This is a genomic window from Kribbella sindirgiensis (assembly GCF_004331435.1).
Classification (GTDB): Bacteria; Actinomycetota; Actinomycetes; order Propionibacteriales; family Kribbellaceae; genus Kribbella; species Kribbella sindirgiensis.
This window is the reverse complement of the sequence record NZ_SJKA01000005.1, coordinates 56817-285170: the sequence shown is the minus strand read 5'-3', so window position 1 is coordinate 285170 and position 228354 is coordinate 56817. Positions and strand designations below refer to the sequence as shown.

General features: G+C 69.0%; 211 protein-coding genes and 1 riboswitch (2 of these 212 running past the window's edge). Of the genes, 121 read left to right on the top strand and 90 right to left on the bottom strand.

Translation table 11 applies throughout. The features are described 5' to 3' along the window. The 4 genes in view from E0H50_RS16370 to E0H50_RS16355 are tightly spaced (at most 10 nt apart) and all read right to left on the bottom strand, a layout consistent with a single transcriptional unit that may run on beyond the window. Nucleotides 1–273, bottom strand: partial view of a bi-domain-containing oxidoreductase gene (locus E0H50_RS16370; RefSeq protein WP_131289080.1) — the 5' portion only. Its footprint begins 1878 nt before the window's first position; 273 of the gene's 2151 nt are visible here — the first part of the coding sequence; it begins with the start codon at nucleotides 271–273; its stop codon lies off the left edge, out of view. A 10-nt stretch (nucleotides 274–283) separates the two neighbouring features. Continuing rightward, on the bottom strand, nucleotides 284–2203 hold the full coding sequence (asnB, locus tag E0H50_RS16365; RefSeq protein WP_131289078.1) for an asparagine synthase (glutamine-hydrolyzing): 1920 nt from the start codon (nucleotides 2201–2203) through the stop codon (nucleotides 284–286). Nucleotides 2204–2205: 2 nt separating this feature from the next. Then, on the bottom strand, nucleotides 2206–3444 hold the full coding sequence (locus E0H50_RS16360; RefSeq protein ID WP_202868174.1) for a glycosyltransferase family 4 protein: 1239 nt from the start codon (nucleotides 3442–3444) through the stop codon (nucleotides 2206–2208). Continuing rightward, nucleotides 3441–4763, bottom strand: a complete 1323-nt coding sequence (locus E0H50_RS16355) for a nucleotide sugar dehydrogenase (RefSeq protein ID WP_165547159.1) — start codon at nucleotides 4761–4763, stop codon at nucleotides 3441–3443. The genes E0H50_RS16360 and E0H50_RS16355 overlap by 4 nt, the downstream gene beginning before the upstream one ends. A gap of 165 nt (nucleotides 4764–4928) precedes the next feature. Here E0H50_RS16355 and E0H50_RS16350 point away from each other — a divergent pair, with 165 nt between their 5' ends. From E0H50_RS16350 to E0H50_RS16335, 4 genes are all read left to right on the top strand, one after another. Further along, on the top strand, nucleotides 4929–5276 hold the full coding sequence (locus tag E0H50_RS16350; RefSeq protein ID WP_131289074.1) for a hypothetical protein: 348 nt from the start codon (nucleotides 4929–4931) through the stop codon (nucleotides 5274–5276). Continuing rightward, on the top strand, nucleotides 5273–5941 hold the full coding sequence (locus tag E0H50_RS16345) for a hypothetical protein (protein WP_131289072.1): 669 nt from the start codon (nucleotides 5273–5275) through the stop codon (nucleotides 5939–5941). Before E0H50_RS16350 ends, E0H50_RS16345 begins: the two co-directional genes overlap by 4 nt. Nucleotides 5942–6057: 116 nt before the next feature. Further along, nucleotides 6058–6429: a hypothetical protein gene (locus E0H50_RS16340; RefSeq protein ID WP_131289070.1), complete on the top strand. Its 372-nt coding sequence runs from the start codon at nucleotides 6058–6060 to the stop codon at nucleotides 6427–6429. Beyond that, a complete protein-coding gene (locus tag E0H50_RS16335; RefSeq protein WP_131289068.1) occupies nucleotides 6426–7094 on the top strand; it encodes a hypothetical protein in 669 nt (222 codons plus the stop codon). Before E0H50_RS16340 ends, E0H50_RS16335 begins: the two co-directional genes overlap by 4 nt. A gap of 7 nt (nucleotides 7095–7101) precedes the next feature. Here E0H50_RS16335 and E0H50_RS44205 read toward each other — a convergent pair whose 3' ends face one another. Next, a complete protein-coding gene (locus E0H50_RS44205) occupies nucleotides 7102–7233 on the bottom strand; it encodes a hypothetical protein (protein ID WP_272948505.1) in 132 nt (43 codons plus the stop codon). Between the two features lie 561 nt (nucleotides 7234–7794). On the opposite strand from E0H50_RS44205, the gene E0H50_RS16325 reads away from it, so the two are divergent. From E0H50_RS16325 to E0H50_RS16280, 10 genes are read left to right on the top strand one after another with little or no spacing between them, the layout of a single operon-like run. Further along, on the top strand, nucleotides 7795–8856 hold the full coding sequence (locus E0H50_RS16325; protein WP_131289067.1) for an NAD-dependent epimerase/dehydratase family protein: 1062 nt from the start codon (nucleotides 7795–7797) through the stop codon (nucleotides 8854–8856). Then, nucleotides 8856–10088, top strand: coding sequence for a class I SAM-dependent methyltransferase (locus E0H50_RS16320; RefSeq protein WP_131289065.1), 1233 nt, complete (start codon nucleotides 8856–8858; stop codon nucleotides 10086–10088). Before E0H50_RS16325 ends, E0H50_RS16320 begins: the two co-directional genes overlap by 1 nt. Nucleotides 10089–10113: 25 nt before the next feature. Continuing rightward, the gene (locus E0H50_RS16315) at nucleotides 10114–10968 is read left to right on the top strand and encodes a sugar phosphate nucleotidyltransferase (protein WP_202868173.1); all 855 of its coding nucleotides are present in this window, start codon (nucleotides 10114–10116) and stop codon (nucleotides 10966–10968) included. Beyond that, nucleotides 10968–11618 carry a PIG-L deacetylase family protein gene (locus tag E0H50_RS16310; protein WP_131289063.1) on the top strand — a complete coding sequence of 217 codons (651 nt, stop codon included), beginning with the start codon at nucleotides 10968–10970 and terminating at the stop codon, nucleotides 11616–11618. Before E0H50_RS16315 ends, E0H50_RS16310 begins: the two co-directional genes overlap by 1 nt. A gap of 14 nt (nucleotides 11619–11632) precedes the next feature. Then, the gene (locus E0H50_RS16305; protein WP_165547158.1) at nucleotides 11633–12754 is read left to right on the top strand and encodes a class I SAM-dependent methyltransferase; all 1122 of its coding nucleotides are present in this window, start codon (nucleotides 11633–11635) and stop codon (nucleotides 12752–12754) included. 2 nt (nucleotides 12755–12756) lie between these two features. Then, on the top strand, nucleotides 12757–14028 hold the full coding sequence (locus tag E0H50_RS16300) for an MATE family efflux transporter (RefSeq protein WP_131289059.1): 1272 nt from the start codon (nucleotides 12757–12759) through the stop codon (nucleotides 14026–14028). Then, on the top strand, nucleotides 14025–14975 hold the full coding sequence (locus E0H50_RS16295; RefSeq protein ID WP_131289057.1) for a glycosyltransferase family 2 protein: 951 nt from the start codon (nucleotides 14025–14027) through the stop codon (nucleotides 14973–14975). The genes E0H50_RS16300 and E0H50_RS16295 overlap by 4 nt, the downstream gene beginning before the upstream one ends. Then, nucleotides 14972–16228, top strand: coding sequence for a polysaccharide pyruvyl transferase family protein (locus E0H50_RS16290; RefSeq protein WP_131289055.1), 1257 nt, complete (start codon nucleotides 14972–14974; stop codon nucleotides 16226–16228). Before E0H50_RS16295 ends, E0H50_RS16290 begins: the two co-directional genes overlap by 4 nt. 2 nt (nucleotides 16229–16230) lie before the next feature. Further along, nucleotides 16231–16779 carry a dTDP-4-dehydrorhamnose 3,5-epimerase family protein gene (locus E0H50_RS16285; protein ID WP_131289053.1) on the top strand — a complete coding sequence of 183 codons (549 nt, stop codon included), beginning with the start codon at nucleotides 16231–16233 and terminating at the stop codon, nucleotides 16777–16779. Then, entirely contained in the window at nucleotides 16776–18104 is a 1329-nt protein-coding gene (locus tag E0H50_RS16280) for a glutamate-1-semialdehyde 2,1-aminomutase (protein WP_131289051.1), read from the top strand. Before E0H50_RS16285 ends, E0H50_RS16280 begins: the two co-directional genes overlap by 4 nt. On the opposite strand, the gene E0H50_RS16275 is transcribed toward E0H50_RS16280, so the two are convergent. Continuing rightward, on the bottom strand, nucleotides 18076–18771 hold the full coding sequence (locus E0H50_RS16275) for a phosphatase PAP2 family protein (protein WP_131289049.1): 696 nt from the start codon (nucleotides 18769–18771) through the stop codon (nucleotides 18076–18078). The two genes, E0H50_RS16280 and E0H50_RS16275, sit on opposite strands and share 29 nt — an antisense overlap. Nucleotides 18772–18826: 55 nt before the next feature. Then, entirely contained in the window at nucleotides 18827–20365 is a 1539-nt protein-coding gene (locus tag E0H50_RS16270; protein WP_165547157.1) for a GMC oxidoreductase, read from the bottom strand. 269 nt (nucleotides 20366–20634) lie between these two features. On the opposite strand from E0H50_RS16270, the gene E0H50_RS16265 reads away from it, so the two are divergent. Genes E0H50_RS16265 through E0H50_RS16245 form a run of 5 tightly spaced genes read left to right on the top strand, consistent with a single transcriptional unit; the run spans nucleotide 20635 to nucleotide 26095 of the window. Continuing rightward, nucleotides 20635–22131, top strand: coding sequence for a sugar transferase (locus E0H50_RS16265; protein WP_131289044.1), 1497 nt, complete (start codon nucleotides 20635–20637; stop codon nucleotides 22129–22131). Next, complete coding sequence (locus E0H50_RS16260) at nucleotides 22132–23061, top strand: GDP-L-fucose synthase family protein (protein ID WP_131289042.1); 930 nt, start codon at nucleotides 22132–22134, stop codon at nucleotides 23059–23061. Beyond that, complete coding sequence (gmd, locus tag E0H50_RS16255; protein ID WP_131289040.1) at nucleotides 23058–24044, top strand: GDP-mannose 4,6-dehydratase; 987 nt, start codon at nucleotides 23058–23060, stop codon at nucleotides 24042–24044. Before E0H50_RS16260 ends, gmd begins: the two co-directional genes overlap by 4 nt. After that, complete coding sequence (locus E0H50_RS16250) at nucleotides 24041–24817, top strand: WecB/TagA/CpsF family glycosyltransferase (protein WP_131289037.1); 777 nt, start codon at nucleotides 24041–24043, stop codon at nucleotides 24815–24817. The genes gmd and E0H50_RS16250 overlap by 4 nt, the downstream gene beginning before the upstream one ends. Nucleotides 24818–24826: 9 nt before the next feature. Then, on the top strand, nucleotides 24827–26095 hold the full coding sequence (locus tag E0H50_RS16245; RefSeq protein WP_131289035.1) for an MATE family efflux transporter: 1269 nt from the start codon (nucleotides 24827–24829) through the stop codon (nucleotides 26093–26095). Here E0H50_RS16245 and E0H50_RS16240 read toward each other — a convergent pair. From E0H50_RS16240 to E0H50_RS16230, 3 genes are all read right to left on the bottom strand, one after another. Continuing rightward, entirely contained in the window at nucleotides 26082–27581 is a 1500-nt protein-coding gene (locus E0H50_RS16240; protein WP_238151006.1) for a fibronectin type III domain-containing protein, read from the bottom strand. The genes E0H50_RS16245 and E0H50_RS16240 overlap by 14 nt on opposite strands. A gap of 56 nt (nucleotides 27582–27637) precedes the next feature. Then, a complete protein-coding gene (locus E0H50_RS16235) occupies nucleotides 27638–29167 on the bottom strand; it encodes a WD40 repeat domain-containing protein (protein ID WP_131289033.1) in 1530 nt (509 codons plus the stop codon). 144 nt (nucleotides 29168–29311) lie between these two features. Next, a complete protein-coding gene (locus E0H50_RS16230) occupies nucleotides 29312–31531 on the bottom strand; it encodes a LamG-like jellyroll fold domain-containing protein (protein ID WP_131289031.1) in 2220 nt (739 codons plus the stop codon). A 157-nt stretch (nucleotides 31532–31688) separates the two neighbouring features. Here E0H50_RS16230 and E0H50_RS16225 point away from each other — a divergent pair, with 157 nt between their 5' ends. Beyond that, nucleotides 31689–33314 carry a Wzz/FepE/Etk N-terminal domain-containing protein gene (locus tag E0H50_RS16225; protein ID WP_131289029.1) on the top strand — a complete coding sequence of 542 codons (1626 nt, stop codon included), beginning with the start codon at nucleotides 31689–31691 and terminating at the stop codon, nucleotides 33312–33314. 5 nt (nucleotides 33315–33319) lie between these two features. After that, complete coding sequence (locus E0H50_RS16220; RefSeq protein ID WP_131289027.1) at nucleotides 33320–34600, top strand: hypothetical protein; 1281 nt, start codon at nucleotides 33320–33322, stop codon at nucleotides 34598–34600. On the opposite strand, the gene E0H50_RS16215 is transcribed toward E0H50_RS16220, so the two are convergent. Then, the gene (locus E0H50_RS16215; protein WP_131289025.1) at nucleotides 34586–36115 is read right to left on the bottom strand and encodes a right-handed parallel beta-helix repeat-containing protein; all 1530 of its coding nucleotides are present in this window, start codon (nucleotides 36113–36115) and stop codon (nucleotides 34586–34588) included. The genes E0H50_RS16220 and E0H50_RS16215 overlap by 15 nt on opposite strands. Before the next feature lie 100 nt (nucleotides 36116–36215). Between E0H50_RS16215 and E0H50_RS16210 the strand changes: the two genes are divergently transcribed. Together E0H50_RS16210 and E0H50_RS16205 are read left to right on the top strand one after the other, a co-directional pair. Further along, the gene (locus E0H50_RS16210) at nucleotides 36216–37682 is read left to right on the top strand and encodes a hypothetical protein (protein WP_131289023.1); all 1467 of its coding nucleotides are present in this window, start codon (nucleotides 36216–36218) and stop codon (nucleotides 37680–37682) included. A 46-nt stretch (nucleotides 37683–37728) separates the two neighbouring features. Further along, the gene (locus E0H50_RS16205; RefSeq protein ID WP_131289021.1) at nucleotides 37729–39111 is read left to right on the top strand and encodes a hypothetical protein; all 1383 of its coding nucleotides are present in this window, start codon (nucleotides 37729–37731) and stop codon (nucleotides 39109–39111) included. A gap of 26 nt (nucleotides 39112–39137) precedes the next feature. On the opposite strand, the gene uxaC is transcribed toward E0H50_RS16205, so the two are convergent. After that, complete coding sequence (uxaC, locus tag E0H50_RS16200) at nucleotides 39138–40559, bottom strand: glucuronate isomerase (protein WP_131289019.1); 1422 nt, start codon at nucleotides 40557–40559, stop codon at nucleotides 39138–39140. A gap of 136 nt (nucleotides 40560–40695) precedes the next feature. Between uxaC and E0H50_RS16195 the strand changes: the two genes are divergently transcribed. From E0H50_RS16195 to E0H50_RS16170, 6 genes are read left to right on the top strand one after another with little or no spacing between them, the layout of a single operon-like run. Continuing rightward, nucleotides 40696–41691, top strand: a complete 996-nt coding sequence (locus E0H50_RS16195) for a LacI family DNA-binding transcriptional regulator (RefSeq protein WP_131289017.1) — start codon at nucleotides 40696–40698, stop codon at nucleotides 41689–41691. Between the two features lie 57 nt (nucleotides 41692–41748). Further along, on the top strand, nucleotides 41749–42966 hold the full coding sequence (locus E0H50_RS16190) for an ABC transporter substrate-binding protein (RefSeq protein ID WP_131289015.1): 1218 nt from the start codon (nucleotides 41749–41751) through the stop codon (nucleotides 42964–42966). Then, nucleotides 42963–44009 (top strand): ABC transporter ATP-binding protein, encoded by a 1047-nt coding sequence (locus E0H50_RS16185; protein WP_131289013.1) that lies wholly within the window; start codon nucleotides 42963–42965, stop codon nucleotides 44007–44009. The genes E0H50_RS16190 and E0H50_RS16185 overlap by 4 nt, the downstream gene beginning before the upstream one ends. Beyond that, the gene (locus E0H50_RS16180; protein ID WP_131289011.1) at nucleotides 44006–44908 is read left to right on the top strand and encodes an ABC transporter permease; all 903 of its coding nucleotides are present in this window, start codon (nucleotides 44006–44008) and stop codon (nucleotides 44906–44908) included. Before E0H50_RS16185 ends, E0H50_RS16180 begins: the two co-directional genes overlap by 4 nt. Further along, nucleotides 44905–45750, top strand: coding sequence for an ABC transporter permease (locus E0H50_RS16175; RefSeq protein WP_131289009.1), 846 nt, complete (start codon nucleotides 44905–44907; stop codon nucleotides 45748–45750). Before E0H50_RS16180 ends, E0H50_RS16175 begins: the two co-directional genes overlap by 4 nt. Further along, a complete protein-coding gene (locus E0H50_RS16170) occupies nucleotides 45747–47129 on the top strand; it encodes a mannitol dehydrogenase family protein (RefSeq protein WP_131289007.1) in 1383 nt (460 codons plus the stop codon). Before E0H50_RS16175 ends, E0H50_RS16170 begins: the two co-directional genes overlap by 4 nt. 397 nt (nucleotides 47130–47526) lie before the next feature. On the opposite strand, the gene E0H50_RS16165 is transcribed toward E0H50_RS16170, so the two are convergent. Together E0H50_RS16165 and E0H50_RS16160 are read right to left on the bottom strand one after the other, a co-directional pair. Then, nucleotides 47527–49113: a right-handed parallel beta-helix repeat-containing protein gene (locus tag E0H50_RS16165; protein ID WP_238151005.1), complete on the bottom strand. Its 1587-nt coding sequence runs from the start codon at nucleotides 49111–49113 to the stop codon at nucleotides 47527–47529. Between the two features lie 130 nt (nucleotides 49114–49243). Next, nucleotides 49244–50953, bottom strand: coding sequence for a right-handed parallel beta-helix repeat-containing protein (locus tag E0H50_RS16160; RefSeq protein ID WP_238151004.1), 1710 nt, complete (start codon nucleotides 50951–50953; stop codon nucleotides 49244–49246). 70 nt (nucleotides 50954–51023) lie between these two features. Here E0H50_RS16160 and E0H50_RS16155 point away from each other — a divergent pair, with 70 nt between their 5' ends. From E0H50_RS16155 to E0H50_RS16130, 6 genes are all read left to right on the top strand, one after another. Next, the gene (locus E0H50_RS16155; protein WP_131289001.1) at nucleotides 51024–52229 is read left to right on the top strand and encodes a glycosyltransferase; all 1206 of its coding nucleotides are present in this window, start codon (nucleotides 51024–51026) and stop codon (nucleotides 52227–52229) included. A gap of 85 nt (nucleotides 52230–52314) precedes the next feature. Then, nucleotides 52315–52746: an adenylyltransferase/cytidyltransferase family protein gene (locus E0H50_RS16150; protein WP_131288999.1), complete on the top strand. Its 432-nt coding sequence runs from the start codon at nucleotides 52315–52317 to the stop codon at nucleotides 52744–52746. Continuing rightward, the gene (locus tag E0H50_RS16145) at nucleotides 52743–53480 is read left to right on the top strand and encodes a CDP-alcohol phosphatidyltransferase family protein (protein WP_131288997.1); all 738 of its coding nucleotides are present in this window, start codon (nucleotides 52743–52745) and stop codon (nucleotides 53478–53480) included. Before E0H50_RS16150 ends, E0H50_RS16145 begins: the two co-directional genes overlap by 4 nt. Next, entirely contained in the window at nucleotides 53480–53896 is a 417-nt protein-coding gene (locus tag E0H50_RS16140; protein ID WP_131288995.1) for an FAD synthase family protein, read from the top strand. Before E0H50_RS16145 ends, E0H50_RS16140 begins: the two co-directional genes overlap by 1 nt. Further along, nucleotides 53896–55083, top strand: a complete 1188-nt coding sequence (locus tag E0H50_RS16135) for a glycosyltransferase family 4 protein (protein ID WP_131288993.1) — start codon at nucleotides 53896–53898, stop codon at nucleotides 55081–55083. The genes E0H50_RS16140 and E0H50_RS16135 overlap by 1 nt, the downstream gene beginning before the upstream one ends. Before the next feature lie 193 nt (nucleotides 55084–55276). Further along, entirely contained in the window at nucleotides 55277–56224 is a 948-nt protein-coding gene (locus tag E0H50_RS16130) for a type IV toxin-antitoxin system AbiEi family antitoxin domain-containing protein (protein ID WP_165547156.1), read from the top strand. 28 nt (nucleotides 56225–56252) lie between these two features. Here the strand turns inward: E0H50_RS16130 and nadA are convergent, their stop codons facing one another. Next, nucleotides 56253–57434 carry a quinolinate synthase NadA gene (nadA, locus tag E0H50_RS16125; protein ID WP_131288989.1) on the bottom strand — a complete coding sequence of 394 codons (1182 nt, stop codon included), beginning with the start codon at nucleotides 57432–57434 and terminating at the stop codon, nucleotides 56253–56255. Nucleotides 57435–57516: 82 nt separating this feature from the next. Between nadA and E0H50_RS16120 the strand changes: the two genes are divergently transcribed. The 8 genes from E0H50_RS16120 (at nucleotide 57517) to E0H50_RS16085 (ending at nucleotide 65662) form a co-directional block, all read left to right on the top strand. After that, nucleotides 57517–58092 carry a nucleotidyltransferase family protein gene (locus E0H50_RS16120; RefSeq protein WP_131288987.1) on the top strand — a complete coding sequence of 192 codons (576 nt, stop codon included), beginning with the start codon at nucleotides 57517–57519 and terminating at the stop codon, nucleotides 58090–58092. 51 nt (nucleotides 58093–58143) lie between these two features. Further along, nucleotides 58144–59019: an AAA family ATPase gene (locus E0H50_RS16115; protein ID WP_131288985.1), complete on the top strand. Its 876-nt coding sequence runs from the start codon at nucleotides 58144–58146 to the stop codon at nucleotides 59017–59019. A 6-nt stretch (nucleotides 59020–59025) separates the two neighbouring features. Further along, nucleotides 59026–60114: a vWA domain-containing protein gene (locus E0H50_RS16110; RefSeq protein WP_131288983.1), complete on the top strand. Its 1089-nt coding sequence runs from the start codon at nucleotides 59026–59028 to the stop codon at nucleotides 60112–60114. Further along, nucleotides 60107–61222 carry an XdhC family protein gene (locus E0H50_RS16105; RefSeq protein ID WP_131288981.1) on the top strand — a complete coding sequence of 372 codons (1116 nt, stop codon included), beginning with the start codon at nucleotides 60107–60109 and terminating at the stop codon, nucleotides 61220–61222. Before E0H50_RS16110 ends, E0H50_RS16105 begins: the two co-directional genes overlap by 8 nt. 72 nt (nucleotides 61223–61294) lie before the next feature. Then, the gene (locus tag E0H50_RS16100) at nucleotides 61295–61783 is read left to right on the top strand and encodes a (2Fe-2S)-binding protein (RefSeq protein WP_131288979.1); all 489 of its coding nucleotides are present in this window, start codon (nucleotides 61295–61297) and stop codon (nucleotides 61781–61783) included. Next, nucleotides 61780–64164, top strand: a complete 2385-nt coding sequence (locus tag E0H50_RS16095) for a xanthine dehydrogenase family protein molybdopterin-binding subunit (protein ID WP_131288977.1) — start codon at nucleotides 61780–61782, stop codon at nucleotides 64162–64164. Before E0H50_RS16100 ends, E0H50_RS16095 begins: the two co-directional genes overlap by 4 nt. Then, nucleotides 64161–65015 (top strand): FAD binding domain-containing protein, encoded by an 855-nt coding sequence (locus tag E0H50_RS16090; RefSeq protein WP_131288975.1) that lies wholly within the window; start codon nucleotides 64161–64163, stop codon nucleotides 65013–65015. Before E0H50_RS16095 ends, E0H50_RS16090 begins: the two co-directional genes overlap by 4 nt. After that, entirely contained in the window at nucleotides 65012–65662 is a 651-nt protein-coding gene (locus E0H50_RS16085) for an SRPBCC family protein (RefSeq protein WP_131288973.1), read from the top strand. The genes E0H50_RS16090 and E0H50_RS16085 overlap by 4 nt, the downstream gene beginning before the upstream one ends. A 136-nt stretch (nucleotides 65663–65798) precedes the next feature. Here the strand turns inward: E0H50_RS16085 and nfi are convergent, their stop codons facing one another. Both nfi and E0H50_RS16075 read right to left on the bottom strand, forming a co-directional pair. Then, nucleotides 65799–66476: a deoxyribonuclease V gene (gene nfi, locus E0H50_RS16080; RefSeq protein WP_131288971.1), complete on the bottom strand. Its 678-nt coding sequence runs from the start codon at nucleotides 66474–66476 to the stop codon at nucleotides 65799–65801. Beyond that, nucleotides 66476–66934, bottom strand: coding sequence for a VOC family protein (locus E0H50_RS16075; protein ID WP_202868172.1), 459 nt, complete (start codon nucleotides 66932–66934; stop codon nucleotides 66476–66478). The genes nfi and E0H50_RS16075 overlap by 1 nt, the downstream gene beginning before the upstream one ends. Between E0H50_RS16075 and E0H50_RS16070 the strand changes: the two genes are divergently transcribed. The 4 genes from E0H50_RS16070 to E0H50_RS16055 all read left to right on the top strand — a co-directional run bounded on the left by E0H50_RS16070 (nucleotide 66933) and on the right by E0H50_RS16055 (nucleotide 70608). Beyond that, nucleotides 66933–68027, top strand: a complete 1095-nt coding sequence (locus E0H50_RS16070; protein WP_131288968.1) for a glycerate kinase family protein — start codon at nucleotides 66933–66935, stop codon at nucleotides 68025–68027. The genes E0H50_RS16075 and E0H50_RS16070 overlap by 2 nt on opposite strands. 190 nt (nucleotides 68028–68217) lie before the next feature. Continuing rightward, nucleotides 68218–68574, top strand: a complete 357-nt coding sequence (locus tag E0H50_RS16065) for a HesB/IscA family protein (RefSeq protein WP_130380162.1) — start codon at nucleotides 68218–68220, stop codon at nucleotides 68572–68574. Nucleotides 68575–68629: 55 nt separating this feature from the next. After that, nucleotides 68630–69004, top strand: a complete 375-nt coding sequence (locus tag E0H50_RS16060; RefSeq protein WP_131288966.1) for a TetR/AcrR family transcriptional regulator C-terminal domain-containing protein — start codon at nucleotides 68630–68632, stop codon at nucleotides 69002–69004. A gap of 242 nt (nucleotides 69005–69246) precedes the next feature. After that, complete coding sequence (locus E0H50_RS16055; protein ID WP_131288964.1) at nucleotides 69247–70608, top strand: MFS transporter; 1362 nt, start codon at nucleotides 69247–69249, stop codon at nucleotides 70606–70608. A 126-nt stretch (nucleotides 70609–70734) separates the two neighbouring features. Here E0H50_RS16055 and E0H50_RS16050 read toward each other — a convergent pair whose 3' ends face one another. Then, a complete protein-coding gene (locus E0H50_RS16050) occupies nucleotides 70735–72003 on the bottom strand; it encodes an aspartate aminotransferase family protein (RefSeq protein WP_238151003.1) in 1269 nt (422 codons plus the stop codon). A 65-nt stretch (nucleotides 72004–72068) separates the two neighbouring features. Here E0H50_RS16050 and E0H50_RS16045 point away from each other — a divergent pair, with 65 nt between their 5' ends. After that, nucleotides 72069–73541: an NAD-dependent succinate-semialdehyde dehydrogenase gene (locus tag E0H50_RS16045; RefSeq protein ID WP_131288962.1), complete on the top strand. Its 1473-nt coding sequence runs from the start codon at nucleotides 72069–72071 to the stop codon at nucleotides 73539–73541. A gap of 34 nt (nucleotides 73542–73575) precedes the next feature. On the opposite strand, the gene E0H50_RS16040 is transcribed toward E0H50_RS16045, so the two are convergent. Continuing rightward, the gene (locus E0H50_RS16040) at nucleotides 73576–74226 is read right to left on the bottom strand and encodes a GntR family transcriptional regulator (protein ID WP_131288960.1); all 651 of its coding nucleotides are present in this window, start codon (nucleotides 74224–74226) and stop codon (nucleotides 73576–73578) included. Next, nucleotides 74223–74972, bottom strand: a complete 750-nt coding sequence (locus E0H50_RS16035; RefSeq protein WP_238151002.1) for a maleate cis-trans isomerase family protein — start codon at nucleotides 74970–74972, stop codon at nucleotides 74223–74225. Before E0H50_RS16035 ends, E0H50_RS16040 begins: the two co-directional genes overlap by 4 nt. Before the next feature lie 24 nt (nucleotides 74973–74996). On the opposite strand from E0H50_RS16035, the gene E0H50_RS16030 reads away from it, so the two are divergent. After that, nucleotides 74997–77894: an FAD-binding and (Fe-S)-binding domain-containing protein gene (locus E0H50_RS16030; RefSeq protein ID WP_131288957.1), complete on the top strand. Its 2898-nt coding sequence runs from the start codon at nucleotides 74997–74999 to the stop codon at nucleotides 77892–77894. Nucleotides 77895–78098: 204 nt separating this feature from the next. On the opposite strand, the gene E0H50_RS16025 is transcribed toward E0H50_RS16030, so the two are convergent. The 3 genes from E0H50_RS16025 to E0H50_RS16015 are packed head-to-tail and all read right to left on the bottom strand — an operon-like array spanning nucleotide 78099 to nucleotide 81212. Beyond that, a complete protein-coding gene (locus tag E0H50_RS16025) occupies nucleotides 78099–79286 on the bottom strand; it encodes an aminotransferase-like domain-containing protein (RefSeq protein ID WP_131288955.1) in 1188 nt (395 codons plus the stop codon). 4 nt (nucleotides 79287–79290) lie between these two features. Beyond that, nucleotides 79291–80460, bottom strand: coding sequence for a M24 family metallopeptidase (locus tag E0H50_RS16020; protein WP_238151001.1), 1170 nt, complete (start codon nucleotides 80458–80460; stop codon nucleotides 79291–79293). Continuing rightward, the gene (locus E0H50_RS16015) at nucleotides 80457–81212 is read right to left on the bottom strand and encodes a maleate cis-trans isomerase family protein (protein ID WP_238151000.1); all 756 of its coding nucleotides are present in this window, start codon (nucleotides 81210–81212) and stop codon (nucleotides 80457–80459) included. Before E0H50_RS16015 ends, E0H50_RS16020 begins: the two co-directional genes overlap by 4 nt. 67 nt (nucleotides 81213–81279) lie before the next feature. On the opposite strand from E0H50_RS16015, the gene E0H50_RS16010 reads away from it, so the two are divergent. Genes E0H50_RS16010 through E0H50_RS16000 form a run of 3 tightly spaced genes read left to right on the top strand, consistent with a single transcriptional unit; the run spans nucleotide 81280 to nucleotide 84145 of the window. After that, on the top strand, nucleotides 81280–82272 hold the full coding sequence (locus tag E0H50_RS16010) for a D-2-hydroxyacid dehydrogenase (protein WP_238150999.1): 993 nt from the start codon (nucleotides 81280–81282) through the stop codon (nucleotides 82270–82272). Further along, nucleotides 82269–83654 (top strand): amidase, encoded by a 1386-nt coding sequence (locus E0H50_RS16005; protein ID WP_131288953.1) that lies wholly within the window; start codon nucleotides 82269–82271, stop codon nucleotides 83652–83654. Before E0H50_RS16010 ends, E0H50_RS16005 begins: the two co-directional genes overlap by 4 nt. Beyond that, nucleotides 83651–84145, top strand: a complete 495-nt coding sequence (locus E0H50_RS16000; protein ID WP_131288951.1) for a DUF3830 family protein — start codon at nucleotides 83651–83653, stop codon at nucleotides 84143–84145. Before E0H50_RS16005 ends, E0H50_RS16000 begins: the two co-directional genes overlap by 4 nt. Here E0H50_RS16000 and E0H50_RS15995 read toward each other — a convergent pair. The 12 genes from E0H50_RS15995 to E0H50_RS15940 form a co-directional block, all read right to left on the bottom strand. Beyond that, nucleotides 84132–84944 (bottom strand): MerR family transcriptional regulator, encoded by an 813-nt coding sequence (locus E0H50_RS15995; RefSeq protein WP_131288949.1) that lies wholly within the window; start codon nucleotides 84942–84944, stop codon nucleotides 84132–84134. The genes E0H50_RS16000 and E0H50_RS15995 overlap by 14 nt on opposite strands. Nucleotides 84945–84952: 8 nt before the next feature. Continuing rightward, entirely contained in the window at nucleotides 84953–86389 is a 1437-nt protein-coding gene (locus tag E0H50_RS15990) for an amidase family protein (RefSeq protein ID WP_131288947.1), read from the bottom strand. A gap of 33 nt (nucleotides 86390–86422) precedes the next feature. After that, on the bottom strand, nucleotides 86423–86599 hold the full coding sequence (locus E0H50_RS43840; protein WP_337590383.1) for an amidohydrolase family protein: 177 nt from the start codon (nucleotides 86597–86599) through the stop codon (nucleotides 86423–86425). 38 nt (nucleotides 86600–86637) lie between these two features. After that, complete coding sequence (locus E0H50_RS43835) at nucleotides 86638–87564, bottom strand: amidohydrolase family protein (RefSeq protein WP_165547155.1); 927 nt, start codon at nucleotides 87562–87564, stop codon at nucleotides 86638–86640. 8 nt (nucleotides 87565–87572) lie between these two features. Continuing rightward, nucleotides 87573–88748, bottom strand: coding sequence for a M20 family metallopeptidase (locus tag E0H50_RS15975; RefSeq protein ID WP_131288943.1), 1176 nt, complete (start codon nucleotides 88746–88748; stop codon nucleotides 87573–87575). A 17-nt stretch (nucleotides 88749–88765) separates the two neighbouring features. Continuing rightward, entirely contained in the window at nucleotides 88766–90361 is a 1596-nt protein-coding gene (gene atzF / locus E0H50_RS15970) for an allophanate hydrolase (protein WP_131288941.1), read from the bottom strand. Further along, entirely contained in the window at nucleotides 90358–92310 is a 1953-nt protein-coding gene (locus E0H50_RS15965) for a 5-oxoprolinase/urea amidolyase family protein (RefSeq protein ID WP_131288939.1), read from the bottom strand. Before E0H50_RS15965 ends, atzF begins: the two co-directional genes overlap by 4 nt. 2 nt (nucleotides 92311–92312) lie before the next feature. Beyond that, complete coding sequence (locus E0H50_RS15960) at nucleotides 92313–92930, bottom strand: urea amidolyase associated protein UAAP2 (protein ID WP_131288937.1); 618 nt, start codon at nucleotides 92928–92930, stop codon at nucleotides 92313–92315. After that, nucleotides 92927–93586, bottom strand: a complete 660-nt coding sequence (locus E0H50_RS15955) for a DUF1989 domain-containing protein (protein ID WP_131288935.1) — start codon at nucleotides 93584–93586, stop codon at nucleotides 92927–92929. The genes E0H50_RS15960 and E0H50_RS15955 overlap by 4 nt, the downstream gene beginning before the upstream one ends. Continuing rightward, nucleotides 93583–95166: an amino acid permease gene (locus E0H50_RS15950; RefSeq protein WP_131288933.1), complete on the bottom strand. Its 1584-nt coding sequence runs from the start codon at nucleotides 95164–95166 to the stop codon at nucleotides 93583–93585. The genes E0H50_RS15955 and E0H50_RS15950 overlap by 4 nt, the downstream gene beginning before the upstream one ends. 57 nt (nucleotides 95167–95223) lie before the next feature. Beyond that, a riboswitch (guanidine-I (ykkC/yxkD leader) is annotated at nucleotides 95224–95356 on the bottom strand. A gap of 97 nt (nucleotides 95357–95453) precedes the next feature. Continuing rightward, nucleotides 95454–96392 carry an NAD-dependent epimerase/dehydratase family protein gene (locus E0H50_RS15945; protein ID WP_131288931.1) on the bottom strand — a complete coding sequence of 313 codons (939 nt, stop codon included), beginning with the start codon at nucleotides 96390–96392 and terminating at the stop codon, nucleotides 95454–95456. 47 nt (nucleotides 96393–96439) lie between these two features. Next, the gene (locus tag E0H50_RS15940) at nucleotides 96440–97852 is read right to left on the bottom strand and encodes a serine hydrolase domain-containing protein (protein ID WP_238150998.1); all 1413 of its coding nucleotides are present in this window, start codon (nucleotides 97850–97852) and stop codon (nucleotides 96440–96442) included. 37 nt (nucleotides 97853–97889) lie between these two features. Between E0H50_RS15940 and E0H50_RS43830 the strand changes: the two genes are divergently transcribed. Continuing rightward, nucleotides 97890–98786, top strand: coding sequence for a diacylglycerol/lipid kinase family protein (locus tag E0H50_RS43830; protein ID WP_238150997.1), 897 nt, complete (start codon nucleotides 97890–97892; stop codon nucleotides 98784–98786). Here the strand turns inward: E0H50_RS43830 and E0H50_RS15930 are convergent. After that, nucleotides 98760–99521 carry a sigma factor-like helix-turn-helix DNA-binding protein gene (locus E0H50_RS15930; RefSeq protein ID WP_202868171.1) on the bottom strand — a complete coding sequence of 254 codons (762 nt, stop codon included), beginning with the start codon at nucleotides 99519–99521 and terminating at the stop codon, nucleotides 98760–98762. The genes E0H50_RS43830 and E0H50_RS15930 overlap by 27 nt on opposite strands. 11 nt (nucleotides 99522–99532) lie before the next feature. Here E0H50_RS15930 and E0H50_RS15925 point away from each other — a divergent pair, with 11 nt between their 5' ends. Next, complete coding sequence (locus E0H50_RS15925; RefSeq protein ID WP_131288923.1) at nucleotides 99533–99892, top strand: DoxX family protein; 360 nt, start codon at nucleotides 99533–99535, stop codon at nucleotides 99890–99892. Here E0H50_RS15925 and pulA read toward each other — a convergent pair. Both pulA and E0H50_RS15915 read right to left on the bottom strand, forming a co-directional pair. Further along, nucleotides 99889–105522 carry a pullulanase-type alpha-1,6-glucosidase gene (pulA, locus tag E0H50_RS15920; RefSeq protein WP_238150995.1) on the bottom strand — a complete coding sequence of 1878 codons (5634 nt, stop codon included), beginning with the start codon at nucleotides 105520–105522 and terminating at the stop codon, nucleotides 99889–99891. The genes E0H50_RS15925 and pulA overlap by 4 nt on opposite strands. A 93-nt stretch (nucleotides 105523–105615) precedes the next feature. Beyond that, nucleotides 105616–106221 carry a short chain dehydrogenase gene (locus E0H50_RS15915; protein WP_131288919.1) on the bottom strand — a complete coding sequence of 202 codons (606 nt, stop codon included), beginning with the start codon at nucleotides 106219–106221 and terminating at the stop codon, nucleotides 105616–105618. A 104-nt stretch (nucleotides 106222–106325) separates the two neighbouring features. Here E0H50_RS15915 and E0H50_RS15910 point away from each other — a divergent pair, with 104 nt between their 5' ends. Continuing rightward, nucleotides 106326–107171 carry a helix-turn-helix transcriptional regulator gene (locus tag E0H50_RS15910; RefSeq protein WP_131288917.1) on the top strand — a complete coding sequence of 282 codons (846 nt, stop codon included), beginning with the start codon at nucleotides 106326–106328 and terminating at the stop codon, nucleotides 107169–107171. On the opposite strand, the gene E0H50_RS15905 is transcribed toward E0H50_RS15910, so the two are convergent. The 4 genes from E0H50_RS15905 to E0H50_RS15890 are packed head-to-tail and all read right to left on the bottom strand — an operon-like array spanning nucleotide 107164 to nucleotide 109769. Beyond that, the gene (locus tag E0H50_RS15905) at nucleotides 107164–107880 is read right to left on the bottom strand and encodes an SIR2 family NAD-dependent protein deacylase (RefSeq protein ID WP_131288915.1); all 717 of its coding nucleotides are present in this window, start codon (nucleotides 107878–107880) and stop codon (nucleotides 107164–107166) included. The two genes, E0H50_RS15910 and E0H50_RS15905, sit on opposite strands and share 8 nt — an antisense overlap. Then, nucleotides 107877–108431: a GNAT family N-acetyltransferase gene (locus tag E0H50_RS15900; protein WP_131288913.1), complete on the bottom strand. Its 555-nt coding sequence runs from the start codon at nucleotides 108429–108431 to the stop codon at nucleotides 107877–107879. The genes E0H50_RS15905 and E0H50_RS15900 overlap by 4 nt, the downstream gene beginning before the upstream one ends. Before the next feature lie 13 nt (nucleotides 108432–108444). After that, the gene (locus E0H50_RS15895) at nucleotides 108445–108657 is read right to left on the bottom strand and encodes a sulfurtransferase TusA family protein (RefSeq protein ID WP_131288911.1); all 213 of its coding nucleotides are present in this window, start codon (nucleotides 108655–108657) and stop codon (nucleotides 108445–108447) included. Continuing rightward, nucleotides 108654–109769, bottom strand: coding sequence for a cysteine desulfurase family protein (locus E0H50_RS15890; RefSeq protein WP_202868170.1), 1116 nt, complete (start codon nucleotides 109767–109769; stop codon nucleotides 108654–108656). The genes E0H50_RS15895 and E0H50_RS15890 overlap by 4 nt, the downstream gene beginning before the upstream one ends. Before the next feature lie 94 nt (nucleotides 109770–109863). Between E0H50_RS15890 and ctaC the strand changes: the two genes are divergently transcribed. The 4 genes from ctaC to E0H50_RS15870 all read left to right on the top strand — a co-directional run bounded on the left by ctaC (nucleotide 109864) and on the right by E0H50_RS15870 (nucleotide 114393). After that, on the top strand, nucleotides 109864–110748 hold the full coding sequence (gene ctaC, locus E0H50_RS15885; RefSeq protein WP_131288909.1) for an aa3-type cytochrome oxidase subunit II: 885 nt from the start codon (nucleotides 109864–109866) through the stop codon (nucleotides 110746–110748). 26 nt (nucleotides 110749–110774) lie between these two features. Further along, nucleotides 110775–112541 (top strand): aa3-type cytochrome oxidase subunit I, encoded by a 1767-nt coding sequence (gene ctaD, locus E0H50_RS15880; RefSeq protein WP_475009229.1) that lies wholly within the window; start codon nucleotides 110775–110777, stop codon nucleotides 112539–112541. Further along, nucleotides 112538–112933: a cytochrome c oxidase subunit 4 gene (locus E0H50_RS15875; protein ID WP_131288905.1), complete on the top strand. Its 396-nt coding sequence runs from the start codon at nucleotides 112538–112540 to the stop codon at nucleotides 112931–112933. The genes ctaD and E0H50_RS15875 overlap by 4 nt, the downstream gene beginning before the upstream one ends. A gap of 209 nt (nucleotides 112934–113142) precedes the next feature. Next, nucleotides 113143–114393, top strand: a complete 1251-nt coding sequence (locus E0H50_RS15870) for a L,D-transpeptidase (RefSeq protein ID WP_238150994.1) — start codon at nucleotides 113143–113145, stop codon at nucleotides 114391–114393. Between the two features lie 223 nt (nucleotides 114394–114616). On the opposite strand, the gene E0H50_RS43825 is transcribed toward E0H50_RS15870, so the two are convergent. Further along, nucleotides 114617–115018 (bottom strand): alpha/beta fold hydrolase, encoded by a 402-nt coding sequence (locus E0H50_RS43825; RefSeq protein WP_238150993.1) that lies wholly within the window; start codon nucleotides 115016–115018, stop codon nucleotides 114617–114619. Nucleotides 115019–115027: 9 nt separating this feature from the next. Between E0H50_RS43825 and E0H50_RS43820 the strand changes: the two genes are divergently transcribed. After that, nucleotides 115028–115273 (top strand): MarR family winged helix-turn-helix transcriptional regulator, encoded by a 246-nt coding sequence (locus E0H50_RS43820; RefSeq protein ID WP_238150992.1) that lies wholly within the window; start codon nucleotides 115028–115030, stop codon nucleotides 115271–115273. Nucleotides 115274–115319: 46 nt separating this feature from the next. On the opposite strand, the gene qcrB is transcribed toward E0H50_RS43820, so the two are convergent. From qcrB to ctaE, 4 genes are read right to left on the bottom strand one after another with little or no spacing between them, the layout of a single operon-like run. Next, nucleotides 115320–116993, bottom strand: coding sequence for a cytochrome bc1 complex cytochrome b subunit (qcrB, locus tag E0H50_RS15855; RefSeq protein WP_131288899.1), 1674 nt, complete (start codon nucleotides 116991–116993; stop codon nucleotides 115320–115322). Then, entirely contained in the window at nucleotides 116990–117982 is a 993-nt protein-coding gene (qcrA, locus tag E0H50_RS15850; RefSeq protein ID WP_420323250.1) for a cytochrome bc1 complex Rieske iron-sulfur subunit, read from the bottom strand. Before qcrA ends, qcrB begins: the two co-directional genes overlap by 4 nt. Nucleotides 117983–118034: 52 nt before the next feature. Continuing rightward, nucleotides 118035–118904, bottom strand: coding sequence for a cytochrome bc1 complex diheme cytochrome c subunit (gene qcrC, locus E0H50_RS15845; RefSeq protein WP_131288895.1), 870 nt, complete (start codon nucleotides 118902–118904; stop codon nucleotides 118035–118037). Continuing rightward, a complete protein-coding gene (gene ctaE, locus E0H50_RS15840; protein WP_131288893.1) occupies nucleotides 118901–119563 on the bottom strand; it encodes an aa3-type cytochrome oxidase subunit III in 663 nt (220 codons plus the stop codon). Before ctaE ends, qcrC begins: the two co-directional genes overlap by 4 nt. An 82-nt stretch (nucleotides 119564–119645) precedes the next feature. On the opposite strand from ctaE, the gene E0H50_RS15835 reads away from it, so the two are divergent. The 3 genes from E0H50_RS15835 to trpD are packed head-to-tail and all read left to right on the top strand — an operon-like array spanning nucleotide 119646 to nucleotide 122076. Further along, complete coding sequence (locus tag E0H50_RS15835) at nucleotides 119646–120563, top strand: cytochrome c oxidase assembly protein (protein WP_131288890.1); 918 nt, start codon at nucleotides 119646–119648, stop codon at nucleotides 120561–120563. 46 nt (nucleotides 120564–120609) lie between these two features. Continuing rightward, nucleotides 120610–121029 carry an Rv3143 family two-component system response regulator gene (locus E0H50_RS15830; protein ID WP_131288888.1) on the top strand — a complete coding sequence of 140 codons (420 nt, stop codon included), beginning with the start codon at nucleotides 120610–120612 and terminating at the stop codon, nucleotides 121027–121029. A 3-nt stretch (nucleotides 121030–121032) separates the two neighbouring features. Then, complete coding sequence (gene trpD / locus E0H50_RS15825; RefSeq protein ID WP_131288886.1) at nucleotides 121033–122076, top strand: anthranilate phosphoribosyltransferase; 1044 nt, start codon at nucleotides 121033–121035, stop codon at nucleotides 122074–122076. A gap of 48 nt (nucleotides 122077–122124) precedes the next feature. On the opposite strand, the gene E0H50_RS15820 is transcribed toward trpD, so the two are convergent. After that, nucleotides 122125–122754 (bottom strand): hypothetical protein, encoded by a 630-nt coding sequence (locus tag E0H50_RS15820; protein WP_238151033.1) that lies wholly within the window; start codon nucleotides 122752–122754, stop codon nucleotides 122125–122127. A 732-nt stretch (nucleotides 122755–123486) separates the two neighbouring features. On the opposite strand from E0H50_RS15820, the gene E0H50_RS15815 reads away from it, so the two are divergent. After that, nucleotides 123487–123699, top strand: coding sequence for a hypothetical protein (locus E0H50_RS15815; protein ID WP_131288882.1), 213 nt, complete (start codon nucleotides 123487–123489; stop codon nucleotides 123697–123699). A 220-nt stretch (nucleotides 123700–123919) separates the two neighbouring features. Here E0H50_RS15815 and E0H50_RS15810 read toward each other — a convergent pair whose 3' ends face one another. From E0H50_RS15810 to E0H50_RS15800, 3 genes are all read right to left on the bottom strand, one after another. After that, nucleotides 123920–127135 carry a hypothetical protein gene (locus tag E0H50_RS15810; RefSeq protein WP_131288880.1) on the bottom strand — a complete coding sequence of 1072 codons (3216 nt, stop codon included), beginning with the start codon at nucleotides 127133–127135 and terminating at the stop codon, nucleotides 123920–123922. Between the two features lie 135 nt (nucleotides 127136–127270). Further along, complete coding sequence (locus E0H50_RS15805) at nucleotides 127271–127552, bottom strand: Lrp/AsnC family transcriptional regulator (RefSeq protein WP_131288878.1); 282 nt, start codon at nucleotides 127550–127552, stop codon at nucleotides 127271–127273. A gap of 95 nt (nucleotides 127553–127647) precedes the next feature. Next, nucleotides 127648–129453: a DEDD exonuclease domain-containing protein gene (locus E0H50_RS15800; protein ID WP_131288876.1), complete on the bottom strand. Its 1806-nt coding sequence runs from the start codon at nucleotides 129451–129453 to the stop codon at nucleotides 127648–127650. Between the two features lie 225 nt (nucleotides 129454–129678). Here E0H50_RS15800 and E0H50_RS15795 point away from each other — a divergent pair, with 225 nt between their 5' ends. The 7 genes from E0H50_RS15795 to E0H50_RS15765 all read left to right on the top strand — a co-directional run bounded on the left by E0H50_RS15795 (nucleotide 129679) and on the right by E0H50_RS15765 (nucleotide 137931). Further along, entirely contained in the window at nucleotides 129679–130944 is a 1266-nt protein-coding gene (locus tag E0H50_RS15795) for an NYN domain-containing protein (protein WP_238150990.1), read from the top strand. Nucleotides 130945–131092: 148 nt separating this feature from the next. Then, a complete protein-coding gene (locus tag E0H50_RS15790) occupies nucleotides 131093–131293 on the top strand; it encodes a hypothetical protein (RefSeq protein WP_337590380.1) in 201 nt (66 codons plus the stop codon). Between the two features lie 214 nt (nucleotides 131294–131507). After that, complete coding sequence (locus tag E0H50_RS15785) at nucleotides 131508–132569, top strand: C40 family peptidase (RefSeq protein ID WP_131288872.1); 1062 nt, start codon at nucleotides 131508–131510, stop codon at nucleotides 132567–132569. Nucleotides 132570–132673: 104 nt separating this feature from the next. Continuing rightward, nucleotides 132674–134161: a hypothetical protein gene (locus tag E0H50_RS15780; protein ID WP_131288870.1), complete on the top strand. Its 1488-nt coding sequence runs from the start codon at nucleotides 132674–132676 to the stop codon at nucleotides 134159–134161. Continuing rightward, nucleotides 134154–135398, top strand: coding sequence for a M48 family metallopeptidase (locus tag E0H50_RS15775; RefSeq protein WP_131288868.1), 1245 nt, complete (start codon nucleotides 134154–134156; stop codon nucleotides 135396–135398). The genes E0H50_RS15780 and E0H50_RS15775 overlap by 8 nt, the downstream gene beginning before the upstream one ends. Then, nucleotides 135395–136510: a glycosyltransferase family 4 protein gene (locus tag E0H50_RS15770; protein ID WP_131288866.1), complete on the top strand. Its 1116-nt coding sequence runs from the start codon at nucleotides 135395–135397 to the stop codon at nucleotides 136508–136510. The genes E0H50_RS15775 and E0H50_RS15770 overlap by 4 nt, the downstream gene beginning before the upstream one ends. 269 nt (nucleotides 136511–136779) lie before the next feature. Beyond that, nucleotides 136780–137931 (top strand): alanine--tRNA ligase-related protein, encoded by a 1152-nt coding sequence (locus tag E0H50_RS15765; protein ID WP_131288864.1) that lies wholly within the window; start codon nucleotides 136780–136782, stop codon nucleotides 137929–137931. Nucleotides 137932–137934: 3 nt separating this feature from the next. Here E0H50_RS15765 and E0H50_RS15760 read toward each other — a convergent pair whose 3' ends face one another. Genes E0H50_RS15760 through E0H50_RS43810 form a run of 3 tightly spaced genes read right to left on the bottom strand, consistent with a single transcriptional unit; the run spans nucleotide 137935 to nucleotide 140609 of the window. Further along, nucleotides 137935–138903: an EamA family transporter gene (locus E0H50_RS15760; RefSeq protein WP_238150989.1), complete on the bottom strand. Its 969-nt coding sequence runs from the start codon at nucleotides 138901–138903 to the stop codon at nucleotides 137935–137937. A 45-nt stretch (nucleotides 138904–138948) separates the two neighbouring features. Continuing rightward, nucleotides 138949–139605 carry a DUF1345 domain-containing protein gene (locus E0H50_RS15755; RefSeq protein ID WP_131288859.1) on the bottom strand — a complete coding sequence of 219 codons (657 nt, stop codon included), beginning with the start codon at nucleotides 139603–139605 and terminating at the stop codon, nucleotides 138949–138951. A 26-nt stretch (nucleotides 139606–139631) separates the two neighbouring features. Then, nucleotides 139632–140609, bottom strand: coding sequence for a DUF5937 family protein (locus E0H50_RS43810; protein WP_238150988.1), 978 nt, complete (start codon nucleotides 140607–140609; stop codon nucleotides 139632–139634). A 67-nt stretch (nucleotides 140610–140676) separates the two neighbouring features. Between E0H50_RS43810 and E0H50_RS15745 the strand changes: the two genes are divergently transcribed. Continuing rightward, nucleotides 140677–141879 (top strand): MFS transporter, encoded by a 1203-nt coding sequence (locus E0H50_RS15745; RefSeq protein WP_238150987.1) that lies wholly within the window; start codon nucleotides 140677–140679, stop codon nucleotides 141877–141879. Here E0H50_RS15745 and E0H50_RS15740 read toward each other — a convergent pair. Then, nucleotides 141839–142579, bottom strand: coding sequence for an SDR family oxidoreductase (locus tag E0H50_RS15740; protein WP_131288853.1), 741 nt, complete (start codon nucleotides 142577–142579; stop codon nucleotides 141839–141841). The two genes, E0H50_RS15745 and E0H50_RS15740, sit on opposite strands and share 41 nt — an antisense overlap. Nucleotides 142580–142649: 70 nt before the next feature. On the opposite strand from E0H50_RS15740, the gene E0H50_RS15735 reads away from it, so the two are divergent. Next, on the top strand, nucleotides 142650–143522 hold the full coding sequence (locus E0H50_RS15735; RefSeq protein ID WP_131288851.1) for a LysR family transcriptional regulator: 873 nt from the start codon (nucleotides 142650–142652) through the stop codon (nucleotides 143520–143522). Here E0H50_RS15735 and E0H50_RS15730 read toward each other — a convergent pair. Then, nucleotides 143519–144379 carry a helix-turn-helix transcriptional regulator gene (locus tag E0H50_RS15730; RefSeq protein ID WP_131288849.1) on the bottom strand — a complete coding sequence of 287 codons (861 nt, stop codon included), beginning with the start codon at nucleotides 144377–144379 and terminating at the stop codon, nucleotides 143519–143521. The two genes, E0H50_RS15735 and E0H50_RS15730, sit on opposite strands and share 4 nt — an antisense overlap. Nucleotides 144380–144480: 101 nt before the next feature. Between E0H50_RS15730 and E0H50_RS44400 the strand changes: the two genes are divergently transcribed. Beyond that, nucleotides 144481–145008, top strand: coding sequence for an alcohol dehydrogenase catalytic domain-containing protein (locus tag E0H50_RS44400; RefSeq protein WP_337590379.1), 528 nt, complete (start codon nucleotides 144481–144483; stop codon nucleotides 145006–145008). Continuing rightward, nucleotides 144935–145519: a zinc-binding dehydrogenase gene (locus E0H50_RS44395; RefSeq protein WP_337590378.1), complete on the top strand. Its 585-nt coding sequence runs from the start codon at nucleotides 144935–144937 to the stop codon at nucleotides 145517–145519. The genes E0H50_RS44400 and E0H50_RS44395 overlap by 74 nt, the downstream gene beginning before the upstream one ends. Here E0H50_RS44395 and E0H50_RS15720 read toward each other — a convergent pair. Beyond that, nucleotides 145516–146520: a LacI family DNA-binding transcriptional regulator gene (locus tag E0H50_RS15720; RefSeq protein WP_131288847.1), complete on the bottom strand. Its 1005-nt coding sequence runs from the start codon at nucleotides 146518–146520 to the stop codon at nucleotides 145516–145518. The genes E0H50_RS44395 and E0H50_RS15720 overlap by 4 nt on opposite strands. A gap of 10 nt (nucleotides 146521–146530) precedes the next feature. After that, a complete protein-coding gene (locus E0H50_RS15715) occupies nucleotides 146531–148261 on the bottom strand; it encodes a glycoside hydrolase family 36 protein (RefSeq protein WP_131288845.1) in 1731 nt (576 codons plus the stop codon). A 177-nt stretch (nucleotides 148262–148438) separates the two neighbouring features. Here E0H50_RS15715 and E0H50_RS15710 point away from each other — a divergent pair, with 177 nt between their 5' ends. Genes E0H50_RS15710 through E0H50_RS15700 form a run of 3 tightly spaced genes read left to right on the top strand, consistent with a single transcriptional unit; the run spans nucleotide 148439 to nucleotide 151602 of the window. After that, nucleotides 148439–149794 carry an extracellular solute-binding protein gene (locus tag E0H50_RS15710; RefSeq protein ID WP_131288842.1) on the top strand — a complete coding sequence of 452 codons (1356 nt, stop codon included), beginning with the start codon at nucleotides 148439–148441 and terminating at the stop codon, nucleotides 149792–149794. 3 nt (nucleotides 149795–149797) lie between these two features. Further along, on the top strand, nucleotides 149798–150700 hold the full coding sequence (locus E0H50_RS15705; RefSeq protein ID WP_131288840.1) for a carbohydrate ABC transporter permease: 903 nt from the start codon (nucleotides 149798–149800) through the stop codon (nucleotides 150698–150700). Then, entirely contained in the window at nucleotides 150697–151602 is a 906-nt protein-coding gene (locus tag E0H50_RS15700; RefSeq protein WP_131288838.1) for a carbohydrate ABC transporter permease, read from the top strand. Before E0H50_RS15705 ends, E0H50_RS15700 begins: the two co-directional genes overlap by 4 nt. Nucleotides 151603–151622: 20 nt before the next feature. On the opposite strand, the gene E0H50_RS15695 is transcribed toward E0H50_RS15700, so the two are convergent. From E0H50_RS15695 to E0H50_RS15665, 7 genes are all read right to left on the bottom strand, one after another. Next, nucleotides 151623–152048 carry an STAS domain-containing protein gene (locus tag E0H50_RS15695; protein ID WP_131288836.1) on the bottom strand — a complete coding sequence of 142 codons (426 nt, stop codon included), beginning with the start codon at nucleotides 152046–152048 and terminating at the stop codon, nucleotides 151623–151625. A gap of 105 nt (nucleotides 152049–152153) precedes the next feature. Beyond that, nucleotides 152154–155459 (bottom strand): S8 family serine peptidase, encoded by a 3306-nt coding sequence (locus E0H50_RS15690; protein ID WP_272948504.1) that lies wholly within the window; start codon nucleotides 155457–155459, stop codon nucleotides 152154–152156. Between the two features lie 268 nt (nucleotides 155460–155727). Next, nucleotides 155728–156360, bottom strand: a complete 633-nt coding sequence (locus E0H50_RS15685; RefSeq protein ID WP_131288832.1) for a response regulator — start codon at nucleotides 156358–156360, stop codon at nucleotides 155728–155730. Further along, a complete protein-coding gene (locus E0H50_RS15680) occupies nucleotides 156353–157582 on the bottom strand; it encodes a sensor histidine kinase (RefSeq protein ID WP_202868169.1) in 1230 nt (409 codons plus the stop codon). The genes E0H50_RS15685 and E0H50_RS15680 overlap by 8 nt, the downstream gene beginning before the upstream one ends. Nucleotides 157583–157604: 22 nt before the next feature. Further along, nucleotides 157605–158372, bottom strand: coding sequence for an ABC transporter permease (locus tag E0H50_RS15675; protein WP_131288830.1), 768 nt, complete (start codon nucleotides 158370–158372; stop codon nucleotides 157605–157607). After that, complete coding sequence (locus E0H50_RS15670; protein WP_131288828.1) at nucleotides 158369–159283, bottom strand: ABC transporter ATP-binding protein; 915 nt, start codon at nucleotides 159281–159283, stop codon at nucleotides 158369–158371. Before E0H50_RS15670 ends, E0H50_RS15675 begins: the two co-directional genes overlap by 4 nt. Nucleotides 159284–159382: 99 nt before the next feature. Beyond that, nucleotides 159383–159742 carry a MerR family transcriptional regulator gene (locus tag E0H50_RS15665; protein WP_238150986.1) on the bottom strand — a complete coding sequence of 120 codons (360 nt, stop codon included), beginning with the start codon at nucleotides 159740–159742 and terminating at the stop codon, nucleotides 159383–159385. A gap of 61 nt (nucleotides 159743–159803) precedes the next feature. Between E0H50_RS15665 and E0H50_RS15660 the strand changes: the two genes are divergently transcribed. Further along, on the top strand, nucleotides 159804–160526 hold the full coding sequence (locus E0H50_RS15660) for an SDR family oxidoreductase (protein WP_131288826.1): 723 nt from the start codon (nucleotides 159804–159806) through the stop codon (nucleotides 160524–160526). 79 nt (nucleotides 160527–160605) lie between these two features. Here the strand turns inward: E0H50_RS15660 and E0H50_RS15655 are convergent, their stop codons facing one another. Beyond that, on the bottom strand, nucleotides 160606–162393 hold the full coding sequence (locus E0H50_RS15655) for an AMP-dependent synthetase/ligase (protein WP_131288824.1): 1788 nt from the start codon (nucleotides 162391–162393) through the stop codon (nucleotides 160606–160608). Between the two features lie 108 nt (nucleotides 162394–162501). Between E0H50_RS15655 and E0H50_RS15650 the strand changes: the two genes are divergently transcribed. The 7 genes from E0H50_RS15650 to E0H50_RS15620 are packed head-to-tail and all read left to right on the top strand — an operon-like array spanning nucleotide 162502 to nucleotide 167965. Next, nucleotides 162502–163005 (top strand): polyketide cyclase / dehydrase and lipid transport, encoded by a 504-nt coding sequence (locus E0H50_RS15650; protein WP_131288822.1) that lies wholly within the window; start codon nucleotides 162502–162504, stop codon nucleotides 163003–163005. Beyond that, a complete protein-coding gene (locus tag E0H50_RS15645; protein WP_131288820.1) occupies nucleotides 162972–163403 on the top strand; it encodes an SRPBCC family protein in 432 nt (143 codons plus the stop codon). Before E0H50_RS15650 ends, E0H50_RS15645 begins: the two co-directional genes overlap by 34 nt. A gap of 4 nt (nucleotides 163404–163407) precedes the next feature. After that, on the top strand, nucleotides 163408–164709 hold the full coding sequence (locus tag E0H50_RS15640; protein ID WP_131288818.1) for an ArsA family ATPase: 1302 nt from the start codon (nucleotides 163408–163410) through the stop codon (nucleotides 164707–164709). Continuing rightward, a complete protein-coding gene (locus E0H50_RS15635) occupies nucleotides 164706–165131 on the top strand; it encodes a hypothetical protein (RefSeq protein ID WP_131288809.1) in 426 nt (141 codons plus the stop codon). The genes E0H50_RS15640 and E0H50_RS15635 overlap by 4 nt, the downstream gene beginning before the upstream one ends. Beyond that, nucleotides 165122–166081: an ROK family glucokinase gene (locus tag E0H50_RS15630; protein WP_131288807.1), complete on the top strand. Its 960-nt coding sequence runs from the start codon at nucleotides 165122–165124 to the stop codon at nucleotides 166079–166081. Before E0H50_RS15635 ends, E0H50_RS15630 begins: the two co-directional genes overlap by 10 nt. 58 nt (nucleotides 166082–166139) lie before the next feature. Beyond that, complete coding sequence (locus E0H50_RS15625; RefSeq protein WP_131288805.1) at nucleotides 166140–167273, top strand: ROK family glucokinase; 1134 nt, start codon at nucleotides 166140–166142, stop codon at nucleotides 167271–167273. Then, nucleotides 167270–167965, top strand: a complete 696-nt coding sequence (locus E0H50_RS15620) for an endonuclease/exonuclease/phosphatase family protein (RefSeq protein WP_131288803.1) — start codon at nucleotides 167270–167272, stop codon at nucleotides 167963–167965. The genes E0H50_RS15625 and E0H50_RS15620 overlap by 4 nt, the downstream gene beginning before the upstream one ends. A gap of 269 nt (nucleotides 167966–168234) precedes the next feature. Here E0H50_RS15620 and E0H50_RS15615 read toward each other — a convergent pair whose 3' ends face one another. The 6 genes from E0H50_RS15615 to E0H50_RS15590 form a co-directional block, all read right to left on the bottom strand. Next, nucleotides 168235–168978 carry a phytanoyl-CoA dioxygenase family protein gene (locus E0H50_RS15615; RefSeq protein WP_165547153.1) on the bottom strand — a complete coding sequence of 248 codons (744 nt, stop codon included), beginning with the start codon at nucleotides 168976–168978 and terminating at the stop codon, nucleotides 168235–168237. 40 nt (nucleotides 168979–169018) lie between these two features. Further along, on the bottom strand, nucleotides 169019–169768 hold the full coding sequence (locus E0H50_RS15610; protein ID WP_131288799.1) for an enoyl-CoA hydratase-related protein: 750 nt from the start codon (nucleotides 169766–169768) through the stop codon (nucleotides 169019–169021). A gap of 50 nt (nucleotides 169769–169818) precedes the next feature. After that, entirely contained in the window at nucleotides 169819–170241 is a 423-nt protein-coding gene (locus E0H50_RS15605) for a YybH family protein (protein WP_131288797.1), read from the bottom strand. A 25-nt stretch (nucleotides 170242–170266) separates the two neighbouring features. After that, the gene (locus E0H50_RS15600) at nucleotides 170267–171496 is read right to left on the bottom strand and encodes an ornithine cyclodeaminase, nickel-pincer nucleotide-dependent (protein WP_131288795.1); all 1230 of its coding nucleotides are present in this window, start codon (nucleotides 171494–171496) and stop codon (nucleotides 170267–170269) included. Between the two features lie 64 nt (nucleotides 171497–171560). After that, on the bottom strand, nucleotides 171561–172271 hold the full coding sequence (locus E0H50_RS15595) for a putative signal transducing protein (protein WP_131288793.1): 711 nt from the start codon (nucleotides 172269–172271) through the stop codon (nucleotides 171561–171563). Beyond that, nucleotides 172264–173046, bottom strand: a complete 783-nt coding sequence (locus E0H50_RS15590; protein WP_238150985.1) for an alpha/beta hydrolase — start codon at nucleotides 173044–173046, stop codon at nucleotides 172264–172266. The genes E0H50_RS15595 and E0H50_RS15590 overlap by 8 nt, the downstream gene beginning before the upstream one ends. A gap of 330 nt (nucleotides 173047–173376) precedes the next feature. On the opposite strand from E0H50_RS15590, the gene E0H50_RS15585 reads away from it, so the two are divergent. From E0H50_RS15585 to E0H50_RS15540, 10 genes are all read left to right on the top strand, one after another. Further along, nucleotides 173377–174141, top strand: a complete 765-nt coding sequence (locus E0H50_RS15585) for a lysophospholipid acyltransferase family protein (protein ID WP_131288791.1) — start codon at nucleotides 173377–173379, stop codon at nucleotides 174139–174141. A 46-nt stretch (nucleotides 174142–174187) separates the two neighbouring features. Beyond that, nucleotides 174188–174580 carry a DUF2237 family protein gene (locus tag E0H50_RS15580; RefSeq protein WP_131288789.1) on the top strand — a complete coding sequence of 131 codons (393 nt, stop codon included), beginning with the start codon at nucleotides 174188–174190 and terminating at the stop codon, nucleotides 174578–174580. Between the two features lie 43 nt (nucleotides 174581–174623). After that, the gene (locus tag E0H50_RS15575) at nucleotides 174624–175997 is read left to right on the top strand and encodes a class II 3-deoxy-7-phosphoheptulonate synthase (protein ID WP_238150984.1); all 1374 of its coding nucleotides are present in this window, start codon (nucleotides 174624–174626) and stop codon (nucleotides 175995–175997) included. Nucleotides 175998–176010: 13 nt separating this feature from the next. Further along, the gene (locus E0H50_RS15570) at nucleotides 176011–177066 is read left to right on the top strand and encodes a threonine aldolase family protein (RefSeq protein ID WP_337590377.1); all 1056 of its coding nucleotides are present in this window, start codon (nucleotides 176011–176013) and stop codon (nucleotides 177064–177066) included. An 84-nt stretch (nucleotides 177067–177150) separates the two neighbouring features. Then, the gene (locus tag E0H50_RS15565) at nucleotides 177151–178128 is read left to right on the top strand and encodes a ribose-phosphate diphosphokinase (protein WP_131288787.1); all 978 of its coding nucleotides are present in this window, start codon (nucleotides 177151–177153) and stop codon (nucleotides 178126–178128) included. 54 nt (nucleotides 178129–178182) lie between these two features. After that, nucleotides 178183–178854: an alpha/beta fold hydrolase gene (locus E0H50_RS15560; protein WP_202868168.1), complete on the top strand. Its 672-nt coding sequence runs from the start codon at nucleotides 178183–178185 to the stop codon at nucleotides 178852–178854. Between the two features lie 265 nt (nucleotides 178855–179119). Next, nucleotides 179120–179299, top strand: coding sequence for a hypothetical protein (locus tag E0H50_RS15555; RefSeq protein WP_131288785.1), 180 nt, complete (start codon nucleotides 179120–179122; stop codon nucleotides 179297–179299). Nucleotides 179300–179476: 177 nt separating this feature from the next. Then, nucleotides 179477–180097 (top strand): SAM-dependent methyltransferase, encoded by a 621-nt coding sequence (locus E0H50_RS15550; protein ID WP_238150983.1) that lies wholly within the window; start codon nucleotides 179477–179479, stop codon nucleotides 180095–180097. Nucleotides 180098–180110: 13 nt separating this feature from the next. Next, a complete protein-coding gene (locus tag E0H50_RS15545; protein WP_202868167.1) occupies nucleotides 180111–181100 on the top strand; it encodes a serine hydrolase domain-containing protein in 990 nt (329 codons plus the stop codon). Between the two features lie 65 nt (nucleotides 181101–181165). Beyond that, nucleotides 181166–182275, top strand: a complete 1110-nt coding sequence (locus E0H50_RS15540) for a Gfo/Idh/MocA family protein (RefSeq protein WP_131288781.1) — start codon at nucleotides 181166–181168, stop codon at nucleotides 182273–182275. A 372-nt stretch (nucleotides 182276–182647) separates the two neighbouring features. On the opposite strand, the gene E0H50_RS15535 is transcribed toward E0H50_RS15540, so the two are convergent. Then, nucleotides 182648–185770: an amidohydrolase family protein gene (locus E0H50_RS15535; RefSeq protein WP_238150982.1), complete on the bottom strand. Its 3123-nt coding sequence runs from the start codon at nucleotides 185768–185770 to the stop codon at nucleotides 182648–182650. A 142-nt stretch (nucleotides 185771–185912) separates the two neighbouring features. Between E0H50_RS15535 and E0H50_RS15530 the strand changes: the two genes are divergently transcribed. Further along, on the top strand, nucleotides 185913–186440 hold the full coding sequence (locus E0H50_RS15530) for a hypothetical protein (protein ID WP_131288779.1): 528 nt from the start codon (nucleotides 185913–185915) through the stop codon (nucleotides 186438–186440). 8 nt (nucleotides 186441–186448) lie between these two features. Here the strand turns inward: E0H50_RS15530 and E0H50_RS15525 are convergent, their stop codons facing one another. After that, entirely contained in the window at nucleotides 186449–186952 is a 504-nt protein-coding gene (locus E0H50_RS15525) for an SRPBCC domain-containing protein (protein ID WP_131288777.1), read from the bottom strand. 127 nt (nucleotides 186953–187079) lie between these two features. On the opposite strand from E0H50_RS15525, the gene E0H50_RS15520 reads away from it, so the two are divergent. Further along, nucleotides 187080–188150 carry a glycoside hydrolase family 172 protein gene (locus E0H50_RS15520; RefSeq protein WP_131288775.1) on the top strand — a complete coding sequence of 357 codons (1071 nt, stop codon included), beginning with the start codon at nucleotides 187080–187082 and terminating at the stop codon, nucleotides 188148–188150. Here the strand turns inward: E0H50_RS15520 and E0H50_RS15515 are convergent, their stop codons facing one another. The 5 genes from E0H50_RS15515 to thiO all read right to left on the bottom strand — a co-directional run bounded on the left by E0H50_RS15515 (nucleotide 188151) and on the right by thiO (nucleotide 194732). Beyond that, on the bottom strand, nucleotides 188151–189494 hold the full coding sequence (locus tag E0H50_RS15515; protein ID WP_202868166.1) for a glycoside hydrolase family 15 protein: 1344 nt from the start codon (nucleotides 189492–189494) through the stop codon (nucleotides 188151–188153). A 35-nt stretch (nucleotides 189495–189529) separates the two neighbouring features. Beyond that, a complete protein-coding gene (locus E0H50_RS15510; RefSeq protein WP_131288773.1) occupies nucleotides 189530–190420 on the bottom strand; it encodes a DMT family transporter in 891 nt (296 codons plus the stop codon). A 36-nt stretch (nucleotides 190421–190456) separates the two neighbouring features. Then, nucleotides 190457–192415, bottom strand: coding sequence for a Stk1 family PASTA domain-containing Ser/Thr kinase (gene pknB / locus E0H50_RS15505; RefSeq protein ID WP_131288771.1), 1959 nt, complete (start codon nucleotides 192413–192415; stop codon nucleotides 190457–190459). Between the two features lie 73 nt (nucleotides 192416–192488). Next, nucleotides 192489–193436, bottom strand: coding sequence for a LysM peptidoglycan-binding domain-containing protein (locus E0H50_RS15500; RefSeq protein WP_131288769.1), 948 nt, complete (start codon nucleotides 193434–193436; stop codon nucleotides 192489–192491). Nucleotides 193437–193604: 168 nt separating this feature from the next. Then, complete coding sequence (gene thiO, locus E0H50_RS15495; protein ID WP_131288767.1) at nucleotides 193605–194732, bottom strand: glycine oxidase ThiO; 1128 nt, start codon at nucleotides 194730–194732, stop codon at nucleotides 193605–193607. 43 nt (nucleotides 194733–194775) lie between these two features. Here thiO and thiE point away from each other — a divergent pair, with 43 nt between their 5' ends. The 3 genes from thiE to E0H50_RS15480 are packed head-to-tail and all read left to right on the top strand — an operon-like array spanning nucleotide 194776 to nucleotide 196276. After that, on the top strand, nucleotides 194776–195423 hold the full coding sequence (gene thiE, locus E0H50_RS15490; protein WP_202868165.1) for a thiamine phosphate synthase: 648 nt from the start codon (nucleotides 194776–194778) through the stop codon (nucleotides 195421–195423). Further along, a complete protein-coding gene (locus E0H50_RS15485; protein ID WP_202868164.1) occupies nucleotides 195420–195854 on the top strand; it encodes a guanyl-specific ribonuclease in 435 nt (144 codons plus the stop codon). The genes thiE and E0H50_RS15485 overlap by 4 nt, the downstream gene beginning before the upstream one ends. Then, a complete protein-coding gene (locus tag E0H50_RS15480) occupies nucleotides 195851–196276 on the top strand; it encodes a barstar family protein (protein ID WP_131288763.1) in 426 nt (141 codons plus the stop codon). The genes E0H50_RS15485 and E0H50_RS15480 overlap by 4 nt, the downstream gene beginning before the upstream one ends. Here E0H50_RS15480 and E0H50_RS15475 read toward each other — a convergent pair. Beyond that, nucleotides 196259–196597 carry a DUF4180 domain-containing protein gene (locus E0H50_RS15475; RefSeq protein ID WP_131288761.1) on the bottom strand — a complete coding sequence of 113 codons (339 nt, stop codon included), beginning with the start codon at nucleotides 196595–196597 and terminating at the stop codon, nucleotides 196259–196261. The genes E0H50_RS15480 and E0H50_RS15475 overlap by 18 nt on opposite strands. 74 nt (nucleotides 196598–196671) lie before the next feature. Here E0H50_RS15475 and E0H50_RS15470 point away from each other — a divergent pair, with 74 nt between their 5' ends. Then, entirely contained in the window at nucleotides 196672–197091 is a 420-nt protein-coding gene (locus E0H50_RS15470; RefSeq protein ID WP_131288759.1) for a helix-turn-helix domain-containing protein, read from the top strand. Here E0H50_RS15470 and E0H50_RS15465 read toward each other — a convergent pair whose 3' ends face one another. Then, complete coding sequence (locus tag E0H50_RS15465) at nucleotides 197092–198162, bottom strand: polyprenyl synthetase family protein (protein WP_131288757.1); 1071 nt, start codon at nucleotides 198160–198162, stop codon at nucleotides 197092–197094. A 57-nt stretch (nucleotides 198163–198219) separates the two neighbouring features. Here E0H50_RS15465 and metF point away from each other — a divergent pair, with 57 nt between their 5' ends. Beyond that, nucleotides 198220–199137 carry a methylenetetrahydrofolate reductase [NAD(P)H] gene (gene metF, locus E0H50_RS15460; RefSeq protein ID WP_131288755.1) on the top strand — a complete coding sequence of 306 codons (918 nt, stop codon included), beginning with the start codon at nucleotides 198220–198222 and terminating at the stop codon, nucleotides 199135–199137. Nucleotides 199138–199141: 4 nt separating this feature from the next. Further along, complete coding sequence (locus tag E0H50_RS15455) at nucleotides 199142–199672, top strand: SixA phosphatase family protein (RefSeq protein WP_131288753.1); 531 nt, start codon at nucleotides 199142–199144, stop codon at nucleotides 199670–199672. 7 nt (nucleotides 199673–199679) lie between these two features. Here the strand turns inward: E0H50_RS15455 and E0H50_RS15450 are convergent, their stop codons facing one another. The 3 genes from E0H50_RS15450 to E0H50_RS15440 form a co-directional block, all read right to left on the bottom strand. Further along, nucleotides 199680–201896 carry a HelD family protein gene (locus E0H50_RS15450; RefSeq protein ID WP_131288751.1) on the bottom strand — a complete coding sequence of 739 codons (2217 nt, stop codon included), beginning with the start codon at nucleotides 201894–201896 and terminating at the stop codon, nucleotides 199680–199682. A 91-nt stretch (nucleotides 201897–201987) separates the two neighbouring features. Next, nucleotides 201988–203295: a phytoene desaturase family protein gene (locus tag E0H50_RS15445; RefSeq protein ID WP_131288749.1), complete on the bottom strand. Its 1308-nt coding sequence runs from the start codon at nucleotides 203293–203295 to the stop codon at nucleotides 201988–201990. After that, on the bottom strand, nucleotides 203295–203882 hold the full coding sequence (locus tag E0H50_RS15440) for a DUF4126 domain-containing protein (RefSeq protein ID WP_131288747.1): 588 nt from the start codon (nucleotides 203880–203882) through the stop codon (nucleotides 203295–203297). The genes E0H50_RS15445 and E0H50_RS15440 overlap by 1 nt, the downstream gene beginning before the upstream one ends. 162 nt (nucleotides 203883–204044) lie before the next feature. Here E0H50_RS15440 and E0H50_RS15435 point away from each other — a divergent pair, with 162 nt between their 5' ends. Both E0H50_RS15435 and E0H50_RS15430 read left to right on the top strand, forming a co-directional pair. Further along, nucleotides 204045–205964, top strand: coding sequence for an N-acetylmuramoyl-L-alanine amidase (locus E0H50_RS15435; protein WP_131288745.1), 1920 nt, complete (start codon nucleotides 204045–204047; stop codon nucleotides 205962–205964). A gap of 10 nt (nucleotides 205965–205974) precedes the next feature. Continuing rightward, nucleotides 205975–206703 (top strand): nucleotidyltransferase domain-containing protein, encoded by a 729-nt coding sequence (locus E0H50_RS15430; protein ID WP_131288743.1) that lies wholly within the window; start codon nucleotides 205975–205977, stop codon nucleotides 206701–206703. Here the strand turns inward: E0H50_RS15430 and E0H50_RS15425 are convergent. Next, complete coding sequence (locus tag E0H50_RS15425) at nucleotides 206696–207166, bottom strand: YbaK/EbsC family protein (RefSeq protein ID WP_131288741.1); 471 nt, start codon at nucleotides 207164–207166, stop codon at nucleotides 206696–206698. The genes E0H50_RS15430 and E0H50_RS15425 overlap by 8 nt on opposite strands. 9 nt (nucleotides 207167–207175) lie before the next feature. After that, a complete protein-coding gene (locus tag E0H50_RS15420) occupies nucleotides 207176–207763 on the bottom strand; it encodes a DM13 domain-containing protein (protein ID WP_131288739.1) in 588 nt (195 codons plus the stop codon). 349 nt (nucleotides 207764–208112) lie between these two features. On the opposite strand from E0H50_RS15420, the gene E0H50_RS15415 reads away from it, so the two are divergent. The 4 genes from E0H50_RS15415 to E0H50_RS15400 all read left to right on the top strand — a co-directional run bounded on the left by E0H50_RS15415 (nucleotide 208113) and on the right by E0H50_RS15400 (nucleotide 210804). Next, the gene (locus E0H50_RS15415; RefSeq protein ID WP_131288737.1) at nucleotides 208113–208691 is read left to right on the top strand and encodes a DUF6504 family protein; all 579 of its coding nucleotides are present in this window, start codon (nucleotides 208113–208115) and stop codon (nucleotides 208689–208691) included. After that, nucleotides 208688–209161, top strand: coding sequence for an SAV_6107 family HEPN domain-containing protein (locus E0H50_RS15410; RefSeq protein WP_131288735.1), 474 nt, complete (start codon nucleotides 208688–208690; stop codon nucleotides 209159–209161). The genes E0H50_RS15415 and E0H50_RS15410 overlap by 4 nt, the downstream gene beginning before the upstream one ends. 83 nt (nucleotides 209162–209244) lie before the next feature. Next, nucleotides 209245–209517: a hypothetical protein gene (locus E0H50_RS15405; protein WP_131288733.1), complete on the top strand. Its 273-nt coding sequence runs from the start codon at nucleotides 209245–209247 to the stop codon at nucleotides 209515–209517. 75 nt (nucleotides 209518–209592) lie between these two features. Then, a complete protein-coding gene (locus E0H50_RS15400; protein WP_202868163.1) occupies nucleotides 209593–210804 on the top strand; it encodes a DUF480 domain-containing protein in 1212 nt (403 codons plus the stop codon). Between the two features lie 118 nt (nucleotides 210805–210922). On the opposite strand, the gene E0H50_RS15395 is transcribed toward E0H50_RS15400, so the two are convergent. Beyond that, nucleotides 210923–211282, bottom strand: a complete 360-nt coding sequence (locus E0H50_RS15395) for a cupin domain-containing protein (RefSeq protein WP_131288731.1) — start codon at nucleotides 211280–211282, stop codon at nucleotides 210923–210925. A gap of 745 nt (nucleotides 211283–212027) precedes the next feature. Between E0H50_RS15395 and E0H50_RS15390 the strand changes: the two genes are divergently transcribed. From E0H50_RS15390 to E0H50_RS15380, 3 genes are all read left to right on the top strand, one after another. Continuing rightward, nucleotides 212028–212756: a methyltransferase domain-containing protein gene (locus E0H50_RS15390; RefSeq protein WP_131288729.1), complete on the top strand. Its 729-nt coding sequence runs from the start codon at nucleotides 212028–212030 to the stop codon at nucleotides 212754–212756. Nucleotides 212757–213021: 265 nt separating this feature from the next. Further along, nucleotides 213022–213423 (top strand): DUF3040 domain-containing protein, encoded by a 402-nt coding sequence (locus E0H50_RS15385; RefSeq protein WP_238150981.1) that lies wholly within the window; start codon nucleotides 213022–213024, stop codon nucleotides 213421–213423. Between the two features lie 107 nt (nucleotides 213424–213530). Further along, nucleotides 213531–213965, top strand: a complete 435-nt coding sequence (locus E0H50_RS15380) for a GNAT family N-acetyltransferase (RefSeq protein ID WP_131288727.1) — start codon at nucleotides 213531–213533, stop codon at nucleotides 213963–213965. Here E0H50_RS15380 and E0H50_RS15375 read toward each other — a convergent pair whose 3' ends face one another. Genes E0H50_RS15375 through E0H50_RS15365 form a run of 3 tightly spaced genes read right to left on the bottom strand, consistent with a single transcriptional unit; the run spans nucleotide 213966 to nucleotide 218554 of the window. Then, nucleotides 213966–216329, bottom strand: a complete 2364-nt coding sequence (locus E0H50_RS15375; RefSeq protein WP_131288725.1) for a transglutaminase TgpA family protein — start codon at nucleotides 216327–216329, stop codon at nucleotides 213966–213968. Next, nucleotides 216326–217612: a DUF58 domain-containing protein gene (locus E0H50_RS15370; RefSeq protein WP_131288723.1), complete on the bottom strand. Its 1287-nt coding sequence runs from the start codon at nucleotides 217610–217612 to the stop codon at nucleotides 216326–216328. The genes E0H50_RS15375 and E0H50_RS15370 overlap by 4 nt, the downstream gene beginning before the upstream one ends. 3 nt (nucleotides 217613–217615) lie before the next feature. Then, the gene (locus E0H50_RS15365) at nucleotides 217616–218554 is read right to left on the bottom strand and encodes an AAA family ATPase (protein WP_420323249.1); all 939 of its coding nucleotides are present in this window, start codon (nucleotides 218552–218554) and stop codon (nucleotides 217616–217618) included. Between the two features lie 602 nt (nucleotides 218555–219156). Between E0H50_RS15365 and mraZ the strand changes: the two genes are divergently transcribed. From mraZ to murD, 8 genes are all read left to right on the top strand, one after another. Beyond that, nucleotides 219157–219588: a division/cell wall cluster transcriptional repressor MraZ gene (gene mraZ, locus E0H50_RS15360; protein WP_130446673.1), complete on the top strand. Its 432-nt coding sequence runs from the start codon at nucleotides 219157–219159 to the stop codon at nucleotides 219586–219588. A 225-nt stretch (nucleotides 219589–219813) separates the two neighbouring features. Then, nucleotides 219814–220779, top strand: a complete 966-nt coding sequence (gene rsmH, locus E0H50_RS15355) for a 16S rRNA (cytosine(1402)-N(4))-methyltransferase RsmH (RefSeq protein ID WP_131288721.1) — start codon at nucleotides 219814–219816, stop codon at nucleotides 220777–220779. Next, nucleotides 220779–221375, top strand: coding sequence for a cell division protein FtsL (ftsL, locus tag E0H50_RS15350; RefSeq protein ID WP_131288719.1), 597 nt, complete (start codon nucleotides 220779–220781; stop codon nucleotides 221373–221375). Before rsmH ends, ftsL begins: the two co-directional genes overlap by 1 nt. 4 nt (nucleotides 221376–221379) lie before the next feature. Further along, nucleotides 221380–223659, top strand: a complete 2280-nt coding sequence (locus E0H50_RS15345; protein ID WP_238150980.1) for a peptidoglycan D,D-transpeptidase FtsI family protein — start codon at nucleotides 221380–221382, stop codon at nucleotides 223657–223659. A 65-nt stretch (nucleotides 223660–223724) separates the two neighbouring features. Further along, the gene (locus E0H50_RS15340; RefSeq protein WP_131288717.1) at nucleotides 223725–225251 is read left to right on the top strand and encodes a UDP-N-acetylmuramoyl-L-alanyl-D-glutamate--2,6-diaminopimelate ligase; all 1527 of its coding nucleotides are present in this window, start codon (nucleotides 223725–223727) and stop codon (nucleotides 225249–225251) included. Further along, nucleotides 225248–226639, top strand: coding sequence for a UDP-N-acetylmuramoyl-tripeptide--D-alanyl-D-alanine ligase (locus tag E0H50_RS15335; protein WP_131288715.1), 1392 nt, complete (start codon nucleotides 225248–225250; stop codon nucleotides 226637–226639). The genes E0H50_RS15340 and E0H50_RS15335 overlap by 4 nt, the downstream gene beginning before the upstream one ends. Further along, nucleotides 226636–227718, top strand: a complete 1083-nt coding sequence (gene mraY / locus E0H50_RS15330) for a phospho-N-acetylmuramoyl-pentapeptide-transferase (RefSeq protein ID WP_131288713.1) — start codon at nucleotides 226636–226638, stop codon at nucleotides 227716–227718. The genes E0H50_RS15335 and mraY overlap by 4 nt, the downstream gene beginning before the upstream one ends. Beyond that, a protein-coding gene (gene murD / locus E0H50_RS15325) for a UDP-N-acetylmuramoyl-L-alanine--D-glutamate ligase (protein WP_131288711.1) crosses the window boundary here: on the top strand, nucleotides 227715–228354 show its start. Its footprint extends 794 nt past the window's final position; the window shows 640 of its 1434 coding nt (coding positions 1–640); its start codon is at nucleotides 227715–227717; its stop codon lies off the right edge, out of view. Before mraY ends, murD begins: the two co-directional genes overlap by 4 nt.

The following is a 228354-nucleotide window of genomic DNA, read 5'->3' as shown; positions in this document are numbered from 1 at the left end:
CGTGTACGAGTCGAGCTTGTTCATCACCTTCTTGTAGGTGTTGAGCGCGCCCTGCTGGGCAACGGAGTCCAGCACCTTCCGCACCTGGTCCGGCCGGGCCTTCGCCTTGCCGACGAGGGACAGCTTGGCCTCGCCGACCTTCATCAGCTCGGTGCCGGTGGAGATCAGTGAATAGAGCGAACGAACCAGCACGCCGCCCGGCGCACAGGCCGGCGGCGGTACGTCGAGAACCGCCAGCTCACCGGACTTGTAGTTCTGCGCAACCTGCTTCATATCCGTCCCTTTAGAGCGATGTGATGGTGACGCCCAGGTCACGCATGTGCCGGGTCCAGGTCTCGAGGGTCAGCAACTGCCAGATCTGCTTGGAGTAGTCCTCGCGCCCGGCTCGTTCGTCGTCGACGAGCTTCTGGACGGCGGCCCGCCGCAGGAACCCGCTCCCGACCAGCTCACCGCGCAGGAGCGTGTCGTCGACCAGTTCACGCAGGTCGTTCCGCACCCAGGCGCGCAGCGGCGCACTGAACGACGCCTTCGGCCGGTAGATGATCTCCTTCGGCAACCACGCCTCGGCCGCCTTCTTCAACGCCAGCTTGCTGACCCGGCGGTGGATCTTCTCGCTGCCCGGGATCGAGAACGCCGCCCGCGCGACGATCGGGTCCACGAACGGCGTCCGTACCTCGGTCGACGCCGCCATGCTGGACCGGTCCGTGTACGCGAGGTTCAGACCCGGCAGGAACATCCGCGAGTCCGCGAGGCACATCCGGTTCACGTGGTCGGTGAGGGTCGTGTCGTGGTAGATGTCGCTGTGTTCGGCGAGCAGCTTGCCGACGTACGGGTCCAGGTCCGGACTGATCAGGCCGGCGAGCTGGTCGGCGTCGTACATCGTGTAGCTGCGCCGGAACGCCGTCTCCTCGGGCAGGTTCGCGAACGTCTCGAACCGCTTGGCCCAGCGCGCGTAGCGGAGCCCGCGACCGCTGACGGTCACCGGCAGCCGCCGTACCGCCGGGCCGATCAGACCGTTTCGCAGTACGCCGGGAAGCCGCTGGTACTGCGCTCCCATCACGCACGCGAGGTGCTTGCGGTACCCGCCGAACAGTTCGTCGGCGCCCATCCCGGACAGCAGGACCTTGACGCCCGCGTCGCGCGCGGTGTCGCACATCAGCAGCGTGTTGATCGCCGCCGGGTCGCCGATCGGCTCGTCCAGAATGTCAACAATCCGCGGCAGCAGTTCGACGACATCGGGCGCGATCTCGATCTCGTGCAGGTCGATCCCGAACTGCCGGGCCAGCTTCCGCGCGTAGATCGCGTCGTCCGGCATCGCCTCGAGCTTCTGGTCCTCGGCGCGGAACGTGATCGTGTACGAGTCGACCCCGGGATCCATCCGCTTGGCCAGCACGGTGACAAGGCTGGAGTCGAGGCCGCCGCTCAGGAACGTCGACACCGGCACGTCGGCCACGAGGTGCGCGGCGACGGACTCCTCGATCACCTGGCGCAGGTCGGCGCGCGGACCGGCCGCGGCCTCGGTGGCGACGTCGGTCACCCGCCAGTACGTCTCGTGCCGGCTGCCGCCGTCCGGCCGGAACTCGGCCCACGAACCCGGCGGCAGCTTCTCGACGCCGTCGATCGCGCACCGCTGTTCGGGCAGCCAGTAGTAGAGCATCGACGCGATCAGCGCGCCCGGTTCGGTGCGCAGCTCGGAGCCGACCGCGGCGACCAGGGCCTTCAGCTCGGAGGCGAAGATCACGCCGCCCTCGCGGCGCAGGAAGTACAGCGGCTTGATGCCGAGCGGGTCGCGGGCCAGGTACAGGCTGCCGCTGTCCTCGTCCAGCATCGCGAACGCGAACATCCCGCGGAAGCGTTTGAGCGCGTCCGGGCCCCAGCGCCGCCAGGCCTCCAGCACGACCTCGGTGTCGCCGTTCGTCCGGAAGCGCACCCCCGACTTCGAGAGTTCGGTCCGGAGCTCCTTGTAGTTGTAGAGCTCGCCGTTGTAGCAGATCGTCAGGCCGTTCTTGCTGAACGGCTGGTCGGCGGCCGAGGACAGGTCGATGATCGACAATCTGCGATGTGCCAGGAAGGCGCGGACGTCGCCCTCGTCGAACGCGTACACCCGGTCGGCGTCCGGGCCGCGGTGCGCGATCCGGTCACTCATCGTCTCCGCGAGCGCGAAGCCGTCGCGCTGCTGGTAGCAGCCGGCGATGCCGCACACCGTCAGGACCCCGTCGCGTTGCGGATGCCGGCCACCGTGCCGACGTGACTGACGTGACCGGTGAGGTGGTCGTACACCTCGAGGTACGCCTTCTGCTGGTGCCTCCACGCGAGCACCCGCTCGACGCGTTCGCGGCCGAGTTTCGCCATCCGGCGGCGACGGACCTGGTCGTCGAGCAGTTCGACGATCGCCTCGCCGTACTGCGCCACGTCGTTCGGCTCGACGTACACCGCGGCGTCGGCGGCGGAGACCTTGGTCTCGACCAGGTCGAAGGCGACGACGGGCAGTTCGAACGCCATGTACTCCATGGTCTTGTTCATCGTCGACACGTCGTTGAGCGGATTCTTCGGGTCCGGCGAGAGGCCGAGGTCCGCGGTCGACATCACCGCACGGACGGTCTCGTCCGGCACCCGGCCGGTGAACTCGACGTACTCGGTCAGCCCGAGCTCGTCCCGCAGCGCGACCACGTCGTCGAACGAGTCACCGCCGCCCATCAGCGTGAACGCGATATCGGTCCGCTGCAGATTGTTGACAATGTGATCCGCGGCGCGGACGACGATGTCGACGCCGTCCTGCGGACCCATCACGCCGATGTACGTGACGAGATAGCGGTGACCGCGGCGGAGCGACTCGTCCGCTCCGCCGCGGAGCAACTTGTCCGGGTCCGGCCCGGTCCGGACCACGGTGACGTCGTGATTCGCCTTGCCGCTGCGCGTGATCGCGATCCGGCGGTACGAGTCGTTCGTCGAGATGACGTGGTCAGCCTTACGATGCGTCATCCGCTCCAGGAAGCGCAATCCCTTGTACGGGAGGCTGTTCGTGCCGCCGAACCGGGACTGGAACAGCTCCGGGCACAGGTCGTGGTGGTCGAACACGAACCGGGTGCCGTCCAGGCGGCGCAGCAGCATCGCGATCGGCCAGAAGATGTCCGGCGGGTTGCACGCCTGCAGGACCCTGAACTTGCCGGCCTTCCGGGCCCGGAAGACCAGGCGCAACGTGGCGATGAACGAGTACGCGTACTCCCAGACGAAGCTGATCTTGCTGCCGCCCGGCGCGTACGCCTTGTACTTGTGCACGGTCACCCCGTCGATGACCTCGTACGACGGATCGCCCGGACCCTTCGGGCAGACCACCGTCACGTCGTACCCGGCCGCCACCAGCGCCTGGCACTCCAGCCAGACGCGGCGGTCGAACGGCACCCAGAGGTTCTGGATGATGATCAGGACACGCGGACCGCTCACCAGCCCACTCCTTCGTATCCGGGCAGCGCCTCGACATCGGCGCCGAGTCGGCCGCTCAGGTCGATGGTCCGGGCCGGTGGCGTTCTGAGCAGCGCCTCGACCGCGGGCCGGTCGGTCGCCGCGACGATCGCCAGGTCGGCGCCGGCCAGCGCCGCGTCGGGGTCGTCGGTGAGAACCCGCTGGAGGTGCGGGAGCTTGGAGGTGACGTGCCGCAGGTTCGCGCCGACCAGCCGGCCCGGGTTCACGATCGCGTCGTAGATCCGCAGGTTGTAGCCCTTGCCGATCAGCCGTTCGGCGAGCTCGACGTTCGGGCTCTCGCGGAGGTCGTCGGTGGCGTGCTTGAAGCTCAGGCCGAGCAGCGCGATCTCGCGGCCGGGGCCGGCGATGACACGATCGACGACGTCGCGGACGCTGCGCTCGTTGGTGGCCAGCGCGCCGGCCAGCAGCGGGAGCTCGGTGTCGTTGATCCGCGCGAGGTGCAGGACCGACCGCAGGTCCTTCGGCAGGCACGAGCCGCCGAACGCGAACCCGGGCTTCAGGTAGTACGGCGAGATGTTCAGGCTGGTGTCCTGCACGAAGATCTTCATCACCTCGCGCGAGTCCACGTCGAAGTGGCGGAAGATCCGGCCCATCTCGTTCGCGAACGAGACCTTGGTGGCATGGAACGCGTTGCAGGCGTACTTGAGCGCCTCCGCTGTCCGAACGTCGACAATCTGCACGTCGACACCCAGGAACGAGAACAGGTCGGTCAGAGCGGTACCGACCTTCGGGGTGCGGGTGCCGACCACGACGAACGGCGGCTCGTAGAAGTCGGCGAGACCGGATCCTTCGCGCAGGAACTCCGGGCACATCGCCGTACCGAACGTGAGACCCTCCGGCGGCGGTACGTCGGCCAGTACCTGGGCGACCACCTCGTCGACGGTGCCCGGCGGGACCGTGCTGCGAATGACGATGCTGTGAAAACCCGACTCCGGCCGGACGACGACCCGCGCCGCCTCGGCGATGTCCCGCACCGCGCGCTTGATGTAGGTCAGATCGGTACTGCCCGCCTGGGTCGACGGCGTACCGACGCAGATCAGCGAGACGTCGGCCCGCTCCAGCGCGAGCCGGGGATCGGTGGTCGCGTGCAACCGTCCCGACGTGGCACCCGCGGCGACCAGATCGTCCAGCCCCGGCTCGACGACCGGGCTGTGACCCTGGGCGATCGGCTCGACCTTCGCCGTGTCGACATCCACCCCCCAGACCTCATGCCCGGCAGCGGCCAGACACGCTGCCGTCACCGACCCCACGTACCCCAAGCCGAATACGGCAACCTTCATAACGCCCCCCACAGGCTCATGACGCGGCATCCCCCACGTCCACAGCGCCCATGAGAGCGCCCTCCCAGCCCCCCTGATACACCCCTGTGGAAATCTCCCCCGAGAAAGTTCCGCCGGAACCTATCCTGGTCACAGACCGTACCCACGTCCCGATCAGGAGCAGTCATGCAGACCCCGTACGAACTGCCGAACGGCGACACGGCGATGGTGACCGACACCGCCACCGCCGCCCAGAGCCTCGGCAGGGCAGTCGAGCTGTGGCGCGAGGGCGCCACCGAACCGCTCTTCTACGGTTCGGAGGGGCGGCCGGAGGGTGTGGTGATCTCGTTCGACCAGTGGGCGGAGTACGAGGCCCTCAAACTTGAGGCCGCCTTCGACCGCCGCATGGAAAACATCACCCGCGAGCGGGTCTCCAATTTCCGCCCGGAGCACGGCGTCCCGTTCGACGATCTGGTGCGTGAGTATGGGTGGACGGACTCAGAGGAGCCCGAGGACGAGGGCGGGAAGTCGTGAGATATCTCCTCATCGTCGATGAGGGGCTCAAACCGGAGCTGGACGCGGGGTACGCCGCCTGGAAGGCGGATCCTCGCAGTGACGCCGGTCGGGAATTCAATGCCGCGATGAGGGCGATGAAGGCCCTCCAGGAAGGTCGCGAGGGGGAGTACGACGGCAAGCGGCTGACCAGTGGGCCCGGGTCGCATGACCTGCGGGATTGTGCTGAGGTCAAGGTGCCGGTGTTCGAGGAGTACAAGGACAGCGGGTGGCCGCTGGGTCCGTCGCATCGGTTGACGTATCGGGAGTTTGATCCCTTGCCGAGGGTCGAGGACGGTCGTGTCGTCGCGGACCCGGACGCCCAGCCGTACCGGCATGTCGTGGCCTTCGCGCACCGTGCCGACGACCCCGCCGCGATCACAGGCCAGCGCCTGGGACGGACACGCGGCCTGCTGGATCCGGAGCTGCACGGGCTGGGCGCCGGGGAGCGCCCGTCGATCGGACCGCAACGTGATGGCGCACCGACGACCCCACACCGGATTCCGGTGCCTGGGGACCTGCTCAAGCAGGCGCAGATCCTCCGGGACAGCCCGCCGGCCGGCACCAAGCCGAGGCCCACGGCCGCACCACAGGCGAACGTCAACCGGCCGCCCGGTCCCGGAACCTCGAAGTCGAAGGACCGCTGAACCGCTCTCTGGCCACGTGCGCGTGTAACAACCCTGTGGAAATCTCCACCGAGAAAATCGCCCTGGAACCTATCCTGGATCACAGAACGTGCCCGCAGGCCTGCATCGGAGAAACCATGGAAGCCCTCTACGACCTCCCCAACGGCGACCGCGTCCGGGTCATCGACACCCCCACCGTCGCCCAGGCTCTCGGCAGGGTCCTCGAGCTCTTCCGCTCCGGCAACACCGAACCAGTTTTCTTCGGCGACCACCCACGCCCCGAGGGCGTCGTCATCACCTTCGACCAATGGGCGGAGTACGAAACCCTCAAGGAAGACGCCGAAGGCGACCGGCGCCGGGAGGAGCTGGTCCGGCAGCGCCTCGCGAACGACGACCCCACGCAGTGGGAGACGTACGAGCAGATGATGGACCGGTACGGCCTTGACCCCGACAGCGACGAGCTGAAGCCGAAGAACACCGGCGACAAGGGCGGTGAACAGCCGACGTGAACTACCACCTGATCCACCATCCTGAGTTCAGCCGGGACATGGACCGGTTGTTCGAGGAGTGGAAGAAGGATCAGAACAGTTCCGGCGGGCGCGAGTTCCAGGCCGCGATGGGAGCGTTGCGGGCGCTGCGTGAGGAGCGCGAGGCGGAGTACGAAGGCAAACAGCTCGGTTACGGGCCGCGGTCGTACGACTTGCGCGACTGTGCGGAGCTGAAGGTTCCCGTGGAACGCGAGTTCACGCCGGGAGGCTACGAGCGCGGTCCGTCCCATCGGTTGGTATACCGCGAGTTCGAGGCGCTACCGAAGGTGGAGGGCGATCGGGTCGTCCAGGACCCGAACGCGCAGCCGTACCGGCAGCCGATCGCGTTCGCACATCGATCGATGGATCCGGCTGACCTGGCAGGTCAGCGCCTCGGACGAACGGTGGGGATGCCGTCGCGCGACCTGCACGGACTCGTCGGAGGTGGCCGGCCGGCCACAGGAAAGGACCTGCGCGACCTGAAGACGACCCCGCACCGGATCCCGGTCCCCGCGGATCTGCTGAAGCAGGCACAGATCCTCCGGGACAGCCCGCCGGCCGGCACCAAGCCGAAACCGGCAACCGCGCCGCAGGCGAACGTCAACCGACCCTCGGCGCCCGGCCCGTCGAAGTCGAAGGACCGCTGAACCGCGCTCAGGCCGCGTCGGTCTCGTGTGGGGTGAACGAGATGCGGCTTTCGTCGCCGTCGAGCGCGATGTTGAGCGACGCGTCGAGCGCGTGAGCAAGCTTCTCGGCGGCTCCCGCGCCAAGCTTTCGCTGACGCACAGTCTTCCAGCGGCTGTGGCTTCTTGCTCGATCTCTCCTCTCTCGATGATCCGAACAAACTCCTTGTGCGCCGGTCCGTGTTCAGCCTCGCAGATCTACTCGGCCCCCACCGCCCGCTTGACCTCGGCTCCTTCTCGCATCCGCGTCCTTTGGGGAGCATTGCACCCCGAAAACGGCGGGTGATCCGCCCCGAACCGGTTTGGGAGAGCTGGCGACCCCGGGGAAGTGGTGGGTGGGTTGGTTGCAGATCGGGGACGGCTTCTTTCCCGGCACCACAGCTCACGCGCCCCGACACATCCCGACACGGCCGGCACACACCGGCACCTGGACCGACCGGCGGCCCCACACATCGGACAGGAGAGCCGGACATGCTTGGCGGGCAGCTCTCCAGCCAGGCCGGACTTTCCGGTACGAGTTCGATCACGCAAGGTACGCCTGGGGCCGGTGGGCGCTTGTTGTCAGGTCATGGGTACTGACCGTGACTCCAAATTGGCTGTATCAGGCGGGGGTTCGGCGGTTCTGTATTGGGCGACAGGGGTTGCTGGGGTGAGGGGATGTCGGATGAGGGTTCTGGTCAGCGGGGATCGTGGGTACATCGGGGCGGTGATGGTGCCGTTCCTGCGGGCCGCGGGGCATCAGGTGGACGGGTTGGACACCGGGCTGTACGAGGGGTGCGACCTCTTGGGCGGGCCGGAGCCGATCGGGGGGCGTGCGCCGCGTGACATGCGGGACGTGACGGCGGGCGAGTTGACGGGGTACGACGCGGTGGTCTGTCTGGCCGCGTTGTCGAACGACCCGCTGGGGCACCTCAACCGTGACGCGACGTACTCGGTCAACCTCGAAGGGACGCTGAACCTCGCGCGCGCGGCGAAGGACGCCGGGGTCGGGCGGTTCCTGTTCGCGTCCTCCTGCAGCCTGTACGGCGCCGCGGGGTCGGAGGCGGTCGCCGAGGACGCCGAGATGTTCCCGGTCACGCCGTACGGCGAGACGAAGGCGCTGGCTGAGCAGGAGCTGTCCAAGCTCGCCGACGACACGTTCAGCCCGACGTACCTGCGGAACGCGACCGCGTACGGCGCCTCGACGCGACTCCGGCTGGACATCGTCGTCAACAATCTGACAGCGATCGCGCTGACGTCCGGCCAGGTCCGCCTGGAGAGCGACGGCACGCCGTGGCGGCCGCTGGTGCACATCGAGGACATCAGCCGCGCGTTCCTGAAGGTGCTGGAGTCGCCGCGGGAGACGATCCACGACGAGGCGTTCAACATCGGCCGCTCCGAGGACGTGGTCCAGGTCCGCGACATCGCCGAGATGGTCCGCGAGGCGGTCCCGGGCTCGACCCTGTCGATCGCCGACGGCGCCGGGCCGGACCTGCGCAACTACAAGGTCGACTTCAGCAAGCTCAACGACACGTTCCCGGACCTGAGGCTCGAGTGGACGGTCCGCAAGGGCGTCGACGAGCTGTACGACGCCTACCGGCGGCACGGCCTCACGCTCGACGACTTCAACTCGGCGCAGTTCGTCCGGCTGCGCCGCATCCAGCAGCTGCTCGGCGCCGGCCTGGTCGACGACCAGCTGCGCCGCCAGACCGCCGAGCAGTTCCCCGGTCCGAAGGAGATGAACTGATGACCGACTCGGTCGCCTGCCGCCTCTGCGGCGAACCGTTGACGCGGACGTTCGTCGATCTCGGCATGTCGCCGCCGTGCGAGAGCTTCCTGCGCGCCGACCAGATCGACAGCGGTGAGACGTTCTACCCGCTGAACGTGCGGATCTGCGACAACTGCCTGCTGGTCCAGCTCCCGGCGTACGTCGCCGCCGACGACGTCTTCAGCGACTACCTGTACTTCTCGTCGTACTCGACCAGCTGGGTCGAGCACGCGCGCCGCTTCGTCGTCGACATGCAGGAGCGGCTGAAGCTCGACGAGAAGAGCCTGATCGTCGAGGCCGCCAGCAACGACGGCTATCTGCTGCAGCACGCCGTTGCCGAAGGCATCCCGGTGCTGGGCATCGAGCCGGCCGCGAACATCGCGAAGATCGCCAACGAGAAGGGCATCCGCACCGAGAGCTACTTCCTCGGCGAGGACACCGGCAAGGACGCGGCGTCCCGGCACGGCCAGGCGGACCTTGTCGTCGGCAACAACGTGTTCGCGCACGTCCCGGACATCGTCGACTTCGCCAAGGGCCTGCGGGCGCTGGTGAAGGACGACGGTCTGGTGTCGCTGGAGTTCCCGCATCTGCTCCGGCTGATCGAGAACCGCCAGTACGACACGATCTACCACGAGCACTACTCGTACCTGAGCCTCAAGACGGCGGCCGACGCCCTCGCCCGGGCCGGCCTGAAGGTGGTCGACGTCCAGGAGCTGCAGAGCCACGGCGGATCGCTCCGGGTCTTCAGCACCCCGGCCGAGACCGCGGGTGAGCCCACCGAGCTCGTTGGCAAGGTGCTGCAGGACGAGGAGGACGCCGGCCTGCACAGCGTCGAGGGTCACCTGGGTTTCGCGGCCGAGGTGTTCAAGATCAAGTCCGATCTGCTCGAGTTCCTGATTCAGGCGCAGCGCGACGGGAAGTTCGTCGCCGGGTACGGCGCTCCGGGGAAGGGCAACACGCTGCTGAACCACTGCGGTATCCGTGAGGACCTGCTGCCGTACACGGTCGACCGCAGCCCGCACAAGCACGGGATGTTCCTGCCCGGCACGCACATCCCGATCCACGCCCCGGAGCGCCTCGCCGAGACGCGCCCCGACTACATCGTGATCCTGCCGTGGAACCTGCGCGCGGAGATCGTCCACCAGCTCGGCTACGCACGGGAGTGGGGCGCGAAGTTCGTCGTACCCATCCCGCATCTCGAAGTGATCTGAAGGTGTTGGGGGGAAGGAAAGTCAGATGAAGGTCGTGATCTTCTGCGGGGGGTTCGGGCTGCGGATGCGCAGTGGCGTGGACTCCGCACCGAAACCGATGATGACGATCGGCGACCGGCCGGTCCTGTGGCACGTGATGCGGTACTACGCGCATTTCGGCCACACCGAGTTCATCCTCTGCCTGGGCTTCGGGGGGTCCGCGGTCAAGGAGTACTTCCTGCGCTACGAGGAGACGGTCTCCAACGACTTCGTGATGACGAAGGGCGGGCAGCGCATCGAGCTGCTCGACTCCGACATCAGCGAGTGGAAGATCACCTTCGTCGACACCGGGATCGACACCAGCATCGGTGAGCGGCTGCGCCGGGTCCGCCCGTACCTGGAGGACGACGACGCGTTCCTGGCGAACTACGGCGACGTGCTGACCGACGCGCCGATGGACAAGATCGTCGACCACGTGATGACCAGCGACATCACCGCGAGCCTGCTCGCGGTGCCGCCGCAGGCGTCCTTCCACGTGGTCGAGTTCGACAACGAGTCGCGGATCACCGGGCTGCGTTCGGCCGCCGATCTGAACGTCTGGATCAACGGCGGGTACTTCGTGATCAAGAAGGAGATCTTCGACGTCCTGCACGAGGACGAGGACCTGGTCGGCGACGCGTTCCCGCGGCTGTCCGCGATGCGCAAGCTGGAGGCGATCCCGCACCACGGGTTCTGGGCGCCGATGGACACGCTGAAGGAACGCAGCCAGCTCGAGGAGCTGTACCGGTCCGGGAAGAAGCCATGGGCGTTGTGGAGCCACGAGGCCCGCGGTTCCAACGGCCGGATCCTCGACAAGACGCCGGGCGTGCCGGCCGACGGGCCGGTAGTGGTGGCGATCTGATGCTCCCGTTCCAGCTCGGCCTGATCGACGGGCCGGTCCATCTGGTCGCCGTCGGCGCGCATCCGGACGACATCGAGATCGGCTGCGGCGGCACCCTGCTGAAGCTGGCCGAGTCGGTGCCGGAGCTGACCGCCGAGTTCGTGATCGCGACCGGTACGCCGGTGCGCCTGGAGGAGGCCCGCCGCGCGGCGGAGCTGTTCCTGCCGGAGTGCGAGGTGACCGTGACGTCGGCCGAGCTCCCGGACGGGCGGCTGCCGGCGTACTGGAACGAGACCAAGGAGTTGCTCGAGGCAACGGCTCGCGGAAGCAGGCGCCCCGACCTGGTGCTGGCGCCGAGCAAGCACGACGCGCACCAGGACCACCGGTTGATCGCCGAGCTGGCGCCGACGGTGTGGCGCAACCACCTGGTGCTGCACTACGAGATCCCCAAGTGGGACGGCGACCTGAGCCGGCCGTGGTTGTACGTCGAACTCACCGAGGAGCAGCTGCGCGAGAAGGTGGCGCTGCTGCACAAGGCGTACCCGTCCCAGGTCCCGCACGACTGGTTCGACGAAGAGGTGTTCGCCGGACTGGCCCGGCTGCGCGGGATGGAGTGCCGAGCGCCGTACGCCGAGGCGTTCACGACGGCCAAAGCCACGCTGACATGGTGAAACAGGGAGATGCAGTGACCTTCAAGTGTCGTGGGTGCGCGGCGGAGGACGTCGTACCGGTGGTCGATCTGGGGCCGCAGCCGTGCGCGGACCTCTTCCCGCTCGCGGACACACCCGGCCCGGATCCGCGCTGGCCGCTCGCGCTGTGGCTGTGCCGGGTCTGCACCTTGGTCCAGCTCGGTCCGGTCGAGGCGCAGATCGCGGAGGAGCCGTTGGCGGTCGAGTCGGCGACCAGCCGGGCGCACGCGGAGGAGTCGGTGAAGGAGATCCTCAGCGAGCATCCGGAGCTCAGCAAGGGAACCGTGTTCGAGTTCACGAGCCCCCACGGCGGCTCATGGCTGGAGCACCTGTCCGCCGCGGGCTGCAGGCCCGTCGGGGACGGTGAGCGGGCGGATCTGGTGATCGATGTGCACGGGATCGTGCACGAGCCGCAGTACGGCGACTCGCTGAGGCTGCGGGCGCAACGGCTCGCACCGGGCGGCCTGCTGGTGATGGAGTTCCACCACCTGTTGCCGTTGTTCATCGGGAACCAGTTCGACACGATCCGGCACGGGCACTGGGCGTACGTCTCGTTGCGTGCGCTACGGAACCTCGTCGCCCTGCACGGTCTGGCGGTCGAGTCGGTCAAGCAGGTCGACATGTTCGGCGGCAGCCTGATGGTGATGCTCCGGCACACGGCCGATGCGGAACCGGACGCGTCGGTCGACGTGGTGCTGGAGGACGAGGACGCCGCGGGCATCGCCGACGAGGTACAGCTCGGTAGCCTGCAGGAGGCCGCCTGGCATGCGGCCGGCGCGCTGCACGACGAGCTGGCCCGGCACAAGGCGGCCGGACGCACCGTCGTCGGGTACGGCGCTCCTTCCAAGGCGCCGGTGCTCCTCGACCTCAGCAAGGTGACGACGGACCTGCTGCCGTTCACCGTCGACCTCGCGCCCGGCAAGCACGGCCGCCGGATCCCCGGTGGCTGCATGGTGCCGATCCGTCCGGTCGAGGACCTGAAGGCCGCGCGGCCGGACGTCGTCCTCGTCCTCACGTGGGACATCGCGGACGAGATCATCGCCCAGCTGGAAGCCGACGGCGGGTGGGGTACGACGTACCTCGTCCCTCTCCCGGAGCCGCACGAAAGGGGACGCTGACCATGCGTGGCGTCCTGCGCCGGCTCACCTGGGGACTGGCTGACCAGGCGGTGACCAGCCTGGTCAGCTTTGTCGTGGGCATCGTCGTCGCCCGATCGCTGGGCGCGCTCGAGTTCGGCGCGTTCAGCCTGGCGTGGGTGACGTACGGCGTGGTGGTCAACATCTCGCGCGGTCTTGCGACCGATCCGCTCGCCGTGCGGTTCAGCGGTGTCGATCGCCCGCTCTGGCGGACGGCGGTCGCGAGTTCGTCGGGGATGGCGATCGTGGTCGGGCTCACGACCGGCGCGATCTCTGCCGGCGTCGGCACGGTACTCGGCGGCCGGATCGGAGCCGCCTTCGTCGCTCTGGGGATCGTGCTGCCCGGCCTGATGCTGCAGGACAGTTGGCGGTTCGCATTCTTCGCGGCCGGGCACGGCGGCAAGGCGTTCGTCAGTGACCTGACCTGGGCGCTGGCGCTCGTTCCGCTGCTGTTCCTGGCGTCACACGATGCCAGTGTGACCACGTTCGTTCTCGCCTGGGGCGGCGCCGGAGCCTTCGCCGCGCTGGTGAGCGGCGTGCAGGCCGGTGTCCTGCCCCGGGTGACGCGGGCGCGGCACTGGCTGCGTGACCACCGCGACCTCAGCCTGCGGTATCTGACCGAGAACGTCACCTTGAGCGGCGCCTACCAGCTGCGGATGTACGGTCTCGGAGCATTCGCGGGTGTCGCCGCTGTCGGCACCGTCCGCGGTGCGGAGATGCTCCTCGGGCCGTTCTTCATCGTGTTGTCCGGAATCGGCCTGGTCGCGGTGCCGGAGGCAGCCCGTGTCCTGCGGCGAGCGGCGCGGAGACTGTGGGTCTTCTGCCTGCTGCTCGGCGGCGCGCAGGCGGCCGCCGCGCTCGCCTGGGGACTGTTGCTGCTGGTCGCGCTGCCGGACAGCTGGGGGCGCGCGCTGCTGGGTGAGGTCTGGCTGACCGCTGCGGCCTTGGTGCTTCCGGCAACCCTCTCGGTGACGTTCGCGGGCTTCAATACCGGCGCGGCAGCAGGTCTGCGCGCGCTGGGTATCGCCCGGCGCAGCCTGAAGGCCCAACTCTTCGCGTCGGCGTTCTACCTGGTCGGAGGTGTCAGCGGCGGCGCGATCGGCGGTGCGCTCGGATCGGCTTGGGGCGCGGCCTGCGCCACCTTCTGCGCCGCGTTCGTCTGGTGGGTCACGCTGCGCGCCGGAATCCGTGAGCGCGTGCGGTTGGAATCGGAGCTCGACTCCGTGCAGGAGACACCTGAAATGAGGAACACATGAACGCTGTACCGCGGCTGACTGTCGGCCTCCCGGTCTACAACGGCGAGAAATACCTGGCCGAGTCACTGAACGCGCTGCTGGGACAGAGCTACGGCGACTACCGGCTGATCATCTCCGACAACGCCTCGACCGACAGCACCGAGGAGATCTGCCGGGAGTACGCGGCCGGCGACCCGCGGATCAGCTACCACCGCCAGCCGGTGAACATCGGTGCCACGCCGAACCACAACTGGTGTTTCGAGCAGTCCGGCACCGAGCTGTTCAAGTGGGCGTCGTACGACGACCTGTACGGCAAGGATCTGCTGGGACGGTGCATCGAAGCGCTCGACGACGATCCGCACCTGGTGCTCGCGCATGCCTATCAGGCGATCATCGACGGCAACGGCGACATCGTGCTCGAGGTCGACTACCCGCTCGACACCGCCAACCCGCATGCTCCGGACCGGTTCCGCAGCTTGCTGTTCGACGTCGGCGGTGACGACTTCTACGGGGTGATGCGGTCCGACATCCTCCGCCGGACGCCGCTGAACGGCAGCTACCACCACTCCGATCGCACGATCATGGCCGAGCTGGCCCTGTACGGCCGGTTCCATCAGGTGCCGGAGTTGCTGTTCTTCCGCCGGGACCATCCCGACCGTGCCGAGCGGGCGAAGCCGACGATCCGCTCCCGCTCCGCGAACATGGAGCCCCGCCGGTCGAGCCGCCTGCGGCACCCGACGGTCCGCCTGGTCGGCGAATACGTGAACGGTTTCGTCGGCGGCATCCGCCGGGCGCCGCTCTCGTCGGCCGATCGCCGCGAGTGCTACGGCCACCTGGCTCGCTGGATGGCCAGCCGTGCGGTCCGCCGTTCGACGGGCCGCATCGAGGACAGCAAGCCGGCCACAGCGCCGACCAGGATCCCGGAGAGCTCTGGCGTCGTCGGGCATGGGGAGGTCTCGCAGACATGAGTTCTCTGAGTTCTCCAGGCACGCCGGCACGTGTCGCCTTCTTCGGCCTGCTGGGATCCGGCAACCTTGGCAACCACGGGTCGCTCGACGCGATGCTGGCCTTCGTCCGGAGCAGGCATCCGGAGGCGGAGATCAGCTGTATCTGCGCCGGACCGGAGGAGTTCGAGCGGCAGTACGGCATCCCCGCGGTCGCGATGACCTGGTACCAGGAGCACGGACCCGGCCGGACCAGGGTGGACGACGTCGCGCGCAAGATGTTCGGCAAGGTGGCCGACCTGGCGCGAATGCCGCGGGTGGTCCGCGGGTACGACGTGGTGATCGTGCCGGGCATGGGGGTTTTCGAGACGACGCTCGAGCTGCGCCCGTGGGGTTTCCCGTACGCGCTGTTCCTGATGTCGCTGTCGGCCAGGATGACCGGTGCGAAGACCGCGTTCGTCAACGTGGGCGCGAACATCGCCCGTGAGCGAACGCTGCGATGGTTGTTCACCGGGGCCGCGCGGCTCGCGACGTACCGCTCGTACCGGGATGTGTACTCCAGGGACGCGATGCGGCAGATGGGCCTCGACACCAGTCGCGACGAGGTCCGTCCGGACCTCGCCTTCGCACTGCCCGCGCCCGCTCCCGTCGAGCACCGGCATCCGACCGTGGGCCTGGGCGTGATGGCTTACCGCGGTACGAACGCGGATCGGGACCGGGCCGACGAGATCTACGCGACGTACACCGCCGGGATCGTCGAGTTCGCCCGCTGGCTCGTCGACGCCGGCTACCGGATCCGGCTCGTGACCGGCGATCCGTCCGACCTGTCGGTCGTCGAGGCGGTGTCCGACGACCTGCGGCGGACCCGGCCGGAGTCCGCCGGGAAGCAACTGATCAGCGAGCCGGCCGAATCGCTCGGCGAACTGATGAACCAGCTGGCCGGGGTCGACGTGGTCGTCGCGTCGAGGTACCACAACGTGGTGGCCGCGCTGAAACTGTCCAAGCCGACCATCTCGATCAGCTACGGGACCAAGAGCGACGCCTTGATGGAACAGATGCGGCTGGCCGAGTTCCGGCAGCCGATCCGGGATCTCGACGTACCGCGGCTGATCGACCAGTTCCGCGCGCTCGAGGCTCGCGCCCCGAGCGTGGTGCCGGCCCTGCGGGCCAGGAACGCCGAGTACCTCGAGTCGCTCGGCCAGCAGTACGACGTACTGTCCGCGGCGTTGTTCGGGGCGGAGACCTCGTCCCGCGTCGCGCTTGATCAGGGGGAGTAGCGATGGATGTGATCGAAGTGCCGGCGATCGCCGGGGCGTGGGTGTTCCGGCCGACGCCCCACGTCGATGAGCGCGGGTTCTTCTCGCGCACGTTCGACCGCGACGCGGTGTCGGCTGCCGGGCTCGACCCGGACGGGTTCGTGCAGGACAGTATCTCGCGCTCGCGGCGCGGGGTCGTCCGCGGGATGCACGTCCGGTCCGGAGCGGGCGAAGCCAAGCTCGTCAGGTGTTCGTACGGCGCGGTGTTCGACGTGGTCGTCGACCTGCGCCCGGGCTCACCGACGTACCGCAATCGCGAGGTCTTCGACCTGACCGGCGACAACCAGGTGACGGTCTATGTGCCGGCCGGTTGCGCGCACGGTTTCCAGGCCTTGACCGAGCCGGCGGACGTGTCGTACCGGATCGACCGCGCGCACGACCCGGCCGAGGACGTGTCGATCAGGTACGACGACCCGGACCTGGACATCCCCTGGCCGCTCCCGGTCACGCTGATGTCCGACCGGGACAAGGCCGCACCGTCACTGGCTCTGGCTGCTGCGAGGTTGTCATGAGCAACCCGAAGGAGAAGTCTTTCGAGAAGTCCGTCGCGGCGAACAAGCGGCTGCACGATCTGATCCCGGGCGGCGCCCACACCTACGCCAAGGGGGACGACCAGTATCCGTTCGAGATGGCGCCGGTGATCTCGCACGGTGCGGGCGCACACGTCTGGGACATCGACGGCAACGAGTACATCGAGTACGGCTCCGGGCTCCGGGCGGTCAGTCTCGGCCACGCTCACCCGAGGGTCGTCGAGGCGGTCCGGCGCGAGCTCGACCGCGGCAGCAACTTCGTCCGCCCGAGTATCGTCGAGCTGGAGGCCGCCGAGCGCTTCCTCGCCGCGGTGCCGACGGCCGAGATGGTGAAGTTCGCCAAGAACGGCTCGGACGCGACCACCGCCGCAGTCAGGCTGGCCCGCGCGGTCACCGGCCGCCCGCTGGTCGCGATCTGCGCGGACCACGCGTTCTTCTCGGTCGACGACTGGTTCATCAGCCGAACCGCGATGTCCGCAGGCATCCCCGACCAGATCAGCGATCTGACCGTCGCGTTCCCGTACGGCGATCTGGCCGCGACCGAAGAATTGCTGATCCGCCACGAAGGCGAGATCGCGTGCCTGATTCTCGAGGCCGCGACCCAGCACGATCCGCCGGCCGGCTACCTCGAAGGCCTGCGCGACCTTGCCCACCGCCACGGCGCGCTGCTGGTCTTCGACGAGATGATCACCGGCTTCCGCTTCTCGGCCTCCGGCGCGCAAGGCTTGTACGGCGTGACGCCGGACCTGTCCACCTTCGGCAAGGCGCTCGGCAACGGGTTCGCCGTGTCCGCTTTGGCAGGGCGCCGCGAACTCATGGAACGCGGCGGTCTACGGGACAGTCACGAACGGGTCTTCCTGCTGTCCACGACGCACGGTGCCGAGACCCACGCGCTCGCCGCGGCCATCGCGGTGATGGATGTCTACGCGGAGGAGGGGATTGCGAGCCGGTTGCACGACCTCGGGGAGAAGCTCTCGGCCGGTGTCCGCGAGGTAGCGGCCGCGGCGGGCGTCCAGGACCATGTCGTGGTCCGCGGCCGGGCCAGCAATCTCGTGTTCGCGACGCTCGACGAGAACCTGGAGCCGTCGCAGAGCTACCGCACGTTGTTCCTGCGTGAACTGCTGCTCGGTGGAGTGATCGGACCGTCGTTCGTGGTGAGCAGCGCCCTGACCGACGAGGACATCACGCGAACGGTCGAGGTGGTGGCCGCGGCGTGCGCGACGTACCGCAAGGCGCTCGACGACGGAGATCCAAGGGGGTGGACCGGCGGACGACCGGTCAAGCCGGTGTTCCGCCGTTACGTGTAGGCCGGACCGTTCTGAGCCTGACCAACTGGTCGATCGCTGCGGCTGTCAGCGGTACCACGAGCAGCGCACAGCCGAAACCACCAAGAACGTCAGTCGGGTAGTGGGCGGTCAGCGTGATCTGCGCCCAGGCCATCAGCCCACCGCCCAGGACGACGGTGGCCAGCGCGATCGCCGGTCCCGTGACTGCGCCGGCGTGCAGCAGGTCGGCCAGCAGCAGACCCACGACCATCGCAGCTGCCGTGACCGCCGCGGTGTGCCCGCTGGGATACGACAGGAAGCCGTCGTGGATGCGCCGATCCACGATCGGCTTGAGGACTGTGCTCAGCACGCTGACCGCGGCGATGCCCACCACGGCTGTGGCGGCCAGCGCAGGACGCTTGGCGACCAAGCAGAGTGCGGTTACTGCCAGGACCATCATTGCCCGCCCGACAGGTTCGCCGAGCCAGTCCACGCGGTGGGCCAGGTCCCACGCACCGGCGGCTGAACCGTCGACCAGGTGCTGCACCCAGCGGTCGATCCGGGCAGGGCCGCTGTCGCCGGCGAACACCAGTGCCGGTACGACGAGCAGCAGTGCCCCGATGGCCGCCGAAAAGCGCAGAGTTGGTGCGAGTGCGGGCGGTGCGGCCGCACGTGCTCGGACCGCTCGTGGATTACCGGCTGACACCATTCCCCACCCCCACGATTCAGTCTATGCCGGGCCCGACGCTGTGACTCCGAGCGCGTCAGCCGTGTGTGAGGACCCGGCGGAGATGGTCGGCGAGACGGAGAGACAGCGCCACGATCGTCAGGGTCGGATTGGACGCACCGTACGTGGGGAAGACCGACGATCCGGCGACGTAGAGGTTCGCCACGGAGTGCACGCGTGAGTCGGCGTCGACAACGCCTTTCCTCGGATCGACGTTCATCCGCGTGGTGCCCATGTGGTGATGGCTGCCTTCGACAAGGGTCGCGGGAACGTCGTCGAACATTGTCTTGACGTACCCGAATCCGCTGGTCCGGAAGACGGCGTCGAGGATCCCGGTCGAGGTCCGGATGGATTCGTGGTCCTGAGCCGTCGGCCGCCACGTCACCCGTGCGACGGGGACCCCCAGGTCGTCGCGGCGAGACCCGAGTGAGACTCGCGAGTCCCTGTTCGGTGCATGCTCGCCTTGAGCGCGCAGTACGAGTGTGCGCGGACGGGACACCACCGAGCTCAGCGCCATGTCCGCGAGATTGGGAAGGCCCTCGACGAGGTTGCGAAGGTGCGTGCCGACCCCCTCGACCCAGGGCCGCCTGCCGATCGCCTTGTGCAGGGTCGAGAGCGACCGGACCGCGGGTGTCGCGGCCGCGGCCGGACGAGGGACGAGATAGAAGGCGCAGTTCAGCAGGTCCTTGTCACGCTGGATCCGTTCGGCGATCCGGAGGGCACCGGTCGCGTCGTTCCGGCGGAAGAAGAAGGCCGCGTCGTCCACCGTCCTGGAGCCGGACAGGACGACGTGCCCGACAGGCAGCGCCATTCGCTCGCCGAAGTAACGTCCGACAAGATCGTACTCGTTGCCCAGCCCATGGCCGCTGCCGGCGGTCAGCAGCAGCCTGGCGTTCTCGATCCCTCCCGTGGCGAGCACGACCAAGCGGGGTCGCACGACCACCCGACTACGGTCTTCGCGGACGGCGGTAACCGCTTCGACGCGCCGACCGGATGGATCGGTCGTGATGCCGGCCACCCGGCAACGCAGCAGTACGCGCACGTTGGACGCGTTCGTGAGCAGCGGGAGGGCGTCCTGAAAGTCCGTATCGCTGAACTGAAACAGCGTGGTCTCGAGTTCGACGTCCTGAACCGGGGCCGCGGGCCGTCCGTCCGCGGTGGGGTCTCCGTTGACCAGATCGTAAGGAGCCAGTCCGCAGCCGTGCTGGGCGCGGACGTAGTACGGAATCAGATGGTCGCGATCGAACGGCCACCCGGACTCCGGCCGCTGAGGCCGAGTCTCGAAGTCGATCGGATCCAGCGGACGAGCTGCCCAGCCGCCGTCCAGGAGGTGCGGATGCCGGAGCGTTCCGCCGAAGGCCCGCACCCTCGATTCCTCGAGCAGGTGCAGTGGATAGCCGTCGATCTCGCCCCTGCTCGGCCATTGCGCGCGGCGCTCGACGTTCGGCCCCCCGCTCTCCAGCAGGCAGACCCGGATTCCACTGCCGGCCAGTTCCCGCGCAATACTGATCCCCGCGGGTCCGGCACCAACGATGCAGAGGTCGGCGACGACCTCTTCCCCCTCTGAACTCTCCAAGGCGACAGGCCCCCCAGGTCGCACAACACCACAAAAGACTTCAAGCGATTTCCCCTCGGCTCAGGATAGGGCAAGCCGCGTCGTTTGTGGGTCACATAAGGATCTCGTCAAGTTCTCCACAGGCGGTTGGGTGGGTCGCCACCGCGGACCTGCGTACGTAGTAATGTTCGGTGACCCCACGTCGACGCGCGGGTGAACAAGGACACACTGCAGACTGCGGCGGACACTGTAAGTGACCGCGCCGTTGCGGGAGGGAACGAGAGGCCGCTGTGAGCGGAGCAGAAGCGCCGGACGCTGTGGACAGCCGTCGGCCGCTCTGGGTCGTCCCGCACGAGGTTCCGGCGATCGTTCCGCTGCCGTCGCGTTCGACCGAGCCGCGCTGGGTCGGCGTGTACCGCTGGGCCGCGGTCGGCGGCGATCTGCTCGCCGCCATGCTCGGTGTCTCGATCGCGCTGCTGACCCGGTTCGGGTACCACGTCGGCCCCAGCTATCTCGTGGTGAGCAGCGTGCTGCCGCTCGCCTGGGTGGCTGCGGTCGCGTTGTCGAAGGGGTACGACTCGCGGTTCTACGGGGCCGGGCCGGACGAGTTCCGGTCGCTGCTGCGGGCCGGCGTCGGACTCACCGCGGCGGTCGCGATGACGTCGTACGTGACCAGGGCCGAGATCGCCCGGGGCTTCGTGGTGCTGGCGATCCCGGTGATGGTGGTGGCCGCGTTGCTGCTGCGGTACGCGTTGCGGAAGGACCTGCACCGGCACCGGGTCAGAGGCCGCTGCATGCACAGGGTTCTCGTGGTCGGGCGAAGTGGCCCGGCCGCAACACTTTGTGAGCACTTGGAGAGCCGCCCGACCGACGGGTTCCGGGTCGTCGCGACCTGCCGCCCGCGCGAGGACGGCAGTGGTGACCGGAACGGCCCGATGCATCCCGAGGAGCTCGACGAGCCGGACATCCTGGCCGCGGCCGACCGGCACGCGGTCGAGGTGGTGGCGATCGCGACCGACCCGGAACTGGCCGGCCAGTCGCTGCGCCGGCTGTCCTGGGCGCTGGAACAGCGCGGCATCGAGCTGATCGTGTCCCCGGGCATCATCGAGGTGGCCGGTCCGCGGATCTCGGTCCGGCCGGTGGCCGGACTGTCCCTGCTGCACCTGGAGCGGCCGTCGGTCAGCGGCGGACCGCACCTGATGAAGGCGGTCTTCGACCGGATCGTTGCCCTCGGCATCGTCGCCGTGCTCTCGCCGGTGCTGATCGGGCTGGCGCTGGCGGTGAAGCTGTCCAGCTCCGGTCCGGTGCTGTTCCGGCAGCAGCGGGTCGGCCGGGCGGGCGCCGAGTTCCAGATGCTCAAGTTCCGCAGCATGTACGTCGACGCGGAGGAGCGGCTCAGCGACCTGTACGCGTTGAGCGACGGCAACGGCGTGATCTTCAAGATGCGCAACGACCCGCGGATGACCCCGCTCGGCCGCTGGATCCGCCGGTTCTCGCTCGACGAGCTGCCGCAGCTGTTCAACGTGCTGCGCGGCGACATGTCGCTGGTCGGCCCGCGCCCGCCGCTGGCCGAGGAGGTCGCGCTGTACGCCGCCGACGACTCGCGGCGGATGCTGGTGAAGCCGGGGATGACCGGTCTGTGGCAGGTCAGCGGCCGCAGCGACCTGTCCTGGGACGAGTCGGTCCGCCTCGACCTGCGGTACGTCGACAACTGGTCGATGACCCTTGATCTGCTGATTCTCTGGAAGACCGTGCGCGCGGTGTTCTACGGCGCGGGAGCGTACTGAATGGATCTTCATGCACCGGTGTACGTCGCGGGGCACCGCGGCCTGGTCGGCTCGGCCCTGTGGCGCCGGCTGGACGCGGCCGGGTACACGCACCTGATCGGCGCCTCGTCGTCCGAGCTGGATCTGCGGGACCGCGCCGCGACGTTCGACTTCCTGCGCGAGCACCGGCCGGCCGTCGTGATCGACGCCGCGGCGCGGGTCGGCGGCATCCTCGCGAACCGCGACCACCCGACCGAGTTCCTCAGCGACAACCTGCGCATCCAGGTGAACCTGATGGACGCGGCCCTCGAGGTGCGGACGCCGCGGCTGCTGTTCCTCGGGTCGTCGTGCATCTACCCGAAGTACGCCGAGCAGCCGATCCGCGAGTCGAGCCTGCTGACCGGCGAGCTGGAGCCGACCAACGACGCGTACGCGATCGCCAAGATCGCGGGCATCATGCAGGTCCAGGCGGTCCGCCGGCAGTACGGCCTGCGCTGGATCTCCGCGATGCCGACCAACCTGTACGGCCCGAACGACAACTTCGACCCGACCTCGTCGCATGTGCTGCCGGCGTTGATCCGGCGGTTCCACGAGGCGCGAGAGGCCCAGGCGCCGGAGGTCGTGTTGTGGGGGAGCGGTACGCCGCGCCGCGAGTTCCTGCACGTGGACGACCTCGCCGACGCGTGCCTGCACCTGCTGGAGCAGTACGACGCGCCGGAGCCGATCAACGTCGGCGTCGGTGCCGACGTGACGATCCGGGAGCTGGCCGAGCTGGTCGCCCGGACGGTCGGCTACACCGGTGTGCTGAGCAACGATCTGTCCAAGCCGGACGGCACTCCGCGCAAGCTGCTCGACGTGAGCCGGCTGCAGGCGCTCGGCTGGAAGCCTTCCATTTCCCTCGAAGACGGTGTGGCCGCCACCTACCGCTGGTACGTGGAGAACGCCACATGAAGAAAGCATTCATCACCGGCATCACCGGCCAGGACGGTTCGTACCTGGCCGAGTTGCTGCTGTCCAAGGGCTACGAGGTGCACGGCCTGATCCGTCGCGCCAGCACCTTCAACACCAAGCGGATCGACCATCTGTACGAGGACCCGCACGCGCAGGACAAGCGGTTGTTCCTGCACTACGGCGACCTGACCGACGGTTCGCGACTGGTCACGCTGCTCGCGTCGATCCAGCCGTCCGAGGTCTACCACCTGGCCGCGCAGTCGCATGTCCGGGTCAGTTTCGACGAGCCGGAGTACACCGGTGACACCACCGGCATGGGGACGACGCGGCTGCTCGAGGCGATCCGGATGATCGGGCTGAACTGCCGGTTCTACCAGGCGTCGTCGTCGGAGATGTTCGGCGCGACCCCACCGCCGCAGAACGAGGACACCGCGTTCCACCCGCGATCGCCGTACGGCGCGGCGAAGCTGTACGGCTACTGGATGACCCGGAACTACCGCGAGGCGTACGACATGTTCGCGGTGAACGGGATCCTGTTCAACCACGAGTCCCCGCGGCGCGGCGAGACGTTCGTGACGCGGAAGATCACCCGCGCGGTCGCGGCGATCAGGACCGGTCGCCAGGATCGCCTGTACCTGGGCAATCTGGACGCCTGCCGGGACTGGGGCTACGCCCCGGAGTACGTCGAGGGCATGTGGCGGATGCTGCAGCACGACAACCCCGCGGACTACGTGATCGCGACCGGCACGTCGTACTCCGTCCGCGACTTCGTCCAACTCTCCTTCGCGCATGTCGGGCTGGACTGGGAGAAGTACGTCGACTACGACCGGCGGTACGAGCGTCCTACCGAGGTCGACTCGCTGATCGGGGACGCGTCCAAGGCCGCCGTCGAGCTCGGCTGGAAAGCGCAGGTGCATGTGCCCGAACTGGTCCGGATCATGGTCGACGCCGATCTTGCCGCACTGAAGGGGGAGGACTCGTGACCGACCTCCAGGCTGAACCCACCACCGCCGCCCGGGTCGACGTGCTCGGCATCCATGTCAGCGTCACGAATCTCGACCACACGGTCGATACGTTCGCCGGCTGGATCGAGCGGGGTGCACGGCACCTGGTGTGCGTCACCGACATGAACGCGTTGCTGCACGCCCGCGCCGACGAGCGGTTGACCGAGGTCTACAACACGTCGGGTCTGACCGTTCCGGACGGGATGCCGCTGGTGTGGGCCGGGCAGCGTGCCGGGTTCGAGGAGATGGACCGGGTCGCGGGACCTGATCTGCTCGAGCGGGTGCTGGCCGAGGCGGCGGAGCGCGGCTGGACGCAGTACTTCTACGGCGGCGCCGAGGGCGTGGCGGACGAGCTGCGCGAGCGGTTCCAGGAGCGGCATCCGGCGTTGAAGGTCGTCGGCGTCGAATGCCCGCCGTACCGTGCCCTCACCGACGCCGAGGACGCGGAGACGGTTGCCCGGATGAACGAGGCGCGGCCGGACATCGTCTGGGTCGGCCTCGGCGCGCCGAAGCAGGAGCGCTGGATGGCCGACCACCGCGACCGGCTGAACGCGACGATCCTGATCGGGGTCGGAGCGGCGTTCGACTTCCACACCGGCCGGCTGGACCGCGCGCCGTACTGGATGCAGCGCGCCGGGCTGGAGTGGAGCTACCGGCTGTACAAGGAGCCGCGGCGGCTCTGGAAGCGTTACGTGCTGGGGATTCCGCGATTCCTCCTGGGCGTGCTCCGCCATCCGCCACGCGCACTCTAGAGTGAGCTGGTGAAGTTCCGGCGGCCGAAACTACGTCGGCTGGCCGGACCGGCCGGTCGCGCGGGCTGGGGTCTTGCGGATCAGGGCTTGTCGAGCCTCAGCAACCTCGCCGTCGGAGTCGTCGTCGCGCGGTCGAGCACGGTCGCCGACTTCGGTGTCTACGCGCTCGCCTTCGGCGGCTACACGATCGCCCTGAACGTGTCGCGGGCGATCTCCACCGAGCCGCTCGCGGTCCGGTACTCCGGGGAACGAACCCCGGACTGGCAACGCGCCGTACGAGCCGGCACGGCGACCGCCCTGCTCGCCGGGTTCCTCGCGCTCGCGGTCGGGTTGGCAATCGCGGCGTTCCCCGGCGTGCCGTCGAAGGGCGTCCTGATCGCGTTCGCGGTGACCATGCCCGGCCTGCTGCTGCAGGACGCGTGGCGCTGGGCGTTCTTCGTCGTCGGCGAAGGGCAGAAGGCGTTCGTCAACGACCTGATCTGGCTGCTGGCGATGCTGGCGATCTTCGGCGGCCTCTATCTCACCGGTACGACGTCCGCCTTCACGCTCACGTTGGGGTGGGGACTCGGCGCCGTGATCGCCGCGATCGCCGGCCGCTTCCAGGCCGGTGTCGCGCCGCGCCGGCAGCTGATCCGCGAATGGGTCCGGCGGAACTGGGACCTGAGCCCGAAGTACGTCGGGGAGATGCTCGCGGTCTCCGGAACCATCCAGGTCTACATGCTCGGCATCACCGCGGCCGCCGGTCTCGTGGCGACCGCCGGGATCCGGGGAGCGCAGGTGCTGCTCGGCCCCGTGAACGTGCTGAACCAGGGCATCCGGATGATCTCCGTCCCCGAGGCGGCCCGGGCGTTGCGGCACTCGTACCGGCGGCTGTGGCTCGTCGGTCTGGCCATCTCGCTCGGCGTCGGCGCCGGGGCACTCGCGTGGGGCGCGATCTTCCTTCTGCTGCCCCCGGTCGTCGGCCGCGAACTGCTCGGCCCGGGCGTCTGGAACCAGGCCCACAGCGTGCTGGTCCCTGTCATCCTGCTGCAGGCCCTGGGTGCCTCCAACGCCGGTGCCTTCGCTATCCTCCGAGCCCTCACCGCCGCCACCCGCGGCCTCCGCGTCCGCTTGATCTCATCTGTCGTCCTCATCATCTGCGGCGTCGGCGGCGCTTTCCTCTGGGGCCCCAAGGGCGCAGCCTGGGGCCTGGCCGGTGCCTCCTTCGCCACCCTGCTCCTCTGGTGGAACGAAGCGCACCGCGCCATCGCCGCCCACCGCCGGGTCAGCGCACCGTGACGGTGGCGTAGCCGCCTCGTACGGCGTGATTCCCGTCGGAGACCTCGACGCGGTACGCCTGGGAGGTTCTGGAAGGCGCCGTGGTGTCGGTGAGTGTGACGGTGGGTCGCGACCAGAACGCGGAGCTGACGGTCGTGGCAGCGACGACGGTGTTGGTCGACCCGCGCAGGAGACGGTAGGTGAGACGCACGTCGTCGTTGTCCAGCGAGGCCTGGACGGTGGCCTTCACCTGACCGGCCGCCGGACTGGACAGTGTCGGCACCGCGGGCGCGAGCGGCGCGGCACCGGGCCCGATGTTGGTGAACCGGGTCAGCCCCTGCTGTCCGGCGCCGTTGACTTTGGTGAAGTCGCCGCCGACCCACAGATCGGTGCCGCCGCTGGCCGACACGAGCGGACCGACCTCCGTCGGCGGCCCGGCGTTCGTGTTCGGGAACCACGGCCCGAGTGACCCGTTCGCCGGGTTCTGCAGCAGCAAGAAATGGTTGCCGGTGCCGTCCTGGAAGGCTCCGGGACAGCTGTGGGCGTGGGACCCCTTGAACAGCCAGCCGTTCACGACGGTCACCGCCTCGGTCGCGCCCAGGCAGCTGTTCTTCCAGACCAGATTGCCGGTGGCAACATCGGCAGCCCAGGTCCCGTCGAAGCACCCCCACCCGTCGCCGGCGTTGGCGAAGTACACCCGGTTGCCGTACGTCTCGATGTCCTTCACCCGCGACGTGCACCCACTCGTCGGCAACGGTACGGCGGACGCCGCCGCGAAGGGCAGCAGTGCGCCGGTAGAGTTGTTGACACTGGCAACCGCCCAGCGACTCGTCCCGCGGACCTTGGCGAACGTCCCACCCAGATAGACCTTCGAGTTGTCGTCGGCCGCGTCGATCGCGTAGACGTCGTTGTCCGCGTTCGGGTTCCACGGCAGCAGTGCGCCGGTGACGGTGCTGATCGCGGCTGCCCTGTTCCGGGTCACGCCGTTGACGAGCCCGAAGGACCCGCCGAAGTACAGACTGCTTCCGCCGACCGCCAGCGCCTTCACCCGGTACGACACGCGCGGCGCGATGGCCGGGACCAGGGCGCCGGTCGCGGTGTCGAAGGCGGCGATCCGGTTCCGGACCTGGCCGTCGACGCGGGTGAAGTCCCCGCCGACGTACACCCTGGACCCGTTGGGCGACGCGACGACCGCCCAGACGACGCCGTTCAGGACATGGTTGAAGCCGGAGTCGAGCGCGCCGGTGCTCTGGCTGAACGCGGCCAGATACGTCCGGCCGGTCTGGTGGGTCCCGGCCACCGCGCCCGGCGGACGCACCTTCAGGAACCGGCCCCCGACGTATACCTTGCCCTTGGCAACCGCCAGCCCGAGCACGCTGGCGTCGGTCTGCCAGGCCGACGCGGCGACAGCGGTCAGTCCCGCCCCCGTGCCGAGCGCGGGTGGTGCCGGCACCGTCCCGAGCAGCAGCCCGCCGATGCCCAACGCAACAAAGAATCCTCGCCCCATGATCGATCCCCCCAGTCACCAAGTTACGACTGAGGGTGTCGATCCGGAAGAGACCGTTACGGGATCTTCACGCTGGCGCCGGCGCCCTTCCTGATGTTGCGGCCGTCGTGGACCTCCACGTGGTACGTGTACGTGGAGCCGCGGGCGAGGCCGCGGTCGACCACCTGGTAGGTCTTACGGGCCTGCCAGAAGTACGACGTGTACTTGTTCGAGCCGACGTTCAGCGAGCCACGGAAGACGTTGTACGTCAGCGTCAGGTTGTCGAGATCGTAGGTGTCGCTGTAGCTCACGTACACCCGCCCGGACGTCGTCGCGGTCAGCGTCGGAGCCTTCGGCAGGCCGGGAGCCGCACCGCCCGGCGTGTTCGTGAACCGCGTGATACCTACCTGGATCGTGCCGTTCACGTGCAGGAAGTCACCGCCGACCCAGAGGTCGGTCGCGGTGCCGGCCATCGCCAGCGGGCCGACCTGGGTGGTGCTCTTCGGGTTCGCGTCGGTGTTCGGGAACCACGGCCCGAGGTTGCCGTTGATCGCGCTCTCGACCAGCAGGTAGTGCGTCCCCGTGCCGTCCGGGAATCCGTTCGGCGACGAGGAGCAGTTGTGCGCGTGCGAGCCCTTGTAGAGCCAGTTGCCGATCGCCTTGATCGCCTCGGTCGCGCCCAGGCACTTGTTCTGCCACAGCAGCTTGCCGGTCGACACCTGTGCGGCCAGTACGCCGTCGTAGCAGCCGCCGCCGTCGCCGCCGTTGGAGACGTACACGTTGTCGCCCAGGGTGTCGATGTCCTTCACCCGGGTCGTGCAGGTCGCGGTCGGCTTCGGGATCGCGGCCGCCGCCGGGAAGGCGAACGCCGCGCCGGTGGTGTTGTTCAGCATCGCCAGCGAGTAGTGGTCCTTGCCGTTGATCGTGCTGAACGGTCCGCCGACGAACACGCGGGTGCCGTTGTCGGAGACGTCGACGGCGTACACGTCGCTGTTCGCGTTCGGGTTCCACGGCAGGAGGTCGCCCTGGATCAGCCGGACCGCGCCCAGCCGGTTGCGGGTCGCGCCGTCGATCGCGCGGAACGCGCCGCCGATGAACACGCTGTTGCCGTAGATCGCCAGTGCCTTCACCCGGGCCGCCACGACCGGGTCCCAGGCCGCGACCAGCTTGCCGGTGGCGACCGAGAACATCGCGATCTTGCTGCGCCGGATGCCGTTCACGGTGGTGAAGTCACCGCCGATCACCACCCACTTGCCGTCGGGGCTGGTGGCGATGGCATAGACCGGACCGTTGAGGACCGGCGCGAACCCGGTCGGCCTGCCGGTGGTGCGGTCGAACGCGGCGACGTACGAGCGCTGGGCCTCCGCCGCCTGGCCGGACGCCATACCCGGCTGCCGGAGCCGGGTGAACAGGCCGCCGGCGTACACGGTGTTCCCGGCGATCGCCAGCGCGTTCACGCTGTTGTTGGTCTGCCACGAGGTCTGCTTGATCGCGGACACCGCGGATGCGAAGCCCGGCGTCGCTGCCTGCACCGGAGGTCCGGAGGGAATCAACGCGGCGGCGAGTACTGCCGCACCGGTGATCAGGGCGAGCACTAACTTCTTCATTTATGTCCTTACACAGGCGGGGGCGTAACAGTGCGTGCCTCATCACGCACCAGCGGCGGACATTACCGCTGGAGGAGGCCGACCGGAAGCAGACCTCCGCCCCGCGTTACGAGTTTGTTCCAGAACTTGCAGAAAGATGCCTTTTCACCTTGCTGCGTAGTGACTTTGGACCTGGAGCGGGGTGAGGGCGTACGGGTAGACGGCCGCCTCGTCGATGCCCATTCCGGTCTGGGTCGCTCCGCCGCCGGGCCACGAGTTGGTCAGGTCGTAGCCGACGCGCCACCAGCCGTAGTACAGCGACGCCGACCCCACGAGCGCGCTGCCGGACAGTACGCCGTCGACGTACAGCTTCATCGCCCCGTTGTCGTAGCTGCCGACGACGTGGTGCCACAGGCCGTCGTTCTTGCCGGACGGGCTGGTCAGCGTGCGCTGCGAGCCGTCGTTGACACCGAAGACGATCGAGCCGTTGGTCCGCATGTACAGCATCCGGTCGCCGCCACCACCGCTGTTCCCGGTCTTCGAGTTGCCGAAGCCGATGATCCGGCCGCCGCGGTTGAAGCCGCTCTGCTTGACCCAGGCCTCGACCGTGAACTGCTGCGGGAAGCTGTACGCCTTCTCGCCGACCATCCGCCCACTGCTCGAGCTGGTCGTCAGCGCGGTGTTGCCCGCGATCGCACCGGCGCCGCCGAGCGTCACGCCGGTGAACGTGCCGTTGTTGCTCTGCCCCGAGGAGTCGACCGAGGTCGTCGTACCGGCCGGCTCGCCGAGCCGCCAGTACGCCTGCGGCCCGTCGGCGCTGACAATCTGGTCGTACGCCGTCGACGCCGCCGAGGCGACCGTGATCTGGTCGGAGTAGTTGCCGCGGATCGTCGTACTTCCGTCGGTGACCTCGACGCGATAGTTGGTAACCTCACCCGGCGCCGAGGAGGTGTCGGTGTAGCTCAGCCAGGGCCGGTCCCACGGCGTGGACCTGGCCGTCCAGGTCGCGATGGTGGTGTTGCTGAAGCCCTTGAGCAGCCGGTAGGTCAGCGTGCTGTCGTCGTTGTCGACGACGGTCGGGAAGTGGATCTGCACGACGCCCGGCTGGACGCTGTACGGGAGCAGCTTGGCCGGTTTGGCCGGGGCCGCGCCCGGAGGGGCGTTGGTGAAACGGGTCAGGCCCTGCTGGCCGGTGCCGTTCACGTTGAGGAAGTCGCCGCCGACCCACAGGTCGTTGCCGCCGGTCGCGAACGCCAGCGGGCCGACGTTGGTCACGCTGTTCGGGTCGGCGTCGGTGTTCGGGAACCACGGCCCGAGCGTGCCGTCGGTCAGCTTCTCGCTCAGCAGGAAGCGGTACCCGAAGCCCTGCGGGAAGCCGCCGGCGCCCTGGTTGGCGCAGTCGTGCGCGTGCGAGCCCTTGTACAGCCAGCCGTTGACGACCTTGACCGCCTCGGTCGCGCCCAGGCACTGGTTCTTCCACTTCAGCGTGTTGGTCGCGATGTCGGCCGCCCAGGTGCCGTCGAAGCACCCGCCGCCGTCACCGCCGTTGCCGAAGTACACGGTGTCGCCGCTGGTGTCGATGGTCTTCACCCGGGTCGTGCAGGACCCGTTCGGCGGCGGTACGGCGGACGCGCCCGGGAACGGCAGTACCGCGCCGCTGACGGGGTCGAGGCTCGTCACGGTGTTCTGCGTGGTGCCGTTGACGGTGCTGAACTGGCCGCCGGCGTACACCTTGGACGCGTCGTCGGCGGCGTCCACGGCGTACACGTCGCCGTTCGTCGCGGGGGCCCACGGCAACAACGTGCCGGTGTCGGAGGTGACGGCGGCGAGCCGCAGCCGGTCCACGCCGTTGACCAGACCGAACGAGCCGCCGAAGTACACCGTCGTACCGGAGACCGCGATGGACTTGACGCGATACGAAACGGACGGTTTCCAGTTCGCGACCAGGGCGCCGGTGGCGGTGTCGAAGGCGGCGATCCGGTTCCGGGTCTGGCCGTTGACGGTGGTGAAGTCGCCGCCGACGAAGATCCGGGAGCCGTCCGCGGAGGCGGCGACCGCGTAGACCTGACCGTTCAGCACCGGGGTGAACGAGGTGACCAGCGCGCCGGTGCCCGCGTCGAAGGCCGCCAGGTACGCCTGGGCGACCTCGCCGGTCCCGGGCGCGGCGCCCGGCGGGCGGACGCTGGTGAAGCGTCCGCCGGCGTACGCCTTGCCGGCCGCGACCGCGAGGCCCTGGACGCTGGCGTTGGTCTGCCAGGTCGAGCTGCTGGTCGCCGCGAGCGACGCCTCGACGCTCTGCGCCGGCGGCGCGAGCGTCACCACCAGCGCACCGGCGAGCAGAGTGCCCACGATCCCCAGGCGCGTGAACAGCCGTGTCTTGGTCATGTAGCGATGTCCCCCCTTGGACACATACCGAGCCCGGGAAACGGTCCCGGGAAACTCCCCCGGGAAGAGAGTAGGGCACAGGACGAGATCGCGTGAGTCCCTCGTCCCTACCTGTGGATATCCTGGGTCGCTGGCGCCGAACAGAGTGAGGTCGTGAATGGAACCGGGCACCGTGGTCTGGCGGGAGACCGCTCAGTCGCTGCTGCGGCAGAAATGGCTGATCATGGGCTGCATCCTGCTCGGACTGCTCGGCGCCTCCGTGTTCGCGCTCTCCCAGACCGAGCGCTGGACCGCCTCGAGCCAGCTGGTGATCGGCCCGGCAGTTCCGCCGGCGCTGGTCGGCAAGCTGTCCACCTCCGCGGACAAGAGCGGCCCCCTCGGGATGGACCTGCCGGCCGAGACCCAGGCGCGGGTGATGGCCAGCCCGACGCTGCTCAAGGCCGTGGTCAAGGCTCTCGGGATGCCGGACAACGACCAGACCATCCAGGACCTGGCCGCGGTGACGCGGGTGAAGGCCGTCACCGACAACGCCTACCTGGTGACCACCGACGGCCCGACCGCGCAGAAGGCGGTCGACCGGGCGAACGCGATCGCCACCATCTATTTGGCGCAGCGCAACACCGAGGCCAAGGCGCTGCTGACCAATCTGGCCGAGCAGGCCCAGGCCCGGTCGAAGACGGCGACCACGCAGTCCCGCAGCCTGGTCAGCCAGATCGACGAGGCGGTCGGTCGCGGTGACAACCAGACCGCGGCCGCACTGCGTGACCAGCGCGTGGGCCTGGCGACCGAGGCCCGGCAGGCCGCGGACGACGCGGCCGCGATGCTGAAGGCGCTGTCGACCGTCGGCTCCGGGAGCCAGCTCGTCACGCCGGCCACGACCGACACCGCCAGCTCGTCGCCGATGGTTGCCCGGGACATCCTCGTCGGCGGGATCCTCGGCCTGGTCCTCGGCTTCGGCCTCGCACTGCTGCGGTCGCACCTGACGCCGTACATCCTGACCCGCGACCAGGCGGCGCGGGCGTCGTCCTCACCGGTCATCGCGGCCTCCGAGGGTTATCGGCGGCGGATGTGGCAGCGGTCCGCTCCGGAGCTTCCGCAGTACGAGATCACCGCGCTCGGCGCCGAGGCGAGCGGTGCCCTGGCGCGCCGCGAGCTGAACCCGCGCGCCTTCGCCGCCGGCGCCCCTGGCGCGCTACTGGTCGTGTCGGCGTCCCCGACCCCGAACTCGGCGGGGATCGCGCTGGCGATGGCCGAAGCGAACGCCCGCGACGGCCGCGAGACACTGCTGGTGCTGGCCGATATCGAAGGTACGCCGGTGCTCCCGCACCTCACCGGGCACGAAGGACTCACCGACCTGGTGAACGAGCCGGCCGCGACCCGCGCGATCCGGGCCCGGAAGCTGTTCCGGCCGGGGACCGTCGCGGACCTGTACGTCTTGCCGCCGGGTCTGAACCACGAGGAGACGGCCGAAGCGGTAGGCCCGTCGCTGGTTCCGGGGATCGTCGCGGACCTCCCGCCCGGGTACTCCGTGGTGATCCACGGCCCCGCATCGGTCGGGCGGCACGGCATCACGCCGCTCGCGGCGGCGGTCGACGCGTCGGTCCTGGTGGTGCAGGTCGGCCTCGACAAGGAAATGGATGTCGCGCGGCTGACGGGCGCCCTGCAGTTCGCCGGCGCCCCGGTGCTGGGCGTCGTACTGATCGGCACCTCGCCGCAGGACGAGACGCTCGGGATCCCGCTGAACTACAAGCCGCTGGACGCGGGCGCGCAACCGATGCGCTGATGGCGATGACTTCGGGAACGCGATTGGCCCCTGCGGTCCCGGGCACGGTCGAGGGCGAGGTCGAGCGGCCGGCCTGGTTCTGGCTGATGCTGTGGTGCCTGTTCGTGCTCGGCGTACAGCCGTGGTCGTCGCGGGTCGCGGCGCCGCAGGGCACGACCGGGTCGACGAACAGCATCGCGAAGGGGCTGCTGCTCGGGGCGGTCTTCCTGGTCGCGCTGGCGGCGACCAAGCCCGGATTCCGGACCCGGGTGAATCCGGCCAGTTGGTTGTACGTGATGTACGTGCTGTTCGCGTGCGCGACGGCGTTCCTGCTGGCGGAGCCGATGGGACCGCTGACCCGGCTGGCCCGGTTCCTGATCGGCCTGGTGCTGCTCTTCCTGCTGTGGGGGCCGTTGGTGCAGGTGCCCGAGCGGCTGGTGCGCGCGCATCTGTGGGCCCACCTGTTGCTGGGGGCAACCGTCGTCCTGAGTCTGGCCGTCGCTCCTTCGCAGGCGTGGCGGCCGCTGCGCTCGCTCGGCGCCGGGTACCGGCTGCAGGGCGTCATCATCCCGATGCTGCCGCCGCGCGTCGGCGAGGTCGGCGCGATCCTGCTCGGGCTGGCGCTGATCGGCCTGATCTGCCGGAAGCTGTCGACGCTGCCCGCGATAACACTGATCGGCCTCGGCGGTGTCCTGATCGCGGCCAGCCGGACCCGGACGTCGGCTGCCGCGGTCGCGTTCGGGCTCGTGATCGCGCTGATCATCACCCGGAAGACGTGGCTCGGCCGGATCGCGTGCCTCGTCGTACCGGGGTTGCTCGGCCTCGCGTTCCTGACCATCGGGTCGTTGCACACCTGGCTGCTGCGCGGTCAGGGCACGCAGCAGATCACCTCGCTGAGCGGCCGTACGACGAGTTGGCAGGCGGTCCTGGACGAGAAGGTGTCGGTCCAGACCGCGATCATCGGGCACGGACTCGGCAACAAGCGCGTGCTGCTGACCCGCGGTGAAGGCGACGTGGACGTGATGGCGATCGACAACAGCTGGCTCGGTCTCTACTGGGAGACCGGTCTGCTGGCCGTGGCGATCGTCGCGGTGGCGCTGATCGCGGCGTGGGTGTCGGTCCTCCGCGCGCCGACGCCGTACGTCCGGGCCTGTGGCGCCTTGCTGCTCGGGTACGTCACGGCCGCGTCGCTCAACGAGAGCGGCCTGTCCGACCTCTCGTCGATGACCGTGCACCTGCTGGTAGCCGCCGCAATCTGCGACGCGGACCGGCTACGGCAGCGAAGACGAATATCAGCTGCTCACTGAGTCCTGGTCGAAGCCGGACTGCTGCCATTCGGACCAGGTCAGCGTCTTGCCTCGGTACGCGAACCGGTCGGCGCCCCCGGAGAGCTGGTAGCTGTTGCGGCGGAACGTGATGGCGCCGGGTTGCGCGGGGGAGCGCTTGTTCTCCACCACGCCGAGGGATGCGGCGGCGTTCGTCATCACGACCAGGTTGCCCTCGACGAGGACGTTGCGCAGGACGTACGTCCCGCGCGGACCGTCGCCGCGGGTGCGGGACTGGATGGACAGGGCGTTGCGGTTGTCCTGGATCAGGTTGCCGCGGACCTGGACATCCGACGACGTGTTGACGTTGATGCCGCCGCCGTCCCAGAGCGAGCCGCCGGACCCGCGGCCGGTGCCGTACCCGTTGTGCTGGACGACGTTCTGGTCGATGACGCCGGCGTAGCTGATCTCGTACCGGATGCCGTCCGCGGCGTTGTCGCGGATCCGGTTCCCGGTGATCCGGCGGTCGTACTCCGCGATGTCGCTCCACATCCCGATGCCTTTGTTCGCGACGATGTCGTTGCCGCTCACCTCGCCCGAGGACCGGGTCGACTTGATCCCGCCCGACTCCCAGTCGGCGATCCAGAAACCATCGGTGTTGTTGCGGGTGACGAGGTTGGCGGTGATCTTCGCGCCTTCCGACTTGTACTGGCCGATGCCGAGCTGCCCGTTGTCGGCGACCGTGTTGCGGCTCAGCTCGGCGTTGTCGCCCTCGATGACCATGATGCCGACGGCGTGGTTCCACCGGACCTCGTTGGCGGTCACCTTCCAGCCGGTGCCGACCTGCACCGCGCCCGCCTGCGGGCGGCTGGCGAAGTGCTCGATCGTCAGGCCGGTCACCGTGACGTTGGCGGCCGACTTGTCGATCGCGGTCCGGGTGCGCGACATCTCGGTGACGTGACCGGCGGGGTCGTCGCCGAGGTAGAGCACGTTGGCCCGGTAGTCGCCGTAGAACGTGCCTGCCGTCACCTGGCTCAGGCTCATGACGCGGGTCAGGTGCTTGCCGTCGACGAACAGTTGCTCGCCTCGTTGACACGGGTTGGCCTTGTTGTCCTCGCACTGGCCCTTGAGCGGGTACGCCGCCGGCAGCACCCCTCGCACTGTCCAGGCGTTCCCGGATCGCTTCCATCCGGTCAGCCGGACGGCTCCACTCAGTACGGCGCCGGCCTCACCCGCGAGCGTGTCGCCCTCGCGGGGACGGAGCGCTCGCGTGATGCGATGCACGCCCTTCGCGAAGCAGAACGTGGTGCCCGCGGGCGCGGCGTCGATGACCGGCTGCGGGTCCACACCGACCCCGATAACGGTTCCCTTGCACGCTTTCGCCGTACTCGGGCCCGTCGGTCCGAGCACTGCGGCGGCCGCGGCCGGGGGAGCGGTGGGAACGGTCACCGTGACGGTCGATGCGGGCTTCGACGGTTCGGGAGCGCCCGCGTCGTCCGTGCAGCCCGCCAACAGCAGCACCGCGACACCAGCAGTCGCGACAGCCCCACGCCTCATCAACGTCCCTTCCAGCCACCCCCGCCGTACCAGACCTCCGGGACCTTACCGGTCCCTGGGTTCCGTCAGGATGCCGCGTGCTGCGCTAGGTTCTCGGTCCATGGTCCAGCTGCCCGGATTCCTGCGATCGAAGCGGCGTCGCGCGGTGCCCGCCGTCGAGCCGAAGCCGACCGGTGTGCCGGGTGTCGAGTCGGTCGGTCCGGGCCTGGCCCTCGGTGCGGGCTTTCTGATCGAGACCACCCCGGAAGGGCTGCATCTCCATGTTCCGCAGGTGACCGAGCCGGCCGAGCAGCTGATCGGGATCGTCGTGGAACCTGGCAGGCGCGGGCCGACCCTGGCCTACCGCGTCGCGCGTCCGGGCGCCGCCGCCTACGACCTGCACTGGAGCGAGGGCAGCAGCGGTGGGATGTTCGGCGACGAGCCGATCAAACGCACACTCGCGGCCGCAGCCGCGACCGGACGTCCGTTCGATCGGCAACTGGAGGAGACGGGCTTCGTGCCGGTCTGCGCGGGCATCTGGCGGCACGACGGCGACGGCAGCCCGATCACCGCGATCCTCCGCGACGGCGAGCTGAGCTTCCACACCCGGCACCGGCACGCGGCGATGGACGACGTACTGCGTACCTCGCAGGTCCGTGGTGTGGTGCGCGGGACCGACTACCGAGGCGAACCCGAGGACGCACTCCGCCTGAGCGGCGAGTGGATGTCGTACCGGCTGGTGCAGCCCGTCGCGCACCCGCGGGACGTCGAGATGACCCGCGCGGCGAGCCGTGCCGAACTACTGCTGCCCGAGGAGACGACGTCGGTGGACCCGAGCGGGTTCGTGATCGGAGGCGCGAACGACACCGACCTGATCCTCGGCCTGACCGAGCTCAACGGAAAGCCGGTCGAGGAGCTCGAGGCCTGGATGCGCCCGTTCGACGTCGATCACCCGTCGGAGCCTCGCGACTTCCAGCGTTCACAGGAAGGGTTCCTGGGCCCGAAGGACCAGTTGCTGCCCACCATGGCCCGCGACAACGAGGTGGTCCGCCGGCTCGGCCTCACGCACGCCGAGCTCGGCGAGGCGGTGCGGATGGTGACCACGGCGTCCGCCCGGTTCGGTGTCAAGGACTACGTCGGGCCCGGCGAGCACCGCTACCAGATCGCGGCGCAGGGCTCGATGGGCGTGCAGGTGGACCCGTTCGGGGACGGAAGGGTCGGCAGCAGCAACTATGCGCTCACCAGCAGGCGGACCGGCGGCACCGTCGGCCTGTCCGATCTGGGCGGGTCGATGATCGGCCGGTACGGGTTCTACCAGGGCCCTGGGACGCCGTACCGGTCGGCGCCCGAGGACATCGTCCGGACCTTCGAGCATCTGTCGGAGAAGGCCGGCGGTCCGGAGCGGATCGCGCAGATCGTGACCGAGGTCGACGCGCACTTCGCCACGGTCGACGCGATCGCCAGGTCGGCTGCACCCGCCGAACGTCGTACGTCTGCAGCCGGCGTCGCCGACGCCGTCCGGACCGACGGCGACGGCCGTCCTGCCCGCACCAGTGGCAAGCAAGGACCGGACATCCGGGGGCGTTGATCCATCAGGCGAGGTGTGAACTTCGTGATCGGATAGGTTGCCGCCCATGGCTCGCACTGACAGGTCCTCGCTCGAGCTGGTTGGACGGCATCACGTGCTGGCGGCTGGATTCCTGCTGGAGAACGGTTCCGACGGACTCGGGTTGCATGTCCCGCACGTGGAACTGCCCGCGGCACAGGTGGCGGCGCTGGTCGTCGCGCCCGGCCGGTACCGCGGGATGGTGCTCGCCTACCGTGAGGTCGTCGCGGGGCGGGAGCCGTCCGATCGGTTCCGGTCCGCCAGCAGCGCCGGCGGGCTATACGGGTCCGAGGATGCGCAGACCGTCGCGGAGCTCGACGAGCTGGCCTCGAGCAACGATCCGCTCGAGCAGCAACTCACCGACTCGCACTTCGAGCGGCTGTCCGAGAACCTCTGGCGGTACAACCGCGACGACACCTCGATGACCGCGGTACTGCGCGACGGCCGGCTGTCCGTCTACTGGCCGGCGAGCGGGTACGAGATGGACGACGTCGTCCGCGGGTCCGAGGTCGACCGAGTGGTGCAGCACCCGGTGTACGACGAGTCCGTCGAAGCACTCCGGCTGGACGGCGAGTGGATGTCGTACACGCTGATCGCGCCGAGCCTGCACCCCGTCGACGCGGAGATGACGCGTGCGGCGACCTCGGCGGAACTCGGCCTGCCCGAGATCCCGCGCTCCGTGGAGCCGAGCGGGTTCGTGGTCGGCGGCGAGAACGACACCGAGACGATCCGCGGCCTGACCGAACTCAACGGCCAGTCCGTCGAGCGGGTGGAGGCGTGGATGCGCCCGGCAGGCTGGGACTCGCCCCGCGACTTCGACGCCTCGCAGGCGGGGTTTCTCGGCCGCGGCGACAAGCTGCTCGCGACGATGGCCCGGGACAACGACGTGGTCCGGAAGCTCGGCCTGACGCATGCCGAACTCGGTGAGTCGGTCCGGGCGGCGGGGTTCGTCTCGACCCGCCACGGGATCACGGACTACATCGGCGCCGGCGACCACCGGTACTCGGTCCAGGCACAGACGAGCCGAGGGTTCCAGGAGTCGCCGTTCCGGGACGAGACGCGCGGGAGCGCCGACTTCCAGGTCACGTACGAGCGGACCGGTGCGACGGTCGCGCTCTCGGACCTGAGCGGCGAGATGATCAGCCGGTACGGGTTCTACCAGGGGCCTGGCTCGCCGTACCGCTCGGCGCCCGAGGACATCATCCGGACCTTCGGAGACCTGGCCGAGAAGGCCGGCGGCGAGGCCGAGATCAAGAGGATCGTGGCCGAGGTCGACGCGTATCACTCCGCTGCCGATGCCATGGGCAGAGCTGCCACAGGTTGGGAGGGGCGACCGACGCAAGCGGGTGCGGCCGCTCCCTCCCGCCCTGGCAGTGGCACCAGGCGGTCCCCGGACGTCCGGGGACGCTGACCTCAGGCGAGGCCTCAGGTGAGGCCTCAGGTGAGGTACGTGTCCCGGGCGAGGTCGTACGCGAGGGCCTTCGCGACCTGCAGCGCGTCGTCCTCGTCCAGCCGGTGCTGTACGACGAGGTCGGCCAGGTAACCGGCGTCGATTCGGCGGGCCAGGTCGTGCCGCGCCGGAATCGACAGGTACGCGCGGGTGTCGTCGACGAAGCCGCTCATGTTGTAGAAGCCCGCGGTCTCGGTGACGAGCTCGCGGAACCGGCGCATGCCGTCGGGGCTGTCCAGGAACCACCACGGCGCACCGAGTCGCACCGCCGGGTAGACGCCCGCCAGCGGCGCCAGCTCCCTGCTGTAGACCGTCTCGTCGACGGTGAACAGCACCAGCCGGAAGCCCTCGACATGCCCGAACCGCTCGAGCACCGGCCGCAGTGACCGCGTGAACTCGGTCGCCACCGGGATGTCGTGTCCCTGGTCCGGCCCGTACGTCGCGAAGATCGCCGGGTCGTGGTCCCGCAGTACGCCGGGGTGCAGCTGCATCACCAGACCGTCCTCGGCCGACATCACCGCCGACTGGTACAGCATGTGCCCCGCGAACGCCTCGGCGTCCCCCGGCGTCACGTCACCCTTCAGCGCACCGGCGTAGATCCTTTGCGCTTCCGCATCGGTCAGCGGTACGGCGGCTGCGCTCAGGTGACCGTGGTCGGTGGCGCGCGCTCCTGCCGCGATGAACGCCTGCCGACGCTGCCGGATCGCCTGCAGGAACCCGTCGTACGTCGAGGTGTCGACGTCGGCCAGCGCGCCGAGCTGTGTGATCAGTGCGGGCCAGCCGTCCCGGTCGACGTGGGCGACCGCATCCGGGCGGAAGGTGGGGACCACACGGCCCGGCAGGTCCGCGGCGAGCTTCGCGTGCTGGGCGAGGTCGTCGGTCGCCGCGTCGGTGGTGGAGATCAGCTCGATGTTGAAGCGGTCGAGCAGGGCCCGCGGGCGGAAGTCGGGCTTCGCAATCCGCTCCGAGATCTGGTCGTAGAGCTCGTCGGCGGTCTCGGCGGACGGGTGCACGGTGAGGCCGAGGACCTCCGCGAACTCGTGCTCCAGCCAGTAGCGGCTCGGGGTGCCGAGGAACAGGTGCCAGTTGGCGCAGAACTCCCGCCAGATCTCGCGCGGCTGTGCTGAACCTTCTTGGGCGGTCTGCTTGCCGTCGCGGCGGGGGAGGCCGAGCTTGTCCGGGGAGACGCCCTGGGAGACCAGCATCCGGGTCACGTAGTGGTCCGGCACGACCAGCAGCTCGGCCGGGTTCCCGAACGGCACGTCGGTGGCGAACAGCCCGATGTCGACGTGACCGTGCAGGCACAGCAGCGGCAGGTCCTTCGTCGAGGCGTGGATCCGGCGGGCGACCTCCCGTGCGGCGCCGGCCGGCAGCGCGCGGTCCGGATGAGGCTGCAGGGCCTTCGGCATGTGTCCTCCGATACTGGGCAGAAGCGCATCTTGAAACGTGTTCTGCAAAGGATTGCAGTCGCACCTTGTCAGCACAAGTGAGTGTCCAGCGGGCAACCGCTTGACACAGACTGCAACCGATTGCAGACTCACCGGCGTGACAGCAACGATCCGGGATGTGGCGCGGCTGGCCGGCGTATCGCCGTCCACGGTGTCGCGCGCGCTCTCGCTGCCCGAGATGGTCAACGCGACCACGCGGGCCCGCGTCGCCGCCGCGGTCGAGCAGCTCGGCTACGAGCCCAACCGTGCGGCCCGCGGCCTGATCACCGGCCGGACCGGCACCATCGGCCTGGTCGTGCCGGATCTGGCCAACCCGTTCTTCGCCAGCCTCACCAAAGGCGTGCAGGCCCGGGCCCGCCACCACGACGTCGCCGTGTTCGTCGCGGACACCGACGAGGACCCGGCGGCCGAGGCCGGGCTGGTGCGGGCACTGTCCAAGCAGGTCGACGGCGTCGTGCTGTGCTCGCCGCGGGCGAGTGACGAAGAACTCGCGGCCATCGCCCAGAACACCACCGTCGTCCTCGTCAACCGCACCGCCGTCGGGTTGCCGGGCGTTGCCTACGACAACGAGGACGGGATGCGGCAGGCCGTCGCCCACCTCGTCGCCCTCGGCCACCGCCGGATCGCGTGGGTCGGTGGACCGGCGACCTCGTGGTCGACCCAGCACCGCGGCTTCGGGCTGCGGAACGCGGTCGAGGCGCTGCGGGCCGAGCTCGCTCCGGTCGGCAACTTCGCGCCGACGTACGAAGGCGGGATGGCGGCCGCGGACCAGGTGGTCGCCACCGGCGCCACCGCGGTCGTGGCCTACAACGACCTGGTCGCGATCGGTCTGCTGGCCCGCCTGCACAGCCGCGGGATCTCGGTCCCGGGAGACCTGAGCGTGGTCGGGGTCGACGACATCGCGATGTCCAGGATGGCCCGGCCGGCGCTGACCACGGTCCGGCTGCCGAAACAGGAGGCCGGCCGGATCGCCGTCGAGCTGCTGCTGGCGATGCTCGACGACCCGGACGGCGCGGCCGAAGGCTCGAAGCACGGGGAACTGCACGGGGAACTGATCGTCCGGGACTCGACCGGACCAGCACCACAGAAGTGATCAACCCGGCCAGTGGGGACGCTGTGCCGGGCCGCCCTTGATCCGAGGAGAGACCCGATGCATCTGCACCGGAAGTTGACCGCGGCGACCGGTCTGGTGGCCGCGCTCGCCGCGTTGATCGCCTGCGGCGCCCCGGCGCCGAACAAACCCGCAGCCGAGAGCGGTGGCGAGGTACCCGAGAAGCCGGCCAAGGCCGTGACGCTGAACATTCTCGACGTCGCCGGGAACCTGCAGCTGACCCAGGGCATGATCGACGACTTCGTCCAGCAGCACTCGGACGTGATCTCGAAGGTCACGTACTCGAAAGGACCCGCCCCCGAGCTGGCCGGCAAGATCAAGGCCCAGCAGAACGCGAACCGGGTCGACATCGACCTGGTGCTGACCGGCACCGACGGTCTCGCCGCCGGCCGCGAGCAGGGCCTGTGGACCGACCTGCTGACGAAATACTCGGACCGCCTGCCCGGGATGAAGGACTACCTGCCGCCCGCAGCGAAGATGCAGGAACTGGGCGGCAAGGAAGGGGTGACGGTCACCTACTACCCGTCCGGGCCGCTGCTCGAGTACATGCCGTCGAAGGTGCCGTCGCCGCCGAAGACCGCCGACGACCTGCTCGCCTACGCGAAGGCCAACAAGGGCAAGGTCACGTACGCCCGGCCCGCGAACTCCGGCCCCGGCCGCACCTTCCTGATGGGCCTGCCGTACATCCTCGGCGACAAGGACCCGAAGGACCCGGTGAACGGCTGGGACAAGACCTGGGCGTACCTGAAGGAACTCAACCAGTACGTCGACTTCTACCCGTCCGGCACCGCCGACACGATGAAGGCGCTCGCCAACGGTTCGGCCAACGTCATCGCGTCGACCACGGGCTGGGACATCAACCCGCGGGTCCTCGGCACGGTCCCGAAGGAGGCCGCGATCACGCCGATCCAGGGCTTCCACTGGGTCACCGACGCGCACTACGCCGTCGTACCGAAGGGTGTGTCGACCGACAAGCAGGCGGCGATCCTGCAGCTGCTGCAGTTCATGCTGACGCCCGAGCAGCAGGCCAAGGCGTACGACAAGGGGTACTTCTACCCGGGGCCGGCGATCAAGGGTGTCGAGCTGTCGCAGGCGCCGCAGGAGAGCAAGGACGCGATCACCGAGTTCGGCCGCCCGGAATACGACAAGTTGATTGCCGACAATCCGACAGAGGTACCGCTGGACGCGAAGGCGCTGGTGGCTGCCTTCGACAAGTGGGACCGTGAGGTCGGCGGCAGCAAGGTGAAGAAGTCGTGAGTGGATTCGACCAGCTCCGGCTCGACGGCGTGAGCCGCCGGTTCGGTACGGCGGACGCACTCGCCGGGCTCGATCTGACCATCGAGCGGGGCGAGTTCATCGCCCTGCTCGGTCCGTCCGGTTGTGGAAAGTCGACCGCGCTGAACTGCCTGGCCGGCCTGCTCCCGTTGACCGCGGGCGCGATCTGGCAGGACGACCAGCGGATCGACACGCTGCCGCCGGAGAAACGCGGTTTCGGCATGGTGTTCCAGAACTATGCGCTGTTCCCGCACCTGACCGTCCGCGACAACATCGCCTTCGGCCTGCGGATGCGGCACCTGCCGAAGGACGACGTCCGGCGGCGGACCACCGAGGCGATCGAGATGGTGCAGCTGACCGAGCACGCGAGCAAGCTGCCCGGCCAGCTGTCCGGCGGTCAGCAGCAGCGGGTCGCGATCGCCCGTGCGACCGTCCTCGAACCGTCGCTGGTGCTGATGGACGAGCCGCTGAGCAACCTGGACGCCAAGCTCCGGCTCGAGATGCGCACCGAGATCCGCCGCCTGCACCAGTCGCTCGGGCTGACCACCGTGTACGTCACGCACGACCAGGAAGAGGCGCTCAGCATGGCCGACCGGCTGGTCGTCATGCGGCAGGGCAAGGTGCAGCAGCTCGGCACCCCCGAGGAGGTCCACACCAAGCCGTCGACCTGGCACGTCGCCGACTTCATGGGCTACCGCAATCTGCTGCCGCTGAAGATTTCCCAGCTGAACGGCGACCAGGTGACCGTCGACCTCGGCGGTACGCCGGTCCGCGGCTCCGCGCAGGGCGCTGTCGGGCTGGGGGACGACGTGATCGCTGCCGTGCGTCCGGAGGACATCAAGCTCAGCGACGAAGGCGTGAAAGGACTCGTCGAGGTCGTCGAGTACCAGGGTCGTGAGCGCGCGGTCGAGGTGGTGCTCGACGATGAGGTTCGCTTGCACGTGCGGACCGAGCAGCGGGTCGACGCGGGGGAGCAGGTGGCGCTGACGGTCACGCCCGGGCGGCTCCTGGTGTACCCGTCATGAGCGCGATCCCGCAGCAAACATCCCAACCGACATGGCAGCACAGGCTGGCCGAGCGTGGTGTCGACCGCCGCCTCTGGTTGTTGCTCCCGGCCACGGTCTTCGTCCTGCTGCTGTTCGTCTACCCGTTCCTGTACGGGCTGAGTCTCTCGTTCCAGCCGGCGAACGGCGGCGGCGTGCTGGCCAACTACGACAAGTTCTTCGGCGACGCGTACCAGCGCGACACGGTCGCGACCACGCTGAAGATCGCGCTTCCCGCAGCGCTGCTGAACGTGCTGGCCGCCGTACCGATCGCGTTTCGCCTCCGCGGCCGGTTCCGCGGCAAGCGGCTGCTGACCACGATCCTCGTCGTCCCGATCACGCTCGGGACCGTGCTCACCGCGCAGGGTCTGCTCAACTACCTCGGTCCGACCGGCTGGCTCAACCGGATCCTGCTCAGCCTGCACATTGTCGACGATCCGATCCGCCTGACGAACAACTACTGGGGCGTCTTCTTCTCGCTGGTCATCACCGGGTTCCCGTTCGCGTTCCTGCTGGTGCTGTCGTACCTGAGCGGGATCGACCCGACCCTGGAGCGGGCCGCGGCGACGCTCGGCGCCTCCCGGGCGCAGCGGTTCCGGCGGATCACCCTCCCGTTGCTCGCGCCCGGATTGGCGACAACCTTTTTGTTGACATTCGTACTCGCGTTCTCGGTCTTCCCGTCCGCGGTGCTGGTCGGTAACCCGGCCGGATCCACGCGGGTCATCTCGCTGGCGGCATACCAGGCGGCGTACGAGCAGTACGACTACTCGTACGCGTCGGCGATCGCGATGGTGATGGGCGCGGTCGAGCTGGTCGTCGTGGCGATCGTGCTGGTGTGGCGGTCCCGGCTCTACACCGGTTCGACGGGAGGCAAGGGATGAGCCAGAAGGTGCGCACGATACGCGCCACCCCGCTGGGCTGGGTGATCTGGGCCGTTGTCGTGTTCTTCTTCGTCAACCTCGCCGGCGTCGTGCTGTCGGTGCTGGTCAGCTCGTTCGGCACGAAGTGGTTCGACACCTGGTTCCCGAGCGGTTTCACCACCCAGTGGTACGGCGACGCGTGGCGAGAGTTCACGTTGTTCCACGTCATCGTCGTCACGCTGCTCGTGTCCGCGCTGGTCGTCGTCCTGTCGGTCCTCGTCGGCGCGCCCGCGGCGTACGTGCTGGCCCGGAAGAACTTCCCCGGCAAGCGTCTGGTGTACCTGACATTCCTGCTGCCGATCCTGATGCCGCCGATCACGTACGGCATCCCGCTCGCGACCGTGCTGTACAAGTTCGGTTTCGCGGGCCACCTGTCCGGTGTCGTGCTGGCGAACCTGGTGCCGTCGGTGCCGTTCGTGATCCTCACGATGACGCCCTTCATCGAGCAGGTCGACCCGCGGATCGAGGACGCGGCCCGGATGCTCGGCGCCGGGACCCGCTCGGTGTTCCTGAAGATCCTCGCGCCGCTGCTCGTCCCCGGTCTGCTGGCCTCGGCGATCCTGGTGCTGGTGCGGACGGTCGGCATGTTCGAGCTGACCTTCCTCACCGCCGGGCCGGACTCGCAGACGCTCGTGGTCGCGTTGTACTACTCGATGTCCGCCGCGGGCATCCGCGCGCAGCAGTCCGTCGACGCGATGGCGGTGATCTACACCGCGATGATGCTGGTACTTCTGGTGGTAGCGCTGCGTTTCGTCAATCCGACCCAACTGGTCGCCCGAGTGAAGGAAGAACCCTCCGAATGAATTCGAGCAGGTTGAGTCTCACCAACCTTCCCGTCGCGCCCGCGGTCGATCCGAAGGCGTTGTCGGTCGGCATCGTCCATCTGGGGATCGGCGCGTTCCACCGCGCCCATCAGGCCGTCGTCACCGAACGGGCGGCGGTCGAGACCGGCGAGACCCGGTGGGGCATCACCGGCGTGAGCCAGCGCTCCACCACGGTCCGGGACCAGTTGGCGCCGCAGGACGGTCTGTACTCGGTCCTCGAGCGAGGTCTCGGGGAGCCGTCGGTCCAGGTGATCGGCAGCATCCGTGAGGTGCTGACCGCGCCCGAGGACCCGGAGGCGGTGGTCGCGCGGATCGCGGACCCGGCGGTGTCGGTGGTGACGCTGACCGTCACGGAGAAGGGGTACCGGGCGGCCGGTGCCGGGCTGAACCTGGACGACCCGGAGATCCGGGCCGACCTGACCGGCCGTCCGCCGCGCACGGTCGTCGGCCAGCTGGCGGCGGCGATCGCCCGTCGCGACGAGCCGTTGACGATCGTCTCCTGCGACAACCTGGTGGCCAACGGCCCCTTCCTGCGGACGCTGGTGACCGAGTACTTCGATGCGCTGGGCAAGGTTCCCGCGACGTTCGAGGCGACGCGGTTCCCAGCCAGCATGGTGGACCGGATCGTGCCGGCGACGACCGACGCGGACCGCGACGAGGCGGCTCGGCTGCTCGGCGTCCGGGACGAGGCGGTGGTGGTCGCGGAACCCTTCCTGCAATGGGTGATCGAGGACGACTTCGCCGGGCCCCGCCCTGCCTGGGAGCGTGGTGGCGCCGTACTCACCGGCGATGTCGCGCCGTGGGAGCAGGCCAAACTGCGGATGCTCAACGCGACCCACTCGATGCTCGCGTACCTCGGTGCGCTGCGCGGGTACGAGACGATCGCCGAGGCGGTCCGCGACGAGGAACTGGGCGGGCTCGCGCGGCAGTTGATGACCGACGACGTCGTACCGACCCTGACACCGCCCGACGGGCTGGACCTGGCGGCGTACGGCGCGACCGTGCTGGAGCGGTTCGAGAACCCGGCGCTGAAGCACCGCACCCGGCAGGTCGCGATGGACGGCTCGGTCAAGCTGCCGGTCCGGATGCTCGGCACGGTCCGCGACCGTCTGACCGCCGGCGCCGAGCCGCGGATGATCTCGCTCGCGGTCGCCGCCTGGATGGTCTACGTCCAGCGCACCCCCGACCTGGACGACCCCCAGGCCGATCGCCTGAAGTCAGCTGTGGCGGGCACCACCGAGCCCGCCGAACTGGTCGACGCCCTCCTGGCCGTCGAATCCATCTTCACCCCCGACCTCCGAGACTCACCGACCTTCCGGTCGCTCCTCGTGAACCACGTGAACACCCTGACCCGCTGACCCCACCCGCCACTCGCTCTGTGGCCGGGCTGGTTCGGTGGAGGGTTTCAGCACGTCAGAGGAGGCTTTCTGGCGGCGTGAGCGCTCCGGGTGGGGGCTCGGGCGGGTTGTACCGCGAATTTTGTGCAGCTCGACAGTACGTATACGTCCACTGCTCGGCGATCCGGCCTGCCGCCCGGTGCGGACAGGCGGGTAGTAGAGGTATACGTACTGTCGAGCTGATGTTTTCGGCGGGCTGTGGCTGCCCGTGGGCGCGGTCAGCCGGTTGGCGGGGGAAGGGACACCTTCTGGGTGCTGTGGACAGGAAATACCAGGTGCTAGCCCGCCAGAACCTGTCCTACGGCCTCGCAGTTCACCCCACACCGGACAGGAGAGCCGGATAGGCCCTGCTCTGGTGTCAGCTCGTTGGGGGGAGGATGGTGAGGATGCCGGTGGCGTCCAGGACTGCCTTGCCCAGGGTGAAGGCGCTGGCGGTGTCCTGACCGGTGCCGCGCCATTGTTTGGCGGTGTACCACTGGCCGGTCTTCTGGAAGCGTTCGGCGGTCAGGCTGTCGAGGATGTAGACGTTGTCGTTCAGGGTGACCTCGCCGGCCGGGATCACCGCGCCGGCGTTCTGCACCATGCCGGTCGCGGTGGTGCCGCCGCGCATCGTCACCTGGTTGCCGGAGACAACGATGTCGCGGAGCAGGTTGGTGCCCCACGGGCCGGAGCCGCGGGTCCGGGACTGGATCGCGATCCCGTTCACGTTGTTCGCCACCACGTTGTCGCGGACCTGGACGTTCGACGAGGTGTTCACGTTGATCCCGCCGCCGTCCCACAGCGACGTACCGGAGCCGCGGCCGGTGCCGAAACCGTTGCCGCTCACCACGTTGTCCGAGATGACGCCGTTGCGGCCGATCTCGTACCGGATCCCGTCCGCCGCGTTGCGCAGGATCTGGTTGCTGCTGAACGTCCGGCTGTCGTCGTACGCGTCGCTCCACAGCCCGATCCCGCGGTTGTACTGGATCAGGTTCCCGCTCACCTGGCCGCCGCTGGACCAGGTGGTCTTGATCCCGCCGGACTCCCAGTCCGCGATCCAGAAGCCGTCGGTGTTGTTGTAACTGACCTCGTTGGACGCGATGGTCGCCTTGAGCGTGCTGTACTGGCCGATGCCGAGCTGGCCGTTGGAGTGGATGTGGTTCTTCTCGAGGACGGCGCCGTCCGCGTTCACCAGCATCGCACCTACGCCGTGGTTCCAGCGGATGTCGTTGGCGATCACCTTCCACCCCAGGCCGAGCACCACGGCACCGCCCTGCGGCGGGGTGGCGAAGTGCTCGATCGTCAGCCCGCGCACCGTCACACCGGTCGCGCTCGACTCGATCGCGGTCTGCGTCTTCGACATCTCGATCGAGTGCCCGGCCGGGTTGCTGCCGAGGTAGACGGCGTTCGCCGCGTAGTCGGCGTAGAAGGCGCCGGGGGCAACCTTGTCGCGGGTTGCCACCCGGGTCAGGTGCTTGCTGTCCAGGAACAGCTGCTCACCCAGGTAGCAGATGTTCGCCGTGTTGTCCTCGCACTGCCCGGTCTGGGGGTACGCCGGTGGCAGGACTCCCGTGGTGACCCAGTCGCCGTTGTTCGCCGTCCAGCGCGTCAGCCGGACGGATCCGGTGAGGACGGCGCCGGTGTTGCCGGCGAGGACCTGGTCGGCCTTCGGGTGGATCGTCTCGGTGATCCGGTGCCAGCCGGCCGTGAAGCAGAACGTCGTACCGGTCGGGGCGTCGTCGACGACCTTCGCGGCGTTGTCCGTGGTCCGGATCGGTACGCCGCTGCACGGGGGCGCGACGGCTGGGCCGGTCCGGAACGTCCCGTCAGCGGGTGGTACGGCGGCATCAGGTACGGCGGCAGATTGATCAAGGGCCGGTTGATCGGGGGCACCCCGCGCGGGCAGGGGGCCGACGGCAACCAGACTGGTGCCGACTGCAACGACTGCGAATACAGCTGTCCTCATAGCGGAGCCTCCGGTGGCACAGGTAGCCCTGAGCGCACCCCCCATGGCGCGGCTTCGCTACGCAGATTACCTCTACGTCAGGTAGTCATGGCAATACGTAGCGCACAAATATGTTGCGAACGGCAAGCGGTCAGTTCGCGAGGAAGCTTCCGACCGTGTCCAGGCCGGCCTCGCGCCAGCCGGCCGCGGTGAGCTTGGTGCCGAACCGGGCGAACCGCTGGGTGCCGAGGTCGTCGAGGACGTACTTGTTGCCGCTGAACACCACTTCGCCGGCCGGCACCGCGGCGCCGGAGTTCTGGACCATGCCGGTCGCCTGGGTCCCGCCGGTCATCTCGATCGTGTTCCCGCTGACCTGGACGTCGCGGAGCAGGTACGTGCCCCAGGGGCCGCTGCCGCGGGTCCGGGACTGGATCGTCACGCCGTTCACGTTGCCCGACACCCGGTTGCCCTTGATCGTGACGCCGGTCGAGGTGTTCACGTTGATCCCGCCGCCGTCCCACAGCGACGTACCGGAGCCGCGGCCGGTGCCGAAGCCGTTGCCGGTCACCGTGTTGCCCTCGATGGTGCCGTTGCGGCTGATCTCGTACCGGATGCCGTCCGCCGCATTGCCGACAATCTGGTTGTCGCTGATCACCCGGCCGTCGTCGGCGACGTCGGCCCACATCCCGATGCCCTTGTTGGACTTGATCACGTTGCCGCTGACGGTGCCGGAGGAGCGGGTCGACTTGATGCCGCCGGACTCCCAGTCGGCGATCCAGAAGCCGTCGGTGTTGTTGGAGCTGATCACGTTCCGGGTGACGGCGGCTGCGGCCGAGCTGTACTGCCCGAGGCCGAGCTGGCCGTTGTGGTGGATCAGGTTCTTGTCGACCTTGGTGCTGTTCGCCTTCACCAGCATCACGCCGACCGCGTGGTTCCAGCGGACGTCGTTCGCGGTCACCTTCCAGCCGGGGCCGGAGACGAGCGCTCCGGCCTGCGGTGCGCTGGCGAAGTGCTCGATGGTGAGGCCGCGGACGGCCACGCCGGTCGCGCCGGACTCGATCGCGGTCGCGGTCTTCGACATCTCGACCGCGTGACCGGCCGGGTTGCTGCCGAGGTAGATCGCGTTCGCCGCGTAGTCGGCGTAGAACGTGCCGGCCTTGACCGCCGCGACACTCGCGACCCGCGTCAGGTGCGTGCCGTCGAGGAACAGCTGCTCCCGCAGGTAGCAGATGTTCGACTTGTTGTCCTCGCACTCACCGCTCTTGCCGTACGCCGGCGGCAGCGCGCCCCGCACCACCCAGGCGGACCCGGACCTCGCCCACCCGGTCAGCGGAACCGACCCGGTGAGTACGGCGCGCTGTGCGCTGGCCAGCACCTGGTTCGCCTTCGGGCGGATGGTGTCGCTGATCCGGTGCACACCGGCCGCGAAGCAGAACGTCGTACCGGCCGGCTTGGAGTTCACGATCGACTGCGCGTCCTGCCCGGGCTTGATGACCGTGCCGACACAGGGCCCGGCGACGGCCGGACCGGCCTCGTCGGAGTCGACCACCGGCGGCTTCGGGATGGTGGGCTCGACCGGCTTGGTCGGCGTCGCCGTCGGCTTGCGGGTCGGAGTCGTGGTCGTGCCGGGCTTCTTCGGCGGTGCGGTGGTGGCTGTGGTCTTCGGCTTGGTCGTGCCGGGCTTCGCGGTCGTCGTCTTCCCAGGGCGATGAGAGGGCAGCACTCGAGACGCGGTCTGCTCGGCGGCGTTCTCGGACTTCGCCGCCGTTGTCGCCTTGTTCTCTCCTGCGATGACGGGCACCGCGACCGTGACGACGGCCGCGGCCGCAGCGATCAGCGCTGCGAACCACAACTTCCTCAATGCACTCTCCTGGGAGCGGGCGGGACCAGGTGTAGCCATCTGCGACTGCTGCGGGACTTAAGGTAGTGCCATGCGGGTCGCCATGTTGCACAACCGTTACCGGACCGGTCAACCCAGTGGTGAGAACACGGTTGTCGCGCAAACGGTTGATTTGTTGCGTAACTCAGGACATGAAATCGATCTGTACGCCCGGAACAGCGACGATATCGCCGCGATGGGCCGAAAAGATCGCGCACTGTTACCGTTCCGCTCCGTTTGGTCATTTTCGGCGGAACGCGATTTAACACAGCTATTGCAGGCGCAGCGGCCCGATGTGGTGCATGTGCACAACACTTTCCCGTTGTTCAGCCCGTCGGTGCTGCGAGCGGCGTACCGGCTGGATCTTCCGGTCGTGGCGACGTTGCACAACTTCCGGCTGCTGTGCGCGAACGCCGTCCTGCAGCGCGACGGCGGGCCGTGCGAGTCCTGTATCGGCAAGGTGCCACTGGCGGCCGTGAAGCACAGTTGCTACCGCGAGTCGCGGGTGCAGACCTTGCCGCTGGCCACGAGCATCGGCGTCCACAACGCCTTGCATACCTGGCAGCGGTACGTCGGGACGTTCGTCGTACCGTCCGAGTTCGTGCGGGACCGGTACGCCGCGGCCGGGTTCGATCCGGAGCGGTTCGTGGTGAAGCCGCACGCCGTACCGCACGGGGGAGCGGTGCGCAGCGGTGCGGGGGAGGCGGTGGTGTTCCTCGGGCGGTTGAGCGAGGACAAGGGTTTCGCGGATCTCCTGGAGGCCTGGGATTCGTCGCTCGGCCGGCTGGTCGTGGTGGGTGACGGTCCGCTGCGAGCGGCGGCCGAGGAGCGGGCCCGGAAAGACCTGTCGATTCAGGTGCTTGGTCAACTGCCGTGGGCCGACGGGATGGAACAGCTGCGGTCCGCGCGCGTCGCCGTCGTACCGGCGCGTTCGTATGAGAGCTTCGGACTCGTGGTCGTGGAGGCCTTCGCCCACGGGGTGCCCGTGGTCGCGTCCAGGCTCGGGGCGCTCGCGGAGCTCGTCGACGACGGTGAATCCGGTGCGCTGACCGCGCCCGGTGACCCGGAAGGATTGCGGAAGGCGATCGGGTTGGTGGCTGATCCCGGGACTTCGATAGCCTTCGGCGAACGAGCCCGTCAGGTCTACCTGGACCGCTTCACACCGGAGCGTGACCTGGAGGCCACGGAAAGGATCTACACCGATGCGATCGCCCGGCACTCCGCCAGCGGCCGGGCGCGCACGGAACGACGGGTATAAAGTCGCGGGCGACGCAGGGGGCAGCGTCGGGCCGGACGGAATTCAGGAGTTTGCGTTGGGGGAAGGCAATGTGGGCAGTGTCGGCATGGTTCCGCGGCTGGGATGCGTCGCCGGGGTTTTCGACCTGTTCCACGTAGGACATGTCGACGTGCTCGAACGGGCGCGGCGGCACTGTGACCGGTTGGTGGTGGCGGTGCTGTCCGACGACTGGGCGCTGGACGCCTGGGGCGGGCGGCCGTTCGTGCCGCTGCTCGAGCGGGCGCAGATCGTCGAGCACCTGCGGTGCGTCGACGAGGTGGTTGCCGTGGACGACGTACGGTCCGACTGGCTGACCGGCGTACTAGGGGTACAGACGGTGTTCGCCGCCGGTGGCACGGACGGCGTCCTGGGGGTGGACGAGCTCGCCGGGATCCCGGCCGGGCTGATCACCGTCCTGCCCGCCGGACGCGGCTCCCGGAGCCCGATCCTGCGCGCGGCGATCGACCAGCGGCAGTCCCGCAGTTCGAACGTCGCATGAGCGAGCGCACAGCTGGGCTGCGGGAGACTGTCGCGCAGTTGTCCCGGGCGCAGAAGCCGTCGGCCGGTACGCCGGCGTACTCGCGGTTCGTGAACCGGCGGATCGGGCGGGTGTTCGCGGCCGCGGCGTTCCTCGGCCAGCGGACGCCGAACCAGGTGAGCCTCGCGTCCGGGTTCTGCTCGCTGGTGGGGATCGTGCTGGTGGCCTGCGTACGGCCGTCGCTCGGCCTGGCGCTGGTGGTGACCGTGCTGCTCGTGCTGGGGTACGGGCTGGACTCCGCGGACGGGCAGCTGGCCCGGCTGCGCGGCGGCGGCTCGCCCCTGGGGGAGTGGCTCGACCACATGATCGACGCGGTCAAGATCGTGCTGCTGCACAGCGCCGTCCTGATCTCGCTCTACCGTTTCGATGCCTTTGACAACGACCTCGTCCTGCTGATCCCGCTCGCGTACGTGTGCCTGTCGTCGGTGCTGTTCTTCGGGCTGATCCTGATCGACCAGCTGCGCCGGCGGCACGGCGCCGCCGCGCAACCCAACGAGCGCGGCGATTCCGTCGTGAAGTCGTTGCTCATCGCACCGACCGACTACGGCGTCCTGTGCCTGGTCTTCCTGGCCTTCGGTACGCCGTCGCTGTTCGTCGTCCTGTACGGCGCGCTGCTCACGCTGAACCTGCTCTTCCTCGCGGCCGCGATCGGGAAGTGGTACCGGGAGATGGCCGCACTGGGGGTGCGGGCCTGATGGCGATCGTCGGCTATGCGCCCGGGGTGTACGACATGTTCCACATCGGGCACCTGAACATCCTGCGCCGCGCCCGTGAGCACTGCGACCACCTGATCGCGGGCGTCGTCGAGGACGAGGTGGTGACCCGGATCAAGGGCCGTCCGCCGGTGGTGCCGCACGAGGAGCGGATGGACGTCGTCCGGGCGCTCGACCTCGTCGACGAGGTGGTCAGCGACTGGTCCAGCGACAAGTTCGAGATGTGGCAGCAGCTGCGGTACGACGTTCTCTTCAAGGGCGATGACTGGAAGGGAACGGAAAAGGGAAAGAGACTGGAGAGGCTGCTGGGTGAGGTCGGCGCACAGGTGCACTACTTCCCGTACACCGCCTCCACCTCGAGCACAGATCTTCGCAGGCTCCTGGAGGGGATGAGCTGATGTACGGCCGGCCGAAGGTACTGCTCAGCGCGTACGCCTGCCGGCCGACGGGCGGGTCCGAGCCGGGCGCGGGGTGGGCGTGGGCGAAGGCGGCGGCGCGGGACCACGACGTCTGGCTGCTGACCCGGGGCAAGTTCGTCCACGAGATCGAGGAAGAGCTCGCGGCGCGACCGGTGCCCGGTCTGACCGTCGTACCGCTCGAGCTGCCGCGGTGGATCCTGCGGCTGCGGCGACGGCCCTCGGACGTGTACTGGTACTACCCGTTGTGGCAGGGCCTGGCGCGGCGTACGGCGCGGCGCCTGCACGCGGAGCAGTCGTTCGATGTGATCCATCATTTGACCTTCGCGGTCGACTGGATGGGCGCCGGCGTGGTCGAACCGTCGTCGGCGAAGGTGATCTGGGGACCCGTCGGCGGGTCGACGAGCGCGCCGCTGTCGATGGCGCACTGGCTCGGCGCCCGTGGTGTGGTGGCGGAGCTGGTACGCCGTGCGTACACCGGGCTCCGGCGCCGCGCGACCGGCCGGCGGATGGCGCAGACCGCGGACCTGATGGTTGCCCAGAACAACGATGTCGCGGAGGCGTTCGCGCCGTACGCCCGGGAGATCGTGGTCCAGCCCAACGTGGCGATCCGGCGCTTCACCGCGTCCGGTCCGTACGAGCCGTTCGGTGCTCCCGGTGTGAAGACGGCGCTGTTCGTCGGGCGGTTGATCCCGTGGAAGGGCGTGCTGCTCGCGATCAGCGCGCTGGCCCGCCCCGAGGCGGCCAACTGGGAGCTCCGCATCATCGGAGACGGCCCCGACTGGGGACGCGCGGAAAGCCTGGCCTGGCAGCTCGGCGTCCGCGACCGCGTCGAGTTCATGGGCGCCCTGCCCCGCGAGGAGGTCCTGGCCGCGATGTTCCGCGCCGACGCGCTCCTCGCCCCCGCCTTCCGCGAAGCCGCCGGCTGGGCCGTCACCGAAGCCCTGGCCTCCGGCTGCCCGGTGGTCTGCGTGGACCGCGGCGGCCCCGCCGTCATCGTCGGCCCCGACGAAGGCGCCACCGTCCCCTGGCAAGGCGACGTAGTAGGCGAACTGGCCCGCGGCCTGGCCTCCCTCAACGGCCGCATAACCCCCGTAGACCGCTGGGGCCCCGACCGCCTCCCCGACCTCCTGGCCACCTGGTACACCCCCGCCCGGGTGTCCCGCTAACCCCAGCACCGCCAAACCGAACCGCGAGAGGCTTCTGCCGGCCGCACGCGAGGGGATATCCCTCCGTGTTGGGGGTTCTCCGTTGGTATTAGAGAGGAGAACCCACAACGGCAGTGGATATCCCCTGGTGGAGTTGTCCACAGATCTGGGGTGAGGGCGCCCGGACGGGGGCAGATCGGTGGATGCTTGCTGCGTGAACGAACGGCTCAGACTGATCGCGGCGCACCAGGGCGGCGTGTTCAGCCGTCGGCAGGCGCTCGCCAGCGGATGTACCCACGAGCAGATCGTCCGCCACCTGCGGGACGGCAGCTGGGAACAGATCCGGCGCGGCCAGTACGCCGAGAAGCTCGACCTGGCTGCTCCGCCGCCATGGGAACGCGCCCGCTGGACGCATCTCCGCCAGATGCACGCGGTGATGAACGCGATCCGCGCGCGTTCTGTTGCCGTCAGCCATCAGTCGGCCTTGGTCCTGCACGGCCTGCCGACGTGGGGCCTCGATCTCGGCCGGGTGCACGTTACCCGGCTGGACGGACAGTCCGGTGGCCTCGTTGCCGGCGTACAGCATCACCTCGGCGTGCTGACTGCTGCCGACCTGACTGTTGTCGACGGCCGACTCGTGACCAGCGTGGCGCGTGCGGCCCTCGAATCCGCGTGTACGACATCGTTCGAGGTGGGGGTGGTGGGCTTCGACGCTGCTCTTCGCGCCGGCAACCTCGGCGAGGACGAAGTACAGCGCTTGCAGTCCGCGAGCACGTTCTGGCCCGGATCAGCAACGGCCCGCAGGGCACTGCGATTCGGGAACGGACTGGCCGAGTCGGTCGGTGAGTCGCGACTTCGCGTCCTTATGCATGAGCATGGGATGCCGGAGCCCAGGCTGCAGACCGAGTTCTACGATCGCCTCGGACTTGTTGGCCGGGTCGACTTCGACTTCGACGGGTACAACACGGTGGTCGAGTTCGACGGAGCGCTGAAGTACGGCGGCGGTTCTCCCGACGTGCTGATCCGGGAGAAACGCCGAGAGGACCGCCTCCGCGCCCTCGGTCTCACCGTCGTTCGCACCGACTGGTCTGACTTCGACCACCCCGCCGCGCTGGCTGCCGCCCTCCTCCGAACCCTCAACCGCCACCGCCGCCCCGCCTGACCATCGTGTCAGTGGTAGTCGGCGATGGTCAGTCGCGGGCGGTTTTGCCTGGGAGGGCGAGCATGCGGTCGAGGGCTACCTTGGCGTGGTGCTGGGTGTCGGGGTCGACCTTGATGGGGTTGACGACATGGCCGGCGACCAGGTTTTCGAGGGCCCAGACGAAGTGCGGGAGGTCGATGCGGTTCATCGTGGCGCAGTAGCAGACCGTCTTGTCGAGGAAGACGATGTTCTTGTCGGTGTGCTGCTTCGCGAGACGCTGGACCAGGTTGAGTTCGGTGCCGACGGCCCACGACGTACCGGGTTCGGCGGTCTCCAGGGCGTTGATGATGTACTCCGTCGAGCCGACCTGATCCGCCTTCGTGACCACCTCGTGGCGGCACTCGGGGTGGACGATGACGTTCACGCCGGGGACGCGGGCGCGGACGTCGTCGACGGACTCGGCGGTGAAGCGGCCGTGTACCGAGCAGTGCCCGCGCCACAGGATCATCTTCGCCGCGGCGAGCTGCTCGTTCGTCAGGCCGCCGTTCGGCTTGTGCGGGTCGTAGACCACGCAGTCGTCGAGCGACAGACCCAGCTGCAGTACGGCGGTGTTGCGGCCGAGGTGCTGATCCGGGAGGAACAGGACCTTCTCGCCCTGCTCGAACGCCCAGTTCAGCGCGGTCTCCGCGTTGCTCGACGTACACACGACGCCGCCGTTGCGGCCGCAGAACGCCTTGATGTCGGCGCTGGAGTTCATGTACGTGACCGGCACCGTCACATCCGCGACGCCGGCGTCGGCGAGCGCGTCCCAGGCGGCCTCGACCTGCTGGATGCGCGCCATGTCCGCCATCGAGCAGCCCGCCGCGAGGTCCGGCAGGATCACCGTCTGCTCGTCGTTGGTCAGGATGTCCGCGGACTCCGCCATGAAGTGCACACCGCAGAACACGATGTACGGCGCGTCCGGGCGAGCAGCGGCGTCGCGGGCGAGCTTGAACGAGTCACCGGTGACGTCCGCGAACTGGATCACCTCGTCGCGCTGGTAGTGGTGCCCGAGCACGAACACCTGATCGCCGAGCGCCGCCTTCGCCTTCAGGGCCCGCTCGACCAGGTCCGGGTCGGACGCCGGCGGGAGCGCGCCTGGGCACTCGACACCGCGCTCGGAGTGCGGGTCCGTGTTCTGCCCGAGGAACAGCAACGGAAGGGACTTCGAGCCGTCTGCGATCGTCGTCACGTCAGATATCGTCGCACGCCGATCGCGGCACGCCGCTTGGCACCCGTCACTGCTCAGAGTGTGAAATCAGTACGCTGCCGCTGTGAAGAGCGCAGGGCTGGTGCTGGCCGCGGGCGCCGGGCGCCGGATGGGTACGCCGAAGGCACTCGTCCGCGACGCCGCCGGAGTCACGTGGGCCGCCCGCACCGCCCGCCTACTCACCGAGGCAGGCTGCTCACCGGTCGTGGTAGTCGTCGGTGCAGCCGCGGATCAGGTGCGTGCGGAGCTGTCCGGCGAACCGGTCGAGGTTGTCGAGGCAACCGACTGGAACGAGGGGATGGGGGCATCACTTCGCGCCGGTCTTCGCTCGGCGGACGCGGTGTCGGAGGCGGTGGTTGTGCTTCCGGTGGATGTGCCTGGGGTGACGGTTGATGCGGTGCGGCGGGTGGTGGATCAGGCGGGGGATGACGCGCTGGTGCGAGCGACGTACGACGGGGCGCCTGGGCATCCGGTGGTGATCGGGCGGGACCACTGGGACGGGGTGATCGCGTCGGCGCGGGGTGACGAGGGGGCTCGGGGGTACTTGCGGGAACACGACGTCGTGCTGGTGGAGTGCGGGGATGTGGCTGACGGGGTGGACGTCGACACGGTGGGGGAATTGCCGCCCGGGCACGGGTGAGGGTTGGCGGTGAGGGTTGGCAAGGCCCGGAAGTAGGTGAATGCTGAAGGAGTGAGTGCCGTCGGCTCGGCGGGAGAACTGGCCGAGTGTCTGCGGGCGACCGGGTATCTAGCCGGAGAGGGCTTGGCCACGGTCGGGTATCTCGCGCTCGCGTTGCACCGCCCGTTGCTGCTCGAAGGCGAGCCGGGCACCGGCAAGACGTCACTCGCGTCGGCGCTGGCCGAGGCGCTCGACCTGGACCTGATCCGGCTGCAGTGCTACGAGGGCATCGACGCGTCGCAGGCGCTCTACGACTGGGACTTTCCCCGGCAGATCCTGCATCTGCGGACCGTCGAGGCGACGAGTTCCGACGCGGCGGTCGAAGAGGTCGAGAAGAGCCTGTTCGACGAACGGTTCCTGTTGTCGCGTCCGGTCCTGCGGGCGTTGCGCGAGAGTCCCGCCGTACTGCTCGTCGACGAGATCGACCGGGCCGACGACGAGTTCGAGGCGTTTCTGCTCGAGGTGCTGTCGACGTACGAGGTGACGATTCCGGAGCTCGGGACGATCACCGCCGAGGTACCGCCGATCGTGGTGCTGACGTCGAACCGGACCCGCGAGGTGCACGACGCGCTGAAGCGCCGGTGCCTGTACCACTGGATCGACCATCCGGGTCTGGCGCGTGAGATCGAGATCGTCCGGACGCGACTGCCCGAGGTGTCCGCGCGGCTCGCCGAACAGGTCACGCGGTCGGTGCAGCGGATGCGCGATCTCGACCTGCTCAAACCGCCCGGCGTCGCCGAGACCCTCGACTGGGCGCGAGCTCTCGACGCGCTCGGCGCCGACGTACTCGACGTGGAGACGGCGGCCGCGACGCTCGGCGCGGTCCTGAAGTACCGCGAGGACACCGACCGCGTCCGCGAATCGCTCGACCGTTTGCTGGCGAGCTGATCCCCGATGACCGAGCCGGACTTGGCGCTCACCGGTTTCGCGGCAGCCCTGCGCCACGCCGGCCTCCCGGTCACTGCCGATCGCGTACACCTCTTCCTCCAAGCGGTCGCGGCCCTCGACCCGACCCAGACCGCCGACGTGTACTGGGCCGGCCGCGCCGCCCTGTGCAGCGGCCCCGACGACACGGCCCGGTACGACGAGGTGTTCGCGGCCTGGTTCACCGGCGACCGATCGCGCGGCGTCGTCCCGAGCCGGACCCCGCAGTCCTCCGTCCAGGCGAACCTCGGCGAAGGAGCCGAAGGAACCGACGGCGACCACACCTTGAACGTCTCCGCGAGTACGACGGAAGTCCTCCGGCACCGCGACGTCGCCGAACTGTCTGCTGCCGACCGCGCCGAGCTCGCTCGCCTGTTCGGCACCCTCCGTCCGCAGATCCCGCTCCGCCGCGCGAACCGTCGCCGCCCGTCCCATCGCGGCGAGATCGACCCGCGCCGTACGCTGCGGGCCCAGCTGCGCCAGGTCGGCGAACCAGGCCGTGTCCGCTACCGCCGCCTGGGCGTGCGGCCGCGGCGCGTCGTCGTGCTGATCGACGTCTCCGGCTCCATGGGCCCGTACGCCGACAGTCTGCTGCGGCTCGCGCACGTGCTGGTCCAGCAGGCGCCGCGCTCGGTCGAGGTCTTCACGATCGGCACGCGGCTCACTCGCGTCACCCCGGCGCTGCGGCATCGCGATCCCGAGTTCGCGTTGCGGTTGGCGGGTGACGTCGTACCGGACTGGTCGGGTGGGACGCGGCTGGGTGAGGTGCTGAAGGTGTTCCTGGATCGCTGGGGCCAGCGCGGTACGGCGCGGCGGGCCGTCGTCGTGGTGTGCAGTGATGGGTGGGAGCGCGGTGACGCGTCGCTGCTCGGTGCGCAACTGCAGCGGCTGGCGGGGCTGGCGCATCGCGTGGTGTGGCTCAATCCGCATCGCGGCAAGCGCGGGTACGAGCCGGTGCAGGCCGGGATCGTCGCCGTACTGCCGCACCTGGACGACCTCGTCGCCGGGCACAGCCTGGCCAGCTTCGCCGAACTCCTGGAGGTGGTGGCCGATGCGTGACGTGCTCGACAAGCTGCTGGCGTGGTGGCAGGCCGGCGAATCGGTTGCCGTCGGCACCGTTGTCGCGACGTTCGACTCGGCGCCGCGGCCGCCGGGCGCGGTGATGCTGGTCGGGCCTGAGCTGGAGGTGGTCGGCAGCGTGTCGGGCGGCTGCGTCGAGGGCGCGGTCTACCAGCTCGGCGAGGAGATCCTCGCGTCGGGCGAGCCGGTGCTGCAACGGTACGGCGTGAGCGACGAGTCGGCGTTCGCGGTCGGCCTCACCTGCGGCGGCATCCTCGACATCTTCGTCGAGAAGATCGACCGCACGACGTTCCCCGAACTGGAGGACGTGGCAGCAGACATCGCCGAGGGCCGCCCGGTCGCGGTCGCCACCGTCGTCGCCCACCCAGACCCGGCACGCCTCGGCCGTCGCCTGATCATCCGCCCGGACGCGTCGGGCGGAGGGCTCGGTTCGGATCGGGCTGATGATGCGGTGCTGGACGATGCACGCGGATTGTTGGCAAATGGACGATCGGAGACGTTGGAGTACGGGCCGGACGGGCAGCGGCGGGGGGAGGGGATGCGGGTTTTCGTGTCGTCGTACGCGCCGGTGCCGCGGTTGCTGGTGTTCGGGGCGATCGACTTCGCGGCGGCGGTCGGACGGCTCGGCGCGTTCCTCGGGTACCGGGTGACGGTGTGCGACGCGCGCGCGGTGTTCGCGACCGCGTCCCGTTTTCCCTTCGCCGACGAGGTGATTGTCGACTGGCCGCACCGGTACCTGTCCGGTGAGGCGGCGGCCGGCCGGATCGACGACCGGACGGTGATCTGCGTACTGACGCACGACCCGAAGTTCGACGTACCGCTGCTGGAGGTCGCGTTGCGGCTGCCGCAGGTCGCCTACATCGGCGCGATGGGCTCGCGGCGCACGCACGACGACCGGCTGAAGCGGTTGCGGGAAGCGGGACTGACCGAGGCGGAAGTGGCGCGACTGTCGAGCCCGATCGGCCTCGACCTCGGCGCCCGGACGCCGGAGGAGACCGCGGTGAGTATCGCCGCCGAGATCATCGCCCAGCGCTGGGGTGGCGCCGGGCAACGACTCTCCGCGGCAGCAGGACCCATCCACCACTGAAATCTTGTGGTGCACATCACAACAGGAGCAGGATCAAACGTACGGCGATAGCTGACATCTGGAGGCGGGGCGATGACCCGGATCACGGTCAAGGTCGACGGAAGCAGCTTCACTGACGAAGTGGAGCCGCGCACGCTGCTCGTGCTGTATCTGCGCGAGCAACTGGGGAAGACGGGCACCGTGGTCGGTTGCGACACCGGCAACTGCGGCGCCTGTACGGTCCATCTGGACGGGCGGAGTGTGAAGTCCTGCTCGTTGCTCGCGGTCCAGGCAGACGGTCACGAGATCACCACCATCGAAGGTCTCGCGACGAACGGCGAGCTGCACCCGATGCAGCAGGCCTTCCACGAGAACCACGCCCTGCAGTGCGGATACTGCACACCAGGCATGATCATGCAATCCATCGATCTGATTGCCGACAATCCGAATCCGAGTGAAGACGACATCCGGCTCGGGCTGGAGGGCAACCTCTGCCGCTGCACCGGCTACCAGAACATCGTCAAGGCGGTCCAAGCCGCGGCGGCGGCACCTCAGCCCAGCGCGGCCGGAGGTGCACAATGACCGCCACCGAGGAACGTCCGGCGGCCGAGATCGGCGCCTCCCGCCGGCGCAAGGAGGACGCCCGGCTGATCACCGGCCGGACCCGCTGGACCGACAACATCGTGCTGCCCGGTCTGCAGCACATCGCGATGGTGCGCAGCCCGTTCGCGCACGCCCGGATCACGTCGATCGACACCGAGGCCGCGAAAGCGTCGACCGGGGTCGTCGCGGTGATCACCGGCGCCGATATCGCCGACGAGCAGGGCGCGCTGCCGAACGCGTGGGCCGTCATCCCCGACCAGAAGGCGCCCGTGCACCTGTCGATGGCGGTCGATCACGTCGCGTTCGCCGGTGAGATCGTCGCGATGGTCGTGGCCCGGACGGCGGCCGAGGCGAACGACGCCGCCGACCTCGTCGACGTCGACTACGAAGAACTCGAACCGGCCCTCGAACTGAAGGCCGCCGCCCGCGACGAGGTGATCGCGCATCCGGATCTCGGGACGAACGTGTCCGCGGTGTGGTCCTACGACTCGGCCGAGTCCGGCACCGGCGGCGACGTCGAGGCGGCGATCGCGGCCGCCCGCGACGGCGGCATCGTGATCGAGCAGGAGTTCCGCCAGCAGCGGCTGATCCCGGCGTTCATGGAGCCGCGGTCGATTGTCGTCGATCCGACAACCGAACAGATGACCGTCTGGTCGTCGACCCAGGTACCGCATTTCGTGAAGATCTTCATCGCGCTCGTGCTCGGCATCCCGGAGAGCAAGATCCGGGTGATCGCGCCGGACGTCGGCGGCGGGTTCGGCGGCAAGCTGCAGTTCACCCCGGAGGAAGTCCTCACGGTCATCGCGGCCCGGCGTACCGGAAAGCCCTGTAAGTACACCGAATCCAGGTCCGAGTCGTTGATGGCCGCGCACCACGGCCGGGACCAGTGGCAGCAGCTCACACTGGCCGCGAACGCCGACGGCACGGTCACCGGGCTGAAGGTCGAGCTGATCGCCGACATGGGCGCGTACCTCGGCCTGGTCACCTCGGCGATCCCGCTGCTCGGGGCGTTCATGTACAACGGGATCTACAAGTTCCCGGCGTACCACCTCGGCATCACCAACGTGTTCACGAACAAGACGTGGACCGACGCGTACCGCGGCGCCGGCCGGCCCGAGGCGACGTACGCGATCGAGCGCCTGATGGACGAGCTCGCCGCCAGGGTCGGCGTCGACGCGCTCGAGATCCGCGAGCGGAACTGGATCAAGCACGAGGAGTTCCCGTTCTCGACGGTGTCCGGGCTGCGCTACGACTCCGGCAACTACGAGGCGGCGACCGCGAAGGCGCGCGAGCTGTTCGGGTACGACGACCTGCGGGCCGAGCAACGCAAGCGCCGCGAGTCCGGCGACCCGGTGCAGCTCGGGATCGGCGTCTCGACGTTCACCGAGATGTGCGGCCTGGCCCCGTCCCGCTGGCTCGGCTCGATGGGGTACGTCGGCGGCGGCTGGGAGCACGCCGCGGTCCGGATGCTGCCGACCGGGAAGGTCGAGGTGGTCACCGGGACGAGTCCGCACGGGCAGGGACACGAGACTGCGTGGAGTCAGCTGGTCGCGGACCGGCTGGGCGTGGCGTTCGAGGATGTCGAAGTACTGCACGGTGACACCCAGGTCGCGGTCCGCGGGCTGGACACGTACGGATCGCGGTCGCTGGCCGTCGGCGGTATGGCGGTGCTGGCGGCCGCGGACAAGGTGATCGAGAAGGCGAAGCCGATCGCGGCGCAGCTGCTGGAGGCGAACGCGGACGACCTCGACTTCAGCGGCGGCCGGTACGGCGTGCGCGGGACCGATGCCGGGATGACGATGGCCGAGCTCGCGTTCGCGGTGTTCCAGGGGCACAAGCTCGACGGCTCGGCCGAAGGGTGCCTGGACGCCGACGCGACCCTCGACCCGGACGACTTCTCGTTCCCGCACGGCACGCACCTGTGCGCGGTCGAGGTCGACACCGAGACCGGTGCCTCGAAGATCCGGTCGTACGTCTGCGTCGACGATGTCGGCGTGGTGGTGAACCCGATGATCGTCGAGGGGCAGGTGCACGGCGGTCTCGCGCAGGGCATCGCGCAGGCGCTGTACGAGGAAGCGGTGCACGACGACTCCGGGACGCTGGTCACCGGGTCGTTCGACCAGTACACGTTGCCCGGAGCACCTGATTTGCCGAGCTTCGAGGCGGCGCGGACCGAGACGCCCGCGACGACGAACCAGCTGGGCGTGAAGGGCGTCGGCGAGGCCGGGACGATCGCGTCCACGCCGGCTGTCGTCAATGCGATTGTCGACGCTCTTCGGCCGCTCGGCGTCACGGACGTGCCGATGCCGTGTACGCCGTACCGCGTCTGGACCGCCATCCAGGAAGGGAGCCGGTCATGATCCCGGCGGCGTTCGAGTACTTCGCCCCCGCGACCGTCGACGAGGCGCTGGGGTTGCTGCGCGAGCACTCCGACGCGAAGGTGCTCGCGGGCGGGCAGAGCCTGATGCCGGCGCTGCGGTTGCGGCTGGCGGCGCCCGAGGTGATTGTCGACATTCAGAAGATCGACGATCTGCGGGGCGTCCGGGACGACGGCGACGCGCTGGTGATCGGCGCCATGACCCCGCACAGCACCGTGGAGTCGGATCCGCTGGTGGCCGAGCACGCGCGGCTGATCGCGCTGGCCACGGCGACGGTCGGCGATCCGCAGATCCGGCATCGCGGCACGTTCGGCGGATCGCTCGCGCATGCGGATCCGGCGGCGGACCTGCCCGCGGTCGCGGTCGCGCTGGAAGCGTCGTTCGTGATCGCGGGAGCCGACGGCCGGCGGACCGTGCCGGCCGCGGAGTTCTTCGAGGGCGTGTTCAGTACGGCGCTCGGCGAGGACGAGCTGCTCGTCGAGGTACGGGTGCCGAAGTACACCGGCTGGGGGGCGCACTACGAGAAGTTCAACCGGGTCGCGCAGGGCTGGTCGATCGTGTCGGTCGCGGCGGCGGTGCGGCTGGACGGCGACTCGATCGCGGAGGCGCGGGTCGGGCTCGGCAACATGGGCCCGACGCCGATCCGGGCGACCGCGGTCGAGGCGGCTCTCGTCGGGCAGCCCGCGACCGCGGACGCCGTACGGGAGGCCGCGGCGCGAGCGGCGGACGGGACGTCTCCGGTGACCGATATCAACGGTGACGCCGACTACCGCCGGCATCTCGCGACGGTGCTCACCCGGCGGGCGGTCCTGGCTGCGGCGGGTACCGCGTGAAGCTCGAGCACAAGTTCGTCGTACCGGCGCCGATCGAGCAGACCTGGGCCGCGTTCAACGACCTCGAACGGGTGGTGCCGTGTTTTCCCGGCGCCACCCTGACGGCGTACGAAGGTGACGACTTCACCGGCTCGTGCAAGGTGAAGCTCGGGCCGGTGTCGCTGCAGTACTCCGGCACCGGCACCTTCGTCGAGCGCGACGAGGCAGCTCACCACGCGGTCATCGAGGCGAAGGGCAAGGACCGCAGAGGCAACGGTACGGCGAGCGCCCGCGTCACCGCCCGCCTGGCGAGCACCACGGACGGCTCCACCGAGGTCACCGTCGACACCGACCTGACCATCACCGGCCGCCCCGCCCAGTTCGGCCGCGGCCTGATCCAGGACGTCTCCAACAAACTCCTGGACCAGTTCACCACCTGCCTGAAAACCAAGCTGGACACCGAACCACCAGCGCCGCCTGAAGAACCCGAGCCGGCAGGCGCGGACTCGTCGCCACCGCGGACCGAACGCACCGAAGCGACCGAGGCGGATGAGGTCGTCCTCGATCTCGGCGGCGCGGTCCTCCCCGCCCTGGCCCGCCGCGCAGCGCCGTACCTGATCGGCGCCGTCCTCGCCCTGCTCCTTCGCAGGCTGCTCACCCGCGGATGAGGAGGGTTGGGGAGGGTTCCACCCCCGAATCGGGAAGAAAACCTCCCCAACCCGTGCGCATCGATCCCCGCGCACCCGCTCGGACCGGTTGGCGGCCAGCGGCGACGCGTCGCCAACTCGTGCCTCCCGGGGCACGTCACTCGTGCGACAGCTCTTCTCGGCAGGCCCGGTCCGCGAGCCTCGTTGTTTCCGGCAGCCGATAGTGCGGCGTCAGCCGCAGCACCTGCGCGACCGCGGTCGGCAAAGTCACTCGGTGGCCGACGGACACGTAGATCGGCTTGATCCCGTCCTGCGTACGCACCGCCGCGCCCACCACCTCGCCGTCGTCGACGAGCTCAGCCGTCGCCCCGCGCTCCCGCGCGAGCTCCCCGTGCGACCCGACGAACGTCGTTTTCGCGGCGCCGATCGCCGGGATGCCTGTCAGCACGCCGAGATGGCACGCCAACCCGAACCGTCGCGGATGTGCGAGCCCCTGCCCGTCACACACGAGCAAGTCCGGCGTCGTCCCGAGCTGCTCCAGCCCCGCGAGCAACGCCGGCACCTCCCGGAACGCGAACAATCCCGGCACATACGGGAACGTCGTCTCGCCGCGCACGACCGCGCGATCAACCTCGGCGAGCGACTCCCCATCAAGTACGACAACAGCAGCCGCGAGCCGATCCCCCTCGTACGCGACGTCCAGCCCGGCGACGTACCGAGGTGTCGTGCCGAGGTCGGTTGCGTCGACCAGCCCCCGCAACTCCTCCTGCACAGCAACCGCATCAGCAGCCGTCACCGGCCACTCCCGCTGTACGGCGGATGTCGGCCGCTGCATCAGCCGAAGGTCGGTGCGCCGGTGGGTGGCCACTCGACGAGTTCGATGCGGTAGCCGTCGGGGTCCATGAGCCAGGACGTTTTCGGTCCGTCGTCGCCGTGTACTACCGGCTCACCGGGTTGAAGGCCGGCCTTCGCCAGCCGGGCCGTGGTGTCGGTCAGCGACTCGACCTCGATCGCGAGGTGCTCGAACCCGCCGGCCGTGACCGGCCCGTCGGCGGGACGATGCACCAGCTCGAGCGACACCGACGCCTCACCCGGCAGGCGCAACCACACCAGGCTGGACCCGTCCTCGAACGGGATCGTGTTGAGCTCGACGTACCCGACCGCGGCGTAGAACGCGAGCGATCGCTCCAGGTCACTCACCCGCAGCGCGAACAGGATGGTTTTCACCCGCACGATCCAACTGGTGGCACTCGGCGCCGTCAACCGGATCCGGGTGGGAGAGGATGTGGCCATGCGGATTCTGATTGCGCCGGACAAGTTCGCGGGGACGCTGACAGCCGTGGAGGCCGCGGCGGCCATCGAGGAAGGGTGGCGGCGGCGGGACCCTGGTGCCGAGGTGCTGGTCGCGCCGATGGCCGACGGCGGTCCGGGCTTCATCGACGTACTGTCCGCGGTCGTCGACGGGAAGTTGCTGTCGGTCACCGTCCGCGGACCGCTCGGTGAGGAGACTCCCGCGACGGTCCTGTTGGCGGGCGAGACGGCGTACGTCGAGACCGCGCAGGCGTGCGGTTTGCACCTGGTGGAGCCGAAGCAGCGGCGCCCCGAGGAAGCGAGCACGTACGGCGTCGGGCAGCTGATCACCGCGGCCGTCGACGCCGGCGCGAAGCGGATCATCCTCGGGCTCGGAGGATCCGGTACGAACGACGCCGGCGCGGGTCTGCTCGCTGCTCTGGGCGCAACGGCCGATGCTGGGCGGTTGGATGCTGGGGCTGCGGGACTGGCAGGGCTGGAGGCCGTGGACCTGGGGCCGGCTCGCGAGCGGGTGGCCGGTGTTGAGTTCGTTGCGGCCAGTGATGTGGAGAACCCGATGCTCGGGCTGCGCGGTGCGACGAACGTGTTCGGGTCGCAGAAGGGGATCACGGACGAGCGCAAGCCCGAGGTCGACGGCTGGCTGACGCACTTCGCGGAGCTGGCCGACCGGAAGACCGCGGACAAGAAGGGTGCGGGGGCCGCGGGCGGGCTCGGGTACGCGCTGCTGCTGCTCGGCGCCGAGCGGGTCTCCGGCATCGATCTGGTCGCGGAACTGACCGGGCTCAAGCACAAGGCGTCGCAGGTCGACCTGGTCATCAGCGGCGAAGGCGCGTTCGACTTCCAGTCCCGCGACGGCAAGGTGATCGCCGGCGTCGCGAAGGTCGCGAACGACGCGATGCGCCCGTGCGTCGTCCTCGCGGGCAAGGTCCTGATCGGCTCCCGCGAGATGCGGTCGATGGGTGTCGAGTCGGCGTACGCGCTGGTCGACGCGGTCGGCGAGGAGCAGGCGTTCGCGGACCCGCACGGCTCGCTCGCGGCGGTCGCGGAGCGTGTCGCCCGCACCTGGGCCCGCTGAATCGGGCCGCGGCGGCGCCGGCCGGGGATGATCGATCCGTGGCCGGGGTAGTTGATCTGCGAAATTGGTGTGCGACCATGGGAATGAGCGCGGGCCGGGCGGTGTTGGCCTGTGTTGACAAGAGACTTCCGTGCCGACGGAGCTGTACTGGGCTGTACGCCGGCACTTGAGCAGATGACTGGAGTCAGGGATGACTGAAGCGCAGACCGAGCAGGCCGTCGCCACTGGTGTTCTCCTCACCGACGGGGCCGCCGCCAAGGTGAAGGCGCTGCTCGACCAGGAAGGCCGCGACGACCTCGCGCTGCGGGTCGCCGTTCAGCCGGGCGGGTGCTCCGGCCTGCGGTACCAGCTGTTCTTCGACGAGCGTCAGCTCGACGGCGACGTGGTGGCCGACTTCGGTGGTGTGAGTGTCGTCACGGACCGGATGAGCGCTCCGTACCTCAAGGGTGCGTCGATCGACTTCGTCGACAGCATCGAGAAGCAGGGCTTCACCATCGACAACCCGAACGCCACCGGCTCCTGCGCCTGCGGCGACTCGTTCAACTGATCTGACCCCTTCGAAGCCCCTGGCAGCCTGATGGCGGCCGGGGGCTTCGTCGTGCGTGCAGTCCGAGCTGGGTGAACAAGTTGAAGACCAGCATGAAGCCGTTCCCAGCTCCGAGTGTCTACTCGGCATTCTCGAGGCGGGCGGGCTGTCCGACCAGACTGCCGCGTGGGCCGTCGACCTGATCCCGCTGTACGTGACCGCAGTGGCGTTCGAGGAGAATGTGCAGCGTGCGGACCAGTGGAGCCCGGAGGACCTCGAGCGGTTCCTCGACGGGTTGCGGTCCTACTTCGCCTCGTTGCCGGCCGACCGGTTCCCGCTCACGATGGCGCTCGCGGGCCCCTTGACGTCCGGCGCCGCCGGTGACGACCGGTTCGAGTTCGGGATCTCGGTGATCACCGCCGGTCTCGCCTCGCTCGCCGAACGTCATTGAATGTCATTGAACGATTTGACGTGATCCACCGGTAGTCATCGCTTGTGGTTCACGATTGCACATCGCTAACCTTCGGATTGTCAACAAAACTACGACCTGACCCCGGTGAGGCGTGTGGATTGTCTGCGGGTGGGCACACAGGTGAGGCCGTATGACGACAGGAGGAAACCGTGGACTCCGAGACCCAGCCGCCTGAGAGCGCCCAGCCCCCGCCGGGTGAACGCGCTCAGGACCGGCCGCCTGTGACCACGACCGAACAGGAGCAACCGCCCGGCGTACTCAAGAAAGCGATCGCCGCCTCGGCGATCGGGAACGCGACCGAGTGGTTCGACTACGGCATCTACGCCTACGGCGTGACGTACATCTCGGCCGCGATCTTCCCGGGCGACACCGAGAGCCAGACCCTGCTGGCGCTGATGACGTTCGCCGTCTCGTTCCTGGTCCGCCCGCTCGGCGGCCTGGTCTGGGGCCCGCTCGGCGACCGCCTCGGCCGCAAGCACGTGCTGGCGATCACGATCCTGATGATGTCCGGCGCGACGCTGCTCGCCGGTCTGGTGCCCTCGTACGACACGATCGGGCTGTGGGCGCCGATCCTGCTGGTCCTGCTGCGGATGGTCCAGGGTTTCTCGACCGGCGGCGAGTACGGCGGTGCCGCGACCTTCATGGCCGAGTACGCGCCGAGCCGCAGGCGCGGGTTCCTCGGCAGCTTCCTGGAGTTCGGCACGCTGGCCGGCTTCTCACTCGGCGCGCTGTTGATGCTGGGCTTCTCGCTGGTTCTCGGCGACGACGCGATGCACGCGTGGGGCTGGCGCCTGCCGTTCCTCGTCGCCGCACCGCTCGGCCTGGTCGGTGTCTATCTCCGGTCCCGGCTCGAGGACACGCCGGTGTTCCGTGAGCTCGAGGCGAAGGGCCAGAAGGAGCAGGAGACCACGACGCAGTTCAAGGACCTGCTGGCGGGTTACTGGCAGCCGATCCTGCGGCTCGGCGGCATGGTCATCGCATTGAACGTCGTGAACTACACGCTGCTCACGTACATGCCGACGTACCTGGAGAAGGAGATCGGGCTGAGCGCCGATCAATCGCTGATCGTGCCGATCGTCGGAATGTTGACCATGATGGTCTTCGTGCCGTTCGCCGGACGCGCGTCGGACCGGCTCGGGCGCAAGCCGCTGTGGTGGGCGTCGCTGGCCGGGTTGTTCGTGTTCGGCGTCCCGATGTTCCTGCTGATGGGGACGAACCTGGCCGGCGCGATCATCGGCTTCGCGGTCCTCGGGCTGCTGTACGTACCGCAGCTGGCGACGATCTCCGCGACGTTCCCGGCGATGTTCCCGACGCACGTCCGGTACGCCGGATTCGCGATCGCGTACAACGTGTCGACGTCGCTGTTCGGCGGTACGGCGCCCGCGGTCAACGACTGGCTGACGGCGAAGCTGGGTGACTCGCTGGTGCCCGCGTACTACATGATGGCGGCCTGTCTCGTGGGCGCGCTCGCACTCGCCAAGGTCCCCGAGACATCGCGGTGCCCGCTGAACGGCACCGAGATCCCGGGCACCGACGACGCCCCGCCGCCGGTCGCCCTCGAACCGGCCCCCGCCAAGGCCTGACCCCGCGGATCCGCGCTTTCCGGAAACAATTCGCCAACCTGCGCGAAAAACCTTCCGGACAGCGCGGATCCGACCCCGCCATACTCGACCCCGCCATACCCGACAGCGGCCGACCCGGCCGGTGGCTCAGCCGACTATTGCGGTGACTGCGTCGGACCAGAGGCCGGCGGCCTCGTCGATCTCGTCGGGGGAGACGACCAGGGCCGGGATGAAGCGCACGACCTGACCCCAGGCGCCGCAGGTGAGCAGCAGCAAGCCCCGCCGCGCCGCCTCCTGCTGGACCGCGGCGGCCGTCACCGGATCCGGCTTCCCGTCCGCGTCGCGGAACTCGTTCCCGATCATCAGCCCGAGCCCGCGGACGTCGGTGATCTGCTCGTGCTTGTCCGCGACCAACTGCAGCGCCTGTTTGAGCTGAGCGCCGCGGTCCGCGGAGTTCTGCACGAGACCCTCGTCCTTGATCACGTCCAGCGTCGCCAACGCCGCCGCACACGCCACCGCGTTAGCGCCGTACGTACCGCCCTGCGAGCCAGGCCACGCCTTCTCCATCAGCTCGGACGACGCCGCGATCCCCGACAGCGGGAACCCGGACGCGAGCCCCTTCGCGGTGACCAGAACATCCGGATGCGAACCGAAGTGGTCGCCGCCCCAGAACTTCCCGGTCCGCCCGAACCCGGTCTGTACCTCGTCCACCACGAGCAGGATCCCGTGCGCGTCGGCGCGCTCACGGAGCCCCGCGAAGAACCGCTCGTTCGCCGGCACGTATCCGCCCTCGCCGAGCACCGGCTCCACGAAGAACGCCGCGGTGTCGGCCGGCGCGCTCAACGTCTGCAGGACGTAGTCCAGCTGGCTCAGCGCGAAGTCGGTCGCCTGCTCCACCGGCCAGCCGAAGTGCCCGGGGTCCGGGAACGGCGACACGTGGACGCCGGCCATCAACGGGCTGAAGCCGGAGCGGAACTTGGTCCCGGACGTCGTCATCGAACCCGCGGCGACGGTCCGGCCGTGGAAGCCGCCGTGGAACACGATCACGTTCGGCCGGCCGGTGGCCTGGCGGGTGAGCCGCAGGGCCGCCTCGATCGCCTCGCTGCCGGAGTTCGCGAAGAACATCCGGTCGAGGTGCCGGGGGAGGACCGCGCCGAGCCGGTCCACCAGCTCGAGCAGCGGCCGGTGCATGACGGTCGTGTACTGCGCGTGGATGATCCGGCCGACCTGCTCCTGGGCGGCCGCGACCACCCGTGGATGACAGTGCCCGGTCGACGTGACCCCGATGCCGGCGGTGAAGTCCAGGTACCTGCGGTCGTCCTCGTCGAACAGCTGGACGCCCACACCGCGGGCGGCGACCACGCCGGTCGCCTGTTTGAGGATCTGCGAGAGCTCGGCCACGGACTTCCCCTCCACGGGTCAAATGGTAGATTGTCGACAATCAGCGTATCTCAGCTTCCGAGGCCGGTGAAGGGGTGCAGATGGACCAGTCGAGGGTGGACGAGGCGAGGGTTGTCGAAGCCGTCGAGAAGCGGCTGTTCATCGACGGGAAGTGGACCGACGCGACCCGCGGCGCGACGTTCGACGTCGTCGATCCGTCGACCGGTGAGGCGCTCTGCGCGGTCGCCGACGCGTCACCGGCGGACGGTCGCGCCGCGCTCGAGGCGGCCGTCGCCGCGCAGCCCGACTTCGCCCGTACCTCGCCGCGCGAACGGTCCGACATGCTGATGACGGCGTACGAGCTGTTGATGCAGCGTGCCGACGAGCTCGCGTTGCTGATGACGCTGGAGATGGGCAAGCCGCTGGCGGAGGCGCGGGGCGAGATCGCGTACGCGGCCGAGTTCTTCCGGCACTTCGCGGGCGAGGCGGTCCGGATCGACGGCGGGTACCAGACCGCTCCGGCCGGGAATGCGCGCTTCCTGATCACCAAGCAGCCGGTCGGCCCGTGCCTGCTGATCACCCCGTGGAACTTCCCGATGGCGATGGGGACCCGCAAGCTCGGCCCGGCGATCGCGGCCGGCTGCACGAGCGTCGTCAAGCCCGCCCATCAGACGCCGCTGTCGATGCTGGCGTTGATGGGGATCCTGGCCGAGGCCGGCGTACCGGCGGGTGCCGTCAACTGCGTCACCGCGATGGACGCCGGCGGTGTGATGGAGCCGCTGATCCGGTCCGGGCTGGCGCGGAAACTGTCGTTCACGGGGTCCACGCGGGTCGGCCGGATCCTGCTCGAGCAGTGCGCGGAGAAGGTGCTGCGGACGTCCCTCGAGCTCGGCGGCAACGCGCCGTTCGTGGTCTTCGAGGACGCGGACCTGGACGAGGCGGTGACCGGCGCGATCGCGGCGAAGATGCGGAACATGGGCGAGGCCTGTACGGCGGCCAACCGGATCTTCGTGCACGAGTCGGTGATCGACGAGTTCGGGCGCCGGCTCGCGGAGCGGATGGCCGGGCTGACGGTCGGACGCGGTACCGAGCCGGGCGTGAACGTCGGCCCGCTGATCGACGAGGCGGGCCGGGAGAAGGTGCGGTCGCTGGTGGCGGACGCGGTCGGACGGGGTGCGACCGTGCTCACCGGGGGAGAGGTCCCGCCCGGCAGTGGGTACTTCTACCCGCCGACGGTACTGACCGGCGTACCGCGGGAGGCGGCGATGGCGGACCAGGAGATCTTCGGGCCGGTCGCGCCGCTGACGCCGTTCAGCACCGAGGACGAGGTTGTACGGGCGGCGAACGACACGGAGTACGGGCTGGTGGCCTACGTGTTCACGAACGACCTGCGGCGCGCGCTCCGGGTCGCGGAGTCGATCGAGACCGGGATGGTCGGGCTGAACCAGGGCGTGGTGTCGAATCCCGCCGCGCCGTTCGGCGGCGTCAAGCAGTCCGGGCTCGGCCGTGAGGGCGGCGCGGTCGGGATCGACGAGTTCCTCGAGACGAAGTACATCGGCATCGCGGTCAGCTGACGAGGTCCAGCGGCCGACGAGGTCCAGGGTGGGGTCAGCGGTTGGAGAGGCGCTCGATGGCGTCGTCCATGTGGGCGCTCAGCAGTTCGTCGGTGCGCGCGATGTCGCCGGTCCGGATCGCGTCGGCGAGCCGCTGGTGCTCGATGGCGCGGGCGTCGGTGGCGAGGTACGTCTCCTCCAGCGCGTGGATGCACATCCGGGTCTCGATGATCGACGTCCGGTGCATCCGCGACAGCCGGGGGCTGTCGGCCAGCCGCACGAGCAGCTCGTGGAACGCGATGTCGAGCTCGCCGATCGCGGCTGGATCGCCGTCGGCGGCCAGCATCCGGTCGACGATCGCGAGCAGCGCCGCGCCGACCGTCTCGAAGTCGCCGTCGCGGAGGATCTTGTACGCCGCGGCGCGCTCGATCGCCTCGCGGGCGAGGTACATGTCGCGGATGTCCGCGGGCGTCATGTCGATGACGAACAGCCCGCGGTTGCGGATCGAGACCAGCAGCCCTTCCTGAGTCAGGCGCTGCATGCCCTCCCGCAACGGGCCCCGGCTCACCCCGAGCTTGCGGGCCAGGTCGGCCTCGACGATCTGTGCGCCGGGCCGGAACTCCCCGTGGCCGATGGCCTTGCGCAGTTTGTCGGCGATGATGCTCGGCGTCGACTCCTGAGCCAGCGGCTCGATGTAACTTGTCACTCCGAATTCCCCCTTGTGGCGAACAGCGTGCCCAGATCTGGCAAGGAGGGTACAACCCCGGCCAACTCGAGCCCCTTCCAGACGGTCACCTGGTTCGCCGTCAGCACCGGTTTGCCGACCGCGGCCTCCAGTTCGTCGACGATCCCCAGCGTGTGCATCGCGGTGTCCGGCACCAGGACCGCCTCGGCGTCGGGGTGGTCGGCGGCCTTCACCATCGCGACCACCTGCGCCGGCTCGAGGGTCCCGACCTCGGCGGCGGTGATGATCCCGTTGCTGCCCATCGACACCACGTCGACGCCGCCCGCGGTCAGGAACCGGACGAAGTGCTGCGCGACGTCTTCCGGGTACGACGCGGCGACCGCGACCCGCGTGACGCCGAGCGCCCGGCAGGCGTCGACGAACGCGATCGAGGTCGAGGACGCGGGTACGCCGAGCGCCTGCGCCACCCCGGCCGCCTGGATGTTCGCACCCTCCCGCCCGAACACGAAGCTGCCCGAGGTGCACGCCCACATCACGGAGTCCGGCTGCGCCGGCTTCAGCTCCGCGGCCCCTTCGGCGAGCCGTTCCGCGCGGCCGAGGTCGAGCAGCGCGTCCACTCGGTGCGCGTCCTCGCCGACCGAGGTGATGACGACCGGAAGCTTCACCGATCCGTCGAGCCGGGCCTCGAGTGCCGGGTAGTCGTCTTCCGCGCTGTGTCCGGGGTAAAGGAGTCCTACCGTGACCATCGGGCCTCCTGGCTGGTCCATCGTCCGAAAGGTAGATTGTCGACAATGTTAACCCCACAGCGCTCTGCGGCCGGAGCGATCGCGTACGACACCGTGCGGCTGGCCGGCACGTTGCGCCGGGAACTCAGGGGTGCGGTCGGCGACGATCGGGGGACGCGAGCGCTGTACGCCGCGGACGGGTCGAACTACCGTGCGGTGGCGGACCTGGTCGTCGTACCAGCTGATGCCGAGGACCTGGCAGCGGCTGTCGCGCTGACTGCCGCGGCTGGTGCGCCGGTGGTGATGCGCGGCGGCGGTACGTCGATGGCGGGCAACGCGATCGGCGGCGTCGTCATCGACACCTCGCGGCACGTGAATCGCATCCTCGACCTCGACACCGCGGCGAAGACGGCAGTCGTCGAGCCGGGCGTCGTACTGACCGATCTGCTGGCCGCTGCGAAACCGCACGGGCTGGCGTTCGGCGCCGACCCGTCGTCGGCCAGCCGCGCGACCCTCGGCGGCATGATCGCGAACAACGCGTGCGGCGCCCACTCGGTCGCGTGGGGCACGACCGCCGACAACCTCCGCTCCTTGGACGTGATCCTCGCCGACGCGACCCGCCTGACCCTCGACTCCGGGACCGCTACTGAACCTGAGGTGTTGGCTGCTCGGCCGGGGCGGGAGGGGGAATTGCATCGAGCGCTCCAGGCGTTCGCCGGACGGAACGAGTTGCTGATCCGCCGGCGGTTCGGGCAGTTCACGCGGCAGATCTCGGGCTATGCGCTGCATCGGCTCCTGCCGGAACACGGGTACAACGTGGCCGGATTGCTGGCCGGGAGCGAAGGCGGTCTCGCCGCGACGCTGCGGGCGACGGTCCGGCTCGTCGAGTTGCCCAAGGCAAAGGTTCTGTGCGTGCTCGGGTTCGCTGACTCGATCACGTCGGCCGATTGTGTACCGGTCGTGCTGCGGCACGCGCCGCTCACGATGGAGTCCATCAACAACGAACTCGTGGACCGGTTGCCGACGGAGGTACGGGACGCCGCGGTCCACGCCGGGCTCCCGAGCGGCAACGCCTGGCTGCTCGTCGAGATCGCCGGTGCCGACGAGGCGACCGCCGCGTCGGCTGCTCGCGCGATGCTCGAGGAACTCCGTGATTCCGGCGCGACCGCGTCGCTGGTGACCGATCCGAGGGCGCAGGCGGTCCTCTGGCGGTGCCGTACGGATGCCGCGGGACTGGCGACGCGGCGCGCGGACGGGGCTGAGGCGTGGGGCGGTTGGGAGGATGCCGCCGTACCGCCGGAACGGCTGGGTGCGTATCTGCGCGGTCTCGACGAACAGCTCGGGCGGCACGGTCTGTCGGGTGCGTCGTACGGGCATTTCGGCGAGGGCTGCATGCACATGCGGATCGACTTCGACCTGTTGAGTGCGGCCGGGATCGCGACGTACCGGGAGTTCGTCGAGCAGGCCGCGGATCTGGTGGTCGAACTCGGCGGTTCGGTGTCCGGAGAGCACGGTGACGGGCGGGCGCGCGGGGAGTTGCTGAGCAGGATGTACGGCGCCGACGGGGTGGCGCTGCTCGGCGAGTTGAAGCAGATCTGGGATCCGGCGGGTGTGCTGAACCCGCACATGATTGTCGACCCGCCGCCGCTCGATCTCGCGATCCGGCACGACGGACCGGCGAAGGATCGCAGATTGTTGACAGTCTTCGACTATCCGGACGATGGGCACGACTTCGCGCAGGCCCAGCGGAGGTGCGTCGGGATCGGGAAGTGCCGGCAGACGTCCGGCAGTGTGATGTGCCCCAGCTACCAGGTGACGCGGGACGAGGTGCACTCGACGCGTGGGCGGGCGCATCTGTTGTGGGAGATGTTGCAGGGCGACCTGATCACGGACGGGTGGCGGTCGACCGAGGTACGCGACGGGCTGGACCTTTGCCTGTCGTGCAAGGGGTGCGTGTCGGACTGCCCGGTGAACGTCGACGTGGCGACGTACAAGGCCGAGTTCACCCATCACCACTACGCGCGACGCCCGTGGGCGCGCCCGTTGTCGCACTGGTCGATGGGCTGGCTCCCTCTGTGGTCGCGCCTCGCCTCCCGAGCGCCAAGCCTCGCGAACCGATTCGCGGGGCTGCAACTGACCAAGCGCCTCGGCGGAATCGCTGCGCAACGGGAGGTCCCGCCGTTCGCGCCGGAGAGCTTCACCCACTGGTTCACCCACCGCGACAACCCAGGGGCTGGAAGTGGGCGGCGCGTTGTGTTGTGGCCGGATACGTTCACCAACTACCTCGCGCCGGAGATCGGCCGGGCCGCGGTCGCCGTACTGGAAGCCGCCGGGTACGAGGTGGTGCTGCCCGCAAAGCCGGTCTGCTGCGGGCTCACCTGGATCTCGACCGGCCAGCTGACCACCGCCCGCCGCGTCCTCAACCGATCCCTCCGCGTACTCGCTCCGCACCTCGAAGCCGGTACGCCGATCGTCGGCCTGGAACCCAGCTGTACGGCGGCCCTCCGCCACGACGCTCCCGCGCTGATTGCCGACAATCCGCTCGCCGCGTCGGCGGCCGCGCACACCCGCACGTTCTCCGAGCTGCTCGTCGAATCCGGCTGGCAACCGCCGCACGTCGGCGGAACGGCGTACGTCCAACCGCACTGCCACCAGCACGCCGTCCTGGGATTCGACGCCGACCGTGAGCTGATGGCCGCGGCCGGCGTCGAGGCCGGTCTCGCGGACCCGGGCTGCTGCGGCCTCGCCGGCAACTTCGGTTTCGAACGCGACCACTACGAGATCTCCCAAGCCGTAGGCGAGCGCACGCTGCTCCCCGCCGTACGGTCGTTGCCCGAGACAACCACCGTCCTGGCCGACGGCTTCAGCTGCCGAACCCAGATCGCCCAGGCCACACCCCGCCACCCCAACCACCTGGCCGAGCTCCTGGCTCGCGCCCTCCCCTCCTCGCGCCATCCCGAGTAACCCGGTCGCTGCAGGTTCCCGGCGGACTGCGGCTGCCGGTGAGCGTGGTCTGCCGGTGAGCGTGGTCTGCCGGTTGCCGGGGGAAGCGACACCTTCCGGGGCCTGCGGACAGGGAATATCAGGTGCAAGCCCACCAGAACCTGTGTCACGGCCCCACAGCCCGCCCAACCATCGGTCCAGACAACCGGTGGCGGGGCCGCCTGGCTAGGGGACTAGTTTGTCGGTGGCTCGGCGGAGGCGGGTGATGCCTTCGTGGATGCGGGCGGGGGGTGTTGAGGCGAAGCAGAGGCGGAAGGCGTTCTGGAAGCGGGCGGTGGGGGAGAAGGCCGGGCCGGGGATGAACGCGACGCCTTCGGCCAGTGCGAGTTCGAACAGTTCCTCGGCGTTGACGCCGTTCTCCAGCGTGACCCAGAGGAAGAAGCCGCCTTCCGGGTCGGTCCAGTGCGCGATCTCGCCGAAGTGCTCGGTCAGTGCGCCCCGCATCGCTTCCTTGCGCAGCTTGTACTCCGCTCGCTGCCGCACGAGATGTTCCTCGAGATGCCCGCCGGCCAGGAATCCGGTGAGCAGCCGTTGCGCGGGCAGATTCGTGCAGGTGTCCATCGCCTGTTTCGCGTTGATCAGCAGCTGCTGCAGTTCGGGATCCGCGTCGACCCAGCCGACCCGCAGACCGGGCGCGACGATCTTCGAGAACGTCCGTACGGCGAACACCAGCGGATCGCCCGCGCCGAGCTCACGCAGCGTCGGGAGCGGTTCGCCCGCGAACCGGAGCAAGCCGTACGGGTCGTCGTCGATCACCATCGAGCCCCACGATCGGGCCAGCTCCAGCAGGCGATGCCGCCGTTCGAGGGAGAGCGTCGCACCGGACGGGTTCTGGAACGTCGGGATCGTGTAGATCGCCTTCGGCCGCCGCCCGTCCAGCAGCCGCGGTAGATCGTCGACAATCATGCCGTCGTCGTCGACCGGTACTTCGAGCAGCTCCGCGCCGTACGAGAGCGCGGTCGCACTGCCGTTCGTGTACGTCGGCGACTCGACGACGACCAGGTCGCCCGGGTCGACGAAGATCTTGCAGAACAGGTCGAGACCCTGCATACCCCCGGCCGTGATCGTGAGCCGCTCGGCCGTCGTCTCGTCGCTGGTCCCGCGCAGCATCTCCAGCAGCGCCGCGTGCAGCGGCGGGTCGCCCTCGGTCGCGGCGTAGTCGTAGCTGGAGGGCCGGCTCAGCTCGTCGGCCGCGATCGCCGACAGGATCTGCGCCGGGACCGCCTCGGCCGCGGGTGATCCCATCGCGAAACGGACGATGTCGTGTGTCTGCTTGTGCAGCAGCGACGTACTCGAGTCGATCACCGAACCCACCAGTCCGGCGGCGCGTGCGGCGTACGGGAGTGCGGGCAAGGGACTACCTCCTGATCGTCAGTTCGTGGGACAGACCGGTCAGCCGTTCCACACCGTCGGCGCTGACCACCACGGGCTCGGACAGTTCGTAGCCCCAGCCGTCCATCCACATCCCGAGGATGACGTGGAACGCCATGCCCGCGGTCAGCACAGTGGTCTCCTCGGGCCGCAGGCTGACGGTGCGTTCACCCCAGTCCGGCGGGTACCCGATACCGATCGAGTACCCGATCCGGGATTCCTTCACCAGGCCCTGCGCGGCGATCACGTCGTTGAACGCGGCGTGCACGGCGCCGCCGGTGACCCCTGGCCGGATTGTTGACAATGCGGCCTGCATGCCGTCGGCAACGATCTTCGCGGTCTCGCGGAGCCGCCGCGGCGGGTCGCCGAGCATCACGGTGCGGGCCAGCGGGGCGTGGTACCGGCCGAACACCCCGGCCAGTTCGATCGTGGTTGCCTCATTGTCGACAAGCGGACGATCGCTCCAGGTCAGGTGCGGCGTCCCGGCGGCGGCACCGGTCGGCAGCATCGGGACGATCGCCGGGTACTCACCGCCGTGCTCCGGCGTGCCGATCGTCTGCGCGGCGAGGATCTCCGCGGCCACGTCGCACTGCCGCCGGCCCGGCCGGAGCCGGTCGAGCGCGGTCCGCATCGCCTGCTCGGCGATCGTGCCGGCAATCCGCAGCTTGCCGATCTCGGACGGCGACTTGACCAGCCGGACCCAGTTGACCAGCTCGGCCGAGTCGACCAGCCGGCGCCCGGGCAGACCGTTGCTGAGGGCAAGGTAACTGCGTGCGGTGAAGTAGTGCGCGTCGCTCTCGATCGCGACGTCGGCGCCGGCCGGGATCAGCTCGTGGCAGATGTTCGCGATCCAGTCGTACGGATGGACGTCCGGCCGGTGCACCAGTTGCTCGGGATAACCGTGGATCTGGTCCGCGCGCAGGTCGCAGGTGTATGACGCTCCGGCCGCGTCCATCGCCCGCGCGAACAGCCGCACATCGCCCTCGGCCGGAACCAGTAGGCACTGCGGCGTGTAGAACGACCACGCGTCGTACCCGGTCAGATAGAACAGGTTCGCCGGATCGCTGACCACGAGCGCACCCAGGCCACGCTCGGCCAGCACGGCCCGGACCTTCGCCAGGCGAGCGCCGTACTCGGTCATCGCAGGCTCGGTCACGAGACGCTCAGCAATCGCTGGCCCGGGCCGATCCCGGTATGCCCGGCGAGTTCGAGCACGGACCACATCGTGACCTGGTTCGCGGTCAGCACCGGCTTGCCGAGTGTGGCCTCCAGCCCGGCGATCACGTCGTACGTCGGCAGGTTCGTGCAGCTGATGAAGATCGCCTCGACCAGGTCGCTGTCGACGCTGCGGACCAGCTCGACGGTCGTCTCGTACGGGACCGCCCAGATCTGCGCGATCAGGCCGAGCCCGGCGGTCGCGACCACCTCGATCCCGGCCTGTGCGAGGAACGCGGTCAGCCCTGCGGTCAGGTCGTTCGTGTACGGCGTGACCGTCGCGATCCGGCTGACTCCGAGCCGGCGCAGCGCGAGCAGCAACGCGCCGCTCGTGGTCACCGCGGCCGGCGCTCCGGCGCCGACCATCGCGTCCACCAGTGCCAGTTCACCCGTCAACCCGCCGACGAAACTACCGAACGTGCACGCGTAGGCGACCGCGAGCGGCGCCACCGCGAGCACGTTGTACGTCGTCTGCGCGATCAGCTGCGGATCCGAGATGTGCACCGCCATCTCGACGGTGGCGGCCATCGGTGCGTACGGCGTCCGCGTGACGTGCAGCGTGACGTCGTCGGGCACCCAGCGCCACAGTTCGCGGTCGAGCGCGAAGTCGTACGGCGCGACGACACCGACGCCGGTCTGCAGCAGTGGAGGCACCGCCGCCGGCATCGGATGGGTAGGGGGACGCGTGCTCATGCGAGTCAGTGTGCGGCCACCGGGAGATTGTTGACAATCCTACTAGCGAGTTCCTAGCCTCGATGGCGTGCCAGCCTCCCCGCCTGCCAGTGCCGAGCGACCTGTGATCGCGGTGCTCTGTGAGCGCGCGACCGACCGGCCGCCGGGCCTCGACAGGCTGCCGGCCGACTTCCGGTACTGCGCGGCGGACGGGCTCCACGAGGCGGTCCGGGGTGCGCGGGCGCTGATGCTGTGGGACTTCTTCTCGACCGCGGTCCGCGACGTCTGGGCGGACGCCGACGCGCTCGAGTGGATCCATGTGACCGCTGCCGGTGTCGACACGCTGCTCTTCGACGAACTGCGCGACTCCCCGGTCGTGGTCACGAACGCGCACGGTGTGTTCGACCGGCCGATCGCCGAGTACGTGCTCGGCGCGGTGATCGCGAACGCCAAGGACAGCCTGCGCAGCTTCGACCTGCAACGCGGGCGTCGCTGGCAGCACCGCGAGACCCGGAGCGTGCTGGGCGCGAAGGCGCTGGTCGTCGGGACCGGTGCGATCGGAAGGGAGACTGCCCGGCTGCTCCGCGCCGCCGGGTTGGAGGTGCGGGGCGCCGGCCGGGTCGCGCGAGGGGACGACCCGGACTTCGGCGAGATCGTTGCCAGCAGCAATCTGGCCGCCGAGGTCGGGTGGGCCGACCACGTCGTCATCGCCGCACCGTTGACCACAGCGACCCGCGGGCTCGTCGACGCGACGGTTCTCGGCGCGCTGCGGCCGGGCGCGCACCTCGTCAACATTGCCCGCGGTCCGATTGTCGACGAAACGGCACTGCTCGCCGCGGTCCGCGACGGACGGATCGCAGCCACCCTCGACGTCTTCGACAACGAGCCGCTGCCCCCGGACAGCCCACTCTGGGACGCGCCGAACGTGACCGTCACCGCGCACATGTCTGGTGACGTGATCGGCTGGCGCGACACCCTCGCGGACCAGTTCGCGGCCAACGTCGGGCGCTGGCTGGCCGGAGAACCGCTGCTGAACATTGTCGACAAGAAGCTTGGCTACATTCCGACAGGAGATCGATGAGACAAGCATCCGAGCTGGTCGAGGGGTACCGCACCGGCGCGCTGTCGCCGGTCGAGGCGACGCAGGAGGCACTGGACGCGATCGAGCGGTACGACGAGCAGGTCAACGCCTTCGTTCTCGTCGACGCCGAGGGTGCGCTCGCCGCGGCCAAGGAGTCGGAAGCCCGCTGGCACGCCGGCGTGCCACTCGGACCCGGCGACGGCGTGCCGACGTCCATCAAGGACGCATTGTGGACAAAAGGATGGCCGACACTGCGCGGCAGCACCATGATCGACCCGGCCGGACCCTGGGACGAGGACGCGCCGTCCGTCGCCCGGCTGCGGGAGACCGGAGCGGTCTTCCTCGGCAAGACAACGACGCCGGAGTACTCGTGGAAGGGCGTCACCGACTCCCACACCCAGGGCCCGACGGGCAACCCGTGGGATCCGAAGAAGACGTCGGGCGGATCGAGTGGCGGTTCGGCGACCGCGGTCGGACTCGGGATGGGCGTGTGGTCGCTCGGCACGGACGGCGGCGGATCGGTGCGGATCCCGGCCGCGTTCACCGGAACGGTCGCGCTGAAACCGACATACGGGCTGATCCCGTTGTTCCCGCCGAGCGCGTTCGGGACGCTGTCGCACGCGGGGCCGATGACGCGGACCGTGCGCGACGCGGCGGCGCTGCTCGACGTGGTCACCGGGTTCGACCCGCGGGACTGGTCGGCGATGCCGACTCCGGGCCGGTCGTTCCTGGACGGGCTCGACGACGGCGTCGCCGGGCTGCGGATCGGGTTCTCCGCAGATCTTGGTTTTGTTGACAATCATCCTGAGGTCGAGGCGCTCGTCCGGACCGCGGTCGGCGTCCTCGAGGCCTTGGGCGCCGAGGTGACGGAGGTCGATCCGGGGTTCGCGGACCCGATCGACGCGTTCAACGTGCTGTGGTGGTCCGGCGCCGCGAAGGTGCTGTCGGCGTACACGGTCGACGATCGGGTCGACCCGGGACTGCGCCGGGTCGCGGAGCTCGGGGCGGCGTACTCGGCCTCGGACTTCCTCGACGCCAGCGCGGTCCGGATGGACCTCGGGACGCTGATGGGCCGCTTCCACGAGCGGTACGACGTACTCGTCACGCCGACGTTGCCGATCACGGCGTTCCCGATCGGTCAGGACGTGCCGGACGGTTCGCCGTCCCCGGACTGGACCGACTGGACGCCGTACACGTATCCGTTCAACCTCACCCAGCAGCCGGCGCTGAGCGTGCCGTGCGGCTTCACCCGCGACGGACTGCCGGTGGGACTGCAGGTGGTCGCGCCGCGGCACGCCGACGCGCTGACGCTGCGGGTCGGCCAGGCGTACCAGGCGGCCACGGACTGGCACCGCCGTACCCCGACCTTGGAGGCCAAGTGAGCAAGCACATCACCGTCAGGCTGGACAAGCGTGGCGTGAGCTGCGTCGCGAAACTGCTCGACGACGTGGCGCCGCGGACCTGTGCGGCGGTGTGGGATGCGCTGCCGCTGTCGGCGCCGGTGTTCCACGGCAAGTACGCGCGGAACGAGATCTACACGTTGCTGCCCGGGTTCGCTCCCGATCCCGGCAAGGAGAACACGACGGTCACGCCGATCCCGGGGGACCTGTGCTGGTTCTCGTTCGACTCCGACGATCTGGGCAATCCGGCGTACGGGTACGAGAACACGACCGGCACCGGGACAACTGGTGCGATTGTCGACCTTGCGGTGTTCTACGGCCGCAACAACCTACTGATCAACGGCGATCAGGGCTGGGTCCCGGGCAACGTGTTCGGCGCGATCACCGAGAACCTCGACGAGTTCGCCGCCGCCTGCCAGGACCTCTGGATGGGTGGCGCGCGCGGAGAGACGCTGTCGTTCAGCCGGTTGTGAACGGCTGCTGCAGCTCGGTGACCCACTGCTCTGGGTCTTCCGGGGTGTCGAGGTAGAGCTCGCGGGCCGGCTCGGCGGCGCGTCGGCCGTTGTCGTCGAGCCAGCGCGCCAACGCCTGCCAGGACGGCAGTACCTGGTCGATCGGCCCGCGGTGCACCAGCGTCGCGGCCTGGATCGTCGGAAGGTCGACAATCTCCAGTCCGTTGAGGTTGCCTCCGGCATCGACTGACGCCGGGACCGTGGCGCGCACGACGACCTCGTCCTCGGATTCCTGCGCGTACAGACAGGTCAGGCGACCGGACGGCCGTACGTCGGCGTCCGGCAGCCGGCGCCCGAGTTCCGCGCACACAGGGTGGATCACGGGCGTGATGTCGTCGGGCGTGAAGCTCGCGGCCGTGGCGGTGAGGCCGACCAGTCGTACGGCGGGCAGCTCCTTGACGACGACGTCCGCGGCCGGGACGTCGGCTTCCAGGCCGCGCAGCCGTGACTCGACCTGGGCGAGCCGCGTGGCGCTCTCGGCCAGCATGGTCTCCAGTTGCGCGCGGCGCATCGTCAGCATCGCGCGCAGGTCGGCCGGACCGAGATTGTCGGCAATCATCGCGCCGACCTGCTCGAGTGTGAATCCGAGCTCCTTGAGCGCGACGATCCGGTTCAGGTCGGCGAGCTGGCCGGCGGTGTAACTGCGGTAGCCGGTGACCGGATCGACGGACGCCGGGCGCAGCAGGCCGAGCGCGTCGTAGTGCCGCAGCATCCGAATCGACACCCGGCCGTGGCGGGCGAACTCTCCGATGGCGAACATGAGGAGAGTCAACCAGCCAAGAGCTCAGCGAACGTGATCGCGGTGTCGTCCTCGTGCCAGGGACCGATCACCTGGGCACCGACCGGCAGCCCTCCTGGTGTGCGTTCGATCGGCATGCTGAGCGCGGGATGGCCGGTCAATGCTGCGGGTGCGATCCAGAACACCTGGGTTTCATAGGGTTTCCCGTCGATCGTCGTGGACCCGTGTGGGAACGCGACGGTGAAGCTCGTCGGGCACAGGAACACGTCGATGTCCTTGAAGTACTGCTGCCAGCTTGCTCGCGCCTGCAGCCGGCGCCGGTCGAGGTCACGCACGTCCGCGGCGGTCAGCCCGCCGTCGCTGTCTGGGGCGCTGTCCGAGTCGCCGTGCAGCGCGAAGAACAGCTCGACCTGGCGGCCGAAGTCTGCTGCCTGCTCATTCGCGTCCACCCCGTCCGGCCAATTGTTGACAATCTTCGCGCCGCTGCGGGCGAGGCGGTCGATCGTGTCGGACAGCGCGTCACCGACCTCGCTGGAGACGGGCGCCGCGGGGTGATCGGTGACGACGCCGACGCGGTAGTCCTGGAGGCGGTCGTGGCGGGGCGGGCACAGGTTGTACGAGTACGGCGCTTCGGGGCCGGCGGTTGCGCGCAGTGCGGTCCGGAGGTCGGCGGCCGAGCGTGCCAGTGGTCCGATTGTCGACAAGTTGGGCAGTTCGGTCGGGAGGTACGGCGTACCGGGGATCTCGAAGCCGCGGAGTGGGACGAGTCCGTTGGTGGGTTTGAGTCCGTACACACCGCAGTACGCCGCTGGGAGGCGGATCGAGCCGACGAGGTCGGAGCCGTACTCCAGGTAGGTGAGGTCGGCCGCCAGTGCCGCTGCCGCGCCGCCGCTCGATCCGCCGGGGGTGCGGTCGAGGTCGGCGGGGTTGTTGGTTCGTCCGTACACCTCGTTCGCGGTCTGACCGAAGTCCGCGAGCATCGTGTGCACGTTGGTCTTGCCAACAACAATCGCGCCGGCGCGCTGCAACCGCTCCACGACAACCGCATCTCGGTCCGCGACATACTCCGCGAACGCGGGATTGCCCCACGTCGTGCGCATCCCGGCGACATTGAAACAGTCCTTGACCGTCACCGGCACCCCATGCAACGGCCCAACCACACCGCGCCCAACCACACCGCGCCCAATCACACCGCGCCCAATCACACCGCGCCCAATCACACCGCGCCCAATCACACCGCGCCCAATCACACCGCGCCCAATCACACCGCGCCCAATCACACCGCCGAGCTCGGCCAGCTGCGCGTCGGCCCGGTCGGCTGCCGCCAAGGCGTGTTCGGCCCGGACCTCGACGACGGCGTTGACCTGTGTGTCGTCTGCGATCCGTGCGAGCAGCGCCTCCGTCACCTCACGCGACGTGACCTGACCAGTCCGGATCCGCTCCGCAACTTCTCCCGCTGTCTCCATGCGCCCGGTCTATGGTCTGACACCGTGTCAGAGTCAACGCCCGACTTCGACTCCGTTGTGAAAGACCCGCTGGATCCGCGTCTCAAGCGAGCCGCAGTCCAGATCGTCCCCCTGCAGCACAACCAGATCCGCCCGCTTGCCCACGGCGATCTCACCACGATCGTCCGCGAGCCCCAGCAACCTCGCAGCGTCGAGAGTGGCCGCCCGCAGCGCGCCGGCGTCACCCAGCCCGGCGGCAGCGAGATGCCTCAGCTCCCACAGGACCTCGGTGTGCGGCCGAACCGGGTTATCGCGATCCGCACGCCCGCGGCGATGGCGAGCCGCATGGATTCGAGATGGGCCTCGGCCGCACCCTCCGGCGTTGCAGCGAGATCCGATTGGGTGACGGAAAGGGTCGGCACGTACCAGGTCCCGTGTTCGGCCATTGCCTGCACCGCGGCCTCGTCGAGGTACGTCCCGTGTTCGATGCTGCCCGCTCCGGCGCGAGCAGCGAGTTCCGCGGCCCGAGCGCCATGCGCGTGCACCATGATCCGCCGACCTCCACGCCGCCGCGCCTCGTCGACCAGCGCAGTCAGCTCGTCCGAAGTCAGCTCAAGATCCTCAAGCCCCTTCCCGAGCGCGAGAGATCCGGTGACGGTCACCTTGATCCAGTCCGCGCCGGCCCGGACCATCCGCCGTACGACGGCCCGCGCCTCGTCGGCGCCGTTGAAGATCGGATCGGGCAGCGAAGGATCCTCGAAGAAGTCGAGCGGCCCGGTCCGTGGCGCCCACAGGTCGCCGATGCCGCCCGTCGTACCCACCTGCCGCAGGCTGAGCAGCACCTGCGGCCCGTCGATCCAGCCCTTCTCCACCGCCATCCGCACCCCGGCGTCCGCACCCCAGGCGTCGCGGACTGTCGTGACGCCGAGGCTCAGGAGGGTCCGCAGCACGGGTACGGCGGACAGCGGGCGAACCGACCGCGGCAGCCCGAACGGGTCGCGCCGCGTCTGAGCGATGCACAGATGCGTGTGGCAGTCGATGAACCCCGGAACCAGCAACCCGCCGTCGCAGTCGATCGCGTCGTCGCCGTCCAGCCCGATCCCGATCTCGGCGATCCGCTCACCCTCGAGCACAACGTCCGCTCGATGCACCGCGCCGGACCTGACGTCGAGCACCGACCCGTTGCGAAGAACCAAGCGCCCGCTCATAGGAGACGGAGCGCGGTGAGGGCGTACGCGCGGGCCGCCGTGACAAGTTCGGTGACAGCGACGGACTCGTCGGCGCGATGGGCCTGGGCGGTGACCGAACCGGGGCCGAGGACAACGACCGGTACGCCGAGATCGCGGGCGATGTACCCGCCGTCGCAAGCCGCGGTCCAGCCCGCGAGCGGCAGCGGCGGCCCGCCGGCGTCGAAGCGCGCGGCCTCGGTGATCCGGACCAGATCGGCGTCCTCAGGGGTCTCGAAGGCAGGCATCTCCATCGGCATCGCGAGCTCGACGGTCAGGCCGCGATCCTCCAGGTGCAACGCGGCGACGCGGCGGCCGAGGTCGGCGAGAACCTCGGCGGGGGACTCACCGGGAAGCAGCCTGCGGTCGGCGACGATCACGCAGTCGGCGGGAACGATCGAGCCACCGGTGCCGCCGTTGATCTGGCCGACGCTCCAGGTCGCCGGGCCGAGCAGGGGATGGGGCGCGGCCGCGAGTTCCTTGTGCAGGCGTTCGATCTCGGCGACGACGGCTGCCGCGCCGTAGATCGCATTGGCCCCGCCGTCGGGGTTGCCGGCGTGCGAGGCGCGGCCGTGCACCGACACCTGGAGGTACGAGTCACCGCGCGCCGCGATGATCGTCTGCAGGTCCGTCGGCTCGGCGGTGATACACCCGGCGTACTGACGGATGGGGTCGGCGATGTACGCGCGGATACCTTTGCCGGTCTCTTCCTCGTCGACGACCGCCGTCAGTTCGACGGGGCCGCTCAGCTCGGCGCCGCGGAGGGCGGCGAGGGCGGCCAGGGCCGCGGCCAGGCCGCCCTTCATGTCGGAGGCGCCGCGGCCGTAGATCCGGCCGTCGCGCAGGAGTCCGCCGTACGGGTCGACCGTCCAGCCGTCGCCGACCGGGACGACGTCGGTGTGGCCGAGCAGCAACAGGCCCGGATCGTTGCCTCCGGCAAGGGTAATAGAGACGTTGTCCCGGCCGGGCTCGACGGGAGAGATGCGGACGTCGAGCCCGAGGTCACGACCCGCCGCGGTGAGGGCGGCCACCGTGGCGGCCTCCTCACCGGGCGGGTTCTGTCCGGGGGCCCGGACGAGATCCTGCGTGATCCGGACCAGCAGGTCCTCGTCGATCCGGTCCAGCACCTTCTGTTCGGCGGGCGTCAGGCTCATGCCCACCAACCTTAGGCTCAGCCCCCGGCCAGGTACGCTCGCCAGCCGCCGGAAGCGGTGATGTCGCGCTCGGGGTCCGCGGCGTCCGCCGTACACAGAAATCCGAGGACCTGCCGGCCGTCCGAGAGTTCGAGCGGCCCGATCGCCAACGGCGGATCGATGGTCGCCGCGAATCCGCCGAGCTCGGCGGCCGGCACGCTCCACACCTCGACCTCGATCCCTGGTCCATCCGCCTCCGTCCGGGTCCGGGGCAGGGTCCGGGTCAGGCCGGGACGCGGACCGTCGACCAGATACATGCGGTACGACGCAGCGGTTCGCGCGGTGCGGACGAGCCGGGCGCCCCGGCGTACCAGCTGATCGTTGAGTGGCTGACCGGACAGATGGGCGCCCGCGACCGCGAGCAGGACGTCGGTCTCCGGCGGGTTCTCGCCACACCAGAGTGCCGCCAGCTCGATCACCGAGAGGTCGTGGCCGGCCGGCGCCAGGAGCTGGATCCCGAACGGCAGACCGTCGGCGCGATCCGGTCCGGGAAAGGCGATCGCGCACAGGTCGAGGAGGTTGACCATGTTCGTGAAGCGACCGAGGCGGCTGTTCACCCCGATCGGATCGGCCGCCACCTCGGCCAGCGTCGGATGCCCGGGCGTCACCGGCAGCAGGAGCGCGTCGAGGTGCGTCCACAGGTGCTCACTCGCCCGCTTCAGCGTCGCCAGCCGGTCGAACCCCGCGAACGCGCCGGCCGCGGTCAGCGCCGCGCCGCCCCGCACGATCGCCCGCACCGTCGGATCGACGGCCTCGGAGTCGTCCAGCTTGTCCCCGAATGCCAGCCAGCGCTCGGCCAGCCACGGGCCGGAGTACAGCAGGTCGGCCGCTTCGAGCAGCGGCTGTACGTCGACCTTGACCACCTCACCCAGACGATGCGCCTCGTCGAGCGTCGCCTGCCACGCCTGTTCGTACTCCGGATCCAGACCCAGCCCGATATCCGGTACGCCGATCACCGCCGCCGACCCCGCGACCCGGCCCGGCCGGCGCTGGGGGAGTGCCGACGCTCGCCGCGACCAGGCGTCCTCGGGGTCGAAGGCAACCATCACGTCGAAGACGCGCCGCGCAGTGGCGACCGATCGCGCCATGACCGTGACGCAATCGAGCGACCGGCAAGCAGGTACGACGCCACGCGCGGAGACAAGGCCCCGGCTCGGTTTGATACCGACGAGCCGGTTGAAGGCCGCCGGAACGCGACCGCTCCCCGCGGTGTCGGTGCCGAGCGCGAAGTCGACCTGCCCAGTGGCGACCGCGACCGCGCTGCCCGAGCTCGAGCCGCCCGACACATGCTCAGGCGAGAACACCGAGTGACACGCGCCGTACGGCGATCGCGTGCCGACCAGACCGGTCGCGTACTGATCCAGGTTCGTCTTCCCCAGCGGTACGGCGCCGGCGGCGATCAGCTGCTCGACCACGAACGCGTTGTCCTTCGCGGGCTCCGTCGTCCGGGGGTCGCCGGCAGTCGTCGGGACGCCGGCCAGGTCGATGTTGTCCTTGAGCGCCATGGTCAGTCCGTGCAACGGACCGGGTGCCGGTTCGATCGGTTCGACCCGGGTGATCCACTCGTTGTTCATGCGCCCCACCGGGCCCGCTCGGCCTCGAATGCTGCGCGGCGCCGGGCGCGCAAGGTCGCGATGTCCACAGGTGCCTCCTGCTCGATCCGGCGTACGTCGGAGATCGAGAACGTCGCCGGCGCGGTCTTCAGATCCGCCCGCCCGGCCGCGATCTCGGCCCGCTCGTGCGCGAGTTGTTCCGCGCTCACCGGCGCGAATCTGATCAGGTCGAACTGCCTCAGCAACCAAGGGTGCGCGTCGTCGGGGGAGAGCCGCCAGACCGGGACGGTGCGTCCGACGAGCTGGTACCCACCGGGACCTTCCATCCCGTACACGCACAGATAGATGCCGCCGATCCCGACCGCGTTCTGCGGCGTCCAGGTCCGCGCCGGGTTGTACTTCGTGGTGACGAGCCGATGCCGCGGATCGACCGGCACGGCGACCGGTGCGCCGAGGTACACGTCGCCGAGACCGACCACCAGGTACGTCGCGGCCTCGACGATCTCGAAGACCTCGTCCCGCGTGTCCAGATCGTTGACCCGCCGGATGAACTCGACGTTGTCCGGGCACCACGGCGCATCCGGCCGTACCGACGTGGCGTAGCGGCGCATCGCCTCGTGCGCCGCCGGATGGTCGAACGCGATCGGCAGCACCACCTCGCGGGCGGGCAGCACCACGGTCTCGGGGTCACCCAGTCCGGCGGCCAGGAACGCGAGTCGCTCCGCGAGTTCGGTGAGCGCGAGCCGGGCCGAGTCGACTGCGACGAGCAGCGATCGCACGCCTTCGACGATCTCCGTGATCCCGGCAGGCGGCTCGTTCCGCAGGGCTTGGGCCAGCAGGTGGATCCAGACCCGGACCGTGAGGTCGAGCTCGGCCGGACCGGCCTCGACCAGCACATGCCGCTCGCCCGCGCACCTGATCGTGTACGCCGGCGCCGTGCCGGCCGGCTCGCCGTGATGCAGGACCTTCGGGCGGTCCGGCGCACTGATCGCGGCGGGGGCCGCGGCCGGCTCCTGCCGGAGATCGGTCAGCCAGCGGCGCCGGGCGCGGATCGCCTCGGCGGCCGTGCCGGGTGTCACGGGGACCAGGCGCACGGAGTCGCCGGCGCGGAGCTGGCCGAGCATCCACCGGTCGGCCTCGATGACCACGGCCGGTACGACGAAGCCGCCGAGCGACGGCCCGTCCTTGCCGACGATGACCGGGGTGTCGCCGGACAGCATGATGCCGCCGACCGGGTACGCGGAGTCGTGCACGTTGGACGGATGCAGACCTGCCTCGCCGCCGTCGGTTCGCGCCCAGCCGGGGTTCGGGCCGATCAGCCGGACGCCGGTGCGGTCGGAGCGATGGTCGACAATCCACTCGTTGGCAAAGAACGCGTCGACACCCTCGGCGGTGAGATGCTCGGGTGCTCCGTGAGGTCCGGGGATCACCCGCACCTGCCAGGAACCGGACATCGCGGGCAGCTCCACCGGCAGCGGAGTGAGCAGGTTCTCCTGGCGGCCCAGTGGTAGCTGATCGCCGGCCGCGAGCGGCCTGCCGTCGTGACCGCCGAAGGCGCCGAGGACGAAGGTGGACCGGCTGCCCAGGACCCGCGGCAGATCGAGCCCGCCCTGGATCGCCACGTACCCACGCATCCCGGGACCGTCGAGCGGGCCGACGTCCAGCACCGATCCGGCCGGCCACCGGACGACCAGCCCTGGTCTGAACGGCAGATTGTCGACAGTCGGAGTGCGGGCGGCGCCTCCGACGCAGATCAGCCGGTCCTCGTCGCAGGTGAGTACCGGCCCGGTGACCACACACTCCAGCCCGGCCGCACTGTCCGGGTTGCCGACCGCGGCGTTGACCAGCGCGAACGTGAGTTCGTCGGCTGCCCCGGACGGCGGTACGCCGACATCCCACAGACCCGGCCGCCCGGCCAGGTCCTGCACCGTCGTTTGGATGCCTGGGGCAACAACTGAGACGACGGCCATCGTCACCACCGGCCCAGCAGCTGGATCGGCGTCGGATCCCAGCCGTTACAAGGATTGTTGACCTGCGGACAATTGCTGATCAGCACGAACAGGTCGCGGCTCGCGGTGATCTCGACGTACTTCCCCGGCGCGGACAGCCCGTCCTCGAATGTGAGACCGCCGGTCGACGTCACCGGCACGTTCATGAAGAAGTTGACGTTGTGGGTGAGCTGACGCTGGCCGATGCCGGCCTTCGCTCCGTAGCGCAGGAAGGTCTGGCGGCACGCGTGCTGATGCCGCGTGAACTCGCCGTACCGGATGACGTTGCTCTCCTGCGAGCAGGCGCCGCCGACGGTGTCGTGCCGGCCGCAGGTGTCATCGGTGATCACGGCGAGTTCGTCGAGCCTGGTCGACACCAGACGGGATCCGGTGGTCAGGAACACGGCACGCTGTTCGCGGATCGTGTCGAAGGCGGAGTACCGGTTCTCGAGGTCGTGGGCGTCGTAGAACAGGGTGTCCACGGCCTGGTTGCCGTGCAGGTCGACAATCCGCAATCGCCCGCCCGACGGCACGGTCACGAGTGCGCCGTCACCGGCTTCGACCACGGTGTCCAGCGCGACGGTGGTTGAGGTGATGGTCATGCGATCAGCTCCCGGGTCAGGCGCAGGGCGCGGATCGCTTCCTCGCAGAGTTCGGGATCCGGTGCGGGATCTTCGGCGGGGTCCGGCGTTTCGAGTTGTAGGGCGATGCTTGCGGCGGGGCCGTCGGACAGCGCGTGGGGTGCGGTGGAGACGAAGATCAGCAGGTCTTGGTCGGCGCGGAGCGTGACGGTGTCGCCTGCGTTCGCGTGGTCGGGGATGTAGGTCAGCGACGCGCGGGGGTCGTCTGCCACGGACACTTTGCTGAAGAAGTTGATGCAGGCATGCAGGTCAGCTTCGCCGAAGCCGTGCTTGGCGAGTTCGAGCAGCAGGAGCTGGTCGGGGAGGGCGCCGGTGAGGCAGTCGTGCCAGTCGAGGCTCGACGTCATGACGGTCGCGAGCGCGAGGCCGCGATCCGACATCAGGACCATGCCCGGCTTGATGCGCGCCGACATCTGGGACTTCAGTGTGTCCGGGATGTTCAGGCGATCGAGACGGTCGGCTCCGATGATCAGCACGGTCGCGTTCGCGCCGTCGGCGAGGGCGGTCAGGGTAAGAGTGCGTCCCGCCCGCACCGGCGCGGACCACGCAGCGGAGCCCGGAATCTCGTGCGTGTGAGCCGGCGCAGGAGAGGAGGCGGGCGTGGAGGCGGGGGTCATGCGTTGGCGCCTTCCGCTTCGACGGCGGGCGTGGTGGTGGGCAGGGGTACGCCGATCGACGCGTAGTACGCGGTGCGCTGGGTGCGGTAGGCGACAAGACCGCCGACTGCTACGACGCCGAGGGTGATCAGTGGGAGGTACTGCAGGTACCAGCCGTCGCCTGCCGGGTCGTAGACGTCGGCGCGTGGCCAGCCGAGGTTGATCGCCATCGCGAGGCCGTAGGCGACCGCAACACTGTTGACAATCAGACCGAGCCGCCCGAGCGAGAACAGCGGTCGCCCGTTCTCGTCCACCCCGCCGGCCAGTCCGCCGCCGGTGAGACGTCGCACCAGCAAGGGCGTCGTGACCATCAGATAGGCGACGTACAACAGCATGATGCAGACGCTGGCGAGGCCCAGGAACAGGCCCGCGTTTCCTACGTTCACCACCAGGCAGACACCGGCCAGCACGCCGGGTACCACCGTCGCGGCGACCGGCGTACCGGTCCTCGGGGACACCTTGCGCAGTTGCCGCGAACCCGGCAGCACGTTGTCGCGTGCCATCGAGAAGAGCATCCGGGCCGCCGCGGTCTGGATCGCCAGCGTGCACACGCACACCGCGAGCGCGACGTCGAGCAGCAGCAGCTTGCCGGTCGTCGTACCGAGCCGGCTCGTCAGCACGTAGGGGAGTCCTTGGGTGGCGAGGTTCCCGTCGGTCACTGACGGCGCGGCCATCAGCGCCGCGACGATCAGGAACGCGCCGCCGATCCCCGAGGCGGTGACCGCGCGGATGATCGTCCGGGGCGTCGTCGCGCGCGGCTTGTGCGTCTCCTCCGACAACTCGCCCGCGCTGTCGAACCCGACCAGCACGTACGCGGCCATCAACGCCGAGATCAGTAGCGGGACGACGTACCCGGTCGTGCTGTCGAGGTTCGTGGTGTGCAGGACGACGGACGGACCGCGCTCGGCTCGGGTTGTCAACAAAACAACGATCAACACGACGCCGACCAACTCGCAGGTCACGCCGACCGAGTTCACGACAGCGGTGATGCGGACGCTGGTCGCGTTCAGCACAGTCGTGGCGACAAGCAGCAGGCAGCCGAGGAGTACGGCGTTCGCCGCGCCGTCCCTCGACGCGAGAGCGGGATCGCTGCCGACCAACTGGAAGCCGGGCCAGACCGCGGGCAGGATGACCTGCAGTGCGATCGCAGCCGTGGCCAGCGTGATGATCTGCGCGATCACCATGGTCCAGCCCGCGAACCACCCGACAACAGCGCCGCCGAGGCGGCGGGCCCACTGGTAGATGGCGCCGGACAACGGGTACCGGGCGGCGAGCTCGGCGAAGCACAACGCCACCATCAGTTGACCGGCCAGAACGGCCGGCCAGGTCCAGAAGAACGCCGTACCGCCGAAGCCGAAGCCCAGGCCGAACAGCTGGAAGACGGTGGTGAGGATGGAGACGAACGAGAAACCGGCCGCGAACGACGCATAGCTTCCGACGCGGCGCGACAGCTGCTGCGCGTAGCCGAAGTGGCCGAGATCGCGCGCGCCGAGCTGGTCGCTGCTCAGAGTTTCAGGGGGTGCTGTGCTGGTTCCTGACATTTCGGGCCTCCGCTGTATGGGGCCCTGGAACGCACACGGCAGCCCGGGGCCATCAAGGCCTCCCGGGCTTTTGTCCCGCCGTGGAGCGGCGCCGTCGCGCTTGCCTCAACTACAGCGACAGCACCGCCTCCCCTCTCGGACCAGTCCTGCTGTCAGATCGACCAGCAGCGGAACCCTAGGGGCGCCCCGCCGTCCCGGCGGGTCTGTTCCAGTTCAGGACGAGCCGGTTTCAGCGGTCGTCCTCGTGTGTAACAGCGAAGTAAAGGAATCCTCTCACCGGTCCCGCCTCAGAGCCCGTGGCGGAAACCTTCGCGCCAGGACGCGTAGCCCGGCTGCCAGTCGAATGTCTTCTTGGCCAGGGTGTTGTCGGCGCCGCGGATCTCGGTGAAGGCGGCCATGCCGACGTCACCGACTGCGAAGCGGCCGAGCCAGGCCGGGATGCGCAGCGGCGCCTTCGCGCCGAGGATGCCGGCGAACTCGGGCAGCCAGACCGCCGCCTGCGCCGGATCGTCGTCCGCGATCTGGAACACGCCGGTCACGTCGCTCTCGATCGCCTTCACCGTCGCCGCGGCCGCGTCGTCGTAGTGGATGAACGACCAGACCCCGGTGCCGTCGCCGATCAGCGGGAGCCGGCGCTTCTGGATCAGCTCGACCATCGAACCGCCCTTGCCGAGCGCGCCGGTCGGCCCGTAGAAGTTCGCGTACCGCAGCGCGACACCCTCGATTCCCTCGGTGTTCAGCGCCGCCGACTCGAGGTGCTTGATCCCGGCCATCGTCTGCCGCTGGGCGGGCACCGGATTCGGGTCGAGCCGGTCCGCCTCGGTCTTCGTGGCGGATCCACCGTGTTCGAGGTTCCAGCCGGCGTACGACTGGACGACGAACCGTCGTACGCCGGCCGCCTGGGAGGCTGCGAGCAGGTGGTCGGTGCCCTCGGTGCGCAGCCTGTTCGTCACCGCGAAGCTGTCGTCGAAGTGCTTGAAGTCGATACCGCTCTTGAGCGCCGTCATCTGGTGTACGACGACCTCCGGGCGGACCGACTCCACCGCGGAGTACACCGCGGCGGCGTCGAGGCCGTCCGCGAGTACGGCGTCCGCACCGAAGGACCGCACCTCGGCCGCACCGGTCTCGGACCGGGTCATCCCGGTCACCTCGTGTCCGGCCGCGAGCAGCTGCGGTACCAGTGACCGGCCCAGTCCGCCGGTCGCGCCTGCCACCAAAACCTTCATCTCATCCTCCGTCGTCCGTGGTTACGATCCGGAGGACACGCGGCGCCTCAGTTCTGTGACATCTCCTCCGAAGTCAGTGTGAATTCGGTCGGTCCGAAGGAGACGTTGAGCTGACCGTTGACGTTCAGCGTGTCACCCTCGGTGCGGCAGGTGAGGGTCGCGACGAACGGCGTCTCGACCCAGCGGAACGTCGCGACGAACGCGCCGTCGTCGCCGTACGCACTCGTCACCACCCGCTCGCCCGTCTCGGGGCCTGCGTCGTCGGTGGCGCCCCGGGCCGTCTGCTCGCGCCACGCGCCGGGTGCGCAGACGAGCTCATGCAGACTCCCGTCGCTGAAGTCACGGAAGCTGAACGTGCCGGTGCCGTCAGGATCGAGCCGTACGGCGGTCAGGCCGGTCGGGTTGTCCGCCGCGAAGCGGTACGTCTGCCCGTTGCCCGGGGTGGGCGCGGGACCGCTCGGCGGGGCAAGCTCGAGTCGCTCCGGACGGTGCGCCTCCGGGGCTTCCTTGCCTTCGAGAGCCGGCAGCAGGTAGTCCCAGGCCGTGTTCAGGATCGCCTGCATGTCGCCGGTCGCGCTCGTGGTGATGAGCACCGCGTCGTACTCCGGGAACACCAGGATGAACTGCCCGAACGCGCCGTCGCCGCGGTATGTGTTGTGGCGACCGCGCCAGAACTGGAACCCATAGCCCTGTTTCCAGTCGGGGTTCGACTCGTTGTCGTTGGGGACCTGCCTGGAGGTGGCTGCCTCGAACCACTCGGCCGGGACGACCTGCTCGCCGTTCCACTCGCCGTGCTGGAGCAAGAGCTGGCCGAAGCACGCCAGAGATTCGGTGTTGAGGCTCAGGCCCCAGCCGCCGACGACGATGCCTTCCTTCGACAGCTGCCAGGTCGCCTCGGTGGCACCGAGCGGCTCGAACAGCCGCGGGCGCAGGTAGTCGAGCAGGTTCTCGCCGGTGAGCCGCTGCAGGATCGCCGACAGCATGTACGTCGCGCCGCTGTTGTACGCGAACACCGTGCCCGGCTCGTGCTCCACCTCGAGACCGAGGAAGCTCCGGACCATCCGGCGATCCCGGCTGAGCGCCTCGACGGTGTCCTTCGAGTGTCCGGTCGTCATCGTCAGCAGGTGCCGGACCTGCATCGCGGCCAGGTTGTCGCTGACCGTCTCGGGCAGGTCGTCCGCGTCGAAGAACGAGATCACCTGGTCGTCCAACGACAACAGCCCCTCGTCGATCGCCAGTCCGATACCGGTCGACGTGAAGCTCTTCGACACCGAGAACAGCAGGTGCCGATCCTCCAGCCGGTACGGCGCCCACGTGTCCTCCAGCACCACGTGGCCGTGCCGCAGCAGCATCACGGTCTGGATCTCCGGCTGCCCGGCGTCCAACGCTCCGACGAAACTGTCGAGGGCCGCAGTGGACAGGCCCTGGGCTTCTGGCGTACTCCGTGGAAGTCTGCTCATTCTCAGCACGTTATCTCCTCGAACGGACAAATATCAGGTGAGTTCTGCCAGGCGGGCAGCCGTGATCGTGAACCCGGTGAAGGTCGACGGCGACAACTTCCGCCGTACTGTCGAGAAGGCGCTGTCCACGCGTGGGTTCGCGGATCCGCTGTGGCTGGAGACCACCGAAGACGACGCCGGCGTGACGATGGCGCGGCGGGCGATCGACGACGCGGTCGACCTGGTGCTGATCGCCGGCGGCGACGGGACCGTGCGGGTGGTGTGCGCCGAGCTCGCCGGGACCGGTGTGCCGGCGGCGGTCCTGCCGGCCGGGACCGGGAACCTGCTCGCTCGCAACCTCGGGATCTCGCTCGACCTCGACACCGCGCTGGCCGAGGTACTCGACGGCTCGGACCGGCGGATCGACAGCGTGCAGGTCGAGGGCGACGACCTGCCGTCCGACCGCTTCGTGGTGATGGCGGGCCTCGGGCTGGACGCCGCGATCATCGCGGATGCCCCCGACGACCTGAAGAAGCGGGCCGGCTGGGCGGCGTACGTCGTCTCCACGCTGCGGAACCTGAACCACCCGGTCGTCCGGGTCGAGATCACGGTCGACGACCGGCCCGCGGTACGCCGTCGCGCGCGGACTGTGGTGGTGGGCAACGTCGGCACGCTGCAGGCGAACATCCCGCTGCTGCCGGACGCGAGGCCGGACGACGGCCGGATCGACGCGGTGGTCCTGATGCCGCGCCGGATCAGCCACTGGCCGCGGCTCGTGCTCGGGCTCGTGGTCAAGTCCTGGCGTGAGGAACACCTGGAACGCTTCACCGGGCGTCGTATCCAGGTCAGGGCGGAGCGCACTGTTCAGCGCCAGCTCGATGGCGACGCCGTCTCCGACGGCACGTCGTTGACCGCGGAGGTCGACGCGTCAGCGCTGGTCGTCAGCGTGCCCTGACGGCTGCAGGTGGGTCAGCTTGTCGGGGTTCACGATGCCGTGGATCGCGGTGATCCGGCCTTCGGCGATCGTGAACGACCAGACCGCGACGGTGTGGTTCGACCGGTCGTGGATCCGCAGCGCGGGCTGTCCGCCGACATGCACCGGCTCGGTGGTCAGCCCGCGGAACGTGCCGAAAGCGCCGACGAGCATCCGGGCCACGTTGGCGGCGCCGTGCACCGGCCGGGGGAAGCCGCCCTTGCCGCCGCCGTCGCCGGTGAAGGTCGCGTCCGGGGTGAGTACGGCGACGAGCGCCTCCAGCTCACCGTTCTCGGCGGCCGCGACGAACCGCCGGACCAGCTCGTCGCGTTCCTGCGGGGACGGGTCGAAGCGTGGTCGATTGTCGGCAATCCGACGGCGGGCGCGGACGGCCAGCTGGCGGCAGTTGGCGGGTGTCTTGCCGAGGATGCCGGCGAGATCGTCGTACGAGTAGCCGAACACGTCACCGAGCAGGAACACGGCGCGCTGGTCCGGCGTGAGTCGTTCGAGGACGACGAGGAACGCGGTGGACAGCGAGTCCGAGAGCGCGGCGCGGTCCGCGAGATCGACGTACTCGTCGACGGCCGGTTCCGGCAGCCACGGTCCGAAGTACTCCTCCCGCTGCCGCCGCGCCGACCGCAGCTGATCGATCGCCAGGCGGGTCGTCACCGTGGTCAGGAACGCCTTCGGTGACGTGACCGCGGGCTCCCGGTGCAACCGCAGGTACGATCATCTGGATCCTCACCGGCGTACTGGCGGTGGTCTTCACGATCTCCGGCGTCGCCAAGTCCACGATGTCCCGCGACCGGCTGATCAGAACCGGGCAGACCGGCATCGCGCCCTTCCCGATGCCGCTGGTCCGCCTCGTAGCGGTCTGCGAGCTTCTGGCGGTGGCCGGCCTGTTCGCGCCTTGGCTGACCGGCACCGCCCGCGTTTTCACGCCTCTCGCGGCGGTGGGACTGTGCGTCGTCATGATCGGCGCCGCGACATCCCACTCCTCGCTGCGCGAGCCCGGCTCGACCGCCGCCAACACCATCCTTCTGGCGCTGGCGGCGTTCGTAGCGGCATCCCGGTTCGCCGGGCTCTAGTGCTGCAGGAAGACGGCGACAGTCCGCGGTGGGACTGTTGCGGTTCCCGTGGCCGCGGACCACGCGGCCTGCTTGACCACCGCATCGGCGCCGTTGGCCTGAACAGGGGACAGGCCCAGGTCGGCGCCGGTCAGACCGGGAACCTGCTGGGTCACGGTCGAGCCGGTGGAGTTGAAGACGACCACGAGGCCCTTCAACGCCGGGTCGACGTCCGGGCCGACGGTGTCGTCGACGCGCATCGTGATGACGCCCGGCGTCGTACCGCTCAGCGGGAAGCTCAGTTTCTGGTTGATGAGCGCGGCCGACCCGAGCCGGAACAGGGGAGTGGAGAACCGCAGCTTCAGCAGATCGGCGGCTGCTGCGGAGGCCGACGTCACATCGGTCGCCGACGGCTTCAGGGCGGGGTCGGCGAGCAGCGGTTTCATGTAGGGCCACTTGGCCTCGTTGTCGGGCTTCGGCGGCAGACCGTGACCGAAGCCGTTGTCGGCACCGGTCCAGTCGAGCGTGTTGAACCAGTCACCGGAGTCGTACGAGTTGCGGTCCAGCGACTTGCTCCGCAGCATGTCCGCGCCGGCGTGCCAGAACGACGGCGTCTGCGCCAGCGCGGTCGTTGCCAGCGACAACGTGTTCATCCGGATCCGGTCCGGCATCGGCAGGTTCGCCGGCAGTTTGTACGTCAGCGCGTCCCACAACGTTTCGTTGTCGTGGGCATCGACGTACGTGATCACCTCGTCCGGCTGGTCGGCGTACCCGGCCGGTGCGCCGTTGTAGTCGACCTGGTCACCGCGGACCGCCGCACCCGACTCGGCCGAGGTGAAAGTGAACGAGCGCAGGTTGCCGGCCAGCCCGAGCTGCACCAGGTCGGTGTCGTGGGCGAGCCGCTTCGCGCGCTCGGCCGGCGTACCGTTCACCGGATCGCCGTTCGGGTCGCTCGCCGCGCCGGAGCCGAAGCCCTGGATCCGCGGATTGTCGTCGAACGGCCCGCCGCCCCGGACCGCGTCCCGCAGCCGGTCGGAGAACGTGCCGATCCCGGTCCCGCCGAGATTGCCCTGCCGGGCCTGGACGAACAGCGCGTCGTTCGCGACCTCGCCGAAGTTCCAGCCCTCGCCGTACAGGTAGATCGACTTGCCGTCGACGCCGTCCTTGCCGAGGGTCAGCTTGTCCAGCGCGGCGCGGACCTTGAGCATGTTCGCCTTGCTGTGGTGGCCCATCAGGTCGAACCGGAACCCGTCCACGTGGAAGTTGCGCGCCCAGCTGACCGTGCCGTCGACCATGATCTTCTCGGCCATCGCGTGCTCGGTCGCGATGTTGCTGCAGCAGGTCGAGGTCTCGACCTTCCCGGTGGCGTTGAGCCGCTGGTAGTACCCGGGCACGATCCGGTCGAGCACCGACGTCGGTGCCTGACCCGCGGCCGGGGTGTGGTTGAAGACCTGGTCGAGGACGACGCGCAGCCCGGACTTGTGCAGGCCGCCGACCATCGTGCGGAACTCCGCCACACGGGCCAGACCGTCCCGGGCAGTCGCGTACGACCCTTCCGGCGCGAGCCAGTGGAACGGGTCGTAGCCCCAGTTGAACCCGTCCTTGGCAGCCACCGCTGTCACGCAGGCCTGCTGTTGTTCGGAATCGGCCGGCAGCGACTTGAGATCGCAGGCAGGCGTCTGCTGCCCGGTCTCGGGGATTGATGCAATGTCGAATGTCGGCAAGAGGTGCACGGTGTTGAGACCGGCTGCCTTGAGCGTTCGCAGGTGCTTGGTCCCGTCACCTTCGTCGGCAAAGGCCAGATAGGTACCGCGGTGCGCGGCCGGAACCGTGCTGTCGTTGATCGAGAAGTCCCGGACGTGCAGCTCGTAGATCGTCGAGTCGACACCCCGTGCGAGCTTCGGCGACGGGGTGGTGGACCAGAGCGCCGGCTTACCTGATGGGTCGTTCAGGTCGGCGGCCACGGAGTACGCCGAGTCTGTGGTCAAGGCGACCGAGTACGGGTCGGTGACGACGTTCGTCTCGACCTTGCCGGTGCTGGGCGCGTACACCGTCACCTGGAAGCGGTACGACGCGTTCTTCCACGACCGTGGACCGCTGACCGACCAGGAGCCGTCGCCGTTTGTGCGCATGGGGATTGTCGACGATCCGATCATCAACCGCACGTCCTGGGCAGTCGGAGCCCAGAGCGTGAAGGTCGGTTTGCCGGCCTGCCACGTGACGCCGTACGAGCGGTTGGCGGCGCCGCTGTAGACGTCGTCGAGTACGCCGGGGATCTGCACACCGGTCGCGTCCAGCAGCCGCCCGGCGTCGTCGTACTGCGCGAGACCGAGCTGACCGGTGAGGATCTTGCGAACGTCCGCGTGGTCGAGCCGGAGCGTCGTGTACCCCGGTTTCACCTCGGCAGGGTCGTAGCGCAGCGCGGCGGAGGAGCCGCCGATGTCGTTGGCGTCGATCTTCAGCGAGCCGGTGTCCGACCAGTGCAGCCGCCACCGGTACCGCTCCGCGTGGTCGACCGCGGGTACGGCGAGGGTGGTGCGGTTGACCCAGTACGCCTTCGCCTGGCTCAGGTCCGGCTGTGCACCGGGCTTGGCCGTCGTCACCGTGACCTGGTGGGTCGCGAGCACGTACGAGAACGTGACGACCAGCCCGTCCGACGGCACCGCGACCGGTACGTTCTGAGCCGGGTAGCTCTCGTCCCAGGACAGGTTGTGCGCCACCTTCGCCTCATAGTTGCCCGCCTTCAGCTCGCTGGTGGACCACGTGTAGGTCCCGTCGCCGTCCTCGTCGGTCAACCAGGGTCGCATGCAGGAGGGATCCCAGTCGGTCGGACAGCCCAGTGCGGTCTGGAACGACCCGGGCGCCGTGATGATCGGCCCCTGCGCGCTGGACGTCACGTAGTGCCGCCCGTGCTCGTAGTAGAAGGTGACAGGTCCGCTGGGGCCGGTGTAGGAGATGTTCGCGCCGTTCGCGACACCGCCCGCGCCGTAGTTCTCGTCCCAGGTCTTGTTGATGGCGGCCTTGTAGGCGTGCTCACCGGCCAGGCCCGTGAACGTGCCCTTCCAGACCTTGTCCTTGGTGTCCAGCGTCAGCTGTGCCTGCTCACAGTCCGGCGACCAGTCCGCGGGGCAGCCCATCTCGCTGTTGTGATCGCCCGGGACAGACACGTTGGCCGGCTGTACGACGGGACCTGTCCCGCCACCGCCGCCACCCGGTGCAGCAGCGTCGCCAACCACGCCGTACGACCCGGACACCGAGTAGTTGCCCGAGGCATCCCGCAGTACGGCGCGGTACTCGAGCAGCGTGCCCTTGGCCAGCCCGGACACGTCGTGGAAGACGCGGTACGGCGCGTTGTCGTCGGCACCGAGCCGCTGCCACGCCGTCGTACCCACAGGCCGGTAGCCGAACGTCACGGTCACCGGTGTGTTCGCGGGGACCGCCGCAGCGATCTCAGCGCGCCCACCGACCGTGGCACCGGCCTCCGGCGAGCTCATGTAGACAGTGGGCGCCTTGGCGCGCGGCGGGACCTTGGTCTGGGCCTGGTACACCGTGACGGACAAGGGAGCCTGACTAACGGCCACCCTGCCCTCACGGTCGGTCTTCAGCGACTTGGAGCCGCCGTACACCGGCTTGAGCCACGTGTTCGGTCCGTACGTCGCCACCGTCGCAGCGGCCGCTGTCTTCGTGTTGTTCGCGACCACCAGGTACTCGACGTTGTCACTGCCGAGCCGACTGAACGCGTACAGGCCGTTGGTCTTGGACGCGTACCGGTGCACCTGTCGCCCGTCGGACAGGGCCGGGTACTTGGCGCGCAGCTTCGCCAGCTCCGCGATGTGCTTGTACATCGGCGAGTTGACGTCGTACCGGTCCTTCTTGCCGATCGTCGTCGTCCCGCTGCCGTCGACGACCTCGTCGTCCGCGTACTCGTCGGTCTGGGTCGCGAACATGTCCTGCCGCGCGTCCTTGTCACCACCCGGGCCCGTGAAGCCCTGCTCGTCGCCGTAGTAGATGACGGGCTGGCCGCGGGTGAGGTACATCAGCGAGTGCGCCAGCTTGTCCCGGGCGAGCAGGTCCTGACCGGCCGCGCCGCCCTGCTTCAGGAACGTGCCGACGCGCCCCATGTCGTGGTTGCCGAGGAACGTCGGCAGCTCGTACGCGTTCGAGTCCGTGTCGGTGTAGTAGTCGTCGTCGGCATAGAAGTCCTGCAGCTTGGTACTGGGGTCGCCCTTCGCGTACGCGACCGCGCTCTGCTGGAACCCGAAGTCGAGCGTCGCCTGCAGCGCGCCCTTGGTGGTGTACGTCGACATGAACTGCGGGTTCGCGTCGAAGACCTCGCCGAACATGAAGAAGTCCTTCGACCCGGCCCCGCGAGCAGCCGCCAGGATCGCGGGCGAGAACTTCTGCCAGAACTCGAGGTTCACGTGCTTCACGGTGTCGATCCGGAACCCGTCGATCCCGAGCTCGGCCCACGTCCTGTAGACGTCGATCATCCCGTCCCGGACCTTCGGCTGCTCGGTGAACAGGTCGTCCAGCCCGACGAAGTCGCCGTACTCCGCGCTCTCACCGGCGAACGTCGAGTCGCCGCGGTTGTGGTACAGCGTCGGGTCGTTCAGCCAGGCCGGCACCTTCAGGTTCGCGTCGGCCGGGGTCCGGAAGACCGGGACGTTCGGGAACGACGTCCTCGCGTCCAGCTGCGGGAACGTGTCGCCGCCGGCGTACTGCTTGTCGTCGAACACGTTGCCCTGGGCATCCTTGTACGGCGACGTGGACTTCGGGATGTAGCCGTACTGGCCGGACTGGTAGTCGATCACGTCCGCGGTGTGGTTGGTGATGATGTCGAAGAAGACCTTCATGCCCTTGCGGTGCGCGAGGTCGATCAGCCGCTGCATGTCGGCGTTGGTGCCCAGGTGCGGATCGATCTGGGTGAAGTCGGTGATCCAGTACCCGTGGTACCCGGCGCTCGCGTTGGTACCGGCGCCCTGCACCGGCTGGTTCTTGAACGACGGGGTCAGCCAGATCGACGTCGTGCCGAGCGACTTGATGTAGTCGAGCTTCTGGATCACTCCGGCCAGGTCGCCGCCGTGGTAGAAGCCCTTGTCCTTCGGGTCCAGCCCGGTCTGCAGCCGGTCGCCGCTGAGTCCGCCGGCGTCGTTCGACGTGTCGCCGTTCGCGAACCGGTCCGCCATCAGGAAGTAGAACCGTTCCTTGGTGAGGTCCGGGCGCAGGCTCTGCGTCGCGAGCGCCTTGTCCGCGGCCGTCACCGTCGGCCCGGCGAGATCCACCGGCGCCACAGTCACAACGTGACTAGTGTCGTTGTAACTGAACTGCAGCTTCGCCGGACCTTCGATCCGCAACGGGATGTTGGTGCCGTTCAGCACACCGCCGGCGCCGTAGTTCTCGTCCCAGCTCCTGTTGACCGTGACCTTGAACTCGTACGACCCCGCCGGCACGTCGAACACCTTCGTGTACGGCGCACTCGCCCCGAGACTGGTCGCGTCGCACCCCGGATCCCAGTCAGCCGCGCACCCCAGCTCGCTCTGCAACGAGCCCGCGACGGTGATCACCCGATCCGCCGCCACCTGAGCCGGAGCCGGTGCCGCCGTACCCAATCCGAGTACGACCACCGCGGCCGCGGTCAAACCTGCAGTCAAACGCCTGAACCCGCGCATCACGTGCCCCTCCCCGCCGACTCACCCTGCCGGGGACGCTAGCCGCCACCTTTTACCCTGAGGAGGCCTCAAAAGTCACGGTAAGGTCACGCCTTCGCTGACTGTGAGCGTTCGGCCGTTGGCGGTGCCCTCCACTGCGTCCAGATAGATCCGGGCGACCTCAGCCGCGGGAGTGCCGTCCGCCGGCTCCATGCCCAAGCGGACAAGGGTTTCCCGGACCCACCCGGGGCTGACGACGTTCAGGCGAACGCCCCGGGGCATCTCGATCGCCGCGGCGTACACGAACGCCTCCAGACCTGTGTTCACCAGATACGCGAGTGAGCTGCCGACGACAGGCGCGGCGAACCGGCCGCTGGTGAGCGTGACCGATCCGCCGTCGCGCACGTAGGGGAGCGCCCGCCGCAGCAGGTTGACCTGGCCGATGAGCTTCCCGTCGAGGCCACGCCAGAAGTCGTCATCGGACGGTGTGTCCAGCGGCGCCAGTCCGCCGCTTGCCGCGCAGCACACAACCGCGTCCACCTCGCCTGCCTCCTCGAACAGCGCGCCGACAGACGCGGCATCCGCCATGTCGACGCGCACCTGGCTCCGGCGCGACGCGCGCACGACGTGATGGCGTGCGGCCAAACCGTCGGCGACGGCGCTTCCGATGGTTCCACTGGCACCGATCACAAGAATCCTCATGAGATCCAGGCTGCGATGCGGCGGCGTGCCGGACCCAGCCCTCTGCTGGAGGTACACCTGGCAGGTACAGGTTGAGCCGCCGCTGATCGGTGACACTGGGATGCATGGCCCCAGAGCTCGGCGACTTTCTGCGATCCCGGCGGGCGCGGCTACAGCCAGAGGACGCCGGACTTCCGTCGTACGGCGAACGACGCCGGGTGCCCGGTCTGCGCAGGGAGGAGCTCGCTCAGCTCGCGGGAGTGAGTGCCGGCTACTACACCCGTCTCGAACAAGGGCTGAGCCCTAACGCCTCGGACGCTGTACTGGACGCGGTCGCGCGCGTCCTGCGGTTGGACCAGGACGAGCGTGCCCATCTCTACGCACTGGCCCGTCCGAAGCCGAAGACGCGCCGCCGGCCGGTGAGTCCGGAGCGGGTGCGGCCTGGCGTCCGGCTGATGATCGAGTCGATGGGAGGTGTGCCCGCCCTGGTGATGGGCCGCTTCCTCGATGTCCTCGGATGGAATCCGATGGCCCACGCGCTGCTCGCCGGTCATCTCGATCTCGAGGCACCGGACTGCCCCGACGACCGTCCCAACATCGCCCGAATGCTGTTCCTCGACGCACATGTCCGTGACCTGTACGTCGATTGGACGCAGAAGGCCCGCGCCACGGTGGCAGACCTGAGGCTGATCGGAGGGCGGCGCACGGGCGACCCCGGACTGAACGCTCTCATCGGCGAACTGACGCTCGGGAGCCCGGAGTTCGCGACGCTCTGGGCCGCGCACGCGGTCGGCGACTGCGGCGGCGCCACACGGGCCTACCAGCACCCTCTGGTCGGCCGGATGGAACTGATGACCGAGTTCATGGTTCTGCCGGACGACGATGGCCAGCGCGTCGCAGTCTTCAACGCCGAGCCGGACTCGCCCTCCGAAGCGGCGCTCCGGCTGCTCGCCGACCTGGTGGTCAGCTGACGAGGCCGGGGAGGGTGGTTTCGATCGGGGTCCGGAGGATCCTGGTGGCTTCGTCGTCGTAGGGGGTGGGGGCCGCGTTGAGGATGATGAGGGGTTTGCCGGCAGCGAGGGCGATGTCGCAGAGCCCGGCGGCTGGGTAGACCTGCAGGGAGGTGCCGATGGCCAGGAAGAGGTCGGCTGACTCAGCGGCCGCGACAGCTCGGTCAAGCACAGCCCGGTCCAGGGACTGGCCGAACGAGACGGTTGCGGACTTCAGGATGCCGCCGCACACCTCGCAGGCCGGGTCCTCGTCGCCTGACTCGAGTCGGGGGAGTACGTCGGCCATGGGGATGCGGCGCTCGCACCGGAGGCAGTCGACGTGCCAGACCGTGCCGTGCAGCTCGTGGACCAGCTCAGGCGACGAGCCGGCCTTCTGATGCAGTCCGTCGACGTTCTGCGTGATCAGACCGGTCAGACGGCCCTGGCGCTCCAGTTCCACCAGAGCGAGATGACCCGGGTTCGGCTCCAGCGTCCACGCCGGCACGGCCAACCGGTGCTTCCAGGTCGCCACCCGTACGTCGCGACTGGCGACGTACTCGTCGATGTCGAACATCGCCTCCCCCGCCGGGTTCTTCGTCCACAATCCCTGGGGCCCCCGAAAGTCAGGGATCCCCGACGCTGTCGAGATCCCGGCTCCGGTCAGGACGGCAATGCGTTCGGCCTCGATCACACCTCAGACGGTATCCATTCCGACGCCAGCACGGACATCATGATCTCGTCGACCCATTCGCCGTCCCACAGGAGCGCGTCCCGGAACACGCCCTCGACGACGAAGCCGGCCTTCTCGTAGGCGCGCTGGGCGCGGGGGTTGAACGCGTAGACGCCGAGGCTGATGCGGTGCAGGCCGAGCTTCTCGATGCCGTAGCCGACTGTCAGCCTGGTCGCCTCGGTGCCGAGGCCGCGGCCCTGGCCGGACGGGCCGATCAGGATCCGGAAGTTGCAGCACTGGTTGTCCGGGTCCCAGTCGTTCAGCACGGCCTCACCGACGACGGCACCGGATGCCTTGTCGACGATGGCGAGGTCCAGCCGGTCGGTCTGGTCCTTGCGGGTCCGGTACCACGTACGGGCCTGCTCCTCGCCGATCTCGCCGTGGCTGCCGGTCAGCCGGGTGACGTCCGGGTCGTCCATGGCAGCGGCCAGCGCCTCGTAGTCGGACTCGTCCACGGGGCGCAGGATCACCAGGTCCCCGGTCAGCGTCGGCTTGTACGCGAAATCGGTCACGCGGCGCAGTGTGTCAGGAGAGCCGCCGCACGACGTACTGGTTTTCTGCGGCCGACACCAGCTCCTGAGAGCGCATCCGGCACCACGCCGGGATGTCGGTCGCTGCAGCCGGGTCGTCTGCCAGCACCGTGACCGTGTCGCCCACGGCAACGGTCGGTAGCGTCTTGGCCAGTTTGATCACTGGGAGTGGACAGAGCAGGCCGCGGCAGTCCAGGTCGACGTTCACATCCCCACCTCCGCCCGGATCCGCTGCACCAGCCCTGGGAGCACAGCACAGAACCGCTGCACCTCCTCGTGGGTCGTGTCGCGCCCAAGAGAGACACGGACGTTGCCGTGGGTCAGTACGCCCATCGCTGCCAGCACATGCGAGGGCCGCAGCGTGCTCGACGTACAGGCGGAACCACTGGAGACGGCGAAGCCCTCAGCGTCCAGTGCGGTCACCAGTGCCTCACCGTCTACATAGAGACAGGAGAACGTGAGGATGTGCGGCAGCCGGTCGTCTGCATCGCCTACGACTTCCACATCAGGGATGTCGGCGGCCACGCGGCTACGTACCTCGTCGATCCAGGCCCGGTGGTGTCTGTCGAGCTCTAGGGCCTCAGCAAGCCTGGCCTGGAGCGCTGCGGCCGCGGCGAGCGCGTTGGGGACGTTCGGGAAGCCGGGGGAGAGTCCGTCCTCCCGCTCGTCCATGGGCCACGCCGGCGCGATCCGCGTGCCCTTCTTCACAGCCAGCAGCCCGACACCCGCCGGTCCGCCCCACTTGTGCGCGCTGGCCGCCAGGACCGACCAGCCTGCGGGTACGACGTCGTGCCCGAGCGAGGCGGACGCGTCAACAAACAGCGGTACGTCGCCTGCCGCCTCAGCAGCTGCCTCGATCGGCTGACGCGTCCCCACCTCGTGGTTCGCCGACTGCAGCGCAGCCACAGCCACACCAGGGCGCCGTACGGTGTCTGTGAAGGCCGCCAGCTCTACCCGCCCCAGCCTGTCCACGCCGACCTCGGCCGCTGCCTCTCCAGCCGTGTGCAGTACGGCGGAGTGCTCGACCGCGCTGTGCACGATCGTTGCCCCGACCCGGCTGCGTGCGGCCCGTACCGCTGTCAGACCGGCCTGGATCGCCGCCGTACCGGAGGTGGTCAGGTACAGCTCGTCCGGCCGTACGCCGACCGCGTCCGCGAGCACCGCGCGGGCGTTGTCCAGCAGCAGTCTCGCGGTCCGGCCCTCGTGGTGCAGACGCACCGGATCGGCCCATCCGGAATCCACTGCCGACAGCAACATCTCCCGCGCCGCGGGGTGCATCGGCTCGGCCGACGCGGCGTCCAGATACGTACGCTCGCTCACACGGGAAACGCTAAGCCCTACCTATGCGCGGAGACGCGAAAGGTGTCCAGTAGTGTTTGGTCGTCAGTCTCACTTGGGAAGGGAAAGGCGCCCCGTGGGTTCGAACGGCACGCCCGGAGTGGAGGAGCGACCGGCAGGTTCTGCCGGCGCCACACGTCCGGCGAAGCGTCGCCTGCTGGTCGGCAGTGCAGTGGTGCTCGGCACCCTGCTGCTGACCGGTTGCTCGACGGCGACCACTGAGCAGTGGAAACGACTCGGTCTGCCCGAGGGCGCCACGGACCGGACCGAGGCCATCCGCAGCCTCTGGATCGGGGCGTGGATCGCCGCCCTGATCATCGGCGTGATGGTCTGGGGCCTGATCCTGTGGGTCGTGGTGCGGTACCGCAAGCGCAACGACGACGCACCCCGGCAGGTGCGGTACAACCTGCCGCTCGAGGTGCTCTACACCCTGGCTCCGTTCGCGATCATCGGTGTGCTGTTCTTCTACACCGTCGAGCACGGCAACCAGGTCACCAAGATGGACGCCAACCCGCAGCACACCGTGAACGTGGTGGGCCAGCAGTGGCAGTGGACCTTCAACTACAAGGACACCGTCGACGGGCAGCAGGGCGTCTGGGAGACCGGCACGATGGACAAGCCGGCCACCCTGTGGCTGCCGGTGAACGAGTCGGTGCACTTCGACCTGACCTCGCCGGACGTCATCCACTCCTTCTGGGTGCCGTCGTTCTACTTCAAGCTCGACGTGATCCCGGGTAAGACGAACAAGTTCGAGCTCACCCCGACCAAGACCGGCACCTTCGCCGGCAAGTGCGCCGAGCTCTGCGGGCTCTACCACAGCCGGATGGTCTTCACCGTCAAGGTGGTCGACCGCGCCGAGTACGACGCACACCTGCGCGAACTGGCCGCCAAGGGCCAGACCGGCGCCGCAACGGGTGGCGCCGACGCCACCACCATTCCCGGTACAGGGGGCGAGAAGTGACCGACTTCGCCGAGCGCACCGGCGCCATCGGTAGCACCAGCGCGCTGCCCCGGCGGCGCAGCAAGGGCGAGTTGCTGGTCAAGTACCTGACCACGACGGACCACAAGCTGATCGGGCACATGTACCTGATCACGTCGTTCGCGTTCTTCCTGATCGGCGGCGTGATGGCGCTGCTGATCCGCGCCGAGCTGGCCAAGCCGGGCCTGCAGATCGTGAACGAAGAGGTGTACAACCAGCTCTTCACGATGCACGGCACGATCATGCTGCTGCTGTTCGCGACCCCGCTGTTCGTCGGCTTCGCGAACGAGATCATGCCGATCCAGATCGGTGCCCCGGACGTCGCGTTCCCGCGGCTGAACATGTTCAGCTTCTGGCTGTTCCTGTTCGGCGGCCTGATCACGATCAGCGGCTTCTTCACCCCGGGCGGCGCGGCCGACTTCGGCTGGTTCGCCTACGCCCCGCTGTCGAACGCGGTCCGTTCGCCAGGGATCGGCGGCGACCTGTGGATCATGGGTCTGTGGATGGCCGGTCTGGGCACGATCCTGGGTGCGGTGAACTTCATCACCACGATCATCACCATGCGCGCACCCGGTATGACGATGTTCCGGATGCCGATCTTCACCTGGAACATCCTGGTCACGTCGATCCTCGTGCTGATCGCCTTCCCGATCCTGGCGGCGGCGCTGCTGGTGCTGGAGGCGGACCGAACACTCGGGGCCCACGTCTTCGACGCGGCCAACGGCGGGCCAATACTCTGGCAGCACCTGTTCTGGTTCTTCGGGCATCCCGAGGTGTACATCATCGCGCTGCCGTTCTTCGGCATCGTGACCGAGATCCTGCCGGTCTTCAGCCGCAAGCCGGTCTTCGGCTACATCGGTCTGGTCAGCGCGACCCTCGGTATCGCGGTCCTCTCGGTCGCGGTGTGGGCCCACCACATGTTCGTCACCGGCGCGGTGAACCTGCCGTTCTTCTCGTTCATGACGTTCCTGATCGCGGTCCCGACCGGCGTGAAGTTCTTCAACTGGATCGGCACGATCTGGGGCGGATCGGTCTCGTTCGACACCCCGATGCTCTGGTCGGTGGGCTTCCTGACCACCTTCCTCTTCGGCGGCCTGACCGGCGTCATCCTGGCGTCGCCGGCACTCGACTACCAACTGTCCGACTCGTACTTCGTGGTCGCGCACTTCCACTACGTCGTCTTCGGCACCGTGGTGTTCGCGATGTTCGCCGGGTTCTACTTCTGGTGGCCGAAGTTCACCGGCCGGATGCTCGACGAGCGGTTGGGCAAGCTGCACTTCTGGCTGCTGTTCATCGGCTTCCACACCACGTTCCTGGTGCAGCACTGGCTCGGCGTCGAGGGCATGCCGCGGCGCTACGCGTCGTACGGCGCCAACGAGGGCTTCACCACGCTGAACGAGGTCTCCAGCGTCGGTGCCTTCATCCTGGGCGCGTCGATGCTGCCGTTCTTCTACAACATCTACAAGTCCCGCAAGACGCCGCTCGTGGGCGTCGACGACCCGTGGGGCTGGGGACGCTCGCTGGAGTGGGCGACAAGCTCGCCCCCGCCGCGGCACAACTTCGAGAAGCTGCCCCGGATCCGTTCGGAGTCCCCTGCGTTCGACCTGCACCACGCCGACCTGGCGCTCGCGGAGTACCCGGACAATCGGGCCGGCAAGGACAACCTGCTGGACGCCGGTGAGGACCAGGGCCGGGTCGAGCACCTCGAGGAGATCGCCGACGGCACCGCGGACGGCACAGTCGATGGGGAGACCGAAGGGAAGGACAAGGCGTGAAGGTCGAAGCCTGGGTCTTCGGGATCCTGAGTGTGTTCGTACTCGTCGTCACGCCGATCTACTGGCTGATGTCCGAGGACCCGACCGGCACCACCGCACTGGTGATGACGTTCTTCCTGGCGCTGCTGGTGGCGTTCTACCTGAGCGTCACCGCCCGGCGGATGGACGCCCGCCCGGAGGACCGCAAGGAAGCGGAGATCGTCGAAGGGGCCGGCGAGCTCGGCTTCTTCCCGCCGTACTCCTGGTGGCCGCTGTGGTGCGCGCTGACGCTGGCGGTGGTGGTGCTCGGCATCGTCTTCGGCTGGTGGCTGTTCATCGCCGGCTGCGGGATCGGCATCGTCACGCTGAGCGGGTTCATCTTCGAGTACTACCGCGGTGACCACGCTCACTAGTTGAGAGTCGTACGAAAAACGCCGTCCGGGAACGAACCGGGCGGCGTTTTCGTGCGTCTGTTGTAGTGCGCATCAGCACGGGATCGATGCAGAGCGTTGTGGACCGTACCGGAACCGAGCGTGCGGATGCAGGGAAATGTCGCTGCGGCAGGTTACCCTTACCGCGGTCTGACTAAACAGGGGAGATCTGGGGAATGGTGAGCAGTTCGGTGAGGAAGCACGGCCTTGCCGTGGCGGGGATCTGCGTCCTGCTGCTGGCTGGTACGGCCTGTAGCGACACAGAGGCCGGCGGCGGCAGCAACGGCGGCGGCCAGTCGACGCCCAGCACGTCCACGTCGCAGAGCAACTCGCCAGGTGCCTCCAGCACACCAGGGAACTCGACGACTCCGTCGGAGACCCCGGCGGCGGCCAGCATCGCGATCGTGCCCGCCAAGGGCGCCTCGTCGGTGCAGCCGGACAAGCCGGTGACGGTGACCACCACGGCCGGCAAGCTGACCGCGGTCACGCTCAAGGACGACGACGGCGACAAGGTCACCGGCAGCTTCAACGCCGACAAGACCCAGTGGACGTCGTCGCCGCAGCTCAAGCCCGGCGCGACGTACACGGTGAGCGGCTCGGCCGAGGGCACCGACGGCGCCACGGTGCCGATCAGCTCGACCTTCAGGACGCTGAAGGCGTCGAAGAGCCTCAAGGCCTCCGTCGTCCCGCTGAACGGTGAGACCGTCGGCGTCGCGCTCCCGATCCAGATCTTCTGGAACAACCCGGTCAAGGACCGCGCCGCGGTCGAGAAGCGGCTCTCGGTGAAGACCTCGGTCCCGGTCGACGGCAGCTGGCACTGGGTGAACAGCAAGCAGGTCAACTACCGCCCGAAGAACTACTGGCCGGCCGGCGCCAAGGTGACGGTCGACATCGGCACCCTCGGCGTCAACGCGGGTAACAACACGTGGGGCACCGCGAGCCGGACGATCGCGTTCACCATCGGCAAGTCGGTGGTCACCAACATCAACGTCAAGAAGCACACGATGGCGGTCACGATCAACGGCAAGCTGGTGCGGACGATCCCGATCACCGCCGGCAAGGACGGCTTCACCACCCGCAGCGGGGTGAAGGTGATCATGGAGAAGTACACGATCAAGCGGATGGACGCCGCGACCGTTGGCCTCAAGCCCGGCGACCCGGAGTACTACAACATCCCCGACGTGCGGTGGGCCCAGCGCGTCACCAGCTCCGGCGAGTTCATCCACGGCGCCCCGTGGTCGGCCGGCAGCCAGGGCAGCTCGAACGTCAGCCACGGCTGCGTCGGCATGAGCCTCAAGGACGCCCAGTGGTACTACAACCAGACCCTCCGCGGCGACCCGGTGATCGTCACCGGCACCACCCGCAAGATGGAGCCCGGTAACGGCTGGACCGACTGGAACACCACCTGGGCCGCCTACAAGGCAGGCTCCGCCCTCTCCTGACACGCCAAGACGCAACAGCCTCCTCCCCGCATGCCCGCGGGCAGGAGGCTGTTGTGCTTCACCCCCGCTCATTCAGCTCGCCGGCTCTTCTGCTCGATGTGTGGGCGGTGACTGGTGAGCGGAGGGCGGGTTACCGGATCGCAGGGGCTTGAACAGGGTATTGCGTGTCCCCAGCCACCAGTTCCTGTCCACCGCCACCAGTTCGACACAGGGCTGGGGACTGCTATCCACCTGAAAATGACCAGCCGGCATTCCCAGTCACCCCAGCCCCACCTCGTCCGCGTGGAGTGCTGGGAAGGAGTGGAGTTGCGGTCTCGAGTTGTACGACGGTTGCTCCGGGGGAGAGCGCGGTGACTTGGCGGGTGAGGCTCGCCGGGTCGTGGCTCTTACCACGGCCCGCGTCGACGATCAGGTCGATCGCGTACACGCGATACTTCTCGGCCAGCCGCGGCGCGATCGCGAACCAGACCGGCGAAGTCGCCCCATGCCCCGGAAGCAGTACGACGGGCGGTCCGTCGGCGGTCGCCCGTACGACGGGCTTGTACGGGACCGACGTACGCGCGCTGGTACGCCTCTGGACGCCGAACGTGCCGGAGTGGAGGCCACACCCAGTTGGCTCGCTCAACAGCTCGGAATGACCTCTCAGGCGACAACAGCCGTCATCCACCGCCTAGAGGCCGCCGGACATGTCCAACGCCTCAGAAGCCGAACAGACGCCCGCAGCACCCACCTCCAGGTCTCAGACACCGCAGTAGCCCTCGGCTGGCAGTTCTTCGGCCCCCTCCTGGACCGCCTGATCGTGACGACGCAGGCGCTCGACAGCGACGAGCAAGCTCGGGTGAAGGAGTACCTCACCGCCGTCTCCGACGCGCTGGGATAAACGAAAGGGCCCCGGCGTGCCGGGGCCCTTTGCGTTCGGTACGACGTTACGAGCGGTCGCTGGTGACCTCTCGGTAGGTCTCCGTGTCCTCCGTCAGCTCGTGGATCTCGTCGGCGTCGTGAGCGTGCTCGTGCGCCTCCTCGAGCTCCTGAGCGGTCGGCTTCTGGACGGCGTCGGCGAAGTAGAAGCGGGAGAGCGCGGCGCGGGCCTTGTTCAACGCCCGACGCGGGGCGCGGACGCCGTTCTCGTCGGTCTCCGGGCCGATCTCGTGCGGGACGAGCCGGTCCCGCGCGGTGATCGAGTACGCCTCGTACGTCGAGATCGGCTGGTGCTTCTCGGTGTACTTGCCCTCGGGGGAGCGCATGATCACACCGGTCTCCAGGCCGTGCATCAGCCGGTCGTGGTCGGCCCGCTGCAGCGAGATCGCCCAGCGGCGCGCGATCCAGAAGCCCAGGATCGGGCCGAGGATCACCGCGAACCGCAGGAACCAGGTCACGTGGTTCAGTGACAGGTTGAAGTGGGTGGCGATCAGGTCGTTACCGCCGCCGATCCACAGCATCGCGTAGAAGGTGATGAACGCGACGCCGATACCGGTCCGGGTCGGGACGTCCCGCGGCCGGTCCAGCAGATGGTGCTCGCGCTTGTCACCGGTGATCCAGCCCTCGATGAACGGATAGAGCGCGACCAGCGTGACGAACGCCGGTGGCACGATCAGCGCCGGGATGATCAGGTTCCAGCTGAGGGTGATGCCCCAGAACGTCGACTCGAAGCCGGGGAATATTCGCACCGAGCCTTCCAGCCAGCCCATGTACCAGTCGGGCTGTGCGCCCGCGGTCACTTCGGCCGGGTTGTACGGCCCGTACAGCCAGACCGGGTTGATCTGCATCAGTGCGCCCATCAGCGCGGTGATACCGAAGACCACGAAGAAGAAACCGCCGGCCTTGGCCGTGTACACCGGGAACAGCGGGTAGCCGACCACGTTCTTCTGCGTCCGGCCGGGACCGGCGTACTGCGTGTGCTTGTGGTACACGACCAGGAACAGATGAGCCGTGACGAGCGCCAGGATGATGCCCGGGATCAGCAGCACATGGACGATGAAGAATCTGGAGACGAAGTCGTCACCCGGGAACTCACCGCCGAAGATGAAGAAGTTCATGTACGTGCCGACCACGGGTGACGCCTGGATCATGCCGTTGGTGATCCGCAGACCGGTACCGGACAGCAGGTCGTCGGGGAGGCCGTAGCCGATGAAGCCCTCGACGATGCCGAGGAACAGCATCCCGAAGCCGATCAGCCAGTTCAGCTCGCGCGGCTTGCGGAACGCGCCGGTGAAGAACATCCGGAGCAGGTGCACCATCATCGCGGCGATGAACAGCACGGCCGCCCAGTGGTGGATCTGCCGCATCAGCAGACCGCCGCGGACGTCGAACGTGATGTCGAGCGTGGAGGCGTAGGCCTCCGACATGTGCAGACCCTTGAGCAGGCTGTACGAGCCCTGGTACTCGACCTCTGCCATCGAGGGCTTGAACCAGAACGTCAGGAAGGTGCCGGTCAGGATCAGGATGATGAAGCTGTAGAGCGCGATCTCGCCCAGCATGAAGGACCAGTGGTCCGGGAAGATCTTCCGCAGGTTCTTCTTCCCGATCTTCGCGATGCCGAGGCGATCGTCGACCCACTTGACCGGTCCAGGGAACTCTGTGCTTGTTGACACTGTTGTCACCCTCGTTCGAAGAAGCTCGGGCCGACCGGCTCGTGGAAGCCGCTCTGCGCAACCAGGTAGCCCTCACTGTCCACTGCCAACGGTAGCTGAGGCAGCGGGCGGGCAGCAGGGCCGAAGACGACCTTGGCGCTGTCGGAGAGGTCGAAGGTCGACTGGTGGCACGGGCAGAGCACGTGGTGCGTGGTCTGCTCGTACAGCGAGATCGGGCAGCCGACGTGGGTGCAGATCTTCGAGTAGCACAGGATGCCGTCGACGCCCCAGTTCTCCCGGCCCGGCTTGGTGCGGATCTCGCTCGGCTTGATCCGGACCACGATCACCGCGGCCTTCGCCTTGGCGTTCTGGTACTCGACCGCGCTCTCCTCCTGCAGCGGGGCCAGGTTGGCCGGCGCCGCGTTGACCAGCTGGCCGACGACCAGGTCGGACGGCTTGATCGGGCGGTCGGTGACGTCGTTCACGACCCGGATGCCCTTCGCCCAGATCGTGTTGTAGAGCGCCCGGCCCGGCAGCGGACCGAGGTCGCGGAGCAGGATGATCGCCGGCAGGCCGAGGACGCCGAGGGCGCCGATCAGCGAGTTGCGGATCATCTTGCGCCGGGTGAACCCGGACTCCGCGGTGCCCTGCTGGAACGCCTCGGTGATCTCGGCGATCTGCTGCGGCGAGGAGTGCGCGGCGTGCCGCTCCTCGGAGATCTCCTCGTCGACCATCAGCTTCTTGGCCCACTGGATCGCGCCCGCCCCGATCAGGAACAGCGCGAGCCCGATGCACAGGCCGATGACCATGTTGTTCGCGTTGCCGGACAGCGGGCCGAACTCGATGATCGAATCCCGCGGAATCGCGAAGTACGCAACACAGGAACCGATGACCAGCAGTGTCGCCAGGCCGAACATCCCCGACACCTGGCGCTCGACGCGGTCGGCCGCCTTCGGGTCGATGTCGGTGATCCGCGGCTCGTGCGGCTCCAGACCCGGGTCCGGGATCGGCTCCGCCACCTCGACCGCGGTGCCGTGCTCGTCCTCGGACTTCACCGGCAGGTTCTTCTCGTCACTCACTGGCCTTCGCTCCCTTGGCCTTGACGCCCTTGGCGCCGATCCAGACCGCTACCGCCACCAGCAGGCCGATGCCGACGAACCAGCCCCACAGGCCCTCGGACACCGGGCCGAGCCGGCCGAGTCCGAAGCCGCCCGGGTCCTTCTGGGTCTCCAGCGCCTTCAGGTACGCGATGATGTCGCGCTTGTCCTCCGGCTGCATGACCTGGTCGGAGAAGACCGGCATCTGCTGCGGGCCGGTCAGCATGGCCTCGTAGATGTGCTTCTCGCTGACGCCCATCAGCGACGGCGCGTACTTGCCGTTCGGCAGCGCGCCACCGCGACCGGCGAAGTTGTGGCAGGCCGTGCAGTTGGTGCGGAACAGCTCGCCACCGCGGGTGACCTGCTCGTCCGTGGCCTTGCTCACGTCGTACGACTCCGAGCCCGGGACCGAGGGGCCGGGGGCGAGCGAGGCGACGTACGCGGCCAGGGCCTCGATCTCCTTCTCGGAGTACGCCGGGGCCTTGCGCGGGATCTGCGCGCCCGGCTGCATCGCCGGCATCCGGCCGGTACCGACCTGGAAGTCGACCGCGGCCGCGCCGACGCCGATCAGCGACGGGCCGGCCATCTTGCCCTCGCCGTTCCCGCCGCCCTCGGCGTTCAGGCCGTGGCAGCTGGAGCAGCCGACCGCGAAGAGCTTCTTGCCCTCCTCGATCTGCTGGGACTGGGCCGAGTTGTCCGCCACCGCGTTGTCAGGGGCGAAGGCGGCGTACGCCGACCCCACTGCCAGGAGGCCGAACAGGAGCACGACGAGGCCGGCGGACCGGTGCCGTCGTCGCGCGGAGAGAAAGCGCGCCGGTGACAAGGAAGGTCTCTTCTCACTCATTTGAGCAGGTAGATGGTCGCGAACAGGGCGATCCAGACCACGTCGACGAAGTGCCAGTAGTACGACACGACGATCGCCGAGACGGCCTGTTCGTGGGTGAACTTACGAGCCATGTACGTCCTCGCCAGGACGAACACGAAAGCGATGAGGCCGCCGGTCACGTGCAGACCGTGGAAGCCGGTGGCCAGGTAGAACACCGATCCGTACGCGTTCGACGAGATCGTGATGCCCTCGTGCACCAGCTCGGCGTACTCGGTCACCTGGCCGGCGATGAAGACCGCGCCCATCAGGTACGTGAGGATGAACCACTCACGCATCCCCCAGGAGCGGATGTTCAGCACCGAGCCGGTCCGGCCGACCCGGCCGTGCTCGGCCGCGAAGACACCGAACTGGCAGGTGAAGGACGACGCCACCAGGATCGTCGTGTTCACCGCGGCGAACGGGACGTTCAGGTGGTGCGTCATGACCTCCCACAGCGTCTCCGTACCCGGAGCGGCTGCGGCGGTCGTCACCGACCGGATCGTGAAGTACGCCGCGAACAGGGCGGCGAAGAACATCAGTTCGCTCGAGAGCCAGACGATCGTGCCGACACTGACCATGCTGGGACGGTCGTGGTGTCCGTGTTCACGAGACGCTGGGAGCGCGGTTGCAGTGGCCACGCGGTCATTATGTCGGTCCTCGTATCAACTGACACGACCACCCCCATGCATGTCGCCAAGTAATGGTTTCTACTGTGGAAGCGTGCTTCCCCTTCACGCCACGCCCGGCGACCGGATCGAGCCGCTGACGCCGCTCCGGTTGCTGACGGCATGGACCTTCGAACCGGTGTTACTCGCCGTGATCGTCGTCCTCGCCGCGGTCTACCTGTACGGCGTCCACAAGCTCCGCAAACGCGGTGACAAGTGGTCCCGCGGCCGGACGTTCGCGTTCGTCGGCGTCGGGCTCGGAAGCGCCGTGATCGCCACCCAGTCGGCGCTCGGCACCTACGACACGGTGCTGATCAGCGTGCACATGGTGCAGCACATGATCCTGTCGATGCTGACACCGCTCGCGCTGGCGCTCGGCGCGCCGGTCACGCTGGCGCTCCGGACGCTGCCGCAGCAGCCGCGGAAGTGGTTGCTCTCCGTGTTGCACTCGCGGTTCGCGAAGGTGGTCTGCTTCCCGCTGATCGGCTTCACGCTGTTCGTCCTGAGCCCCTGGGCGCTCTATTTCAGCGGCTGGTACGACGCCACGCTGCGGTCGACCGCGCTGCACGACCTGCTGCACCTGCACTTCATCCTGGTCGGCTCGCTGTTCTTCTGGCCGCTGCTCGGGCTCGACCCGGTGCCCGGCCGGGTGATCTACCCGTTCCGGCTGATCCTGACGTTCCTCACACTGCCGTTCCACGCGTTCCTCGGCATCACCATCATGTCCGCGAACACGCTGATCGCCGAGGACTGGTACACCAGCTTCGGCCGGTCCTGGTCGCCGTCGCCGCTGCGCGACCAGTACATCGCCGGCGGTCTGCTGTGGGGCTCCGGCGACATCGTCGGCGTGGTGTTCTTCGCCGTCCTGTTCGTCCAATGGGTGCGCGAGTCACAGCGCGAGGCGCGCCGTGAGGACCGGCGCCTGGACCGCTTGGAGGAACAGGCTCGCCGGGCTGAACAGTCGCCCCGGTAGCATTCCGGGTGTCCAGTCGTCTTTTGAACAAGCTTGGGATGGATCGATGAGTTCAGAGCGTCCGCTGAAGGTCCTGGTCTACAGCGACGACCGTACGACGCGGGAGTCCGTCCGGCTGGCCCTCGGCAAGCGGCCGGCGGCCGATCTGCCCGAGCTGGAGTACGTCGAGTGCGCCACTGAGCCGGCCGTCATCAAGGTCATGGACAAGGGCGGCATCGACCTCGCCGTCCTGGACGGCGAGGCGGTACCGGCCGGCGGCATGGGGATCGCCCGGCAGCTGAAGGACGAGATCTTCCAGTGCCCGCCGGTGCTCGTCATCACCGGCCGTCCGCAGGACGCGTGGCTGGCGACCTGGTCGCGGGCCGAGGGTGCGGTCTCGCACCCGATCGACCCGATCAAGCTGGCCGAGGTCACCGCGGACCTGCTCCGCGCGCGCCTCGCCAAGCTGCCCGCCACGACCGCCTGACCTATGGGCGCCTACACGTGGCCGCAGGTCCTGAATCCGCTGCTGCGGCGTGAGGACCTGGAGGCCTCCGCCACCGCGTGGGCGATGGAGCAGATCCTGTCCGGAGCGGCCTCGCCCGCGCAGCTCGCCGGGTTCGTGATCGCGCTGCGTTCCAAGGGCGAGACGGTCACCGAGGTCGAGGGACTGGTCGCGACGATGCGCGACTTCGCCACCCGGATCACGGTGCCCGGCCGGACGCTCGACGTCGTCGGCACCGGCGGTGACCAAGCCCACACGGTGAACATCAGCACGATGTCCGCGATCGTCGCCGCGGGCGCCGGCGCGAAGGTACTGAAGCACGGCAACCGCGCCGCGTCGTCGGCCTGCGGTGCGGCGGACGTCCTCGAGGAGCTCGGTGTTCCTTTGGACCTCACCGCGGCGCAGGTCGCCGAAGTAGGGGAGCGGGCCGGCATCACGTTCTGCTTCGCCCCGGCGTTCCACCCCGCGCTGCGGCACGCCGCCGTACCGCGTCGTGAGCTCGGGGTGCCGACGACGTTCAACTTCCTCGGTCCGCTGGCGAACCCCGGCAACCCGTCCGCGCAGGCGGTCGGCGTCGGCGACGGCCGGATCGCCGGGCTGATGGCGGGCGTACTGGCGCGGCGCGGGATCGACGCGCTGGTGTTCCACGGCGACGACGGGCTGGACGAGCTGACCACGCGTACGACGTCACAGGTGTGGATCGTCGGCGCTGGCGAGGTCGAGGGGCCGGTCACGCTCGACCCGCGGGAGCTGGGTATCGAGCCGGTGTCCGCGGACGCGTTGAAGGGCGCCGACGCGACGTTCAACGCGAAGGTCGTGCGCGCACTCGTCGACGGCGAGCCGGGCGCGGTGCGGGACGTCGTACTGCTGAACGCCGGCGCGGCGCTGGCGGCGTACACGCCGGAGACAGGCAGCGTGACGGAGCGGATCCGGACCGGGATGGACCGTGCGGCCGAGGCGATCGACTCCGGGGCCGCGAAGGACGTGCTCGACCGGTGGATCGCCGCCTGCGCCGAGGTGCGCGGCTGACGTTGGGTTTGGTGAAGGGCCGGCGGGGTGTTCCCGCCGGCCCTTCTGCTACTTCAGCTTCATCTGGGAGACCTTGTAGCGCCAGACGTTCTGCCAGGCCGGTGTGGAGCCGGCGAGGTCGGCGACCGACACCGCCGCCGTACCGTCACCGCGGTCGACCACCGCGATCATGATCGTCGAGAATGTCTCCGGCAGCTTCGCCACCTTGACGGGGACCTTGGCGACGATCTCGTGGCCCGGATGGCCGTTGACCGTGATCGCCTTGTGGACGACGCTGCCCTTGATGACCTGTGTGTCCTTGTCGTACAGGTTGACGAGCGTGCGACCGCCGACCTGGGCCGCAGCTGCCCTGAGACCGGCCGCGGTGTTCGTGTACGGGATCTCCGGCGGCAGCTGACCGAAGGCGACGTAGTTGCCCCAGCTGTGGCCCTTGACGTAGTTGCTGTGCACCGTCAGCCAGATCGCGGCGCCGCCCCACAGCCCGGTGCGCTCGACGGTGTTGCCCCAGGCCGAGCTCATGATCGGCATCGAGTCGTTGTTGGAAGCAACCATCTCGGTACCGAGCACCTTGCCGACCGGCGTCGGCGTCTTCGTAGGCTTCGCCGACGGGTTGACCGTCTCCATCGGCTTCCCCACCGTCGGCAACGGCACCGGCGTCACGGCCTCGGCCTTGGTCAAGATCCATCCAGCACTCAACCCAGTAGCAGCCAACGCCGCCACCACCAAAACCACAGCCCCAATGGCTCGAGCCCGCCCACTACCCCCCACGGCAATAGCCCCAGCCCCAACACCCGAGTGAGCCCCAGCCGCACCGTGCCCACCCGAGTGAGCCCCAGCCCCGTGCCCACCTGAGTGCGCCCCAGCGCTGTGTCCGCCTGCAACCGCTCCGGCGCCGGTGCCACCCGAGTGCGCCGCTGCACCTTGCGCACCGGCGGTGCCAGCACCTTGCCCGGCAGCGCCCGCGGCGTACGGCCCAGCCGCCTTCGAGATCACCTCAGTAAACGCCAACGGCGTACCCGGCGCCCCACCACGGCCCCCAGCCGACGGACCACCCTGCGGTCCACGCTGCTGAGGACCCGACTGCCCAGCCTGCTGTCCTTGCTGCGGGCTCTGCTGACCGAACTGCGGCCGACCAGGCTGAGGCCCAGTCGCCTGCACCTGCCAACCACCCGTCTGCTGCCCCTGCTGCTGCACACCCCACATCTGCCCCGGCTGCCCGGGAGCAGGCTGCCCGGGACCCGGCCGTCCAGGACCCGCTTGTGCAGGACCTGCTTGTCCGGGACCCGGCTGGACTGGCCGGGACTGCGGTTGGCCTGGTTGTGGTTGGCCTGTTGGTGGTTGGGACGGCTGGCCCTGCTGAGGCGACGGAGGCCGCTGGCCGCTGTACTGCGGTGCCGCCGGAGGAGCCGCGTGCTGCGGGCGCACTTGCTGTGCACCAGCCTGCTGCGGACCAGGCTGCTGCTGCCCCGGCCGCGGACCACCTGTCTGCGGACCACCCGTCTGCTGGCCGCCGGACTGCTGAGGTCCGCTGTGCTGTGGGCCAGTCGGTCGCGCACCGGCCTGCGGCTGCTGGGTAGGCGGCTGCTGCGGGGGTTGGTTGGTCCAGTGTTGTTGTGGGGCTGAGTGTTGCGGTCGGACCGGTGGCGGGGGAGGCGGTGCCGGAGCAGGTGACTGTCCGAACAGCGCATCCGACGAACCCGCCTGCCCCGCACCCTGTGCCTGGCCGGGAGTTTGGGGCTGTGGGGGTGCCTGGGGAGTGCCGGCCAACGGGTCGGAGGGGCGTGCGGAGTTGTCCGGCGTGCCCTCCGGGGGGTTGGGGCGCGCGGGGTTCTGGTCTTCGTTCTCAGCCAACGTTGATTCCTAGGTAGGCCTGGTCCGCGGCCTTCTTCAGGTCCGGGCGGTTGTTCGGGATGCCGCTGATGTACGCGACCGCGGTCCCGTCACCGAGGTCGAAAACAGCCACCGTCAGGGTAAGCACCCGATCGGTCACTGCGGCCGACGTCGCAGTCGCGGTCTGCACGAAGACCCAGCCCGCCTTGTCGGTGCGCTTCACCGGGCCGTTGGCGACCGTCTTGAAGGTCACCGGGATGTTCCCGTACATGTTTTCGCGCAGCTTGATCGACAGCGACGCCGCGGTCGCCTTCGGGTCGCCGTTGAACCCGGACGCGGTGCCCAGACCGCCGACGAAGATGTCGGCGCTCCAGTCGTCCTTCTCGACGACGTTCTCCTTCAGGACGATGCGCTGCCCGTTCGAGTTGATCAGTTGCTCGACGAGGCGCTTGCGGTCGGACCACGGCGGGTTCCGGCGCGGGAACGAGATCGCGTCCGCCGCGATCCGGTCGGCGCCCTCGTGCAGCTTCGGGTCCTTCGACTGACCGGGCTTGGTGCTGGACTGGCTCGTCGGCGAGGGCGAGCCGCTCTGCGTCGGCGTACCCGTCCCGCCGGGGTCGGCCGTTGTGTCGTCTCCCTTGGTGAGCAGGACCACCGCGGCGACGATCAGCATCACCACCGCGACTCCACCGGCGATGATCAACGGCATCTTTCCGCCGAACGGGCCGCCACCGCCGGAGCTCTTCGACTTCTTGCTCTTGCCGTCCCGCTTGCCGACACCGGAGCTCAGGTCGGTCTGGCCGCCCCAAGCCTCGTTCCCGTCGTCACCCCAGGCACGCTGCGTCTGCTGGTCGCCCCACGCCGGCTGACCACCCTGCTGCACACCAGCACCCTGCGGGCCGCCTTGCTGCACGCCGACACCCTGCTGGGCACCCCACTGCTGCGGGCCGGTCTGCGCCGCCTGTTGGGCGTTCGGTTGCGCGTTCTGCTGGTTGCTGGGCTGCTCCACCGGCCAGGACTGTCCGCCCCACGACTGGTCGCCACCCTGCTGACCGGTCTGGGCGCTTGCAGTCGCCTGCTGTCCCCACAGCCCTGATTCCTGTACGCCGTGCTGGTCACCTGCACCCCAGCCGTTGTCGGCCGGAGCGCCGGTGCCCTGGCCTCCGGACTGTTGTCCGTTCCAGTTCTGTTCCTGGGTTGGCGTCTGCTGCTGGGGCTGGTCGCCCCAGAGCTGTACTGGCGGCTCCGGCGTGGGGGCGGGGTCGGGTGTCCCGGGGACAGTCCACAGCGGAGCGGACTCCGCGGACGTGTCCGGGTCGTCTTCGTCCGAGGACTCGACACCCCACGCGGGGATGTCGAGCGTCTGCTGGTCTTCCTCGTCTACGGACTGGCTGCCCCAGTTCGGGGCCAGCTGACCGGCTGCCTCGGCTTCATCGGCCGCCTGCTCCGCGGCCAGTTCGTCCGCTGCCCGCTCGTCGGCTACCCGCGCGGCTTGCTCGTCCACGGCAGGGGGTGCTGGTGCGTCGCTTGCCTGCTGATCGTCCGCCGGAGCGGTCGTGTTGGCGGTCTGCGCGTCGGTTGTGTCGGTGGTCGGGTCCGGGGCGAGCTTGAGGGTCCAGCCGCTTGACTGTTCCTCCGGCTGTACGTCGGCCTGTGCGTCGGCCTCGGCCTGTGCTGCTTCGTAGTCTGAGATCTCGCGTTGCGTCCAGTGCTCCGGCGGTGCGGGGGCGAGTTCTGGCGCACCCCAGGTCGCGCGGGCACGATCAGCCGGGCTTGCTTCCTCCTCGGTCGACGCGGAGGAAGAAGCCTCGCCGGCGGCCGCCGTGGACGCAGGTTCACCGCCTGTGGGCGAGGACTCCGCGTCTGGTGCGACTGCGCGCAGGTGTGGAGTGGCGGGTGCAGGGCCGTCGTTGGTGGGGGACGGTGAGTCCCAGAGCTGCGGAGTCGCGGCGGGTTGCCACCAGCCGCCTCCGCCCGCTTGGTCGGCTCGCGCCGCGTCGCCGGCATCGGTGTGCTGCACCGCCCGCAAACCAGGCCCCTGCGGCTCATTCTGCACAGGCTGAACCGGCTGAACCGGCTGAACCGGCTGCTGGTCAGCCGACCCGTGCTGCTGCGCCAACTGTTCGTGGCCGCCGTGCTGCTGTGGCGGCTGTTCGTAGCTGGTGGGTTGTTGTGTTGGCTGGGGCTGTTGCTCGGTGCCCCAATTCTGAGGTGCCTGTTGCTGTGGGGATTGGTTGTCTGGGGTGGGGTGGTCGTACGCCGTGAACTGGTCGGCTGACCAGGGCTGGTCGTTGGCTGACCATGGCTGCTGCTGGGTCTGCTCTAGGTCGGCTGCGCCGGGGGTGTGCTGCTGGGGCGATTGCTGCGGCCAGGGGTCTGGTTGGGCAGGCCAGGACTGTTGCTGGGTCTGCTCGGTGTCGGCCTGGTCGTAGGAGCTGAACTGGTCGGCTGACCACGGCTGCTGGTCCGCGGACCACGGCTGCTGCGAGGGGTCGGCGGACTGCTGCTCCGGCCACTGCTGCTGCGGCGGGTTGGCGGACTGCTGCTCGGGCCACTGCTGTTGCCCAGGCCCCTGTTGCCCAGAGCCCTGTTGCTGTGCGGACCACGGTTGCTGTTGGGTCTGCTCTGTGTCTGGGTCGGCCTGTTCGTAGGAGCTGAACTGGTCCGCGGACCACGGCTGCTGGTCGGCTGACCAGGGCTGCTGGTTGCCTGACCACGGCTGCTGCTGGGGCTGGTCCGGGGTGGGGGAATTGTCCTGCTGCCACGTGTCGGGTTGGGCAGGCCAGGACTGTTGCTGGGTCTGCTCGGTGTCTGGGGTGGCCTGCTCGTACGAGCTGAACTGGTTTGCCGACCACGGCTGCTGGTCCGCAGACCACGGCTGCTGGGTGGGCTCAGGCTGCGCGTCCTGAGTGGGCCGGGGCTGTTGCTGCGCCGGCTCCGGGTCGGGCTGGGTTGGCCAGAACGGTTGCTGGGCTGGCTCGGGGGCCTGCTGAGTTGGCCGGGCCTGCTGGGTTGGCTCGGGGGCAGGCTCAGACGGCTGGGACTGTTGTTGGGTCGGCTCAGCCGGCTGGGGGTCGGCCCGGGGGGTGGACTCGTCTTCCGCGGCGGCCAACGCTGCGGCTTTGTCCTCGTGTTCGGTTTTGTTGGTCCACTTCTCCCCGTTCCAGAAGCGGATCGTGTGCGGCTGGCCGGTGGGGTCGGGGTACCAGCCGGCGGGCGGGTTGCTCATCCGCGTCCTCGCTTCGGCACCGGCGCCAAGGCGCGGACCTGCTCGGCAACAAACTGACCCCGGACGTTCATGTATTCACCGTAACTTCAGCTCGTGTCAGTCAGATCGGTTCGTCCAGTCCCTGAGGGCCTGGACTCAGTCGTCCTGGCCCAGGCTGAACGCCGCTTCCAGGTCGTGGCTCGAGTAGGCGCGGAACGCGATGTGCGTCTCGGTGCTCAGCACGCCCGGCACCCGGTTGACGTGCTCGGGGATCACGGTGGCCAGGTCGTCGTGCCGCGCGACCCGGACGAGCGCGATGAGGTCGAGCCCGCCGGTCACGGAGTACACCTCGCTGACGCCGTCGATCGTCGCCACCTGCTCGGCGACCTCAGGAATCCGTGCGACGTCGGCCTTGATGAACACGATCGCGGTGACCATGCCGTCCTCTCCTAACACCCGTCCAGAGCTCATACCTCAACGGGCTGAAGCATAGTGCGGCCAAGGCCCCGCAACGCCCGCCGCCCAGGCCCTGCCTAGCTCACCCGAGCAGGACCGAGCGGGCGCAGGTTGCGGCGGCGTTCGGTGGGGTGCTGGTGGCGGTCGGTGTGCGAGTTGTCGAGGCGTGTGAGGTGCCGCCCGGCGCCGCCGACCGGGCAGGTCCAGGTGCCGTCCATCTCGACCAGGCGGATGCCGGGGAGCTCGAGCCAGCGCAGGATCAGCTCGATCTCTTCCGGCGACGCCGCCGCGACCGGCCCGATCCCGGGCAGCACCGTCTCGGCCGAGGCCCGCAGCATCTCCAGTTGCGGCCGCGGGTCGGTCCCGCGCGGGCTGAACCCGGCCGCCGCGAGCCGCCCGCGGCGGATCACGTGTAGCTCCCAGCCGCCGTCGTCGGTCCGCCTGGCGGCACAGATCTCGGCGCACCCGGTCACGGACGCCATCCGCTGCATCCGCGCCGAGCTCCGCACGAACGCGCTCAACCGGTCCCGGTGCACGGCCGCGTCCTCGAACCGCTCGTCGGCGGACAGTACGTCGATGCGCCGGTCGAGCGCGTCCACGACCGGCGTCGGGTCCACGGTCAGTGCCGACCGCAGCGCGGCGACGAACTCGCCGTACGAATCCATCGAGATCCGCCCGTCGCAGGGTGCGACGCACCGGCCCATCTCGGCCAGTACGCACGGCGACAACGACGGGTGCTTGGACATCCGCGCGGTGCACTGCCGGATCGGGAACGCCTCGTGCAGCGCGGCCATCGCCCGCTCGGCCGTCTTCCGCGAGCTGAACGGCCCGAGGTACCCGGCGTCGTCGTCGCGCACCTGTTTGACCAGCGACAACCGCGGAAACGGTTCGACGGTGACCTTCAGCCAGTGCTGCCGCTCCGGGAACTTGGACCGCCGGTTGTACCGCGGTTTGTGCTCCGCGATCAGCCGCAGCTCCCGTACCTCGGCCTCCAGCGGCGTCCCGCACTCGATCCCGCGGACGGCGGTGGCGATGCCGACCATCTCGCCGATCCGGTTCCTGGTCTCGGAGGCGGTGAAGTACGAGCGCACCCGGGTACGCAGGTCCTTGGACTTCCCGACGTACAGCACCTCGCCGCGGTCGTCGGTGAACAGGTACACACCTGGTGCGTGCGGCAACGACTCGGCCAGGTGGCGCTTGGCCCGGACCGCGGGCGCGACCCGGGACGAGAACGTCTGCAGGTCCTCCACCGTTTGCACGCCCAACGACCCGACCCGCTCGAACAGGCCGTGCAGTACGTCGACGGTCGCGCGCGCGTCCGACAGGGCGCGGTGGTTCGGTGTGGTCGTCGTCCGGAACAGCTTGGCCAGCGTGCCGAGTTTGCAGTTCGGCGCCTCGTCCGGGGTGATCACGCGCCGGGCCAGCAGCGCGGTGTCGACGACCGCGAAGTCGGGCCAGTCGTACCCGTGCACCAGGCTCTCGTGTTTCAGGAAGCCCATGTCGAACGGCGCGTTGTGCGCGACCATCACACAGCCCTGTGCGAACTCCAGGAACGCGGGCAGCACCGACTCGATCCGGGGGGACGTGGCAACCATCCCGTTCGTGATGCCGGTCAGTACGGCGATGAACGGCGGGATCGACTCCGACGGGTTCACCAGTGTCTGGAACTCGCCGATCACCTCGCCCGCGCGCACCTTGACCGCGCCGATCTCGGTGATACCGCCCTCGCCCGGCGGATTGCCCGTGGTCTCCAGGTCGACCACGCAGAAGGTGATGTCCCGCAACGGCGTACCCAGGTCGTCGAAACTGTGCTGCACACCACGGATCGGCAGCAGCGGATGCTCTACGGATTCCTGGGCCGGCGCATGCCCTGGGCTGGTCATGTCCACGACGCTAAGAGCCGCCACCGACAATTCCGCAGGTGACACGCCTGCGAGTCGACTAGGCTCTCTGTATGCGTACACAGGCGATCACCGCGATTCGGGGCCGGATGCCCGCTCGCTGTGGTCTGCGTCACTGGCCCAGCAGCTGCTGCCGGCTCCTCGTTTCTGCCGGACTGCGGACCGGTGACTGAGGCCGGCACCGCCGCGAGCTCCGCCGCTACGACTTTGCCTGAACCGGTCCGGCAACGCGTCCTGACCCTCGCCGCGCACGCCCTCGGCCAGCTGCCCGCGTCCGACATCCCGGCGCCGCTGCGGCGGTTCGCCAGCTTCGCGCCGGCGAAACGGGCGAAGCTGTCCGCCTCGGTGCTCGGGCCGATCCTGGACACCGACGACCACTTCCGCCGGCTCGCCGCCTTCGAGGTACGGCGGGAGCACCCGGAGCTCGGCGATGCGGTGGCCGACGGTGTCGCCGTACCGGCCGCGGATCCGGTCGAGGTCGCCGCGCTCGCGTACCTGCTGCGCCCGGACGACTGGGAGCAGCATGTCGCCGCGGCCGCCCAGGTCCCGGTGGAGAATCCGCGCGCCGACGAGGAAGCCGTCAACCGGCTCGCCGACCAGCTCGACCAGGCGCGCACCGAGACCCGGCAGGTCCGCGAACGGCTTCGTGAACAGGTCAACGAGCTCAAGGCCGAGAACGTCACGCTCCGCCGCAAGCTCAACGAGGCCAGGCAGCGGATCACCGGTCTGCAGAGCGAGGTCGAGCAGCGCACCAAGGAAGCCGGGAGCGCCGACGAACGCGTCGACGCGGCACGTGCCGAGGTCGAGCGGGAGCTGCGCAAGCTCCGCACCCGGATCACCGAACTGGAAGCGGTCGAGCACGCGGCCCGGCGTACGGCGGGACAGGAGCGGGAGCTGGCGTCGACCCGCACGCGGCTGCTGCTCGACACGTTGCTCGAGGCGGCGAGCGGCCTGCGCCGTGAACTGGCGTTGCCGCCCGGGGGAGAGCTCCGCCCGGCCGACACGGTGGCCGGCTCCGAGCCCGACGCGGCCCCAGTCGGACGTACGGCGCCTGAGGACGACCCCGCGTTGTTCGACGAGCTGTTGGCGTTGCCGCAGGTACATCTGATCATCGACGGCTACAACGTGACGAAGACCGCGTGGCCGAACTCGCCGCTGCACTCGCAGCGTCAGCGACTCGTCACAGCCCTGGGCGCACTTGTCGCGCAGCGCCGGGTCGAGATCACTGTGGTGTTCGACGGCGCCGAGCTTTCGGGGCCGGTGCAGCTGAATCCGCCGCGTGGTGTGCGGGTGCGGTTCAGCCCGGCCGGGGTGATCGCGGACGAGGTGATCCGGCAACTGGTTCGTGCCGAGCCGCCGGGCCGCCCGGTCGTGGTCGTCTCCACCGACCGCGAGGTTGCCGACAGCATCATCAAACTCGGCGCCCGCTCGCTGTCCGCGAGCAGCCTCACAGCACGCATCGCACGCACCTGACAACAGAACACCGCAAAAACTGTCGGCGGGGTTCTCTAGCGTCCTTCTCAGCCGGATGCAAGTCCGGGTGCTTCCCCACTTGGAGGATGTTGTGCTGATCGACTGTGACGCTTGTGTGATGAAGGGTCCGGGTTGCCAGGACTGCGTCGTGACAGTGGTGCTGGGGTTCTCGGAGGAACGGTCCGGCAGCCTGCGCATCGACGACGACGAGAAGGCCGCCCTGGACGCGCTCGCTGACTCCGGTCTGGTGCCGCCACTGCGCCTCGTGCACGCCGTCAGTAGTGTCGAGCCGGACATTGCTGCCGAATCGCCTGCCGGAGAAGACGAAACGGCCGTTGGGTCGGGATGATCCTTCGTTAATTTTGGATCAAACCCGAGGGGCGAATTGCACTGGTCACGAAACGGTCACTACTGTTACGTCTCGTTGCCTCAGGGTGTCGGCCGCTCCGGCCGACCGGGCAGCGGCAAGCCGAGGGAGTGATCCGGCGGATCCCGTGGACCGATGTCCGCGGCAGGCCAGGTCAACGGGGACGGCGCGAGCAGAGGAAGGGACCGACCGGGCTGTGTCCATCGGACGCATCAACCGCACCAAGGGAATCGCCCTCGCCGCCATCACCAGCACGGCTGTCGCTGCGGGTGTGATCTTCATCCAGGGAGCGGCTGACGCCGACCCCAAGCCCACCCTGGAGGAGGCGAAGAAGCAGATCGCCACGCTCCAGCACGAGGCCGAGGAAGCCGGTGAGTCGGCGAACGACCTGCGCGGGCAGATCACCGCCTCGTCCGCCCGGGTGAAGGCACTGCAGGCGGGCATCGCCAAGCAGCAGGCCCAGGTGGATGCGGTGAAGCGGCAGATCGGTTCGCTCGCGGTCGCCGGATACCAGACCTCGGGGATCTCCACGACGGCGCAGCTGCTGCTGTCGAGCAACCCGGACCAGTTCCTCAGCCAGGCGTCGACCGCGCAGGCCTTCGCCGGCCAGCAGAACTCGGCGCTGCGCCGCTTCCAGATCGCGCAGGGCAAGCTCACCGACCTGCAGGCCAGCGAGCAGGCCGAGCTGGGCGCGCTGCAGGCCGTGCAGGCGAAGCAGGACGTGTTCAAGAAGCAGATCAACACCAAGCTCGACGCCGCCCAGAAGGTGCTCGACAAGCTCAGCGAGGCCGAGCAGAAGCGGATCGAGGAAGAGAACGCCAAGGAGGCGGAGGAGGCGCGCAGGCAGCGCCCGACCCGCGACGGCGACCGGACCGGTGACGACAAGGACCTGCCGAACGTCCCGGCCAGCGGCCGCGCGAAGATTGCGATCAACGCCGCGCTGTCCCAGCTCGGTGACTCCTACGTCTGGGGCGCCGCGGGCCCGAACTCGTACGACTGCTCGGGCCTGACCATGTACGCCTGGGGCAAGGCCGGCGTCTCGCTCTCGCACTCGTCGAAGGCGCAGGCCAGTGAGGGCCGCCGGGTCAGCAAGTCCGAGCTGATGCCGGGCGACCTGGTGTTCTTCTTCAGCCCGATCAGCCACGTCGGCATCTACCTCGGCAACGGCCGGATCGTGCACGCGCCCCGTCCGGGCAAGAGTGTCGAGATCAGCCCGCTGGACGAGAACCCGTACAACACCGCGGTCCGTCCGGGCTGACCTGCCACGTTGACATACTCATCGGCTCCGGGGATCTCCCCGGAGCCGATCCGTTTCCCGGTGCTGCCGTTACGTGGTGATGCCGTAGTGTCGGAGGAGGCCGGGTGTCCCGCCTGACTGGGGCAGGTGAGCAGCGAGGGGCCGAGGTGATCGACGAGCACGGCGACACGGTTCCGCTGCCGGTGGTCCCGTCGGCCGGTGACGCTGAGGAGTCGATCGACCACCTGGCGGAGCCGTACGCCGACGGTCCGCAGCAGCGCCCGCCGTTCGCGCCGATCCTGAAGAAGGTCGCTCTCGGTGTCGCCGTCTGCCTGGTCGCCGGGGCCGGGTATGCCGGGCTCCAGCACATCGCCAACGCCCCGGCCGACCCGAACGCCGGCGGGACGCACCCGCCGTCGCAGTCGTCGCCGACCACGCCCGATCAGGCCCAGGCCGGCGTCCAGCGCGCGGTCGCCGGTCAGGCGGTCCTGCAGAAGATGACCGACGCGGTCGAGAACGAGGACCGTACCGAGTTCCTGAACACCGTCGACCCGAAGGCCACGGCGTTCCGGGCCAGCGCGCGGACGATCTTCAGCAACCTCAGCGCGCTCCCGCTCGGCACTTTCCAGTTACGGTACGTGAGCGACGACAGCGCTGCCCTGACCCCGGACCGGCAGGCCGAGCTCGGCGGGACGCAGTCCTGGCTGGCGCAGGTCGAGGTCTCCTGGCAGCTCTCCGGGTACGACGTGAAGCCCGCGCGCGAGACCCTCCCGGTGACGTTCGTGACCCGCGACGGGACGACGTACGCCGCCTCGTTCTCGGAGCGGTTCGTGGCGGGGCAGCGCAAGCCGGTGTGGGCGCTCGGCCCGATCGACCTGGCCAAGGGCAAGCACAGCCTGGTGATCAGCCTCGACTCGGAATCCGAGGCGCGCAGCTACGTGTCGGTCGCCGACAAGGCGGTCGAGTCGGTGACGAAGGTGTGGGGGAAGGGCTGGCGGCAGAAGGTCGTCGTCTACCTGCCCGCGAAACAGGCCCAGATGGAAGGTGTCCTCGGCGCGCAGCCGAACACGTACACCCAGATCGCCGCGGTCACGATGGCCGAACTGGACACGCCGGCCGTCGGAGCGCCGGTGCGGATCGTCGCGAACCCGAAGCTGTTCGAGGATCTCGGCAAGCAGGGCCGGCGGATCGTGCTGACCCACGAGACCACGCACGTCGCGTCGACCGCGACCGCCTCACCCGTGCCGCTGTGGCTCGCGGAAGGTTTCGCGGACTACGTCGCGTTCACCGCCGTACCCGTGCAGGACGAGTCGGCAGCGAAGGAGTTGTTCAAGGCGGTGCGCGCGGGGAAGGTGCCGGCCACGTTGCCGACACCGGAGGCGTTCGCGGCGTCGGCGACCGAGTTGCCGCAGGCGTACGAGTCGGCGTGGCTGGCCTGCCGGCTGATCGCCGAGCGCGAGGGACAGGACAAGCTGGTGAAGTTCTACCGGGCCGTGCACGCGTCGAAGAGCTCGACCGGGCTGGCGGACGCGTTCAAGTCGGTGCTCGGGATGACCGAGGCCGAGTTCGTCGCCGAATGGCAGAAATACCTCGAGAGGCTCGCCGGTGCCTAAGAAGGCCGCCAGCCCGTGGGTTCCTCGGGCCGCGGGCGGGCTGCTGGCGCTCGCGCTGGTGTTCACGATCGCCGTCACGACCCCGTGGCACCTGATCGATCTGCCGAAGCCGGACGCCGCGCTCGACTTCACTGCCGCTGAGATCGCCCGCCAGAACGCGTTCCGGCACGAGATCCTGCGCTGGTCGACGGCGTCCTGGATCATCTCGATCGTGGTCCCGGTGGTGATCGGCTTCAGTCCGCTCGGCCGCCGGCTGTACGACGGTCTGCGGATCCGCTGGTGGTTCCTCGCCGTCCCGGTCACGGTCGCCGGGATCGCGCTGATCACCAACCTGCTCACGGTCCCGACCGACGTACTCGCCCAGCGGGTCAGCCTGAAGTACGGGCTGGCGGTGGAGAACTGGCGGTTGTGGGTCTGGGACCGCGGCGTGAACTGGGCGATCACGTCACTCGGCGTCGGTGTGCTGGCGGTCGTCCTGATCGGGTTCGCGAAACGCTGGAAGGGCTGGTGGTTGCCTGGGGCAATCGCCTCCGCGCTGCTCGTGCTGGGCGCGTCGTTCGCGTACCCGGTGCTGATCGAGCCCCGGTTCAACAACTTCACGTCGATGCCGGCCGGTGCCCTGCGCAACGACTTCCTGAGGCTCGCGGCCGACGACGGCGTACCGGTGAAGGATGTGCTGGTCGCGGACGCGTCGAAGCGGACCACGGCCCTGAACGCGTACGTGTCCGGCTTCGGTTCGACCCGTCGGCTGGTCGTCTACGACACGCTCCTGAAGGACACGCCGCCCGCGCAGGTCCGGCTCGTGGTCGCGCACGAGCTCGGTCACGCCGCCGAGGACGACGTACTGCACGGCACGCTGATCGGCGTGCTCGGTACGGCGTTCGGCATCACGTTGCTGTACTTGTTGCTCGGGGCACGGATCGCGGACCCGCGACGGGCGGCGGTGCTGGTCGCGATGATCGTGGCCGGTACGACGCTCGCGAGCCCGATCCAGAACCTGGTGAGCCGCAAGATCGAGGCGCGCGCCGACTACCACTCGCTCCGGCTGACGAACGACCCGCGGAACTTCGTCGCGATGCAGCACGACCTCGCCGTCCGGAACATCTCGGGACTCGACCCGAGCGCCTGGCGGTACTGGATGTTCGCCAGCCACCCGACCGCGCCGGAGCGGATCGCGATGGGCCGCGCGTGGGCGGCCGAGAACGGCGGTACGGTCCCACCGCTGGTCCGGCGATGACCGTCCTGGTCGTCACCAACGACTTCCCGCCACGCCAGGGCGGGATCGAGACGTTCGTCCGCTCGTTGTGCGACCAGTTGCCCGACGTCGTCGTCTACACCTCTCGCGAGGCGGGCGACACGGCGTACGACGCGACGCTGCCGTTCCCCGTGATCCGCGACCGAACGTCGATGTTGTTGCCCACGGCCCGGGTCACGAAGCGGGCCGTCGGGCTGATGCGCGAGCACGGCGCCGACCGGATCCTGTTCGGGGCGGCGGCTCCGCTCGGGCTGATGGGTCCGGCGCTCCGGCGGGCCGGCGCGCGGCGGATCGTCGCGATGACGCACGGACATGAGACGTGGTGGGCCGGCGTACCCGGGGCCTGGCGGGCGCTACGGCGGATCGGTGATGCCGCGGACACGGTGACGACGGTGTCGTCGTGGTGCGCCGATCGGATCGCTCCGGCGCTGTCGCCCGCGGCCGCGCAACGGATGCGGAGACTGACGCCGGGGGTCGACACGCGGCGGTTCGCGCCAGGGTGCGGGGGAGGGCAGATCCGCAAGGGCCTCGGGCTGGAAGGTGTTCCGGTGGTCGCCTGTGTGTCGCGGCTGATTCGCCGGAAGGGGCAGGACACGCTGATCCGCGCGTGGTCGCGGGTCCAGAAGTCGGTGCCCGACGCGCGGCTGCTGCTGGTGGGCGGTGGACCGGACCGCGAGTACCTCGAGGACCTGGCGGTGGCCGTCGGCGTCGCGGACCGAGTGGTGTTCACGGGCCCGGTTCCGTGGGCTGAGATCCCGCCGTACGTCGACGCGGCCGATGTGTTCGCGATGCCGTGCCGGACGCGGCGGCTCGGGCTGGAGCCGGAAGCGCTCGGGATCGTCACGCTGGAGGCGTCGGCGACAGGTAAGCCCGTGGTGGTGGGAGACTCGGGCGGCGCGGCCGACACCGTGATCCACGGGACGACCGGGTACCTGGTCGACCCGTACAACCCGGCCGCCGTCGCGGTGCGCATCGTCGAACTGCTGACGAACCCTCAGCACAGTGCCGATCTGGGGGCAGCTGGGCGGAAGTGGGTCGAGGCCGACTGGACCTGGGCCCAGTCGGGCGCCGTACTCCGGGACCTCATCGACTGATCCGTTGCGTCCGAAGAACTGGTGTGACGTCCCGCCACTTCTTCGGACGTAAGGATTGGGGTGGACAGTCGGCGGCGGGGTTCGTGTACTCTGGCCGACATGCACCGAATGTTCCGACTTGCCGCAGCCGTACGAGCTTCATGCTCTCCGGCTGCCGCGGCCTGACATTCACACACTTCCACCGGCGACCGGAAACGGTTCGCCGGTGTTGTTGTTTCTCCTGACCCGGTGGTCTGGTTCCGGCCCTGTTTTCGACAAGGACGAGAACCATGAACATCAGCAGGACTTTCATCGACTTCTTCCTCGACCGCGAGCACGTCCCGACGACCGGGTCCACGCTCATTCCGCGGCTCGGCGATCCCGTGCTCTTCACGACCTCGGGGATGCATCCACTCACCCCGTACCTGGAGGGCGAACCTCATCCCCTGGGACGCAGACTCGTGGGCATTCAGCGATGCCTGCGAACCACCGACCTCGACGAGGTGGGGGATCCGACCCACCTGACGGTGTTCGAGATGCTGGGTTCGTGGTCGCTGGGGGACTACGGCAGCAACGAGACCCTGCGCTGGGGGTACGAGCTGCTCACCACCCGGTTCGGTCTGGACCCGCGGCGGATGTACGTGACCGTGTTCGGCGGCGACGAGCAGGTGCCGCTCGACCAGGAGTCGCTCCGCACCTGGCAGGAGCTCGGGCTGCCGATCGAGCTGACCACCGACGACAACTGGTGGTCGAACGGCCCGACCGGTCCGTGCGGGCCGGACTCGGAGATCTTCGTCTGGACCGGTGAGGGCGAGCCGGAGGGTACGCCGACCACCGACGACCGCTGGGTCGAGGTGTGGAACCACGTGATGATGCGGTACCGCCGCCACGACGACGGTTCGCTGGAGGAGCTGAAGCAGCAGAACATCGACACCGGCCTCGGTCTGGAGCGGCTGACGATGCTCCTGGAGGGCCGGTCGTCGGTGTACGAGACCTCGCTGTTCGAGCCGTGGATGCGGATCGTCCCGAAGCTGTGGCCACTGGACGAGCGGTCCCAGCGGATCGTCATCGATCACCTGCGGTCCAGCATCGTGATCGTCGGCGACGGCGTGCACCCGTCGAACACCGGCCGCGGGTACGTGCTGCGACGGTTGATCCGCCGATTGTTGACAATCCTCTGGCAGAACGACGAGTCGCGGTCGCTGTCCGACGTGCCGATCGAGCTGTTCGAGCACACGCTGAACCACTTCCACCAGGGCGAGACGGTGACGCTGATCCGGCGGATCCTGATCGACGAGGAGATCCGGTTCAGCAACCTGCTCGACCGCGGCCGGAAGGTGCTCAGCCACGAGCGGTTCCACAAGTCCCTCGACGACACCGACTACGAGTACCTGCACGAAACCCACGGCCTGCCGCGGGAACTAGTGGACTCGCTGCGGTAGGCGCTAGATGGCTGCCCGATCCAGTACGTCGGTCGGGGGAGCGTCGGGGATCTCCGGAGACGCGACCTTCCCCACCGACGACTGGGCCACGAACGCGCCGGCCAGCACGATCACGCCGCCGATGATCTGGTTGGTGCGGAGCGTCTCACCGAGGAGGATCAGCGCGAAGACACAGGCCGCGACCACCTCGACGTACGCCACCGCGCCCGCGATCGGCGCGGAGAGCCGCTGGACGGCGGCGGCGCCCGCCAGGTAGGCCACGACTGTGCTCACCAGGATCAGCCACGCGGCCATCACCCAGCCCGGAGCATGCCGCTCGCCGATCGCGATCGAGTCGACCAGCACGTTCCACGGCGTACCCCACGGTGCCGCGATCAGCGTCAGTACGAAGGCACCGACCACGCTTCCGGCCGCGGTCATCACCAGGGGATCCGCCGCGCCGGTCAGCTTGTCGATCAGGATGAAGTACGTCGCCTGGCACGCGGCCGCACCGAGACCGGCGAGCAGGCCGATCAGGTCGATCCGCAACCCTGACCAGATCTCGGCCACCGTCGCGAGACCGACGAGCGCGATGCTCACCCCGATCGCGGCCGACCGCGGTACGGCGACCTTCTGGCCGAACTTCAGCCACGCGACGACCAGTACCGGGCCGGAGAACTCGAGCATCAGCGCGACGCCGACCGGCAGCCGGCTGGCCGCGATGAAGAACAGCGTCTGGCAGCCGGCGATCCCGGTCAGGCCGTAGAGCACCAGCGCCCTCCAGGACGCCCGCGCCGAGCGCAGCCCGGCGCGGCCGCGGAAGACCAGCACGAGCGGAACCAGCACCGCGGCGGCGCCGAGGATCCGTAACCAGGCCGCCTGCTGCGGCGAGAAACCGGCGCCGATCAGCGCCTTCGCGAACGGACCCGACCCGCCGAACGTGATCGCGGAGAAGACCGCGAACCCCAACCCCACCGACTTCGTGCTGTACATGGGCATAACGCTCTCATGCCCATTACATGGCTGTCGAGGGTGATCTCAGAGGACGTTCACCGCGCGGGCCGCGATGATGGCGATTGTCAACAATGAGATCGCTGACTGGATGCCCATCAGCGTCTTGACCCGGGAGGTCAGCGGCAGCGTGTCGGTCGGGCTGAACGCCGTCGCGTTCGTGAGCGCGACGTACAGGTAGTCGGTGAACCCGGGCAGCCAGCCCTTCCACCCCGGCAGGTCGACGGTCATCTGCGGGAACAGCAGGTCCGCGCGCTCGGTCTCCCGCTCGTGCTCTGGCGCACGGGCGAACGGGCCGCCGCGGTCGATCTCCCAGTACCAGACCGCGAACGCGACCACGTTCGTCACCCAGATCAGCAGCGCGCTCTTGACCAGGACCTTGCCGTCGCCGGCGTCGCCGTTGTTCAGGAAGAAGATCATCCCGGCCAGGTAGTACGCGTTCACCGCGACCAGGACCGCGAGCAGGACGAGCTCGACCGACCGCAGCCAGGGCTCGTCGCGGCGCAGATGGAACGGGTTCATCCACACCAACGGCAGCAGCAGGAGTCCACCGAGTACGGGCATCAGCCATCGCGGGAGTGCGTTGATCTGCGTCGGTACCAGGACCTGCAGCACCAGGACCGCGACCACCGCCAGCGAGGCCGGCCAGCGCCGGGTGTGGCGAGTGCTCGTCGGCTTGTTCATTGCAGCATTCTCGCGCCGCGAGCCGGTTATCCGACGGAGGCGTCGATGACGGCCTGTCCAACCTCGGTACGGCGGTAGTGGACCTGATGACCGGTACGACGACGTGTCGCGAGACCCGCGTCGTACAACGCCGACAGGTGTTCGGCGACCGTCGCGAGGGCGAGGTTGTACTGCGCGGCGAGCGCGCTGGTCGTGGCCGGCGGGTCGAGTGCGACGAGCAAGGTCGCGCGGGTGCGACCGAGGAGGCGGGCCAGTGGATCCGGGGGAGCGGGTGCGTCGGACCACAGGCGGGCGGCGCCGCGGGCCGGATAGACGAGCGTCGGGTGGTACGCCGGGTCGACGACGATCACGAGGTACGGCCAGGCGAAGACCCCGGGGACCAGCAGCAGGCCCTGACCGGCGAGATCGCGGTCCTCGGAACGGTAGCGGGTGGCGACCAGGCGGTCGTCCTCCCAGGCCAGGGTCGGGTGCAGATCGTCGAACAGCCCGGCCAGGCCTCCGTCGGTCAACTGCTGGCCGCGGTACGCGATGTCGTCCTCGAGGACGCGGCTGATCAGCGGCCAGTCCGGCTTGATCAGGGTCTCCCACGCGCTCTCGATCTCGTCCGCGAGCCGTTCGCGGGTGCCGGCCAGGTCCTCCAGCATCTTGTCGATCTCCGGCGCGCCAGGGTTCTTCAACTCGTCCCGTGAGCGGATCAGCTCGGTACGGACCGTCTCGAGCGGCGTACTGCGGACACGGGCGATCTCGGTCGCGAACTTCGCCCGGGACGCCTTCGGCGGCGGGGTCAGGAAGTCCGGGGTGAACCCGACGCGCGGCTGCACCGCCTTCAGTCCGCGCAGGTCGAGTTGCGCTGCCGATTCCCGCCGCGCGGCGATCCAGTCGCCGTACAACGGCCGGTGCTTCGATCCGTTCAGCACCCGGACCGCGGACATCGTCTCCCACAACGGCGACGCCCCGAACCGGCACCGCAACGTGTCGGCCTGCGTGAACCGCAGTACGGTCACGAGCTTGAACTTTCGGCCACAACCAAAACTCTACGCCGCGTCGCCGGAACCCGTGCACGCTCGCCGCGTGAGGTCCTACCGAGCTGTACTCAGCCTTCCCGGCCTGCGCGCCGTCTACGCCGCCCACACCGTCTCGATGCTGGGCACGGTGGCGGCGCAGGTCGCGCTGTCCATCCTGATCTTCGAGCGGACCGGATCGCCGTTGCTGTCGGCCCTCGTCCTGGCCTGCTCGTTCCTGCCGTACGCCGTCAGCGGCGTGCTGTTCTCGTCGATCGCGGACCGGTTCCCCGCGCGCCGGGTCCTGGTCGCGTGCGACGTGGTCAGCGCGGCGGCCATCGGACTGATGCTGATCCCGGGGATGCCGGTCGGTGGGCTGCTGGGGCTGCTGGTGGTGACCGGCCTCGTGGCCCCGGTCTTCGCGGGCGCACGGGCCGCCAGCCTCGCGCACCTGTTGCCGACGGACCTCTTCCCGGTCGGCAGGTCCTTGCTGAGGGCAATCAGTCAGGTCGCGGTGCTGACCGGGTTCGCACTCGGCGGGATCGCGGTCGCGGTGGTCGGCGCGAACTGGCTGCTGGCCCTCGACGCGGTGACCTTCGTCGCGTCCGCGGTGCTGATCGCGACGGGTACGCCGTACACGCCTCCGGGAGAGCGCAAGAGCAACACGGTCCGCGACTCATGGACCGGCTTGCAGTTCCTGTTCGCGAAGGCCAAGCTCCGCAACCTGATCCTGCTGACCTGGGTGGCCCCGGCGTTCTCGTCCGTCCCGGACGGACTGGCCGTCGCGTACACCGCTCAGGTCGGCACCGCAGCCGCCGCCGCCGGTGCGTTGTTCACCGGGTACGCCGTCGGCAGTGTGCTCGGCGAGCTCGTCGTCGCGCGGTTCACCCCTTCCGCGCGGCGACGGCTCGTCGTCCCGTTCCTGCTGATCAGCCAGCTCCCCGCGATCGCGTTCCTGACCACACCGCCGATCCCGGTCGCCGCCGTACTCCTCGCGATCTCCGGAACGGGCTACGCCTTCAACCAGGGCATCGATCCACTGATCCTGCAGCACGCGGACCCGGCGTACCGCGGCCGCCTGTTCACCGTCCAGACCAGCGGACTGATGGCGATCCAGGGCGTCAGCATCGCCCTCGGCGGCGTCGTCGGCTCCTTCCTCGCCCCCAACCTCACGATGGCAGCGGCCGGCATCCTCGGCACCACGATCACCCTCCTGATCGCCCGCCAGGCACTCACCAAGGAGCCACGTCGGCCAGTGACTGTGGTCCTCTGAAGACGCCGGTCGGGCCGTCGGGCGGGAGTGTGGCGAGGGCGACCGGGACGGCTGCTCCGTCGGCCACGGTTCGATCGCCGCGTGGTACGGAGGCCTGCGTGTTCAGGTCGGTTGGCACGAGGCCTGGGGTGGCGGCGTTCACCTTGATGCCGTCTGCGCGCAGGGCGCTTGCGTAGACCAGAGTCAGGGCGTTGAGGGCTGCCTTCGACGAGCTGTAGGCGAGCAGTCCTTGGGTTGCGAGGCGGCCGTCGAGTTCCGAGAGGAGGTTGACCGAGCCGAGTCCGCTCGACATGTTCACGATCCGCGCGTTCGGCGATCGTCGCAGGAGCGGTACGAACGCGTTGATCACCGCGACCACGCCGAACACGTTCACGTCGTACGCCGTTCGCACCTGTTCGGCCGTGATGTCGGCGACCGCCGTACCCCACTCGGACACGATGCCGGCATTGTTCACCAGCACATCGAGCCGGCCGGAGTCTGCCTCGACCTGCTTGGCGGCTGTGGCGACCGACTCGACGTCCGTCACATCCAGCTGCACGAACCGCACGTCGCCGGCCAGGTCCTCCGCTGCGCGAGCGCCTAGAGCCGGGTTCCGCGCGCCGAGGTACACCGTCAGCCCACGCGCCGCGAGCTGGCGCACGATCTCGTGGCCGATGCCTTTGTTTCCGCCCGTCACCAGGGCGACTTCGTTCTGATTCATGCCTCCAGTCCAGCGCGCACCCACCCCCGCGGGCCAACACCGATCAGGTGGTCCGCCATACCCTGGAGGTATGCCGGAACCCGAGATCCGCGAACTGCGGTACTTCCGCGCGGTCGCAGAGGACCTGAACATCACCCGTGCCGCCGAGCGTCTGGGCATTGCCCAACCGCCGCTGTCCCGCGCGATGCGCCAGCTCGAGCATCGTCTCGGCGTCGACCTGTTCGACCGTTCCGGCCCCCGCCTCGGGCTGACCGAGGCCGGGGAGACCCTGCTGAAGGAGTCGCAGCCGGTGCTGGACGCGCTCGACTCGGCGGTACGACGGACTCAGCGGGCCGGCCAATCGTCCGGAGGGCTCGTGGTGACGGCGAAGCCCGGTGTCGCCACCGAGGTGCTGCACCGGATCGTGACGGAGCTCCAGGGTGAGTTGCCGGGTGTGCAGGTGGTGGTGAGCGGCTTCGGGGAGCAGGCCGACATGGTGCGGGACGGGCGGGCGGACGTTGCGCTGGTCAGCCGGCCGTTCGACGACCACGGACTGGAAACCGAGCTGCTGTACACGGAGCCGCGGGTCGCTGCGCTTCCGGTGCGGCACGAGTTGGCGGCGCGCGAGATGCTGGCGCCCGATGACCTGGCCGGGATCCCGGCGCCGCGCTGGAGCCGGGCTAACGTTGCTGAGCGCAACTACTGGTCGGCGCGGCCGGACGACCCGGTGGACGGGCCGATCGTGCAGGACTCGTCGCAACTGCTGGAGGTGGTTGCTTTCGGGCAGGCGGTCGCGCTCGTGCCGCAGTCGATGGCCGAGCGCAACATCCGGCCGGACGTCGTCTACCGGCCGGTGACCGACGTCGAGCCGTACCAGATGCTCGTCGTCTGGCCGGCCGGCAGTCGTTCCGCCGACCTCGCCAAGTTCGTCGAGGTGGCAACCAGGCGGTCAAGTGCTCCCTAGTGCTGAGGAACCTCTGTGGTGGCGGCCCAGCTGGCGAGGAGTTTGAGGCTGTCGGCGGTCGGGCTGCCGACGGGAGCGACGTACGCCAAGAGGGTGAGACCTGGGTGGGCGGGGAACTCCATCGCCTCGAACGTGAGCTCCAGGTCGCCGACGACCGGGTGGTGGAACTTCTTCAGGCCGGTGCGGTGGAAGCGGACGTTGTGGGCGGCCCAGCGGGTGCGGAAGTCCTCGCTGCGGGTGGACAGTTCGCCGATCAGTTCGATCAGGAGCTTGTCGTGCGGATTGCGCCCCGCCTCGGAGCGCAGCATGGCGGCGATGTCGTCGGCGGTGCGTTCCCAGTCCTGGAAGAAATCGTGGGACGCCGGGTCGAGATAGACGAAGCGGGCGCTGTTCGCGGGGCGGCGCGGATCCGCGAGCATCGGAGCGTGGAGTGCGCGGGCCATCCGGTTCGCCGCGAGCATGTCGTGGCGGGCGTTGCGGACCCAGGCCGGTGCGTCGTTCACGGCGTCGAGCACGAGCTGGACGCTGGCCGGCACGGTCGCGGGCGCAGTCTTTCGGCTGCGTACGGGAGTCGGTTCGGCCGCGCGGGCGAGATCGAACAGGTGCGCCCGCTCGGCGTCGTCCAGCTGCAGCGCCCGGGCGAGCCCTTCCAGGACGGTGTCGGAGGCCCCGGCCAGGTTCCCGCGCTCGAGCCGCACGTAGTAGTCGATGCTCATTCCCGCCAGCATGGCGACCTCTTCGCGGCGCAGCCCCTTGACCCGGCGGTTGCCGCCGTACGCCGGTAGTCCCGCCTGCTCGGGAGTGATCCGCGCGCGCCTCGAGGCGAGGAACTCGCGGATCGTGGCTCGGTTGTCCATGCCTCCACCGTAGACGGGCACCAGGAACTGAAGGAGGTACTGGCGTTACCTGGAACGACAGTGACTCCCGCGCACCAGCCGCAGCCCGTTCACTGGCAGACATGCGAGCCACTTATATGTACGGCGCGGGCGATGTCCGTGTCGTCGACGTACCGGACCCGATCATCAAGGAGCCGACCGACGCGATTGTGCGTGTTGTCCGGGCGTGCGTCTGCGGTTCCGATCTGCACCCGTACCACTCGATGGCCGCGAGCGCGGACGGCCGGTCCATGGGGCACGAGTTCGTCGGTGTCGTCGAAGAGACCGGTGACGACGTCAGCACGGTGAAGGTGGGTGACTTCGTGATCGCGCCGTTCGCGTGGTCCGACGGCACCTGCGACTTCTGCCGCGAAGGTCTGCAGACCTCCTGCCGGCACGGCGGTTTCTGGAACGCCGGCGAGATCGGCGGCGGTCAGGCCGAGGCCGTCCGGGGTCCCGCTCGCGGACGGCACGCTGGTCGCCGTACCGGTCGAGGAGACCTCACCACTGATCCCGTCGCTGCTCACGCTGTCGGACGTGTACGGGACCGGCTATCACGCTGCGATCAAGGCGAACGTCGGTCCGCGGACGAGCGTCACGGTGATCGGTGACGGAGCCGTCGGCCTGCTGGCCGTCCTGTCCGCGAAGCGCCTCGGCGCCGAGCAGATCATCCTCATGGGCCGCCACGCCGTACGCACCGACCTCGGCCGTGAGTACGGTGCGACCGACGTCGTAGCCGAGCGCGGCGACGAAGGGATCGCACGGGTTCGGGACCTCACCGGCGGCGACGGTACGCACGTCGTACTCGAAGCTGTCGGTCACCGGCCCGCCTACGATCAGGCGATCGGTGTGGTCCGGGCCGGGGGCGTCATCAGCCGCGTCGGCGTACCGCAGTACAGCGACGCGCCGGTCGGGTTCCCGAGCCTCTTCGGACCCAACATCACCCTCACCGGCGGACCCGCGCCTGCCCGTGCCTACATCGAAACCCTGCTTCCCGACGTCCTCGCCGGAAACGTTGACCCCGGCAAGGTCTTCGACAGCGAGGTCGCCCTCGCCGACGTGGCCGACGGCTACCGCAGGATGGACGACCGCACCGCGCTGAAGGTTCTGGTCAAGCCTTAGGCACTCGAACGGATCACCAGTGGCGCCGTGACGAGCCTGCCCGGTTCGTCCGGCTCGCCGCTGATCTCCCGCAAGGCACGGTCGAACAGGCAGGTGGCGATGTCCCGCAACGGGATCCGGGCCGTGGTGAGCGGTGTGTCGAGCATGCTCGCGAACGGGAAGTCGTTGAACCCGGTCACCGCGACGTCCTGACCCACCGCGATCCCGCGCCGTTGCAGCGTGCGCATCGCGACCACGGCGAACGCGTCGTTGTCCGCGACGAAAACGTCCGGCGGGTCCAGTTCCCCGACGTACGCCGCCAGCGCCTCGAGCGAACCGAACGATCGCGCTTCCGTCGACGGGAACTCCCGGACGAACCCGTCGCGTCGCTGATGCACCCACGGCAGCGGACTGTCCGTCGCCAGGTACACCGCCCGCTCCCGGCCGGTCGACCGCAGATGCGCCGCGACACCGGCCATCGACGTCTCGTTGTCCACGTCGACCCAGCACTGCCGATGCTCCGGCCCGGTCCGCCCGAACGCCACGAACGGGAACCGCCGGCGGCTGAGGAACTCGATCCGCTCGTCGTGCGGCATCGTCTCCAGAACGACGATCGCATCCACCTGCCGCGCCGCGATCAGCTTCTCGTACAGCACGATCTCGGTCGCGGTGTCGGCCGGGGTCTCGACGACATGGACGCCGTACCCCGGGACCGCGGCCGCCTTGACCAGACCGCCGAGCAGGCTGTGCAGGAACCCGCCCAGGCCTGGATTGTCGTCGTCCACGAGGTCGTCGTCGAAGGACATCGGCAGGCCGATCACCTGGCTGCGTCCGGACGACAACGCACGGGCAGCGTGGTTCGGGATGTACCCGAGTTCCTGGATCGCGGCGCGCACCGTCCGGACGGTCGGCGGCGCGACGCGATGCGGCGCGTTCAGTACGTTCGACACCGTCATCGCCGACACCCCGGCCAACCGGGCGACGTCCGCGACAGTCGTACGCCGCGGCTTCTCTACAGCCAACCCTTCCCCCTTAGTCACACACGATCCGGGCTGATCCACCGACCGGAACGTCGATCGTCCACACCGCAGGCGCAGTCGTCGTCTCTCGGTGCACCTCGTGGCCCGAACAGTCCGACACTACGAGGTCCACACGCCGGTCGCACGCACCTTCGACGTACAGTCGCCGCTCGGCGCCACCGTTCACCACGACTGTGCGCGGGTCCTGGACCCGCACGACCGGATTCGTGTACACGGCCACCACGGTCTCCGTCGCACCGACCGCGCGAACCTGCGTGTACCGCGCATCCGGTCGCGACGGCCGCAATACGCCGTGCAGCAGGGCGTCGGCGTGATCGCGGACGAATCCGAGCCAGTACCGGACCACCTGCTGGTGCTCGGGCGGCAGCGCGTCCAGCTCCATCGACACCTGCGGCGTGCTGAACAACGCATTGATGAAATGCTGCGCGACGTTCTCCACCGATGCCGACGGGCTCCACATCAGCATGTCCGAATGCACCGCGCGATCACCTGCCAACAGTCGACAATCGACAGTCCGCACACGGTTCTCGACCGGGTCGAGCGCACAGTCGCCGGCCCGCAGGAACGTGCCGAACTGCCAGAGCCTCGGGTGCACGTAGTCCTGCCGGAACTCGATCAGCACGTCGGGCCGCAGCCTCCGTAGCTCGTCGGTGACGGCCTGCAGGAACCGCTCCACGCCCTCGTCGACGGAAGCGCAGTCACCGTTCGGCGCCGCCGGAACGTCGTCCCGCGCCCAGGAATCGATGAAGTCGATCTTCAGGCCGTCGACGCCCCAGTCACGGACTGGACGAACGCAGCACTCCACGAGGTGTTCGCGGACCTCGGGACAGCGGGGGTCGAGGACGGCGGTCACCTCACCGTCGGCAAAGCCGAGTGTGCGGTCCTTCAGCTTGCCCCAGGCCTTCGAGTGCACACCGATCAACGGAGGCGCGATCCACAGCACGTACCGCTGGCCGAGCGCGTGCACGCGACGTACATGCTCGGCCATGTCCGGGAACTTGTGGCTGGTCGGCTCCCAATCGCCGCAGTACGCGTACCCGCGCCGCGTGTCGTCGGTCTGCCAGCCGTCGTCGACGATGATCGCCTCGGTGCCGTACGCCGCTCCCGCGCGGGCGTGCCGCTCGACGGACTCGGCCGAGACGTGCTGGTGGTCGCTGTACCAGGTCGAGTACATCGCCTGTCGCGCGACCGGCGGCACGTCGGCGATCCGGTCACCCAGCTCGGCCGCCCACTCCGCCGTCACGGCCCCCAGCGCCTCGGCGAAATGCCGGTCCCGCAGGTCGATCCGCAGAACGAAGCCTTCGCCCTCGAGATCCGTCACGGTCAGCTCGATCAGCTGTTCCGCGGTCTCCTCGCTCACCCCGACGGCGAAGTCGCAGCCCCGGACGTTCGACGACAAGGAGACGGTCAACAGGCTGCGGTCCTGCGGATCGACGAGCGTGGCGACCGGTGCGGAGCGGACGGAACGGACGTCGCGGTGCGAGCCCCAGTCGGTCGGGAGATGACGGCGTGACCCCTGGCTCGCCCGCCACAGTGTCACCGCGTCGTCGGCCGGCCACGTCCAGCGCAACGTCACCGGACCGTCGGCAGCGACATCGGCAACCACGTCGTACCGCAGGACACCGGGCTCGGCCGTCGCGCGCTCGGTCAGCGTGCCGGGGCCGGTCAGGCGAGCGCTACGGACGGTAAGACCTTCGGGGGAGCGGATCTCAAATGTCGTCACGCCCTGGACTATAGCGGTAAAACTGAATGCTCCGAAGCATTGACGGAATTGCCTGGCGTCCCTATCTTTTACCGCTAATATCCGCCTTTCTTCGAGGAGCCGCCAGGCCGGCTCTCAGCTCCGACCTCGCCGGTGTGGCCGTCTGCCGAAAACCGAACCAAGAGAAGGAGAACTGTGATGCCGACCAATGAAACGCCCTTTGGGCGACCGATCACACGTCGTGGTTTCCTGGCCAGTGCGGCGCTCGCCGGAGTGGGCTCGAGCGCGTTGCTCACCGCCTGCGCCGGCGGTAGCGCGGGAGGCACGTCGGCCGGCGGCAACGGCGGCTCCGGCGGCGGCGCGGGAGGCAAGGGCGGCACCGTGACCTGGGCGTCCTGGGCGAACCCGGGCGAGGCCGAGCGGTTCCGGCAGATCTCGAAGGACTACGAGGCCGCGCACGGGACCAAGGTCACCTTCCAGGTGGTCGTCGGCGACTACGGCGCCAAGCTGCTCACCCAGCTCGCCGGCAGCAGCGCCCCGGACGTCTTCTACGTGCAGGACTCCGGTATGCAACGGCTCATCCAGAACAAGAAGGTCGCCGATTTCACCGAGTTCACGGCCAAGGCGGACGCGCCCGTCAAGATCGACGACCTGTACCCGAACCTGATGGGCTGGTGCAAGCCTGCCGACGGCAGCCCGGGTACCTACGGACTGGTCGTCGACTGCAACCCGATCGTGTTCTGGTTCAACAAGGACATGTGCGAGGCCGCCGGCATCACCAAGAACCCCGCGCAGCTGCACGAGTCCGGCGGCTGGAACCGGGACGCCGTCGACGACTTCCTGACCAAGATCAAGGCCACCGGCAAGCGGGGCATGGTCCTGGAGGGCGGCTTCGGCCCCATGCTCAGCTGGATGACCGCGTTCGGCGGCAAGGTCGCTGAGGGCAACAAGATGATCTTCAACGAGGACGCGAAGTCGATGGAGACCCTCGAGTGGCTCTGGGAGGGAATGGCCAGCGGCAACATCACCTACGGCGGATCGCTGCCGAAGGGGCAGGCCATCGACGCCCTGTTCTACAGCCAGCAACTCGCCAGCTGCCAGGTGGGACGCTGGATCCTCCCGAACCTCAAGAAGCTGAAGTTCGGCTACGACATCGCACCCTTCGCGTCCGCCGACGGGAAGTCGGTACCGCCGGTGATCGTCTACACGGCGGCCATGGCCGTGAACGCCAACGCCAAGGACCCCGAAGCCGCTATGTACTTCGCCACCCGGTTCGTCAACAAGGACGGTCAGAAGGCCCGGCTCTCCGGCGGAGGCAACGCCGTACCGTCCGTCGCGGGTCTGGACGAGGTCGTGATGGAGAACAAGCAACCCGAACACTGCGCCTGGTTCACGGAAACCGCCAAGAAGGGCTACGCGATCCCGTCGGCCATCGCGTCCAAGGCGGAGGTCGGAGCCAACCTCGGCACCGAGATGGACAAGTCGATCAAGGCCGGCGACAGCGCGAAGGTGTGGGCCGACAAGATCTGCAAGTTCATCAACAACGGGAAGTGAGACATGGCGCTCGCAGTGGATGTGAAGCGCAGACGGCGGACCGAAGCGCTGTGGGGGTACGCCTTTCTCACCCCTCAGCTCATCGGCCTGATCGCCTTCATGGTTGGCCCGCTGGTCTTCGCCATCGTCCTGTCGTTCTCGAGCTGGGACGGTCTGGGTTCGCGCACCTTCGTCGGGCTGCAGAACTTCATCGGTGTCTGGCAGGACGCCCAGTTGCGGCAGTCCTGGCTGAACACCGCGTGGTTCACCGCCCTCCAGGTCCCCGGACTGTTGATCACCGGCTTCTTCTTCGCGTTCTTCATCCAGAAGGCGGGGCGGTTGACGCCGTTCTACCGGATCTTCTTCTTCGCGCCGCAGGTCACGTCGACCGTCGCGGTGGGCGCCATCTGGCTCTGGCTGCTGAACCCCGAGATCAGTCCCATCAACTCCCTGCTGAAGTCGCTCGGGCTGCCCAACCCGCCGGACTGGCTGCAGAATCCGCGGACGGCGATCCCCGCGATCGTCGTGGTGTCGATCTGGCAGGGCCTCGGCTACATGATCGTGATGTTCGTCGCCGGTCTGCAGAACATCTCGCCCACCCTGATGGAGGCCGCCGACATCGACGGCGCGTCGGAATGGCAGAAGCTGCGCAGGATCACCGTGCCGCTGCTGTCGCCGACCATCCTGTTCCTGTCGATCACCTCGATCATCGGGTCCTTCCAGGTGTTCGACTACATCTACTTCTTCTTCGACACCACAGCGCCGGCGAACGCCCACACGATCGTGTACGACATCGTGAACTTCGCCTTCCGCCAGTTCAAGTTCGGGTTCGCCGCGGCCATCGCGGTGTACCTGTTCCTCATCCTGCTGGTCCTGACCGGCCTCCAGTTCCTTGCTCAGAAGAGATGGGTGCATTACACCGAATGACTTCCTCATCAGGCGAGATCGCCGCCCGGGACCTCGAGGCGGCGCGTCGGAAGAATGCTTCTCATGGGCTGCGCGCGGGGCGGTTCAAGCCGTCCTGGATTCCGCTGCACCTGCTGCTGGTCGCGGGCTCCCTGGCGATGTTCGTGCCGTTCCTGTGGATGTTGTTCTCGGCCCTGAAGCCGCTCGACGAGATCTTCGCCCAGCCGCCGAAGCTGCTGCCGAAGCTCTGGCAGCCGCAGAACTTCGTCACCGCGTGGCAGGGCGCCGACTTCGCGCGGGCGTACTTCAACAGTGTCTATATCGCCGGCCTGGTCACGATCTTCACCCTGATCACCTGTTCGATGGCCGCCTACGCCTTCGCGCGGATCCGTTTTCCGGGGCGGAAAGTGATCTTCGGCGTCTTCCTGGCCACCTTGATGGTTCCGTTCCAGCTGACCGTGATCCCGCTGTACGTCATCATGGGGCAGCTCCGTTGGATCGACACCCACCTGGCGCTGATCGTCCCGCCGGCGTTGTTCAACGCCTTCGGCGTCTTCCTCCTCCGCCAGTATGTCCGCGGCATTCCGCTGGAGCTGGAGGAAGCCGCCTCGATCGACGGCGCGGGCCGGATCCGGATCTTCACCACGATCATCCTGCCGCTGCTGCGGACGCCACTCGTGGCCCTCGGCATCTTCGTGTTCCTCGGACAGTGGAACTCGTTCTTCTCACCGCTGATCTTCCTGAACAGCGACCGGAACTTCACGATTCCGCTGGTGGTCAACCAGTTCAAGGGCGCCTACTCCTCCGACTGGACGAGTCTGATGGCGGCCACGACCATGGCGGCGCTGCCGATGCTGCTGATCTTCATCATCGCCCAGCGCCAGATCGTGCAAGGTATCGCCCTGTCCGGCTCGAAGACCTGACAGGTATCGCACGTCCGGCATCAGCCCATCGGTGATGCCGGACGGGCGATCGCCGGTCGGTAGGACGGGAGGGCGTCCGAGAGGGTGGAGTAGTGGTCGAGGGGGCGGTTGGTGCCGGTGGCCCGGATGAGGTCGGCCAGCCATTGGCCGGCTCCGGAGGCGCGTAGCCAGCCGCCGTGGTGGAGGGCGAGGTCGTGGGCGTCGGCGAGGACGTCGAGGCCGGTTGCCTCCATTGCCGTGACGCGTCGCAGGTCGACGACGAGGCGCGGGAGTTTGGTGGTGATGACGTGGTGGAGTTCGTGGGCGAAGGTGGGGGCGGTACGGACGTCGACGGTGCCGGCCACCCGGACGATCGCGCAGTCACCGACAGAACTCCAGCTACAGACGAAGGGCCCACTCGCCTCTGCCGGTCGGCGGGCGGACCTGATCGCACGGGGTGTCTTCATGCGTACCGGTACCCGGCCGCTAACCTGCGCCCGGTCGCGAGTTGGGGAGGATCGTCTACCCGATTCGGCACACAATCCTCCCCAACCCGGTCGCTCATCCCTTGGTTAGTTGACGATGATCTTGTCGACCTCGATCGTGAGGCCCTTGACGAGTGGCGTTGAGGTCCCGGTGGTTACCGTGCCGGTGCCCTTCTGCACACCCTTGATGTTCATCGAGTAGGTCATCGAGCCGCCGGGCGCTCCCGGCGTACTCGTGATGCGGTAGTCGGTGACCGGCGGACCGGTGATCTGGCTGCCGGCCGTGCCTTCGAAGTTCTCCGCACCGACCGTCAGGCCGTACCCGGCCGGAGGACTACCGGGCAGGTTGCCCGGGTCGTAGGTGTAGCTGATGTCCTCGGTACCGTTGATCCCGATCCATTGCTGGAACACCTTGGTGCTGGTGGTTCCGAACAGGTTGAGCCGCGATTCGATCACGATCCACGAGCTCACCCCGTCGGTCAGCACGGTGGCGAAGATGCCCGGGGCGCCGTTGCCGTCGAGATCGGTCCAGTACGACGCGAGCACGTTGTTCGGACGCGCCGGGTCGGGCAGGTTCTGCGGCAAGAACTGGACGTCGTCACCCGAGGTGGTGCCGCCGACGACCGTGTAGCCGTCCGACGTCACCCCGACCCGGTTGTACGTCTGCCCGGCGTACACGAACGCCGGCACGTTGAAGTTCAACGCCTGTTCGTCACCGACCGGAATCGGCGTGACACCGAACAGGTCCAGCGGGAGGTAGCCCGCCGGAGACGCACCGGGGGCGATGACCGGACTGTCGGGCTGGCGGCCGGCGAGGGTGGCCGTCTTGGTGGCGATCTGCGGGCCGATCTGGGTCGCGCCCGTGACGCTGTTCAGCCGCAGTTGCGAGCTCAGCGTGCTGACCGCCGTCACGTCGGTGGTCTGCAGGCTGTTGTTCTGCACGGTCACCGTGCAGGTCGACTGACCGGTGTTCCGCGCGATGGTCGACGGCGCACAGGTCTGGTCGATCGGGACGATGCCCTCCTGGCGGAAGAACGCCACCGGCAGGTGCAGTGCCCGATTGCCGCCGATCTGCTTGAAGTTGACCTGACCGAAGTACTGACCATCAGGTACGGCGGCTGCGGTGATCGCGATCGTCAGCTTCTGCGACTTGCCGGGCTTCACCTGGAACACCGGCGGCAGTACGGAGATGTTCGCGCCGCTGACCGTCGTACCGGTGGCCGTGAAGGTGAGGGTCTGGTTGGTGACGTTGGTGACCGTCCGCGTGGCGGTGATCAGCCCCGGCATGGTCGGTGCGTTCACCGACGGCAGGTTGAGATCGATCCGGTTCAGCGGGTCGGTGGCCGAGGCCGCGTAGTTCGCGGCGGTCTCGTCCAGGGTCAGACCGGGGTCGCCGGCCTTGGTGAGGTCGATCCGCCCGCCGCCGTAGTCGAACGGGTCGGCCTGGGTGGTCCGGTCCTCCTTCTTGACCGTCGTCTTCGCGGTGGTCTCGAGCGCCGACTTGAGCTGGCCGGGCGTCCAGGACGGGTGCAGGGCGAGGACGAGTGCGGCGGCGCCGGCGACATGCGGCGACGACATCGACGTACCGGCGATCACCTGGTACAGGTTCCCGGGCGGTCCTTCGGCCGGGGACTCCGGTGTCGGCGTCTGTCCGGCCAGGATGTGCAGGCCGGGTGCGGTGACATCGGGTTTGAGGAAGTCGCCACCGGGGCCGCGCGACGAGAAGTACGCCATCACGTCGCCCTGCCAGGTGGTCTTGGCGCCCTGCGTGAACGACGCGGACGTCGCGCCGGGGTGCGCCGCGAGGAACGCCAGCAACGCGTCGCCGTCCGGCTTCTCGAGAGCCACGGTCGGCAGCCAGTGGTTGTCGGTGAACACGTCGAACGGGAACGAGTTGTACAGCAGCATGCCGACGGCGCCGCCCTGCAGGACGTTGAAGCCCTTCAGGACACGGCCAGGGCCGCGCTCACAGACGACGATCTTGCCCGTGAAGAGACCCGGCGGGGCCGGGGAAGTGCACAGCGCGTTGCTGTACGGCGGTGCGGACGCGAGCACGACCGGGGCCGGAGTCGAGACGCCCGCAGTGATGGACGCACCGGAAACGGTGGCGGTCGCGCCGCCGCCGGCCAAGCTGATCGTCGACCGGAAGGTACGGCTCTGGGTCGAGGCCGCGACCGTGGTGACCCACGGACCGCGGTGGTCGGTGGTGGCCGCGCCCGGACCCGAGTTGCCGGCCGAAGCGGCGACGAACACGCCCGCGGCGTACGCGTCCAGGAACGCGAGTTCGACCGGGTCGCTGTACGGGTCGCTGCCGCCGGAGATCGAGAAGTTGATCACCCGGACGCCGTCGAGGATGGCGCGCGCGACGGCCGCGGCCGAGTCGCTCGGGAAGCAGCCCTCGGCGCCGCAGACCTTGTAGACCGACACTGCGGCCGCCGGTGCCATCCCGGCGATCGCGCCGCGGTCGATGCCGAGCGGGTTCGCGGGGGCGACCGGTCCACCGGCAGACGTCGACGCGGTGTGCGTGCCGTGACCGTTGGAGTCACGGGCGCTGTCGGGGTAGGTGTCGCCGCCGATCACCGCGTTGTAGGTGTCGAGGAACGGCCGGCCGCCGATCAGCTTGTTGGTGCAGGTGAACACGTCGCTCGCCGGTGTCTGCGGGTTGTCGCCGAAGTCGCAGACACGCGGCGTCGCATCGGCGGTCGGCGGTGGTGCGGGCAGGGTGCCCGGATCGGCGAAGGACGGGTGCTCCGGCCACGCGCCGGTGTCCAGGATGCCGACGATGACGCCCTTACCGGAGTTGGCCGATCCGCCGAGCTGGTTGTAGATCGTCGGAGCTCCGATGAAAGCGCCGCTGGAATCGGTGAGCAGCTGCTGCGGGTTGTCCTGCTGGACCGCGGCCACACCGGGCAGCTTCAGCAGCTCGCGGGCCTGGTTCGCCGGCACGCTGAGCGCGATACCGCCGTACACGGTGCGCAGCCGCTGGCCTGCTCGCGCGCTCGGGACCTTCGACTGCATCGCGGCCAGGAAGTCGTTCTCCACGGTGGCCACGTGCTTCAGGTACTTCGTGGCGTTCGCGCCCTTCACGTCGAGGCGCTTGCCGGTGACGGCCGGGCTGGTGCCGGGCAGGCCCTTGATCCCGCCGCGATACGCCGCCAGCGAGTCGTAGTCGAGTTTCACGACCACCCGAACCTGCTGGGCGGACGTGCTGTTCACGAGTGCGGGATCGCTCTTCGCGAGCTGACCGCTGGGTGACTTGGCGCCGTTGACCGTACTGGCGACGGTCAGGGGCGTCGCGGTCCACGGCCGGCCGTTCGGCGCGGTGGGGGACGGATCGGCGGCTGACGCGGTCATCGCGGGCAGCAGCGCGGCGACCAGCAGACCGGCGGACACACCGGCCGTGACACTTCGAGTGGCGGTACGACGATGACCTCGTCGGTGATGCGGTGACCTCATGCGCGGGCCTCCAGAGAGACGGGAACGCCGTCGCGGAAGGAGGCAGCACAGGACGTCAGGAGACCCCCCAAGGTCGAACGCAGCGAACCCCTCAGTCCTGTGACCGAATCCCCCCGGATACCGGCGTCGCGGCCGGCACCCCCGCGGCGCCTGCCTGAGCCGAGATTAAGCCCAGAACCCACGCCCGGCCAGACCTCGGAGCCGGTCAGTCGCGCCCGAGAATGCCCTGCTCGTAGCCCTTGGCAACGGCTGCGGCACGGTCGGTGACGCCGAGTTTGGTGAAGACGTGGCTGAGATGCGTCTTCACGGTGGCCTCGCTGATGAACAGCTCGCGGGCGATGTCGCGGTTCGACGTACCCTTCGCGACCAGCTCCAGGACCTGACGTTCGCGCGCGGCCAACGGGCTTGGTGCGGGCGAGCGGACTGCCGACACCAGCCGCGAGGCGACCGCGGGGGAGAGGACCGTACGACCGGCCGCGGCCTGGCGGACGGCGTTGAACAACTCGTCCTGCGGCGCGTCCTTGAGCAGGTAGCCGGTGGCGCCCGCCTCGATCGCCGGCAGCGTGTCGGTGTCGGTGTCCCAGGTCGTCAGGACGAGCACCTTCGAGCGGATGCCGCGGCGGGTCAGTTCGGTGATCGCGTCGAGTCCGCCGCCGCCCGGCATCCGCAGGTCCATCAGGATCACGTCCGGGTCCAGGTCCGCGGCGAGCTCGACCGCCTCGACGCCGTTCGACGCCTCCGCGAGCACGGTGAACCCGGGCGTCGACTCGAACATGCCGCGGAGGCCGTTACGGACGACCGGGTGGTCGTCGACGAGGAGCAACGAGATCTCATCCATGGAGCACCAACGGTATGCGAGCCGACACCGCCGTACCGAACCCTGGCTCGGACTCGACGGTCAGGGAGCCGGCGATGCGTTCGGCGCGGGCACGCATACCGTCGAGACCGAAGCCGCCGGTACCGGTCCGGGCGGACAGCGCCAGCGGATCGAAACCCTTGCCGTCGTCGCGAATGTCCACCGTCACCTCGTCGTCCATGAAGCTCAGCGTCACTCCGGCGCGGGTCGCGGCGGCGTGTTTCGACACGTTCGCCAGCGCCTCCTGCGTGATCCGCAGGACGGTCGCCGAGAACTCGCCGTGCAGGTGCTGCGCCGTACCGGTCAGGGTGAACTCGGCGGGTACGCCGGTCCGCTCGGACCACTGGTCGACGGTCTTGCGCAGCGCCTCCGGGAGACCGTCGTACGACAGACCGGCCGGAGCCAGGTTCTGCACCGAGCGGCGCGCCTCGCCGAGGCTGTGCCGGGCCAGGTCGGTCGCGCGGCCGACGTGCTCCTTGACGGTCGCCGGATCCGACGCGTTGGAGACGACCTGCAGTTGCGCGATGATGCCGGTCAGCCCCTGCGCGATGGTGTCGTGGATCTCCGCGGCCAGCCGGCGCCGTTCGTCCGCGATCCCCGCTTCCCTCGCCTGCACCAGGAGTTGCGCCTGCAACGCGGCGTTCTCCTCGTGCGCCTGTTCGAGCTCGGTGATGGTCGCGGCCCGGGCCTGCGACCGCGCCTCTTGCTGCTCCGCGAAGTGCTTCACGATGGTCAGCAGCACGTTGTTCGCGATCAGCAGGCCGCCGAACACCAGCCAGCGTGCCCCGTCGTCCACTGGGATGCCGCTGGCCTGCGCGGCCGAGACCGGGACGGAGCACGCGAACAAGGCGACCCGTCGAGCGCGCCGCCCGGGGATGCGCTCGTCGGCGTCGTAGTACCCCGTCGCGGCGTAGAACGCGAAGAAGCCGTTCAGCAGCACGAGCGCGAACCCGAGCGCCCAGCGCATCACGAAGTACGCGACCGGCAGCGCACCCGGGTCGGGGTACTTGCGCCCGATCCAGCTCCACGACAGCTCCAGGACGAGAGCGGCCGCGACCAGCGCGAAGGCAATGATCCGGAGACGGTCCGCCGGCATGCCCAGGCCGGCGGTCGCGAGCGCGAGGAAACTGCTCAGGCCGAGCAGGAAGTACGGCGCCCAGCGGCGAAACATCGCCTCGCGCTGCTCCAAGTCACCCGTCGTCACCTGTTCAGTCTGCACCGACCTGCTACTCCCACCGGAACCAGCGCGCGGCGGCCACCGACAGGACAACCGCCCACGCGGCCAGTACGCCGAGGTGGGACCACGCCGGCCAGTGTCCGGCCGCGGCCTGCTGAAGCGCCTGGGAGGCCGCACCGAACGGCAGAAGCACGACGATCTCCCGCAGCGTGTGCGGCATCGACTGCACGGGAGCCCACAGGCCCGCGGAGAACAGGCTCGGGAAGAACACCACCATGCCGACGCCGGTCGCGAGCCGTGCGGTCGGAGCGAGCGCCGAGATCAGGGCGCCGAGGGCGAGCGCGGCCGTGACCGTGAGCAGGAACGCCAGTGTGTAGCCGAGTGCCTGCTTGGGCAGCTGGACGTCGAAGGCCAGCCGTCCGATCGCTAGGCACACCAGCGCCGACAGCACTCCCGCGGCGCCGTTCAGTCCCATCTGCGCGGTCAGCAGCGCGGACGGCCGGACCGGGGTCAAGGACATCCGGCGCAGGATGCCGCGTTCGCGATAGCCGGTGATCACCGGCGGCATCGCCTGCAGGCCGGTCACGATCAGCGCGACCAGGACCAGGGTCGGCACGTACACGTCGATGACCCGCATCCCGAGCCCCGGGTCGAACTTCCGGAAGCTCTTGATCGACCCAAGGATCACCAGCAGCAGCGGCGGGAAGCCGAGTGTCCAGAACAGGGTGCCGGCCTCCCGGCGGAACAGCCGCGCCTCGGCCCGCAGTACGGCGGTTCTCGGCGAAGTACGACGTACTGGGACAGCGATCGCGCTCATTTGGTGGCTCCCGTGAGGTCGAGGAAGGCGTCGTCGAGGGTGGCGTCGGTGACGCGGAGCTGGTGGGCGGTGATGCGGCGCCGGGCGAGCAGCGACAGCAGCGCTGTCACGGTCTCGTCGGACCCGCCTAAGGTGAGCCGGCCATCCTTGAGTTCCACGGACGCGAGCGCCGGCAACGCCGCCAGTTCGTCGTTGTCGAGCGGCGCCGACGGCGTGAACGAGATGACGGTCGATCCGGCCGACGCACTGATCAGTCCCTGCGGGGTGTCGAGCGCGGTGATCCGGCCCTGGTCGATCACGGCGATCCGGTCGCACAGCCGCTGCGCTTCCTCCATGAAGTGCGTGACCAGCAGGACGGTGACGCCGCGGGCGCGGACGTCCTCGACGACCTCCCAGGTGTCGCGCCGGGCGCGCGGGTCGAGACCGGTGGTCAGCTCGTCCAGTACGACGACGCGCGGGTTGCCGATCAGTGCGAGCGCGATGAACAGTCGTTGCTTCTGGCCACCACTGAGGACACCGAACCTGGTGTTCAGCCGGCCCGTCAGGCCTAGCCGTTCGGCGAGTGGGCGCCAGTCGGCCGGGTTCGGGTACAAGGCGGCGTACAGCTCGAGGGCTTCGCGGACCGTGAGCTTGGCCTGCAGTTCACTCTCCTGCAGTTGCGCGCCGAGCACTTGCGTGACGGCCGCATGGTCGGCGACCGGATCGAGCCCGGCGACCCGCACCCGCCCACCATCCAGGATACGTAGGCCTTCCACGCATTCGACGGTCGTCGTCTTACCGGCCCCGTTCGGCCCGAGGATCCCGAAGATCTCCCCCTCGTCGACACCGAACGACACATCGTCGACCACAACCCGCCCGCCATACACCTTCCGCAGCCCGGAAACCTCAACAATCGGAGAAGCACTGTTCATACAACGACCTTCGCCGACCGGCCCCCGCCCCCACATCGCCCAACAAGCTCATCCCAACATCACCCAATCGGCTGATCCCGGGACTACCACCCTGCCCGCCTACAGGTGGGTGTCTGTGATTGCTATGACCTCGTCCAGGCGGTCGAGGGCTGCTTGCAGGTCGTTGACCTTGGCCTGGACGCGGTCGCGTTCGGCGCGGAGCATGGCTCGTTGGTTGGCGTCGGTGTGGCCGGAGTCCCAGCAGGGGAGGAGTTCCGTGATTCTTCGGCTGGTCAGGCCGGCGGCGAACATCTGCTGGAAGAAGCGGATTCGGTCGACGGCATCCTGGCGGTAGAGGCGCTGGCCGGACGGACTTCGTTCCGCGATGAGCAGGCCCTGCTGTTCGTAGTAGCGGACGGCGCGTACCGAGACTCCGGCGCCCCGTGCGACCTCACCGATGCGGATCAGGCGCTCGGCCACGGTGATTCCTCTCGTCCCGGGACTTGCCTCTGACGTCAACGTCAGGTTTTAGCGTACGGGCATGGACATCAACAACTCAGTTGCCCTGGTCACCGGAGCCAACCGCGGGCTGGGGCGCGCCTTCGCTCAGCGTCTGCTCGAACGGGGCGCCCGCAAGGTCTACGCGACGGCTCGCCGGCCCGAGACGGTGGACCTGCCCGGGGTCGACGTACTGCCCCTCGACATCACCGATCCCGTATCCGTGAGGGCCGCGGCCGAGGCTGCTCCGGATGTCTCGCTTCTCGTCAACAACGCGGGGATTCAGACGGGGACCGACCTGGTGAGCGGGTCGCTGGACGCGGTACGGCGTGAGCTGGAGACGAACATGTTCGGGCACTTGGGGATGATCCGGGAGTTCGCGCCGGCGCTCGCCAGGAACGGCGGGGGCGCGATCGTCAACGTCCTGTCCGCGATGTCATGGTTCGGGGGCAAGGGCGCCAACGCCTACCACGTGACCAAGGCGGCGGCCTGGGCCATGACCAACGGCGTACGCCTGGAACTCGCCGAGCAGGGCACGCTCGTGACAGCAGTACACCTCGGCCTCGCCGACACCGACATGGCCGCCGGTTGGCCCGTAGCCAAGATCGCCCCGCCCGACCTGGCCGACGCAGCCCTCGACGGTGTCGAGGCCGGCTCCGCCGAGGTCCTGGCCGACCAATGGAGCCGCGACGTCAAATCCCGCCTACCGCTAACCCCAGAAGAATTCACCACCACAATGAACCAAGCCCTGGCAGCCCTCACCTGAGGAGGCTTCGGCCGGGTTGGGGAGGATTACGTGCCGAATCGGGCAGAAAATCCTCCCCAACCCGGCCCCGCCATTCCGTCTACTTCGTGTAGAGGGCCTCTACGTCGTCGCCGTGTTTTTCCATGACTATGTGGCGGCGGAGGGAGAGTTTCAGGGAGAGTTCGCCGGTCTCTTGGGTCCAGTCGGTGGGGAGGATGGAGAACTTTTTGATGGCCTCGGCGTGGGAGACCGTGGCGTTGGCCTCGTCGACGGCCTTCTGGATTTCGGCGATCAGGTCGGCGTCCTGGGTCAGCTTCGCGACGTCGGTCGGCTTGTCGCGGGTGGTGGCCCACGGGACGATGTTTTCCGGGTCGATGGTGATCAGTGCCGCGATGAACGGTTTGCCGTCGCCGACGACCATGCACTGACTGACCAGCGGGTGCAGCCGGATTTGGTCCTCGAGCATCGTCGGGGCGACGTTCTTCCCGCCGGCCGTCACCAGGATCTCCTTCTTCCGGCCGGTGATCTTGATGAACCCGTCGACGTCGAACTCGCCCAGGTCGCCGGTGTGGAACCAGCCGTCGGCGTCGATCGCGTTCGCGGTCGCCTCGTCGTTCTTCCAGTAGCCCTGCATCACCTGGCCGCCCTTGAAGAGCAGTTCGCCGTCGTCCGCGACACCGACCGTCACACCAGGAAGCGGCCGGCCCACGGTGCCGATGCGGATGTCGTCGGGCAGGTTCACCGACACCGCGGCGGTGGTCTCGGTCAGGCCGTACCCCTCCAGGACCGGTACGCCGATCCCGCGGAAGAAGTGACCGAGCTTGTCGCCGAGGGGTGCGCCGCCGGAGACGGCGTACTGCACCTGGCCGCCGAGCACCGCCCGCAGCTTGCCGAAGACGAGCCGGTCGAACAGCAGGTGCTTGGCCTTCAGCCCGAACGACGCGCCGCCCTTGTCCTGCGCCTGCGAGTACGCGATCGCGGTCTCCGCGGCGGCGTCGAAGATCTTGCCCTTGCCGTCGGCGTGCGCCTTCTGGCTGGCCGAGTTGAACACCTTCTCGAACACCCGCGGCACGCTCAGGATGAACGTCGGCTTGAACGCGCCGAGGTCCTCGACCAGGTTCTTCACGTCGGCGCTGTGCCCGACCTTGACCATCTTCATCACGCAGCCGACCTGGATGATCCGGGCGAACACGTGCGCGAGCGGCAGGAACAGCAACGTGCTCGCACCGGTGGTGTCGAACAGGTCGTCGAGGATCTTCACCGCGGGACCGAGTTCGTCGAGGAAGTTCGCGTGGCTGATCTTGCAGCCCTTCGGGCGTCCCGTCGTACCGGAGGTGTAGATCAGGGTCGCGAGGTCCGAGGACGAGACCGCGGAGCGGCGCTTGTCGAACTCGGCGTCGGTGACGTCCTGGCCGAGCGCCGTGAGCTGGTCGACGGCGCCGGCCTCGATCTGCCAGACCTCCTGCAGCGCTGGCGCCTCGGCCCGGGAGGACTCGACGACCGCGCCGTGGGTGGCGTTCTCGACGACGGCGACGACCGCCTCGGAGTCGGTCAGGATCCACTGGATCTGCGACGTCGAGGAGGTCTCGTAGATCGGCACGGTGACCGCGCCGATGGACCAGATCGCGTAGTCGACCAGGGTCCACTCGTACCGCGTCGGGCTGAGCAGGGCGACCCGCTCACCGTGCTTCACCCCGGCCGCGATCAGGCCCTTGGCGACCGCCGTCACCTGCTGCGCGAACTCGGCAGCCGTCACGTCGGTCCAGCTCGCGCCGGTGCGGCGGCTGAACACGGCGGTGTCAGGATGAGAGGACGCGTTCGCCCACACCGGGTCGCTCAGGCTCCCGGTGGCCGGGTCTGTCACAGCAGGAACGGTGTACTCACGCATCCGCGTCGTCTCCTCAGTCGGTCACGAATTGTCGACTTCCGGCGCACGCTACAGTCACCTACCCACAAGTAGCCAGGTTTATGTGACCCACGGAACTAGGTTCTAGCTATGCCATTGCTCGACATCAGTTGCGACGACCTGGTCGTTGCTCATCCAGCCTACGTCGCCGAGCGGCTCGGTTCGGACACCCTGTGGCATGAATGGTGGCCGGACCTCACGCTGACGCCGTCCGAGCGCCGCGGCCTCGAGGGGGTCCGGTGGTCCGTCACCGGCGCCGCGATCGGTACGGCGGAATGGTGGCTGGAAGCGGTCCGGGACGGGGTCGTCGTGCACTGGTACCTGCGGGCCGACCCCGCGAAACCGGTCCGCGGCCGCGCGGTCGAGCGCTTGAAGGAGCGGTACGTCGCGGCGTACCGGGAGCGGTTGTGGGCGTTCAAGGACGAGATCGAACAGGGCCGCGCGGCGGGCGAACGCCGTGCCGGATCCGATCCCGCGATAGTCTCCGGGGAGGACGCGGATCCATCGGGGGGTCCAGCGGTCCCGCAGCACCCGGCCCAGGCAAGCGAAGAGGTGAATCGATGGCGGAACAGACCACCTCGACCATCCAGGTGAACGCGACCCCCAAAGAGATCATGGCGGTGATCGCGGACTTCGCGGCGTACCCGGAATGGGCCGACTCGATGCGGGAGACCGAGGTGCTGTCCACCGACGAGGCCGGGCGGCCGAACAAGGTGCGGTTCAAGGTGGACGCCGGCGCGATCTCGGACGAGTACACGTTGGCCTACGTCTGGTCCCGCAACGAGGTGACCTGGACGCTGGTCGAGGCGAAGATGGTGAAGGGGATGGACGGCGCCTATGTCCTCAAGGACCTGGGCCCAGAAGGGACCGAGGTGACGTACCGGCTGGCCGTGGACGTGGCGATCCCGATGATCGGGATGCTCAAGCGCAAGGCCGAGAAGGTCATCATCGACACGGCCCTCAAGGGCCTCAAGAAGCGCGTCGAGTCCTGATCCAGTGACTCGGGTACTGCTGTACACAGGTAAAGGTGGCGTAGGCAAGACGACCTCCGCTGCCGGGACGGCCACGCTCGCGGCCCTGCGCGGGCTGCGGACGCTGGTGCTGTCGACGGACGCCGCGCACTCGCTGTCGGACGCGTTCGACTCCGAGGTCGGCCCGGAGCCGACCGAGATCGACGACCTGCTGTTCGTTCAGCAGATCGACGCGCAGCGCAAGTTCGAGCGGTCCTGGGGTGACATCCAGTCGTACCTGCGGTCGGTGCTGCACATGGTCGGCGTCGACCCGATCGAGGCCGAGGAGCTGACCGTGCTGCCCGGGGCCGCGGAGGTCCTGGCGTTGCTCGAGGTACGCGACCACGTCCGGTCGGGGCGCTGGGACGTGATCGTCGTCGACTGCGCGCCGACCGCGGAGACGCTCCGGCTGCTCGGGCTGCCCGAGGCGCTGAACTGGTACCTGGACCGCATCTTCAACGCCGAGCGGAAGATGATGCGCACGTTCCGGCCGTTCCTCAGCGGGTCGACGCTTCCGATGCCGGACGACAACGTCTTCGACGCGCTGCGCCGGCTGCAGGCCGACCTGTCCGACATCCGCTCGCTGCTGGCCGGCCCGGACGCCTCGGTGCGGCTGGTGCTGACGCCGGAGGCCGTCGTGGTCGCCGAGGCCCGGCGGTCGCTGACCAGGCTTTCTCTGTACGGGTACCGCGTGGACGGCGTCGTGGCGAACCGGGTGTTCCCGGCGGCCGGGGCCGACACGTGGCGCCGGCAGTGGGTCGCCGCGCAGCGGGGGATCCTCGAGGAGGTCGCGGACTCGTTCCGGCCGTTGCCGATCTGGGAGTCGCCGTACCGCGTCTGTGAGCCGGTCGGCGTCGAGGAGCTGGCCGCGTTCGCGGTCGAGATGTACGGCGGGGACGACCCGTTCGCGCGCGCCACCGACGACACGTCGCTGTGGGTGGATCGGCACATCGACACCGACGGGCGGACGTACACGCTGACGATGCCGTTGCCGTTGGCATCCGCCGACGAGCTCGAGCTCGCGCGGCACGGGGACGAACTGATCATCACCGTCGGGTCGTACCGCCGGGTGCTGCCGCTGCCTGCCGCCCTGGCGCGGGGCGTGGTCGCGGGCGCACGGCTGGACGAAGGCCGGTTGCAGGTGCGGTTCTCGCCACGGGAGACCGCGCGGCCGGTTGCGCCCGAGGTGCCGAGCGGATCAGGCCCGCTGGAGTCGGCACAGGAGCTGGCGCAGGGCCTGACGGCGGAGTACCTCGAACAGCTCACCCGTCGCGAGGCCGCCAGGTGAGCAAGGAACCCATCGGTTCGGTCGCAGAAGAGGCCGCCAAGCTGTTCGCCGTACTGCAGAACGCTGCTCATGACGCGCCTCCTGCCGAGGAGACTGCTGCCCATCAGACTGTCGATGAGCCTGCCGATGAGCACAAGTTGGGGCCAGACTGTGTCTGGTGCCCGGTCTGTCAGCTGATCCACCGGGTGCGGAGCACCAGCCCGGAGACGATCGAGCAGCTGTCGACGGCGGCCGCGCACGTGCTCGGCTCAGTGAGATCTCTGCTGGAGGCCGCCGCGGACGCGGCCCGGCAGACGCGGGAGGACGCAGCGTCGCGGTCCTCGCGACCGGAGGAGGAACCGGCCCAAGAACCGGCCCAGGAACCGGCCCGGTCCCGGGTGGACCGGATCGACGTGAGTGAGGACCCCGAACCATGGGACTGACGATCGGCATCGACGTCGGCGGTACGAAGATCGCGGCCGGTGTGGTCGACGAGCACGGCGCGATCATCGCGCGGACGCATCGCGACACCCCGGCCGACTCGGTCGACGCCACCGCGGCGGCGATCTGCGACGCGGCCGCCGAACTGATCGCGAACCACGCCGTGGAAGCGGTCGGGATCGGCGCGGCCGGCTTCGTCTCCTCGGACCGGTCGACGGTGCTGTTCGCGCCGAACCTGGCCTGGCGGGACGAGCCGCTCGGCGCGCGGGTCGCGAAGGAGCTGAAGATCCCGGTCGTGGTCGAGAACGACGCGAACGCGGCGGCCTGGGGCGAGTTCGCGTTCGGCGCGGCCAAGGACGTCGAGCACATGGTCTGCATCACGGTCGGCACCGGGATCGGCGGCGGCGTGGTGATCGACGGCGAGCTGCTCCGCGGCGCCCACGGTGTCGCGGCCGAGCTCGGCCACATGCGCGTCGTACCCGGTGGGCATCGGTGTGGTTGCGGATCTCGTGGCTGCTTCGAGCAGTACGCCTCCGGGAAGGCGCTCGTCCGTGAGGGCCGGGCGCAGGCCGAGTCGGGGTCGCTGGCGGCGGTGCAGATGCTGAGCGTCTGCGGGATCACCGACGCGGCCGAGCTGACCGGCCCGATGATCACCGACGCGGCGGTGCAGGGCGACCCGTGCGCGGTCGAGCTGCTCGACGACCTGGGCCGCTGGCTGGGCGAAGGAGTGGCCAGCCTGGCGACGATCTTCGACCCGACACTGGTCGTGATCGGCGGCGGTGTGAGCGCGGCGAAGGACCTGATCATGAAGTCCGCCGTCCAGGCGTTCGAGAAGGTGCTGCCCGCCAAGGCCAACCGCCCGCACGCGCCGTTCACGCTCGCCGAGCTGGGCAACGACGCCGGCCTGATCGGCGCCGCCGACCTGGCCCGCCGCCCGGCCGTGTCCCGATGATTGTCCTGACCTGGGATACTGGGGGCAGTCCACCGGGGGTCGCGAGGAAGGTCGAACCTTGGCTTTGACGCAGGCTTTGACGATCGGGATCGACATCGGCGGGACCAAGGTCGCCGCCGGGGTGGTCGACCCGCAGGCCAACATCCTGGACCGGGTACGGCGGGACACGCCGACGACCGACCCCAAGGAGACCGAGGACGCGATCGCGGAGATCGTCCACGACCTGGAGTCGCGGCACGACGTGATCGCGGTCGGCATCGGCGCCGCCGGGTTCGTCGACGGCACCCGGTCGTCGGTGCTGTTCGCGCCACATCTCGCCTGGCGGCACGAGCCGCTGCGGGACGCGGTCGAGCGCCGGCTCGGCCTGCCGGTCGTGGTCGAGAACGACGCCAACGCGGCCGCCTGGTCCGAGTGGCGGTTCGGCGGCGGCCAGGGCGAGAGCCATCTCGTGTGCGTCACCCTCGGCACCGGCATCGGCGGCGCGATCCTGAACGACGGCGCGTTGCAGCGCGGGAAGTTCGGGATCGCGGGCGAGTTCGGGCACATGCAGGTCGTGCCGGGCGGTCACCGCTGCGAGTGCGGGAACCGCGGCTGCTGGGAGCAGTACGCCTCCGGCAACGCACTCACCCGGGAGGCCCGGGAGCTCGCGCTGTCCGGCTCGCCGGTCGCGCACAACCTGCTGCGGGCGGCCGAGGGCGATCCGCGCAAGATCAACGGCCCGATGGTGACAGCGCTGGCCAAGGACGGCGACCCGGTCGCGGTCGAGCTGCTCGAGGACGTCGGCCGCTGGCTCGGCATCGGCCTCGCGAACCTGGCTGCCGCGCTGGATCCGGGCACGTTCGTGATCGGCGGCGGCGTGTCCGACGCGGGTGAGCTGCTGCTGGCTCCCGCGCGCGAGGCGTTCAAGCGGACCCTGACCGGTCGCGGGTTCCGCCCGGAGGCGCGGATCGTCCGCGCGGTGCTCGGGCCGGACGCGGGCATGGTCGGTGCGGCCGACCTGGCGCGCGAAGAGGCGACGTGGCTGCGCCGGGTCCGGGTGAAGACCACGGCCGTGACCGCGAAGACGGCCGCGGCGCGTGGACGGTCGACCCGTCTGGAGCGGGCGGCCCGGAAGACCGCGGGACGGCGTACCGGAATGCGCGCCGACCCTGACCTGCACCACGCCGACCTGAACGGCGACCCTGACGCATGAGTGACGGCGCCCTGCGGGTGCTGTCGTACAACGTTCACCGCTGGGGAGACGACCGTACGGCGCTCGCTCGGGTCGTGAAGGCGTGCGCGCCGGACGTGATGCTCGTCCAGGAGGCGCCGACGTGGTGGGGCACGCGACGCAAGCGCCGGGCGATGGCGGCCTCCTTCGGGCTGCGGTACGTCGCGGCGTCCGCCCGCAACGCCATCCTCGTTGCCGACGGCATCGAGCTGATCGAACCGCTGCACTGGCGGATCCGGCGCCCGTTCATCCGCCGGCGCCTGAACTTCGTCGCCACCCAGCTGCCCGGCGGAGCCGTCGGCGGCCAGGTCCTCGTCGGCACGGCACCGGTCACCGTCGTCTGCTGTCACCTCGGCCTGCACATCCTCGGCCGTCAGTTCGAACTCGAACAGATCCTGAAGCGCTGCCGCACCTTCGGCACGCCGTACCTCCTCACCGGCGACCTGAACGAGGAACCCGACGGCCCCGTCTGGAAACGCCTGACCGAGGAAGGCCTGACCGACCTAGGCGCCGACGCAGGCCCCACCTTCAGCTCCACCAACCCCCACAAACGCATCGACGGCGCCCACCTGACACCACCCCTCCAGGGCCGCATCCTCCCGACCCCCGCGTCCTCGGAAGACCTCGCCGCCGCCTCCGACCACCTCCCGATGCTGATCGAACTCAGCTCCTGACCCAGTCCCACCTGGTCGCTCCACTTTGTGCACCAGATCCGCACCAACAGGCGTCCGACATACGGATCTCATGCACAACGTCGATTGTGTGGTTGGGCCGTGCCGGGCCGGGAGCTGCAGCTGGACAGTACGTATACGTCTACTACCCGTGACCGCACGCCTGGCGGCCAGCTGGAATGCCGGGCAGTGGACGTATACGTACTGTCGACCTGCACAAGATGGCTGGCTTGCGGACTGACAGGTCCCCCGGCCGACGACAGCAGAGCCGCTCAGGTCCTGAATTCGAGAAGGGGAGTGGTGACGGCTTCGCGCCAGCGGGCGCGGTGAGTCTCGGTGCGGAGGCGGTAGTAGAGGGTCTCGCGGCGTCCGTCGTTCGCGCTGCCGGAGTGACCGCCGATGTTGTGCGCGAGGAGATAGTGCGCGAAGAGCACGCTGCCCGCCGCACCGGTGGCCTGGACAGGATCGCCGAGCGGGACGTCGGGGTACGGACCCGGGTTCATCTCGTCGACCCGGGTCAGCGCGTCGGCGCCACGTTCGGCCAGGTAGGCGCCGAACCGAAGATGTGTCCCCGGCCAGATATAGAGATTGCCCCGGTTCAGCTCCTCCTGGGATGTCAGCCATAGTCCGGCGAGCATCGTGAACGTCCCCGGCGTGCCGTCCTCGAGGCCTGGCGTGATCCCGTCGACGTGCGGTCCGCCGGGTCGGTGCGGCCACGGCGGAATCGTCGTCGCGACCTGGGCCTGGTCAGGCTCCAGTAGCTTCAGTTCCGGCCGTACCAACTGGGCGGCCAGCTCCGCGATCCGCGCTGCGCGATACAACGCCAGCAGCGGGTGTGTGTCGTCGAGCGCGGGCCACAGGAAGTGCGCGCCGACGCCTTCCGGCGGTCGGTGTTCGAGCATCTCCGCCACGAGTCGACGGGTGGTGGCGATCTGACCGTCGGTGAGTACGCCGGGTACGACGAGGTACCCCTGGGTCCGGAACTGCGTCAGCTGCGCTTCGGAGATCTGCCGCATACCGGCAGTCCAGCAGCGGTGCCGCAGGTCGGCAAGTGGATTAGTTCTTCTTGCGGTTGAGGAAGGCGCGCATGGCTTCCTGGGCGGCGGGGGAGCTGAAGAGGCCGGCTGAGAGTTCGGCGAGGTCTTGGCCGCGGGCATCTATGTCGGCGAGGAGGGTGCGGTTGAGGAGCTTCTTGGTTTCGCGGAGGCCCTGGGGTGCGCCCTTGAGGAGTGACGTGAGGACCGTGTCGACGGCGGCGTCCAGGTCGGGGTCTGGGACCGTGAGGGTGAGCAGGCCGAGGCGGGCCGCCTCGAGGGCGTCGAAGGCGTTGCCGGTCAGGAACGTGTACGCCGCCGCGCGGTCCGTCAGCCGGGGGAGGACCGTCAGCGAGATCGTCGCCGCCGCGAGTCCCAGCCGGACCTCGGTGAGCGCGAACGTCGCGCTCTCCCCGGCGACGCTGAGGTCGGCGGCCGCCACGATCCCGATCCCGCCCGCGCGCACCGGGCCGGCCACCCGGGCGACGACCGGCTTCGGGTTCGCCACGATCGCCCGCTGGACGTCGACCATCCGCTGCGCGCCGACGCCCATGCCGACGGTCGTGGCCTCGGACAGATCGGCCCCGGAGCAGAACACGTCCAGCGCCGACCGAACCACGATCGCCCGCACCGCGTCGTCCGCACCCGCGGTCTCGAGCCGCGCCAGCAACTCACCGGTCAGCTGCTGCGACAGCGCGTTCTTGTTGTGCGGCGAGTCCAAGGTGACAGTGGCCACACCGTCGGCCACCTCCAGATGCACGAGTTCGGTCATGGGGTCATCCAACACCCAATGCCGTCCCGTCCGCTGTGGGCCGGGTTACGTCACGGACCCGATGGCGCTGAGGTGGGGTTGAGTGGGTCGGCGTGCCGGTGCGCGATTTTCCAGGCGCCGTCCTCGGCCCGGAACACCATCGTCGTCCGGAGCAGGTGCGGCACCGGGTCCGGCTGGGTGACGTGCCGGACGGTGCCGCGTTCGATCGCGACCGTGTACGCCGTGTCCGCGCCGACGTGCTTGACGAGGTACTCGAACTCGATCTTCGCGCCGCTCGGGACGAACTGCGAGGACGCCCACCCGTACCGCGGCCCGATCTCGGACCAGCCGACCTCCTGCCCGCCGAACCCGCCGAAGATCGAGGTCTGCTCACTGTGCGACACCAACGGCAACCACAACGACGGATCGCCGTTGACGAACGCGGTGTTGGCCTCCTCGAAGCGTCGCAGAAACGATTCGAAGTCCTGGTTCATGAGACCAGCCTCTACGCGAACAGGGTCACTTGCGGTCGGCGTACGACGGGGACAGCTCCCGGGCCAGGTGCTCGACGAACAGGCCGACGTCGGTGACGATGCCGCGGGCGTGCGACGATCCGCGGTCGGCCAGCTTGGTGACGGTGGCCGGGTTGATGTCGACGCAGGTCAGCGGGATGGAAGCCGGCAAGATGTTGCCGGTGGCAACGGAATGGAGCATGGTCGCCGCCATCAGGCAGAAGCCGACGTCGGGCAGTTCGGCCCGCATCGCGCGCTGGCCCTCGAGGACGTCGGTGTAGACGTCCGGCAGCGGACCGTCGTCCCGCACCGACCCGACCAGCACGAACCGGTTCCCGTTCTTCACCAGCGCGTGCATCACTCCCGACGTCAGCACGCCCTGCTCGACGGCCGCCGCGATCGAGCCGGCCTTGCGGATCGTGTTGATGGCGCGGATGTGGTGCTCGTGGCCGTGCTCCACTCCGCGGCCGCGGTCCAGGTCGACGCCGAGCGACGTACCGTACAGCGACGACTCGATGTCGTGCGTGGCCAGCGCGTTCCCGGCGAACAGCACATCGACGAAGCCGGCCTCGACCAGCGCGACCATGGCCGGCGCGGCTCCGGTGTGGACGATGCCCGGCCCGCCGACCCAGAGCACCTTCTGCCCGTTCGCCTTCGCCTCACGCATGCCGTCGGCGACCTGCCGGACCAGCACTCGCTGCGGCTTCTCGCTCGACACATCCGACTCCATGAAGCCGAACCCGCCCTCGGTCGCCTCGGTGATCGGCGGGATCACCCGGACGCCCTGCGCGCTGGTGATGATCCGCATGCCGGCGCGGACCTCCGACATCGGGATGGTCCGCACGGTGTCTCCCTCGACCAGCAGCCCGCAGTCCATCTCCGGGTTGCGGACCTCCACCCAGTGCCCGCCGAGCCGGACGTTCGTCGGCAGGTTGGTGGTCGAGTAGAAGCCGTCCGGGAACACCCCGTCCTGGGTCACCTCGGTGATCTCCGGTGTCCCGGGGTCGACCAGGTTCGCGCCCTTGGTCTGGATCCGCATCAGCAGCCGCTGCAGCGACTCCTCGTCCTCCGCGCCGACCGTCATCCGGACCGTGGACGGGTCGTCCTTGTCGTAGCCGAGGTCGAACTTGTCCAGCGTGTACTCGCCGCCGTACCCGCGAATGTCGTCGAGCACCCGGGACAGCAACCCGGAGTCCATCAGGTGGCCGGTGATCTCGACGGTCTCGGTGACCTGCACGGGTGCCCTCCCAAACGAGTGATGTCGTCAGATTGTCCGACGATCCGCACTCTAACCCAGAACGTCAGACGACCGCCCCGTCGTCACCGCCGTCGCCCGGAGGCAGCCGGTCCTTCATCCGGAACACCAGCGTGAGGAAGCCGCCGATGAACCCGGTGACCGCGAGCGTCGTGATCCGGCCGGTGCCGAAGTCGAGCAGCGCGGCCAGGATCAGCAGGAGCGGGCCGCCGAGCAGCCCGAGCCAGGCGAGCCGGCTGATCCAGTCCAGCCGCGGACCGCGCGGCGGCTCCGGCGGCACGTAGTGGTCGTGCGCGTCGTCGGCCTTCTTGACCGGCGGCTCCGCGTCCTCGGTCTTCTTCTCCTCGATGGTGAGCCCGGCCGGTACGTCGATCAGCGGCTCGTACTTGTCGTCGACGTCCTCGCTCGCCGGCCAGCGTGCGACCGGCTCGTCGCCGCCGTCGTGCCCGGGCGCGGACGGCTGGTTGAACTGTTCCACCAGCGACTGCCACTCGGCGTCCTCGGTACTGCGGTCGATCACCGGACGGGCCCGCTCCACCGCCTCGGCGTCGACGAAGATCTCGTCGTACCCGACCGGAATCCGGACCGGTTCCTCGGCCTCGTCGGGCGTCAGTGCCTCACTCAGGGCCTCACTCTGGTTCTCGCAGTACGCCGCGATACCGGCCGCCTTGAGCGCGTCCAGCACCGGCTCCGCGACCAGCGGGTCGATACCCCCGAGCGACGTGTACGACGTCGCGGTCAGCCCGTTGTCACGCATCGCCGTACTCGCTCTTGGTCCCGCTCAGCCGGCTGATGAAGGCGGTCGTGTCCGCGAAGATCCGCGGGGCGTCGTTGTCCAGGGTTGCCACGTGATAGCTGTCCTCGAGCAGGGTCTCGGTCACGTCGCGGGACGAGATCGAGGACAGCACCGTCCGCCCCGAACTCGGCTCCACCACATGATCGACAGTACTGCGGAACAGCAGCACCGGCTGCGTGACCTTCGCCAGATCGTCCCGGGTGACCTTCCACAGCTGCGACAGCGACTGCAGCGCCCGCAGCGGCATCCGGTCGTACGCGCCCTCGTCGACGCCGGGCATCTTGATGTCGTTCGAGATGCCCGGGAACGACGGCACCAGCTTGGCCAGCACCGGCAGCAGCGCGAGCCGCTTGTCGTCGGTGCGCACCGACGGATTGATCAGGACCAGACCGGAAATGTCCGCTCCGTGCTGCTCGGCGAGCCGCAGCACCAGGCAGCCGCCCATCGACAGACCCACCAGGAACACCCGGTCGTGCTCCTTGCGCAACCGCTCGAGCTCGTTGTCGAGTACGGCGTACCACTCCGGCCAGCCGGTCTTGTTCATCTCCTGCCAGCTGGTCCCGTGACCGGGCAGCCGCGGCACCGCGACGCCGTACCCCTCGGCGGCCAGATGCTCTCCGAACGGCCGCATCGACCGCGGCGAGCCGGTGAATCCGTGGCTCAGCAGTACGCCGACGGCGGCGTTCTCCCCGGTGCCGGGACTGCGAAACTCCTCCGCGTGGGCTTGCACTGGCACGCTCGACTCCTCGCCGTTCACGGTCCTCACAAACGCGCCCCGAAACCGTTCTCGACGGCGCGTGACAATCGTCGCATCTGGGCCCCATCTGCGCTGCATCCAGTCTGCATCCAGGTGACAACACGGTGAGCAACACCCACATTCCTGGCGGTGACATTGCCTGAGGGGGAAGCTGGAACGTAGTGTCCGCACCGGAAGGTGGCGCGCCGGAGTTGTCGCGTGACCGCCACCGGTGGGCACTGGTGCCGGAGTGGGTACGGGCCGACGATGGTGACGTGGGCTCTCAGTGAGTGCTGGTGAGTGTCGGGCGAGTGACGGAGGTCGAGGCGGATGCTGTACCTGTTCCTCAGACGGTTCTTGGTCGCACCACTGGTCAAGCTGCTGTTCCGGCCCAAGGTGACCGGGGCCGAGCACGTGCCGACCGACGGTCCGGCGCTGCTCGTCAGCAACCACCTGGCGTTCTGCGACTCGATCTTCCTGCCGGTCTCGATTCCGCGGCAGATCGTCTTCCCGGCCAAATCGGAGTACTTCACCGGTCCCGGCCTCAAGGGAAAGCTGGTGGCCACGTTCTTCCGGTCCGTGGGCCAGATCCCGATCGACCGCTCCGGCGGCCGCGCCTCGCTGGCCGCGCTGAACACCGGCCTGGGGATCCTCGAGAAGGGCGGCCTGTTCGGGATCTACCCCGAAGGCACCCGCTCGCCCGACGGCCGGCTGTACAAGGGCAAGACCGGCGTCGCCCGGATGGCGATCGTGGCCGGCGTCCCGGTGATCCCGGTCGCGATGATCGACACCCACAAGCTGCAGCCCGCAGGCCGGATGAAGCCGACCCTGTTCTACCGCGAGAAGGGCCGGCTGCTGCCGCGCCTGGTCCGCCCGGGCGTCGCGTTCGGCGAGCCGCTGGACTTCTCCCGGTACGAGGGCATGGAGCGTGACCGCTTCGTCCTGCGCTCCGTCACCGACGAGATCATGTACGCCCTGATGGACCTGTCCGGTCAGGAGTACGTCGACATGTACGCCGACAAGGCCAAGGAGCTGCTCAAGGCGGGCGAGTCGATCGACGAGCACGTCCGGCTCGGCGACACCAAGGCCAGCTGAGGGCCAGCTGACCGCTTTCCGCTCGCCGTACGGCGAGGATGCAGTCATGGACAACGACCTGAACGTGCTCGGTGAGCCGCTCGAGGAGTGCGGTACCGATCCGGTGACCGGGTTCTACCGTGACGGCTGCTGCACGAGCGGGCCCGAGGACCTCGGCAACCACACCGTCTGCGCGGTGATGACGGCCGAGTTCCTGGCCCACCAGGCCTCGATCGGGAACGACCTGATCACCCCGCGCCCCGAGTGGCAGTTCCCCGGCCTGAACCCGGGCGACCGCTGGTGCGTCGTCGCGGCGCGCTGGCTCCAGTCGTACCGCGACGGCGTCCCGGCCCCCGTCGTACTCGCCTCAACGCACGTCCGCGCCCTCGAAGCCATCCCCCTGGACGCTCTCCGCACCCACGCCGTTGACGTCCCCCAGGACCCCAGCTCACTCACCTGAGACACGCACACGAGGTTCGAAGGGGGTCAACTAGGCTGAGGGCATGCAATTTGCGACGTTGACGGCGGGTCAGGTCCCCGGAGTTCCCACGCTGGACGAACTGCGGGGGCTGAAGCCGCTGCAGCAGCCGGAGTGGCCGGACCATGGTGTCCTGGAGCAGGTGATCGCGGAGCTCCGGACGCTGCCGCCGCTGGTGTTCGCCGGTGAGTGCGACGACCTGACCACGAAGATCGGTGCGGTCGCCCGCGGTGAGGCGTTCATCCTCCAGGGCGGCGACTGCGCGGAGACGTTCGCGGGCGTGACCGCGGAGAACATCCGGGCCAAGCTGCGGGTGCTGCTGCAGATGTCCGTCGTCCTGCAGTACGCCGCCAGCGTGCCGGTCGTGAAGATCGGCCGGATCGCCGGGCAGTACGCCAAGCCGCGCTCGTCCGGCGAGGAGACGCGCGAGGGCGTGACGCTCCCGTCGTACCGCGGTGACGCCGTGAACGGCTTCGAGTTCACCCCTGAGTCGCGGATCCCGGACCCGCAGCGCCTGCGCGGCGTCTACAACGCGGCGGCCGCGACGCTGAACCTGACCCGCGCGTTCACCACCGGCGGGTACGCCGACCTGCACCAGGTGCACGCCTGGAACACGGACTTCGTGAAGTCGTCGCCGGTCGGTATGCGCTACGAGCAGCTGGCGTCGGAGATCGAGCGGGCGCTCGCCTTCATGCGGGCCTGCGGCGCCACCTCGGACGAGTTCCGGACCGTCGACTTCTACGCGTCGCACGAGGCGCTCATCCTCGAGTACGAGCACGCCCTGACCCGGATCGACTCGCGGACCGAGCAGCCGTACGACGTCTCCGGCCACCTGCTCTGGGTGGGGGAGCGGACCCGGCAGCTGGACGGCGCGCACGTCGAGTTCCTCGCCTCGCTGTCGAACCCGCTCGGCGTGAAGATCGGCCCGACCACGACCCCGGAGTACATCCGGGCGCTGATCGACAAGCTGAACCCGAAGGGCATCGAGGGCCGGCTCACGTTCATCACCCGGATGGGCGCGGGCAAGATCCGGACGGCGCTGCCGCCGCTGCTGGAGGCCGTGCGTGACCACGGCTCGCCGATCGCGTGGGTGTGCGACCCGATGCACGGGAACACGTTCGAGACGCCGAACGGGTACAAGACCCGCAACTTCGACGACGTGATGGACGAGGTCCAGGGCTTCTTCGACGCCCACGAGCAGGTCGGGACCTGGCCGGGCGGCGTCCACATGGAGCTGACCGGCGACGACGTCACCGAATGCCTCGGCGGCGGTGAGGAACTGGTCGCGGAGGACCTCGTGAACCGGTACGAGACCGCCTGCGACCCGCGCCTGAACCGCCACCAGTCGCTCGAGCTGGCGTTCCTCGTCGCCGAGCGCCTGCGCGGCGCGCAGAGCTGAGAGGGACCTCGGGATGAGTCTCGGGACGAGTTCGGCGACCGGCGTGATCGATCTGCGGTCGGACACGGTCACGCGTCCGTCGGCGGAGATGCTGGCCGCGATGACGTCGGCCCCGCTGGGTGACGACGTGTACGGCGAGGATCCGACCGTCAACGCCCTGGAGGAGCGGGTCGCCGGCCTGCTCGGGCACGAGGCCGGGTTGTTCACGGTCACGGGATCGCTCGCGAACGTCCTCGGCGTACGGGCGCTGGTCCCGCGCGGCGGCGAGGTCCTGTGCGAGGCTTCGGCGCACATCGTGCGCGCGGAGCTCGGCTCGCACGCGGTGTCCGGCGGTGTCACCACGCGGACGTGGAGCGCGCCGTCGGGGCAGATCGACCTGGAGCAGATCCGGACGCTGATCGCCCCTGACCTGGGTCCGTACTTCGTGCAGACGTCGGCGGTTTCCGTCGAGAACACCCACAACTTCGGCGGCGGCGCGGTTCAGCACCTGTTCGATACCCTCGCCGACGAGCTCGACGCCCGCGGTCTCCCGCTCCACCTGGACGGCGCCCGGCTGTGGAACGCGGCGGTCGCCACCGGTCGCACGGTCGCGTCGTACGCCTCGCGGGCTGCCGCCGCGAGCGTGTGCCTCTCGAAGGGCCTTGGCGCGCCGGTCGGTTCGGTACTCGTCGGGTCGGCCGAGCTGATCCGCGAGGCGCGCGTTTGGCGGAAGCGACTCGGCGGCGGCTGGCGGCAGGCCGGCGTACTGGCTGCGGCCGGTCTGTACGCCGTGGAACACAACGTCGAGCGGCTGGCCGAGGACCACGCGAACGCGCGTGTTGTTGCCGAGGTTCTGGCAGATGCGGCGCCTGGCTCGGTGAAGCCCGACCAGGTGGAGACGAACATCGTCGTCGTCGATCTCGCGGGCACCGGTCGCACCGTTCCCGAGGTGGTGGCCGAGGCGCGCGACGCCGGCGTACTCGTCGGCGGTGTCGGGGCCACGCAGCTCCGGATCGTCACGCACCTGGACGCGTCGGCCGCCGATTGTCACAGCGCGGCCGCAACTCTGGCTCGAATCATCGCCGGATGACCGGTCGTCCCCAGCCGCGCGCGCGAGCGTTCGACCGGGCGAGATAGGGTGCAGCTGTCGGGGTCGCAGCGTTCGGGGAGAGCCGTGCGAGAGATCGTCGTGTTCAGCGGAAGTGCCCACACCGAGTTGGCGGAGCAGATCTGTAAGGATCTCGGCGTACCGCTTTCTCCGGTCGAGATCCATCGTTTCAGCAACGATTGCCTGCAGGTCCAACTGCAGGCGAACTGCCGGCAACGAGACGTGTACATCGTGCAACCGCTCGTACCGCCGACGCAGGATCATCTGATGGAGCTGCTGCTGATGATCGACGCCGCCCGCGGCGCGTCGGCGCAGCAGATCACCGCGGTCATCCCGCACTACGCGTACGCACGCTCCGACAAGAAGGACGCGTCCCGGATCTCGATCGGCGGCCGGCTCGTCGCCGACATGCTGACCACGGCCGGCGCCAACCGGGTGCTGACGATGTCGCTGCACGCGCCGCAGGTCCACGGCTTCTTCTCGGTCCCGGTCGACCACCTGACCGCGATCGGCATCCTCGCCGACCACTTCCGCGGCCGTGACCTGTCCGACACCGTTGTCGTCAGCCCCGACCTCGGCAACGCGAAGACCGCGACACAGTTCGCCCGGCTGCTCGGCCTCCCGGTCGCGGCCGGCAGCAAGCAACGGCTCGCCGACGACCGCGTGGTCATCGACACCATCGTCGGCGACGTCTCCGGCAAGCGAGCCATCGTGCTCGACGACGAGATCGCGACCGGCGGCTCCATCATCGAACTCCTGGACCGCCTGAAGGACCGCGGCTGCACCTCCGCCGCCGTCGCCTGCACCCACGGCCTGTTCGCCGGCCCCGCCGTCGACCGCCTGCGATCACACCCCTCCATCTCCGAAGTCATCAGCACCGACACCGTCCCCCGCCCCACCGGCTTCCCCGACCTCCAAGTCACCTCGGTAGCCGGCCTCTTCGCCGAAGCCATCAACCGAATCCACGACGGCGAATCCGTCAGCAGCCTCTTCGACGGCGTAGACCCCACCCACGCCCCACCCCAACCCAAACTCCCGTTCTAGCGCGGTCCTCCCCACGCGAGCTACTGGTTGCGCGGGTCGGCCTAGGATGACGCGGTGAAGTTCGTGATGGTGCCGGGTGGGTGGCAGGGTGGGTGGGTTTTCGACTCGGTGGCGGATGAGCTGCGCCGGCTGGGGCATCAGGTCGAGGCCGTGACGTTGGCCGGGTTGGAGTCGGACGGGCCGGCGGATGCGGAGCGGCCGGCGAATCTCGACGTACACATCGACCAGGTCGCGGACATCGTCGAGCGGAACGCTGACGGACAGTTGGCGTTGTGCGGGCACAGCTATGCGGGCCTGGTGATCGCGGGGGTCGCGGATCGGCTCGGGGATCGGCTTGATCAGTTGGTGTTCATCGATGCTTATGTTCCGGACGACGGTGACTCGTGCTGGACGTTGACGAGCGACACGTTCCGCGAGTTGTTCCTCTCCGGCGCGAGCGCCGACGGCCGGTGGGTCGCCGTACCTGAAGGGCTCGACCCTCGTGCGCGGCCGCACCCGCTCGCGAGCTTCGTGCAGTCGATCAGCCTGGAGGGCAACACGTGGCCGGCGCTTGGCCGGACGTACATCAGCGGCGGCGAATGGTCCGGCAGCCCCTTCCTGGACCTGACCGAACGCCTACGCAAGGACCCGGCCTGGCAGGTGCACGACATCCCAGTAGGCCACAACATCGCCCGCCGCGACCCCCAAACTCTGGCAACCGTCCTCAACACCCTGACACCGACGTAGCCGCACCAGGCACCCAGACCGCGCCCGTCCCCTCCGCATTTCCCTGGCTAGCCCACCAATGCAGGGGTTCCACGCCCACTTCCACGGTGTAGAACCCCCCATTTCCCTGGCAAACCAGCCAAATTCGCTGGTCAGCCAGGCAAGAGTTCTTTGAGGTCGATGTTGTATTGGTGAGGGTGGCGACCAGCCAGCGTCGCTGGAGTGGACTCGCTGTGGCGAACAGGTAGTCGATGGCGTCCGATGCCTGATACTTCCGGCGCCGCGGGTGACGTTTCCGATCCAACCCCAGCAGAGCAGTCGTGTCCCGGTTCTGATCGGTACGGCCTCGGTGGATCCTGAGCTGGGGTACGCCGTTCCGCCAGGCCCGTGGGGGTTGGCTGTCTCGCTGCACACCGAGCGCGACCGCTGGCTGCTGGCGTCGTTGGAGCTGACCATCACGCCGTAAATGGATTGCCTCGGTGTCCGTGGTCGCGCACACTCCGGTCGCATGGATGATGCTGAGCTTGAGGTGCGGTTGCGGAACGAGCGGTACCCGCGGGCTGCGGGGTATTCGGCTCGGTGGATGGTTGATGGGTCTATGGGGCCTAATCCTGTGTGGCAGGCGGAGGCGTTGGTTGGGTTGATGCCGCTCGAGCCCGGGATGCGGGTGCTCGACATGGGGTGTGGGACTGCGCGGAGTTCGATCTTTCTGGCGAAGGAGTTCGGGGTCGAGGTGTGGGCTACCGATCTGTGGGTCAAGCCTGAGGAGAACCTGCGGCACGTGGCCGACGCGGGCCTGGAGGGACGGGTGCATCCGGTCTACTCCGAGGCGCATGCGCTGCCGTTCGCGGAGGGGTTCTTCGATGCGGCGGTCAGCATCGGCGCCTACCACTACTTCGGAACCGACGACCTGTACATCGGCTACTTCTCACGGTTCGTCAAGCCCGGCGGCCGGATCGGCATCGTTCAGCCCGGTCCGGTCGACGAGTACGAGGTGCTTCCGCCGCCACACCTCACGGAGTACTGGAAATGGGACTTCTGCGCCTGGCACAGCCCCGACTGGTGGCGCCGGCACTGGGAGAAGACCGGCCTGGTGACCGTCGAGGTCGCCGACCAGCTGCCCAACAGCTGGCAGGACTGGCTGCAGTGGAACGAAGCCTGCGACGAAGACGGCGGTACGCCGGGACGCGAAGAAGCCCGCATGCTCCACACCGATGGCGGTCGAACCCTCGGCCTGACCCGGGTCATCGCCCACCGCAACTGATAGCTTCAGCGCCGTGCGGGATGTGGTGGAGGGGGCGGTTGAGCGCACCGGGTTCTCCGGTGTGGTTCGTGTCGATCGGGCCGGCGCGACGGAGTTCTGCGCGGCCTACGGGTACGCCGACCGGGCGCATCGGATCCTCAACACGGTCGAGACCCAGTTCGCGACCGCGAGCGGGACCAAGAGCCTGACGGCGCTGTCCGTGATGAGACTGATCGAAATCGGGACGTTCGAGCTCGGCACGACAGCCCGTTCACTGCTCGGCAAGGACCTGCCCCTGATCGCCGACGACGTGACGATCGAGCATCTGCTCGCCCACCGCTCCGGGATCGGCGACTACTTCCCCGAGGAAGGCGACATCACCGACTACGTGATGCCGATCCCGGTACACGAGCTCGCGACGACCGAGCAGTTCCTGCAGGTGCTGGACGGGCACGAGACCGTGTCCCCGGCCGGCGAGCGGTTCGTCTACAACAACGGCGGGTACGTCGTCCTCGCCCTGCTGGCCGAACGGGCGAGCGGCATCGACTTCCATCAGCTGGTACGCACGCTCGTCTGCGAACCGGCAGGCATGGTCGACACCGAGTTCTTGCGCTCCGACGAACTCCCGGGCCGCGCCGCCCTGGGCTACCTCTCCGTCGACGGCCTCCGAACGAACGTGTTCCATCTCCCCGTGCTCGGCAGCGGCGACGGCGGCATCTACTCGACTGCCGCCGACCTCAGCGCCTTCTGGGACGCGCTCTTCGCCGGACGCATCGTCTCGCCGGAGCACGTCGCCGAGATGGTGCGACCGCACAGCGACTGGCCGGAAGAGTCCAGGCGCTACGGCCTCGGTTTCCACCTCCGCGCGACAGGCGACGGTGTCTGGCTGGAGGGGTACGACGCGGGCGTGTCGTTCGCCAGCCTGCACAAGCCCTCGTCCTCGACCACCTACACAGTCATCTCGAACTGGTCCGACGGCGCCTGGCCGATCATCAAGGTCCTCAACGACCAGCTCGGCGTCTGAGAGGGCGTCTGAGGCAGAAACGCGCACCGCCGCAGGGTTCGGCGATCGCCAATAGCATTGCCGGTATGGCGGATTCTGTGCGGATCGGTGTTGTCGGCGCGGGGAGCATTTCGGTTCGCGGGCTGCTTCCACATCTGGGCCAGCCGGATCTGGCCGGGCGGGTGACCTTGGCCGCGGTCTGTGACCCGGTGCCTGGACGCGCGGAGGCGGCGGCGGACAAGTTCGGGGTCGGCCAGGCGTTCACGCAGTATGAGGACCTGCTGGCGCGCGGCGACGTCGACGCCGTGACGATCGCTTCGCCGATCGGGTTGCACTACGAGCAGGGCAAGCTCGCGTTGCAGGCCGGGAAGCACGTGCACTTCAACAAGACGATGACGGTGACCGTCGCCGAGGCGACCGAGCTGATCGAGCTCGCCGCGGAGAACGATCTGCGGATCGTCGCGTCACCGGGGGAGATGCTGCGGCCGCATCACGTGCGGACGCGGGAGCTGATCGCCGAGGGGGCGATCGGCACGTTGTCGTGGGTGAGCTGCGGCGCGGCGTTCGGCACGTACCACGAGGACGAGTCCGTGCGCGGCGGCAACGACGTACTGTCGAACATCGATCCGTCGTGGTACTTCCGCAAGCCCGGCGGCGGACCGCTGTACGACATGACGGTGTACGCGCTGCATTCCGTCACCGGGATCCTCGGGCCGGCGCGGCGCGTGACCGCGATGTCCGGCGTACGGATCCCGGTGCGCGGCGACGTACGGACCGATGCCGACGACAACACCGTCATCCTGATCGACTTCGGCGACAACCTGTTCTGCGTCGCGACCGGGACAGCCGCGGGCGGGATGCGCGGCGGGTTCGGCGGCGCCTACTACGGTACGGCGGGGACGATCGACGGGCTGCTGCTCAACGGTGAACCCTTCGACTTCCCCCGCCGCGACCCGTCCGAGCAGGCGCCGCGCGGACCGGGAAACCAGGCGCTGCTTCCGCACGTGACCGGCGTACACCGGGAGATCGAGGAGCAGCACGTGTACGAGGACGTCATGCAGCTCGTCGACTGGGTCCGCGACGGCAAGCCCTCGATCGTCACCGCCGAACACGCGCGCCACGTCATCGACATCATCGAGTCCGCGTACCGCGCCTCCGCGACCGGTCAGACCCAGGACCTCACCACCACCTTCTGATTCTCAGCTGTACTCCGACAGCCCGACGATGAACGCAACCCGCACCTCGCCCACGAGGGTGGATAACCGGCTCTCCTGTCCGAAGTGGGGGTGAACCGCGGGGCCGTGGGACAGGTCCTGGTGGGCTCGTACCTGATATTCCCTGTCCGCAGCACCTAGAAGGTGTCCATTCCCCCGACAACCGGCTGACCGCGCTCACGGGTAGCCACAGTCGGCCGGAAACGGCAGCTCGACAGTACGTATACGTCTACTACCTGCCTGTCCGCACGGGGCGGCAGGCGGGATCGCCGGACAGTGGACGTATACGTACTGTCGACCTGCGCGTGTGACTGGTCGGCGGGTGGCACTCCGGAGCGGGAACCGAGGGCTGGCCTAGCCTTCGCAGCAGGCTCGGTGGAGCCATTCGGGTTCGTGCCACCAGTACTGGGTGTTGTGCGCGTGGGCTTGGGTGCGGGTCAGGGGTTGTGGGGCGTTGGCGGTGTGGACGGCGGGCTGGAGGCGGGTGCCGGCGGCGTACGGCTGGAGCAGGTCGTCGACGGTGTGGAGATTGCCGGCGATCATCACCTGTTGGACGGCGGCCGCGGCGCGGATGTCGGCGAGTGGGTCGCCGGTGACGAAGGACAGGTCGGCCTGGGCACCCGGTTTGATGACGCCGAGCTTGTCCTCCAGGGCGAGCCATTTCGCCGGGTTGTGCGTGGCGGTGGTGAGCGCCTCGTACGGCGTGAATCCGCCCGCGACCATCGAGCGGAGGTTGGCGTGCAGCGATACGGCCATGTTGTCGAGCGGAGTGTCGGTGCCCGAGATGACCAGCCCGCCGCCGCGGTGGATGCGCAGCACCATGTCGACGTTGCCGCGCAGCAGTTCGCGCGTGGTGACACCGGCCGGGCCCTTCGCGGTGTTCACCTCGGTGATCAACGCGTTGTACTCCCAGGACGGATACAGCGTCGTCGTACGGCGGTCCGTGAGCAAGGACGGATCGTCGACGTGGGCCATCGTCGAGTTGAAGAGCGTCGGCGTCACGGACAGCCCGGCCCGCGTGAACAGCGTCACCACATCGGCGTACGCGCGTCCCAGCCGACTGACCGTGTGCGAGTACCCGAGCCGGTTCGTTGCGCCGGTGTGCTCCATGCCGTCCATCCCGAGATGCTCCGCGGGATAGAGGTAGTGCGACGACAGCTGCAGCCCGAGGCGATGCACGTGAGCGATCGCCCGCCGCTGGTACTCGATCGGCAGCCGCACGTACGTCTTCACCAGGTCGTACGCGAGCCCTTCGACCCGATCGAGCTCCAGACCGAGTTGCCGTACCGACAGCGTCGGCCGCATGAAGTTGTAGTACACCCGCGACCCGTCGATCGCCTCACCCGTCGCGAAGTACCGCGGCCCTCTTAGTGACCCGCTGACAAGCGCTTCCCGCGTCTCCTGCATCTGATAGACCGGGTCGCCGGGCGATCGGGTGGACGTGATCCCGTACGCCAGCCACAGGTTGCCCTGCCGCGCACCCCACGCCCGCCCGCGCAGATGCCAGTGGTTGTGCGCGTCGATCAACCCGGGCATCACGGTCAGCGCCGACGCGTCGATGTCGGCGCGGCCGGTGTGCGGGCGTACGGCGGCGATCCGCGCACCGTCGACGACCACGTCGACGTTCTCGCGCAGCGTGGCCGCCCGCCCGTCCCACAACGCGCCGGCGTGGATCGTGACGTGCTGGTTGACGGTCGCCCGCCGGTACTGAAGGTCGAGCTTGACCGTCCGGCCTGTTGTCGTGCGCAACCGTCCGTTGTTGAGGTAGAGCAACGTGTCGTTGTCCAGCCAGACGGGGGAGTCCGTCGTTTCGTTCGTGACCGCGCGCGGCTCCCCGGTGAAGCGGCCGCGGGCGTCGACCGGTGCGACGTACAGCAGGCTCTCTACCACGAAGGCCAGGTGCTTGCCGTCCGGTGCGAACACGGGGCCGTCGTCGCCGCGGGTGGCGAGCGAGCGGAACGGCATCGGCTCGACGTACTCGAGCGCGGTCGACGCGACATCGACGTACAGCAGTTGACTGGTGCCCTCGCGGAAACGTTTGGAGAACGGCTTCACCGCTGCGAGGACGAGGGTCTTGCCGTCGCGCGACCAGCTGACCCGGCCGGGCTGGAACAGCGTCGGCGTGAGCTGCCGGACCTCGCCCGACGCGAGGTCGAGAACCCAGGCGATGCCGTCCTGGTCCTGGTACGCGATCCGCTTTCCGTCGGGCGCGAAACGCGGCGCGGTCTGGGCGCCCGGGAGACCCGACAGCTTGGTGTCCGTGTTGGTGGCCAGATCGTGCAGCCACAGGTCCGCCGTACCGTCGCGATCGCTTGCGTAGAGCAACTTCTTGCCGTCCGGCGAGAAGTCCGGGTCCGAGTTGAAGTAGCCGTCGGCAACCACCTTGCGGGGTTGGGTTCTGCCGTCGGTCGGTGCCAGCCAGAGCGCGTTCAACGCGCGGAACGCGATCCACGTCCCGTCCGGCGACGCCGTCGGGCTGGCGATCCCCTGGACCGCGCGCTTACCCGTCGACTCCAGATCAGGAGCCTTCGGCCGCGGACGCCGCGACGTCACGGGAACCGTCGCCGCGAACGGTACGACGCTGTGCCCGCCGTCGGCCCGGTGGCGGTGGACCTTGCCGTCGGCCGTGTAGAAGAGGTCCGTCGACGCCCAGGACGACGGGACCGCGAAGACGTCCTGTCCATTGCTGACTTGCTGATTGTCGACAATCAGATCGCAGGACGGGCCGGTCAGGCGAACGTAGGCGAGGGTGCCGTCGGGGGAGTACGACGGGCCGAACAGAGTGATCCCGGTCTGATTGTTGACAATCGTCGTGCGGACACCGGAGGTGAGATCGAGTTCGACGATCGAGCTGGTGTCGACGGTGAAGGCGATCTTCCGGCCGTCGGCGGAGACAGTCGGCTCGGCTTCCTCGCTGGTGGTGTCGGTCAGCGCGACGATCGTGCCGCTCGCGAGATCGAGGCGGTGGATGCCGTAGCTGCCCGCGGTGTTGCTCCCGTCGCCGAAGCTGCCGCGGTCGGACGAGAAGACGATCGATCGGCCGTCGGGGGTGAAGTGCGGCTCGCGGTGGTCGTACCGGCCGCTGGTCAACTGCCGCAGGCCGGTGCCGTCCGGCCGGATCGACCAGAGGTGGAAGTTTCCGTCGCGGTACGACTGGAACACGATCGACCGCCCGTCCGGGGACCAGCGTGGGCGGGTCGCATCCTGCAGGTCGTCGGTGAGCCGGCGCGACGTACCGCCCGCGGCCGGCGTCACCCAGATCGCCGTCACCAGGTCGGACGCCAGCCACTTCCCGTCCGGCGACACCGACACCATCAGGTTCGTGCCTTCGGTGAGCACAGCCTGCCGGCCGGTCGACGGGTCGGCGGCCTCGGCGGTCGTGGCCGGAAGTTGTACGGCGCCGACGGCGGCAGCACCTCCGCCGAGTTGCAGCGCACGCCGCCGCGAAATGCTCCAGGAACCAGGGTTCTCGGTCACGTCAGTGCATCCAATCCCTAGGGGGCGGTGGGACCCCTCCGAATCTGCCAGCACCGTCCGAGTCGCACGAACCTGACCGGCGAGTCCCGCGCCCAACGGCCACTACCGTGCGACGAACGGCTCAGCGTCTATCGTCTGCGGCATGCAATCTCTGTCTCCGCGGGCTCGGGCGCTGGGTGCGGCCGGGCTCTGTTTGGTGATCGCCGTCGCAGCCGGGCTCGCAGTCGACAGCCGGCTCGATCGGCACTGGATCCTTCGCGGTCTCACCGCTCTGCTCGCGGTGTGCTGCGCCGCGCTCCTGCTGACCGACCAGACTCGGCGGTTGCGGCAGATCGTGACAGGGGTCGGGCTGGGGATGTTCGGGCTGGTCATCCCGGTGTCGCAGACGACCTGGTCGAAGCCGCCGGAGATCGACTTCGCGCTGCAGGTCGCGACCGACGCGAAGAACGCGGCGCAGAAGAACGCCCGGAGTACGGTGTCGATCGCCGACGTACAGGCCGCCGCGGAGGCGCGCGGGGGAGCCGTCGGAACCTTACCGACCGAGAAGAACCCGCAGGTGCGCGGCGCCGACGCGTACCCGCTCGTCGTCCGCCCGAACCGCGACCAGGGCCGCCCCTGGGCGTGCCTGACCTTCACCCACGGCCTCGACGCCAAAGTCCGCCCCTGCTGATACCCCCGCTATTCGTAGGCCGCGGCCAACTCCTCGGCCCGAGTGAACGGGTCCCACGTGACAGGTGTGCCGTCGAGCTGGGCCTCGACGACCTCCAGCCCTGCCTCCCAGCCCGCCGCAGCAGGTCCAGCGGCCTCAGGATCGGACAGGACGTTGGTGAACACCAGTCGGCTGCCCGTCGGGGTCGGAGAGATCTCCCAGGTGAGGACCTCGCCGGCCCACTCGTACTCCAGCACAGTCGGCCGCTCGCTCCGCAGCAGTCGGCCGTTCGGTGTGCGCTCGGGGTCGTCCACCATCCCGAACCTCCGCTGCTGTTCCTCCGTCACCGCGAAGAACAGCTCAGTCCCGACCGGACGATCGAGGTCCACCACCGCGGGGAACCACGCCGACAGCCGCGCGGGATCCGTGATCGCCTCCCACACCTGTTCCGGTGGATGGGGCAGCAACCGTTCGAACCTGATCGCCGTCCGTCCGTCGCCGGTCGCGAAGACCGTCCCGTGCCGACTGTCCATGGCTGCAATATAACCCACGATGAATATAAGCATCCATGGAAGGGTGGCAGTGCATCGAAGGCGGCCCGGTCCCACTTGATGGGCAATCGATTTCTCGACGGACCGGTGGCGGCCTAAGGTCGCGGGTATGACTCTTGGGAACCTCACCGGCATCAGCGCGCTCGCCGACGTCGAGTCGCGCTCCATCAGTGCGGAGAACCCGACCGGCGAGCCCGGTCAGGGCGGACGGCGGACCGAGGGGACCGGCGCGCACGCGGCCCGCGACCTCGGCCAGGGCTGGAAGGTCTCGCCGTCGATCGAGATCGGGCCGGGGGAGACCGTGACGCTGGCCGACATCGCCGGGTCCGGCTGCATCACGCACATCTGGCTGACCACGCATGTCGACCACTGGCGCCGGCTGGTACTGCGGGCGTTCTGGGACGGCGACGCCGCACCCGCGATCGAGACCCCGGTCGGCGACTTCTTCTGCTCCGGCTGGGGCAAGTTCGCCCAGGTGAGTTCGCTGCCGGTCGCGGTGAACCCCAACGGCGGATTCAACTGCTACTGGGAGATGCCGTTCCAGTCTCAGGCGCAGCTGACCATCGAGAACACGCACGACGAGCCGGTGGTCGTGTACTTCCAGGTGGACTACTGGCTGGGCGCTGTGCCGGACAAGTCGGCGTACCTGCATGCGCAGTGGCGTCGCAGCAACCCGCTGCCTTCCAAGACGGTGCACACGCTGCTGGACGGTGTGGAGGGTCCGGGGCACTACGTCGGCACGTACCTGGCCTGGGGCGTCAACAGCACCGGCTGGTGGGGTGAGGGCGAGGTGAAGTTCTACCTGGACGGTGACGACGAGTTCCCGACCATCTGCGGCACAGGGACCGAGGACTACTTCGGTGGCGCGTGGAACTTCGACGTACCCCATCTGGGCGGCTACACCGAGTTCAGTACGCCGTACCTCGGTATGCCGCAGGTGATCCGGCCGGACGGGCAGTACCAGAGCCAGCAGCGCTTCGGCATGTACCGCTTCCACCTGCCAGACCCGATCCGCTTCAAGGAGCGGCTACGCGTCGACGTACAGGCTCTCGGCTGGCGCTCCGGCGGACGCTACCTGCCGCTACAGGACGACATCTCGTCGACGGCGTTCTTCTACTCGGGCAAGACGAGTACGGCGCGACCGGACGCGCCCACGCACGACGTGATGGAGATCTGTTAGCTACGGGACTGGTAGCGGATTCTGAAGAGCTGTGTCGGCGAGAATCACCAGTGCAGCAGTCCACGCGAGTGGTGCCTCGCCGGCCGGCTCCAGGTCCCGGTTGACCTTCTCGGGCAGCGCACCGGTGCTGGTGCGGTGCTGGTCCAGCCAGGTGAGGAGGGTCTCGGCCGTGGAGCGGTCTCCGCGGGCTGCAGCGCTTAACGCGAACAACGCGGTCTGCGGCGTCCAGGACACCCCGTCCGCACGCCAGGACTCTCCAGGCGTCACACCGCCGTTGGGCTGTGTGAGTACGTCGTGCGCGCGGTCGATCGCTGCCGATACCTGAGGGTTGCCCGGCGCGAACGGTGGACCCAGCACCGTGACGATCGCGTCGGCGCCGCCGCCGATGCTGATTGGTTCGACACCTGGTTCCACGAAGCTGGTGGCGCGCGCCGGTGTCCGCGGGTAGTCGGGCGCGAAGGCTCGGTCGGTTGCCGCCGACAGTCTGTCGAGGGCCGTCCGCCAGCGGTCGGCGTCGGTCGTGCGGTGCAGGTCGGTGGCGACGTGGATGGCGCTGCGGAGGCCGGTCAGCAGGGGAGCGACCGTGCCCAGGGTCACCTCCTTCTCAGGCCTTTCCCAGTAGTCGGATGAGCTTGCCGGCAGGCCGTCCGGACCGAGCTCGCCGACGATCTGGTCTGCGGACTCGCGGACGAGGTCCCAGTACCGATTGCCGGCGCGGCAGAACCAGGTCGCCCAGATCACCCAGCCGGCGCCGTCCACCTGGGGTGCCCGGGCGTCTTCGAGGTGGCCGCCCGTGCCCGTGTAGCGGGCCTCCCAGCGGCCGGTCGACGGGCGGATGCTGTTCAGGAACGACAGCACCTGGTACGCCTTGTCGTACTGGCCGACCGCGCACCGGGCGACCGCGACGAACGACACGTCGCGTGGCCAGACGAACCGCCAAGGACCGTTCCAGCCGGCCAGCGTCACACCGCTCGGTACGGCGGCGCCCGGCAGCGTGGTCTTGTCCGGCGGCGTGGCAGCGCCCGGCAGCGTGGTGTCGTCCGGGAGCTTGGTGTCGTCCGGGAGCTTAGTGTTGTCCGGGACGGTTTGCCGGTCGGGCGGTGGGTCGGTCTGGACGGTGAGAGCGTCGAGGTCGGCCAGGGCGTGCCGGACCAGGTCGTCGTACTTCCCGCTGCCCGCCGAGGCGCCGCCGGGCGGGGCCAAGCGACCCGGAACGCCCTCGGCGACCAGCCGGGGCTGCGGATTGCGCACCAGATTGCTGACCGTCCCGGCGGCCAGCGCCATCAGCAGCAGCGCGATCACGACGTTAGGGAACCACCGATCGCGCCGTCGGCTCGGCCGCATGATCCCCCTCCTGAGCGAGAACTACTGAGCAAGAACTACTGGGCCAGGTGCTGCACTTCCGCCTCGAACTTACGCCGTGGCGCCAGCTCGACCAGGTACATGGCCGACACCACCAGTGCGCCGCCGACCAGCATCCGCCAGGTGAGGCTGTCGGAGCCGAACAGCACCGCGAACCCCGACGCGAACACTGGCTCCATTGTCATGGCAATCGCCGCCCGAGTGGGAGTCAGGTGTGCCTGCGCCCACGTTTGGACGATCAGCGCGAGGGCTCCGGCGACCAGTGCCATGTAGACCACGGCCACCCAGTCACCACCCGTGGAAGGCACCGAGAAGCCGCCGGGCAGAGCGCCGATCGCGCAGACGCAGGTGATCACGATCATCTGCAGTGACGACAGTCCGAACGCGTTCCTCGAGGTCGACCAGGCGCCCAGGCCGATGATGTGCAGCGCGTAGAGGCCGGCGGACGCCAGCGTCAGCAGTTCGCCGTGGCCGAGGCTGAGTCCCCGCAGCGACAGTACGCCGAGGCCGGTGGTGGCGAGGATCACGGCGATCCAGGCCCAGCGGCCGATCTTGTGCCGCAGGATCACGGCGCCGAGCAGCGGGGTGAAGACGACGTACATGCCGGTGACGAAGCCGGAGACGCTGGCTGACGTGTGCCGCAGGCCCTCGGTCTGGAGGAGCTGGGCGATGCCGTACGTGATGCCGAGGGCAACGGCGCGGCCGCGGTCGAGGCGACTGAGCCGCGCGATCGCGGGCGGGTGCACCAGGATCAGCGCGACCGACGCGATCAGGAACCGCAACGCCAGGTAGTCGGCGACGTCCATCCTGGTGAGCAGGTCCTTGGTCAGGAAGAACGTCGACCCCCACGCCGCCGCAACCGACAGCAGGGCCAGCACGGCAAGACGCGGGTGGTTCACGCCGGACATCAGATCAGACGCCTTGCCTGCAAGGCAAAAAGACGGCTACAGGACGGTGATCACGATCGTGCTGCCGGGTTTGACCTTCCGGCCGCCTGCGGGGCTCTGGGCCGCGACGATGTTGAGGCCGAGGTTGAACGGCGCCTTCTGCACCGTCACCTTGAAGCCGGCGTCGCCGAGGATCTTCTGCGCCTCGGCGGTGGTCTTCCGCTTCACGTCCGGGACCTCGACCAGCGGCGGGCCGAGCGACACGACCAGCGACACCTTGTCCTTGGCAAACAGCGTGCCGTTGTTCGGGGTCTGGCTGATCACGTTGCCCTCGGCGACCTTCTCGTCGTACTGCGTGCTGCGCCCGACGACGAACCCGAGCTTGGTCAGCGTCCGCTTCGCATCCTTGTACGACTTGCCGGTCAGATCCGGGACGCTGATCGGCCGTTTGCCCTTGCTGACCGCGAAGTTCACCGCGGTGCCCGGTTTCACGACCGTGTTGAACTTCGGGCTGATCGCGATCACCTTGCCCTGCGGCACGGTCTCGTTGTACTGCTCGATGATCTGCCCGGTGATCAGCTTGATCGGCGACAGCGCCTGCTGTGCCGCGTCCAGTTGCAGACCGACGAGCTGCGGCACGCGGTACCGCTCCGGTCCCTTGGAGACGGTGAGACCGATCTCACCGTCCTTCCGGATCCGGTCGCCCGCCTTCGGGTCGGTGCGGATGACGAGACCCGCCTTGACGTCCTCCGAGTAGTCCTGGTTGTCCAGGGTGGTGTGCAGGCCGGACTCCTGCGCCTTCGCCGTCGCGGCGGCGGGCTCCAGGTTCACCAGGTCGGGTGTGGTGGTGTAGCGCTGAATCCCGTAGTACCAGGCTCCGGTGCCGATGGCGATCGCGGCGGCGACGATCGCGATCAGTGCGATCGGGCCACGCGACCTGCGCTGCTTCTGTGGCGGCGCCTTCGTCGGAGGCGGTGTCTTGGCCGGAGCACCGGTGGGCCGGCCGTGCTCCACCGGTACGACGATGGTGTCGTGCCTGATCTCACCTGAGGCCTCGCCACGCGTGTAGCCGTCGTCGTACCCGCTGTCCTGCCTGATCTGGTGAATCGGCACCGTCAGGTCACCGGTCAGCTCAGGGTCGTCCGGCAACCCTTCGTCGAGCGCACTACGCACCCGGTGCACTTGCCGGCTGAACACTCGCGCGTCGGTCGGCCGCAGGTCCCGGTCCCGCGCGGTCGCGCGCTGCACGAGCGCGTCGACGTACGGCGGGATGCTCGGCTGCTCCAGCGACGGTGGGGGTACGTCGGCGTGGACATGGGCGTAGGCGACCTGGATCGGGGTGTCACCGGAGTGTGGCTTGTTGCCGGTGAGCATCTCGTACAGGACGATGCCGGCCGAGTACACGTCCGAGCGGGCGTCCGCGCTGCCGTCCGTGACCAGCTCCGGCGCCAGGTACGACACGGTGCCCATCAGGAGCCCCTGGGTGGCCGTGTTGCCGCTGGCACTCACCGCACGCGCCAGACCGAAGTCGGCGACCTTCACCGCGCCCTTGTCGGAGATCAGGACGTTCTCCGGCTTGATGTCGCGGTGCACGATGCCGGCGTCGTGTGCGGCCGACAGTGCGGACAGGACGGGCGTCAGCAGGTCGAGAGCGCGGGCGGGGGACAGCGGCGCTTCCTCGCGGATGACGTCACGCAGCGTGCGGCCGCGGACGTACTCCATCGCCAGGAACAGCGTGCCGTCGTCGTCGCCCTGGTCGAAGACAGCCACGACGTTCGGGTTCGAGAGGCGGGCGGCGGCGCGGGCCTCGGCCACGAAGCGGCGGGTGAACTGGGCGTCGTCACCGAGCCCGTCGTGCATCACCTTGAGCGCGACGGTCCGGTCCAGCCGCATGTCCAGCGCCTCGTAGACAGTCGCCATCCCGCCCTTGGCGACGCGCGCGCCCACGCGGTACCGACCGTCGAGCACGCGCCCGACGAGGCGGTCGCTGACCTGCGTGTCCACGTCGTCCGTCACTTGCGGTGAGCCGCCTCTCCCCAAACCGTTCTGCAGAGAGTGTAGATAACCGCTCAGCGTCACCGCGCCAGGCTCACCGCAGGGGGTCCCACCCGCGTTCCAGTTGCGCCTGGATCCGTAGGACGTTCTTCACGTAGACCTTGGTGTCGGCGTACATGCCGTTCTTCTTCACGCCGCCGAGGCCCTGGTAGTAGCCGGCCACCGCGATGTCGAGCTTGGCGGCGCCGGTCAGGCGGCTCAGCAGGACGACGCCGGCGGTGACGTTGTCGCGGGGTTTGAGCAGGTCCAGGTCGCGGCCGACGAGCTTGGACGCGAACCGGCCGGTCGACGGGATGACCTGCATCGCGCCGATCGCGTTCGCGGGGGAGACGACCCGCTGCTTCCAGCCGGACTCCTGCCAGCTGACCGCGAGCGCCAGCTCCGGGTCGACGCCGTACCGTTTCGCCGTGCTGACGATCAGGGCGCGCATCTGGGTCCGGGTCGGCAGCTTGCGCTTCTTCAGCGTGGCCCGGTTCCGGTTGGCCGCGGCGACGATGTGGTCGGCGTACGTGCGCCCCGCGAACGTGTTGTCCTTCCTGGCCTTGGGGCGCACCTTCACCGGCACCTGCAGCGGTTTGCCGGCGTAGATCCGGGCGCCCGACTTCAGCCCGTTCGCGGCGAGCAGGTTGGCCTGCGAGCACTTGAAGCGCTTCGCGATCCCGGAAACGGTGTCGCCGGGCTTCACGACGTACGTCACCCGACCGAGCTGGGAGCGCTTCGCCGGTATCTTGGCGGTGGTCTTCGACGACCCCTTGCCCGGGACCTTGAGCACCTCGCCCGCGTAGATCGCGTTGCCGTTGCCGGGCAGCTTGTTCAGCGCGACCAGGGTCGACACCGTCGTGCCGTAGCGGCCGGCGATGTGACTGAGGGTGTCACCCTCCTTGACCTTGTACGCGCCGAAGCCGGGCGCACCGGCGGTGATCACCGCCGCGGTCAGCACCGGTACCGCCAGGCCACTCAAGATCCGTACGACGTTGCGCATCGCAACCAACTCCCCGTGTGAACGTCACCTGACCGTATGTGCTGGTACGGATGTGACAACAGTGGCGAATGGGGTTGGTGTTACGCCTGTAACGCAAAGGTTACAATTCAAGGCTGAACTACATTGTTGTCGTTCACAATCTTTCCGGTTGCTGCGGGCAACGGTGAGTCAGTGCCCGAACCGGTTGGCCAGGAAGGGCTTCCCGAGGTCCGGCAGCGTCCCGGTCCGCACGGTGTCGGCCAGGATCTGCGCGGTGACCGGTGTCAGCAGCACGCCGTTGCGGTAGTGGCCGGTTGCCCACAGCAACCGATCCAGGCCGGACGGTCCGAGCACCGGCGCGTTGTCCGGGGTCGCCGGGCGGAGACCGGCGATCGCCTCCACCAGTTCGAGCTCGTCCGTGATCGGGAGCACGCTCCGCGCGTCACGCAGCAGGGCGAACACACCACCCGCCAGCACCCGGGTGTCGTACCCGAGTTCGCTCGTGGTCGCTCCGACCACCAGCTCGCCACCGGGCCGCGGTACGAGGTAGACCGAGAAGCCACGGGCTGTGGCGCGCACGGTGTGCTGGAGCGCCGGGCGGTACGCCTCCGGGACCCGCAACCGCAGTACCTCACCCTTCACCGGACGCACTGGCGGACGAAGCTCCTCGGGTACGCCGTCCAGCTGCGAAGACCACGGCCCTGTGGCCGCGATCACGTGACCTGCGTGCACCGTGTCACCGTTCTCGAGCTGTACGCCGAGTGCCGTCGTACCGGACGTGACGACCTGGGTGACGCGCTGGCGGATGAGCTGTACGCCGGAGAGCTCGACGGCGCGGAGCAGCGTGGCCACGGCCTGCCTGTTGTCGACGGAATGGTCGCCGGGGACCCAGACGCCACCGGACACACCTGTGGCGAGCAGGGGCTCGCGACGGCGGGCGTCACGACCGGACAGCTCCTCCACTTCGAGGCCAAGCCGCCGCTGGTAGTCAGCGAGCCTGCGGAGCGCTGCTGCGTCGTCCACGTCGTACGCAACGGACAGTGTGCCGGTCTGGTGCAGGCCCGCGGGCTGTCCCGTCAGGTCCTCGAGCTCGGCGGCGAAGGTCGGCCAGGCGTTCACCGACGCCAGGTTGAGGGCCAGGAGGTCGTCCTCGCCGTACTCCACCTCGGTGACCGGGGCGAGCATGCCGGCGGCGACGTTCGAGGTCTGTGCGCCCGGTGTGGGGTCACAGACCGTCACCTGGATACCGTCTGCGGCCAGTCGCCACGCGGTCGCCAAACCGATCAATCCGCCGCCGACAACCACCACATCAGGCATGCCCTCAACCCTACTTCTGTGGGGACATGGCAGGCTTTGGGGTGTGACCGACCACACCGATCGTCTCGCGGATGCCCGGCTCTACCTGTGCACGGATGCGCGCGAGAAGCAGGGCGACCTCGAACAGTTCCTGGACGCCGCGCTAGCCGGCGGCGTGGACATCGTGCAGCTCCGGCAGAAGGAGATGGAGGCTGCCGACGAGTTGGCCGCGCTGGAGGTGTTCGCGGACGTGTGCCGGCGACACGGCAAGCTGCTGGCCGTCAACGACCGCGCTGACATCGCCTTCGCCGCGGGCGCCGACGTACTGCATCTGGGACAGCGTGACCTGCCGGTGCATGCCGCTCGGGCGATCGTCGGGCCTGCTCCGGTGGTCGGACGCTCGACGCACACGTTCAGCCAGGTGAACGCCGCGGTCGACGAGGTGGGCTCGGACTACTTCTGCGTCGGGCCGACGTGGGCGACGCCGACCAAGCCGGGGCGTCAGGCCGCCGGTCTGGACCTGGTGTCGTACGCGGCCGGCCGCAAGCAACCGAAGCCGTGGTTCGCGATCGGCGGCATCGACCTCGAGCGGCTGGACGAGGTACTGGAAGCGGGGGCCACGCGCGTGGTCGTCGTACGGGCGATCACCGAGGCGGACGACCCGGGGGAGGCGGCCGCCGCGTTCAGCCGGAGACTGCGGGTGGCCGGGTGATCAACAACCCGAAGGCCGCGCGGATCGTCGCGGTCGTGGTGATCGCCATGCTGGTGATCACCCTGGCGGCCTCGCTGTTCGGCTGCGCTGCGGACACGAAAGCGGCCGACCAGAAGGCAGACGTCGATCCGACGAGTGGTCTCCAGTACGTCGCCGTAGCGGACCTGCCGAAGGAGGGGCAGGACACGCTCAAGCTCATCGACCAGGGCGGGCCGTACCCGTACAGCCGGGACGGTGTGGTGTTCGGCAACCTGGAGAAGATCCTGCCGAAGCACGACCGCGGCTACTACCACGAGTACACCGTGAAGACGCCGGGGGAGAAGGACCGCGGGGCCCGCCGCATCGTGACCGGTAACGCCGGCGAGCGTTATTACACGGACGACCACTACAAATCCTTCCGCCGGATCGCGGAAGACGGGGGAACCTCATGAGCTCGCTACGGGCGCTGCTGGAGGAGGGGTTGCGGCCCGGTGTCTACCGTTGGCCGGCCGCTCCCGGTGCCGACGCCGTACGCCGGGACGCGTTGGACGAAGGCTTCGGGTTCGTGCTGCTCGACACCGGCGAGATCCACGACAAGACCGGGTTCCTCGACCTGTGCGCGACCGCGTTCGACCTGCCGCGCTGGTTCGGCCGGAACTGGGACGCGCTCGCCGACTCGCTCAGCGACCGGTCGACGGGCGCACCCGAGGTCGTGCTGTGGACCGGGCTGCGGCACCTGCTCGACCACGACCACGACACGGTCGACGTCGCGTTGCAGATCTTCGCCGAGGACACCACGAACTCCGGTCAGCTCCGGGTGCTCATAGCCGAGACGGAAACGCCCGACCTGCTGAGCTCACTGCCGGTCCTCTAAGAGGGCGTTCAGTCCGTCGAGATCCGCGGCGAAGAGCAGGTTGCGGCCGCGGTTGCTCTCCCGCACCCAGTCCGCCAGCGGCTTGCTCGCCGCGACCCGCTCCGAGATGTCGCCGACGACGGCCAGGCCCATCTGGTACATCACGAACTTCTGCGTGATAGCGCCGGCCCGTCCACTGCTCAGCTCGAAGAACGCGTCCCCCAACTGCTCCGGCGTGAACGCGATCCACTCGGCCTGGTGCGCGTAGTGCGCGTCGACGATCAGCTGTACGGCGTCGCTCTCGTCGCCGAGTGGCGTGTCGCTGATGTGTACCCGTGGCATGTACTCAAACTACTCTAAGTACCCTAATTCGGCTATTTATAGGGAATTCTAAGGAACTGCCGTAGGCTGATGGGATGGCCCAGGAGCTGTACTCGGTGGAGCAGGTCGCGAACCGTCTGGGGCTGCACGTTCGCACCATCCGTAACTACGTCCGCGACGGCCGGCTGAAGGCGGTGCGGATCGGCAAGCAGTACCGGATCACCCGTGAGGACCTCGAGGAATTCACCGGTACGCCGACTGCCGTCGTCGACGTCGACCGCTCCGCACGGCACGTCGAGGCGTCCAGCATCGTCCACATCGACGCGGTCGACCGCGCCACCGCCGACCGTCTCAGCACCCACATCCACGGCGCGCTCAACACGCCCGAGGCGGTCCACCTCAAGGCCGAGACGATCTACGACGAGGAGCGAGCCGTCCTCAAGGTCATCGTCCTCGGCAACCTCCCGGCCACCGCCGACCTCCTCCGCCTCATCAACCTGCTCGCGGAGCAGTAGCTACACAACCCGGGATGTCGCGGCGACGGCCAGGTCGGTGAGGGCCTTGCGGGCCTGGTCGTCGGCCAGCGGGGCCCGGTCGAGGGCGTCGAGTGCGTCCTCGGTGCGGTCGGTGATGAGCTCCTCGCAGGCCTGGACGGCGCGGGAGTCCTGAAGGATCTCGCGGAGCAGCTGGATCTCGTCGTCGTCGAGATCCGGGCGCCCGAAGAGCCGGTTGAACTCGGTCAGCTGGATCTCCGACGCGTGGTCGACGGCGTACGCGATCAGGACCGTCCGCTTGCCTTCGCGCAGATCGTCCCCGGCCGGCTTGCCTGTCACCGCGGGATCCCCGAACACCCCGAGCAGGTCGTCCCGCAACTGGAACGCCTCGCCCAGCGGCAGCCCGTACCCGGACAGCGACGAGATCAACTCCGCGCTCCCGCCGCCCAGCGCCGCACCGACGTGCAGCGGCCGCTCGATCGTGTACGTCGCCGACTTGTACCGCAGCACGCGCAACGCCAGATCCATGTCCGACTCGCCGCTCGCCTGCGCCAGCAGATCGAGGTACTGTCCGGCCGTCACCTCGACCCGTACGGCGTCGAAGTACTGCTCCGCACGGGCCAGCGCCGCCGCGTCGAAACCCGACGTGTGCAGCAGCTCGTCGGCCCAGATCAGGCACAGGTCTCCGAGCAGGATCGCGGCGCCGACGCCGAACCCGACCGGATCCGCGCCGTGCCCGGACTTCGCGGCCCGCTCCCGCTGCAGCGCCTCGAACCGGCGATGCGCGGACGGCGCGCCCCGCCGTACGTCCGAGGAATCCATCACGTCGTCGTGCACCAGTGCGCTGACGTGCAGCATCTCCAGGCTCGCCGCGGCAGTCAGGATCGGCTGCTCCGGGTCGCCGCCCGCGGCCCGGAAACCCCAGTAGCAGAAGGACGGACGCAGCCGCTTGCCGCCGCTGGTCGCGTCCCGCGCGGCCTGCACCTGCTCGGCCAGTTCCGGCCCGATGGCGGTCAGCCGCTCTTCCTGCCGGTCGAGGAAGCCGCTCAGTGCACGCTGGATCTCGGCCGGGATGTCCACATCGCCATACACGTCTCGGAGCGTAGTCGGTGGGCAGACGCGACCGGCCACCGCGGGTAACCTGACGTCATGGCGAACGGTCTTCCCTCGACGCTTCCCGGCGGTGCGCCGACCATCCGCGAGCTGCTGGCATCCGGAGACCGGTCCTTCTCGTTCGAGTTCTTCCCGCCGAAGACCCCCGAGGCGGAGGAGGTGCTGTGGCGGTCGATCCGCGAGATCGAGCAGCTGCGGCCGACCTTCGTCTCGATCACGTACGGCGCCGGCGGGACGACGCGGGACGGCACGATCCGGGTCACCGAGCGGGTCGCGCAGGACACGTCGCTGACGCCGCTCGGGCACCTGACCTGCGTCGCGCACTCCCGCGACGAGCTGCGTTCCGTGATCGGCGCGTACGCCGGATCCGGCGTCCGGAACATGCTCGCGCTCCGCGGCGACCCGCCGGGCGGGCCGAACCAGCCCTGGGTCGCGCACCCCGAGGGCCTCGACCACGCCATCGAACTGGTCGAGCTGATCCGGTCGCTGGGTGACTTCTGCGTCGGTGTCGCCGCCTTTCCGGACAAGCACCCGGAAGCGACCTCGCTCGAGGCGGACGCGCAGGTGCTCGCCGCGAAGGCCCGGGCCGGCGCCGACTACGCCATCACGCAGATGTTCTTCGGCGCCGACGACTACTTCCGGCTCGTCGACCGGGCCGCCGCGCTCGGCTGCGACATCCCGGTACTGCCCGGCATCATGCCGGTCACGAACATCAAGCAGATCCAGCGGATGGCCGACCTCACCGGTATGGCGCTGCCGGCCGCCGTCACCGACCGGCTGCACGCCGTCGAGGACGACCCGGCCGCTGTCCGCGAGGTCGGCGTCGAGATCGCGACCGAGCTGTGCGAGCGTCTGCTGGCCGGCGGCGCACCCGGCATCCACTTCATCACCCTGAACAGATCCACCGCGACCCGGCAGGTCTTCCGCAACCTCAAGACCCCCGTCGTATCCTGACGCAATGGCTGACCCGTCGGACCTGTTGATCGACCGTACGCTCGTCCTGCTTCGGCACGCCAAGGCGGTGCCGCCCGAGACGATGCCTGATCTCGAGCGGCCGCTGGCCGAGCGCGGGAGGGCCGACGCGGGTGCCGCCGGACGGCATCTCGTTGCCCAAGGCATCGAAGCGGACCTGGTCCTGTGCTCGCCGTCCAAGCGCACCCGCGAGACCTGGAAGTACGTCGCCGAGGCCGGTGTCGGCGCCAAGGACGTCTGGTACGACAAGCGCATCTACAACGCCGACACCGACGGCATCCTGGACGTCGTCCACGAGGCCCCGGCCGAGGCCCGCACCGTGGTCGTCGTCGGCCACGCGCCGGGCATCCCGTGGCTCGCCGACGAACTCGCCCTGGACGGCACCAGCCCGGAGCGCGTCGAGCTCACCCAGAAGTACCCGACCACGGGCCTCGCGATCCTGCACCTCACCACCCGCTGGGCCGACCTCTCGGCCAACGACGCCGACTTGGTGTCGTACGTCGTACCACGCGCCTGAGCAGCGTTTAAGACGGCAGCCAGCGGGTCGTGCTGTTGACGGTGATCATGCGCTGGGTGGCGCGGGTGAGGACCACGTAGAGCGCCCGTACGCCGCCCAGTGTGTCGCTGACGATCCGGTCCGGTTCGACGACGACCACGGCGTCGTACTCGAGGCCCTTCGAGTCGAGTGGGCTGACCGCGATCACCCGTGGGTCGTTCAGCTCGGCGAGGACCGGGTCGACGACCGGGCGGAGCGCCGGCGGCACGATGACGCCGACGGTGCCCTCGACCAGCTGCAGCAGCTCCACCGCTGCGTCGCCGGCGGCTTCGGAGACCTTGCCCGCGTCGAAGACCCGGTGCTCCGGCTCCACTCCGGTACTGCGGACCGCGTTCGGCAGGTCCGCGTCCGGGATGGACTGCCGGATCACCTCTCCCGCGAACGAGTAGATCTCGGCCGAGTTCCGGTAGTTGGTGGACAGCCGGAACGAATGCCGCTGCAGGTGCGACAGCATCGAGTCCATCGCGGCCCGTGCCTCGTCCGGGTCGGGCCACGAACTCTGCGCCGGGTCGCCGACGATCGTCCAGCTGGCCTGCGGTCCGCGCCGCGTCACCATCCGCCACTGCATGGGGGAGAGGTCCTGCGCCTCGTCCACCAGGACGTGCGCGTACTCCTCCGGCTCCTCCGCCTCGCGCGCGGCCGCGGCCCGGGCCCGGCGCTCGGAGCTGGTCAGTACTTCGTTGACGCCGTCCGACAGCCCTTCGAGCCAGTCGAACTCCTCGTCGTTGTTCTCCACGATCGGAGGACGACCCAGGAGCGAGCTGAGCTCGTCCAGCAACGCCACGTCGGCGATGGTGAACTCGTCGGTCGTCCGGATCGCCGTAGCGAGTGCGTCGACCTCAGCGGGCGTCAGGTCGTTGCGGGCCCAGCGCTGGAGACGGCGTGCGTCACCGAGCCAACGCAGTACCGCTTCGGGCGTCAGCACCGGCCACCACTGGCTGAAGAACGTGCGGAACGCCGGAGTGTCGGTGACGCGGTCGCCGAACGCCTCGCGGTCACCGAGCGGCCCGTTGCGCAGGTCCTCGGGGAACCGCTGCCACAGCGCGGCGATCAGGCCCTTCCGCGCCTCGGCGGCGGCCCGGTTGCGGGCCGTGCGGCGCAGAGCGTTCCGGCGTACGTTGTCGAGCTGGTTGGCGTCGAGCTCGACGGTGGCGCCGCCGAGGAACACCCGCAGGTTCGTCGGCGCGTTCGGCACCCGGTCGCGGGCCGCGCGTGACAGCACCGCACGCATCCGCAACGAACCCTTGACGGCGGCCGCCGCGGCGTCGTCGACCGCGGTCGCCTTCACACCGTCGACCAGCTCGCCGACAGCCCGCAGCGACACCGTGTTCTCACCGAGGCTGGGCAGCACCCGCTCGATGTAGGCCATGAACGCGGCCGACGGTCCGACGACCAGTACGCCGCCACGCTCGAAACGCCTGCGGTCGCTGTACAGCAGGTACGCCGCGCGGTGCAGGGCCACCACCGTCTTGCCGGTACCGGGACCACCGCCGATGACGGTGACTCCGCGGGCGGGCGCCCGGATCGCCTTGTCCTGCTCGGCCTGGATGGTGGCGACGATGTCGCGCATCGTGTGCCCACGGGCCCGCGACAGCGACGCCATCAGCGCGCCCTCGCCCATCACCGGCAGATCCTCCGGCGCCCGCTCCGGCGCCAGCAGGTCGTCCTCGAGACCGACGATCCGGGACCCCTTGTTCCGCAGCACGCGGCGCCGGACGACCTTCTGCCGGTCCGTCGCGGTGGCGCGGTAGAACGGCTCGGCCGCGGGTGCGCGCCAGTCGATCACCAGCGGTTCGTACTCGGCGTCGCGGACGCCGATCCGCCCGACGTACAGCTTCTCGAGCTCGGTCGCGGTCGTGGCGGCCGGCTCGTCGTCACCGTGGTCGGAGTCGAGCCGGCCGAACACCAGGCCCTCGTGCTCGGCGTCCAGTTCGGCGATCCGGCGCGCGGCGGCGAACACCAGCACGTCGCGCTCGTACAGACCGGTCTGCTCCTCGTCGCGGACACGCCCGACGTTCTGCGCCTGGCCGCGCTGGTGGCCTTCGACCGCGATCCGGGACGCGGACCGCGCGGCCTCCTCGACCCGGCCGTACACCCGGTCGACATGTTGTTGCTCCGCCGCCAGCTCAGCCCGCTCAGCTCTCTCAGCGTTGTCGTGATCGGCCGATGTGGGGGTTTGATCCACCGAGGTCCTCTCTACGGCCGGGACCCGCCCCGACTCAGAACACAGGAACAACCAATCTTAGTTGGCTCCACTGTCCAACCCCACAGCGGTCTCAGGCCTTCCCGATGGCGTCTGCCACGATGGCCGCACCGAGTGTGGTGGCCGGCACACCGGAGCCCGGGTGGGCGCCCGCGCCGACGCAGTACAGGCCCTTGACCGGGGACACGTTGGTGGCCCGGCGGCGGGCGGTCTTGTAGCCCTCCCAGGCCACACCGGCCCACCAGGACGGCGACGTCTGTCGCGACACCACGTGCTCGCGAACAGGCAGGCCACGGGCGACCAAGAGGTCCAGTACGTCGTCAGTGGGGTAGCCGTGGACCAGCACTGACCAGGCCTGATGCCCGGCAGGTGCTGTGCCACCTGTGCGGACGACGACGGTCGGTGTCCCGTGCAGAACGGTCTCGAACGGCAGCTGCGGCACCGGGTCCTTCAGGCCGAGATGTACGACGTACGCCGCCTGCGCCTGGTGTGTGGACAGGATCCGCTTGCGTGCCTTCTTGGCCACCGGATCGTCGACGAAGGACTCGTAGAGGATCCGTGGGTCGACGTCACTCACGACGATGTCTGCGAGCAGCTCCTCACCGTCGGCGAGCCGTACGCCGGTCACTGCACCACCTGCCGTAGAGACGGCGACCACCTCGGCGCTGGTGCGCACGGTGATCTTCCGCTCGCTGGCGCGCTGTACGAGGGCGTCAGCGAGTGCGCCGAAACCACCTGCGATCGTCCAGCGCCCGAAGGTGCGCTCCAGGTAGGACCAGACGCCGACGTACCCCGGTGTGAGGGCGGCGTCCGATCCGCCCTGGGCTGCGAAGTGCCGCAGTACCGCACGGGAACGGTCGTCGGTCAGCTCGCGTTGCGCGACCTTCTCCAGCGACTGCCAGGGCTTGAGAGCGCGGATGGTCTTGAGCGGCAGCTTGTCCTCGAGTGGTGGCTCCAGGGACGTCTTGCGAAGGATCTGCCAGGTCTCGCCGTACGCGTCGACCAGTGCGGTCCACTGCGCGGCCACAGGTGCACCGGCCAGGTCGGTCCACGCTTCTTCCTGTGCACCGCGGTCGCTGACGGGCAGGTCGAGTACGGAGCCGTCAGCGAACATGTGGCGACGCGGCTCGGACACCGGGTCCAGTTGCACCAGGTTCTCGATCGGACGGCCGCTCTTGCGGAACAGGTCGCGTAGCGCGGCCGGCAGCGTCGTACTGGCGGCACCGGCGTCCCATGTGAACCCGTCCGCCTCTACGCGGCCCAGTGCGCCACCCAGGTGCTCATCACGTTCGCAGACGGTCACCTGGTGGCCCAGCTTCGCCAGCCGCACAGCACTCGCGAGCCCGGCCAGCCCGGCCCCCACCACAATCACATTCGCCATCAGGCAGCACTTTTCTCTCGCCAAGCCTTGAATCTGGCATACCCGCGCCGGATGAACCTGAACGCGAAGTACACCCCGAGCAGTCCGAGGATCAGCAGCACGCCCGCGATGACGAGCGCGACCTCCGGGTGGAACGCGGCCAAGGACATCACACCGGCGACCGCGACGTCCTCACCCGACGACGCGGCGATGTTGGTGACCGGCTCGGGGGACGTGTTGATCGCGAGCCGCAGACTCGCCTTCACCGCGTGCGACAACAACGCCACCAGGCCGCCGGTGGTCGCGATCAGGGCCTGCTCCAGCGTGCTCGCCTGACCGGACATCAGTGCGGCCAGGACCGCGCCGATCACCGGCCGGACGACGGTCGAGATCGCGTCCCACGCCGAGTCGACGTACGGGATCTTGTCGGCGACGAACTCGACCGCGAACAGCGCGCCGGCGACGATCAGGACCGGCGTCGTGGTCAGCGAGTGCGGTACGTCGTCGGCGCCCGCGAACCGGCCGAGCAGACCGAGAATCAGCACGCAGGCGTAGGCGTTCACCCCACTGGCCCAGCCCGTCGTCACCGCCAACGGCAGCGCTTCCATCGTCGTACTCCGTAACCCTCGGCACCGGCATGATTTCGTCAGTATCGAACTCGACGACGTGAGTTTTGGTTAACCGTTGACATCCGCGTCGCCCCGACCCACAGTGACTAGGCTGCCAGTCTGAGTGACCGGCACCCGCCCTACGGGTTCAGGAGAACAATCATGCTGCGTCGTCCGAAGATTCTTGCCGCAATGGGAGTGGTAGCGCTGTCGGTCGCTCTGACCGGCGTGTCGTTGGGAGGTCCACCGGCCGATGCCGCGCCACCTGATGCCGCGCCGCCGAGTGCCGCGGCGGCGTTCCGCGAGGCCGCCGCGAAGTACGGCGTACCGGAGCCTGTGCTGCTGGCCGTCTCGTACGCCGAGTCCCGCTGGGACGACCACGCCGGGGCGCAGAGCACGTCCGGTGGCTTCGGCCCGATGCACCTGACCGCGCCGGGCGCGGCGTCGGCCGCCGACCTGTCCGACAAGCGGAAGGTCGGCGCGGCCGACTCCCCGCGCACGCTCTACAAGGCCGCCGAGCTGACCGGACTGGACCCGGTCGCGCTGCGGAAGGACACCGCGGCCAACATCAACGGCGGTGCCGCGGTGCTGGCGTCGTACCAGAAGTCGCTCGGCCTGCCGGTCGGCGCTGACACCTCACCGGCCGAGTGGTACGGCGCGGTGGCGTCGTACGCCGAGGCCCCGGACAAGGTCGGCGCCGGCGGATTCGCGGACGACGTCTACTCGATCATGGCCAAGGGCGCGGCCCGTACGACGAACATGGGTCAGCAGATCGTGATGCCGGCGCTCGCCGTGACGCCGGACAAGTCGCAGATCGGCAAGCTGTCGCTGCCGGCCGGTGTGCAGCCGTCCACGTCCGACGTCGAGTGCCCGCCGTCGCTCGGCTGCGAGTGGCTACCCGCGCCGTACTCGGAGTTCGGTGACGGCGACTACGGCAACCACGACCTCGCCAACCGGCCGAAGACCGGCAAGATCGACTACATCGTCGTCCACGACACCGAGGGCGGCTGGCAGGGCGTGCTGAACCTGGTGCAGGACCCGACGTACGTGAGCTGGCAGTACACGATGCGCTCGTCCGACGGCCACGTCTGGCAGCACGTGAAGGCCAACGACGTCGCCTGGCACGCCGGCAACTGGTACGTGAACATGCACAGCATCGGCATCGAGCACGAGGGCTTCGCGGCCCAGGGCGCGACCTGGTACACCGAGTCGCTCTACCGCAACTCGGCCAAGCTCGTGCGCTACCTGGCGGTCAAGAACAACATCCCGCTCGACCGCGCGCACATCATCGGCCACGACCAGGTGCCGGGCACGATCCCGTCCACGGTCCGCGGCATGCACTGGGACCCGGGACCGTACTGGGACTGGGAGCACTACATGGACCTGATCGGCGCGCCGATCTGGGGCAAGTCCGTGCTGCCGGTCCGTGAGGGCTCGATCGTCTCGATCAAGCCGGGCTTCGAGGGCAATGTCCAGGTCCTCACCAACTGCACCGGTGCCGGGACCACGTGCACGCCGCAGGGCACCAACTTCGTCTACCTGCGTCAGGCGCCTGACGACAACGCTCCACTCGTCAAGGACCTCGGACTGCACCCGGACGGGTCCGACAGCACCACAGTGGTCTCCGACATCGGTGCACGGGTTGCTGCGGGTTCGCAGTACGTCGTGGCCGAGCGCCAGGGCGACTGGGTGGCCGTCTGGTACCTGGGCGCGAAGGGCTGGTTCAAGAGCCCGGCGTCCGCTCCGGACGCGTTTGCCAAGCCGGGTCTGGTCGTGAAGCCGAAGGCCGGTCTCAAGACGGTGCCGGTGTACGGGCGTGCGTACCCGGAGCAGTCGGCGTACCCGGCCGGGATTCCGTACCAGACGGTGACACCGCTGCAGTACTCGATCGGCGAGGGGCAGGCCTACCCGGTGGGTGACCTGAACATCGAGACCGACTACTACCGCGCGGTGACGTTCGCCGGAGAGCCGCCGACGGACCACGTGCAGGTACTCGGGAAGGACAAGTACTACCAGATCTGGTTCGGCCACCGGATGGCCTACGTACGGGCCGCCGACGTGGACGTCCGTCCGGCCATCTAGTCTGTCCTGCGTGATCGACGAAGCCGTCCAGCCTGTGCTGGACGGCTTCGTCACGTCCGTCCGTGAAGTCGCGGAGGTCAGGGCGGTCTGGCTGCACGGTTCACTTGCCCTGGGCGACTACCAGCTCGGGCGGAGCGACCTCGACGTGATCGTGGCCGTCAGGAACCCGCCACCGTCGGCCGTGGAGGAAATGCACCGCCGGCTGATCCGGCAGTACCCGCTCGCCGAGAAGCTGCACTGCTCCTACATGACGGACCTCGCCGACCTCTCTGTCCGGCATCCCACCTTCGCGCACCAGGAGTACTTCGATCGCCCGGTGACACCGGTGACGCGCCGAGAGCTTGCCATCGGCAACTGCACGCTCTACGGCCCGCCGCCGGCCGAGCTGCTGCCCGCGGTCAGCGACGACGAGCTGTTCGACTTCGTCCGTCGTGATCTGCGCGAGTTCTGGCTACCGGCCACCCGCAAGCGCGGGAACTGGTACGCCGACATCTGGGTCGACCTCAGCCTGCTGACGATCGCTCGCGCGCATGTGACGCTGGCGACCGGTGACCTGATCACCAAGCGCGCCGCCTTCGACGTCCTGCCCCGGCTCGGGGCGCCCGCGGACGTCGTCGAGGACATCCGCCGGCGCCGCTACCACCCGGAGGAGGTCCGGACCGGCCCCTGGTGGCGGCACACCCGCGCCGCACTCACCCGGCGGTTCGTCCGGACCGCGATTCCCGCCGTACTCAGTTGACGGTGACGGGCGTACCGGCCGTCAGCTCGAGGAGCTCGGCGTACGTCGTCGGGAACACCGAGTGCGGGATGCCCGCGGCGGCCCAGACCACCGGGTACTGCTCGAGCGCGGTGTCGACGTACGTCGGGACGCGGCCCGGGTGCCCGACCGGGGCGACGCCGCCGATCGACTGACCGGTGTGCTCCTTGACGAACTCCGGCGTGGCCCGCTTCAGCTTCGCGATGCCGAGCTCGGCCGCGACCTTGGCGGTGTCCACCCGGTGCGCGCCCGAGGTGAGGATCAGCACCGGGGCGCCGTCGCCGTTGAAGATCAGGCTGTTCGCGATCGCTCCGACCTCGCAACCGAGCTCGGCGGCAGCGGCCGCCGCGGTCGGCACCGCCTCGTCCAGGATCACGATCTCGCCGGTGGCGCCGGCCGCCTTCAGGGCGTCCGCCACCTTCTGCACATTGGGATGACTGCTCACATCCCGAGCTTATGCGAGCGTGGCCGCGCCGAACGAAACGTTGAACCGGTCGCACCAGATCGCGACGCTGCGGAAGCTGTCCAGCGTCACCTCGTGGGGGATCGGGTAGTTCTGGTTGCCGTGGTTGCCCTTCAGGCTGCCCAGGTTGCGGTACTTGCCGTCGTCGAACACGTGCCACCCCGCCCGTCCCGGCGTGACCTGCGCGTCGCTCAGCCAGACCTTCAGGTCGGGGCCGTCGGAGGTGTCGAGGTTCTCGATCCGGAGGATGCGGCTGCCGTCGGGGAGGGCGAGGACGGCGACCGTGCCGGACGTCCGGTGCTCGTGCGTGATCAGCTTCCCGGTCAGCAGAACCTTCGGCTGCGGCGTCGGTGCCGGCGTCGGTGCCGCTGTCGTTGTCCGCGCAGGCTGTTCTGTCCCGCCGGAAATTGTCGGTGGCGTCGTCGACGATGAAGTCGTGGAGATCGGAACAGCGCCGGGCAGTGCCTCGTCGACGACCTTGTCGGTGACGAGCCGCCACGGCTGGAAGAGCGGCAGCGCGACCGCTGCCACCACGACGGCGACCGCCGCCGCGGCGATTCCGGCTGTCCGTTTCCGCATGGTCCGTCCCTCCGCTTGTCTGCCTCCAGTGTGGCGGCCGGACGGGGTGCGTGACGGCGCGCCGGCCTTACGGACCGTTGACGACTGTCGGCGGGCGACGCTACGCTTTCCTTGTTCGAACAGATGTTCGATTACCTCGGCTCCGGTTTCGTCGGGAGGCCGGAGCGAGGTGAGCCGGACAACTGAACGGCTCCGGTGCGGAGTTGCGGCCGCATCGGAATCCGGTGGTCCCGGCGGGCCGGGCACCGGGGTGGTCCTCGACCCCCACCCCGTGCCCACCCGCCGGGCCGCCGGCTCGGGGCTCGTTCCTGGCTCAGAGACGTGTGGAATCAACAGGAGGCGATGGAGCATGTGGGAGTTCGACGACGCCGTCGAGGTGCATTCGGTGTCCGTGGACGGTGTCCAGACGCCTGACCAGTTCCTCTGGCGCGGCCGGCTCTGGCGGGTCCGCGCGATCCGGTCCCAGTGGACCGAGACCGCCGCATGGTGGGAGCGCGGCGTGATCGGCACCGGCCAGACCCACGACTCGCACGCCCAGGTCCCGCACGCCGACTTCAGCGGCACCACCTACGCGTACGACGCCCGCGCCGACCGGCGCGGTGCCGGGGCGGGTTCGCTCGCCCGGATCGACGCGGCCGCGGTCGCCGAGGTCTGCTCGGCGGCCCGGACCGCGACCCGTCCCAGCAGGACCCACACAGCCGGCGTGGCAGCGGCGGCCAACCCCCGTTCGCGCCCCGCTGCCACGCTCCCCGCCCTCGACGACAGGACTCCGGCAGCGGTCGGAGTGCTGGACGCCGACTGGGGACCGGAGCGAGCGGTCTTCCGCGTCGAAGCCGGCTGCGGAAGGCGCGGACGGCAGGAGATGTTCGATCTCGCCCACGACCCGGACTCGGGCCGTTGGCAACTGGAGAGGGTGACCGACCGATGACTGTTTCACCGGTATCGCCGGCCGCGGCCGGCGCGGCCAGCCGAGAGCTGTCCCGTGCCCGCGCCGCCCTGGCCGAGGCCACGGAGACCAGCGACCACCTGATCCGCTACTCGAGTGCCCATGTCGCGGCGCTCCGGGTCGCGGCCGCGGTGCTCTCCGTCCGGGCCCGCCCGGTCCGCTCGAGCAGCCGCCGCCGGATCCAGCGCAACGCCTGGGTGCTGCTGGCCGAGGTCGCGCCGGAGTTCGGCGAGTGGGCCACGTTCTTCGCCGCCGGCGCCGCCCAGCGCGCCGCCGCCGAGGCAGGTCTGGAGCGCGCCGTCAGCACCCGCGAGGCGGACGACCTGGTGCGCGCCGTCGACACGTTCTACACCCAGGTGGAAGCCAGCTTGCGGATCTCCACCACCCCGGTGCTCACCGCGACCACCGACCCCCAGTCCGTCCTCACCCAGTCCTGGATGCAAGCCAGCTAGAGGGTGTCTGATGGTTCCCCGCCTACTGCGAGGCACCATCAGACACCCCCTGACTCCCCCGCGCTTTTGAGGAGATCCCGACCGTGAGCGAACCATCGAGAGGTCTCGGCAAGGACCTGTGTGGTCGCGTCCATGCCGTCACCGGCCTCGAGTGCTACCTGCCGGACACGCACTATCCGCAGCCGCACCAGGCCTTGTTCGGCGGCTCCTGGCACGACGGCCTGTGCACGCGCTGTGCCGGCTCCGGCGTGCAATCCGAGGTACAGGCCGGCGTCCGATTCGAATTCCTGTGCGCTGCCTGCAACGGCACCGCGTTCGAACCCCTGACCCTCCCGGACACCTACCAACCAGGCTGAGTCGCCACATGGTGTCCGGAAAGGTGTCCGGAAAGGTGTTCAAAGGTCGGCCGGACAGCGTCTAAGGTCGGCGGGGTGAGCGGACTTCCGGTGTTGGATGTCGAGGAGCAGCGGGTTCTCGGGAGCTTGCTGGAGAAGCAGATCACGGTGCCGGCGTCGTACCCGTTGACGGCGAACGCGTTGCGGACGGCCTGCAATCAGACCAGCAACCGGGATCCGGTGGTCGACTACGACCAGGGCACCGTGGAGCGGACCGCACGGGCGCTGCGCGATCGGGAGCTGCTGCGGATCGTCTGGGCCGACGTCGGCCGGCGGACCCTGAAGTACCACCAGATCCTCGACGAGAAGCTCGAACTCGAGGAGGACGAGCGGGCGCTCATCACGGTCTTGCTGCTGCGCGGCGCCCAGGCGCCCGGCGAGCTGCGGACCCGGACCGAGCGGCTGCACAAGTTCGAGGACCGGAGCGATGTCGAGGCGTGCCTGCGGCGAATGGCCGCCCGCCCGGAGCCGCTGGTGCGCGAGCTGGAACGTCGCGTCGGACAGCACGACCGCCGCTGGATCCACCTCCTCGGCCCCGTGCCCGAGGCGGAAGCGGCCGCTGTCGTCGAGAGCGTCGACCGGGACACGGTCATCGCCGACGGTGCGGACGAGCGTGATGCGCGGGTGCGTTCGGCGTACGACGCGGTCGCGACGACGTACGCGGACGAGTTGCTGGACGAGCTCGACGCGCTGCCGTTCGAGCGCTGGTTGCTCGACCGGGTGATTGCCCACGCCAACGGTCGCCCGGTGGTGGAGGTCGGCTCGGGCCCGGGGCACGTCACGGCGTACCTCGCCGACCGGGACGCGGATGCCACCGGCGTCGACCTGTCGCCGGAGATGGTGGCCGAGGCTCGTCGGCGCTTTCCGCACTTGACATTCGAGGTCGGCGATCTGCGCCGTCTCGGCCGTCCTCCGGCGAGCTCGGGCTGGGCCGCGGTTCTCGGTTGGTACTCGCTCATTCATCTGGCCGCGTCGGAGCTTCCCGACGCGATCTCGGCGCTGACGCGGCCGCTCGATCCGGGCGGCTGGCTGGTGCTCGCGCTGCATGCCGGTGAGGAGATCAGCCACGTCGACGAACTGCTCGGTCACGAGGTCAACCTCGACTACGTCCTGCACGACCCGGCGTACATCGTGAGCGTCGTCGAAGCCGCCGGCCTCACCGACACCGAGTGGTATCTGCGCGGCCCGATCGCCGGCCGCGCCGAAACCACCCGCCGCCTGTACGTCATCGCCCGCACACCGGCCTGAGCCTGCACGCCGGCCCGAGAGGGCGCCTGAGGACCCTGCGCCTACTGCGGGGCAGGATCCTCAGACGCCCTCTGAGGCAGCAGCTCCCTCCGATTGCTGCCTCCGGCCGGCCGGTGCGTCACGCCTTGGCGTACGTCTCCGCCGCGAGCGACTCGAACTCCAGGCTGACCGCCGGCTCGTTGCCGACGACCCAGGCGTCGTGCCCCGGTTCGATGACGTAGGCGATCCCCGGTACCAGGTTCGCCTTGCTGCCGTCGTCGTGGACGATCTCCATCTCGCCGGACAGCAGGGTTCCGACGTGGCGGACCTGGCACGAGTCGCCGCCGATGACCGGACGGATGCACTCGGACCAGCGCCAGCCGGGCTGGAACGTGACCCGGGCGACACTCGCCCCTGGCAGTTTGACGACGTCGACGCGCGTCTTGTCCGGTGTACGCCGCTCGTCCGGCTCGTCGAAGGACTTGCTGAAGATGGCCATGATCCCTCCCTGGTGATCGGCTCTCCCCTTGAGTCCGAGGGTCGTCCTCCGGCGCCTCCGGCGATAGATCCCAGGACTTATGGACTGCTTACGCTGACGCACGGTCGACGGCTGCTTTGTGTCGGTGGGGTCGGCGAGACTGCTCGCATGCCTGACGATGCCGGTCTGCTCGCCAGTCACCTCGGAGTCCTGACTGCCGATTGCGGTGAGGTCCGACGGTACCGTTTGTGCTGCCCTGCCGGTGCCTCTGATCGAGCGCGGCGCGTAAGGCATTCAACTGGGGCCTGGGGCGAATCAAAGCGGTAATGGACCAGCGGGCAGCCGAAGCCACCTACGGCATCCCAGACGAACTACTGACTCCGGCGATCTCCTGGTCGATGTACTCGCTCCGCAAAGCCTGGAACCAAGTTAAGGCAAGGGTCGCGCCCTGGTGGGCGGAGTACTCGAAAGAGGCTTACGCTTCGGGCCTGACCCAGTTGGCCACGGCGCTGAAGAACTGGGGTGACTCGCATAAGGGAAAGCGTGCTGGGCGGTCGGTGGGGTTCCCGCGGTTCAAGTCCAAGCGCAGGGCGGTGCGGTCGTGCCGGTTCACGACAGGCGGCATTCGCTGCGACGAGCTGTACGCCGTCCTACCGGGACCGCCTCGCCAGAGGCTGCGAATGTGTAGCCAATGACTACGCACTTGCAACGGTGGAAGTAGGGTGTGGCGCGGTGGGGTGGTGATGGGGGACCGGCTGGAGGGTTGATGGTGGAGCGGCGGCGGCGCAGCGTGCGGACGGCGTTGGTGGGAGAGGCGCTGCGGGCCGCACTGGCGGGCCGTGCGCGACTGGACATCGTCGACCTGGGCGGTGGCACCGGAGGGTTTGCGGTTCCGCTGGCGGTCGAGGGGCATCGGGTGACGGTGGTCGACCCGAGCCCGGACGCGCTGGCCTCCCTCGAGCGCCGCGCACGCGACGAAGGCGTGAGCGAGCTGGTCCGCGGCGTCCAGGGCGACGCAGCCGAGCTCCCCGGACTGGCGGGGGAGTCGAGCGCTGACGCCGTGCTGTGCCACGGGGTGCTCGAGGTCGTCGACGACCCGGTCCAGGCACTGCAGGCGATGGCGTCGGTGCTGCGCGAAGGCGGCGTACTGAGTCTGCTGGTTGCCCAGCGCAACGCGGTCGTGCTGGCCCGGGCGCTGGCCGGGCACCTGGCCGAGGCGCGGATCGCGCTGCAGGATCCGGACGGGCGCTGGGGTGCGACCGATCCGATGCCGCGGCGGTTCGACGAGGCCGGGATCACGGGACAGCTGGCGGATGCCGGATTCAAGGTGCAGACCGTGCACGGCGTCCGGACGTTCGCCGATCTGGTGCCGTCCGCGTTCGTCGACTCCGAGCCCGGCGCCGCCGATTCGCTCGCCGAACTCGAGCGCGCGGCCAGCCGCCACCCGGCGTTCCGCGCACTGGCGACCCAGCTGCACATCCTCGCGACCCACTGAGCCGCGGCTGCTGCACCAACTGCTGCTCCAACTGGGGCTTCGCGACGGAGGGTGACGAGCAGACTACCTCCGGCACGGTCGGCGGGTGGTTGCCGTCCACCGGCTGTGAGCGACACGCCGAAGGAGACAGGTTTGGGACCGCCCTGGCCGGGGCAGTTGCCGGACCGTGACGCGCTGGACAGCCGGTCAGGGTTTCGTGTGACGCGGGCGCGGCCTAGACTGGAGGCGGCCTATCGAGATCGCGCTCATCATGGAGGGATCGACGGTGCCCCTCTCGGAAGAAGAGCAGCGCCAGTTCGAGCAGCTCGAACGTGCCCTTGCTGCGGAAGACCCGAAGTTCGTTTCCGCCATGCGTGGGACCAATGTGCGCTTGTACTACAAGCGCCGGGCAGTGCTTGCCGGCGTTGGATTCGTGCTGGGCATCGTGGTGCTGATGACCGGTGCGATCATCCCCAACACCATCATCGGAGTCATCGGCTTCGTGATGATGGTGGCTTGCCTGTACATCGCGGCGCTGAGCATGAAGCGGATCAGCAACGCGGGAGAGTCCGACGACATCCCGCCGCCTCCGCCGACCAAACGGCACCGGACCAAACACGACTCGTCCGGCAGCTTCATGGAGCGGATGGAAGACCGCTGGCGCCGCCGCCGCGACGAGGACCTCTGACCGCGCGCGCGACCTGATCTTCGACCACACCCGTGCCCTGGTGGGACGGGTGTGGTTCTTTTATCCCTCCCGCCGCGTTCGGCCTGTGAGCATGGCAGTGTTCACCCATGCTCACCATCGGACGCCTCGAGCCGGCTGACCGCGACGCCTGGCAGCGCTTGTTCGCCGGCTACAACGAGTTCTACGGCCGCACGATGCCGGACGAGTTCTTCGACCACGCGTGGACCAGGTTCGAGCGCGACGAGGAGGTCCATGCGCTCGGGGCACGTCTGGACGGCGAGCTGGTCGGGATCGTGCATTTCCTGACGCACGCGAGTACGACGTCGCCCGACTCCTGCTATCTGCAAGACCTCTTCACCGCCCCGGAGGCCCGCGGGCGCGGAGCCGCGCGGGCGCTCATCGAAGCTGTCACCGGCTGGGCCCGCGAGCGGGCCTGCGGACGCGTCTACTGGTCGACGCACGAGTCCAACGCCACAGCCCGCCTGCTCTACGACCAGGTGGCCGAGAACCGGGGCTTCATCCTCTACCAGGTCCCGCTCTAGCTAGCTGGTATGCGCCCGCTTCGGCAGGATCAAAGAGCGGAGACGGGCCAGGAGCAGGTCGAACTCGTCCAGGAGATCGGACGCCTCGGTGGTGCCCCGGCTGAGGTACCAGCGCCACGACGGGGGCAGCAGCCGCGCCCGCCAGCGGCGACGAGCCCGTGCCCGCGACCAGAGCGCTTGCCGTACGGCGGTTGCGTCGTCGCGCAGGTCCAGTTCGAGCCCGGCGTCCCCGGCGTACCGCAGTGCCTCGATCCCGCGGGCCAGCCGGCGCACGGCCGGATGGGTGTCCTCGGGCAGCTTGGACGTCAGCCACTGGCCGGCCTGCCGTGGCGTCGAGATGTCGGACCAGTCGAGGCCCAGATCCCGCGACGTGTCCCGGATCTCCGCCCACAAACCTTCGGCTCCGGCCCGTCCCGGCGGTCGCAGGAACCGCCGTCGCCGCGTCAGCGTCCGGACCAGCCAGGGGATGCACAGCAGCAGCAACACGCCGAGCCCGCCGGCGATCGCCTTGCCGCCGCCGTTGGTGAACCAGTTGCCGGAGTCAACGATCGCGGTTCCGCTGTCGTTCGGCAGGTTCGGGTCGTTCCGCGGCCTGTCGATCCCGGGGGTCTCCTTGTCGCCCGGCGTCGTCGGCACGTTGGTCGGCGCGGTCGTCGGGCTGGTCGGGTTCTCGGTCGACGCGACCGTCCAGTTCGGCGTGGCCGCGACCCGGGCCGACGGCGTCGGCTCGAACCGGACCCAGCCGATGCCCTGGAAGTACAGCTCCGGCCAGGCGTGCATGTCGTGCATCTTGACCGTGAACTCGCCGTCCTTGCCGGCCGTTCCGGGCAGGAAGCCGATACCGACCCGGGACGGAATCCCGATGATCCGCGCCATCAGCGCCATCCCGGTGGCGAACTGCTCGCAGTACCCTTCCTTGTTGTTCAGCAGGAAGTCCTCGAGTGCGGCCATCCCGCTGCCCTTGGCGTTCTGCGTGCTGTAGGTGAAGCCGCCGCCGCTGCGGAACCAGTTCTGGATCAGGACGGCTGCCTCGAACTTGTTGTCCTTGGCCGCCGCGGTGATCTCGGCCGTCTTCGCCTTGATGGCCGGCGGCGTCTTCTGCGGCACGACCGCCGTGTACTGGTCCGGGGCGCCGGTGGTGATCGCGTCGTGCAGCTGGTCCGGCGTCGGCTGCAGGTCGTACGACGTCAGCTTGTACTTCTTGCCGCCGACGATCGACCCGTTCGACGAGACCACGTCCAGCGAGCCGGCGTCGTACCGCCAGTCCCGCTTCAGCGAGATCGAGTGCAGCGGATACGGGACGGGGACGAACTGGGAGCGGAACGTCCGGGTGACGTCGATCTCCATCGAGGACTGCTGGACCTTCGACAGGTCACCGGTGTAGCCCGGCGGCGGGGTCAGGTCGCTGCCGTTCAGCTTGTTCCCGGGGGAGCGCGGCGCGATCCGCCAGGTGTTGCCGTCGAACAGGTCGAGCGCGGTCAGTCGCAGGTACGTGCCGCCGGTCGGGCCGCCCTTGTACGTGAGCGCGACGACGTTGTCGCCGCGTTTCAGGTTCTTGCCCATGTCGAGCATCGGGTCGGTCGACGAGATGCTCGCCCCGATCCCGCTGCCGGTTCCGCCGCCGGCCAGTCCGTTGCCGATGACACCTTCCGGCAGCGTCGGCAGCAACGCGGGCAGCAGCGCGGCGATCGCGACCACGGTCAAGCCGATCCGTCGGCCGGCCTGCCCGAGCGCCGACGCTTCGACGGGCTCGGCCGCGTCGAGGTGCGAGACGCCCGAGATCCGGCGGCCCCAGCGGCTGAGCCGGCTGCGGCCTTCCGCGGACAGCAGCACGATGTAGCCGATCGCCGGCGGGATGAACAGCAGCCACGGCAGCCCGCCGTGCACGGTCGCGGCCGGCACCGTGTACATGATGAGCAGCAGCAAGCCGGACCATGCGGCCTGCCGCAGCTGGACGGCGATGACGTGGATCAGGAACCCGGTCGCCGAGATCACGGACACCGCGAACAGCGTGAGGTGCGGGTCCTGGGGCAGCGGCGCGCTGAACCGATTGATCGAGTCCATCGCGTCGACGAGCTGGGAGTTGAACTCGAGCGCGGTCGCCTTCAGCGGCAGCAGCCCGAACTTCATCGTGCTGTGCAGGAAGAACAGCGACAGCAGCTCGATCAGCACGAGCAGCTGGACGATCGGTACGACGATGCGCGGGGTGCGCAGGTTCTGCAACAGGACGCCGACACCGGTCACCAGCGCGCACAGGAACGCGCTGATGAACAGGAACGGCCCGGAGAACACCGGCGTGAGCACGAGCGCCCCGAGGACGGTCGCTCCCCAAGCAGCAAGAGAAATCCGCGCGTGACCGGTCATGCGATACGTCCGCTCCTCAGGCCCAGGCCGGACCAAACGGTCGGTAGGTGGTCGCCGCGGCGGACCCTGGCGACTCGCCAGCCGTTCCGGCGCAGCTCGTTCTCGGTGGCGTCCGTCGCGGCGGTCAGACGGGCCGCCTTCTCGGTCGCTTCGGCGCCGACGGCCCAGCTGGCGGCGTCCAGCACCAGTGCGACCCCGGTCGCCTGGCTGGTCCGCCACCGGTTCAGGGCGGTGACGTCTTCGGTCCCGCAAGCGCCGAGGATCGCGATCACGAGGCTCGGCTCCTGCGCGTGCCGGTCGACGGTCAGCAGCGGACCGAGCTCGGCGTACTTGTGCTCCTCGACGGTCGCGCACTCGGTCAGCAGTTGCTGCTGGGTGAGCGGCTGATGCACCGCCGCGGACGTCCGGTGGGTGATGGCCGACAGCGTGGTCGGCCCGCCGAGCATCGTGGTGACGTAGCCGCGGCGCATCCGGTCGATACCGATCGAGGCGGCCGCGCTGACCGCCCACTCCAGGCTGGACGACGGACCGTGCCCGTGGTGCGAGATCGTCCGCGCATCGAGGAACAGCGCGCACCGGCTCTGCCAGGGCTGCTCCTCACGGCGGACCATCAGCTCGCCGCGCCGCGCGGTCGACCGCCAGTGCACCCGGCGCAGGTCGTCGCCGTCGCGGTACTCGCGGACCGTCGCGTCTTCCTCGCCGGCGGCCGCGATCGCCCGCGGCCGGTTCTCACCCGACCCGGCCCGGTCGGCGCCCAGCCGGATCTCGGGAAGCTTGTACACCCGCGGCGTGACCAGCAGGTGCTGGCTCCGCGTGAACGTCCGGCTCGTCTCCACCAGCCCGAACGGGTCGGCGACCGTCAGCATCAACGGCCCGACCTGGAACAGTCCTCGGACGTCGGACTTGACCGGGTAGGTGACCGTACGACGCCAGTTCGGGCTGACCCGGTCGACGACGAACCGCGGCCGATGCCCCAGTACATAAGGAATGCGGTCCTCGAGCAGCAGCAGTCCCGCGGGCATCCGGCCCTGGTTGCTCAGCGTCAGCTCCACGGTCGCCTGCGTCCCGACCGGCACCTGGTCCGGCGCGAGACTGCGCCGTACCTGAAGCCGCAGCCGGGTCCGGCCGACGACGAGTGCCGCCACGACCGGCAGTGCGGCCAGAAGGATGCCGACGCGCAGCAGGTCCTTCTGGCCGAGCAGCAGCGCGCACAGTGAAGCGGTGAGACCGGCCGCGACGAACGCCCGCCCTCTGGTGGTCAGTCCGCGCAGTGCCTGCCGCATGTCTCAGTCCCGGCGGGTGCGGGGGAGCGGCACGCTCGCCACCAGCCCGGAGATGATGTCGGCCGCACCGCGCCCACCGAGATGCGCTTCGGCCGCCGGCAGCACACGGTGCGCCAGCACCGGTACCGCGAGCTCCTGGATGTCGTCCGGTAGCACGAACTCCCGTGCGTCGAGCGCCGCGGCTGCACGGGCCGCCCGGATCAGGTGCAACGTCGACCGCGGGCTGGCGCCCAGCCGCAGCTCCTGCGAGCGGCGGGTCGCACCGACCAGCGCGACGGCGTACTCCTTCACCGACTCCGACACGTGCACCGACTGCACGGTCTTCACCAGGCGGAGGATCTGCTGGCCGTCGGTGACCGGCTGCAGGTTCGCCAGCGGGTCGTCGGCCGCGTGCCCGTCCAGCATCCGCAGCTCGGCGGCCGGCTCCGGGTAGCCCATCGAGACCCGGGCCATGAAGCGGTCGCGCTGCGCCTCGGGCAGCGGGTACGTGCCTTCCATCTCGATCGGGTTCTGGGTGGCGATCACCATGAACGGCGACTCGAGGTGGTACGTCGTGGTGTCGACGGTGACCTGGCGCTCCTCCATGGACTCCAGCAGCGCGGCCTGGGTCTTCGGCGAGGCGCGGTTGATCTCGTCGCCGACGACGATGTTCGCGAAGACGGCGCCGGGCTTGAACTCGAAGTCGCGGATCTCCTGGTTGAAGACCGAGACGCCGGTGATGTCCGACGGCAGCAGGTCCGGCGTGAACTGGATCCGGCGCACCGTGCAGTCGATCGACTTCGCCAGCGCCTTGGCCAGCATCGTCTTGCCGACGCCCGGCACGTCCTCGATCAGCAGATGCCCCTCGGCCAGCAGGACCGTGATGGCGACCTCGACGACGTCGGGTTTGCCCTCGATCACCTGCTCCATGGCCCGGCGGACACGGCCCGCCACCTCGGACAGCTCGTCGAAGTCCCCGGCTCCTGCCAGCGGCGAGCTGGTCGCGGTGGTGCTCACTCTGTGTCCTCCCCAATCGTTGACTGCCGACACATTCTCACCCGCTGTAGGGGTCGGGCCTAGAGCCGCGGGAGTTTCGTTATCTGTCGTTTCGGTGTTCATCTCGGGGTTCATCGGCACACGCCCTCACGGCGGGGTCGGAAAGTGTTCCCCCCAAGCGTACGGGCGGGAAAAGCAGCATGCGGGGCGTACGACGCCGCGAATCCGTACCTGGTTCACGGTTCGGGGCCACAAAGAGTTCATCTCTTCCGTACGCACCGTCCTCCACTTTCCTCCACCGGCTCCTCCATTCCGCTCCACCAGCACCCTCCACACCGCTCCACACACCGGAATCCACACCGGAATACACCGCCCGGGACCGGCGGGTTCGCCGGAGGTTGAGCGGGCAGCGACACGCGGGTGCTGAGCGTGGATTCAGGCGGCGCGGGGGCGCAATGGGGCGGAAGTTGGTTGACGGTGGTGGAAAGTGGAGTAAGGTGGAGCGCAGTGGAACTGAAGTGGTGGAAACACCCGCCTGAGTCGGAGAGTCCGCAACGGGGAGGTGGAGCGTGTTCCTCGGAACGCACTTCCCCAAGCTCGACGACAAGGGACGGCTGTTCCTGCCGGCGAAGTTCCGGGACGAGCTGGCCGACGGTCTGGTGATCACGCGTGGACAGGAGCGATCGCTGTCCGTGTGGCCGGAGCGTGAGTTCGTCCAGCTGACCGAGCAGTTGAAGCAGGCTCCGATCACCAACAAGGGTGCCCGGGACTACTTACGGATGTTGTTCGCTGGCGCCTCGAACGAGATGCCGGACAAGCAGGGCCGGGTCACCATCCCACCGATGCTGCGCGACTACGCGTCACTGGATCGCGACTGTGTCGTCATCGGGGCGATGAACCGGGTGGAGATCTGGAACACGGAGAACTGGAACCGGTACTCGGCCGAGCAGGAGCAGGCGTTCGCCGACCTGTCCGAGGAAGTACTGCCAGGCATCTTCTAGAACACAGCTGAACAGAGTGCGAGGACACACCGACCGTCCGGTGAGATCACGGGTCCGACTTCCGACCTGGGGTGTTGACGCCACTTCCCCGGCGCCAAGGCCATCAGGTACTTCCCCGGGAGACGTACCCGCGATCTGACCGGACGGTGCTGTCTACGCACCACACAAGACCTGCGGGGGCAGGGTCGCTCCCGCAGTGACAGTGGAGTGACGGGAAGGGTCGAGATGGACGCTGCGGAGCGGCATGTGCCGGTGATGCTGGAGCGCGTGGTCGCGCTGCTGGCACCGGCACTCGCGCGTCCCGGCGCCGTTGTCGTCGACGCGACGCTCGGTCTCGGCGGTCATTCCGAGGCCTTCCTGCGGCAGTTCCCCGAGGTCCGGCTGATCGGTCTCGACCGGGACCCCGCCGCCCTCCGGCTGGCCGGCGAACGGCTCGCGCGGTACGCCGAGCGGATCACTCTCGTGCACGCGGTGTACGACGAGTTGCCGCGGGTGCTCGAAGATCTCGACGTACCGGCCGTCGACGGCATCCTGTTCGACCTGGGCGTCTCGTCGATGCAGCTGGACGAGGCCGACCGCGGTTTCGCGTACGCGCAGGACGCGCCGCTGGACATGCGGATGGACTCGACCGGCCCGACCACGGCCGCCGACATCCTCAACACCTACAGCGCGGCCGACCTGGCCCGGATCCTGTTCCAGTACGGCGAGGAGAAGTTCGCCCGCCGGATCGCGGACCGGATCGTGCGGGAGCGGGAGACCGAACCGTTCACGAACAGCGCGCGGCTGTCCGAGCTGGTCCGGAACGCGATCCCGCAGGCGGCCCGGCGTACCGGGGGACATCCCGCGAAGCGGACCTTCCAGGCGTTGCGGATCGAGGTGAACGGCGAACTCGACGTACTGCGTCGCGCGCTGCCGGCCGCACTCGATGCGCTCGCGCTGCACGGCCGGATCGTGGTGATGAGTTACCACTCGCTCGAGGACCGGATCACCAAGCAGGCGTTCGCGCCGGGCACCAAGTCCGACGTACCGGACGACCTCCCGGTGATCCCGGCCGGGCACGAACCGTATCTGAAGCTACTGATCCGGGGCGCCGAACGGCCGACCGAGGAGGAGGTCGCGGTGAACCCGCGTGCCGCCTCAGCTCGGGTGCGGGCCGCCGAGCGGATCCGGGAGAGGGGACTGGTCGCCTGATGAGTACTGTCTTCAGCCCGCAGAAAGCGCGGGTGACGCCGGTCCCGGCGAAGAAGACCCAGCCGCGGCTGCGGGTGGTGTACGGCGCGCCGTTCCGGCCGCCGCGGATGCCGTTCGTCATCTTCGTGGTGTCGCTGCTGGCCGCCGGACTGGTCGGTCTGCTGCTGCTGAACACGGAGCTGCAGAGCGGCACGTTCAGCATCACCAAGCTGAGCTCGCAGGCCGACCAGTTGCGGGACCAGCAGGAGCAGCTGGAGAAGCAGGTCCGGACGCTGGAGTCGCCGCAGAACCTGTCCGACCGCGCGCTGCGGCTGGGGATGGTGCCGAACCCGAACCCGGTGTTCCTGCGGCTGTCCGACGGCCGGGTGCTCGGCGTGCCGGCGGAGGGCAAGGCCGGGGCCGGTACGGCGATGTTCGGCCCGGGCACCCCCACCACCAAGCCGGTCACGCCCGTGAAGCCGGCGCAGCCGGTGACACCGGTCAAGCCCACCACCAGGGCCACGACCAAGCCGCCCACGAGTACGACCAAGCCACCGACCGGCACCGCGAAGCCGCCGGTCACGACGAAGAAGCCCGCCACGACCACACGGGGATGATCGGATGACGGACCGACGGGGAAACGAGCCGCCGCCACGAAAGCGTGGTGCCGCACCGGGCCGGGGTAACCCGCCCAGCAAGGCTCAGCCCCGTCGTCCATCCGCTACGGACAGTGCTCGCAGCACCCCGCAACGCCCCGAATCCACCCGCGAACGCCTCCTCCGCAAAGCGCGCGAGGAGCAGGAGCGCGCGCAGGCGGCGGCACCGCGCCCGGTGAAGAAGGCGGCCGCGAAACGGCCGCCGGCGCCGCGCAAGCAGGCTCCGTCGAAGACCGCAGCCCAGACCGCAGCCCAGACCGCGGCAAAGAAGACCGCGGCAAAGAAGACAGCCGCCAAGAAGACAGCCGCCAGGAAGACCGGTGAGCGACCGGTCAAGAAGAGCGCTGTGAAGAAGAGCGCGGTGAAGAAGGGCTCCGGGAGGAAGCGGCCGCCGCAGAATCGGCCGGCGCCGCGGCCGAAGAAGCGGAAGCTGAGGAAGGCGCCGCGGATGTTGCGGCTCGGGCGGCCGGCGTTGCGGCTGCGGATGACGTTCGGGGTGATGGCGTTCGTGCTGTCGCTGTTCGCCGGGCGGCTGGTGCTGCTCCAGGGCGTGGACCCGGACAGCTACGCGCAGGCGGCGGCCACGGAGAACGCGGCCAAGTACACCCTGCACGCGAACCGCGGCACCATCGAGGACCGCAACGGCGTCGAGCTGGCGGTCACCGAGGACGCGGTCGCGATCACCGCGGACCCGCAGCAGACCAAGCCGGTGGCGCAGCAGCTGGCCGCGATCCTGGCCCCGAAGCTGCCCGGGACGACGACCGCGAAGCTGGTCGCCGCGATGTCCGGCACCGGCCGCTTCACGTACCTCGCGCGCCAGGTGAGCCCGACGGTCTGGACCACGATCCAGACCGAGATCAAGGCCGCGAACGTCCCGATCGCCGAGCAGAACAAGGGCAAGCCGACGGAGCAGCAGGCCCCTTTGCTGGCCGGTCTCTACACCGAGGAAGACCCGATCCGCAGTCATCCGAACGGCAGCATCGCCGCGACCGTGGTCGGTGTGACCGGGGCCGACGGCAAGGGCCTGTCCGGGCTGGAGTACGGCCTGAACGACAAGCTGTCCGGCAAGGACGGCCAGGCGATGTACGAGGTCGATGCCAAGGGCAACAAGATCCCGAACGCGAACCACACGGTGCAGGAGCCGAAGCCCGGTCTGGGCGTCCAGCTGACCCTGGACACCGACCTGCAGTATGTCGCGCAGAAGCGGATCGAGGCGGCGGTGAAGCAGTACAAGGCCAGCTCCGGCACGGTGGTCGTGATGGACGTGAAGTCCGGCGAGCTGATGGCGATGGCGAACTACCCGACGTTCGACCCGAACAAGAAGTACACGTCGTCCGACCTGAACAACCCGGCGCTGGAGCGCAGCTACGAGCCGGGCTCGGTGCAGAAGGTGGTCACGATGGCCGCTCTCGCCGACGCCGGGATCATCGACCTGAACACCAAGCTGCAGGTCCCCGGCAGCATCGACGTGCAGCGCCGGATCATCAAGGACCACTGGGCGCACGACACGATGAACCTGACCATCTCCGGGGTGATCGCGAAGTCGTCGAACGTCGGCACGATCATGGCCGCGCAGAAGATGCCGATCCCGCAGTTCGTGAAGTATCTGCACGACTTCGGCTTCGGCGAGCCCACCGGGCTGAACTTCCCGGGTGAGACCAAGGGTCTGCTGACTCCGGGTGACGAGTGGCCCGAGCTGACCCGGTCGAACGTCGCGTTCGGCCAGGGCCTGTCGGTGAACGCCGTCCAGGAGACCGCCGCGGTGAACGCGGTCGCGAACGGCGGCGTCTACGTGCCCCCCAAGCTGGTCCGCAACTACATCGACGCGAACGGCGCCACGATCCCGAACCAGACCGCGCCGCCCCGCCGGGTGGTCAGCGAGAAGGCCGCCAAGGAGGTCGCGACCATGATGGAGGCGGTGACCGCGAAGAAGGGCACCGCGCCGCAGGCCGCGATCGACGGCTACCTGGTGGCCGGCAAGACCGGTACCGCGCAGCAGGTCGTTCCGGGGACCGGCAAGTACGGCGCCTGGGCGACTTCTTTCGCCGGATTCGCTCCTGCAGACAACCCACGGTTCGTGACGTACGTCGTACTGCACGATCCCCAGGGTGCCCGGGGTGGTGGTCTCCAAGGAGGACCGGTGTTCCGAGACGTGATGAGCTACGCGCTGCAGAAGTACGTCGTCCCGCCGACCGGGGCGCAACAGCCGAACATCCCGCTGACCTGGTCCTCAGCGAAGCGGTGACGGCCAGGCTGGTGACGCAGGGTCAGGTAGGAGTCACGGGGTCCGGAGCGGTAGCCTCAGGGCCCGTGTCCACCCCTACCGCCGCCGGCGGCGCGGTCGCAGCGATCAGGCCCCGGCACGTCGTGCCGGTCGGCCTCGCCGACCTCGCGAGCGCCGCACATGTTCCGGCCCCGGCACCGTCGCCGGTGACCGTGACCGGCGTTTCCCTCGACTCGCGTTCCATCCTCCCCGGCGACCTGTACGCCGCTCTGCCCGGAGCGGTCACGCACGGCGCGGAGTTCGTGGCGAAAGCCCAGCAGGCGGGCGCGGTCGCCGTACTGACCGACCCGGCCGGCGCGGACCGCGCGGCGGCAACCGGGCTCCCGGTCCTGGTCGCCGACCGGCCGCGGAGCGTCCTCGGCGCGATCGCGTCCCGGATCTACGGCGAGCCGACCAGTGCGCTGCGGCTGCTCGGCGTGACCGGCACCAACGGGAAGACCACCACCAGCTTCCTGCTGGATTCAGTACTGCGGGAACTCGGTCCGACGGCGCTCATCGGGACGATTCAGACGCGTATCGGCGACGAGGTCGTGAAGAGCGTCCGGACCACGCCGGAGGCCACCGACCTGCAGGCGCTGTTCGCGGTGATGCGGGAGCAGGCCGTCGCGTGGTGCTCGATGGAGGTGTCCAGCCACGCGCTGGCGATGGGTCGCGTCGACGGGGCGCGGTTCGCGGTCGCCGGGTTCCTGAACCTGACGCAGGACCATCTGGATTTCCACAAGACGTTCGAGGAGTACTTCCAGGCGAAGGCCTCGTTGTTCACCCCGGAGCGGTGTGATGTCGCGGTGGTGACGATCGACGACGAGTACGGGCGCCGGCTCGCCGCGCAGACCGTCGTACCGCTGGTCACGGTGTCGACGAAGGGTGACGCGGACTGGACGGTCGCGAGCCGGCACCGGTCCGAGCACGGTACGACGGTGCTGGACATTCAAGGGCCTGGCGAGACGCTGACCGTGGAGATCGGGCTGCCGGGTGACTTCAACGTCGCCAACGCGCTGCTCGCCACGGCGATGCTTCGGCAGGTCGGCGTACCCGCTGAGAAGATCGCGGCCGGGTTGCGGACCGCCGCCGTACCTGGGCGGATGGAGACGTTCACCCGTGCGGACGGGCTGGCGGTGATCGTGGACTACGCGCACACGCCGGATGCGGTCGCGCTGGCGCTGCGGGCCGCGCGGACGGCGACCAAGGGCCGGTTGTTCGCGGTCGTCGGCTGCGGCGGTGACCGGGACCCGGGGAAGCGGCCCGCGATGGGCGCCGAGGCGGCCAGAGCCGCGGACGTCGTGATCGTCACCGACGACAACCCGCGCAGCGAGGACCCGGCCGCGATCCGCGCCGCCGCGCTCGCGGGAGCCCGCGAGGCCGTTCCGGGCGCCGACCTGCACGAGATCGGCGACCGCCGGCAGGCGATCGCGTCCGCGATCGAGCTGGCCGGGCCGGGCGACACCGTCGTCGTCCTCGGCAAGGGTCATGAGACGGGCCAGGACGTCGGCGGTGTGATCCACCCGTTCGACGACCGCGAAACTGTGCGTGAGCTGTTGGAGGCAGACCGGTGATCCCTGTCAGTTGCGGCGAGATCGCCGACGCCGTCCGAGGTGAGCTCGTGGGCGTCGAGCCCACGGCGGTCGTGGACGGCGCGGTAACGATCGACTCTCGAGCCGCAGGACCAGGTGGACTGTTCGTCGCCCTGCCCGGTGAACGCGTCGACGGCCACGACTTCGTCGGTACGGCGACCGCGGCCGGCGTCACCGTCTCGCTCACCACGCGGCCGATCGAGGGCAGCCCGTGCATCGTCGTCGACGACGCGCAGCGGGCGCTCGGCGATCTGGCGCGGTTCGTCATCGGCAAGCTGCCCGAGCTGACCGTGATCGCGCTGACCGGTTCGTCGGGCAAGACCAGCACCAAGGACCTGATCGGCCAGCTGATCAGCCCGTACGGCGAGACCGTGGTGCCGGAAGGCTCGTTCAACAACGAGATCGGGCACCCGCTGACCGCGCTGCAGGCGACCGCGTCGACGAAGTACCTGATCGCCGAGATGGGGGTGCGGAGCCTGGGGGACATCACCTACCTGACCGGGATCACGCCGCCGCGGGTCGGCCTGGTGCTGAACGTCGGCACGTCGCACATCGGCAAGCTCGGGTCCCAGGACAACATCGCGCTGGCCAAGGGCGAGATGATCGAGGCGGTCAGGCCGGGCGGCATCGCGATCGTGAACGCCGACGATCATCGGGTCGCGGCGATGCGCAGCCGGACCCAGGAGCGGGTGCTGACCTTCGGCGAGGCACCGGAGGCCGAGATCCGGGCCACCGACGTGAAGATCGACGGCGAGGGACGGCCCGCGTTCACGCTGCGGATCGGCGACTTCGGCGCACCGGTCCAGTTGCAGTTCATCGGCGAGCACTACGTCTCGAACGCGCTGGCCGCCGCCGCGGTCGGCACCGCGATCGGCCTGACCCCCGAGCAGATCGCCGACGGCCTCAACCTCGCCGTACCGGTGTCCGCGGCGCGGATGCAGCTGACCGAGCGGCCGGACGGCGTGACGATCATCAACGACGCGTTCAACGCGAACCCGGAGTCGACCCGCGCGGCCCTGAAGTCGCTGGCCGCCATCGGCCGGTCGCGCGGTGCGCGGACCTGGGCGGTGCTCGGCGAGATGCTGGAGCTGGGCGAAACCTCCGCCGACGAGCACGACGCGATCGGGCGGCTGGCCGTCCGGCTGGACGTGAACCGGCTGCTCGTGGTCGGCGCGGGCGCGAAACCGATCCACCTCGGCGCCTCCCTGGAAGGTTCGTGGGGCAACGAGTCCGCCTTCGTCGAGACCATCCCGGAGGCGCTGGAGCTGCTGCGCGACGAGCTGCGCGCGGGTGACGTCGTCCTGGTGAAGTCGTCGAAGGCGGCGAAACTGCGCAGCCTCGCCGACGCGCTGGTGGAGGACGCCCAGTGATCTCGATCCTGTTCGGCGGCGCCGTCGCGATGGTGCTGACGCTGCTCGGCACCCGGTACGCGATCAAGTGGCTGGCCAAACGCGGCTACGGCCAGGAGATCCGCGACGACGGCGTGAAGTCCCACCAGATCAAGCGCGGTACGCCGACCATGGGCGGCTTCGTGTTCATCCTCGCGACCATCGTCGGGTACTTCGCGGCGAAGCTGTTCACGATGACGCCGCCGAGCGCCTCGGCGATCCTGGTGCTGTTCCTGTTCGCCGGGATGGGCGCGGTCGGCTTCCTGGACGACTTCATCAAGATCTTCCGGCAGCGCAGCCTCGGCCTGCGCAGCAAGGCGAAACTGGCCGGCCAGACGCTGGTCGCGGTGATCTTCGCGGTGCTCGCGCTGCAGTTCCCGGACGAGCGCGGGCAGCGGCCGGCGTCGCCGTTCATCTCGTTCATCCGCGACATCGGCTGGCTCGAGCTGCCGGTGATCCTGGTGATCATCTGGATCCTGCTGCTGATCGCCGGCATGTCGAACGGCGTGAACCTCGCCGACGGCCTGGACGGTCTGGCCACCGGCGCGTCGATGATGGTGTTCGGCGCCTACACACTGATCTGCATCTGGCAGTTCAACCAGAGCTGCGCCACCGCGCAGGGCGTCGGCGCGAAGTGTTACGAAGTACGGGATCCGCACGATCTGGCGGTGGTCGCGGCCTCGCTGACCGGCGCGCTGTTCGGGTTCCTGTGGTGGAACGCGTCGCCGGCGAAGATCTTCATGGGCGACACCGGGTCGCTGGGACTCGGCGGTGCGCTGGCCGGGATGGCCGTGATGACCCGGACCGAGCTGCTGGTGCTGCTGCTCGGCGGCCTGTTCGTCGTCATCACCGCCTCGGTCATCCTGCAGGTCGGCTACTTCAAGATCACCAAACAGGCCACCGGTGTCGGCAAACGATTGTTCCTGATCGCGCCGTTGCACCACCACTTCGAGATGCTCGGCTGGGAACAGGTGAACGTGGTGATCCGCTTCTGGATCATCCAAGGCCTGTTCGTGGTGATCGGACTCGGGGTCTTCTACGCGGAATGGGTGACCGGATGAGTCTCGAGACCCGCACTGACGACGGCTGGACGACGACCCGGTTCGTCGTGCTCGGCTTCGGTACGGCGGGCTACGCCTGCGCCGACTCCCTGATCCAGGCCGGCGCCGAGCACCTCGTCGTCCTCGACGACCGGGACACCGAGGCGCTCCGCGAGAAGGCGCAGATCCTCGAGACGCTCGGCGCCACGATCACCCTCGGCCCGGGCAGCACGACGGAACTCCCGAAGGACGTCGACGTCGTCGTGACGTCGCCCGGCGTACCGCCGCACGCGCCGCTGCTCGCGCAGGCCGCCGAGCGGGACGTGCCGATCTGGAGCGAGATCGAACTGGCCTGGCGGCTGCGCGACCCGGCCAACGCCGCGCCGTGGCTGTGCATCACCGGCACGAACGGCAAGACGACGACCGTGCAGATGCTGACCGCGATCCTGCAGGCGGCCGGTCACCGGGCCGTTGCCGCGGGCAACGTCGGCCTGCCGCTGCTCGAGGCCGTGATGGACCCCGAGCCGTACGACGTGATCGCGGTCGAGCTCTCGTCGTACCAGCTGCACTTCACGCACTCGATGTCGGCGCACTCGGCCGCCGTCCTGAACATCGCGCCGGACCACGTCGACTGGCACGGTTCGCTCGAGGCGTACG

What these genes read in the sequence shown, in the direction of transcription:
- E0H50_RS16135 (WP_131288993.1), top strand. Translation starts at nt 53,896, where the DNA reads ATGTACGGCCGGCCGAAGGTACTGCTCAGCGCGTACGCCTGCCGGCCG.
- E0H50_RS15735 (WP_131288851.1), top strand. Translation starts at nt 142,650, where the DNA reads ATGCCGGAACCCGAGATCCGCGAACTGCGGTACTTCCGCGCGGTCGCA.
- E0H50_RS15910 (WP_131288917.1), top strand. Translation starts at nt 106,326, where the DNA reads ATGGCCCCAGAGCTCGGCGACTTTCTGCGATCCCGGCGGGCGCGGCTA.
- E0H50_RS15550 (WP_238150983.1), top strand. Translation starts at nt 179,477, where the DNA reads ATGCCGCTCGAGCCCGGGATGCGGGTGCTCGACATGGGGTGTGGGACT.
- E0H50_RS15530 (WP_131288779.1), top strand. Translation starts at nt 185,913, where the DNA reads ATGCAATCTCTGTCTCCGCGGGCTCGGGCGCTGGGTGCGGCCGGGCTC.
- E0H50_RS44400 (WP_337590379.1), top strand. Translation starts at nt 144,481, where the DNA reads ATGCGAGCCACTTATATGTACGGCGCGGGCGATGTCCGTGTCGTCGAC.
- E0H50_RS15730 (WP_131288849.1), bottom strand. Translation starts at nt 144,379, where the DNA reads ATGGACAACCGAGCCACGATCCGCGAGTTCCTCGCCTCGAGGCGCGCG.
- E0H50_RS16290 (WP_131289055.1), top strand. Translation starts at nt 14,972, where the DNA reads ATGAGTTCTCTGAGTTCTCCAGGCACGCCGGCACGTGTCGCCTTCTTC.
- E0H50_RS16095 (WP_131288977.1), top strand. Translation starts at nt 61,780, where the DNA reads ATGACCGCCACCGAGGAACGTCCGGCGGCCGAGATCGGCGCCTCCCGC.
- E0H50_RS16315 (WP_202868173.1), top strand. Translation starts at nt 10,114, where the DNA reads ATGAAGGTCGTGATCTTCTGCGGGGGGTTCGGGCTGCGGATGCGCAGT.
- E0H50_RS15605 (WP_131288797.1), bottom strand. Translation starts at nt 170,241, where the DNA reads ATGAACCAGGACTTCGAATCGTTTCTGCGACGCTTCGAGGAGGCCAAC.
- E0H50_RS15515 (WP_202868166.1), bottom strand. Translation starts at nt 189,494, where the DNA reads ATGCGGCCGAGCCGACGGCGCGATCGGTGGTTCCCTAACGTCGTGATC.
- E0H50_RS15660 (WP_131288826.1), top strand. Translation starts at nt 159,804, where the DNA reads ATGGACATCAACAACTCAGTTGCCCTGGTCACCGGAGCCAACCGCGGG.
- E0H50_RS16145 (WP_131288997.1), top strand. Translation starts at nt 52,743, where the DNA reads ATGAGCGAGCGCACAGCTGGGCTGCGGGAGACTGTCGCGCAGTTGTCC.
- E0H50_RS15675 (WP_131288830.1), bottom strand. Translation starts at nt 158,372, where the DNA reads ATGAGCGCGATCGCTGTCCCAGTACGTCGTACTTCGCCGAGAACCGCC.
- E0H50_RS15370 (WP_131288723.1), bottom strand. Translation starts at nt 217,612, where the DNA reads ATGCGGCAGGCACTGCGCGGACTGACCACCAGAGGGCGGGCGTTCGTC.
- E0H50_RS15420 (WP_131288739.1), bottom strand. Translation starts at nt 207,763, where the DNA reads ATGCGGAAACGGACAGCCGGAATCGCCGCGGCGGCGGTCGCCGTCGTG.
- E0H50_RS15415 (WP_131288737.1), top strand. Translation starts at nt 208,113, where the DNA reads ATGTGGGAGTTCGACGACGCCGTCGAGGTGCATTCGGTGTCCGTGGAC.
- E0H50_RS15395 (WP_131288731.1), bottom strand. Translation starts at nt 211,282, where the DNA reads ATGGCCATCTTCAGCAAGTCCTTCGACGAGCCGGACGAGCGGCGTACA.
- E0H50_RS16005 (WP_131288953.1), top strand. Translation starts at nt 82,269, where the DNA reads ATGAGACAAGCATCCGAGCTGGTCGAGGGGTACCGCACCGGCGCGCTG.
- E0H50_RS16165 (WP_238151005.1), bottom strand. Translation starts at nt 49,113, where the DNA reads ATGAGGACAGCTGTATTCGCAGTCGTTGCAGTCGGCACCAGTCTGGTT.
- E0H50_RS15670 (WP_131288828.1), bottom strand. Translation starts at nt 159,283, where the DNA reads ATGAACAGTGCTTCTCCGATTGTTGAGGTTTCCGGGCTGCGGAAGGTG.
- E0H50_RS15645 (WP_131288820.1), top strand. Translation starts at nt 162,972, where the DNA reads ATGGCGGAACAGACCACCTCGACCATCCAGGTGAACGCGACCCCCAAA.
- qcrC (WP_131288895.1), bottom strand. Translation starts at nt 118,904, where the DNA reads ATGAGTGAGAAGAGACCTTCCTTGTCACCGGCGCGCTTTCTCTCCGCG.
- E0H50_RS16215 (WP_131289025.1), bottom strand. Translation starts at nt 36,115, where the DNA reads ATGAGGCGTGGGGCTGTCGCGACTGCTGGTGTCGCGGTGCTGCTGTTG.
- E0H50_RS15765 (WP_131288864.1), top strand. Translation starts at nt 136,780, where the DNA reads ATGAACATCAGCAGGACTTTCATCGACTTCTTCCTCGACCGCGAGCAC.
- E0H50_RS16170 (WP_131289007.1), top strand. Translation starts at nt 45,747, where the DNA reads ATGAATTCGAGCAGGTTGAGTCTCACCAACCTTCCCGTCGCGCCCGCG.
- E0H50_RS15650 (WP_131288822.1), top strand. Translation starts at nt 162,502, where the DNA reads ATGCCATTGCTCGACATCAGTTGCGACGACCTGGTCGTTGCTCATCCA.
- E0H50_RS16310 (WP_131289063.1), top strand. Translation starts at nt 10,968, where the DNA reads ATGCTCCCGTTCCAGCTCGGCCTGATCGACGGGCCGGTCCATCTGGTC.
- E0H50_RS15755 (WP_131288859.1), bottom strand. Translation starts at nt 139,605, where the DNA reads ATGAACAAGCCGACGAGCACTCGCCACACCCGGCGCTGGCCGGCCTCG.
- E0H50_RS16205 (WP_131289021.1), top strand. Translation starts at nt 37,729, where the DNA reads ATGGCTCGCACTGACAGGTCCTCGCTCGAGCTGGTTGGACGGCATCAC.
- E0H50_RS16140 (WP_131288995.1), top strand. Translation starts at nt 53,480, where the DNA reads ATGGCGATCGTCGGCTATGCGCCCGGGGTGTACGACATGTTCCACATC.
- E0H50_RS15440 (WP_131288747.1), bottom strand. Translation starts at nt 203,882, where the DNA reads ATGGAAGCGCTGCCGTTGGCGGTGACGACGGGCTGGGCCAGTGGGGTG.
- E0H50_RS15470 (WP_131288759.1), top strand. Translation starts at nt 196,672, where the DNA reads ATGGCCCAGGAGCTGTACTCGGTGGAGCAGGTCGCGAACCGTCTGGGG.
- E0H50_RS15630 (WP_131288807.1), top strand. Translation starts at nt 165,122, where the DNA reads ATGGGACTGACGATCGGCATCGACGTCGGCGGTACGAAGATCGCGGCC.
- E0H50_RS43820 (WP_238150992.1), top strand. Translation starts at nt 115,028, where the DNA reads ATGACCTCTCAGGCGACAACAGCCGTCATCCACCGCCTAGAGGCCGCC.
- E0H50_RS15445 (WP_131288749.1), bottom strand. Translation starts at nt 203,295, where the DNA reads ATGGCGAATGTGATTGTGGTGGGGGCCGGGCTGGCCGGGCTCGCGAGT.
- E0H50_RS16230 (WP_131289031.1), bottom strand. Translation starts at nt 31,531, where the DNA reads ATGACCAAGACACGGCTGTTCACGCGCCTGGGGATCGTGGGCACTCTG.
- E0H50_RS16110 (WP_131288983.1), top strand. Translation starts at nt 59,026, where the DNA reads ATGACCGAGCCGGACTTGGCGCTCACCGGTTTCGCGGCAGCCCTGCGC.
- E0H50_RS15805 (WP_131288878.1), bottom strand. Translation starts at nt 127,552, where the DNA reads ATGGTCACCGCGATCGTGTTCATCAAGGCCGACGTCGCACGGATTCCT.
- E0H50_RS15375 (WP_131288725.1), bottom strand. Translation starts at nt 216,329, where the DNA reads ATGACCGGTCACGCGCGGATTTCTCTTGCTGCTTGGGGAGCGACCGTC.
- E0H50_RS15480 (WP_131288763.1), top strand. Translation starts at nt 195,851, where the DNA reads ATGAGCTCGCTACGGGCGCTGCTGGAGGAGGGGTTGCGGCCCGGTGTC.
- E0H50_RS15945 (WP_131288931.1), bottom strand. Translation starts at nt 96,392, where the DNA reads ATGAAGGTTTTGGTGGCAGGCGCGACCGGCGGACTGGGCCGGTCACTG.
- E0H50_RS15685 (WP_131288832.1), bottom strand. Translation starts at nt 156,360, where the DNA reads ATGGATGAGATCTCGTTGCTCCTCGTCGACGACCACCCGGTCGTCCGT.
- E0H50_RS16190 (WP_131289015.1), top strand. Translation starts at nt 41,749, where the DNA reads ATGCATCTGCACCGGAAGTTGACCGCGGCGACCGGTCTGGTGGCCGCG.
- E0H50_RS16015 (WP_238151000.1), bottom strand. Translation starts at nt 81,212, where the DNA reads ATGAGCACGCGTCCCCCTACCCATCCGATGCCGGCGGCGGTGCCTCCA.
- E0H50_RS15575 (WP_238150984.1), top strand. Translation starts at nt 174,624, where the DNA reads ATGCAATTTGCGACGTTGACGGCGGGTCAGGTCCCCGGAGTTCCCACG.
- E0H50_RS16325 (WP_131289067.1), top strand. Translation starts at nt 7,795, where the DNA reads ATGAGGGTTCTGGTCAGCGGGGATCGTGGGTACATCGGGGCGGTGATG.
- E0H50_RS16320 (WP_131289065.1), top strand. Translation starts at nt 8,856, where the DNA reads ATGACCGACTCGGTCGCCTGCCGCCTCTGCGGCGAACCGTTGACGCGG.
- trpD (WP_131288886.1), top strand. Translation starts at nt 121,033, where the DNA reads ATGGGCGCCTACACGTGGCCGCAGGTCCTGAATCCGCTGCTGCGGCGT.
- E0H50_RS16035 (WP_238151002.1), bottom strand. Translation starts at nt 74,972, where the DNA reads ATGGACCAGCCAGGAGGCCCGATGGTCACGGTAGGACTCCTTTACCCC.
- E0H50_RS15525 (WP_131288777.1), bottom strand. Translation starts at nt 186,952, where the DNA reads ATGGACAGTCGGCACGGGACGGTCTTCGCGACCGGCGACGGACGGACG.
- E0H50_RS15585 (WP_131288791.1), top strand. Translation starts at nt 173,377, where the DNA reads ATGCTGTACCTGTTCCTCAGACGGTTCTTGGTCGCACCACTGGTCAAG.
- E0H50_RS15995 (WP_131288949.1), bottom strand. Translation starts at nt 84,944, where the DNA reads ATGTTCGCCATCGGAGAGTTCGCCCGCCACGGCCGGGTGTCGATTCGG.
- E0H50_RS15380 (WP_131288727.1), top strand. Translation starts at nt 213,531, where the DNA reads ATGCTCACCATCGGACGCCTCGAGCCGGCTGACCGCGACGCCTGGCAG.
- E0H50_RS16045 (WP_131288962.1), top strand. Translation starts at nt 72,069, where the DNA reads ATGGACCAGTCGAGGGTGGACGAGGCGAGGGTTGTCGAAGCCGTCGAG.
- E0H50_RS16075 (WP_202868172.1), bottom strand. Translation starts at nt 66,934, where the DNA reads ATGGCCACATCCTCTCCCACCCGGATCCGGTTGACGGCGCCGAGTGCC.
- thiO (WP_131288767.1), bottom strand. Translation starts at nt 194,732, where the DNA reads ATGCCTGATGTGGTGGTTGTCGGCGGCGGATTGATCGGTTTGGCGACC.
- E0H50_RS15770 (WP_131288866.1), top strand. Translation starts at nt 135,395, where the DNA reads ATGACCGTCCTGGTCGTCACCAACGACTTCCCGCCACGCCAGGGCGGG.
- E0H50_RS15580 (WP_131288789.1), top strand. Translation starts at nt 174,188, where the DNA reads ATGGACAACGACCTGAACGTGCTCGGTGAGCCGCTCGAGGAGTGCGGT.
- E0H50_RS16350 (WP_131289074.1), top strand. Translation starts at nt 4,929, where the DNA reads ATGCAGACCCCGTACGAACTGCCGAACGGCGACACGGCGATGGTGACC.
- E0H50_RS15710 (WP_131288842.1), top strand. Translation starts at nt 148,439, where the DNA reads ATGCCGACCAATGAAACGCCCTTTGGGCGACCGATCACACGTCGTGGT.
- E0H50_RS15390 (WP_131288729.1), top strand. Translation starts at nt 212,028, where the DNA reads ATGGTGGAGCGGCGGCGGCGCAGCGTGCGGACGGCGTTGGTGGGAGAG.
- E0H50_RS15955 (WP_131288935.1), bottom strand. Translation starts at nt 93,586, where the DNA reads ATGACCCCCGCCTCCACGCCCGCCTCCTCTCCTGCGCCGGCTCACACG.
- E0H50_RS15570 (WP_337590377.1), top strand. Translation starts at nt 176,011, where the DNA reads ATGAGTCTCGGGACGAGTTCGGCGACCGGCGTGATCGATCTGCGGTCG.
- metF (WP_131288755.1), top strand. Translation starts at nt 198,220, where the DNA reads ATGGCGAACGGTCTTCCCTCGACGCTTCCCGGCGGTGCGCCGACCATC.
- E0H50_RS15760 (WP_238150989.1), bottom strand. Translation starts at nt 138,903, where the DNA reads ATGTACAGCACGAAGTCGGTGGGGTTGGGGTTCGCGGTCTTCTCCGCG.
- E0H50_RS15915 (WP_131288919.1), bottom strand. Translation starts at nt 106,221, where the DNA reads ATGAGGATTCTTGTGATCGGTGCCAGTGGAACCATCGGAAGCGCCGTC.
- uxaC (WP_131289019.1), bottom strand. Translation starts at nt 40,559, where the DNA reads ATGCCGAAGGCCCTGCAGCCTCATCCGGACCGCGCGCTGCCGGCCGGC.
- rsmH (WP_131288721.1), top strand. Translation starts at nt 219,814, where the DNA reads ATGGACGCTGCGGAGCGGCATGTGCCGGTGATGCTGGAGCGCGTGGTC.
- E0H50_RS15695 (WP_131288836.1), bottom strand. Translation starts at nt 152,048, where the DNA reads ATGAAGACACCCCGTGCGATCAGGTCCGCCCGCCGACCGGCAGAGGCG.
- E0H50_RS16030 (WP_131288957.1), top strand. Translation starts at nt 74,997, where the DNA reads ATGTTAACCCCACAGCGCTCTGCGGCCGGAGCGATCGCGTACGACACC.
- E0H50_RS16105 (WP_131288981.1), top strand. Translation starts at nt 60,107, where the DNA reads ATGCGTGACGTGCTCGACAAGCTGCTGGCGTGGTGGCAGGCCGGCGAA.
- E0H50_RS16220 (WP_131289027.1), top strand. Translation starts at nt 33,320, where the DNA reads ATGACTTCGGGAACGCGATTGGCCCCTGCGGTCCCGGGCACGGTCGAG.
- E0H50_RS15510 (WP_131288773.1), bottom strand. Translation starts at nt 190,420, where the DNA reads ATGTCCGGCGTGAACCACCCGCGTCTTGCCGTGCTGGCCCTGCTGTCG.
- E0H50_RS16070 (WP_131288968.1), top strand. Translation starts at nt 66,933, where the DNA reads ATGCGGATTCTGATTGCGCCGGACAAGTTCGCGGGGACGCTGACAGCC.
- ftsL (WP_131288719.1), top strand. Translation starts at nt 220,779, where the DNA reads ATGAGTACTGTCTTCAGCCCGCAGAAAGCGCGGGTGACGCCGGTCCCG.
- E0H50_RS16280 (WP_131289051.1), top strand. Translation starts at nt 16,776, where the DNA reads ATGAGCAACCCGAAGGAGAAGTCTTTCGAGAAGTCCGTCGCGGCGAAC.
- E0H50_RS15810 (WP_131288880.1), bottom strand. Translation starts at nt 127,135, where the DNA reads ATGAGCAACCCGCCCGCCGGCTGGTACCCCGACCCCACCGGCCAGCCG.
- gmd (WP_131289040.1), top strand. Translation starts at nt 23,058, where the DNA reads ATGAAGAAAGCATTCATCACCGGCATCACCGGCCAGGACGGTTCGTAC.
- E0H50_RS16180 (WP_131289011.1), top strand. Translation starts at nt 44,006, where the DNA reads ATGAGCGCGATCCCGCAGCAAACATCCCAACCGACATGGCAGCACAGG.
- E0H50_RS16240 (WP_238151006.1), bottom strand. Translation starts at nt 27,581, where the DNA reads ATGGGGCGAGGATTCTTTGTTGCGTTGGGCATCGGCGGGCTGCTGCTC.
- E0H50_RS16150 (WP_131288999.1), top strand. Translation starts at nt 52,315, where the DNA reads ATGGTTCCGCGGCTGGGATGCGTCGCCGGGGTTTTCGACCTGTTCCAC.
- E0H50_RS15520 (WP_131288775.1), top strand. Translation starts at nt 187,080, where the DNA reads ATGACTCTTGGGAACCTCACCGGCATCAGCGCGCTCGCCGACGTCGAG.
- E0H50_RS16090 (WP_131288975.1), top strand. Translation starts at nt 64,161, where the DNA reads ATGATCCCGGCGGCGTTCGAGTACTTCGCCCCCGCGACCGTCGACGAG.
- E0H50_RS16235 (WP_131289033.1), bottom strand. Translation starts at nt 29,167, where the DNA reads ATGAAGAAGTTAGTGCTCGCCCTGATCACCGGTGCGGCAGTACTCGCC.
- E0H50_RS16275 (WP_131289049.1), bottom strand. Translation starts at nt 18,771, where the DNA reads ATGGTGTCAGCCGGTAATCCACGAGCGGTCCGAGCACGTGCGGCCGCA.
- E0H50_RS15620 (WP_131288803.1), top strand. Translation starts at nt 167,270, where the DNA reads ATGAGTGACGGCGCCCTGCGGGTGCTGTCGTACAACGTTCACCGCTGG.
- atzF (WP_131288941.1), bottom strand. Translation starts at nt 90,361, where the DNA reads ATGAACAACGAGTGGATCACCCGGGTCGAACCGATCGAACCGGCACCC.
- E0H50_RS15940 (WP_238150998.1), bottom strand. Translation starts at nt 97,852, where the DNA reads ATGAGCAGACTTCCACGGAGTACGCCAGAAGCCCAGGGCCTGTCCACT.
- E0H50_RS15990 (WP_131288947.1), bottom strand. Translation starts at nt 86,389, where the DNA reads ATGGAGACAGCGGGAGAAGTTGCGGAGCGGATCCGGACTGGTCAGGTC.
- E0H50_RS16155 (WP_131289001.1), top strand. Translation starts at nt 51,024, where the DNA reads ATGCGGGTCGCCATGTTGCACAACCGTTACCGGACCGGTCAACCCAGT.
- E0H50_RS15705 (WP_131288840.1), top strand. Translation starts at nt 149,798, where the DNA reads ATGGCGCTCGCAGTGGATGTGAAGCGCAGACGGCGGACCGAAGCGCTG.
- E0H50_RS15595 (WP_131288793.1), bottom strand. Translation starts at nt 172,271, where the DNA reads ATGCGTGACAACGGGCTGACCGCGACGTCGTACACGTCGCTCGGGGGT.
- E0H50_RS15700 (WP_131288838.1), top strand. Translation starts at nt 150,697, where the DNA reads ATGACTTCCTCATCAGGCGAGATCGCCGCCCGGGACCTCGAGGCGGCG.
- E0H50_RS16355 (WP_165547159.1), bottom strand. Translation starts at nt 4,763, where the DNA reads ATGAAGGTTGCCGTATTCGGCTTGGGGTACGTGGGGTCGGTGACGGCA.
- E0H50_RS16285 (WP_131289053.1), top strand. Translation starts at nt 16,231, where the DNA reads ATGGATGTGATCGAAGTGCCGGCGATCGCCGGGGCGTGGGTGTTCCGG.
- E0H50_RS15655 (WP_131288824.1), bottom strand. Translation starts at nt 162,393, where the DNA reads ATGCGTGAGTACACCGTTCCTGCTGTGACAGACCCGGCCACCGGGAGC.
- E0H50_RS15830 (WP_131288888.1), top strand. Translation starts at nt 120,610, where the DNA reads ATGAGTTCAGAGCGTCCGCTGAAGGTCCTGGTCTACAGCGACGACCGT.
- E0H50_RS15540 (WP_131288781.1), top strand. Translation starts at nt 181,166, where the DNA reads ATGGCGGATTCTGTGCGGATCGGTGTTGTCGGCGCGGGGAGCATTTCG.
- E0H50_RS15610 (WP_131288799.1), bottom strand. Translation starts at nt 169,768, where the DNA reads ATGACCGAACTCGTGCATCTGGAGGTGGCCGACGGTGTGGCCACTGTC.
- E0H50_RS16340 (WP_131289070.1), top strand. Translation starts at nt 6,058, where the DNA reads ATGGAAGCCCTCTACGACCTCCCCAACGGCGACCGCGTCCGGGTCATC.
- E0H50_RS16065 (WP_130380162.1), top strand. Translation starts at nt 68,218, where the DNA reads ATGACTGAAGCGCAGACCGAGCAGGCCGTCGCCACTGGTGTTCTCCTC.
- E0H50_RS16100 (WP_131288979.1), top strand. Translation starts at nt 61,295, where the DNA reads ATGACCCGGATCACGGTCAAGGTCGACGGAAGCAGCTTCACTGACGAA.
- E0H50_RS15615 (WP_165547153.1), bottom strand. Translation starts at nt 168,978, where the DNA reads ATGCGGCAGATCTCCGAAGCGCAGCTGACGCAGTTCCGGACCCAGGGG.
- E0H50_RS15435 (WP_131288745.1), top strand. Translation starts at nt 204,045, where the DNA reads ATGCTGCGTCGTCCGAAGATTCTTGCCGCAATGGGAGTGGTAGCGCTG.
- nfi (WP_131288971.1), bottom strand. Translation starts at nt 66,476, where the DNA reads ATGCAGCGGCCGACATCCGCCGTACAGCGGGAGTGGCCGGTGACGGCT.
- E0H50_RS15345 (WP_238150980.1), top strand. Translation starts at nt 221,380, where the DNA reads ATGACGGACCGACGGGGAAACGAGCCGCCGCCACGAAAGCGTGGTGCC.
- E0H50_RS16210 (WP_131289023.1), top strand. Translation starts at nt 36,216, where the DNA reads ATGGTCCAGCTGCCCGGATTCCTGCGATCGAAGCGGCGTCGCGCGGTG.
- E0H50_RS15950 (WP_131288933.1), bottom strand. Translation starts at nt 95,166, where the DNA reads ATGTCAGGAACCAGCACAGCACCCCCTGAAACTCTGAGCAGCGACCAG.
- E0H50_RS15455 (WP_131288753.1), top strand. Translation starts at nt 199,142, where the DNA reads ATGGCTGACCCGTCGGACCTGTTGATCGACCGTACGCTCGTCCTGCTT.
- E0H50_RS15740 (WP_131288853.1), bottom strand. Translation starts at nt 142,579, where the DNA reads ATGAATCAGAACGAAGTCGCCCTGGTGACGGGCGGAAACAAAGGCATC.
- E0H50_RS15800 (WP_131288876.1), bottom strand. Translation starts at nt 129,453, where the DNA reads ATGACCAGCCCAGGGCATGCGCCGGCCCAGGAATCCGTAGAGCATCCG.
- E0H50_RS15965 (WP_131288939.1), bottom strand. Translation starts at nt 92,310, where the DNA reads ATGGCCGTCGTCTCAGTTGTTGCCCCAGGCATCCAAACGACGGTGCAG.
- E0H50_RS16300 (WP_131289059.1), top strand. Translation starts at nt 12,757, where the DNA reads ATGCGTGGCGTCCTGCGCCGGCTCACCTGGGGACTGGCTGACCAGGCG.
- E0H50_RS15960 (WP_131288937.1), bottom strand. Translation starts at nt 92,930, where the DNA reads ATGACCATCACCTCAACCACCGTCGCGCTGGACACCGTGGTCGAAGCC.
- E0H50_RS16175 (WP_131289009.1), top strand. Translation starts at nt 44,905, where the DNA reads ATGAGCCAGAAGGTGCGCACGATACGCGCCACCCCGCTGGGCTGGGTG.
- E0H50_RS16260 (WP_131289042.1), top strand. Translation starts at nt 22,132, where the DNA reads ATGGATCTTCATGCACCGGTGTACGTCGCGGGGCACCGCGGCCTGGTC.
- E0H50_RS16295 (WP_131289057.1), top strand. Translation starts at nt 14,025, where the DNA reads ATGAACGCTGTACCGCGGCTGACTGTCGGCCTCCCGGTCTACAACGGC.
- E0H50_RS16225 (WP_131289029.1), top strand. Translation starts at nt 31,689, where the DNA reads ATGGAACCGGGCACCGTGGTCTGGCGGGAGACCGCTCAGTCGCTGCTG.
- E0H50_RS15975 (WP_131288943.1), bottom strand. Translation starts at nt 88,748, where the DNA reads ATGAGCCTGACGCCCGCCGAACAGAAGGTGCTGGACCGGATCGACGAG.
- E0H50_RS15410 (WP_131288735.1), top strand. Translation starts at nt 208,688, where the DNA reads ATGACTGTTTCACCGGTATCGCCGGCCGCGGCCGGCGCGGCCAGCCGA.
- E0H50_RS15475 (WP_131288761.1), bottom strand. Translation starts at nt 196,597, where the DNA reads ATGCCACGGGTACACATCAGCGACACGCCACTCGGCGACGAGAGCGAC.
- E0H50_RS15500 (WP_131288769.1), bottom strand. Translation starts at nt 193,436, where the DNA reads ATGCGCAACGTCGTACGGATCTTGAGTGGCCTGGCGGTACCGGTGCTG.